Source organism: Cobetia sp. D5 (genome assembly GCF_035666195.1).
Taxonomy (GTDB): Bacteria; Pseudomonadota; Gammaproteobacteria; order Pseudomonadales; family Halomonadaceae; genus Cobetia; species Cobetia amphilecti.
Genome location: NZ_CP142020.1, coordinates 516720 through 747405, shown reverse-complemented (window position 1 = coordinate 747405; position 230686 = coordinate 516720). Strand labels below are relative to the sequence as shown.

Sequence of the window (230686 nt, the reverse complement as noted above, 5' to 3'; positions counted from 1 at the left end):
CAACCAGCCGCCCATCGGTCTGGAATGGATGCTCAAGGGCACCGGTGTCGGCGCCAGCAACCAGTTCGAGGCCGCCGGCTTCATTCGCAGCGATGACAACGAGGCCTGGCCGAACCTGCAGTATCACTTCCTGCCGATCGCGATCAGCTACAACGGCAAGAGCGCAGTGCAGGGCCACGGCTTCCAGGCGCACGTCGGGTCGATGCGCTCCCAGAGCAAGGGCCGCGTTCGCCTGACCTCACTCGACCCCAAGGCCGCGCCGTCGATCTTCTTCAACTACATGGCCGAGGAACGTGACTGGGAAGAGTTCCGCGCCGCCATCCGCCTGACCCGCGAGATCATCGCCCAGCCCGCGCTGGACCCCTACCGCGGCCGCGAGCTGGCACCGGGCGCCCAGGCACAGACCGACGCCGAGCTCGACGAGTACGTGCGCAACCACGCCGAGACCGCCTACCACCCGTGTGGCAGCTGCCGCATGGGTAGCGACGAGACTTCAGTGGTCGATGGTGCCGGTCGCGTGCATGGCCTCGACAACCTGCGCGTCGTCGATGCCTCGCTGTTCCCGGTCATCCCGACCGGCAACCTGAATGCGCCGACGATCATGCTGGCCGAGAAGATGGCCGACAAGATTCGTGGCCGCGCGCCGCTGCCACCGTCCGACGCCGATTACTTCGTGATCGAACCCGGCACGCCGGCCAAGAAGCCCGCCAAGCGCAAGATCGACTCCGCTCCGATCAATGGCTAAGCACTGATCAATGACTGAGCACTGGTCAATGGCTAAGCACTGATCAATGACTGAGCACTGATCAACGCCATAGCCCGTGCGAGTCAACGCCTGCGACAGGTAGTCTGACCTCACGCACGCAAGCGCTATCGATCGTCCAAGGCCCCGCATTGCGGGGCCTTTTTCATGCCTGCCAGACAGCTTTCACTCAGCCCGGTCTGGCGCTCGCCGACTGCCTCCCCCGGGCGACTGCCCTTTTCGAGAATGAATCCGCACACCTTAGACCTTGGACGTACTGCAGGGTCGGGCAACATGGGATACGCTGAAGAGAATTCAAACAACTGTTCTAAACGCATGGCTGCTACGCTGTAGAAACGCCATGCAAAGACACCATCCCTCGCCACCCGGAGATCCTGCCATGACGCAGCTCATCCTCATCCTTGTCGCTGTTGCCGGTCTGTTGGCCGTCATGGCACGCGAAGCCGGGGCCCTCGCGGCCATCGGCGTTCTCGCCATCATCGGTATCGTCGGCCTGGCGGTCGACGCACCGGTACTGGGTTGCCTGCTGCTGATCGGCGCGGCACTGGTCGCGGTGTGTGGCCTGCCGGCCCTGCGCAGCAAGTGGCTCAGCCCGCGCCTGTTCGCGATGTTCAAGAAGGTCTCCCCCAAGGTCTCGGACACCGAGAAGGTGGCGCTGGAAGCCGGCACCGTGTTCTGGGACGCCGAGCTCTTTTCCGGCAAGCCGCAGTGGGACACCCTGACCGCACAGCGCAACGACGGCATCTCCAGCGAAGAGCAGGCCTTCATCGACGATCAATGCTCTGTCGCCTGCGGCATGACCAACAGCTGGGAGATCGCGCGTGAGCGTGCCGATCTGCCCGAAGCGCTGTGGGAATACCTCAAGCGCGAGAAGTTCTTCGGCATGATCATTCCCAAGGAATATGGCGGCCTGGGCTTCTCGACCAAGGCGCAGTCGCTGGTGCTGCAGAAGCTGGCGGTCAACGAGACGCTGATGGTCACCGTCGGCGTGCCCAACTCCCTCGGCCCGGGCGAGCTGCTGCTCAAGTACGGCAGCGAAGAACAGAAGAACCATTACCTGCCTCGCCTGGCCGATGGCCGCGAGATTCCGTGTTTCGGTCTGACCGGCCCGCGTGCCGGCAGTGACGCGACCTCCATCCCGGACACCGGCATCGTGTGTCGCGGCATGCATGACGGCGAGGAAGTCGTCGGCATTCGCCTGAACTTCGAGAAGCGCTGGATCACCCTGGCGCCGGTCGCCACCGTGGTCGGCCTGGCCTTCCGCATGTTCGACCCCGAGCACCTGCTGGGTGACGTGGAAGACATCGGCATCACCTGCGCCCTGATTCCGCGCGACACCGACGGCATGGACATCGGCCGTCGTCACCACCCGATCGGCGCGCCGTTCATGAATGGCCCGATCTTCGGCAAGGACGTCTTCATTCCGCTCAGCTATCTGATCGGTGGTGAGCAGATGGCCGGCCAGGGCTGGAAGATGCTGGTCGAGTGTCTGTCGGTGGGTCGCTGTATCACCCTGCCGTCCGGCTCCGCGGGCATCTCGCGCTACGCACTGGGCTGGAGCGCCGGCTTTGCGCGCATCCGTCGTCAGTTCAATCTGCCGGTGGCCGAGATGGAAGGCGTGCAGGAGCCCCTGGCACGCATGGCCGCGATGAACTACATCAGCCAGGCGTCGGTGCTGCACACCGCCAACATGATCGACAATGGCCACAAGCCGGCGGTGCCCTCCGCCATCCTCAAGAGCCAGCTGACCGAGATGGCCCGCTCGCTGCTGGCCGACGGCATGGACATCCACGGCGGACGCGGCGTGACGCTTGGCCCGCGCAACTACATCGGCGTGGCCTACGCTGGCACCCCGGTCTCGATCACGGTGGAAGGTGCCAACATCATGACCCGCAACCTGATGATCTTCGGTCAGGGCGCGATCCGCTGCCATCCTTACGTGCTGGAGGAGCTGGCCGCCAAGGACGCCGATGACCTGAACGCCTTCGACAAGGCCTTCTTCCGCCATGCCGGCCTGATCTTCGGCAACGCGGCACGCGCCTTCACCCAGAGCTTCGGCATCGGCGGCAAGGCCACTGGCTTCGACGCCGTCGCCACGCCCTACGCCAGCCACATCAACCGCTTCAGCGCCGCCTTCTCGCTGTCTGCCGACGCGGCCATGGCAAGTCTCGGTTCCAGCCTCAAGGCGCGCGAGATGCTGTCGGCGCGCCTGGGCGACGTGCTCTCCAACCTCTATCTGGCGTCACTGACGCTCAAGCAGTGGCACGAAACCGAAGCCTGCGAACACGAAGAGGCGCTGTTCCACTTCAGCATGCAGTGGCTGCTGCACCGCGCGGAAAAGGCACTGGATGAGCTGTTCGCCAACCTGCCCAACCGTGCACTGGGCACTGCCCTGCGCGTGATCGCCCTGCCGCGTGGCCGTCAGTTCGCCATGCCCAAGGACAGCCTGACCCGCGAGATCGCCCGAGCCGTCTCCACCGACACTGCACTGCGTGCCAAGCTGATCGACAACACCTGGGACGCCCAGGACGAAGGCCAGCAGGACAATGCCCTCGCCCGCTACAACGCGCTGCTCAAGGACTACCCGCGCGCCGAGCCGATCTACAAGGCGCTGGCCAAGGCCTACCACAAGGGCGAGATTCCGGCCGACGCACTGTCTCCGGAAGCGCGTATCGAAGCGGCGGTCGAGGCAGGCATCCTGTCCGCCGAGGATGGCGACTTCATGCGCGTCTTCGAAGCCGAGGTACTCGACATGCTGACCGTCGACCACTTCGAATTCGACGCCTTCGTGCGCAAGCCGATGGCGAGTGACGGCACCGCCTCCAACCCGCAGCAGGACGCCGCCTGATGACTGGCCGACGCCCGCTTGATCGGCGCAGGAATTGATCACTGATCACTGATCGCTGAACCACAAAGGCCCCGCTCAATGAGCGGGGCCTTTGTCTTGGTGAGCATGTCATTCGCTTGCGTCATCTCATCCTCAGATATGACGCGCGAAGTGCTCCAGGTCACGCACGAAGGCGTTCTTGTAGGTCTCGAAGTCCTTCGGGCGCGCCTTGAAGGAGCGCTTGATGCGCTCGCGGTCCAGGCGCAGCGGCGCGTCGAGGGCCGCCAGGTTGCCGACACGCGCCGCCGGATTCATGCCGACCAGCTCGCGCGGTTGATCGCCTTCGGCCTCGGCCTCCAGCCAGTCGTTGATGCCGGCGCGACGCAGCACGCTGACCAGTGAGCTGTCGGTGATGCGCACCTGCAGGCGGCCGTGATCGGACAGCTGGGAGACCAGCGCGATGCCGTGGTCGTGACCGCGATGCACCGTCGGTGTCGCCCACAGCGCCAGATTCAGGCCACGTGCGTTCTCGTCGAGTACCAGCAGCGCGGCAGAGTGGATGCGCTCGGCATCGTCGACCAGCGCGAACAGGCGCGCCATCTCATTCTCGAACCACACCCCACGCACGCCGGCGTAACTCACCAGCGCATCCAGACCACCCTCGCGGCCATGGACTTCGGCGCACAGCATCGCCAGACAGGCATCACGTCGGGCACCGGCACTCACTTCAACCACTTTCATCGCGTTCTCCGCCACAGGCATTTTCAGCGCGCAAGACTAGCACACTCGCTCGCCGGCCGCTTATTCCGGCCTTGAGTTGCCCCCGGCGCCTCGCTTGCCAGCCTGAGCCGAGCTGGCGGCGCCACACACCGGCTGCTCAGCCATAAGTTCAGCCTCGCTCGAATGAACATCTTCCTGTCACAAAGTTGTAAGGCGGGCGCTATAGAGTCGTCTACGCTTTTCGGACGATCATCAAAAGAACAAGAAAATGTTCACTTGATCGTCGCCATCGATCGTCAGCGGCCAGCGTCCTTCTTCTTTGTTGCGGAAGCTGGCCAGGGGAACCTCTCAGGAGTTTGACCATGCGCCGCCCGACCTATCATGCAAGCACCCGTACGACTGCCACCGCGACTCGTCGCCTCGCCAGCCTCGCACTGGCCATCGGTTTCGCCTCCGCCTCCGCCAGTGCCCTCGCCGCCACCGAGGTGGAATGGTGGCACGCCATGGGGGGCGGGCTCGGCAAGAAGGTCGACGAGATCGCGGCCGACTTCAATGCAAGCCAGGACGACTACGTCGTCAAGCCGGTCTTCAAGGGCAACTACTCCGAGACCATGACCTCCGCCATCGCCGCCTTCCGCGCCGGCAAGGGCCCGGACATCGTGCAGATCTTCGAGGTCGGCACCGCCACCATGATGAGCGCCAAGGGTGCGATCGTCCCGGTGCATCAGCTGATGGCAGACTTCGCGCCTAAGGAAGGCACCGCCTTCGACCCGAACGCCTACCTGTCTGCCGTCACCGGCTATTACACCGACACCGACGGCAAGATGCTGTCGATGCCGTTCAACTCCTCCACGCCAGTGACCTACTACAACAAGGACGTGCTGGCCAAGGCAGGCGTCGACTCCCTCCCGCAGACCTGGCAGGAAATGGGCGCTGCGCTCAAGAAGGTCGTCGATTCCGGCGCCGCCAGCTGTGGCCTGACCACCACCTGGCCATCCTGGGTGATGCTGGAGAACTTCTCGGCGCGCAATGACGTGCCCTTCGCCAGCCAGGCCAATGGCTTCGCCGGCACCGATACCCGCCTCGAATTCAACACGACCGCCGTGGTCGACCACATTCAGCGTCTCGATGACTGGCAGGCCGACAAGCGCTTCGTGTTCGGCGGTCGCTTCGATGACGCGGCACCCAAGTTCTACTCCGGCGAGTGCGCGATGATGATGGGCTCTTCCGCCAGCTATGCCGGCGTCAAGGAAAGCGCCAAGGGCTTCGAGTTCGGCGTGGCACCGCTGCCCTATGACAGCGACGTGATCGAGACGCCGCAGAATTCCATCATCGGTGGCGCCTCGCTGTGGGTGCTGTCCGGTCACAGCGATGAGGAATACCAGGGCGTCGCCAAGTTCTTCCAGTACCTCTCAAAGCCTGAAGTGCAGGCCGACTGGCACCAGTTCACCGGCTATCTGCCGATCACGACTGCCGCGGCAGAGCTGACGCGCGAACAGGGCTTCTACGCCGAGAACCCGGGCACCGACGTCGCCATCACCCAGATGACCTCCGCGACGCCGACCGAGAACTCCAAAGGCCTGCGCCTGGGCAACATGGTGCAGATTCGTGACGTGATCAATGAAGAGCTGGAGAAGATCTTCTCCGGCAAGGAAAGCGTGCAGGACGGCCTCGACAACGCCGTCAAGCGCGGCGATTCGCTGCTCGAGAAGTTCGAACGCGCCAACGGCTGATCATCGCCACACCGGGGGCGGGCCCATGCCGGGCTCGCCCTCCCGCTATTTTCTCCAGCCAGAGAGCGGAAAGCGCATCCGACATCCGGTGTCCTTTCCCTTCTCTCACGGCTTGATGGCGCAGGAGCGGCCGAGGTTTGCCGACTCCATGCTACCGACGGAACCACCCAGTCCCTCCTTGCTTGCGAGACCCCTGCTGCATGGCCCATTTCAATCGACACCCCATCACGCCCTGGATACTGCTGGCGCCTCAGCTGCTGATCGTGGCCGTGTTCTTCTTCTGGCCGGCCTACCAGGCCATCGAACAGGCCTTCTATGTCGAGGACGCCTTCGGGCTCTCGCGGGAATTCACCGGGCTGAGCAACTTCGTCAGCGTGCTGAGCGAGCCGGAATATCTCACGACACTATGGACGACCACCTATTTCTCCTTTGCAGTGGCCTTCGGCGCCATGGCATTGGCGCTGGGGCTGGCCGTACTGGCCGACCGCGTGCTGCGCGGCGCACACGCCTACAAGACCCTGCTGATCTGGCCCTACGCCGTGGCACCCGCCGTGGCCGGGGTGCTGTGGCTGTTTCTGTTCGACCCGACGCTGGGCATTCTGCCGGAGCTGCTGTCCGCCATCGGCATCGACTGGAACCACAAGCTCAATGGCGATCAGGCCATGTTGCTGGTGGTGCTGGCCTCGATCTGGAAGCAGATGAGCTACAACTTCGTGTTCTTCCTCGCAGGTCTCCAGGCGATCCCCAAGAGCCTGCTGGAAGCGGCCGCGATGGACCGCGCCGGCCCCTGGCGGCGTTTCTGGACCATCACCTTCCCGCTGCTCTCGCCGACCAGCTTCTTCCTGCTGGTGATGAACGTGGTCTACGCCTTCTTCGAGACCTTCGGCACCATCGATGCCACCACCCAGGGCGGTCCGGCCGGCTCGACCCGCACCCTGGTCTACAAGGTCTATGAAGATGGTTTCGTCGGGCAGGACCTGGGCTCGAGTGCTGCCCAGTCCGTGCTGTTGATGGTCATCGTCGGCGTGCTGACGCTGATCCAGTTCAAGTATGTCGAGAAGAAGGTGCAGTACTGATGCGCTACAACCGCCCCGGGCTTGATATCGCAAGCCATGCCCTGCTGATCGTCGGCTGCGCACTGTTCTTCCTGCCGGTCTGGATCGCCTTCAGCGCCAGTACCCACGAGATGGGTGACCTCTACTCCAACGTCGCCCCCGTCTGGATCGGCGAGGCTGGCCTGGACAACTACCGCCAGCTTCTGGCAGACCCGGTCAGCAGTCTCGGCGCCGACGTGATGACCCTGTTGTTCAACTCGATGCTGATGGCACTGGGCATCGCCATCGGCAAGATCATCATCTCGGTGCTGGCCGCCTACGCGATCGTCTTCTTCGAGTTCCGCTTCCGCAAGCTGTGCTTCTGGCTGATCTTCATCACCCTGATGCTGCCGGTGGAGGTGCGCATCCTACCGACCTTCAAGGTGGTGGCCGACCTCAACATGCTGGACAGCTACGCCGGCCTGATCCTGCCGCTGATCGCCAGCGCCACCGCGACCTTCCTGCTGCGTCAGTTCTACCTGACCATCCCGGCGGAGCTGGTCGAGGCCGCGCGCATCGATGGCGCCGGGCCGTGGCGCTTTCTCAAGGACATCCTGCTGCCGCTGTCGAAGACCAACATCGCGGCACTGTTCGTGATCATGTTCATCTACGGCTGGAACCAGTATCTGTGGCCGCTGTTGATCACCACCGATGCCGACTACCTGACCATCGTCGTCAGCCTCAAGCGCATGCTGACCACCGGTGATGGCCTGGTGCCGTGGCAGGACGTCACCGCCACCACGCTGCTGGCCATGGGCCCGCCGGTACTGGTGATCCTGTTCATGCAGCGCTACTTCATCAAGGGCCTGGTGGACAGCGAGAAGTGATCTCGCGCTCCGACCCGCGACACCTCGCCCCCTGACTCCGTTACGCCGTGATGGACAGACTTGCCCGTCACGCCACCGCTCTGGATACACAACTCATGGCAACACTGGCGCTCAAGCAGCTCAAGAAGCAGTACCCCAATGGCTACAAGGCCCTGCATGGCATCGACCTGGCCTTCGGCGAAGGCGAGCTGATCGTCATCGTCGGCCCGTCCGGCTGTGGCAAGTCGACCCTCCTGCGCACCCTGGCAGGCCTGGAGGACATCTCCGAGGGCGATCTGGAGATCAACGGCAAGCGCGTCAATGAGCTGGAACCCGCCGAGCGCGACATCGCGATGGTGTTCCAGAACTACGCGCTCTACCCGCACATGAGCGTGTTCGACAACATGGCCTACGGCCTCAAGAACCGGCGCACGCCCAAGGACGAGATCCAGCAGCGCGTCAGCGAGGCCGCCGAGCTGCTGGGCCTGACCGAGCTGCTCGATCGCCGCCCCAAGCAGCTCTCCGGCGGCCAGCGTCAGCGTGTCGCCATGGGACGCGCCATCGTGCGCAAGCCGCAGGTCTTCCTGTTCGATGAGCCACTCTCGAATCTGGACGCCAAGCTGCGTGTGCAGATGCGTCTCGAGATCCGTCGCCTGCAGAAGCGTCTCAAGGTCACTTCCGTCTACGTGACCCATGATCAGACCGAGGCCATGACCCTGGCAGACCGCCTGGTGGTGATGAACGGCGGCCATGTCGAGCAGTTCGGCACGCCGATGGCGCTCTATGATCAACCCGCCAGTCAGTTCGTCGCCGGCTTCATCGGCTCGCCGGCGATGAACTTCCTGAGCGCCACCCAGGCACAGGCAGGTCTTGCGCTGCCGTGTGGCGCAACCATTGCCCTGAAGGGCGAAGGCTTGGCCACGGGCGATGAGCTGACCCTCGGCATTCGCCCCGAGCACCTGCAGGTGCTGGAAGCAACCGATGCCCTGCCCGCAGGGGCCGCGGAGCTTGAGGCGCGCATCGAGCTGGTCGAACCGCTGGGCGCGGACACCCTGGCGTACTGCCGGCTGCAAGGCCAGAACGAGCCGCTGGTGGTGAGACTGGATGGCGAGCACGCCGTCGCGGAAGAACAGACGCTGCGCCTGGCCATCCTTCCGGCGCGTGCCCATCTGTTCGGCACCGACGGCAAGCGGCTGGCAACCCGCGAGCAGGCGACAGCGGCCACCGAATGAGCGCTTGCATCCTGTCGCGGGCCGACGGAACCCCTTGCCCTGATAACGTCATCATTGGATGGTAATGCTTGAGACCTGCCCTGATCAGTCTCGCGTCTGAGCATCAGTGATCCGCCTCGACCGATCAGCGCCACAGCTGCGTAGCGGGCAGACATGCCATTCTTTCTGTGAGGATTCACCATGGTTTCATCGTCACATTCAGCCGACGCATCACATTCAACTGACAGCGTCCTGTCCCTGCCCCTGGCGATCGCACATCGCGGCCTGTCGGCCTATGCGCCGGAAAACACCCTGGCCGCCATTCAGGCGGCGCATGAGGCCGGCTTTCAATGGGTGGAGCTGGACGTGCAGTTGCTGGGCGATGGCACGCCGGTCATCTGGCACGATGCCGGCGTGAATCGCTGCTCGGATGGGCGTGGCAAGCTCAAGAATCTGGATTGGGACAGCGTGCAGACCTTCGATGTCGGCAGCTGGTTCAATGCGTGCTTTGCCGGTGAGCGGATGGCCTCGCTCAAGCAGGCGCTGGAGCTGATCGCGCGCCTGGACATGCGCCTGAATCTGGAGCTCAAGCTCAGCCCTGGCCACGATGCCCAGGCGCTGGTCGATGCCGCCATCCCGATGGCCACCGCCCATCTGCCCGCCTCACACCTGATCATCTCGTCGTTTGATCCCCAGGCGCTGCGGTTGACACGTCAACGCGACCCGCAGGTGCATATCGGCCTGCTCTACGATGACATTCCCGACGACTGGCAGAGCCTGGCCGATGAGCTGAACGCAAGTTCCGTGCATGCCGATTGGCGCGCCCTGACGCGCGCCGCGGCCAGTGCCATCACCAGCCGGGGCCACAAGCTGCTCTGCTACACGCCCAATGATGCGGCCGCCTTCGCGCCGCGCTGGGCCTGGGGTGTGGATGCCGTCATCAGCGATGACCCGGCCATCTTCAGCGAGGAGGATCGCGAGCCCACTCTGCCGAACGACACCACCACGCAAGGGCTACCCCAGACATGACCCCGGGCATCGAGCGCGACAGTCGCAGCGTCGAACACGCAAGCAATGATGCACTGACGCCGCGCCAGCAACAGATACTCGAGCGACTGGCCCGCGAGGGCCAGCTGGCCGTCGACCCGCTGGCCCACGCCTTCGACGTCACGCCCCAGACCATCCGGCGTGACCTGGGCGTGCTGTGTGAGCGCGGGCTGGCGCGTCGGCGCCACGGCGGCATCGAGCGCCCACCGGGCGGCTACAACCTGGGACATTCCCAACGCATCATGCTGGCGCGCACTGCCAAGCAGGCCATGGCCGCCAGCGTGGTCGCCGAGATTCCCGATGGCGCCACCCTGGCGCTGGGCATCGGCACCAGCGTGGTGGCGGTCGCCGAAGCCTTGCTTGCCCGGCGCGGCCTGCGCGTGATTACCAACAATCTGCAGGTGGCGCAGGCGCTTTCGACCCATCCGGATGTCGCCGTCCAGTTGGCGGAAGGACAACTGCGCCCGCAGGATCTCGACGTGGTCGGCAGTGCCACCGTAGCCTTCTTCGCGCGTCATCAGGTCGATATCGCGGTCCTCGGCTGTGGCGGCCTCGATGCCGGTGGGCTGCTCGACTTCGACCCGGAAGAAGCCGCGGTCAGCCGTGCGCTGGTCCATCATGCCCAGCGCCGGATTCTGGTCGCCGACGCCAGCAAGTGGGGGCGCGCCGCCATGTGCCGCATCGCCCCGCTCGAGGAGATCGACCTGCTGGTCACCGATGAGCTGCCCCATCAGCCCGATTATCGCAGCGCGCTGGAGGCTGCCAGCCAGCAGAGCCTGTCGGTGCGCTTCACTGCCTGAACCGAGGCGCGTCGCGCAAGCCGGCACGCATCGACGATACTGAAGGGACACGCGACTGATGACAGCCGTGCTCCCGCTTACCTTCTGAGGATTTCTGGAATCACCATGCAAGCTTTCGCCCACTGTCCTGCCAGCACCCTGTCGGGTATCCGGTATCTGTTGACCGATATCGATGACACCCTCACCCATGAAGGGCGTCTCGCGGCATCGACGCTGGCGGCGCTGGAGCGTCTGGATGCCGCCGGCATCATGGTCATTCCCGTCACGGGCGGCTGTGCGGGCTGGTGCGATCACATCGCACGCGCCTGGCCGGTTGCCAGCGTGATCGGTGAGAACGGCGCCTTTGCCTTCCGCCGCCAGGGGCAGCGCATCCTCACCACCTGGTGGGAAGACGAGCAGCGCCTGCGCGCTCGCCAGCGCCACGTCATGACCGTCGCCCGCCAGCTGCTGCTCAACCATCCACGCGCAGCACTGGCCCAGGACCAGCCCTTCCGCTTCGCCGATGTCGCGGTGGACCACTGTCAGGCGGTCGGCCCGCTGGCCCAGAGCGAGATACGCGCCATCATCGCCGGCTTCACGGCCGCCGGTATTCAGGCGCGCGCCAGCTCCATCCACATCAATGCGTGGCAGGGCGAGTTCGACAAGGCGCGCATGGCGGTGCGGGTCCTCACCGAGACCTTCGGCCTGGACCGCATGCAGCTGGAGCAGGAGGTGATGTACGTCGGCGATGCACCCAATGATGCGCCGATGTTCGCCACCTTCCGCCACACCGTGGGCGTGGCCAACATCATCCAGCACCGCGCGGCACTGGGCTGGGAGCCCAGCTGGGTGACACGCCACAGTCATGGCGCCGGGGTCGAGGAAATCGCCGAGGCTCTGCTCACGGCACGCAAGGGAGTCGAGAGCGTCAAGACAGACGCCTGACCCTGTGACTGATGGCAGCCATAGACCTCCAGCAGGATGACGGCCACAGGCCTTTGGACAGAAGTCAGCAGACAGGCATAAAAAAGCCCGCATGGCATTGCCATGCGGGCTTTTGTTATCCATAAGATAACGAATAACGCCAACTACCGGCTATCAATCCCCGAAGAACAATCCCCGCAGGCCTTCACCCGGATCATCAAAGCGCATGAAGGCCTCCCCTACCAGGAAGCCGTGGACGCCAGCGTCGCGCATCTTCGCCACATCGTCACGGGTATGGATGCCGGATTCGGTGACCACGCGCACGCCTTGCGGCATGTCGGTCAGCAGGTCCAGCGTCGTCTCCAGCGACGTCTCGAAGGTACGCAGGTCACGGTTGTTGATGCCGACCAGTTCGATGCCCAGCGCCAGTGCACGCTTGAGTTCTTCGCCGTCATGCACCTCGACCAGCACATCCATGTCCAGCTCACGCGCCTGACGATACAGAGCGCTCAGGCGCGCATCGTCCAGCGCCGCGACGATCAACAGGATGCAGTCGGCACCGATGGCACGTGCTTCCAGCACCTGATACGGGTGGATGATGAAGTCCTTGCGAATCACCGGAATCGAGACGGCGTCGCGCGCCTCGATCATGAAGTCCTCATGCCCCTGGAAGAAGTCGGCATCGGTGAGCACCGACAGACAGGCGGCGCCGGCCTGCTCGTAGGCCACGGCGATTTCGGCGGGCACGAAGTCTTCACGGATCACGCCCTTGGAGGGGGACGCCTTCTTCACTTCGGCGATGATGGCCGGCTCGCCACGGTCGATGCGCGACGTCAGCGCCTCGATGAAGCCGCGCGGCGCGCTCTGTTTCTCGATCAGGGTCTGCAGGTCCGCCTCGCTCACCGCGGCGCTGCGCTCGGCGATCTCTTCTTCCTTGCGCGCCAGAATCCTGGCCAGGATGGTCGGCAATGCCTTGTCAGTCGTCTGCTCGGTGCTCATCAGCGGGTCGCTCCTTCATCATTGACCTGGGCGTAGACACGGGTGAAATCCGCCAATTCCTTCATCTTCTCGAACGGCAGCTTGCTGGCCTGCACGTCCTCGGCAATGCTGACACCCTCCTTGAGACTGTCCGCGATGCCCGCCACGTAAAGGGCCGCACCGGCATTGAGTGCCACGATGTCGCTGGCCGGGCCGTCATCACCGCGCAGCGCCTGCTGCACCAGCTTGAGGCTGGCGTCCGAGGTTTCCACCGCCAGACTTTCCAGCGACTGGCGCGCGATGCCGAAGTCTTCCGGCGCGATACGGTATTCGCGGATCTCGCCATCCTTGAGCTCATTGACCAGCGTCGGTGCCGCCAGCGAGATCTCGTCCAGACCATCATCGCTGTGCACCACCAGCACATGCTCGGCCCCGAGGCGCTTGAGCACCTCGGCCATCAGCGGTACCAGCGCCGGGTCATAGACCCCCAGCACCTGACGGGTGGCGCCGGCCGGATTGGTCAGCGGACCGAGGATGTTGAACATGGTACGCACCCCCATCTCGCGGCGCGGGCCGATCACGTGCTTCATGGCGGCGTGATGATTGGGCGCGAACATGAAGCCGACCCCGATATCATCGATGCAGCGTGCGACCTGCTCGGCGTCCAGCGCCAGATTGATGCCAGCCGACTCAAGCAGGTCGGCACTGCCGGACGATGACGAGACACTGCGGTTGCCATGCTTGGCCACATGACCACCGGCGGCCGCCACCACGAAGCTTGCCGCCGTGGAGACATTGAACAGGTTGGCGCCATCACCGCCGGTGCCGACGATATCCACTGCATCGGTGGCGCGCACCGTGACCCGCGTCATCAGCTCACGCATCACCTGGGCGGCGGCGGCCAGCTCATCGACGGTCTCGCCCTTCATCGACAGCGCCATCAACAAGGCCCCGATCTGCGCCTGGGTCGCCTCGCCGGTCATGATGGCCGTCATGACCGCATGAGTGTCGTCGTAGCTCAGGTGCTGGCGGCGCATCACGGCGCCAATCGCCTCACGCATCTGCATGTTGTGTCTCCGCAGGCGCCAGCCTCGGCGGCTGACGCATGAAAAAATAGGGTGTGACTCTATGCGATCAACGCCCGCTCAGGCGGCTTTCGCAGCCTCGCCGCGACGCAGGAAGTTAGCCAGAAGCTCATGACCCTGCAATGTCAGGATCGACTCAGGGTGGAACTGGACACCTTCGACATCCAGCTCGCGATGGCGCAGGCCCATGATCAACTGCGGCGTGACATCGTCGTCATCCGTCCAGCTGGTGACGATCAGACACTCGGGCAGGCTTTCGCGATCGACCACCAGCGAGTGATAACGCGTGACTTCCAGCGGCTCGGCCAGCGCGGCGAAGACACCGCTGTTGTCGTGACGCACGGCGGAGGTCTTGCCGTGCATCACCTGGGGCGCACGTACCACCTTGCCGCCGTAGACCTGACCGATGGCCTGGTGACCGAGGCACACGCCCAGAATCGGCAGCTTGCCGGCAAAGTGGCGAATGGTTTCCAGCGTGATGCCGGCCTCGTTGGGCGTGCACGGCCCCGGACCCAGCACCAGATGTGAAGCGCCGAGCGCCTCGATCTGCTCGAGCGTGATGGCGTCATTGCGCACGGTCAGCACTTCAGCGCCCAGCTCACTCAGATACTGGACGATGTTGTAGGTGAAGCTGTCAAAGTTGTCGATCATCAGCACGCGTGGCGTGCTGGCGTCCTGCGAAGTGAATGTCTGCATGGTCAGTGTCCATTCTCGGGAGCGGATCATGCGCCGTGATTGACCGGCCTGCCCGCTCTCCTGTGGTGTCGTTCCCGCCGTCCAGCAACAAAAATGCCGCCCTGGTCGGCGGCATTCTTCTGGTCGTACGTCCTCGAACTTCAGACATGCGAAAGCCGCCCCCTTGTCAGGAGCGCCACCACTGCTGGCTGAGGTCGTGCGGGTTACGTAGCGTCATGGGTCAATAGTGCGTTGAGCTGCCAGGAGTGTCAATCACATGCGCCGTTGCAGGGAGTGACCCGCGAACACTGGCGAGTCACTCCCGAAATGCACGGCGCGCCGATCAGTCCAGGTTGTCCAGACCGCGCTCCGCCATCGCCACGGCACGGAACAGGGCACGCCCCTTGTTGAGGGTCTCGTCCCACTCGGACTGCGGCACGGAATCGGCCACGATACCGGCGCCGGCCTGGACGTGCAGCACCTTGTCCTTGAGCACCGCGGTGCGGATCGCGATGGCGGTATCCATGTTGCCGTGCCAGGAGAGATAGCCCACCGCGCCGGAATAGATGCCGCGCTTGACCGGCTCCACCTCGTCGATGATCTCCATGGCGCGAATCTTCGGCGCGCCGGACAGGGTGCCTGCCGGGAAGGTGGCCCGTAGCACGTCCATCGGCCCCAGGCCTTCCTTCAGCTTGCCGGTGACGTTGGAGACGATGTGCATGACGTGGGAATAGCGCTCCACCACCATCTGGTCCGTCACCTTGACGCTGCCGGTCTGACTGATGCGACCGGCGTCGTTGCGGCCCAGGTCGATCAGCATCAGGTGCTCGGCGACTTCCTTGGGATCTGACAGCAGGTCCTTCTCCAGCGCCAGGTCTTCCTCTTCGGTGGCGCCGCGCACGCGGGTACCGGCGATCGGGCGCACCGCGACCTCGCCATCCTCGAGACGCGAGAGAATCTCCGGTGACGAGCCGATGACGTGGTGGTCATCCAGGTTGAAGAAGAACATGTACGGCGAGGGATTCAGGCTGCGCAGTGCACGGTAGAGATCCAGCGGCGCGGCGCGGTAGGGAATCGACATGCGCTGCGACGGCACGCACTGCATGACATCACCGGCCAGCACGTATTCCTTGATCTTCTCCACTGCGCCCTTGAAGCCTTCCTCGGTGAAGCCGGAGGTGAAGTCGGTCTCCTTGACCGGCTCGCCGCCGGTGCCGGGACTGACGGTATTCAGGGTCGCGCTGCGCAGCTGGATCTCGAGGCGCTCGAGACGCTCGCAGGCGGCCTCGTAGGCGTTGGGCGTTGCCGGGTCGGCGTGGGTCAACAGCGTCAGACGCCCGGACAGGTTGTCGAAGATCACCAGCTCGTCGGCGACCATCAGCAGGATGTCCGGCACGCCCAGCGGGTCCGGCTTCTCGACGCCGCGCAGGCGCGGTTCGATATAGCGCACGGTGTCATAGCCGAAGTAGCCGACCAGACCGCCATTGAAGCGCGGCGCACCGTCGATGACCGGCACACGGAAACGGGTCTGGAACTGCTCGATCCAGTCGAGGGGGTCCTCGACCTCGGTCATGCCGGTCTGCTCGCCATTGATCAGATGCGAGACCACCTGGCCACGCACCTCGATGCGCTCACGACACGGCAGGCCGATGATGGAGTAACGCCCCCACTTCTCTCCGCCCTGCACGGACTCCAGCAGGAAGGTCCACGGCATGTCGGCCAGCTTGAGATAGGTAGACAGTGGCGTGTCGAGATCCGCCAGCACGTCACGGGTGACGGGAATGCGGTTGTAACCGGCTTCGGCCAGTTCAGCGAAGTGTTGTGGGGTCATCATGACCTGCAGTTCCTTCCACGGAGGGTGCGTTGCCGACACGGGGCCGGCTTGTCTGGGACTCAGTCTATCATCGCGGATCGCTGGCGGCAGCGCTGGTGGAGGCAAGTTCTGCCATCTCATGCCTCACTGCGCGCCCGAGCGGGACACCAGCCTCGCTCTGTCAATTCCCATCAATCAGCGTCACTCAGCCAGCCACGACCAGCTCGGCAAGCGAGTCGACGAGGTAGTCCGGGTGGCTGCGCGAGATCGGCTCGCCATGGTTGTAGCCGTAAGGTACCGCCAGGGTGCGGAAACCGGCGGCGCGGCCTGCCGCGATATCATGACGCGAGTCACCGACCATCAAGGCCTGACGCGGCAACACCCCCAGCCGCTCGGCGGCGAACAGCAGGGGCGCGGGGTCCGGCTTGCGCGTCGGCAGGCTATCGCCGCCCAGCGCCAGCGCGAAATGCTCGCTCAGCGCGAAGTGCGAAAGCAGCGGCTCGATGAAGGCTTCCGGCTTGTTGGTGATCAGCACCAGCGGAATCCCGGCCTGGCGCAGCCCCTCCAGGCATTCCCGCACCCCGGGATAGAGTCGCGTACGCGAGCTGGGGTCGGCGGCGTAATGTGCCAAAAAGCTCTGATGCGCCTGCTCGACCCGCGCCAGGTCATCGGTCGCCAGGCCATGTGCTGCCAGGGCGCGCTCCACCAGTACCCGCGATCCATTGCCGACAAAGTCGCGTACCCGCGCCTCGCCCAGCGCCGCCAGCCCCTCTTGCTCAAGCATGCAGTCGATCGCATGGGCGAGGTCCGGCACCGAGTCGATCAGGGTGCCATCGAGGTCGAAGGCGACCATCTCGATCGCCCTGAGCGACGGATGTACCGGACCTGTGAATGTGGGATGATCGTGCATCCTTGCTCCTTTTCAGCGACAGGATTCGTGTAGGTGCCAAAAGCGCAACGACGAGTTCTCGCGTGCTCATGGCGAATATACGTAAAATAACGACATCTCGCGCATGCAGCACTATTTAGCACGCTCATTATCTTGTTATCATAGCGGTATCGCGACGCCAGTTATCGACTCCGGGCCTTGCATGTTCTGACTCGATAGCCGGCCGACACTTTTCACACCTTCCCATCAATCTTGTCACTGAGGAACACTCAATGGCCATTCCCCGCATCGTAGTCGTTGGCGGAGGCGCCGGCGGTCTGGAACTCGTCACCAAACTGGGCCACAAGCTGGGCCGCAAGAAGAAAGCCGAGATCATTCTGATCGACCGCAACTCCACGCACATCTGGAAGCCGCTGCTGCACGAAGTGGCCACCGGCGTGCTGGATTCCGGTCTCGATGAAGTCTCCTACCAGGGCCATTCCAAGGCCCACGGCTACAAGTTCCAGCGCGGCACCCTGGAAAGCCTGGAGCGTGAAGAGAAGCAGCTGACCCTGGCCGCCATCCATGACGCCAAGGGCAACGTGCTGCTGCCCGCCCGCCAGCTCAGCTATGACTATCTGGTACTGTCACTGGGCAGCGTGTCCAATGATTTCGGCACCGAAGGCGTCGCCGAACATTGCCACTTCCTGGACAGCCCGCAGCAGGCCGAGAAATTCCGCCGCGACATGCTCGACACCTTCCTGCGCTTCAGCGCCAACGGCGAGGAATGTGAGCGCCAGCAGCTCAACGTCGCCATCATCGGCGCCGGTGCTACCGGGGTCGAGCTCTCCGCCGAGCTGTTCGATGCCTCCAAGATGCTGCACAGCTACGGCTTCTCCTCGCTGGAAGACCGCCAGGTCAAGGTCCACCTGATCGAGGCCGCACCGCGCATCCTGCCCGCCCTGCCGGAACGCATCGGCAAGCCGGTCGCCAAGGAGCTGACCAGGCTGGGCGTCGATATCCACGTCGATACCCGAGTGACATGCGCCGACTCACGCGGCATCACCACTGCCGATGGCACTCTGATCGAAGCCGACCTGAGCGTGTGGGCCGCCGGTATCCGTGCGCCCGCCTTCCTGTCCGAGCTGGGTCTGTCCACCGAGCGCAACCATCAGGTCAAGGTGCACCAGACCATGCAGAGCATCGATGATGAGTTCATCTTTGCCCTCGGTGACTGTGCCAGCTGCCCGCAGCCGGATGACAAGCGCGTCCCGCCGCGCGCCCAGGCCGCTCACCAGCAGGCCAGTCTGATGGTCAAGAACCTGCGCGCCGCGATGGCCAACAAGCCGCTCAAGGACTTCGTGTTCAAGGACCACGGCTCGCTGATCTCGCTGGCGCACTTCGATGCCGTCGGCTCGCTGATGCGCGGTGCCTCGGCGCGTTCGCTGTTCATCGAAGGCCGCCTGGCCAAGTTCTTCTACGCCTCACTGTATCGCATGCACCAGATGGCGATTCACGGCGTGGTCAAGACCGGCATGACGGTGGTGGTCGATGGCCTGAACCGTTACCTGCGTCCGAAGATGAAACTGCACTGAGACTGAGCCTGCTCGGCAGGGTCGTCAGTCAACAAAACGCCCCCGACGGATTCCGTCGGGGGCGTTTTCGTTTCACGCATTCAATCAAGCAGACCGTCAGTCGAGCAGGCTATCCAGCGCAAGCTCACCGGCGATCAAGCGACGCTTGGCCGCCACACTCAACTGCTTGACGCGATACTCAAGCTTGAGCGCCCGCGAGCGATCGCCGACCACCTGTTGATAACACAGCGTCAGCGGCCCCTTGCCACGCAGCGCTCGCGCACCGCGCTTGCCGCCCTCATGCTCGCTCAGGCGGCGCGCCACATCGGTACTGATACCGGTGTAGAGGCGCCCCTGGGCCGTCTCGAGCACATACAGCGACCACTCGCTGAGCGCCGCGGCGTGAACCGAGCCGTCGACTGCCTCGCCAGCTCGCGCGCTGTCATCCATCACGCGATCAGCTGCGCACGCTGGCAAGCTCGGCACGCAGCTTCGCCAATACGCTGTCGTAGCGGTTGGCATCGCTGTCGCTGCGCGCATTGAAGATGGCGGAACCGGCCACGAAGGTATCGGCACCGGCACGCGCGATCTCGGCGATGTTGTCGACCTTGACGCCACCATCGATCTCGAGACGGATGTTGTAGCCGGAGGCATCGATGCGACGACGCGCTTCACGCAGCTTGTCGAGGGTGCCGGGGATGAACGACTGGCCGCCGAAGCCCGGGTTGACGCTCATCAACAGGATCATGTCGACCTTGTCCATCACGTAGTCGAGATAGGACAGCGGCGTGGCCGGATTGAATACCAGACCGGACTTGCAGCCCGCATCACGAATCAGCTGCAGCGAGCGATCGACGTGGTCGGAGGCTTCCGGATGGAAGGTGATGTAGCTGGCACCGGCCTCGGCGAAGTCACCGATCATGCGGTCGACCGGCGTGACCATCAGGTGGGCATCGATCTCGGCGCTGATGCCGTAATCACGCAGCGCCTTGCACACCATCGGCCCGATGGTCAGGTTGGGCACGTAATGATTGTCCATCACGTCGAAGTGGACGATATCGGCCCCGGAGGCCAGCACATCCTCGACCTCCTGCCCCAGGCGGGCGAAGTCAGCAGAGAGGATCGACGGGGCAATCTTGAAGTCATTCGGCAGTAGTTCAGACATGTCATCAGGCGCCAGCGAGAAGTGGAAGGGGCATTTTACGCCACCCTCTCACAAAAGACAGGCGCTGTGTGAATGTGCACCGCCAGCCTGCCGGTCCGCTGCCGCCGCCCTCCACTGCGACCCACACCCTCAAGCCGCCCCCACACCAGGACCTCACCCCCTTCCAGATCAGACACCAACAAGAATATTGCCGTGCAAAGTTGAAATTGGTGCATTAGCAACTGATAGTTAAGCTGTTCTCTCGGCCCAGTGAGCAGCTCGCTGGCCTTCTGCGCATGTTCCTCGCACTGCACGCGTCATGTCGCATCTCTTATAACGATAACAGGAACCGACACCTCTCATGTTCGACACCTCTCTCGCAAACCGCAGACATCTCAAGGCGCTGGCCGCCGCCGCACTGTTGCCGCTGGCCGGCCTGCTGCCGACGGCGATTCCCGCCGCCTTCGCCGAGTCTTCCGCGATTCTGGAAGGCGAGCGCTTCCACCCCCAGGAAGGCCAGCACGGCATGGTCGCGACCAGCCACTATCTGGCCTCTCAGGTCGCACGCGATGTGCTGGCCGATGGCGGCAACGCCGTCGACGCCGCCGTGGTGGCAGGCTTCGCGCTGGCCGTGACCCAGCCGCGCTCCGGCAATATCGGTGGCGGCGGTTTCATGCTGGTCTCCGATGAGAAGACCGGCGAAGTGGTCGCCATCGATTACCGCGAGAAGGCCCCGGCGGCGGCCAGCGAGACGATGTTCCAGGACGAGAATGGCGAGGCGGTCTCCGAGTGGTCGCGCTTCACCCACCGCGCGGCAGGCGTGCCCGGCACCGTCGCTGGCCTGGCCAAGGCGCTGGAAGACTACGGCACCCTGAGTCTCGAGCAGGCCCTCGCCCCGGCCATCAAGCTGGCCGAAGACGGCTTCGTGATTCCGACGCGCTTCGCCAAGGGCTTGAGCGATGCCAAGGACCGCCTGGCCAAGTGGGACAGCACCGCCAAGGTGTTCTACAAGCCGGATGGCAGCAACTATCAAGCCGGTGAGCTGTTCAAGCAGCCGGAACTGGCCGCGACCCTCAAGCGCATCGCCGCCAATGGCCCGCGCGAGTTCTACGAGGGTGAGACCGCCCGGCTGATCGTCGCCGAGATGGAGCGCCACGACGGCATCATGACGCTGGATGATCTGAAGGCCTACGAGCCGGCCATCCGCGAGCCGGTCCACGGCACCTATCGTGGCTATGACATCTTCTCGATGAGCCCGCCCTCCTCCGGCGGCGCGCACATCGTCGAGATTCTCAACATGCTCGAAGGCGATGACATCCAGGCGATGGGCTTCAATTCCGCCGCCACCATCCACGTGATGGCAGAAGCGATGCGCCGCGCCTACGCCGACCGCTCCGAGTATCTGGGCGACACCGACTTCGTCGATGTGCCGCTGTCGGGCATCATCTCCAAGGACTACGCCAAGGAATTGCGCGCCCAGTTCGAGCTCGACAAGGCAACGCCCTCCAGTGAGGTCAAGCCCGGCAAGCCGCAGCCGTATGAGTCCAATCAGACCACCCACTTCTCGATTGCCGATGGCAATGGTCTGGCCGTCTCCAATACCTACACCATCAACTTCAGCTACGGCTCCGGCATCGTGGTCGATGGCGCAGGTTTCCTGCTCAACAACGAGATGGATGACTTCTCCGCCAAGCCGGGCGTGCCGAATGCCTATGGCCTGATCGGTGGCGTCGCCAACAAGATCGAGCCGAACAAGCGCATGCTGTCCTCCATGAGCCCGACCATCGTGATGAAGGATGGCAAGAACTTCCTCGTCACCGGTAGCCCCGGCGGCTCGCGCATCATCACCACCACGCTGCAGGTGATCATGAACGTGATCGACCGCGGCATGAACATCCAGTCGGCGGTCAGCGCACCGCGCATCCACCATCAGTGGCTGCCGGACGAGATTCGCATCGAGGCGGGCATCAGCAAGGACACCATCCGTCTGCTCGAGGCGATGGGCCACAAGGTGGTGACCAAGGACGCCATGGGCGCCATCCAGTCGATCATGATCGACGACGGCACCTTCTACGGCGGTGCTGACCCGCGTCGCTCCACCTCTTCGGCCATGGGGCTGTAGACCACGGCTGCGACGGGGTAGCCTCTGCATCGCATCGCCGATCTGCCCCATCAATGACGCCTTGACCCCATTGATGGGGCGGGCTATCTGTGACGGGCGACACTTCGGTGTCGCCCGTTCGCGTCTTGCCGTGCCATCACGCCATCTGCCCTACAAGGTGCCCTCGTGTCCTCAACCAAGTCACTCACGCCACCCATCTCTGGCTGGCGGCAATGGGCCAACCGCTATCCGGTCGCCTTGATCGCCCTCGCGCAGCTGTTCGGCACCAGCCTGTGGTTCACCCCCAATGCAGTACTCACGCCGATGCTGGCGAGCTGGGGCTTCGCCGGCGATAGCGCCTCGGCACTCGGCCAGCTGACCTCCTCGGTGCAGGGCGGCTTCATCGTCGGCACCCTGGTGCTGGGGCTTGCCGGCCTGGCGGACCGTTTCGCGGCGCGCCATCTGTTCATGGCTTCCTGCCTGCTGGGCGCGCTGACCAATCTGGCGCTGTTGATCGCGCCGGGCCTGCTGAGCGCCTCAGGCTTGCGCGTGCTGACGGGGCTGGCACTGGCCGGCATCTATCCCATCGGCTTGAAGCTGATGGTGCAGACCGCTCCGGACCGTGCCGGTGCCGCGCTCGCCTGGCTGGTCGGCATGCTGGTGCTCGGCACCGGGCTGCCGCATGCGCTGGCCGCACTGCAACAGGGCGAAGGCATGCAGCTGCCGTGGGGCGCGGCCATCAGCACCGCCTCGCTGCTGGCCATCGTCGGTGCCGGTCTGGTCGCCTTGCTGGCTCCACCGGTGGCCAAAGCCACCTCAGCGCCCCGCCAAGCACCAGCGGCGAAAGACGGCCGCAACACCTTTCTCGCACGTGCTACACGAGGCTTGGCAGCCTGGCAATATCCCGGCTTCGTACGCGGCGCACTGGGCTACTTCGGCCACATGTGGGAGCTGTACACCCTGTGGGCCCTGACGCCTCTGCTGCTGACCCAGATGGCCAGCGCGACAGGCGTGACGCTCTCTCCTGCCACCCTGGCCTGGCATAGCTTCCTGGTGATCGCCATCGGCGCGCCCGGCTGCGTCATCGGGGGCTGGCTCTCGCGCAGCCGAGGCAGCCTGTGGGTCGCGCGTCTCGGGCTCGCCGGTTCGGTGACGCTGACGTTGGTCTTCGTCGCCGCCACGCAGCTTGAGGCCGGTTACGGCGTGCTGCTGGCACTGCTGGCGCTGTGGAGCCTTCTGGCCGTGATCGACTCGCCGCAGTTCTCGGCGCTCGCCGCGGGCGGCACCCCGGTCGAGCTGCAGGCCAGCGCCCTGGCGATGATGAATGCCTTCGGCTTCAGCCTGTCGCTGGTCTCGATCGCCTTGCTCACGCCACTGATCGCCGGCCACGGCAGCCTGCTGCTGCTGGCCTTGCTGCCCGGCCCGCTGCTGGGCCTGCTGGCCTTGAGCAGACGTGTCGACGGCGCATGAGCCATGGGCTACGGGCCATGAACCTCAACCACTGTCGCTTGCAGAGGACAGGCGTGAGCCTGAATTTCCACTACGCTCAGGCGCCACTCTGGCCCTATACTCGCGCCATTGTGCTCCGGCCATCCCGCGCGGCAGGCTCTATATTGGCAACGGATGGCCGAGATGACTCCCATGACAACCGGCCTCAGGCCCAGGAACCCCGATGATGATGCACAAGTTGCGCACCACCTGCATGAGCGTGGCACTGATCGCCACGGCGGCACTTCTCAGCGCTTGCGGCACCAGCCCGCAGCGCCTGTACGTCAATCCGCAGGTCGGCGAGATGGGCGTGGTCGGCCACGGGCAACAGGTGGTGGTGGACGTGCTCGATGAGCGTCCGTCAGAGCGCATCGGCTCTCGCGATGGCGCCACCAATGCCTCGAGCTATCTGGTCGTGCCGACCGGCGACCTGACACCCAAGCTTGAGGCCCAGACCGTCAGCGCCCTGCGCCGCATGGGCTTCGTGCCGGTGTCCGCCGAGCAGGCCAACCAGGGCGCAGCAGAGCTGACCATCTCGCTGACCGAGCTGGCCTATGGCGTGAAGCGTGGCGGCCTGATCACCGATACCGCGACACTCAATGGCGTGATCAAGGCCGTCGCCGTGTCCGGCAAGCAGCGCTATACCGGCAGCTACACCGCGACGCGTGATCAGGGCTATGCCCTCAAGCCGAGCCAGGAGAAGAACACCGAGATGGTCTCTGAGGTGATCGGCGATGCGCTGACTCGCGCCTTCCAGGACACCACGCTGATCCGCCAGCTCGACCAGTAGGCTCGATCAGCAAGCTCGATCAGCACGTTCGCCACCAACGAAAACGCCACCGCCGCCCATTGGGCGGCGGTAGCGTTTTTCATGAGGACTGGGCTTTCAAGAAGACTGGATCTGACTGACAAGGCTACCCCTGAGTCGTCAGCGACGCGGTCCCTTGCGCACCAGCCCCCATACCGTCTCACGCAGGCCGCGCTCATCCGGGGCGCGACGCTCCAGCACCTCAAGCGTGAAGTTGGCGCTCAACAGCTGACGAATCTCGTCTTCGGCGACATGGAACGGCGGGCCCTGATGCTGCTCCGTCTGCCGCTCGAGACTGATCAACAGGCCACGCGCGCCCGGGGGCAGCAGCTGCGCCAGATGGAAGGCGTAACGCTGCCGGGTGGCCGGCGGCAAGGCGATCAGCGCGGCGCGATCATAGAAGGCGTCGAGATGATCGACATGGTCGATATGGAAGTGGAAGAAGTCTCCGCACCACAGCTCGACCATGCCCTGGCGGAAGCATTCGAAGTGCTCCAGCCGATAGCGCGAGACATCCCCGGCGCCTTCGGCGACGAACTGCTCACAGGCCTGGCGTGCAAGCTCGATGCCCAGCACCGGATAGCCCTGCGCCGCCAGCCAGCGCATGTCGAGACTCTTGCCACACAACGGCACCAGCACCTTGGCGCCCGCCGCGATCTCAAGCCGCGGCCACCAGCGCTCCAGCGCCGAATGCGTCGCGGGCAGATGAAAGCCGATCCGCCCTTCCTGCCATCGCGCCAGCCAGGGGTCACTGGCCGGCGTCGCGTCCATCGTCGTGTCTTGTGCCGACATGAGCTGGCGCACTCCCTCTGCTATCGGTTACCGGGATGCCTTACAGGAAGCCGTGACGCTTCTTCTTGCGACGCGGCAGGTGCGGCACGATCAGGCCGACCAGCAGGCCGACACCCGCCACGCCACCGCCGTACATGAAGTAGCGCATCAGCAGGTCCTGCTTCTTGGTATCGAGCTTGGTTTCCATGTCCTGCATCTTGCTGCGCGCCTGGGCAAGCTCGGCTGACTGGCTGTTGCTGGCCTGCTCAAGCTCCTCGATGCGCGCCTGACGCGTCTCGAGGCCGGTCTTCATGTCCTCGACACGGGTTTCCCACTCTTCATTGATGCCATCGAGCTTGGCAGTCAATTCCTTGACCCTGGCGCTCAGCTCGGGCACCCGGGCATTGACGCTCTGGGTGTCCTGCAGGTCAGCGGAGGGAAGCCACACCACGTCGCCGCTGGCGGTGCGGATCTTGCTGTAGTCATTCTGGACCTCGAGCAGCTCGACCGGCTGGCCGGCTTCCACCGTGCCCACGATGCGGTAGCCATCCGTCGGGCCACTGCGCACGAAGGTGGTGAGGTCATCGGCGACCCAGCGGTCGGTGGCCGCATTGGCCAGCGGTGCGCCCAGCAGCAGGCTGCCGGCGACGCCAGCCCCCAGCACCACACGGCGCAGTGAGCGCGCAAGCGTCGAACACGGCGATCGGGGTGACAGGAGACCGAAAGATGAAGGGGTGCTGGTAATGGAGAATCGCGTCATATCGTGTTCTTCATGGCTGTCTAAGGGCGTAAGCCGACCGTGTCAGGCGTGTGGGCACGAGGAGCAAGCGCGCTGAATCCTGCGTCCCCACATGCCGAACATGATCGACCGCTTTTGGGCGAAGGAAGGCTCGCCCTGTCTGCCCATGCGGTGTCTGCCAGGTTGCGCAATGCAAGGCGTCCTGCCTGGCATCGCTGTCGCGCTTGGACGTACGGTAACGAAATTGCCGCGAGAAAAATCCGAGACTGTCATTTCAGTGTCTTCAGACATCCACACTTTCTGTGGATAAGTCTTGGGACAACCTCAAAGGGGCAGGTCTGCGCACGGCGAAATGCCTGCCCCGCCAACAAATCGATCAAATTTTAACCAGCTCAGGCAGCCGGGCTATCGGCATGAAAACCTCAACAAATCAAGCCATTGACAGCCTGATGTGCGTTGCGCAACACCTGCCTGATAACTATGAAACATGCCAAGCCCCTGTTGTAGCGTCAGGGCATGCGCGGGCTTTCTCGTGAGGATACCACAGCCACCATCAGGCTGAACCGGTGGTTGGCAGGCATCCTCCTCATTGCTGACAGCGATGCGACAGGGCTGGCCGCATGACCGGCAGACTCCTATACTGTGCCGTCCCGATTTTGGCCTCGACCCGATCAGCGTGCCGCTTGGCACAGTATCGTCGCGCCCTCGATTCCCGGCCAGCCATCGGCGCCGGGGCTCATTCATTACAAGTCGCGCCCGCTTCTCCTGACCGCTGACGCTGCCCGCCGCCATCATGTGCCCGGGCGCGAGGCGCACGAAGCCCGGGCGCGCAGCTCAGAGCGTTCACACAAGGCAATGGCGAAGAAACTCTTCATCAAGACTCACGGCTGCCAGATGAACGAGTATGACTCCGCGCGCATGGCGGATCTGCTCGGCGAATCGCATCAGATGGAAGTCACCAGCGACGAATCCGAAGCAGACGTCATCCTGCTCAACACCTGCTCCATCCGCGAGAAGGCGCAGGAGAAGGTGTTCCACCAGCTGGGACGCTGGAAGAAGCTCAAGGAAAAGAACCCGGACCTGGTGATCGGCGTTGGCGGCTGCGTGGCCAGTCAGGAAGGCGACAACCTGCGCAAGCGTGCCCCGCATGTGGACATGGTGTTCGGCCCGCAGACCCTGCACCGCGTGCCGAAGATGCTCGACACCCGCCGCGACAGCCTCAAGCAGATTTCCGTGGTCGACGTGACCTTCCCCGAGATCGAGAAGTTCGACAACCTGCCCGCGCCCAAGAGCGACGGTGCCAGCGCCTTCGTCTCGGTGATGGAAGGCTGCTCCAAGTACTGCACCTTCTGTGTGGTGCCCTACACCCGCGGTGAGGAAGTCTCGCGCCCCTTCGAGAAGGTGATGGATGAAGTCATCCACCTGGCCGACCAGGGCGTGCGCGAGATCAACCTGCTGGGCCAGAACGTCAACGCCTACGCCGGCCTCAACCAGCTGGGCGAGGAGATCGACCTCGCCGAGCTGATCAGCTGCGTGGCGCAGGTCGAGGGCATCGACCGCATCCGCTTCACCACCTCGCATCCGCTGGAGTTCAAGGACTCGCTGATCGAGGCCTTCGGTGAGATCCCGGAGCTGGTCAGCCACCTGCACCTGCCGGTGCAGTCGGGCTCCAACCGCATCCTGGCGGCCATGAAGCGCGGCCACGAGCGTGACCTCTATATCGACAAGCTCGAGCGTATCCGCGCGCTGCGCCCGGACATCAGCTTCTCCTCCGACTTCATCGTCGGCTTCCCGGGCGAGACCGATCAGGACTTCATGGACACCATGGACCTGATCGGCCAGATCGGCTTCGATCACTCCTTCAGCTTCATCTACTCCGCACGTCCGGGCACCCCGGCGGCGAATCTGGAAGATGACACTCCGGAAGAAGTGAAGAAGGAGCGCCTGCTCATCCTGCAGGAGCGCATCAACCAGCAGGCGATGCAGATCGGTCGCAAGATGGTCGGCACCACCCAGCGCATCCTGGTCTCCGGCTTCTCGCCGCGTGACCCGGGACTGCTGTCAGGGCGCACCGAGAACAACCGGGTGGTCAACTTCCGCGCCGCCAACCCGACCGAGCTGATCGGCTACCTGGTGGATGTCGAGATCACCGAGGCCTACCCCAACTCGCTGCGCGGTGAGCTCAGCTCGCCCTACCGCTATTGATCGCTCGTCGCTCACGACATTGACGAGGCGCCATCAGCCCCCACTATCAAGCAGATAGCCACGCTGGCCGTACAGGACAATTGCCCTGTACGGCCAGCGCGCATTAAGCTCTCTTGAGACTTCGGCAACGCGTCACCATTGACACTGAAATGGCGCCGTCATGCGCCGTGGCGGGCAGAGCGCCCCGTGCATTACGCGCAGGTATCCGCCATCGCGGCTGCCCCTCATCGCCAAGCATCATCGTCACTCATCACTATCAGGATATTCGACGCCTTGAGCCACCAGTCACAGCAAGCCAATCGCATTCTCAACATGACGCTTGAGCCGGCAGACCCGCAGCGTCTGGCCAGCCTGACCGGCCAGCGCGACGAGCATCTCAAGCTGATCGAATCCCGGCTCGGTGTCACCCTGCGCAATCGCGGCAATGACTTCCAGATCGCAGGCCCTGCGGCCGCCGTGAAGGCGACCGCCAACGTGCTGGAGCATCTGTATCGCGAGACCGGTGCCGGCGAAGTCGATGCCGAGACTGTTCATCTGTTCCTGCAGGAATCCGGCGTCGAGGCGCTGGTCGAGGCCGCCGAAGACCAGGGCGCCACCTACGGTGATGTGGTGATCCGCACGCCCAAGGTGCTGGTGCGCCCGCGCGGCTTCAATCAGCAGGGCTATGTCACCGAGATGCGCAATCACGACATCAACTTCGGCATCGGTCCGGCCGGTACCGGCAAGACCTACCTTGCCGTCGCCGCTGCCGTGGAAGCGCTCAACAACAACGAAGTGCGACGCATCCTGCTGGTGCGTCCGGCGGTCGAGGCCGGCGAGAAGCTCGGCTTCCTGCCGGGAGACCTGGCCCAGAAGATCGACCCCTACCTGCGCCCGCTCTACGACGCCCTGTACGAGATGCTCGGCTTCGAGCACGTCAACAAGATGATCGAGCGCCAGATCATCGAGATCGCGCCGTTGGCCTACATGCGCGGCCGGACGCTCAACAACGCCTACATCATTCTCGATGAGTCCCAGAACACCACGCGCGAGCAGATGAAGATGTTCCTGACGCGCATCGGTTTCGGTTCCACCGCCGTCATCACCGGTGACGTCTCGCAGGTCGATCTGCCGCGTGGCACCCAGTCGGGTCTCGCGCACGTGATGGAGGTCCTCAAGGACACGCCGGGGATCAGCATCACGCGCTTCCTGGCCAAGGACGTCGTGCGTCACCCGCTGGTGCAGCGCATCGTCGAGGCCTACGACACCTTCGAAGCCGCGGAAGAGCAGCAGGAAGGCGAGCGTCGCGAGCAGCGTCAGGCCGAGCGCGAAGCCCGCATGGCGGCGCTGAATGCCCAGAGCAACGTGCCGCCTGCCAGCACCCCGACGGGAGGTAGCCAGTGAGCGAAGCCCCTGCGGTCGTCGTGGACCTGCAACTGGCCATCGGCGAGAGTGAATTCGATGGCCAGCTGCTGCCGGCCAGCCATCAGCTGGAAGCCTGGGTGGCGGCTGCGCTGCTGGCCGCCGCGGAAGACGGCGCGCTGGAGCGCGATGCCAGCGCCGCCGCGGCGCCGTACGAGCTGACCGTGCGTCTGGTGGAAGAAGCCGAGAGTCAGGGCCTCAATCGCGATTATCGCGGCAAGGACTCCCCGACCAACGTGCTGTCCTTCCCGCATGAGCCGCTGGATCTGGACGACTTCGCCCTGCCGCCGGAACTGGCTGCGCGCTTCGCCGAGGAAGGCGATGACGACAGCCTGCCGCTTGCGGGCATGCCGGAGGGCGATCTGGACGCCGGTGAAGAGGAAGGTCTCGACGGTCACAACAGCGACGATGTCATGCTGGCGTCAGACGCCATGAGCGAAGCTGATGAGGCAGACGTCTCTGATGCCGCGCCTTCTGGCTTCTCGACCTCTGCCCTCGGCTCTGCGGCTCCCGAGACCGCGGCTGAGCAGGCTCTTGATGAACAAGTTCTTGATGAGCAGCGCTTTCTGGGCGACCTGATCATCAGCGTGCATGTCGTCGCCCGCGAAGCGCGGGAACAGGGCAAGTCGCTGGAAAATCATTTCGCCCACATGCTGGTCCATGGCACCTTGCACTTGCTCGGCTATGACCATATCGAGGACGATGAAGCCGAACGCATGGAAGCGCTCGAGCGCCATGTGCTGGCAGGGCTCGGCATCGCCGACCCCTACCGGGAAGAGAATCACTGATGCCGGCGCCCCTGCGCATCGGCAGCACCCGCCGTCGGGCGACTCGGGGCTTGTCCCCGGGTCGCTCGGCTGCCCCGATACCACCACGACGATGGGGTATCGCCACCGAGGAAAAGAGAAACTAACGCATGAGCGAAGACCGATCGGGAAGCCAATCGAAAACCTGGCTCGATAAGCTGTTCGGCGCCTTCTCAAGCGACACCGACGAACCCAGCTCCCGTAGCGAGCTGCTCCAGTTTCTGGCTGAGGTAGGCCCACGCCTCAACCTCGATCAGGACGCCATCGCCATCATCGAAGGCGCGCTGGAAATCAGCGACCAGCAGGTGCGCGAGGTGATGATCCCCCGCTCCCAGGTGCAGGCCATTCAGGTCGATCAGCGCCCGGAGGAGTACCTGCCGCTGATTCTCGAATCGGCTCACTCCCGCTATCCCGTCATCGACGAGAACCTCGACGAGGTGCTCGGCATCCTGCTGGCCAAGGACCTGCTGCCGCTGATTCTGCAAAATGACAGCGAGCGCAAGCGCTTCGATCTGCGCGAAGCGATCCGTCCGGCGATGTTCATCCCCGAATCCAAGCGCCTCAACAGCCTGCTCAAGGAATTCCGCGAGACCCGCAATCACATGGCGGTGGTCATCGACGAGTACGGCGGCACGGCAGGCCTTGTCACCATCGAGGATATCCTCGAGCAGATCGTCGGGGATATCGAGGATGAGCACGACACCGATGAGGATGAGGACATCCGCGAGCTGGGCGATGGCCAATTCGCCGTCAGCGCGCTGACCACCATCGATGACTTCAATGAGCACTTCGATACCGACTTCTCCGATGAGGAATTCGACACCATCGGCGGTCTGATGATTCAGCGCTTCGGTCACATGCCGCGCCGTCAGGAATCCACCGATTTCGCCGGCTGGCGTTTCACGGTGCTCAATGCGGACAATCGTCGCATTCGTCAGGTACAGGTATGCCGTCTGGAAGATGCCACAGGTGACGCGCCGCCCTCGGCCGAGCATCGTGCGCACATCAGCGGCGAGTGATTCATGGCCTGATCACAGGCTGACCCGATAGAGGACAATGCCAGACACATCCGCCGATGTGTCTGGCATTTTACAAGGAGAGCGGCATGTCAGATTCCCCCCGCGCGAGGAGCTTCCCGGGCGCCTCGTTGCTGGCCAATGTACTGGCGATCATTGCCGGGGTACTGGTCACCCTGAGCTTTGCCCCCTTCGAGCAGTGGTGGCTGGGCCCGATCGGCGCAGGCCTGCTCTACGGGGCGCTGCGCATGGAAGGCGGTGGCTTCCTGCGCGCCTGGTGGTTCGGGGTCGGCCTGTTCGGCAGCGGAGCCAGCTGGGTCTACGTCTCGATCCATGATTATGGCTATACCGGCATGCCGCTGGCGGTGCTGCTGACGATGCTGTTCGTGGCCTGCATGGCGCTGTTCCCGATGCTGTGGATGGGCCTGTGGCAGCGCTTCTGCTCACGCAAGCTCGATGTACTGTCATTTGCTGCGGTATTCGTGCTCAGCGAGCTGTTCCGCACCTGGGCCTTCACCGGCTTCCCGTGGCTGCTGCTGGGCAACAGTGCCGTGGGCTCGCCGCTGGCCAGCTGGGTGCCGGTGCTTGGCGTCTACGGTATCTCGCTGATCATCGCGCTGTCCGGGGCGTTGCTGTGGAATCTGGCGCTGCGTCGCCGCTGGTGGGCGATCGCGCCGCTGCTCGTGCTGTGGAGCGCGGGTCTGCTGCTGCCGACCAGCTGGACGCAGTCCGGCGGCCAGCCGGCACGCGTCGCCCTGCTGCAAGGCAACCTGCCGCAGTTGATCAAGTGGAGCGCCGAAGGGCAGCGTCGTGCGGCCAATACCTACGCCGCGATGACGCGCGCCGTGCAGGACGATGCCGACCTGATCGTCTGGCCGGAAACGGCACTGCCGATGCTGCGCGATCAGGCCGAGCCCTTCCTCGAGCGCATCCAGGCAACTCTGCCGCCCAAGACCGGTCTGATTACCGGGATCGTCGAGCGTGACGCCGACAATCGCTTCTACAACAGCGTGATTCCCATCGATGACCCGTCGGCCCAGTATCGCAAGGAGCACCTGGTGCCCTTCGGCGAGTATGTGCCGCTGGAAAGCTGGTTGCGGGGCATCATCGGCTTCCTGGACCTGCCGATGTCGAGCATGCAGTCAGGCGACAGCCAGCAGCCGCCACTGATGGTCAGCGGTCTGCGTATCGGCGTGGCGATCTGCTATGAGATCGTCTATCCGGAGCTGGTCCGCCAGCGCGCCTTGAGCTCTACCGTGCTGCTGACCGTCTCCAACGACACCTGGTTCGGTCACTCCATCGGCCCGCTGCAGCACCTGCAGATGGCTCAGCTGCGAGCGCTGGAAAACGGCCGCTATCTGCTGCGGGCCACCAGCAATGGCGTCACGGCGATCATCTCGCCGCAGGGTGAGATCATCGCCCAGGCACCCCAGTTCGAGGAGGCCACCGTCACTGGCGATATCCGCCTGCAACTGGGCATGACGCCCTGGATGCACTACGGCCTGCTGCCGGTGTGGATCCTGATCGCGCTGCTGCTGGCGCCGGGCCTTGTGCTGGGCATCAACGAATGCCTCAAGTCGCGCCGCCAACGCCCGCAGGACGCCTGAGGGCCAGAACGTGTGAGCCCGCAGGGCCTCAGACGCTTGAACGCTCAACCTTACCCGTTGCCGGGCCGATGCCCGGCACTGCCTCTGCACAAGCGAGACCACAATGGGCATCACCGAGTTACTCGGCATCATCAAGGACCTGGTATTGCCGCCCGGCGGGCCTCTCCTGCTGCTGTTCCTGGCCATGCTCGTGCTCAAGCGCTGGCCGGGCCTGGCACGCGCCATGATGGTCGTGGCCATCCTGGGCATGTGGCTGCTGTCCTCGCCGGTCGTCTCCACGCGCCTGATGTCAGGGCTGGAGCGCATTCAGCCCAGTGAACCGGCAGAGTGGATCCAGGCGCAGGCCGTGGTCGTGCTTTCCGGCGGACGCTACTACGACGCCCCGGAACTGCAGGGCCGTGATCGCATCAATGGCGAGACGCTCAGCCGTCTGGACGAAGGCGTCCGCGTGGCCCGCAACGCGGAGCTGCCGATTCTGCTCACCGGTGGCAAGGTATCGTCTTCCGATGACGGCACCCTCGCCGAGCTGATGCAGCGCTCGCTGATCGATGAATTCGACTACCCGGCGCGCTGGCTGGAGAACCGCAGCGAGAACACCCAGCAGAATGCGCTCTTCACGCGCGAGATGCTCGAGCAGGACGACATCAACAAGATCGTGCTGGTGACCAGCGCCTGGCACATGCCGCGCGCGATGCGCAATTTCCAGAACCAGGGCTTCCGCACCATCATCCCGGCGCCGGTGGGCTACACCACGGTCTCCGGGCTGGGCATCGATGCCTGGATCCCCAACAGCTCCGCGCTGACCCAGTCACGCTGGGCACTGCATGAATGGATCGGCTGGCTGGTGGGTCGCTAGACCCGACAGCACTGCTGGCAAGACAAGCGAAGGACTGCTGGCAAGACACACGAAGGGCTGCCCATGGGCAGCCCTTCGTGTGTCTATATAACCCGCTCATCAGTCGCTTATCGCAGGATTGTGCTCATTCGCTGTCACGCATCCAGCTGGCCTCCTTGAGCCATGGCCCCAGCTGGCGGAGCTGGAAGGCGCGATCGCGCGTCCACTCGTCACTGCCGACATGCGCCGTGCCGCCAGGTGCTTCTCCCAGCACATCATCCGGGAACTTCAGGCTGTCGCGCCCCTTGATCTGCAGCGAGTAACACCGGTCGTGGCTGACCAGACTTTCGCGCAGGTAGCGCCACACGCATTCCTTCATGAACCACTGATCTATATTCGGCGTCTCGACATGCTGTGGCTGCCACTGGGCCAGCAATGTCTCGAGTGGCGGCAGGACTCCGGCCACCCCGCCCCACAGCCCCGCCAGCACCAGATCAGTATGACTCCACCAGTCACGCATGACATGGAAGAAGCGCCCGGACGTCAGCCACATCTGCACCGCGCGCACTTCGCGCAGGCTGATGACGCTATCGCAGTCGCGAACCACGAAGTAGCCCACCGTCGGGTCATCGGCGACCGCGAAGCGCCAACACAGCCGCAGTCTCAGGGTGTCACTGGAGGGACGCTCGATCAGCTCGGCGTCCAGTTCCCGCGCCAGGGCCAGGAAATCATCGGGCACGCTGTCATCGTGATAGAGCCGAACCCGCCACCCCGGATACAGCACCGGCGCCAACAGCAGGTTATGCAGCATGCCGTTCAGGTAGCGCGGCCCCTTGCCCCAGAGGCCGAAGGACAGCACACGCGTCTTGCCGGCGGCAACTGCCGAGGGGGATTCAGCGGGCAGTCGCCAGCCCTTCGCCAACGCCAGGCCCCCATGCTGCTCGTCCTTGAGCGCCAGGGCGCGACTACCATGCTCGCGTGCCTCGTCATGGCGCTTGAGTCTGGCCGCACTGCTGGCCAGCGAGTCGAACAGCACCGGATTGAGACAGCCTCGTGCGGCCAATGCCTCACCGGCCGCCAGCGAGCCGGCGGCATCATTGGCGCGCGACAGACACACCACCTGATTGAGCGCGATCTCTTCATCGGCAGGACACTCCACATGCCCCTGGGCCAGAATCTGGCTGGCCGAGCGATAATCCGCGAGCAGAAACAGGTAATAGGAGATCTGCTTGAAGAGGCCCGCCTCACGTGGACGCGGGCGCTGATTGAAGTACTCGATCAGCTGTTGCAACGCCTTGTGGCGCTGACCGGCGCTCCAGGTGGCATGCGCCGGGGCGAACCAGTCTGACGGTGTCGCCATCAGCCCTGATCACTCTCATCGGCCGCGGGAGGCTGACGAGTGACGGGCGGCGCGCCACGCGAGAAGAATCGATGTCCACAGGCGTGGCAGGGTTCCAGCACGCTGGGCCGCGTGAGCGTGGTGGTCGACTCGCAGTGCACGCAATGCAATAGCCCCGGCGCGATGACCTCGCCGCTGGTGTAGTCGGCGCGCGCGGCCTCGAGGTCTTCCTCGAAGTGGGCGCGGTCCACCACGGTGCGATCCGCGATCGACATCAGCGCGGAGCTGACACTGCGCGACAGCACCGAGAGATCGATCCCCAGCCAGCTGGCGATCCCTTCTCCACCTGTCGCCAGATGGCGGCGGAATTCGCGCATGTCACGCTCGACCCAGGCACGTAGCAGCGCCAGCTCGTCGAGCGTGAATTCCTCGACCTCGGCCTCGAACTTGACCGCTTCATCCAGCTCGGCCTTGAGGCCATCCCACGACAGCTCACCGCTGCTGTCTTCCAGCCGCGTCAGGATTCGCCCATAGGCATCGCCGAGACGTCCTTCACCTTCGCCCTGCGGCTGGCTGGAGGCTGAGCGCGAGGGCATCGGCGTATCTTCAAAGCCACTGTCGTGCGAGGACGTGGCAGCCGTATCACGATCCGTGGCGCTGATCGGCTCATGGGGATCGCGGGGTTCACGTGGTTGGCTCATGGACTCTCCTTGTGTCTTCACCTTCTCCCGTACTGCGGGAGGGCATGGCGCTCTACCTTCAGCATGGTGGCGTTGGCGTTGCGACACAAGCCACACGCTTCCACTCCCTGACACGCATCAAGGGCGTGACACTGGCAGCATGAAGCGCATTCGCCTGGCGCCACAGCACTCGCCTCCCCTACCTGAGTCCTGGCGTCTGGGGTAGACTTGACCCCATCGCAGACAGCGGCGGCCCATCCCGATGTGACCGCCCACCTCTTCACGCCCTGCCTGTCCCTGGTGACGGGTAGCGGCCAATGCCAAGGTAGTGACGGACCCGATGGATTCACAGGATACTTCTCAACAGTACGCTCCCGATCAGATCGAACAGGCTGCCCAGCAGTACTGGGAGAAAAATCAGTGTTTCAAGGCGGTGGAAGATGCCAACCGCGAGAAGTTCTACTGCCTGTCGATGTTCCCCTACCCCAGCGGCAAGCTGCACATGGGTCACGTGCGCAACTACACCATCGGTGACGTGATCTCGCGCTTCCAGCGCATGCAGGGCAAGAACGTCATGCAGCCGATGGGCTGGGACGCCTTCGGCCTGCCGGCGGAAAACGCCGCGATGAAGAACAACGTCGCGCCGGGCAAGTGGACCCACGAGAACATCGCCTACATGCGCGATCAGCTCAAGGCGCTGGGCTTCGCCTACGACTGGAGCCGTGAGTTCGCCACCTGCGACCTGGAATACTATCGCTGGGAGCAGTGGTTCTTCGCCAAGCTGGTCGAGAAAGGTGTCGTCTACAAGAAGAGTTCCATCGTCAACTGGGACCCGGCGGACCAGACCGTGCTCGCCAATGAGCAGGTCATCGACGGCCGTGGCTGGCGTTCCGGCGCGCTGATCGAGCGCAAGGAAATCCCGCAGTGGTTCCTGCGCATTACCGATTACGCCGAAGAGCTGCTGGCCGACCTCGACAAGGTCGAGTGGCCGGAGCAGGTCAAGACCATGCAGCGCAACTGGATCGGCAAGTCGCGCGGTGTCGAGCTGAGCTTCGGCCTCGATGCCAAGGCCAGCCAGGTGCAGGAATCCCTGACCGTCTTCACTACCCGTCCGGACACCCTGATGGGCGTGACCTACGTCGGCGTCGCCGCCGCTCACCCGTTGGCCAAGGCCGCGGCGGAGCACAATGCGGAGCTGGCCGAGTTCAACGCCGAGTGCGCGCGTGGCGGCACCAGCGAAGCCGACATGGCGACCATGGAAAAACGCGGCATGGATACCGGCTTCAAGGCCATCCACCCGCTGACGGGCCGTGAAGTGCCGGTCTTCGTCGCCAACTTCGTGCTGATGGAATACGGCACCGGTGCCGTGATGGCCGTGCCGGCCCACGACGAGCGTGACCACGAATTCGCCACCAAGTACGACCTGCCGATCGAAGCCGTGATCGCCGATGCCGACGGCAATGCGCCGGACGTCAGCGAAGCCGCCTTCACCGAGCACGGCGTGCTGATCAACTCCGGCGACTTCAATGGCCTCGACTTCGAGAGCGCCTTCGATGCCATCGCCGCGCGCCTGGTCGAGCAGGGCCGTGGTGAGGTCAAGACCAACTTCCGTCTGCGCGACTGGGGCGTCTCCCGTCAGCGCTACTGGGGCGCGCCGATTCCGGTCAAGAATGGCCCGAACGGTGAATCCATCCCGCTGACCGACGACGAACTGCCGGTCGCTCTGCCGCTGGAAGTCGAATTCGACGCCTCCGGTGGCTCGCCGATCAAGAAGATGCCGTCCTTCAGTGACCTGGGCGATGGCTGGCAGCGCGAGACCGATACCTTCGACACCTTCATGGAGTCCTCCTGGTACTACGCGCGCTTCTGCTGTGCGGACAACGCCGATGCCATGCTCGACGAGCGCGCCAACTACTGGCTGCCGGTCGATTACTACATCGGCGGCATCGAGCACGCCATCCTGCACCTGCTCTACTCGCGCTTCTTCCACAAGCTGATGCGTGACTTCGGCCTGGTCGACAGTGACGAGCCGTTCAAGCAGCTGCTGACCCAGGGCATGGTGATCGCGGACACCTACTACCGCATCAACGCCAAGGGCGGCCGCGACTGGTTCAACCCGCTGGACGTGGACGTCGAGACCGACGACAAGGGCCGCGCCATCAAGGCCGTACTGAAGTCCGATGGTCTGCCGGTGGAAATCGGTGGCACCGAGAAGATGTCCAAGTCCAAGAACAACGGCGTGGACCCGCAGTCGATGATCGACCGCTTCGGTGCCGACACCGTGCGCCTGTTCATGATGTTCGCCGCGCCGCCGGAGCAGTCGCTGGAATGGTCCGATTCCGGTGTCGAGGGCGCGCATCGCTTCGTCAAGCGCGTCTGGCGTCTGGTCCACGAACATGTCGCCGCCGGCACTCCGGGCGCGCTGGACGTGACTGCCCTGAACGATGATCAGAAGGCGCTGCGTCGCAAGACACACGAGACCATCGCCAAGTGCAGCGATGACATCGGCCGCCGCACCACCTTCAACACCGCCATCGCGGCCGTGATGGAGCTGGTCAACGCCATCAGCCGCTTCGAGGACACCTCCGAGCAGGGCTTGGCCGTCAGCCGTGAAGCCGTCGAGGCCTGCGTGCTGCTGCTGTCGCCGATCATCCCGCACGCCAGCCACTCGCTGTGGGCGACACTGGGCCACGACGAAGCCGTGATCGACGCCAGCTGGCCGGCCGCCGATGCCGAGGCGATGAAGAAGGACAGCATCGAACTGGTCGTGCAGGTCAACGGCAAGCTGCGTGCGCGTCTGTCCTTCGCCGCCGATGCCGATCGCGATGCCATCGAAGCCGCGGCGCTGGCAGATGCCAATGTCACCAAGCACACCGATGGCAAGACGGTGCGCAAGGTGATCGTGGTGCCGGGCAAGCTGGTCAATATCGTCGCCAACTGATAGCGACCCGACCAGATCGAGCAAGATACCGGCGGCCAGGGTCGCCGGTCCCGTCAGAGGCCGACAGGCAGCTGGAAGGATGTCGGTCTCTGACGGCCATATTCCGTGCGCTGCGTGATGCTGACAGGCACCACGCAGCGCTCTCGCAAGATATTCATGACACTCGTTCATGACAGGAGGTCACGGTGACGCAAGCGAAGTCTTCCAGTGTTTCAGCAGACACATCAGAGCATGCATCCCGCGGCCTTGGCCGCCGTCGTGTGCTGGCCGCCCTCGGCGTCGGCCTGGCGCTGACACTGAGCGGCTGCGGCTTCCAGCTGCGCGGCGTGAACGATGCGCCGATGGCCATCACCGAGCTGGACGTCCAGGCACCGATCACCAAGACCCACGACGCCCTGCGCGACGCCCTCGAGCGTGCCGACGTCCAGTTGAGCGACAGCGCACCGCTGACCCTCAACCTGGGCAAGGTCCGTGAGAACGTGCAGCAGATCACCTACGGCGATGCCGGCAGCATCAAGCGTGAGCTGACCTATCGCCTGACCTACTCGCTGCAGCGCAAGTCCGATGGGGCCTACTTGGCCAACCAGCAGGAGCTGCAGGCCAGCAGCCTCTACTACACCAACGATGACGACCTGCTCAACACCGATGACCTGCGCGAGCGCGCGGCCAGGGAAGTCAATCGTGATCTGAGCCGTCAGTTGCTGGAGCGCCTGCGCGCGATCAAGCCCTGAGCTCCACGCTCCTGCAGTGAGGTGCCCCGTTCGTGAGTCGTGAATCGTGATCCATGAGTGCTGAAAGGCCAGACGATTGACGACAAGCCGATTGACGACAGGGCGAAGCCGGGAGAAGCGGAAGGAAGCAGGCAGCAGTTGGTAGAGATTGGAAGTCGCAACGTTCGCCAGGCACGGCTCCACGATATCGGGCAACCGATCATCATGGGGCCGTGCCTGTTCAGGGCCACCATCACGCCGGGGCTAGCACCCTGCTCGTGACTGGCCGCCCGAGCCTTAGGCGCACTTGCCCACCAGACCCGCGCAGTATCGAAGGACATTCATGAAGGTCTATCCCGACAAGCTCGACGAGCAGCTCAACAAGCGCCTGTCTCCCGTCTATATCGTGGCCGGTGATGAGCCGCTGATTCACCAGGAAAGCTGCGACGCCATCCGGCGTGCGGCGCGCGCTGCCGGTGTCGAGGAGCGCGAGGTACTGCATGTGGAGAACGGCTTTCAGTGGGGCCGCCTGACCGAGTCTGCCGCCAGCATGTCACTGTTCGCCTCGCGCAAGCTGATCGAGCTGCGCATGGGCACCCAGAGTGCCGGCCAGGAAGGCAGCAAGGTCCTCAAGGCCTACGCCGAGCGCATCGAGAAGGATGGCGACATCCTGCTGATCACCGCAGCGCGTCTCGATCGCAAGGTGCAGCAGACGGCGTGGTTCAAGGCATTGGAGAAGGTCGGCGTCTTCATCGCGGTGTGGCCGGTGGACCATTCCCGCCTCGGCTTCTGGATTCGCGATCGCGCCCGTCGTCACGGCCTCGAGCTGAATCAGGACGCCGCTCGCCTGCTGGCCGAGCGCATCGAGGGCAATCTGCTGGCCGCGGATCAGGAGTTGCAGAAGCTCGCACTGCTGCACCCGCCGGGCGCACGCCTGGATGGCAATGCCATCGTCCAGGGCGTCGAGGACAATGCCCGCTATGATGTCTTCACGCTGGCCGATGCGTGTCTGAAGGGGGAAGTCGAGCGCAGTGGCCGCATCGTGCTCGGGCTGCGGGGAGAAGGCGTCGAGCCGCCGGTGATCCTGTGGGCGCTGACCCGCGAGCTGCGTACCCTGCTCTCGCTGCGCCAGCACCTCGATCAAGGCCAGAGCTTCGAGCATGCCTGCAAGGCGCAGAAGCCGATGATCTTCGACAAGCGTCGCCCCTTCTATCAACAGGCGCTCAACCGCCTGCCCCACAAGCGCCTGCACAAGCTGCTGCTGTTCTCGCAGCGACTCGACATGGCGATCAAGGGCGGGATGACGCTGCCCATCTGGGACGGGATGGTCGACCTCGCCCTGACGCTCGCCGGCGGACGCGGCCCACTGGCCGAACTGCCTCACGCCTACAAGGTGGTGTGATTCAGACACCCGGGAGAACGCATGCAGACCTCCTCCAGCACGCTTGGCGAAGCCGTCGACGTCGAGACCCTGCGGCGGTGGCTCGCCGAAGGCAATACCCTGACAGTGGAAGTGCAGACGCTGGATCAAGGGCTTCATGTGGTTCGCCTGCATCATGCCGCTGGCATCAGTCGCCTGGTCGATGACAACGGCCAGTCCCTGCGTTTCACCGGCACCCAGTGGGTCAGTCGCCTGCTGTTGCCGCTGGGGCTGACCCACGGCGTTCAGACCTGGGCGGAAGTACAGGATGAGATGATCGGCCTGCCCACGACGCCGATCGACAATGCCAGCCTGCTGGCCCATGGCACGCGCGTGGCCTTCCAGACCCGCTAGACGCTGCGGGCCTCCTCGCTTGTCTTTCCCCCTGCTCCCCTCTTGTCTTTCTTCGCCAATCATCAAGACGCCCCCACCAGCAGGCTGATGGGGGCGTCTTGTCATTCGGCTTCTGTGCCTTATGCGGCTTTTCGGCTTATACAAGTGATGCCGCGTCACTCAATTGCGCCCTGCGAGCGTGGCAACTCTTCGCTCAGTGCGCCGCATCCGCCTTGGACTTCACGAACGCCTTGTAGCCATAAAGCTTGCGCGGGTTGTCGCGGAAGATCTTCTCGCGCATCTCGCGCTCCGGTAACCAGCGCTGCATCAGCTCGGCCAGGGTGTCCTCTTCCGGCATCTCGACGCCGATATAGGGATGCGGCCAGTCACTGCCCCACACGACGCGCTCCGGATTGGCCGCCACCAGCGCCCGCACCAGCGCCGTGACATCGGAGTAAGGCAAGCGTCCGCGCGTGGTCAGTCGGTAAGGCGCCGACAGCTTGACCCAGGTGCGCCCCTGCTTGAGCAGTCGACACAGCGCGGCAAAGCCGGGGCATTCAGGGCCACGCGTGGCCGCCAGATGTCCCATGTGGTCGATCACCACCGGCACCGGCAAGCTGCCGAGGCGCGCTTCCATGTCACGGAAGGTCGAGACATCGATCAGGCATTCCAGATGCCACTTGAAGCGTGCCAGGCGATCCGCCAGCAGCACCACATCACGCCAGCGCAACCCGCCGGCGAAGATCAGGTTGAGGCGAACGCCACAGACACCCAGCTCGGAGAGCCGCTCAAGCTCGGCATCACTGATGTCGGGGGTGACAACCGCCACGCCACGGTAATCCAGCCCACGCTCACGACAGCTGTGCAGGCTGTCGCACAACAGGCGATTGTCATAGCCATAGACACTGGGCTGTATCAGCACGCCATGGCTGGCGCCCAGTGCATGATGCATCTCGAGTGCTTCATTGAGCCCCACGGGGGCCGGGTCATAGGTTCTGTCCGCCGCCAATGGGTAACGCACCGGGTCACCAAACAGGTGAAGGTGACAATCTATACTGCCCGCCGGCAACCGGAAGGTCAGGGGGTGTGGCAAGGGTCTGGGCGGCGTGGCGCGCGGCAGATCCTGCTCGACATGATTCCAGTCCATCGATGCGACTCCCTCGCGTAACCTCAATCATCAAGCCCGGGGCGACGTGACGCTCGATCGCCCATTGCCACGATACTGCGCCGCCCTTCTCGTTTCCAGACAAAAGCCTGCCAACGAAAAAGCGGCATGTCCGAAGACATGCCGCTTGAGGTATCAGGCGAGGCCTGATCGCTTATCGAAGACGCTGACCAAAGGCGCTGACGTTCAGTCGAGGCGCTCGAACACGGTCGCGACGCCCTGGCCCATGCCGATGCACATGGTCGCCAGACCCAGGCGCGTGTTCTGCTGCTTCATGACGTTGAGCAACGTGGTGCAGATACGCGAGCCGGAACAGCCCAGCGGGTGGCCCAGCGCGATGGCGCCGCCGTTGAGGTTGACCGCAGTATCGACACGCTCCAGCAGGCCAAGGTCCTTGAGTACCGGAATCGACTGCGCCGCGAAGGCCTCATTCAATTCGACGGTCTGAATGTCCTCGATGGTCAGGCCTGCCGCCTTGAGCGCCTGCTTGGAGGCCGGTACCGGCCCGTAGCCCATGATGGAGGCATCACAGCCTGCCACGCCAGTGGACAGCACACGAGCGATGGGCTTGAGGCCCAGCGCTTCGGCGCGCTCGGCACTCATCACCGCCATGCCCGAGGCACCCACCGACAGCGCGGAGGAGGTACCCGCCGTCACGCTGCCGCCCTTGGGATCGAACACCGGCTTGAGGTTGCCCATGGATTCCATGCTGGCATCGCCACGGATGACCTCATCGCGGGTCACCATCACGCGACGCCCCTCGGCATCATGGCCCTCGACGCCGATGATCTCGTCATCGAAGCGGCCTTCATCGGCGGCGGCCTGGGCACGCTGGTGAGAGCGCACGCCGAACTCATCCTGTTGCTCACGACTCACGCCATGCATCTTGCCGAGCAGTTCCGCGGTCAGGCCCATCATCATCGCCGCCTTGGCCGCATGCTTGCTGGCCGCCGGGTTGACGTCGACCCCGTGTGCCATCGGCACGTGCTCCATGTGCTCGACACCGCCGATGATATAGAAGTCACCCATGCCGGCCTTGATGTTGGCGGTGGCGATATGCAGGGCACTCATCGAGGAACCACACAGGCGGTTGACCGTCTGCGCCGGTACGGTGCGCGGAATGCCGGTCATGATGGCGGCATTGCGCGCGATGTTCATGGACTGCTCCAGGGTCTGGTTGACGCAGCCCCAGATGATGTCGTCGACCTCGGCCGGCACCAGGCCGGGATTGCGATCGAACAGCGCCTGCATCACCGCGGCGGACAGATTCTCGGCGCGCACGTGTCGGAAGGCGCCATTCTTGGCCTTGGCCATGGCGGTACGCACGCCATCGACGATTACTACATCTCTTGGATTCAGATTCATTGTCTGGCTCCCTCATGGCCCTCGCTGTCGCGAGGGCCGAAAATTCTGGTCGGATAGTGCTGGCGGCCACTCGGGCGCTCAGCTATCAAAGGCTCAGGAGTAGAAGGCTTCGCCACGCTTGGCGCGCTCGCGCAGCGCCTCGGTCGGGCGATACAGCGGCCCCAGCTCATCGGCCAGGCTGTCGGCCAGTGCGACGAACTCGGCCACGCCCATGGCGTCGACATAGCGCAGTGCGCCACCACGGAACGGCGGGAAGCCGATGCCGTAGATCAAGGCCATGTCGGCCTCGGCCGGGCTGCCGACGATGTCGTCTTCCAGGCAGCGGATGGTTTCCATGCACAGCGGCACCATCATGCGCGCGATGATGTCTTCATCGGAGAATTCGCGCGTCTCGCTGACGACCTGTGCCACCAGCGCCTGAGCCTCATCATCTGCCAGCTTCTTCGGCTTGCCCTTGCGGTCTTCCTCGTAGCGGTAGAAGCCCAGATCGTTCTTCTGGCCGAGGCGCTTGTTGTCGTACATCACCTGGATGGCGGTCTTGCCGTCACGCGCCATGCGGTCCGGGAAGCCTTCCGCCATCACGGCATTGGCGTGCACCGCGGTATCCATGCCGACCACATCCAGCAGGTAGGCCGGACCCATCGGCCAGCCGAACTTCTCCATCACCTTGTCGACGCGCTGATAGTCGGCGCCCTTCTCGACCAGCAGGCTGAAGCCACCGAAGTAGGGGAACAGCACGCGGTTGACCAGAAAGCCCGGGCAGTCGTTGACGACGATCGGCGTCTTGCCCATCTGGCGGGCATAGGCGACGGTCGCGGCGATGGCCGCATCGCTGGATTTCTCGCCACGGATGACCTCGACCAGCGGCATGCGGTGCACCGGGTTGAAGAAGTGCATGCCGCAGAAGTTCTCGGGACGCTTGAGCGACTCGGCCAGCCGCGTGATGGAGATGGTCGAGGTGTTGGAGGTCAGGATGGCGTCCTCGGCGACGTTGTCCTCGAGCTCGGCCAGCACCGAGGCCTTGACCTTGGGATTCTCGACCACCGCCTCGACGACCAGGTCCACATTGCCGAAGTCACCGTAGGACAGCGTCGGGCGGATGTTGGACAGGCCCTGCGCCATCTTCTCGGTGGTCAGCTTGCCGCGCTCGACCCCCTTGCCGAACAGCTTGCGAGCCTCCTTCAGGCCCAGTTCGATAGCCTCGCCGTTGATGTCCTTCATCAGGATCGGCGTGCCCTTGCTGGCGCTCTGATAGGCGATGCCGCCGCCCATGATGCCGGCCCCCAGCACGGCGGCCTGCTTGATCTCGCTGGCCTGCTTCTCGTAACCCTTGGCCTTCTTCTTGACCACCTGATCGTTCATGAACAGGCCGACCAGATTGAAGGCCACGTCGGTCAGCGCCATCCTGGCGAAGGTCTTGGCCTCGATGGCCTGGGCACGCTCACGCGATTCCCCCGCGCCCTTCTGGATGACCTTGATGGCCTCCACCGGCGCCGGATAGTGCGGACCGGCCTTGCCGGCCACGAAGCCCTTGGCGGTCTCGAAGGCCATCATCTGCTCGATGGCATTGAGCTTGAGCGGCGAGGTCTTCTCGAGACGACGCGCCTGATAGTCCAGCTCGCCGGTATTGGCACGCGCCAGAATGTCGAGTGCCGCCGCATCCAGCTCGGCCACCGGCAGGACGGCATCGACGGCGCCCACTGCCAGCGCCTTGTCGGCACGGTTCTCGGTGCCACCACAGATCCACTCGATGGCGTTGTCCGCCCCGATCAGACGCGGCAGTCGTACACAGCCCGCCCAGCCCGGGATGATGCCGAGCTTGGTTTCCGGCAGGCCGATCCTGGCGCTGTCGGCCATGACCCGGAAATCGGTGGTCAGGGTGATCTCGCAGCCGCCGCCCAGCGCCAGCCCATTGATGGCAGTGACGGTGGGGAACGGCAGATCCTCGATGGCATTGAAGATGCCATGGATGTTCATGTTCATGTCGATGAGGAAGGCTTCATCCTTCTCGAACATCTGATGGAACTCGGTGATGTCGGCACCGACCACGAACGCTTCCTTGGCGGAGCGGATGACCAGCCCCTTGAGATCGGCCGTCGCCTTGATGGCCTCGACCGCCTCTCCCAGCTCCTTGAGTACGTAGCTGGCCAGCTTGTTGACCGATTCGCCTTCAAGATCGAGGGTCAACAGGGCGATGGCGTCCTGATTGGCCTCGACGGTTAGCGTTTTGCCTGAATAGATCATCCACGGATCTCCACAAGAGAAAGAGGTGAAGGGGCTGCCGGGCGCTCGAGGGTCACTGCCATTTGGCGTTGGCCATGAGGGCGCTGGCAACCGGCCTCGCCGGACTCGCCGCTTCCAGAGGCACCGCGCGAGAGTCATCTCTCATCACAGCGCTTCATACAAGCGTTTGAATACAGCCAGCTTGGGCCAGTGACGGGCAAAGATCAAGCCTGCGGACATTAGCGAAAGGTCGGGGGTCACGGGGCGTCTGTATACTGGCCCGGGCAGACTGGCGCACGCCATCGACAGCCGATGTAGGCAAAGATCGACGCTACACCGCACAAGGCAGCCGCGTTACCCTGAACGCTTTCCCAACCCGCATGCTGGCCGCGACACCTCCTCGCGCGCCAGCAGGCTTTCAAAGGCCTCATCGATATCATGCTTTCATGAGCAGCACTCTCACCGCCCTGTATCTGCGCCTGACCGGCCTTGTCGAACGCACCAAGCGCTGGCACTGGCTATGGCCGCCCATCGGCTTCGCCGCCGGCATCTGCAGTTTCTTCCTTGTCAATCGTCAGCAATGGCTGGGCGGCATGCTGGCGCTGGGCATGATGCTGGCCTGGTTGATCCTGATCGCCGAAGGCCTGTGGAGCCGTCTGCGCCGCCACCGCGGCCAGAATGCCCTGCCCCGCAAGCTGGCGACCTTCGTGGCCCAGCTGATCCAGCAGGAGACACTGTGTTTCACCCTGCCGTTCTTCCTGGCGACCACCGACTGGGCCAGCGGCCAGGCGGGCTTCACGCTGCTGCTGTGCGGCGCGACCCTGCTGTCGATTCTCGATCCCTTCTACTACCGGCTGGCCGAGCGCCATCGCTGGCTGTACTTCGGCTTCCACGCCCTGTGCGTGTTCGTGGTGGTACTGGTCACCCTGCCCCTGCTGCTGGAACTGACCACGGGTGAGAGCCTGCTGGCCGCCTGTGCCGCCATGAGCCTGTTCGCGCTGCCCAGCGTCGCCAACCTGCGCATCGCGCGTGGGGTGGTCGGCGGTCTGGCGATGATCGGCATCAGCGTGATGCTCGGGGTAGGCGCATGGGGGGCACGCGCCTGGATCCCGCCCGCCACGCTGTGGATCAATGCCAGCAGCCTGTCGCCGGACTTCGATACCGCGGCGCGCGCACCCCGTGGCGAGATGCAGCTGACGCCTGCGCAACTCTCCGCCCGAGGCCTCTACGCCTTCACGGCCATCCGCGCCCCGCGCGGCCTGTCGGAGAAGGTCTATCACGTCTGGCGGCATGACGGCGAAGTCGTCGATCGCATCGCCCTGAACATCAACGGCGGGCGCAGCGAAGGCTACCGAGCCTGGACGCACAAGACGGCCTTCCCGCAGGGCAGCGAGGGCGAGTGGCGCATCGATGTCGAGACGATGAACGGACAGCGCATCGGCAGTCTGCGCTTCGTGGTCAGCGAGGATCCGCAGCTGGCGACCCTGGCCGACAGCACCATCAGCCAGCCGCCCGGCATCCCCGGCTGGCGTATCACCAACCTGATTCCGGGTTTGTGACAGTCGTCATCATGAGTCGCTCCACAAGCGGGAACGCTGAGTTACTCGACCTTGGACGTAAAATTCGTTCGCAGGCTTGTAATTATCCAGACTGCCTAGCATGCTGATGTGAAGGGCGGCGCGCACAAGGAATCAGTCTCATTCAGGTTTGAGTGATGCTGGACGCGCGCCAATGACAAAAGCCCCTTCACATTTGCACTCAGCGGACGACCTATCCATGCATGAAGATATCGGACTCAAGCTTTCCCGCCTGCCGCGCCTGTGGCGCGCCATTCTGGACCAGCGACTGTCCCCACTAGGGCTGACCCAGACTCGCTGGATGACGCTGGTACACCTGTGGCGCATGGGCGATGGTCAGCCCCAATGTGATCTGGCTCGCTCCATCGGTATCGAAGCCCCGTCGCTGGTTCGCACCCTGGACCAACTGACCGAGCAGGGCCTGGTCGAGCGCCGCGCCTGTGAGGAAGACCGCCGCACCAAGCGCATCTTCCTGACCCGCAAGGCGCTGCCACTGATCGAGAAGATCGATGCCATCGCCGAGCAGACTCGCATCGAGATGCTCGAGGGCCTGAGCGAGGCGCAGGTCGATCAATTCTGTGAATGCCTGCGCGTCATGGAGCGCAATGGCCTGGAAATCTCCGAGAAGGTGCCGGAGAGCGCCTGAGCCTATACGCCGACCGAAAGTGGCCGGCCGCGCCAGCAGGACATGAGCGCAAGCAGAACATGAAAAAGCCCCCACCGAGTGACTCGATGGGGGCTTTTTTCTGAAGGCGGGCAGGCTGCGCGTGTCAGGCGTCCGGCATCTTCGGCTCGGTGCCCACCAGCGGTCGACGCTTGTGCGAGATAGGCGCCTTGTCGATCAACAACGCATGCAAGGCCTCGAATTCGCGCCGCCAGTCGTGGCAGCTCTCCACATCCAGACTCTCGCCCCACCACAGCGTCAGGCCGGAGAGCGACGACTCCAGCATCAGGGCATCCTCCGGCAGCGTGCGCGTGAAGCGCAGCAGCGCCGCGGCGACATCAGGGTCATCCGCCAGGCGGCTCTCTTCGCGCCAGCGATAGCCCGGCACCGCCTCACGCAGGGCATCACTGGCCCATTCATCCTGCACCAGAATGAAGGGCGTGACATCGCGCTCGGTCGGCCAGGGGCGGCGGTAACCGACGATGCCCTTGGGCGCGTCAGAAAGCGCCGGCGCCTTGAGGTCCACCCGCATGCCATCGGCGATCACCGCCTTGCGGACCAGTGAAGTGCGCGTCTCGCGTTTGCTGGGGCGTAACCAGGTCAGCGGCGACAGCATCGCCAGCACGACAAAAATGATGATCAGCGCAGTCGTCATCGTCTATCCAACGGTTGTCTATTCAAGGGTTTCATCAAGCAGGACGTGGCGTGAAAGCGCAGGATAGGCTATGCAGCCCCGCAGAGTTGCGTATCACGCACTGCCATTACGTTGATGTAAGTCATTGTGTTCAAGGGGGCGGCAAGCCTAGCATGGAAGCAGGTGCACGACGCCACTCGAATGGCCAACCTCTGCGGGAGGACCTCAGGATGAGCAACGAATACAAGCATGTACTGGTCGCTGTCGACCTGACCAAGGATTCCCATCTGGTGCTGGAGCGGGCACTGCCGATCGCCAAGCGCAACGGCGCCAAGATTTCCATCATCCATACGCTGGAACCGCTGGGTTTTGCCTATGGCGGTGATATCCCGATGGACCTGACCAGCATCCAGGACCAGCTGGATTCCCACGCCCGTGAACGACTTGGCGAGATCGCCTCCCCTCATGATATCGCCGCCGAAGACCAGTACGTGGTGGTCGGCATGCCGGACAGCGAGATCCATCGCTTCGCGGCCGAACACGACGTGGACCTGATCGTGGTCGGCTCGCATGGTCGACATGGCTTTGCGCTGCTGCTGGGCTCTACCTCCACGGGTGTCCTGCACGGCGCCCAGTGCGACGTGCTGGCGGTGCGCGTCGGCGCGGATGACAGCGAGGAATGATGACGGCCGGCTAGACGACACCTCATGCCAGACGACACCTCACGTCGACGACATGTGAGGGACGACAAGAGGGCTGCACATGGGCAGCCCTCTTGTGTGTTCAGCTGACGGACTTTCTGCACCGTACGGTCATCAAGCATCGTCACTCATGACCGTACGTGCTCAAGACCGTCACTTGCGGCTTCAGCCTTCCTGCATGGCTTCAAGTTCCATCCAGCGTTCCATCGTCTCTTCCAGCACCTGCTGCTTGTGGCTGAGCTTCTCCAGCGTGTTCTTCACCGTCTTGGCATCCCCGGTGTAGAACTCCGGCGCCGCGATCTCGGCTTCCAGCGTCGCGATCTCCGCTTCCAGCTTCTCGATGGTCGCCGGAATCAGGTCCAGCTCGCGCTGGAACTTGTAGGGCAGCTTGACCTTCTTGTTGGCCTGCTGCGCCTGGGCGGCCTCGCGCTTGCGGCGCTCGTCTTCTGCCTGGGCATCACGACGGTGCTTTTCCTCACGCTCACGCTCGACTTCCCACGGCGCCGGCGGCAGATGCCCGCCCTGACGTATCCAGTCGCTGTAACCCCCGACATACGGCTTGACGACCCCGTCGCCCTCGAAGGCGAGGATGTTGGTGACCACGTTGTCCATGAAGGCACGGTCGTGGGAAACCAGCAGCACGGTGCCGTCGAAGTCGAGCAACAGCTCCTCGAGCAGCTCCAGCGTCTCGACATCCAGATCGTTGGTCGGCTCATCGAGCACCAGCACGTTGGCCGGCATGGTGAACAGACGCGCCAGCAGCAGACGGTTGGACTCGCCCCCTGACAGGGAGCGAACCGGCTGACGCGCGCGGTCCGGCGTGAACAGGAAGTTCTGCAGGTAGCTCATCACGTGCATGTCACGCCCGCCGACCGTGACACGGTCGCTGCCGCGCGCCACGTTGTCGTAGACGGTGGCTTCCATGTCGAGGCCCTTGCGCAGCTGATCGAAGTAGGCGATCTGCAGCTTGGTGCCTTCGATGCGCTTGCCTTCGCTGGCTTCCAGCTGACCGAGCAGAATGTGCAGCAGCGTGGTCTTGCCCGCGCCGTTGCGCCCGAGCAGGCCGACCTTGTCGCCGCGCTGGATCTCGACGCTCAGGTCACGGATGACCCACTGCTCCTGCGCCTCGTCGTAGCGATAGCTGACGTTCTCCAGCTCCACGACCCGCTTGCCGCTGCGCTCGGCGGAGTCGACGGCGATACGCGCACGGCCCTGCACTTCACGCCGCTGGCCACGCTCGGCACGCATCTTCTCCAGCGCACGCACACGGCCTTCATTGCGGGTACGACGCGCCTTGACCCCCTGGCGGATCCAGGTCTCTTCCTGGGCCAGTTTCTTGTCGAACTCGGAGTTCTCCTTGGCCTCGACATCCATCTCGTGCTGCTTCTGGGCCTGGTAGGCCGCGTAATCGCCCGGATAACGCCCGAGACGGCCACGGTCCAGCTCCAGAATCTGGGTCGCGAGGCGCTTCAGGAAGGCCCTGTCGTGGGTGATGAACAGCACGGCGCCGGAGAAGGCCGCGACCTGCTCTTCCAGCCAGGCGATGGTATCGAGATCCAGATGGTTGGTCGGCTCATCGAGCAGCAGCAGGTCCGGGTCGGAGACCAGCGCACGCGCCAGCGCGACACGACGACGCCAGCCGCCGGACAGGTCTTCCATCATGGTGTCTTCCGGCAGGCCCAGGCGGGTCAGCACGGTATCGATACGCTGCTGGAACTGCCAGCCATCGACGCTTTCCAGCGCGACCTGCACATGCTCGAGACGCTTGAGGTCCGGCTCGGGGTCGCTGATCAGGTGATGGTACTCCGCCAGCAGCGCGCCCGCCTTCGGCAGGCCTTCAGCGACGATATCGAAGATAGTGCGTCCTTCGGCGGCCGGCAGGTCCTGCGAGAGCACGCCGATCTTGAGGCCCGGCGCCTTCCACAGCTCACCGGCATCGGCCTGGAATTCGCCGGTGATCAGCTTGAGCAGGGTCGACTTGCCGGTGCCGTTGCGGCCGACGAGCGCCAGACGCTCGCCGCGCTCGACGACAAGGTCCGCCCCGTTGAGCAAGACGTGATGGCCATAGGCCAGCTGAAGATTTTCCAGTCGTAACAATGCCATGTGCAGCAGCAACTCGTGACGGGTCCACGGCCGGGAAGGCCACGGAGGAAGTGGGAGTCAGGCGGACAGGCCGCCGCCAGCGACGCGCGCCGGAGAATGCTGCCATTCTACCCGAGGCGCAGCGTGCAGGCGATGGAAGACGCCGCAAGGGCTGAAAGACGCCGGCGCCTTGGGTAGAATGGCCGACCGCTTGCAATCACGTCACGTGCCCTGCACTGCCAAGGCCCGCCTGTCATGCAGCGCTATCGAGTGCCAGGCCGACGGGCTATTGCCCGGCCTTGCGCTGTCACGTGTCTTCTCCCTCCCCGCGATCCCAAGGGTGTCCGATGTCCGCGCTTCCCCCGCATGCCGATCCTGCCTCCCTGCCCTACTATGATAGCGAGCGGCTGTCCGACGAGACGCTTGCCGCCTTGTGTGACGACCTTGAACTCGGCGAGGCCGATATCGCGGCCGCGCTGACGCTGCTGGCACCGGAGCTGCGTTTCGCCAGCCCCTCTGCGCTGGTCGACATCGGCGTCAACCTGACGCATGAGAGCTACGCGCGCGACGTCGAGGGCACCTTGCTGCGAGCACGCGCGGCGGGCGTCAGCCGGCAGATCCTGACCGGCACCAGCCTGGATGGCTCGCGTGAGGCCCAGGCGCTGGCGGCACGCTATCGTGGCCTTTCTGCCACCGCCGGCGTGCATCCGCATGAGGCCAGTCAGTGGAACGATGGCGTCGAACGCGGCATCCGAGAGCTACTGACGCAGCCAGAGGTCGTCGCGGTGGGGGAATGTGGCCTCGACTTCAATCGCAACTTCTCGACCCCCGCCGAACAGGCCCGGGCGTTCGAAGCGCAGCTGACGCTGGCCGCCGAGACAGGCCTGCCGCTGTTTCTGCATGAACGTGACGCCGGTCGCCAGATGCTCGAGATGCTCAAGCACTGGCGCGACGATATCAGTCACGCCGTCGTGCACTGTTTCACCGGTGAGCGCGAGACGCTCTACGGCTATCTCGATCTCGACCTGCACATCGGGCTGACCGGCTGGCTGTGTGATGAGCGCCGAGGCGAACACCTGCGCAGCCTGTGCCGCGAGATTCCACTCGAGCGTCTGATGCTGGAAACCGATTGCCCCTATCTGGTACCGCGCAATCTGCCCGCCAAGCTCAAGGGGCGCCGTCATGAACCCTCACTGCTGGTGTGGATCATGGCGGAGGTCGCGGCGCTGCGCGGTATCGACATGGAAGAACTCGCACAGGCTACCACCGCCACTGCCACACGCTTCTTCCGCCTGTAATCGGCATCAACGACTTTCCCTGCACGCTTCCCTGCTCTGGACATCACCATGCACGAATATGAACCCGAAACAGGGGACTTCCCCGCCTTCATCGCCGTCGAGACCGGCGAGGACTCCAGTCTGCCGCTGGCCATCGCCTGGGCGCTGCCCGATGGCCAGATGAAGCATGTACTGATCCAGCCGGACGACGAATGGCTGGATGGCGAGATGCTGGAGCTGGGCGACTACAGCCTGGACGACCTGCGCAGCTTCGGCGTCAGCCCCCTCGATGTGCTCAAGGAGCTGGAGCAGGACTACTACCAGACCACGCTCTATACCACCGGCGTCATGGATGACGAGCAGGCACTGGCCCGCCTGTTCGACGCCTACAACATGGACCCTTTCATCGAGTTCGCGCCGGCGGAAGGCCTCTACCCTGAGCTTGCCCCGGGTGACTGGGCGCGCGAGCGCAACAACATGCTGTTCGAACAGGGCCTGCAGCCTTTCCGTCCGGACAACGAGGTGCTGGTGATGCTGGCCATCCATACCCGCCTGCGCGGTGATGGCGTGCGTGGCGAGCAAGACATCCAGGGCACTGGCCCGGATTACGAGATCGACTGGGAAGAAGACGTCTGAACAGACGCTCCTGCTCCTGACACGCAAACGCCCCGACAACCGCAAGGTTGTCGGGGCGTTCTCGTTTCAGCCTTGGCCTCTACGGCGCGGCTCAGCCGTTGGAGCGGCCACCACCGTTGCCACCGCTGGAGCGGTTGCGACCACCACGTGAGCGGCGACGCGGACGCTCATCATTGCTCGGCGCATTCGGCGCACGGTTGCCGTTCACCTCCGGCTGCGGCGCGACGCGATTGCCATCGACTTCACGCTGCACCGGTGCACGGTTGCCGCGATTGTCATCATCGACACGTGCGATCTGCTGAGGCTGACCACCAGTGCGCTGGCCGCCAGAACGCGCGCCGCCAGAACGCTGACCTTCAGAGCGCTGACCGCCAGTACGCTGACCTTCAGAGCGCTGACCGCCAGAACGCTGGCCGCCATTGCCACGACCTTCACCAGCAGGCTTGCCGCCAGTGCGCTGGCCTTCAGAGCGCTGACCGCCAGAACGCTGGCCGCCATTGCCACGGCCTTCACCGGCAGGCTTGCTGCCAGTACGCTGGCCGCCAGAACGCTGACCTTCAGAGCGTGCGCCGCCAGAGCGCTGGCCACCCGAACGCTGGCCACCACGCGGCTGACGCGGTTCACGTTCCGGCTCGACATCGACTTCCGGCACGAAACCTTCCACTTCGACGCGCTTGAGCTTGCCCTTGAGCAGACGCTCGATGCCGCCGAGTTCCTTGCGCTCATCGCTGGAGACCAGCGAGATGGCACGCCCACTGGCGCCGGCACGGCCGGTACGCCCGATACGGTGCACGTAGTCTTCCGGCACGTTGGGCAGTTCGTAGTTCACGACCTGCGGCAACTGCTCGATATCCAGGCCACGCGCTGCGATATCCGTCGCGACCAGCACGCGCACTTCGCCGTTCTTGAAGCCGGCCAGTGCCTTGGTACGCGCATTCTGGCTCTTGTTGCCGTGAATCGCCGCGGCACTGATGCCGGACTTCTCGAGCTTGGTCGCCAGACGGTTGGCACCGTGCTTGGTACGGGTGAAGACCAGCACCTGGTGCCAGTTTTCCTTGATGATCAGGTGCTTGAGCAGTGAAGGCTTGTGGCTCTTCTCCACGGTGTGGATATGCTGCTCGACCTTCTCGGCCGTGGTGTTGCGCGGGCTGGCTTCCACCGCCACCGGGTCATTCAGCAGCTTGTTGGCCATGCCGCGAATCTCATCGGAGAAGGTCGCGGAGAACAGCAGCGTCTGACGCTTGGTCGGCAGCAGCTTGAGCAGACGGCGGATGTCGTGGATGAAGCCCATGTCCAGCATGCGATCCGCTTCATCCAGCACCAGCGTCTCGAGATCGGAGAAGTCGATGGCCTTCTGGGAGTGCAGGTCCAGCAGGCGGCCCGGCGTGGCGGTCAGGATCTCGACGCCAGAGGACAGTCGGCTGATCTGCGGGTTGATCTTCACGCCACCGAATACCACGGCATTGCGCAGCTTCAGGTGACGGGAATAGGCAGTGACGTTCTCGTCGATCTGCGCGGCCAGTTCACGCGTGGGCGTGACGATCAGGGCCTTGATCTTGCGGGCACCCGCGGGAGCGCTCTGCGAGAGGCGCTCGACCAGCGGCAGGGCGAAACCGGCGGTCTTGCCGGTCCCGGTGCGCGCGGCAGCCATCACATCACGGCCTTCCAGCACGGCAGGAATCGCACCTGCCTGGACGGGAGACGGCGTGGAATAGCCCATCTCGGCGATCGCTTTCAGGACAGGAGCGGACAGCCCCAGGGAGGCAAACGCCGGGACGAAATTGGCAGTAGTCTCAGTCATCAATATCTCTTCGGCTGACCGGCCACGTGCTGGTCGATCATTAAGGAATGGCGCCTGGCCGGGCACGTGCCGGGAGAGGGAGCGAGGCGTATCAGGCGCAGAAAAGAAAGAGTCGGTCAGAGGGACCTCATCCGGCTGCTGCCAGTCGCTCGCGTCAGGCGATGGCCCAGTCTACCATCTTCCGCCGTCGCCTGCAGAAGCGCGCATCCGATGGGTTCAATGCCAGTGCAGCGGATAGCGGCGATGACGCGCCAGATTGTTGATCAACACCGCCAGCACCAGCATCGCCAAGCAGCCAAGCCCCACCGGCAACAGGGCGTACCAGTAGCCCAGCTCGTGCAGCGGCTGACCGCCGATCACCGCGATCAAGGCCGTGGCGCCGCCCGGCGGGTGCAGGGTGTGCGTCAACTGCATGACCAGCAGTGCCACCGAGACCGCCATGGCCGCCGCCAGCCAGCCATCGCCCAGCCAGTGATAGCAGGCGACACCGACCAGTGCCGACAGCATGTTGCCGCCCAGCACATTGCGCGGCTGGGCCAGCGGACTGTGCGGCGCGCCGTAGAGCAGCACCGAGGTCGCGCCGAAGGACCCCACCAGCAACAGCGAGCTGACCGCCAGATAGTGCGAGGACAGCCAGCCGATCAGCGCCATGCCCAGAAAGGCCCCGAGCCATGACCACAAGGCATCGGCAACATGCGGCCTGCCCCGCTTCAGGGGGCCACCACGCATCTTGGCTACGTAAGGCTTGAGCATCGTGCGAATCATCTCCGGCGTTGTTCTGTCAGTGTCGAGCGCTGCACCCTAGGCGATCTCCACACGAGGAACAACTCTCATATGGCAATAAGCTGATGCCGACGCTGTCTTCATCATGACTCGCTGCGCGAGGCCACGATGGTGCGCGAGATCACGATCACCGGCAGGATGCCGACCACCACGATCACCAGCGCCGGCAACGCCGCCTGCTCAAGCATTTCATCCGAGGCGTACTGATAGACGTGGGTGGCGAGCGTGTCGAAGTTGAAGGGCCGCAGCAGCAAGGTGGCCGGCAGCTCCTTCATGGCATCCACGAAGACGACCAGCGCCGCGGTCAGCAAGCCGGGACGGATCAAGGGCAGGTGCACCCGGCGCAGTGTCGAGAAGGTGTTCTCGCCCAGCGAGCGCGCCGCCATGTCCATCGAAGGCGTGACCTTGTCGAGGCTCGATTCGATGGAACCCGCGGCGATAGCGAGGAAGCGCACCACATAGGCGATGATGATCGCGCCCATGGTGCCCGTCAGCAGCAGACCGCTGGAGAACCCGAAGTTGGCGCGCAGGAAGCTGTCCAGCGCGTTGTCGAAACCGGACAGCGGCACCAGCACGCCCAGCCCCAGCACGGCCCCCGGCATGGCATAGCCGAGACTCGAGAGCTTGAGCGCCTGCTGTACGCTGGCGGTGCGATCCAGCCGCTTGGCGTAGGCCAGCAGCACCCCGATGATCAGCGTCAGCACGGCAGCACTCACCGACAGCATCAGGCTATTGAGCGCGTAACCGGCGAAGTCCGGCGTCCACGACTCCTCGAAGTAGCGAATGGCATGCCGCGTCAGCAGCCCCACCGGCAACAGGAAGCCGAACAGCAGCGGCAGCAGGCAAGCCAGTGTCGCCAGCCCGGCGCGCCAGCCATGCAAGGTCGGACGACGATAGCGACGATAGCGATCGCCCTTGCCGAACTGACGCTGCCGGCGCCGGGCATGCCGTTCCAGCCAGATCAGCGTGACCACGAAGATCATCAGGCACAGCGCGATCTGGGCCGCACCGCGCAGGCTGCCCATGTTGAGCCACACATTGAAGATGCCGGCAGTCAGCGAACGCACCGCGAAGTAATCGACGGTGCCGAAATCATTGAGCGCCTCCATCATCGCCAGCGCCAGGCCGACGGCGATCGCCGGGCGTGCACTGGGCAGCGCCACGCGCCAGAAGCTCTGCCAGCCATTGCAACCCAGGGTGCGGCTGGCATCGCGCAGTGACGGCGATTGATCGAGAAATGCCGAGCGCGCCAGCATGAAGACATACGGAAACAGCACCAGCGACAGCATCAGGATGGCGCCGCCCAGACTGCGTATCTCGGGGAAGTAGTAATCCTGCGGCGAGTCCCAGCCGAACAGCGCACGCAGCGCGCCCTGGAAGGGCCCGGCATATTCGAAGACATCGGTGTAGATGTAGGCGATGACGTTGGCGGGAATCGCGAACGGCAGCAGCAACGACCACTCGAAGGTACGCCGCAGCGGGAACTGATACATGGTGGTCAGCCACGCCGACACCACGCCCATGCTGCCGCTGAGCACCGCCACGCCGGCCACCAGCGCCAGACTCGTCATGACGTAGTCAGGCAGCACGGTGGAGACGAGGTGCGGCCAGATGCCGTCACCGGCCTGATCACTGCCATCATCGCCGAACAACGCCAGCCAGATGACGGCCAGCACCGGCATCACCACCAGCGCGGCGACCCCCCAGGCCGTCGCGAACCACCCCATGTGCGTGCCCAGGCGCCGCTGACGGCGTCTTATCGCCGCGTCTTCGGCGCCTGACGTGCCGTGAGTCGCGCGCTCCAGGGCGAGCTCCGTCGCGCTGGTTGCCGTGCAGGCTTCCTCTTCAAGGCTCGCACCTCGCTTTACCAACAGCCGCTTGCCTTGCGTCATCTGTTCTTCCTCACTGACCTGCCAACTGCAATTGCGTCTATTTTACATTGTTCACTCAAACGAAGAGGGGCTGTCGCATCGCGACAGCCCCTCTTCGTTCATGACATCCCACCCGATGGCTTGCGCCAGCGGTGAGTGCCGTTACTGGTTGAAGCCGACTTCATTGACCATCTGAGCAGCACGCTTGCGGTATTTGGCGACCTCGGTCAGCGAGAGGTCATCCTGCTTGAACTCGCCCCAGGACGTCAGCAGCTCCGAGCTTTCGGCAGCCGGGTTGGCCGGGTACTCGAAATTGACCTCGGCATACATGTGCTGGGCGGTCTTCTCGGTCAAGAAGCGCATCAGCTTGAGCGCATTCTCTTCGTGCGGCGCGTACTTGGTCATCGCCATGCCGGAGATGTTCATGTGCGTGCCGACACCGTTCTGGTCCGGGAACTCGATGCGTGCCTTCTCGGCCCACGGACGCTGCTCGTCGTTGTCGAGCATCTTGCCGTAGTAGTAGCTGTTGCCGATGGCCACGTCACAGACGTTGTCACGAATCGCCTTGATCTGATCGCGGTCCCCGCCCTGCGGCTTGCGCGCCAGGTTGTCCTTGAAGCCTTCCAGCCATTCGCGGGTCGCTTCCTCGCCGTTGTGGGCGATACGCGAGGCGATCAATGCCACGTTGTAGGGGTGATCCCCGGCACGCGAACAGACACGGCCCTTGAGGCTCGGGTCCGCCAGGTCGTCATAGCTTGCGACCTGACCGGCCTCGAGACGCTCGACGCTGGTGTAGAGCACGCGTGCACGGGTGGTGATACCGAACCACTGGTTGTCAGGACCGTGATACTGCTCGGGCAGGTTGGCTTCGATGACGTCGTCATTGACGCTCTTGACCAGCTCTTCGTCGACCAGCTCCTGCAGGCGACCGATATCCACCGTCAGCAGGACGTCAGCCGGCGTGTTGCGACCCTCACGCTTGAGACGCTCGGCCAGACCTTGCTTGGCGAATACCACGTTGACCTTGACGCCGGTCTCCTCGGTGAACTCCTTGAGGAACGGCTCGATCAGATAGGCCTGACGATAGGAGTAGACGTTCACCTCTTCCTGGGCTTGCGCCGGCATGGCCGTGACAGCCGTCACGCCGACCAGCGCACTCAACAACAGCTTGCGAGCGGAGGATGCAGAAATCATGGATACAGCAGTCATCGAATACCCCTGTTCAAGGTGTCCTGTCCTGACGAGGACTGCCATGAGCAGACCTGCAGGACAGTAAAAGCGGAACCATTGTGTCAATGCGAATCATTCTAATCACAAAGCCCTGACACCTGCAACGTGAGTGCAACGCTGATTTGCAGATAATGCAATCCCGCTCAGGGAGGCGAGTACCGGGAGGCAAGCCCAGCGGGCGACGCCACTGCCGCCTGGCATGCTCAGACAAGGCATCACGCCAGTCGGCCGTCCTCCCCCACCGCAGGCAACAGGGGCCTGGCATGGGCGATGGCCTGCTCAAGCGGCATCCCCTGCTGCCAGACACCGGCGAGTGCGTGGCGGAAGGCAGCGGCCCGGGCGGGCAGGCCGCGCTGCTCGACATCGGCGGCGCGCTGCATCACACGTTGCGCGAAGGCGTCTCGATCCACCTCCAGCTCAAGATTGTCGACGCTGACATGAAACGGCTTGCCCACCGCCCGGTGAAACAGCAGCTCCAGCGCTTGCGGCGCGACCTCGACACTCTCGAAGGCACGCTGCTGCTCGGCGTCGCGGCCATCCGGTGCATACCAGTAGCCGTAATCTTCCTCGAGCCGCCGTCTGGCGCCTGCGATGCACCAATGGCTGATCTCATGCAGCGCGCTGGAAAAGAAGCCACGTGCCAGATAGATGCGGTGATAGCCAAGCTCTGATTCCGGCACATGCCTGCCTTCCCCCTGCATGCCGGCCGGAAGATAGAGCGGCTCCTCGGGATCACAGCGCAGCAAGGTGTTGAAGGTGTCGCCGAACAGACCGTCGAACAATGCCATCAAGGTGGCGAGGTCATGCGCACGACGGGGACTCCCGCTGGCGGAATCAGAGCAATGGACGGCAGGTAGGGACTCATGGGACGACACGGCAATTCTCGGCAAGCGCTGGCAGTGTGTGGGCATTCGATGGCGGCAGGAAAACCTGCTCTGTCGGATGGCTCATTGTACGTGGCTAGCGTATAGCGCGTCATTTCAGCTGACAGTGTCGCTCACAGCCGTGATAATTCATCAGCTTGCGTTCATGAAACCTGCTTATCTGCTAGGATGGCGCGCCAAGCAAGAATGATTCTCGATTACTAGCAGGAGCCTGCCGTGCCCCCCGCCGATTCATCCACCCCCTCCAAGCCTCAGACGGCCCCCGGTTCTCCGCCTCCGCCACTGATTCCCCGCGTCAGAGCGGAAACCTCACGCCTGCTGACTCTGGCGCTGCCGATCTGTGGCGCGCAGCTGGCTCAGGCAGGCATGAGTGCCGTGGACGTGTTGATGACGGGACGCTCCTCGGCCACGGACCTGGCAGCCGTGTCGGTGGGCTCAAGCCTGTGGGTGCCCCTGCTGCTGCTGATGGCGGGCACCCTGATGGGTCTGACGCCGGTGGTCGCGCAATTGATGGGGGGCAATCGCAGTGGTGAGGTGCGTGGCAACGTGCATCAATCGCTGTGGATCTCGCTGGTGCTCGGCAGCCTGTCCGGGCTTGCGCTGTGGTATCTGGCCGCGCCGATCTTCACCCTGATGGAGGTGCCTGAGGCTGTGGCCGAGCAGGCGACCCTCTATCTGATGGCCATCGCCTGGGGCATGCCGGGTGCCGCCTTCTATCAGGTCCTGCGCGCCTACTCGGACGGCATGAACCATACCCGCCCGGCACTGATCATCAGCCTGATCGGCCTGATATCGAACATCCCGCTCAATTACGTGCTGATCTACGGGTCTGCGGGCGTGGATGACCTGCTGGGGATCACCCTGCCGGGACTGTTGGGCGACATTCCGGCCATGGGCGCCGCCGGCTGCGGTATCGCCACCGGCCTTGCGATGTGGATCATGTGCCTGAGCATGTTCGCCTACACGCGTTACAGCAGCGCATATCGCGCCGTGGCGCTGTGGTGCCAACCCAGCGCTCCCCATTTCAAGCAGATGGGCGAACTGCTCAAGGTCGGCCTGCCGATCGGGATCGCGATCTTCTTCGAGGTCACGCTGTTCACGGTCATCGCCCTGTTCGTGGCCAGCTTCGGCGAGATCAAGGTCGCGGCCCACCAGGTCGCGCTCAACTTCACCTCGCTGCTGTTCATGCTGCCGCTGTCGATGGCGATGGCCCTGACCGTGCGCGTCGGTCACACCATCGGCCGTGGCGACATGCGCGAAGCACGCTTCGTGGCCTGGAATGGCGTGGCCTTCTCGTTGGTGGTGGCGCTGGTGAATGACATCGTGATCTGGGTACTGGCCGAGCCGGCCGTGGCGCTCTACACCAGCAACCTCAAGGTCCAGGCCCTGGCCATGTCGCTGATCACCCTGGCGATGCTCTATCAGGTCTCGGACTCCCTGCAGGTCGCGATGGCAGGCGCACTGCGCGGCTTCAAGGACACGCGCATCATCATGTTGATCACCATGTTCGCCTACTGGGTAGTCGGGCTGGGAGGCGGACACCTGCTGGGCGTCGGCAGTGAGGCCTTCCCGATCTCGCCCTGGCCCATCGAGCAGATGGGCGTCTATGGCTACTGGATCGGCATGGTGGCCGGCCTGACCGTGGCGGCGCTGCTGCTCGGCTGGCGCCTGTGGATCATCGCGCGCCGTGGCGTGCGCGACGAGGCATTGGCGAGCCAGTGATGCCTGCCGGATAGCGCCTGCATCTCAGCCTGCATTCCAACAGGAAGCTCGGCCCGGATGCTGGGCTGACAGCTGCCTGAATCGCCATGATGAGCAAGCCCCGCGACACCCGACAAGGTGACGCGGGGCTTTTGCGTTTAAACACGAAAAAGCTGATAGACGGTCATTTCGTCCAAGGAGGGGTTACCGTCAGGGCTCTGGCTGTGCTAATGGTTATTCAAGGCAGTGCTCTCTCGCTGACGACACACATGGCAGAAGCGAGAGAACGCACCAGCACACGCCGAGGACGATCGACAAGCTGCTGAGGAGGGTTCGTCATGGGCGTACCAGTATCTTCCCCCCGCTCCGCCAAGGTCATCGACCTGAGTGTCATGCGTGACAGGATGCGTGCACGACGTCGTATTCTCCGGCTGGCGCCGGAACACGACGGGTTGGAAATGCTCTATCAGCTCGACAGCGACCCGGACAGCTATTACAGCATTCCGGTACTGGCCTGGGGGCTGCGCGAGGATGGTGAAGTCGTCGGCATGGTGCCGTGGATGGAGGGGCTGATGCCCTGCCACGAGCTGGAAGACCCGCAGCAGGGGCATTTCGTCGGCTATCGCGACCCGGAAACCGACGAAGTCTTCATGCTGGCGCCTGACCACAAGGTGTTCGAGCTCGAACATGCCGCGGCCTATTACGACTATGAAGTCTCGGACAAGACGACGCTGCTGCAGCAACTGCCGGACACGCTGGGTACCCATGCGCTGTGCATGACCAACGGCGAGACTCAGTGGCAGCTCAAGCAGGTCTTCGGCTGGCGTCTCTACAGCGATGGCAACATCGAGGCCTTGCTGGTCGATGAGGCTCGCGTCACCCAGACACCCGTGCTGGCCGGCGACGACTGCCTGTACCCGGGGCGCAGCCGACATGATGTGGTCTATTTCTTCCAGCGCGCCATCGCCAATCAGATTCGCGAGCAGGACCCGGCGACGCTGGAGGCTCTCGCGCTGATGATGACCGGCGAGAGCGACCAGGTCTGCGTCGAGGTCCATGACCGCGAAGCCTGAGGACTAGTCATGGCCAGCGACTCAGCGGCTGCGGATGGCGCTCAACTGATGCGGATGTAATACAGGAACTGTTCCGGCGTCTCGTGGCTCAGCTCCAGGGTGTGGCCGAGAAAGGCGCAGAACTTGGGCACATCACGGGTGGTGGCAGGGTCGGTCGCCACCACCCGCAACAGATCACCCGAGGCAAGCTCACGCACCTTGTTGTGCAGCATCATGATGGGTTCCGGGCAATACAGGCCACTGGTTTCCAGTTCGGCATCGGCCTCGGGCAATGTGATATCGGTCATCGAAGACTCCTGACAATCCTGCCGCCCTGGCTGGCGGCACGTACAAAAAAGGGGAGACAGGCATGATCAAGGTTCTGATCGAACGGCATATCATGCCGGGACTGGAACAGGATTACGAACAGGCCTCGCGTGAAGTCGTACGCGAGGCTACGCATGTCCCGGGCTTCATCTCGGGCGAGAATCTGATGGAAACCGGCCGCGCGGGTCACCGCATCCTGATCACCTCATGGCGCGATGCGCGAGCATGGCAGGAATGGTCGGTCAGTCCGGCCAGAGATCGCATGATGGCGCGCCTGGCGCCCATGCTATCCCAACCGGAGCGGATAATCCTGCTGGAGCATACCTGAGCGCGCCTCTCCGGCGAGCGAAGGCATCAGGCGCCCCATACAAGAACCCCACGACCTGGGCAGGCCGTGGGGTTCTTGTATGGGGCATGTGCCACTCGTGCATGCTGATTGAGCAACAGCCAGTCAGTGCGTGATGCGCACGTGCACAGTGACCTCTTCACGGTCGTGATACAGATGACGACAGCGAATCTCGGCACCGACGTTGGAACGCTCGAGACTGGCGGCCAGATAGTCGAGGCAGCGAGAGACTTCCTTCCAGCGCTGCTTCATCGGCAGCTTGAGATTGAAGACGGCCTCGTTGCACCAGCGCTTCTTCAGCCAGCGCTCGACCATCTCGGTCACGCGAATCGGCTTGTCGACGATATCGCAGACCAGCCAATCCAGGCGCAGCGGCGGCTCCCAGGTGAAGCCATCTTCCTTGAGATGCTCGACCTGTCCTGTCGCCATCAGGTCCTTGTTCATCGGACCATTGTCGATCGCGAACACGAACATGCCCTTCTCGACCAGCTGGAAGGTCCAGCCACCCGGGGCGGCACCAAGATCCGCTGCCTGCATGCCAGTGGCGATGCGACGCTCCCACTGATCGCGCGGCACGAATTCGTGCCACGCCTCTTCCAGCTTGAGCGTGGAGCGGCTGGGCGCACGACTCGGCGAACGCAGATGACGAATGCCATTGGCATATTCGCTGCGGTTGCCCGGGAAGCTCATGCCCAGCTGGACTTCATCGCCATCCGTCCAGAAGACATGCAACGCCCGACCACCGGCCTTGCGGCGCAGGGCACCCCGCTTCTTCAGCGCGGACTCCAGCGGGCGACCGACGGCCTTGCCCAGCCCCGACAGTGCCTTGCCATCATTGGTATCCGGCATCTCGTGGCGGATCTCCTCGAAGCTCCAGCCGGCGTCGACCACCTGCTGCAGAATCGGCGAGACACGATTCTCCCGCGACATGCCGACCAGCGGCTCCAGCGCCACCAGGGTCTGACGAGCGAAGACCAACGCCTGTAGCGGCATGTCACGATGCAGGGCATTGGCGGGCTCATCACCCGTCACCACATAACGCACGAAGCCACTGTCGCGTGCCGCAATCGGATAACCCGGCGTGCCGATATACGCCGCTTTCTCGCTGACTTCTGCGGCCAGGTCAGCCTCGAAGCCAGGGCGGCAATACAGCAACAGTTCTTGAGGTTGCATCATCATCTCCAATACAGAAGGCTGGGGAGTCTAGCCTCTCGCCTCTGCCTTCTACAAGCGTGCATGTACGTGATGGGGCTGTGACAACGCTCAGGCCGTCGTCATGGGCGCAGCAGACGCCTCACGAAGCGCGTACGTCTCTTGCTTTGCGCAACTTTTCTCACCACAAAGAGAACCGCCCCTGCAGCAAGGCTACAGGGGCGGTTCAGTATAAGTGCCTGACGATGACCTACTCTCACATGGAGAAACTCCACACTACCATCGGCGCTAAGCGGTTTCACTTCCGAGTTCGGCATGGGATCGGGTGGTTCACGCTCGCTATGGTCGTCAGGCGAAACGGTGGCATCTTGCGATGCCTGAGTCCCGAGGCTTTTGGCCTCGCGACTCGCAATATGAATCATGCTGACCGATATGTCTCGATCCTGTCGCAATCCCGGCGTTTGCCTGCGCAAACCCCTTGGGTGTTATATGGTCAAGCCTCACGGGCAATTAGTACTGGTTAGCTCAACACATTGCTGTGCTTCCACACCCAGCCTATCAACCTTGTAGTCTTCAAGGGCCCTTCAGGAGGCGCAAGGCCTCAGGGAAGTCTCATCTTGAAGGGGGCTTCCCGCTTAGATGCTTTCAGCGGTTATCCCGTCCGAACGTAGCTACCGGGCAATGCCATTGGCATGACAACCCGAACACCAGAGGTTCGTCCACTCCGGTCCTCTCGTACTAGGAGCAGCTCTTCTCAAACTTCCGACGCCCACGGCAGATAGGGACCGAACTGTCTCACGACGTTCTAAACCCAGCTCGCGTACCACTTTAAATGGCGAACAGCCATACCCTTGGGACCGACTTCAGCCCCAGGATGTGATGAGCCGACATCGAGGTGCCAAACACCGCCGTCGATGTGAACTCTTGGGCGGTATCAGCCTGTTATCCCCGGAGTACCTTTTATCCGTTGAGCGATGGCCCTTCCATACAGAACCACCGGATCACTAGAACCTACTTTCGTACCTGCTCGACGTGTCTGTCTCGCAGTCAAGCACCCTTATGCTCTTGCACTCAATGCACGATTTCCAACCGTGCTGAGGGTACCTTCGTGCTCCTCCGTTACTCTTTAGGAGGAGACCGCCCCAGTCAAACTACCCACCATACACTGTCCTCGATCCGGATAACGGACCTGAGTTAGAACGCCAATGATGTCAGGCTGGTATTTCAAGGTTGGCTCCACCGCATCTGGCGACGTGGTTTCAAAGCCTCCCAGCTATCCTACACAGACAACATCAGCATCCAGTGTAAAGCTATAGTAAAGGTTCACGGGGTCTTTCCGTCTAGCCGCGGGTACACAGCATCTTCACTGCGATTTCAATTTCACTGAGTCTCGGGTGGAGACAGCGTGGCCATCATTACGCCATTCGTGCAGGTCGGAACTTACCCGACAAGGAATTTCGCTACCTTAGGACCGTTATAGTTACGGCCGCCGTTTACCGGGGCTTCGATCAAGAGCTTCGCGTGAGCTAACCCCATCAATTAACCTTCCGGCACCGGGCAGGCGTCACACCCTATACGTCCGCTTGCGCGTTTGCAGAGTGCTGTGTTTTTAATAAACAGTTGCAGCCACCTGGTATCTTCGACCGGTAAGAGCTTACGGAGCAAGTCCTTCACTCGAACCGGTGCACCTTCTCCCGAAGTTACGGTGCCATTTTGCCTAGTTCCTTCACCCGAGTTCTCTCAAGCGCCTTGGTATTCTCTACCTGACCACCTGTGTCGGTTTGGGGTACGGTCGCATGTGATCTGAAGCTTAGAGGCTTTTCCTGGAAGCGTGGCATCGATGACTTCCTGACCGTGGTCAGTTCGTCTCGCATCTCGACCTCAGAGGAACCGGATTTGCCTGATTCCTCGGCCTACATGCTTTCACCAGGACAACCAACGCCTGGCTCACCTAGCCTTCTTCGTCCCCCCATCGCAACCACATCCGGTACGGGAATATTAACCCGTTTCCCATCGACTACGCGTTTCCGCCTCGCCTTAGGGGCCGACTCACTCTGCTCCGATTAACGTAGAACAGAAAACCTTGGTCTTCCGGCGGGGGAGTTTTTCACTCCCCTTATCGTTACTCATGTCAGCATTCGCACTCGTGATACCTCCAGCAGACTTCTCAATCCACCTTCATTGGCTTACACGACGCTCCTCTACCGCTCATCCAGAGGATGAACCCGTAGCTTCGGTACCTGATTTAGCCCCGTTATATCTTCCGCGCAGGCCGACTCGACTAGTGAGCTATTACGCTTTCTTTAAAGGATGGCTGCTTCTAAGCCAACCTCCTAGCTGTCTGAGCCTTCCCACATCGTTTCCCACTTAATCAGGATTTTGGGACCTTAGCTGACGGTCTGGGTTGTTTCCCTTTTCACAACGGACGTTAGCACCCGCTGTGTGTCTCCCACGCTGCACTCACTGGTATTCGGAGTTTGCCTCGGGTTGGTAAGTCGGGATGACCCCCTAGCCGAAACAGTGCTCTACCCCCAGCGGTGATACGTGAGGCGCTACCTAAATAGCTTTCGAGGAGAACCAGCTATCTCCGGGCTTGATTAGCCTTTCACTCCGATCCACAGCTCATCCCAGCATTTTTCAACATACTTGGGTTCGGGCCTCCAATTGATGTTACTCAATCTTCACCCTGGCCATGGATAGATCGCCCGGTTTCGGGTCTATACCCTGCGACTGGTCGCCCAGTTAAGACTCGGTTTCCCTACGCCTCCCCTATACGGTTAAGCTCGCCACAGAATATAAGTCGCTGACCCATTATACAAAAGGTACGCGGTCACACCACGAAGGTGCTCCCACTGCTTGTACGCATACGGTTTCAGGATCTATTTCACTCCCCTCGCCGGGGTTCTTTTCGCCTTTCCCTCACGGTACTGGTTCACTATCGGTCAGCCAGGAGTATTTAGCCTTGGAGGATGGTCCCCCCATGTTCAGTCAAGGTTTCTCGTGCCCCGACCTACTCGATTTCACGTGACTCAGACTTCGACTACGGGACTATCACCCTGTATCGTCAAGCTTCCCAGCTTGTTCGTCTGTCAGTTGTCACGCTTAAGGGCTGGTCCCCGTTCGCTCGCCGCTACTTGGGGAATCTCGGTTGATTTCTTTTCCTCCGGGTACTTAGATGTTTCAGTTCCCCGGGTTTGCCTCTATAGGTTATGTATTGGCCTATAGATACTCACCTGATGGTGAGTGGGTTTCCCCATTCGGAAATCGTTGGGTCGCAGGGTATTTGCCACCTCGCCAACGCTTATCGCAGGCTATCACGTCCTTCATCGCCTCTGGCTGCCAAGGCATCCACCGTATGCGCTTAATCGCTTGACCATATAACCCCAAGGGGTCTGTCAAGGATTACGAATCTGTCGGACCTCTCCGACATATCGTTTGATAGACATGCACTTGGCGCACATATCTATCGTCAGCATGATTCACATTGTTAAAGAGCGGCTGTTCAGAGAACAGTGAGAAGTCACACAACCTTCACGAGGAAGGCGATATGCTTGTCACTGTGGACTGTGCAGCGTTATCAGGTAGTAGAAGCTGAACCGGACTTTCATGGTGGAGCCAAGCGGGATCGAACCGCTGACCTCCTGCGTGCAAGGCAGGCGCTCTCCCAGCTGAGCTATGGCCCCAAAGTCGGCAAAACCGTGTCGACAAAAGCACGAAGCTTTTGGTGGGTCTGGGCAGATTTGAACTGCCGACCTCACCCTTATCAGGGGTGCGCTCTAACCAACTGAGCTACAGACCCGACACTACTACTCGATAAACTAACTTGATCAGGTAATTCGTTGTGAGCACTTGCCGCGAGCAGTAGACAGTGTCGATAAGGAGGTGATCCAGCCCCAGGTTCCCCTAGGGCTACCTTGTTACGACTTCACCCCAGTCATGAACCACACCGTGGTGATCGCCCTCCCGAAGGTTAGGCTAACCACTTCTGGTGCAGTCCACTCCCATGGTGTGACGGGCGGTGTGTACAAGGCCCGGGAACGTATTCACCGTGGCATTCTGATCCACGATTACTAGCGATTCCGACTTCATGGAGTCGAGTTGCAGACTCCAATCCGGACTGAGGCAAGCTTTATGGGATTGGCTCCACTTCGCAGTATTGCAACCCTTTGTACTTGCCATTGTAGCACGTGTGTAGCCCTACCCGTAAGGGCCATGATGACTTGACGTCGTCCCCACCTTCCTCCGGTTTGTCACCGGCAGTCTCCTTAGAGTTCCCGACATTACTCGCTGGCAAATAAGGATAGGGGTTGCGCTCGTTACGGGACTTAACCCAACATTTCACAACACGAGCTGACGACAGCCATGCAGCACCTGTCTCAGAGTTCCCGAAGGCACCAATCCATCTCTGGAAAGTCCTCTGGATGTCAAGGGTAGGTAAGGTTCTTCGCGTTGCATCGAATTAAACCACATGCTCCACCGCTTGTGCGGGCCCCCGTCAATTCATTTGAGTTTTAACCTTGCGGCCGTACTCCCCAGGCGGTCAACTTATTGCGTTAGCTGCGCCACTAAGTCCTCAAGGGACCCAACGGCTAGTTGACATCGTTTACGGCGTGGACTACCAGGGTATCTAATCCTGTTTGCTACCCACGCTTTCGCACCTCAGTGTCAGTGTCAGTCCAGAAGGCCGCCTTCGCCACTGGTATTCCTCCCGATCTCTACGCATTTCACCGCTACACCGGGAATTCTACCTTCCTCTCCTGCACTCTAGCCAAGCAGTTCCAGATGCCGTTCCCAGGTTGAGCCCGGGGCTTTCACACCTGGCTGACTTAGCCACCTACGCGCGCTTTACGCCCAGTAATTCCGATTAACGCTTGCACCCTCCGTATTACCGCGGCTGCTGGCACGGAGTTAGCCGGTGCTTCTTCTGCGAGTGATGTCTTTCCTCGGGAGTATTAATCCCAAGGCGTTCTTCCTCGCTGAAAGTGCTTTACAACCCGAAGGCCTTCTTCACACACGCGGCATGGCTGGATCAGGCTTTCGCCCATTGTCCAATATTCCCCACTGCTGCCTCCCGTAGGAGTCTGGGCCGTGTCTCAGTCCCAGTGTGGCTGATCATCCTCTCAGACCAGCTACGGATCGTCGCCTTGGTGAGCCATTACCTCACCAACAAGCTAATCCGACATGGGCTCATCCGATAGCGCAAGGTCCGAAGATCCCCTGCTTTCTCCCGTAGGACGTATGCGGTATTAGCCTGAGTTTCCCCAGGTTGTCCCCCACTATCGGGCAGATTCCCATGCATTACTCACCCGTCCGCCGCTCGACGCCTCCTAGCAAGCTAGGATCGTTTCCGCTCGACTTGCATGTGTTAAGCCTGCCGCCAGCGTTCAATCTGAGCCATGATCAAACTCTTCAGTTGAAAGCTTGATAGTCTGTTAAGCAGACCAAACTTGGTTCAGAGTCAAACTTCTCGTGAGAGGCTTGCTCCGATATTTGGTGACCTTGTCACCACTCATCGGCAAGCGCTCACACGAATTACCTGATCAAATTTTTAAAGAGCGTCGCTGTTAAGCGAGGAGGCATATTCTACCCGGAACGCTTGAGAAGTCAAGCACTTGATGATGAGTCAGTCGACTGCCTCTAAGCATCATCAAGCGGTGAGGAGCGTTGCTCGATCACCTGTTCCGTAAGGAGTGCGGCGTATTCTAGCGAATCGCCCGGGATTGTCAACCGATGGTTTAGAAGCGGACTTCAAAAACACCAAGCAAAACAATCACCTGCAAACCTCTTTCACCGCTGGTAACGCCATGCGTCCCCGGCAGCGGATGCGTACTTTACGCAGGAATCGGCTTGATGGCAAGGGCTTTGACGCAGAAAACAGCCACTCGCCTGGTCGATACTCAGACCGCCTTGCCGTCCGCGGGTCGTGACACTGGGCGCGCCTGCCAGCCACCACGCGAATGCGACTGTGTCTCAAGCGCCGCTTCCAGACGCGCCTCCGGCAGCTGCATGACGCGCGCCAGCAGAGTCAGCAGGGCTACCTCTTCCTCTGCAAGCTTCTGATCGGCATGCACCACCTGGGCAAGCGCCGCGAACCAGCGCTGCTTGTCCATCGGGCGCAGGTGAGCCAGCTGCGTAAGATGACGGCAGCGCAGCGCAGGGTTATCCCCATCCGGTTGCGACTGCGGATACGCAAGCGCCAGACCAAGTTCTGCACTGGCATCCAGGAAGATGTCCTCGCGCAGCGCTTCATCGTCGATAAGTCCGACCATCAGCACGAGCCAATGCTGACAGGCCGGCTGGCATTGCTGCAGGGCCAGCGAGTCACTCTTGCGATCGATTCGCGGGTCCAGTGACTCCAGCAGCAACTGCCACAGACACCAGATGAACATGTCCTGCGGAGGTGTCTGCGCCTTGAGCATGCGATGCGCGCGCTCATCCGCTTCCCGCCAGCGCGGTATCAACCGATTGAGCAAGGGGATCCACTCGACCCGCGGCAAGGACTCGAGCTTGCGCCGCGCCTCGCGCACGCGCTTGCCATCCAGCCAGTCATGCTGACGCTCAAGCTCGGTGAGCCAGACCCCACGCCGGGTGAGCTCCGAAGGCGCGATCATCGCCACCACCAGCTGCGGGCAGAGAAAGCGCGACAGCGTCAGGTTCTCGAGTTCACCCCGGGAACGCGACAGCTCGCCCATGACGGCCGCGCCGGCGATACCCGCCATGACCCCGCCAAGCACTTCGGCCCCGATGGGCCCCTGCTGCTCGAAGGTATGCACCGGTTGCTGGCGCGCGCTCAGATATTGTCTGTCCCAACGGGGTTCCAGGCGCTTGATGCGTTCATCCAGCGGCGGATGCGAGTCGAACCAGCCCGTCAGCCATGGCGGACGCGCTTCGACGAAGAAGAGGTGGTTGTAGGTCATGGCGCGCGGATGCTGGATGCGCCCCTGCCAGCCCATGCCACCGATACGCTTGAGGGCCGAGGCGATGCCATCCGGGAAACGCGTCAGGCGCACTGCACTGGCATCGGCGAGATATTCGCGTGAGCGCGCGACCCCGCGTTGCAACAGCCTGCCGCCCAGCCCGCCGAGACTGCCGAGCAACCACAGCGCCACACCTACCAGCATCAGCTGTGGCATGCCGCCTTTCCTGTCGGAACCGGAGGAGCGCGCCCTGCCCAACACGAAGCCGATGCGCCCCGCCCCCATCAGGAAGCGCCCCGCCTCGGAGAGAAACACCAGGCCGTGGACCGCACTCGCCAGACGCAGGTTGAGGCGAATATCGCCATTGGCGATATGGGCGAACTCGTGAGCGACCACGCCCTGCAGCTCGTTGCGATCCAGCTGCTCCAACGCCCCGCGACTCAGCGCGATCACCGCATCATGGGGCCGATAGCCCGCCGCGAAGGCATTGATCATCGCCTCATGCGGCAGCAGGAACAGCTGCGGCGTGGGCAGATTGGCGGCGATCGCCATCTCTTCCACGACATTCAGTGCCCGCCGCTCGCTCGAGTCCTGGGTCTCGACATCCACCAGCTTGCCGCCCAGGCGTGCGGCCACGACCGCACCGCCCTGCTGCAGACGCCGCAGCTCACGCGCCGCGACCAGTGCATTGCACAGAAAGATGATGCTCGCCACTGGCCAGACATATTCAAACGTCGTGGAGGCCGGACGCCCCAGGAAACTGCTGATCGCGACATGCACCACGGCGCCGGCGGCAAGAGACACCACCAGCGACATGGCCGTGAAGGCCAGCAGCAATAGCCGCGTACGACGCCGCGCACTGTCCTGCTCATGATAGAAATTCATTCGCGCTCGCCATCTACCCAGTCAGGATCACAGCGCAAGGCCGCTGCGAGAGAAGCATCAACCGGTCGACTCAAGAGAAGCTGACATCCGGGGCCTGGCGAATCTTCACGCTGTCATCGAAGGCCAGCAGGCCTGCATCACTGCGATGACCGAAGGTCGGCGCGAACACCACCTGCGGGAAGCTCTGGCGATAGACGTTGTAGTCGGTGACGGCATCGTTGTAGGCCTGACGCGCGAAGGCGACGCGGTTCTCGGTGGCGGTCAGCTCTTCCATCAGGTCGCTCATGGTCTGGTCCGCTTTGAGCTCCGGATAGGCCTCGACCACCACATCCAGCTTGCCCAGACTCGCTGCCAGCCCCTGCTCGGCACCGGCCAGACTGGCCAGCTTGTCCATGCTGCCGGGATGCGCCGCTGCGGCATTCAAGGCGGCCATCGCCTTGTTGCGGGCATTGATCACTTCTTCCAAGGTGCCACGCTCATGACTCAGATAGCCCTTGGCCGTCTCGACCAGATTGGGAATCAGGTCGTAGCGCCGCTTGAGCTGCACCTCTATCTGCGCGAAGGCATTCTCGAAGCGCGCCTTGAGGCTGACCAGCTTGTTGTAGATCGAGATCACGTAGATGACGATCAGCGCGATGGCGCCCAGCAGCAGAAATGTTTTCATGATGAGTCCCTTGTGATGATGCCTTTGCAATGAAGGCCCGGCAGGCGTTGTCCCGCTCTCCGGCGAGTCTTTGCAAGCGCCCCTGTCGATCTTCCTGTGCAATCCGCTTCCAGTTTACCCATACCGGATGACGGCACCAGTCAATTGGATGACTGATTGCCAACGGGGCATCATGCGACTGGCAACCTCACGGCACCCAATGCGCCATGAACTCGTGCACCGGCAGTGCTTCGAGTCGCTCGCGATCGCCCAGCAACGCCATCAAGGTGTCGCACCGCGTGGGTGGGAAGCAGGTGGCCAGATTGGCCCGGCACTTGTCCTCGAGCGGAACGAGCGACTCTTCACGCCGCCGACGATGTCCCAGCGGGTATTCCACCGTCACCTGCTCGGTGGCACTGCCATCGTAAAAGACTACCCGCAGGGCATTGGCGATCGAGCGCTTGTCGGCTTCCAGATACTCGCGGGTGAAGCGCGCCTCTTCCTTGACGACCATTCTGTCACGCAGCCGGTCGATCTCCGGGTAAGCGGCATGGAAGCCATCTTCATAGTGGTCCGCGTTCAACTCGCCGAAGATCAGCGGCACCGCGACCATGTATTGCAGGCAGTGATCGCGGTCCGCCGCATTGGCGAGCGCGCCCTGCTTGGAGATGATGCGGATCGCCGATTCGTGGGTGGTGATCTCGATGCGCTCGATCTCCTCGAGCCGGTCGCGCACCTCGGGATGGAGCTGGACGGCCGCCTCGGCGGCGGTCTGGGCATGGAATTCAGCCGGGAAGGAGACCTTGAAGAGCACGTTCTCCATCACATAGCTGCCCAGAGGGCGCGCCAGCGTCAGGTGCCGTTCGTCTTCAGGCTTGAGCGCGAGATCGCTATTGCCGTGACTGAAGGAGACATCATTGAAGCCCCACTGCGGCGCACTGAGAGCGCCGGGGACGCCCATCTCGCCACGCAGGGCGATGTCCGCCAGCCGCACGCCCCGCGAGGTGGCGTCCCCCGCCGCCCAGCTCTTGCGCGAGCCCGCATTGGGCGCATGGCGATAGGTGCGCAGACTCTGGCCATCGACGAAGGCGTGCGACAGCGCCGACAGCAACTGCTCGCGATTCGCCCCCATCAAGCGCGCCGTCACGGCGGTGGTCGCCACCTTGACCAGCATGACATGGTCGAGCCCGACGCGATTGAAGCTGTTGTCCAGCGCCAGCACGCCCTGGATCTCGTGAGCCATCACCATGCTCTCCAGCACATCGCGCATCACCAGGGGCGGCTTGCCCAGCGCGACACGCTGGCGCGAGAGGTGGTCCGCCACCGCCAGAATGCCGCCGAGATTGTCCGAGGGATGCCCCCACTCCGCCGCCAGCCAGGTGTCGTTGTAATCCAGCCAGCGGATGGTGCAGCCGATATCCCACGCCGCCTTGACGGGATCGAGACTGAAGGCGGTGCCGGGCACCCGCGCACCATGCGGCACCACGGTCTCGGCCACCAGCGGCCCGAGATGCTTGGTGCATTCCGGGAAGCGCAGCGCCAGGATGCCGCAGCCGAGGGTATCCATCAGACACAGGCGAGCGGTGTCCATCGCCTCTGCCGAGGGACCTGAGCGCTCGCTCTTACCGGCCAGGCCATCCACATCCGTATCCGCATCCGTATCCGCATCCGCATCCGCGGTATGCAGACCATCGCAATACCCCAGCACATAGTCGGCGATCTGCTGCAGCTCCGGGTCATAGTCCGGGCGCTGGTTGGCGCTGGCCTGATTGGTACTGGCTTGATTGGTGCTGGCCTGGTTGGTACTGGCCTGACTTGTACTGGCTTGAGTGGCGCTGAGACGGCTGTCGCCCGTCTGATCAGAGGATGGCGTGCTCATGTGTGACCTCCTGTCGTGGATCGTCTTTGCTCGCATGCATCTCCCGCGATGCCGGCACATCCCCCGAAATACCTGTGTCCTCACCACGGAAACGCGAAAGCCGGCCCTCTGCACATGCATGCCAGGCCGGCTTTCATCGGGATGCCGCAGGAGGAATATCAAGAGAGATATATTGACAGTAGACCATCGCCTGCCAATACCGGCGCTAGCGCATCAAGGTCTCCGCCGGCACCCGCACCCAGCCTTCCATCAGGATACGCGCGCTGCGACTCATCACGGCCTCACTGACGGTCCATTCGCCCTCGCCTTGCTGGTCGTCACCGTCCTGACCCGAAGGTGACTGACGATGGGCACTCGCGCCGACCCTGAGCGTGCCGGAGGGATGTCCGAAGCACACCGAGTCACGCGCGGTGCCAGTCTGTCCGACCCCAGACTCAGCATCGGCCCCGCCACCGGCGGCAAGATTGACCAGCGTGCCGGGCACCGCGGCCGCAGCGGCGATGGCGACGGCCGCGGTGCCCATCATGGCGTGGTGCAGCTTGCCCATCGACACGGCGCGAATCAGCACGTCGATCTCGTCGGCCTTGATCTCGCGACCACTGGAGACGACGTGATCCACCGGCGGTGCCACGAAGGCGACCTTGGGGGTGTGCTGACGTCTGGCGGCCTCGCCCAGCTCCTGGATCAGCCCCATGCGCAGTGCGCCGTGGGCGCGCAATGTCTCGAGGCGCGCGAGGGCCTCGCCATCCGCGTTGATCGCCTCCTGCAGCTCGGTGCCCTGATAGCCGAGATCGCGGGCAGCGACGAAGATGGTCGGGATGCCGGCATTGATCAGGGTCGCCTGGATCCGCCCGCCCGCGACCACCGATTCCGGCACTTCCAGCGTATCGACCACATTGCCGGTGGGGAACATGCTGCCCTCGCCGGCGGCGGGGTCGCGGAAGGCGACCGCCACTTCGGCAGCCGGGAAAGTCACGCCATCCAGGGCGAAGTCGCCGCTTTCCTGGACGCGCCCCTCACACATCGGCACCCGAGCGATGATGGTCTTGGCGATGTTGGCCTGCCAGATACGCACCTCGGCGATGCCATCACGCGGCAGGCGCTCGACCGGCACCAGGCCCTTCTCGATGGCGAAGGGCCCGACCGCCGCCGAGAGATTGCCGCAGTTGCCGCTCCAGTCGACGAAGGGCGAGTCGATGGAGACCTGGCCGAACAGATAGTCGACGTCGTGGTCCGGCTGTTCGCTGCGACTGATGATCACCGTCTTGCTGGTGCTGGAGGTCGCGCCCCCCATGCCGTCGATCTGCTTGGCGTAGGGGTCGGGGCTGCCGATCACGCGCAACAGCAGGGCATCACGCGCCGGGCCCGGCACCTGCGCCGCTTCCGGCAGCTCATCGCGCAGGAAGAACACGCCCTTGCTGGTGCCGCCACGCAGATAGGTGGCGGGAATCCTGAGCTGTGCCTGCTGGCTCATGCCGATACCTCCGCCGCCGGCTCGCCCGGTGCCTGGGAGCTCAGAAAGTCTTCGGCGAAGCGCTGCAGCACGCCGCCCGCCGAGTAGATGGAGACTTCCTCACGGGTATCGAGACGGCAGGTGACCGGCACGCGCTCGAGCTGGCCTGCCTTGTCGCCGGCGGTGCGCTCGATCACCAGCGTGAGTTCTGCCCCCGGCGCCGGCTCGCCTTCGACGGCGTAGATCTCGCTGCCATCCAGCGCCAGCGTCTTGCGCGTGGTACCGGCGGCGAACTGCAGCGGCATCACGCCCATGCCGACCAGATTGGTGCGGTGGATACGCTCGAAACCTTCCGCGACGATGGCCTCGACGCCCGCCAGCCGCACGCCCTTGGCCGCCCAGTCACGCGACGAGCCCTGGCCGTAATCCGCGCCCGCGATGATGATCAACGGCTGCTTGCGCTGCATGTAGGCCTCGATGGCCTCCCACATGCGTACCACCTTGCCTTCCGGCTCCAGGCGCGTGAGCGAGCCCTGCTTTATCTCGCGCTTGCCGTCCGCCCCTTCCACCACGGCCATCTCGTTGATCAGCTTGGGATTGGCGAAGGTGGCCCGCTGCGCGGTGAGGTGATCACCGCGGTGAGTGGCGTAGGAATTGAAGTCCTCCTCCGGCAGGCCCATCGCGGCCAGATACTCACCCGCCGCACTGCTGGCCATGATGGCATTGGAGGGCGACAGGTGATCGGTGGTGATGTTGTCCCCCAGCACCGCCAGTGCCCGCATGCCCTTGAGCGTCGGTGCGCTGGCCAGGCCGCCTTCCCAGTACGGCGGACGACGGATGTAGGTGCTCATCTCGCGCCAGTCGTAGAGCGGACTGGTCGTGTCGTCGCGATCCTGACGGGCCTCGAACATCGGGATGTAGACCTGACGGAAGTGGTCCGGCTTGACGCTGGAGCCGACGATGGCGTCGATCTCCTCGTCGCTCGGCCACAGGTCCTTGAGCATGATCGGCGAGCCGTCCGGCGCATGCCCGAGAACATCCTTCTCGATATCGAAGCGGATGGTGCCGGCGATGGCGTAGGCGACCACCAGCGGCGGCGAGGCCAGGAAGGCCTGCTTGGCGTAGGGGTGGATACGACCATCGAAGTTGCGGTTGCCGGACAGCACCGCGGTGGAATAGAGATCACGCTCGACGATTTCCTGCTGGATCGCCGGGTCCAGCGCACCGCTCATGCCATTGCAGGTGGTACAGGCGAAGCCGACGATGCCGAAGCCGAGCTGTTCGAGTTCCGGCAGCAGTTCCGCCTCTTCCAGATACAGCTGCACGGCCTTGGAGCCCGGCGCCAGCGAGGTCTTGACCCACGGCTTGCGCGTCAGCCCCAGCGCATTGGCGCGTCTGGCCAGCAGGCCGGCGGCAATGACATTGCGCGGATTCGAGGTGTTGGTGCAGCTGGTGATGGCGGCGATGATCACCGCGCCATCCGGCATCAGGTCGCGCCCGTCCTCGTCCTGCTCATGCTCGATCACCCCGGAGATCCCGCGTGCGGCCAGTTCACTGGTCGGCACGCGACTGTGCGGGTTGGAGGGGCCCGCCAGGGTGCGCACCACCGAGGACAGGTCGAAGGTCAGCTCGCGCTCATATTCCACCGCGCCTTCGATATGACCGCTCTCGTCGGCCCACAGCCCGGTCTCACGCGCGTAGCGCTCGACCAGCGCGATGTTCTCCGGCTCGCGGCCGGTCAGCGTCAGATAGTCCAGCGTCTGCTGGTCGATGTAGAACATCGCCGCCGTGGCGCCGTACTCCGGCGTCATGTTGGAGATGGTGGCGCGATCGCCCAGGGTGAGGCTGGCCGCGCCTTCGCCGAAGAATTCCAGATAGGAGGAGACAACCTTCTCGGCGCGCAGGAATTCGGTCAGCGCCAGCACGATGTCGGTGGCGGTGATGCCCGGCTGCGGACGCCCGGTGAGGCGCACGCCGATGATGTCCGGCAGACGCATGTAGGAGGCACGCCCCAGCATCACGCTCTCGGCCTCGAGCCCGCCGACGCCGACGGCGATCACGCCCAGCGCATCGACATGCGGCGTGTGGCTGTCGGTGCCCACCAGGGTATCCGGGAAGGCGACTTGATGGCCCTTCTCATCGGCGCGCGACTCGATCACCGGCGACATCCGCTCCAGATTGATCTGGTGCATGATGCCGTTGCCCGGCGGAATCACGTCGATGTTCTCGAAGGCCTGACGCGTCCAGTCGATGAAGTGGAAGCGGTCCTCGTTGCGCCGCTCCTCGATGGCGCGGTTCTTGGCGAAGGCGCCCTTGTCGAAGCCGGCGTGCTCCACCGCCAGCGAGTGGTCGACGATCAACTGGGTCGGCACCACCGGATTGACCTTGGCCGGGTCTCCGCCGCGCTCGGCGATGGCATCGCGCAGGCCGGCCAGGTCGACCAGCGCGGTCTGACCGAGGATGTCATGGCACACGACGCGCGCGGGGTACCAGGGGAAATCGAGATCACGCCGACGTTCGATCAATTGCACGAGGCTGTCACGCAGTTGATCCGGCGGGCAGCGACGCACCAGGTTCTCGGCCAGTACGCGTGAGGTATAGGGCAGACCGGCGTAGGCGCCGGGGGCGATGTCTTCCACGGCGGCACGCGCATCGAAGTAGTCGACCGGGGTACCCGGTGACGCCGTGCCAGGCAGGGGTTTGCGATACTCGGTATTCATGGGCATCCGGACTCATCAGGCGGTCAAGCAAACGATCGGCCAGCACGCTGACTGGCCGAGGAAAGGGTCAGTCGCGCTGCTCGATGGGCAGCCAGTCGCAATGCTTCGGGCCGGTGTAATCGGCGCTCGGGCGGATGATGCGATTGTTGGCGCGTTGCTCGAAGACATGCGCCGCCCAGCCGGTCAGGCGTGAACAGACGAAGATCGGCGTGAACAACTTGGTGGGAATGCCCATGAAGTGATAGGCGCTGGCGTGGAAGAAGTCGGCATTGCAGAACAGCTTCTTCTCGCGCCACATCACGGCTTCGACGCGCTCGGAGACGGCGTAGAGCTGAGTGTCGCCCACATCCTCGGACAACTTGCGTGACCACTCCTTGATGATGGCGTTGCGCGGGTCACGTTCACGGTAGATGGCGTGGCCGAAGCCCATGATCTTCTCGCGGCGCTCCAGCATGCCGAGAATCTCGCACTCGGCTTCCTCCGGTGAGCGCCAGTGCTCGATCATCGCCATCGCCGCCTCGTTGGCACCGCCATGCAGCGGTCCGCGCAGCGAGCCGATGGCCCCGGTCACACAGGAGTGCAGGTCGGAGAGCGTCGAGGCGCAGACACGCGCGGTGAAGGTCGAGGCATTGAATTCGTGCTCGGCATAGAGGATCAGCGAGGTATTCATCACCGCGGCATGCAGCTCGCTGGGGGCCTCGCCGTGCAAAAGGTGCAGGAAGTGCGCGCCGATGGAGTCGTCATCGGTCTCGGTGTCGATGCGCACGCCATCATGGCTGAAGCGATACCAGTAATTGATGATCGACGGGAACACGGCCAGCATGCGGTCGGCCTGGTCGGACTGCTCATCGAAGCTCTCTTCGGTCTCCAGATTGCCGAGCATCGAGCAGCCGGTGCGCATCACGTCCATCGGATGGGCGCTGGCCGGAATCTGCTCCAGTACTGCCTTCAGGGCATCCGGCAGGCCACGCAGGCCCTTGAGGCGCGCGATGTAGGCGTCCAGTTCTTCGCGATTGGGCAGCTTGCCCTTGAGCAGCAGATAGGCGACTTCTTCAAAGCTTGCGTGGGCGGCGAGATCCTCCAGATCGTAGCCGCGATAGCGCAGGCCGGAGCCGGTCTGGCCGACGGTGCACAGGGCGGTCTCGCCGGCACTCTGGCCGCGCAGGCCGCTGGAGGCACTAGGGCTCGGGGTAGCGGTGGTATCTGACATGGCGCGATCTCCTTGGCAGTGACGTCATTGAGTTGTTCTTTTTCTTGTAGGGCATAAAGCGTCAAGCCCCTCGCCGGCCAGGCGTTTGCCAGCGAGGGAGAAACGGTCGGGCCGGAAGTGCCGGCCCGTGAAGCCAGTGGCCTCCTGATGCGAGACATGGCGTCCGTCTCGAGCGTCTGGCATCAATCCTTGCGGCTTTCGGCCTCGAACAGGGTGTCCAGCTTCTGCTCGAAGGTGTGGTAATCGAGGAAGTCGTAGAGCTCCATGCGGGTCTGCATGTCGTCGACCACGTCCTTCTGGTCACCCTTGTCGTGGATGTTCTGGTAGACCTTGAGGGCGGCGGCGTTCATGGCGCGGAAGGCCGACAGCGGATAGAGCACCATCCGGCAGCCGACGTCGCCCAGCTCGCGCTGATTGAACAGCGGCGTGGCGCCGAATTCGGTGATGTTGGCCAGAATCGGCGCGTCGACGCCCTCGCAGAAGGCGCGGTAGTCCTCGAGGGTATGCACCGCCTCGGCGAAGATGGCATCCGCCCCGGCCTCGACACAGGCATTGGCACGCGCCACGGCGGCCTCGAGCCCTTCCTTCTGGAAGGCATCGGTACGCGCGATCAGATAGAAGTCGTCATCACGGCGGGCATCGGCGGCCGCCTTGATGCGATCGACCATTTCCTGACTGGAGACGATGGCCTTGTTGGGGCGATGTCCGCAGCGCTTCTGGGCGACCTGGTCTTCCAGGTGCACGGCCGCCACGCCGGCGCGCTCCATCTCCTGAATGGTGCGTGCGATGTTGAAGGCGCCGCCCCAGCCGGTATCGATGTCCACCAGCAGCGGCAGCTCGCTGGCGGCGGTGATGCGGCGCGCGTCTTCCAGCACGTCATTCATGCTGGTCATGCCCAGGTCCGGCAGGCCGTAGGAGGCGTTGGCTACGCCACCACCGGACAGGTAGATCGCCTGATGCCCGACGCGCTCGGCCATGATGGCGGTATAGGCATTGATGGTGCCGACGATGGGCAGCGGACGGTTGGCTTCCAGCGCCGCGCGGAAGCGGGCGCCGGGGCTTGGCAAGGCGGTGGAACTCAGATGGCGTGACATGACATCTCCCGGGCTGGGCCCATGACGGGGTTGGAATTGTTGGGGGTGATCCGGTCGCAAGCGGTGTGGCAGTTCACTCCTCGCCCTGCTCTTCCTTGAGCGTGGCGGCATAGCGGCGGGCGACGTTCTCCCGCGAGGCGCTGACGTGGCGCCGCATCAGCAGCTCCGCCAGCTCCTCGTCGCCAGCCTCGATGGCATCGACGATACGGTGGTGCTCGACGAAGGCCTTCTGCGGACGCGAGCCACTGGCGCTGAACTGGGTGCGATACATGCGCACCAGGTAGTAGAGGTCGTCGCAGAGAATCGTCATCAGCATGTGGTTATGGCTGCCGAGGACGATCTGGTAGTGGAAGTCGAGATCGCCTTCCTTCTGGAAGTAGGCGGTGCCGGTCTTGAGGTCCGACTGCTGCTCGTGGGTCTTGAGCACGCTGCGCAGCCGCGTGACCTCCTCCTGCGTCATGTGCCGCGCCGCCAGACGCGCGGCCATGCTCTCCAGCGCCTCACGCACGTCGAACAGCTCCAGCAGCTCGGTCATCGAGAGCTTGACCACCCGCGCGCCGACGTGGGGCACGCGCTCGATCAGGCGATGGACCTCGAGGCGACGCATCGCCTCACGCAGCGGGCCGCGCGAGATGCCATAGGCCTGCGCCAGCCCCGGCTCTGTGATCTTGCTGCCCGGTGCCAGCTCACCGCGCACGATGGCGTCCTGCAGCTGGTGGAAGACGCGCTCGGCCAGGGTGCGCACCTCAGGCGTCGGAGCACTCGCGGAGGCGGTGTGGCCTGCCTGCTCGGCAGTGGCGCCGCGCGCGAGGCTTCGAGCGGTGGTGGCATTGTGAAAGGCATCGGTGGTCATGGCGGTCAGGCAATCCGGCTGGACAAGGGGCTGAGACAGGACAATGGCGATGAGGGACTTTCAGCACCATTGTCGACAATCATTCAATGACTGCCAGACTAGCCAGCGAGCCTGAGTGGGTCAAGATGCAATCCGCCAAATCCTCTACACCTTTGGCGTAAGAGAGCTGGCATGCGCTGGACAAAAGGCTGCCAGAACAAGGCCGAACCGCCTGAGGCGCCGCCATGCCAGTCTTCCCGCGTCACCATGCCAGAGGCACTCCAGACGGTAGCAGCCAAGACGAAAGACGCCCCGCCAGCACAGGCTGACGGGGCGTCTTGAGTCTCAATGCCAGACCGCTCATCGGCCGGCTTGTCGACAATCACATGTTTTATACGAAGCTGAGCTCCGCGCCGATGCGGCGGGGTTTCTGGAAAGGCAGCGAGTGATCGGTGCCGGGGATTTCCAGCGACTGCCAGCCCGCATGACGCTCGGCCAGCAGGCTGTGATAGTCGCGCAGGGTCTGCGGGCTCTTGCCGCCGACCAGGCTGCGCACCTCGCTGCCTGAGGCCAGCACGTCGGCCAGCAGTGCCTCACGGTCGATCTCGCGCACGGCATGCGTGACACAGTCCAGCGCATTGGCGAAGCCCAGATGACGATGCGCCAGTCGCGCCACCATCATGCGCTCGGCGCGCGGGTTGCGCGTACGGTGCGGCGAGATGAGGTCGAGGAAGGCGGTGATGCCCGCCTCGGGACTTGAGGCTTCGCGCATGGCGCGCGCCGCCTCGGCGTAGCCGTCACGCACCTTGACCATGGTGGCGTGGCATTCGCGCTCCAGCAGTGCCGGCTCCAGCAGGCTGATGTCGCCGACCTTCACCTCCGGGCGCTCGGCGCGCAGACGCTGGACGAGACGCATGGCGACCAGCCCGCCGAAGCTGTAGCCGATCAGGTCGAAATGCGTGATGCGCTGGGTCTCGATCAGCGCCATCACGTCCTCGACCACCTGCTCGAGAGTGAAAGGAGGCTCGCCGCCCTGCGGCGCCAGCGTCTGCCCCATGCCACGCAGGTCCGGGATGATCAGCTCATCATGGGCCGTAAGATGCCCGACCAGCGGTGCCCAGGTCAGCGTGCCGGCCACGCCCGCGCCGTGCAGCATCAGCAGTCGACGCCCGCCCTGTGCGTCATGCCGCTTGAGACGCTGCCAGAAGATGTTCTGATCGGGACGTGACAGCAGATGTTGGCCATGTTCGAACTCGGGATGCATGCAGGGGCTCCGGTGGGGTGCCAGGGGCTGGGCAAGAGACTGGGCAAGAGGGCTGGGCGAACGTCAGCACGTGCGTCAGGGCAGTCATCGATGACGGCGCAGGGCGTTCAGAGGCAGGCACCTTAATCAGCGCACGGGAGAACGGCAAGCCGACAAGGACAGCCCCTCACCGGAATCCGCACGCATGGGCGGACAAAACGCCTTCGGATGCCTAGAATGCCCTGTCCGCCAACGGAAGCTGTCATGACCATCTCGCTCGAAATCAACGCCCTGCCCTACGCCCTCGCCGCCGAGGATGAAGCCTCCACGCTGTCGCGCTTCGCACGCCTGCGCTCACGTCCCGACGCCGTGCTGCTCGACAGCGGCCAGCCGTCGCTGGCCGGTGGCCGCTTCGACATCATCAGCAGCGACCCGCTGGCCGTGCTGGAGCAAGGCCCACACGGCGGCAAGCTCACTGGCCCGCTGCCGGAGTCGATGCGTGACCTGAGCCAGTTCAGTGAAGCGCTGGAGCGCCTCGCCCGCCTGCCGGTGATCGAGGCCCAGCGCCAGCTGCTGACTTTGCTGCCACAGACACTGGCACGCGAAGAGCTCGCCCGGCATGACCTGACAGCCGAAGACCTGCCATTCATTGCCGGCCTGCTGGGCTACTGGAGCTACGACTTCGGGCGCGCGCTGGAAGACCTGCCCGCCACGACCGAGGACGATATCGCGCTACCCTGGGCGCGTCTCGGTCTCTATGACTGGGCATTGATCAGTGACCATCAGCGCCAGCAGAGCTGGCTGATCGCCTCGCCCCAACGGCGCAGGCAGGTGCTTGAGTGGCTGGAGCAACCGGCGCCGCGCAGCGCCGACTTCGCCCTCGACACCCCCTTCGCGCCGCTGCTGGACCGCGCGGGCTACGGCGAACGCTTCCGCCAGGTGATGGAGTATCTGCATGCCGGTGACTGCTATCAGATCAACCTGACCCAGCGCTTCTCCGCCGACTGCAGTGGCGACAGCTGGGATGCCTACCTGCGCCTGCGTCAGGCCACGCCGACACCTTACGCCGGCTATCTGAGCTGGCAGGACCCCCAGGGTGAGGAGATGGCGATCGTCTCCGTCTCGCCGGAGCGCTTCGTCGAGGTCAATCACCGCGCGGTCGAGACCAAGCCGATCAAGGGCACCCGCGCACGTGGCACGACGCCGGAAGAGGACGCCCAACTTGCCGCCGAGCTGCTTGAAAGCCCCAAGGACCGCGCCGAGAACGTGATGATCGTCGACCTGCTGCGCAATGACCTGGGCCGCGTCTCCGCGCCCGGCAGCGTCAAGGTGCCCTCACTGTGCGCGCTGGAGAGCTACGCCAACGTGCACCATTCCGTCAGCACCATCACCAGCACCCTGGATGAAGGACGCGATGCGCTGGACCTGCTCGGCGCCGCCTTCCCCGGCGGCTCCATCACCGGCGCGCCCAAGATCCGCGCCATGCAGATCATCGAGGAGCTGGAGCCGGTGCGCCGCAGCGCCTATTGCGGCAGCCTCGGCTATCTGGATATCCGCGGCCACATGGATACCTCCATCGCGATCCGCACGGCGGTGATCGCCGAGGGCCAGGTGCATCTGTGGGGCGGCGGCGGTCTGGTCGCCGACTCCGAGGAAGAGGCCGAATACCGCGAGAGCCTGGCCAAGATCCAGCGTCTGATGGAAGCGCTTGGCTGACAGGCGGCGTTATAAGGCGTCATGAGCGCCATAACTCGATGGCATATAACGTTCGAACGAATTCGTATTGGGGAAGCAGTGCCTGCCTTTGATAGGGTAGGCGCATTCCTGCACGTCTCCTTGAGCGCTACCCGCCTCTGCTGATGGTCTTTGCTGGCCATTGATCAGCCCTGCGCCCCGCTCCATCGGACGTGCCCTCGTTCTGGAGACTCCTCATGTCCGATACCTTCGATCTCGCCCGCATCAATGCCGAATTCGGCAACGACCCGGAAGCCCTGACCCGCTGGGCCCTGTCACTGGACAAGCACGCCATCTGCACCACCAACTTCCGTCCCTTCGAGGCGGTGATTCTGCACATGGTGACGCGCTTCCGTCCTGACATCCCGATCGTGTGGATGGACAACGGCTACAACACCGATGCCACCTATCGCTTCGCCGATGAAGTGACGCGCAAGCTGAACCTGAACCGCATCATCTATCTGCCGCAGCGCACGCGTGCCCACCGTGAAGCCGTCGATGGTCTCACGCCGCATATCGATGACCCGCGCCACGAAGCCTTCACCCGTGAAGTGAAGCTCGAACCCTTCGAGCGTGCACTGCGCGAACTGAACCCCGAGATGTGGTTCACCGCCGTGCGCGCCAGTGACACCGCCTTCCGTGCCGGCATGCAGCCGGTCTCGCTGAACGGCGATGGCCTGATCAAGGTCGCCCCGGTGCTCAACTGGTCATCCAAGCAGATGCACGAGTATCTGGTCGCCCACGACCTGCCCAACGAGTTCGACTACGTCGACCCGACCAAGGCGGAAGACAACCGCGAGTGTGGCCTGCACCTGGCACACTGAGCCTTGTGGTTGATGCTGTGTGCTCGCACCGCCCAGCCAGCAAAAAGCCCGCCTCTCAGGAGGCGGGCTTTTTCATCTGCGCTGTGGCAGATCTGACGAGCGGGACTTAGTTCACCGGGGCTGTCCACCGACACTCAGTCCACCGGCACTCAGCCCACCGGCACTCAGCGCACCGGCAGCTCGATGTCGTGGAAGATCTCGTGCTCGTGGCGCGGGCCGGCGGCCAGTGCCGCTTCGACACGCTCGCGCGTCAGGTGCGGCGCGAAGCGCTCGACGAATTCGAACATGTAGCTGCGCATGAAGGTGCCGCGACGGATGCCGATCTTGGTCGTGGAGCTCTCGAACAGATGCGTGGCATCCAGCGCGACCAGGTCCTCGTCAGCCACCTCGTCCACCGCCATGTGCGCGACGATGCCGATGCCCATGCCGAGACGCACATAGGTCTTGATGACATCGGCGTCCGAGGCGGTCAGCACCACGTTGGGCGCCAGGCCGTGGGACTTGAAGGCATCGTCCAGCTGGCTGCGGCCGGTGAAGCCGTAGGTATAGGTGACCAGCGCATAACTGGCCAGCGACTCGAGGGTCAGCTCCTCGCCATTGGCCAGCGGATGATCCTTGGGCACCAGCACGCAGCGGTTCCAGCGATAGCACGGCAGCAGGATGAGGTCGTTGAACAGCTCCAGCGACTCGGTGCAGATGGCGAAATCGGCCTGACCTTCACTGACCATGTTGGCGATCTGCTTCGGCGTGCCCTGCTGCATGTGCAGCGCGACATCCGGGTACTTGCGCGTGAAATCGGCGATCACCGGCGGCAAGGCATAACGCGCCTGGGTGTGCGTGGTGGCGATCGACAGGCTGCCGCGACGGTCGTCACTGTGCTCCTGGGCGACGTGCTTGATGTTCTCCACCGTGCGCAGCACCTGGCTTGCCAGCTCGACGATGGACTCGCCGGCCGGGGTCACCCGCGTCAGGTGCTTGCCACTGCGTGCGAAGATTTCGACGCCAAGCTCATCTTCCAGCAGACGAATCTGCTTGGAAATGCCCGGCTGGGAGGTATACAGACTTTGCGCGGTGGCGGACACGTTCAGGTTGTGGCGGGTGACTTCCCAGATATAACGCAACTGCTGGAGTTTCATGCGGCTTCACTCTCCTGAGAAGCACCATCGACGCGACGCGGCGTGACAGTGGCCCGGACATGGCCGGTCACCTTGCTAAGATGATCGGGCGATAAAATCATGAATAATGATTCCTTTCGGGAATATACGCTCAAGAGTAGATTGGCGACAGTAACCTGACAAGGGGGTAGGTAGGGATGGAAGTCACACAACTGCTGCTATACGTGCTGGCAGGCGCCGGAGTGGGTTTCGCGGTCGGTGTCACTGGCGTGGGCGGCGGCTCGCTGATGACGCCCCTGCTGTTGATGTTCGGCTTCCCGCCGCACATCGCCGTGGGCACTGACCTGCTCTATGCCTCCATTACCAAGGCGGGCGGCGCCTTCGCGCACCATCGCCAGGGCCATGTGGACTGGACCATCGCCCGGCGCCTGGCCATCGGCTCGCTGCCGGCGGCACTGTTGACGATTGCGGTCCTGCATACCTTCTTCACTGACCCCACCGCCTACGCGGGCCTGATCAAGGGCATGCTGGGTGTGATGTTGATCCTCACCGCCGGCGTGCTGCTGTTCAAGAAGCGCCTGCTGGGGCTGATCAGCCCGGAAAGCTTCATCGTACGCCACGCGGCACCGCTGACCGTGCTGTCAGGCATCGTGCTCGGCGTGTGCGTCACCCTGTCCTCCGTGGGTGCCGGCGCCTTCGGCGCTGCCGTGCTGATCATGCTGTTCCCGCTGTTGAGCACCGCGCGCATCGTCGGCACCGATATCGCTCACGCCGTACCGCTGACCCTGGTGGCGGGACTGGGCCACCTGTGGTTGGGCAACGTCGACTTCCTGTTGCTCGGCGCATTGCTGGTCGGCTCACTGCCCGCCATCAGCCTGGGCGCACGCCTGACGCGCCACATGCCCAGCGGCCTGCTGCAGGGCCTGCTGACGACACTGCTGCTGGGGCTGGGCATCCGTTACGCCTTCTTCTGAGCTCTCCTTGCTGCGGGATCTTTCGCATAGGCAATACCAAAGTCGGGGCGGGCAATCCACATTGCCTGCCCCGTTGCTATTCCCTCAAACCAATAAAACAGCTATAAAAACACTAGCGATCATAACCCCGTGCTATTGAGCCGATGGACAATGCCCATTTGTCAGTGATGCAAAGTGGCGCTACCATCGGACGCAGCCTGCATGTCCGGCAATGCCGCAGACAGCGAAACGAATCCCCTGGAGAAACAAGATGTCCAATCACGTCGATGTCACCGGCGCCAACTTCGAACAGGAAGTTCTCAACGCTGAAGCCCCGGTCCTGCTGAAGTTCTGGGCCCCGTGGTGCGGTCCGTGCAAGATGATGGCGCCGGTCGTCGAAGAAGTCGCCAACGAGAAAGGCGAAGGCCTGAAGATCGTCAACGTCAATGTCGATGACGCGCCGGAAATCGCCGCCGAGCAAGGCGTGCGTGGCGTGCCGACCGTGATCCTGTTCAAGTCCGGCGCCAAGGTCGCCTCTCTGGTCGGTGCCCAGTCCAAGGGTCAGCTGAGCCAGTTCATCGAGCAGAACCTCTGAGTCGACTTGCTGACAGGTGACTGCCCCGCCAGCCACCGCGCACTGATTCGATAACCAAAGGCCCCGTCACGCACAGCGTGACGGGGCCTTTGGCATTCTGGCAGCGGGTCATCCACGCAGAGCTGGCTCGCGGGTCATTCCTCCGCCATGCGTCGACGACGGCGGATCCGGCGCACGGAGGGGCCCAGCAGACGCGCCGCCCAGCGCGTGCCCGGGTGCGAGTCGAAGGCGATCTTGAGCGTCATGGTGATCGGCACTGACAACAGCATGCCCACCGGCCCGAACACCCAGCCCCACACCACCAGCGACAGGAAGGCGGCCAGCGTCGACAGCCCCAGGGTGCGCCCCATCACGCGCGGTTCGATCAAGTTGCCGAGAATGAAGTTGATCGCCAGATAACAGCCGCCCAGCATCAGCGCCTTGACCGCGCCACCCTCCGGCATCACCAGCGTCAGCAACACCGCAGGCACCGCGGCCAGCGCCGAGCCGATGTTGGGGATGTAGTTGAGGCAGAAGGCCAGCGTGGCCCACAGGAAGGCGAACTCCACATCGAGCACCAGACAGCTGATCGCGACCAGTCCCCCGGTCACGAGGCTGATCAAGGTCTTGACCGCCAGATAGCGGCGTAGCGTCAGCGAGAACAGCGTGAAGCGGCGCAGGCTGACATGCGGGCTGCGCAGCGTGCTGACCAGCTTGTCGCGCAGTGACAGCGCCTCATAGAGCAGGAAGGTGGCCGTCAGCACGATGATGACACTCGAGGACAGAAGCCCCCCAAGCCCGGTCAGCAGGTTCGGCACCCACTGGGTCAACGAGGCCGGATCGACCAGCTCGCTGAAGCGGGCCGGCGCGATGGATACGCCACTGTCCGCCAGCCATTCCAGCATGCTCTGATACTGTTCGCGCAGGCTCTCCTCAAGCTTGGGCATCTCATCGCTGAACAGGGTGAAGCGCGAGACCAGCAGCGCCGTCAGCGACGAGAACAGCACGCAGACCGTCAGGATGACGATCGGCACCCCGAAGCGTTGCCCGATGCCGTGACGGGCCAGCCAGCGCACCGGCGCATCGCAGACCGCAGCGACGAACACCGCCAGCAGTAGCGGGACCACCAGGTCCGCCGCCAGCTTGAGGCCGCCGATGATGATGACCACTGCGGCCATGCCGACCAGCAAGGGGTGAATCTCCAGCGCGCGGCGCACATTGGGCGCATGGCGAGAACGTCCGGAGCGTTCGAGCGCCTCCTGCTGACGCTCGTCGCGTGGCACCTGCATGCGTGTCACGGCCTCCTCGATGGAAGTGCCCTCACTGACGCTGCGTGGCTCGCCAACGCTATCGTCAGGCGCTTGCGCGTCAGCCATCTGCGCCTCGGGCGGCACTTCCTCGTGTCGCGATCTTTCGTCAGGCGTGTCGTTCGCGTGCATCCTGCGCCACCTATCCTGTCAGTGCTTGCCATCAGTACTTGCCATCAGTACTTGCCATAAGTACATGCGCGTCGCTGTCCCGAGGAAACCGCGGGGCAGCCTTCGATGCGCCTATCTTGGGCGCATGCCTGTCACAAGCCAAGACTGAAACGAGATTGATTGCTCGTGTCGGGAAAAACTCCTGCCTGACACCAAGCGCACAAAAAATGGGGAGACCGAAGTCTCCCCAAGGGTACCGAGTCAGAGCGCACTGACTGGAGGCATAAGACACGACTGTTGCCGATACATCGAACTGCTGAGTCTTGAAGCTGCTGTAAGGCTTGAAACTGCTGTCAGGCTTGAAACCGTCATCAGATCTCGAAGCCGCTGCCGAAGCCTTCCACCGTCGGCGCCATCAGCGTCTCGCCACCGGCACGAATCATCGCGGCATGGCCTTGCGTGCGCGGCAGGATGCGCTGGAAGTAGAAGCGCGCGGTATCCAGCTTGGCCTGATAGAAGGCAGCGTCCCCTTCGCCGGCCGCCAGCGCGGCCCTGGCCGTCTCACCGGCCCGCGCCCACAGGTAGCCCAGCGTGACGTAACCGGCATACATCAGGTAATCGACACTGGCCGCGCCGACCGCTTCGCGGTCCTGCATCGCACCCATGCCCACCGCCATGGTCAGCTCGCCCCATTCGCGGTTGAGCTCAGCGAGCGGATTGGCAAACTCGCTGCCTTCGCTGGCCTGGCAGAACTTGTGGATCTCCTTGGTGAAGACCTTGAGCGATTCGCCCTGGCTCATCAGGATCTTGCGGCCCAGCAGGTCCAGCGCCTGGATACCGGTGGTGCCTTCATAGAGCAGGGTGATGCGTGCATCGCGCACGAACTGCTCCATGCCCCATTCCTGAATGAAGCCGTGGCCGCCATAGACCTGCACGCCATGGTTTGTCGCCTCGAAGCCGGTCTCGGTCAGGAAGGCCTTGACGATGGGCGTCAACAGGCCGAGCAAGGTATCGGCACGTGCCTTGTCTTCGCTGTCCGGAGCATTCTCGACGATGTCATTGAACTGGGCGGCGTACATCACCAGCATGCGCCCGCCCTCGGCGATGGCCTTCTGGGTCAGCAGCATGCGGCGCACGTCCGGATGCACGATGATCGGGTCGGCCGCCTTCTCAGGCGCCTTGGCGCCAGACAGGGCACGCATCTGCAGACGGTCACGCGCATAGCTCAGCGCATTCTGGAAGCTGGCCTCGGCCAGCGCCACGCCCTGGATCCCCACGCCGAGACGCGCGGCATTCATCATGGTGAACATGCAGGCCAGCCCCTTGTGCGGCGGGCCGACCAGATAGCCTGTGGCGGAGTCGAAGTTCATCACGCAGGTCGCGTTGCCGTGAATGCCCATCTTGTGCTCGATGGAGCCACAGCTGACGCCGTTGCGCTCACCGGCCTCGCCATTGGCGTCGGGCAGGAACTTGGGCACCACGAACAGCGAGATGCCACGCGAGCCTTCCGGAGCATCCGGCAGCTTGGCCAGCACCAGGTGCACGATGTTCTCGGAAAGATCATGTTCACCGGCCGAGATGAAGATCTTGGTGCCGCTGATGCGGTAGCCCTTGCTGCCATCGCTGTCATCCAACGGCACGGCGCGGGTCTTGATCAGCCCCAGGTCCGTGCCGCAATGCGGTTCGGTCAGGCACATGGTGCCGGTCCAGCTGCCTTCGACCAGCTTGGTCAGATAGGTCTGCTTGAGCACCTCGCTGCCGTGATGTTCAAGCGCATTCATCGCGCCATGCGACAGGCCCGGATACATGCCCCACGACAGGTTGGCGGAGGCGACCATTTCCGAGAGCACCATCGCCAGTGACGGCGGCAGACCCTGACCGCCATGCTCCGGTGAGGCAGCCAGACTCGGCCAGCCGCCCTCGACATACTGCTGATAGGCAGCCTTGAAGCCGCTCGGCGCCTTGACCTCGCCGCCCTCGAAGGTACAGCCCTCGCGATCGCCCGACTGGTTCAGCGGCGTCAGCACCTCGTGCGCGAAGCGTGCGCCCTCCTCCAGGATGGCGGTCACGATATCGTCGCTGGCCTCATCGCCACCCGGCAGGCTGGCATAGTGCGCGGGATAGTCGAGCAGCTCATTCATCACGAAGTGGATGTCGCGCAACGGCGCCTGATAGTCCGGCATGCTTTACTCCTTGAGCCGTCGCGACGCGGCGGCGCTGACCTGAACAACGACAGGTGGCGGCAGGACGCTTGTCAGGCGGCGCAGCACTCACTCGAGCAATGAAGAAGCGAGTCGCTGGCGGCGAACAGGTCTGACGCAACACTATCAAACATGTGTTTGAAATTAACGCCTCCTTCGCCATACCGTCAAGCGGTCGTTTGATTTCTGGCCTGCGACATTGGTGGCAAGCCCTGTCTCATCAGTGGCGAACCCTGTCTCCAGGCCGCCCTCGCGCACGGCAGACACAAAAGAAGACACAAAAAACAGACACAAAAAAGCCCGACCGCAGCCGCGATCGAGCAATATCTCCCCCAGAGATAACCTGTCCTGCAAGATTCCTTGTGTACCGTGCTCTCTCCTCAGAGCCGATCCAGAGAGCCCGATCCAGACGATAAAGGTCTTACCCGCCAGCCTCAGGCCATGCGAATGCTGCCATCGAGGCGGATCACCTCCCCGTTGAGCATGCTGTTGGTGATGATGTGCTCGGCCAGACGCGCGAACTCATCGGGCTTGCCCAGACGCTTGGGAAACGGCACCGCCTCGCACAGCGCCTCGCGAGCCGGCTCCGGGATGCCGGCCATCATCGGTGTCTCGAACACGCCGGGCGCGATCGCCATCACGCGAATGCCATGGCGTGCCAGCTCGCGCGCCATCGGCAGCGTCATGCCGGCGACCCCGGCCTTGGAGGCGCTATAGGCACACTGCCCCACCTGGCCATCGAAGGCCGCGACCGAGGCGGTATTGAGAATGATGCCCCGCTCGCCGTCCTCGCCCTCGGCGGCATTGCGCGCCATGCGTGCCGCCGTCAGGCGCGCCACGTTGAAGGTGCCGCTCAGGTTGATCGCCAGTGTCTTCTCGAAGCCCTCAAGCGGAGCAGGCTCGCCGTCACGATCCACCAGCTTGGCGACGCTCACCACGCCGGCACAGTGGATCACGCCGTGGATGGCACCGAAGGTCTGCTCCGCGACATCCAGCGCGGCCTCGACACTGGCGCTGTCGGTGATATCGCAATGACAGAAGCGTGCCGCCTCCCCAAGCGCATCGGCCTGTTCACGTGCGGCCTCGGCAAGGTCCGCCAGCACCACCTGGCCGCCGGCCGCGACAATACGTGAGGCCGTGGCGGCCCCGAGGCCGGATGCTGCGCCGGTGATCAGAAAGCAGTGGTCGGCGATCTTCATGAAACGAGTCTCCCGAAAGGTGATGGCAGGAAAGGTGATGAGAGGCAGTGGTGACAGGCGCGTGGTAACAGGCGCGTGGTAACAGACAAGCCCCGTCGGATAGCCGGCCGTGCCTGAAAGCCACGTACATGGCTCGGTGTTCAGCTCGCGCGCGCCTGTGCCCGCAGCAGGAAACGCTGGATCTTGCCCGACGGCGTCTTGGGCAGGCTGTCGACGAAGTCGATCTCGCGCGGATAGCTGTGCGCCGAGAGTCGCTGACGCACGCTGGCGCGAATTTCCTCCGCCAGCTCGTCACTGCCGACATGGCCATCGCGCAGCACCACATAGGCCTTGATGATCTCGCCACGCAGCGCATCCGGCTTGCCGACCGCCGCCGATTCCGCCACCGCCGGATGCACCAGCACAGCGTTCTCGACATCCGCCGGGCCGACGCGATAGCCCGCGGTGGTGATGATGTCGTCATCACGCCCGGCGAAGGTGAAGCGGCCATCGGGCTCTGCCACCACCACGTCTCCAGTCAGGTAATAGCCCTCGACGCAGGGCTGCTTCTCCTGCCAGGTGTAGCCGGCGAAGAAGTGCGCGGGAGAGCGGGCGATATCCACCGCCAGCACACCCGGCTCGCCCGGCGGCAGCTCACGATACTCGGCGTCGAGCACGGCCAGTCGATAGCCGGGCAGCGGGAAGCCGACACTGCCGACCACGACCTCATGGGCCAGCGCGTGATGATTGCAGCAGGTCATGCCGGTCTCGGTCTGACCGTAATGGTCCATCACCGCACAGCCCAGCTCCCGCGCGACCCAGCCCACCACCTCAGTGTTGAGGGGCTCGCCGGCGGAGCTTGCGACCCGCAGGTTCAGGCGCTCGAAGGCGCCTTCACCGAGCCCGGAGGCCTTGAGCATGCGATAGGCCGTGGGCGCGGCCGCGAAATTGTCGATGCGGTGACGCTCCATGAACGCCAGCCCGCCTTCTGCACTGAACGGCGCCTGCATGAAGTAGGTGGTGGCACCCAGCAACAGTGGGCCGGTGATGGCGTAGTAGAGGCCGTAGGCCCAGCCGGGGTCGGCCATGTTCCAGAAGCGCTCGCCGGGGCGCAGGTCCACCGCCAGGCGTTGATAGAGCCAGAAGGCAGGCAGCGCATTCAGCGCCACCGCCACGCCCTTGGGCTTGCCGACCGTGCCGGAGGTGAACATCTGCAGGAAGGGCGCCTCCGCCGGAAGCCACACCGGCGGCTCGGTCAGTGGCTCGCTCTGCATCAATGTCTGCCAGTCGAGATCGTCCGCCTCCAGCGCATCTCCCTCACCGCGCACGCAGATGATCACGGGATGGCGGGCAAGCTCAGTGAACTTGCTGCGCTGGCTCGTCTCGGTGATCACGATCTGCGTCTCGGCGCGCGACAGGCGATAGTCGAGCGCATCGGTGCCGAAGGCGGTGAACAGCGGCTGATAGACGGCGCCCAGCCGCCAGGTCGCGGCCAGCGCGATCATCAGCTCCGGCGTGCGCGACAGCATGCAGGCGACCCGCTGCCCCGCCATCACGCCCTGTGCCTTCAAGGCAGCCGCCATCCGCGCGCTCTGCTCATCGAGCTGTGCGTAACTCAGCTCACGCACCCGGCCCTGTTCGTCTTCGTGGACCAGCGCGATACGTTCGCCCTGCCCGGCGCGCAGATGACGCCCGACACACGCCTCATAGGCATTGCCGAGCTCGCCCTCGTCATTGGTGTCGAGCGGCGTGGTGAACAGTTCATCGCGCAATGCCTGGATATCGAAGGCGGCCAGATAATCGCTCAGCGTCTGGCTGGCGGCGGGTTGCATGGCGTGTGAATTCGCAGATGCAGCAGAGGCGGCGCGTGACGTGCGGTTTGTTGTTGTATCGCTTGGCGTCATGGCGTGACTGGCTCCTGAGTGGTGCTCCGGGGCGATGTGAGATGACTGGGCGCCAGCCATCTACAGTTAACGTAAACGTCAAGTTAGCGACAAGCCTGTCGGGCGGCAAGCATTGTGACGCTCGACTGGCCAAAAGTTGCAGAGGCGGTGTAACGGACGCCGTGCAGCAGACACTCGCTCAGGGCAGACGACACAGGCTGTCGACCAGCGCCTCGGCCAGCTCATCGGGGGAGCGCTCTCCATCGGGGCGATACCAGCGTACCGTCCAGTTGAGCGCGCCGAGCATGAACTGGCGCAGCAGCGCGGCGTCGCCCTTGAGCAGCCCTGCGGCCACGGCGGAGGCGATGGCGTCACGCCACAGATCCTCGTAGTCATCGCGCAGCTGGACGAGATGCTCGCGCGCCGGGCCCTCCAGCCGCCGCCACTCATAGAGCGCGACCACATGGGCATTGCGATCCGTGAGCAGCGTGTCCAGATGTGCACGCGCCAGGGCCAGCAGTCGCTCACGCGCCTGCTGCTGCGACGCCGCCGAGGCGGTCACTTCGCTTGCCTGGTACGGCTCGCAGCGCGCCAGATGCTCACGGGCGATGGCCAGTGCACTGAACATGCCCTCTTCGATCACGGCGCACAGAATTTCCTGCTTGTCGGCGAAGTGATGGAAGAGACTGCCGGACTTGATGCCCATTTCCTGGGCCAGCATGCGGACGGTGGTGCGATCGAAACCCTCCTCGACGAACAGGCGGGCAGCGATACGGACCAGCTCCTTGCGACGGGGTGAGGCGGTGGCTACATTCATCGTATAACTAGCGCTTGCTTGGTTTATGGGATTGAATGGATCAAAGCATAGCCACGCAGTGATCACAACGCCGACTGCACGACTCGATCTTCCAATAACAAGACACAGGAGACCGTCATGACCACCGCTTCCCGCACTACGCCAAGCCCCGCCGCCAGCGCCGATGACATCGTCATTCTCGCCGGTGCCCGCACGCCGATGGGTGGCCTCAAGGGCTCACTCTCGACGCTGAGCGCGCCACAGCTCGCCGCCGTGGCCATCAAGGCGGCCATCGAACGCGCAGGCCTCACGCCGGCCGATGTCGACGAAGGCATCTTCGGCTGCGTACTGCCCGCCGGCGTCAAGCAGGGCCCGGCGCGGCAGGCCATGCGTCAGGCCGGCGTGCCGGACAGCATCGGCGCCACCACCATCAACAAGCTGTGCGGTTCCGGCATGAAGGCCACCATGCTGGCGCATGACCTGATTCGCGCAGGCACCAACCGCATCATGCTGGCCGGCGGGATGGAATCGATGTCCAACGCCCCGCACCTGCTCACCCAGGCGCGTGGCGGCTATCGCCTCGGCCATGGCGAGCTGAAGGACCACATGTTCTTCGATGGGCTGGAAGACGCCGAGACCGGCAAGCTGATGGGCGTGTTCGCCCAGGAAGTGGCCGATGCCCGCGGCTATGACCGCCAGCGCATGGACGACTTCGCCATCGAATCGCTCAGGCGCGCCATGACGGCCACCGAATCGGGTGACATCGCACCGGAAATCGCCGCCGTCACGGTCAAGAGCCGCAAGGGCGAGAGCGTGGTCGAGCAGGACGAGCAGCCCTTCCAGGCCAATCTCGACAAGATTCCCACCCTGCGCCCGGCCTTCGCCAAGGACGGCACCATCACCGCCGCCAATGCCAGCTCCATCTCCGATGGCGCCTCGGCACTGGTGCTGACGCGCCGTGATGAAGCCGAACGGCGCGGGCTGGCCGTCAAGGCGCGTATCCTCGGTCACAGCACCCACTCCCAGCACCCCAGCGAATTCACGCTGGCGCCCATCGGCGCCATCGACTCGCTGATGAAGCGCCTGGAGTGGACGACAGAAGACGTCGACCTGTTCGAGATCAACGAGGCCTTCGCGGTGGTCACCCTGCTGGCGATGGACGCCCACGACATCCCGCATGACAAGGTCAATGTCTTCGGCGGCGCCTGCGCCCAGGGGCATCCGGTGGGCTCCACCGGCTCGCGCATCATCGTCACCCTGATCAACGCGCTGGAGCGTCGCGGCAAGAAGCGCGGCATCGCGGCGCTGTGCATCGGTGGCGGCGAAGCCACCGCGATCGCCGTCGAACTGGAAGACTGATACGAGACAGGCGGCAGACAAAGCATTGCCCTGAAATGACACGAGGCCCGGATCAATGATCCGGGCCTCGTGTCGTCGTGCGGCCTGCGATGCTCTCAGGCAGCGATCAGGGGCTCAGCCATCCGAGCCCCTGACGCAGGCGCCGCTTAGCCATAGCGACCGGTGATGTAGTCCTCGGCCTTCTTGGTATTCGGGTTGGAGAACATGGTCTTGGTGTCGTTGTACTCCACCAGCTCACCCATGTGGAAGAAGGCGGTGTAATCGGCGACACGTGCCGCCTGCTGCATGTTGTGCGTCACGGTGACGATGGAGAACTGGGTCTTCAGCTTGTCCATCAGGTCTTCGATGGTCGCGGTGGAGATCGGGTCGAGTGCCGAGGTCGGCTCATCCATCAGGATGACGTCCGGCTTGACCGCGATGGCACGCGCGATGCACAGACGCTGCTGCTGACCACCGGACAGCGAAGTGCCCGGCTGGTCGAGAATGTCCTTCACTTCTTCCCACAGACCCGCATCACGCAGCGCGCTCTCGACCAGATCATCCTTGTCGGCGCGACGGCTGACCAGGTCGTGCATGGTCGGTGCGTAGGCGATGTTGTCGTAGATGGACTTGGGGAACGGGTTCGGCTTCTGGAACACCATGCCGACGCGACGACGCAATGCCACTTCATCCATGTTGCGCGCGTTGACGTCACGGCCATCCATCTCGACCAGACCTTCGATGCGCACACTGCGGATCAGGTCATTCATGCGGTTCAGGCAGCGCAGGAAGGTCGACTTGCCACAACCGGACGGGCCGATCAGGGCGGTGACGTTCTTCTGGAAGACATCGATGTTGATGTTCTTCAACGCCTGCTTCTCGCCGTACCACAGGTTGAGGTCTTCCACGCGAATGGCCAGCTCGTGGTTGGCATCTTCATTGATGACGACCGGGCTACCGGGGCGAGTGGCGGCGGCAGGCTTGGCGGGAGTGGCGACGGTGCTGTTCATGTCTCGTATTCCTTGATGAGTCGTGGGCCAGGGCTAAGGGTGGAAGGCGACCGGCCAATCGGCGGGCCGCCTCGCAGCTGCCTACCAGCGACGCTCGAATTTCTTGCGCAGCATCACGGCTGCGGCATTGAGTAGGATCAGCACTGACAGCAGCACCAGGATGCCCGCCGCAGTACGTTCAACATAGGCCTGCTCCGGCTCGCCCGCCCAGGTGAATATCTGGGCCGGCAGCACGGTGGCAGCCTGGGTGATGGCGGTCGGCGCATCCGGAATGAAGGCCACCATGCCGACGATGATCAACGGCGCGGTCTCGCCCATCGCCTGTGCCAGGCCGATGATGGAACCGGTCAGAATCCCCGGCAGTGACAGCGGCAGCACGTGGTCACGCACCACCTGCCAGCGGGAGCAGCCGACGCCGAAAGCGGCCTGACGAATGGTGTCCGGTACGCTGCGCAGCGCCGAGCGCGTGGTGATGATGATCACCGGCAAGGTCATCAGACCCAGCGTCAGACCACCGACCAGCGGGGAGGAACGCGGCATGCCGAAGAAGTTGATGAAGATCGCCAGACCCAGCAGACCGAACAGGATCGACGGCACCGCCGCCAGGTTGTTGATGTTGATCTCGATGGCCTGGGTGAAGCGGTTGTCCGGAGCGAACTCCTCCAGATAGACCGCCGTCAGCACGCCGACCGGGAAGGCGAAGGCCAGCGTGACCAGCAGCGTCAGGATCGTGCCCATCGCGGCCGACCAGATACCGGCGTATTCCGGCAACTTCGAATCACCGGTGGTGAAGAAGTTGATGTTGAACTTGAGCTCAGCCGTGCCGTTCTCGATCATGCGGTCCAGCACGGCGGTCTGCTTGGGCTTCAGGTGTGACTTGTGGCCCTTGAGGTACTGATCGACCTGGTCATCGGCGATCACCCAGCGGTCGATCGTCTGCCCCATCAGGCTGGCGTCAGCGGCCATGTCGCGCGGCAGCTGGCGCAGCCAGCCGCGGCTGACCAGGTCACGCACGTCTTCTTCCACCGCTGCCAGCGGGATTTCCTGCGACTGCTCGCTGTAGGTGACCGGCACGTGCAGTTCTGCCTGCTGGAAGGCCGGGTAGCCGCGCATGACCATGTCGCCGATGAAGACCACCAGGAAGGTGGCGGCCAGGGCGAGTGCGCCCATGGACATGAATTTCAGGCGCTTGGTGCGGCGATGACGGCCCTTCAGCTGGGCCGAGATATCGTCGAATGAATGGCTCATGTCTAGTCTCGGCCTCAGAGGTTGTTGGCGCTGTACTTCTCACGGAAGCGGCGGATCAGGACCACCGAGACCATGTTCAGCAGCAGAGTGACAACGAACAGCACCAGACCCAGCGCGAAGGCCGACAGTGTCTCGGCACTCGCGAATTCCTGGTCGCCGGTCAACGCGGCAACGATGCGCACCGTGACGGTGGTCATGTCTTCCAGCGGGTTGGCGGTCAGGTTCGGACGCATGCCCGCCGCCATCACCACGATCATCGTCTCGCCGAGGGCGCGTGACATGGCCAGCAGAGACGCGGAGATGATGCCCGGCAGCGCGGCCGGCAGGATGACGTTGCGGATGGTCTCGCCGTGGGTCATGCCCAGCGCCAGAGAGCCCTGACGCATGGTGTCCGGCACGGAGGTGATGACGTCATCGGACAGTGAGGAAATGAACGGAATGATCATGATGCCCATGACCAGCCCCGGCGCCAGCGCGTTGTTGTAGGACGCCTCGATGCCCAGCGGCGAGAAGATGTCGACGATCAGCGGCGCGACGGTGATGGCGGCGAAGAAGCCGTAGACCACGGTCGGGATACCGGCGAGCACTTCCAGCACCGGCTTGGCGACGGTACGCACGCTCTCGGGGGCGAACTCTGCCATGTAGACCGCGGCGAGCAGACCGATGGGAATGGCCACCAGCATCGCGATCAGGGTGATCATGAAGGTACCGGCGAACAGCGGTACGGCGCCGAAGTTGGCGGTGCTCTCGACACCTTCACCACGGCCGGCGGCCATCTGGAAGCTGTTGCCCGGATCCCAGGTGGTGCCGGTGATGAAGGTCCAGAAGCTTTCCATCTGGAAGAAGCGGATGGCCTCGAAGATGATCGAGACCAGAATGCCGAACGTCGTGACGATGGAGATCATCGCCGCGCCGATCAACACATAACGAATGAGGGTCTCGATGGCATTGCGCGCATGGAAATCAGGCTTCACCAAGGCGAGGCCGATGACCAGGCCGACGGCTGCGACGACCAGACTGGCGATCAGCAGCTGCATGCCTTCGATATCGATATCTGCGGTGGCAATCGCAACGACGGCTGCCAGACCGACCAGCAGAGCAGGCCCTGCGCTGGAGATTGCCGTGAACCAGCCGTACTGATCCGGCTGGGCGTACATTTCAGCACCGCTGGCACGCACACGCTGTGCCTTGCTGCGGCCGCTGAAGAAGGCCACCAGGCCAGCCAGCGCCACGATGCCTATGAAGAAGAGAAAGATCTGCTGAGTCTGCATCTTTCGGGTCCCGGAGTCGCGTTGTTCACAGGGGGAAGGCTTCATGCCTTGCGAAACCCTGCGACCAGTCAAGCAAACGGGCCGGCTGCCAAGGGCAACCGGCCGCGTCAGAGGGTCAGCTGCGTTGCTTACTTCTGGAGATCGGCCAGAGTCAGCTTGGTGCGCTCAGCGACCTGCTCGCGAAGCGTGGCGCGCTCTTCCTTCGGCAGCGGGATCAGACCGATGCCCTTCAGGTAGCCCAGCTCACCGATCATCTTCTCGCTCATGAACAGGTCGTTGTAGGCCTGCTGAGCCGGCACGTCATCCTTGTGCTGGTTCTTCACGTAGTAGAACAGGGAGCGGGAGACCGGGTACTCGCCAGAGGAGATGGCATCGGCTTCCGGCTGCACGCCATCGATGGAAGCACCGACGACCTTGTCAGCATTCTCTTCGAGGAAGGAGTAGCCGAAGATACCGAAGGCTTCGGTGTTCTCGACCAGCTTCTGGATGATCAGGTTGTCATTCTCGCCGGCAGCGATGTAGTGACCGTCCTGACGGATGTTGGTGTAACCCTCACCGCCGTAGCCTTCCATCTCTTCGGTGGAGACTTCCATCACCAGCTCTTCGAAGGCGTCACGGGTACCGGAAGTGGAAGGCGGCCCGTAGACGGTGATCTTGCGGTCCGGCAGGGAGGAGTCGATCTCGGACCACTTGGTGTAGGGGTTGTCGACCAGCTTGCCGTCGACCGGCACCTGAGCGGCGACCGCCAGGGTGATCTGCTCACGGGTCAGGTCCATGCTGCCATCGCGGACAGACTGGGCGAAGGCGATACCGTCGAAGCCGATCATGGCTTCGGTGATATCGGTCACGCCGTTCTCTTCACAGCGCTCGAATTCAGACGTCTTCATGCGGCGAGAGGCGTTGGTGATGTCCGGAGTGCTGTCACCGACACCTTCACAGAACAGCTTCATGCCGCCGCCGGAACCGGTGGATTCGATGACCGGAGTCGGGAAATCGCTGGTGGCACCCAGTTCTTCAGCGACGTAGCTGGAGAACGGATAGACCGTGGAAGAACCCACGATGCGCAGCTGTTCACGGGCTTCTGCAGCACCAACTGATGCAGCGATGACAGCCACTGCGAGACCGGACTTGAGGAACGCCTTCATGCCTGAAACTCCTTGCGATAGGAATGAGCCAGTGAGGTGGCTTCTTGTCTACAGGGAGTACCTTGCCAAGCATTCATGACAACTGTGTGACAGTCGCCGGCTCAAGCCTTTCTCAGTCGGACGGCGTCTCATGGCGCGCCAGGGCGCGACGCCCTGCCAGCACCCGCAGCAGAATATTGCTGACCAGCGCCGTGCCCAGCATGCCGAGAATCATCGGCCACAGGCTGTCCATCGCCAGACCTGCGATCAACATGCCGATCACGGCGCCACTGGCAAACTGCATGCTGCCGATCAGCGCATTGGCCGTGGCGCTGATGCGCGGGAAATACTCCAGCGCCGAGGAGATCGCGTTGGGCGCCACCATGCCGTTGGCCCCGACGAACACCATCAGCAGCGGCGCGATGACGTAGAGCAGGTCCAGCCCCAGCGCCAACGCCGATACCAGCAGGATGGCGGCAGACAGCTGGATACCGATGCCGATGCGCAGCAGGCGCGGCGGCGACAGGCGTGACAGCAGGCGCACGTTGAGACGGTTGGCGGTGAACATGAACAGGATGTTGGCGCCGAACAGCACCGGGTACCAGGCCGCCGTCACTCCGAAATGCTGCATATAGACGTAGGGCGACGCGGTGATGAAGGCAAACATGCCACCGAAGCCCATCGCCTGCGTCAGCGCATAGCCCATCGCCGGCCCGTGGCGCAGCACGCTGGCATAGTCACGCGCGACCTGCAGGAGACTGGCCGGCGGCTCGTCCGCCTCGCGCTTGCGTCGGGTCTCGGGCAAGCGCAGCGGCAGCACCACCAGCAGGAAGGCGGCATAGGCGGCCAGGAAGGCGAAGATCAGCCACCAGCCCGCCATGCCCAGCAGCAGACTGCCGATGGCAGGCGCGATCAAGGGCGCCAGCATCATGATCACCGCGACGGTGGACAGCACCTTGGCCGCCTCGCGGCCACTGAAGCAATCGCGCACGATCGCCGAGGAATTGACCACCGAGGCGCCGCCGCCCAGCGCCTGCAGGAAGCGCAGCGCATAGAGCCCTTCGAGGCTCTCGACCTGAGTGATGGCCAGACTCGCCAGCAGGAAAACGAAGATGCCTGACAGCAGGACCGGCTTGCGCCCGATACGGTCTGACAGCGGGCCGAAGATCAGCTGCCCCAGCGAGAAGCCGAGCAGGAAGACCGACAGCGACAGCTCCGTATGGTGCACCGTGGTCGCCAGGTCTTCTGCCATGGCCGGCAATGCCGGCAGATAGGCATCGATGGCCAATGGAGCCAGGGCCGTATTGGCCGCGACCAGCAAGGCCAGCTGACGGGTTTGACGCTTGTCCACATCCCCTCCTGCAATCGTTTGTCGATGGTATGTCCACGTGCCGAAAACGCCACGCCCTTGCCGTCAGATGACGACAGTGGGCGCGCCGCCGCACAATTGATACAGTTGACCTACACAGGTGACGAATGTCACATCACGCTGATGAAATCCCCGCGGATCATCCACTTGGGGCGATCGGCCCGCGATGCCTTCACAGCCGGCAGGCGTGGGTGCACACTCGGTGGCAGCGCTCGCTCCGGCGGCCCCTGCCCTTCACCTCTTGCCTTATTCATGAGGGCCACTCACCCCTTCGGGTGGCTCACGCTCAGTACAGGAAACTCTTGCATGGCACAGGACAAGCTCTCCCAACTCAAGGAAATGACCACCGTCGTCGCCGACACCGGTGACCTCGAGGCCATTCGTCGCTTCGCGCCCACTGATGCTACCACCAACCCGTCACTGATCCTGCAGGCCGCTCAGGACCCGTCACGTCGCGAGCGCCTGACCGAAGTCGCGCGCAAGGCCACCGACATCGATGATGCCGTCGATGCCGTGGCCGTGGATATCGGTACCGAGATCGCCGGCCTGGTGCCGGGCTATGTCTCCACCGAGGTCAGCGCCCGCCTGTCCTTCGATGCCGACGAGACCATCCGTCGCGCGCATCGCATCATCGAGCGCTACGCCGCCAATGGCGTCGGTCAGGAACGCATCCTGATCAAGACCGCCTCCACCTGGGAAGGCATTCGCGCCGCCGAGAAGCTCGAGCGCGAAGGCATCCGCACCAACCTGACGCTGCTGTTCAGCTTCGCCCAGGCCCAGGCCTGTGCCGATGCCGGCGTGACGCTGATCTCGCCCTTCGTCGGTCGTATCCTCGACTGGCACAAGGCCAATCAGCCGGATGCCGACTTCAGCGGCGACAACGACCCGGGCGTGAAGTCGGTCAAGGCCATCTACGAGCACTACAAGGGTCACGGCTACAAGACCATCGTGATGGGCGCCAGCTTCCGCAACACCGGCGAGATCGAAGCGCTGGCCGGCTGTGACCGCCTGACCATCTCGCCGGCACTGCTGGGTGAGCTGGCCGAGAGCACCGGCCCGCTGGAACGTCGCCTGCTGGCCGCCGATGCCGAGCAGAACGTGCCGGAAGTGCTGACCGAGTCCAACTTCCGCTGGGACATGAACGAAGACGCCATGGCCACCGAGAAGATGGGCGAAGGTATCCGCAAGTTCATGGCCGATCAGCGCAAGCTCGAGACTCTGCTGGCCGAACTGCGCAGCCACTGAGCCAACGGAGCATAACGCCGATGATGAGCTCTTGTTAAGCAAGAGCTCATTGAATGGCCAAGGCAACAAAAAGCGCCTGCCGTATTTCACGGCAGGCGCTTTTTTGTGCTTTCAGAAACGTGCTGTCTGGATCGCGCTGTCAGATTCGTGCTTTCAGCAGCGTGCTGTGAGGCTCAACGTCCCAGCGCGCCTTCAGTGCGGCTGGCGATGCTCCTCGCTTTCCAGCAGCTCGATCAGCGGCTGGAACTCCAGGCGGTTGTGGCCGTTCAGGCACATCAACAGCCGGTGAGCCTCGAGAATGCGTCCGCGCAGCTCCTGTTCCTGCTGGGGCGAGGCATCGGCGTCATCCTGAGACTCGTTCAGCGCTGGCGCGTTGCAGCAGGAAGCCCCGTCCAGATCGGCCTGGTCCGCCTCCGGCAGGCTGCCGGCGTCCACGACACTGGCCACCTCGTCGAACCCCATCACCTTGAGCATGGTCAGCACGTCGGGATGGGCAGCCACCACCTGCGCCGGCATCACCAGCCGGTCGCGGACCGCCAGCGCCAGCTTGGCCAGAAAGCCCAGTGCGGTGGAATCGACATTGGTCGCTTCGCGCAGATCGATGATCACGCTTTCCAGTCCCTCAACCGCAGCCACGCGCTGTACCTGCTGATCCAGCGTGGCACACAGCGTCAGGCGTACATCACCGGATAGCTTGAGCACGAACAGGCCGTCTTCGAACACGGCCTGGATACGTCCTTCATCCATCATGGAATCCTGTCAGCGTCATCAAGGTAAGGTCATCCGGCAGCTCGCCATCCAGCGCCAGTCCACGACGCAATCCTTGCACATCCTCACTGCTCAGAATCCGTTGATGCAGTGCTCGAGTCCTGTCCTCCAGCGCCTCGCCCGGCAGGCATTCCAGTACACCATCACTGGCCAGCCACAGACGGAAGCGCTCAGGAAGCGCCACACGATACGCTGGATAGCGGGTGTCTGGGAAGAGCCCCACCGGCCGACCGCTGCCTTCCAGCTCACGCAGCTCGCCATCGGGCGTGACCAGTACCGGCATCGGCAGCTGGGCGCCCAGGGTGTAATGCAGCGTGCGCGTGTCACGGTCCATCACACCACACATCACCGTGGCATGCTTGCCGATACCACTGTCGATCAGTTCACGGTTGAGCAGCGCCAGCCACTCGGGGCCGAAGGTTTCCGGCGTATGTTCCTCCCAGTGGCGGATCGCGCGTGCGAACAGCAGCTTGAGCAGCACGGTCACGAAGGCCGACGAGGCGCCATGACCGGAGACATCCGCAAAGTAGAACAGGCTGAAGCGTTCGTCGATCGCCTGATACTCGAGGAAGTCACCCGACAGATACAGCGACGGCGACAGGCAGTACTCGTAACTGACGCCGTTGATGTGCTGCCCGCTCTGGGGCAGCAGACGCTGCTGGATCTGGCCACCGGCCTGCTGGTCCTGACGCAGCAGCGCCAGATGCGTCTCCAGGTGCTCGTTGAGCTCCTCGAGGCGCGCGCGTGCCTTGGCGTGCTCATGGGCCAGCTGGTGATGCTCCGCCGCCCGCTTGAGCAGACTGCGCAATACCGAGCCATGCTCGCGCGGCGAGATGAGGTAATCGACCAGCCCGGCCTCCACCGCCGGCAGCAGGCATTCATCGCCACGGCTCTCGGCCACCACCACCGTCGGCAGGCGCTCGGCCAGCCGCGCCCACTCATGACTGGAAACGGCCTCGACATGCGCGACCACCACCGCCACCCCGCTGGGCAGTGTCGCGATGCCATCACAGGCCGCCACCGCACAGCGTTCATCCGTCAACAGGTTCGCCAGCGCATCACGCCGCGAGCCGGGAAGATCAATCAGACCGATCAACAGACGCTTGCCTTGCTCATCCGCCATGCCAACCCCTCATTCCCGTCCTTACTGCCATCCACTCGCAGTCTTGATGCTGCTTGCCCTCGCGACCGGCACCACTGACCCTTCACGGTACCGGTCGCCTGCTGCGGGTGACGCGTTACTGGCTGTCGTCTTCCGGTGCGAAGGCACCGTCGAGATCGGCATCATCGAAGCTGCCGCTGGCGAAGGGATCATCGCCCAGCTTGCCATCGTTGATCTCGAAGTTGCGGCGCTGCAGGTAGGCATCACGAATGAAGCTGTAACGATCGCCCTGGATCAGCTTCTCCTGCTCGAGCAGACCGGCACGGGTATCGACCAGATCCAGCGCCTTCAGGCCGTAACGCACCTTGTCGTCTTCGACGTAGTTGACGGGATCAGCGAAGTAATCCACCGGCATGCCCGCGGTATCACGCACGGTACTCGGACCGAACAGCGGCAGCACCAGATACGGCCCCTGCCCTGCGCCCCAGACGGCGAGGGTCTGACCGAAGTCTTCCTCATCCACTGTCCAGCCAAGCTCGCTGGCCGGGTCGAACAGGCCGCCGATGCCGACGGTGGAGTTGAGCAGCAGACGGCCGGTGGAGACACCGGCATTGGCCCACTTCCACTGCAGCACCGAGTTGAACATGGTGCTGACCTCTCCCAGATTGGAGAAGAAGTTGCCCACGCCATCCTGTACCAGCTCCGGCGTCACATAGTCATAGCCCTGCGCGACCGGCTTGAGGGCATAGCGATCCAGGGTGTCATTGAAGGTATAGACGTTACGGTTGAAGCCCTCCCAGGGGTCCTGAGGGTTCGGCTCGCTGTCTCCGGTACTGGCGCAACCCGCCAGCAGGGACATGGCCAGCAGTGCCGGCAGGGAAGTCTTGATCGTGTGCATCTCGTCACCTGTAAGTCTATTGGATTCCTGCAGCGGTCCTTGCCACATCCCTGGCTGTCAGGTCCGGTCTTCTTTATACGTTCCGCGCCCGCCAAGAGCCAGCACAGGCCACGTGGATTCGCGCAATGTCCTGCTTCAACCGCAGCGTTTCAGCAGCACGCTGCCGGCACTGTAGCCTGCCCCGAAAGAACACAATACCCCGAGGCTCCCCGGCGCCAGATCAGCGTGATGGAGATGGAAGGCGATCACCGAGCCCGCGGAGCTGGTATTGGCGTAGCGATCGAGAATGATCGGCGCTTCCTCGCTCGACGGGTCACGCCCCAGCACACGCCGCGCGATCATGTCGTTCATGTGGCGGTTGGCCTGATGCAACCACATGCGATCAACATCACCGCCGTCTGCCTCGATCTCGCCCAGATGGGTGGTGATCAGCTCGGCCACCATCGGGCAGACCTCGCGGAAGACGCGCCGCCCTTCCTGGATGAACAGCTTGTCATCGGCCTTTACACGATGGCTTGCGCTGTCGAGTGTCATCGCGGATGCCACGTCGTCCTCAAGCACCGCCGTGCGATTGAGGAAGCCGAAATTGTTGCGTATCGCATTGGAGAAGCGCGTCACCAGTCGCGTGCCGAGCACCTCGAAGCCATCGGTGCGCGTGGCGACATCCGCCGCCTCCAGCACCACGGCCGTGCAAGCATCCCCGAAGATGAAGTGGCTGTCACGGTCGCGGAAGTTGAGATGCGCACTGCAGATCTCCGGATTGACCATCAGCACACGCCTGGCACTGCCGCTGCGAATCGCGTTGGCAGCGGTCTCGATGCCGAAGGTGGCGGAGCTGCACGCCACGTTCATGTCGAAGGCATAGCCACCGGCCTCAAGCGCGGCCTGCAGTTCCACCGCCACCGCCGGATAGGGGCGCTCGAGGTTGGAACAGGCCACGATGACCAGATCCAGGTCCGCGGCGTTGACGCCCGCCGCCGCCAGCGCTTCACGCGCGGCCGCCACGCCCATCTCGCACTGCACCGAGGGCTGGTCATTGGCGCGCGCCGGCAGGCGTGGGCGCATGCGCTCCGGGTCGAGAATGCCCTCGGCATCCAGCACGTAGCGGCTGTGGATACCCGAGGCCTTGACGATGAATTCGGCGCTGGACTCGGTGCGCGCCTCACGCTCACCACGTGCGATGGCGTCGGCATTGGCGGCATTGTCCGCCGCCACCCAGGCATTGAAGGACGCCACCAATGCCTCGTTGCTGATGGCATTGGGCGGCGTGTAGAGCCCGCTGCCGGTGATCAGTACGCGATGATTGCCGCTGGCGCTCATGGACTGACCGGCGTTGGCGTGTTGCGTATCGGCAGCGTGATCATTGTCATTGTTTGGCATGCATCCACTCCTGACAGTGCTATCCCGCGGGATATCACCAGAATTGAGCGGGGCACGACCCGGCGCCGCGTCGTCATGCCCCATGTTCAGTGTACGCTGTCTCGGCGATTCCAGACGCCCGAGTCAGCATTTGTCGGGCGATCACAGTGAATGCTTAAACAGCAATTCCTGTCTGCAGCTTGGGCCATCCCGCCGCGGCACGCCTCCACGTACCGGTCACGCAAGCCCCTGATGCCACGCACAGCGCCCTGGAATGGCCCAGACAAGGCAGAGCTTCAGCCATGACAGAGCTTCAGCCAGGGCAGAGCCCAGCCTCAGGACATCAGCGGCGCGCCATCAGCTCCTGCCAGCGTTTCTCGAGGCGCTTGGCGGAGACGGTCTCCAGGGTGCCGAGCTGCTGGGCAAACAGCGAGACGCGCAGTTCCTGCAGCCACCAGCCGAACTCTTCCAGCTCCGCATCCGGCAGCCCCTGCTCGCGCGCCTTGCTCAGACGGGCATCAAGGCGGGATTCAAAGCCCTTGACCTCCTCCATGTCACGCTGGTCGCGCATGCGCTCACGCGGCGCCTTGTCGAGACGGATCAGCATCGCCTCCACATAGCGCGGCAGCTGATGCAGCCATTCACCGGAGGCCTGGATGAAGCCCGGCGTGATCAGGCGCGCCTGCTGGGCCTTGAGATCAGCCACCACCAGCGCCATCGAGAAGTCGATCTTGCCCTTGAGGCGCTTGGAAAGCTCCAGATGCTGCTTGAGTGCGGCTTCCAGCGGCTTGAGCAGCGCCTCGGCGTGCGGCACCAGCTCGGCCCGCCTGTCATCGAGACGCGCCTGCAGTTCGCTGCGCGAACGCGGCAGCGGCTCGACGGCCATCACCTGCTCGAAGACGCTGTAGATGAAGTCATCCGCCAGCTGGCGACGCGTGCCGACCTTGGCGAACAGCAGCGCACAGCGCTCCAGCGCCTTGAGGTCACGGTCCAGATAGCGCACCTGGTCCGGCAGGCGTGCCATCGCCAGACGCGTGATGCCATCACGGTGCGCGGCGGCGGCCTTGGCCGGATGATCGAACAGCTCCACGCTCAGATTCTGCTCGACCTGAGCCGTCGCGCTGGCAGGCGCATGGCTGGACGGCGCGCTGTTCTTGCCGGTCTTGCGCGCCAGCTTGCGCTGCTTGGCGCTCATGCCGCCGTCGGCAGGCGCTGCCGCCTTCACCACCAGCGCCGGATAGGCCTCGACGCGAATGCCCGCCTGGGTGGTGCTGTGCGAGGTGGCGATCGGCGCCTCCGGCAGATCTTCCAGCACTTCGCTGTCGGCTTCACGGCTGCGGCTGGCCATCGCCCGCGCGGCGGCCGCGGCCGAGTCCTTGAAGCGAGCCTCCAGCGCCTCGAGATCACGCCCTTCGCCCAGCACCTTGCCGTCCTGATCGACGATACGCAGGTTCATCTTCAGGTGCGGTTCCAGCGTTTCGGGCGCCCAGGCATCCTGCGGCAGGCGCAAGCCAGTCTTGACGCGCATGAACTCGGCCAGCGCATCGGTCAGCGGCACGTCGTCCGGGGTCAGCGCCTCAAGTGCGGCGTCGACCCAATTGGGAATCGGCACCACCTGCTTGCGGTACTGCTTGGGCAGCGACTTCATCAGCGCGATGGCCTTGTCGCGCAACAGCCCCGGCACCAGCCATTCGATGCGATAGCGTGGCAGCTGCGAGAGCATCGCCGCCGGCACGATCATCGTCACGCCGTCATCCACCGCGCCGGGCGCGAAGTGATAGCTCAGCGGGTAGGCGACGCTATTGTGGTGCAGCTGTTCGGGGTAGCGCGCGACGGTGACTTCCTCGGCGTCGCGCGCCATCAGGTCGTCGAGATTCAGATGCAGGACATCGGGGTTGTCGCGCTCGGCCTCCTTGCGCCACTTGTCGAAGCTGCGCCCGTTGTAGATGCCTTCCGGAATCCGCTCGGCATAGAAGGCGAACAGCGTCTCTTCGTCGACGAGGATGTCACGCTTGCGCGCGCGGTCCTCAAGCTCACCGACCTCATCCATCAGGCCGCGATTGTGGGCGAAGAACGGCGCACGGGTCTGGAATTCGCCCTCGACCAGCGCACGGCGAATGAACAGCTCGCGAGACTCTTCCGGCGCCAGCGGGCCGTAATGCACCTTGCGCGCGGTGACGATGGGCAGCCCGAACAGGGTCACCTGCTCACTGGCGACCACCTGGGCACGCTTCATCTCCCAGTGCGGCTCGCTGTAGCTGCGCTTGACCAGATGCTCGGCCAGCGGCTCGACCCACTCGGGCTTGATCGCCGCGACCTGACGCGCGTAGAGCTTGGTGGTCTCGACCATCTCGGCCGCCATCACCCACTTGGGCGACTTCTTGGCCACGCCGGAGCCCGGGTGGACGAAGAAGCGTCGGTTGCGCGCGCCGAGATACTCGCGATTTTCCTGCTTGAGGCCAAGATTGGAGAGCAGCCCGGTCAACAGCGCGCGATGCAGTGATTCGTGATCGATGGCCACCGACGGGCGGCGACCCTGCCCCGGTGAGGCCAGTACCCGCGCGGTGACCTCGGCCTGGGCCTCGGTGTCGCGCTCATGCTGGGCGCTGGTCATCTCCAGCCCCAGGTCGCGCGTCAGCTGCTTGAGCTGACGGAAGGTGTCATGCCACTCGCGCAGGCGCAGATAGTTGAGGAAGCGCGCCTTGCACCAGCGGCGCAGCGGGTTGGCACCCAGCGCATCCCGCGCCAGTTCGAAGCCTTCCCACAGATTCAGCCAGCTGACGAAGTCGGAATTGTCGTCATCCCACTCATGGTGGATCTGATCGGCCTGCTGGCGCTTGTCGGCAGGGCGCTCGCGCGGGTCCTGGATCGACAGCGCGCTGACGATGATCAGCACTTCACGCAGGCAGCCGCGCGAGGCGCCCTCAAGCACCATGCGCGCCAGACGCGGGTCGATGGGCAGACGCGCCAGGGTGCGGCCATCACGGCTCAGACGGTTGTGTTCATCCACCGCGCCCAGTTCGCGCAGCAGGCGGAAGCCATCGGTGACGAAGCGCGAGTCCGGCGCATCGACGAAGGGAAACTTCTCGATATCGCCCAGCTTGAGCGACAGCATCGACAGGATCACCGAGGCCAGGTTGGTGCGCTGGATTTCCGGTTCGGTGTATTCCGGACGCGCGAGGAAGTCCTCCTCGCTGTAGAGGCGGATGCACAGGCCTTCGGCGATACGCCCGCAGCGGCCCTTGCGCTGGTTGGCGCTGGCCTGGCTGATCGGTTCCACCGGCAGACGCTGGATCTTGGAGCGATAGCTGTAGCGGCTGATGCGCACCAGGCCCGGGTCGATCACGTAGCGGATGCCCGGCACGGTCAGCGAGGTCTCGGCGACATTGGTGGCCAGCACGATGCGGCGGCCACGATGCGGCTGGAAGACGCGGTTCTGCTCTTCGTTGGAGAGGCGCGCGTACAGCGGCAGCACCTCGGTATCACGCAGCTGGGCGCGACGCAGGGTGTCCGCGGTGGCGCGGATCTCGCGCTCGCCGGGCAGGAAGATCAGCACGTCACGCGGGCCCTGCATCCAGCCCTTCTCGCGCTCGATCACCGACAACTCTTCCACCGCGCGCAGGATACCCTCCTGCAGGCTGAGGTCTTCCTCATCCTCGGCGTCGCGCACCAGTGGCAGGTACTGGGTCTCGACCGGGAAGTTGCGCCCGCTGACCGAGACGATGGGCGCCGGCGTGCCATCCTGGGCCGCGAAGTGCTGACTGAAGCGCTCCACGTCGATGGTCGCCGAGGTGATGATGATCTTGAGGTCCGGACGGCGCGCGGTGAGACGCTTGAGATAACCCAGCAGGAAGTCGATGTTCAGACTGCGCTCGTGGGCCTCATCGATGATGATCGCCTCGTAGCGGCTCAGGTCCGGATCATGCTGGGTTTCCGCCAGGAGGATACCGTCGGTCATCAGCTTGATCAGCGTCGACGGGCCGGTGGTGTCGTTGAAGCGCACCTGATACCCGACCGTCTCGCCGAGTGTCGTCTCGAGCTCCTCGGCCAGACGCGCCGCCACCGAGCGCGCCGCCAGACGACGTGGCTGGGTGTGGCCGATCAGGCCGTTGCGCCCCAGCCCCATCTCCAGACACAGCTTGGGCAGCTGAGTGGTCTTGCCCGAGCCGGTCTCACCGGCGACCACCACGATCTGATGCTCGGCAAGCGCGGCGAGGATGTCTTCGCGACGCTCCACCACCGGCAGTTCCGGCGGATAGTTGAGCGCGGCGGGGGTCTGCCAGCGTGCCAGTGCCGTCTCGCGGGCGGCGCGCTGGGCGATGCTCGCCTCCAGGCGGCTCTCGATATCGTTGATGGCACGATCGACCGGCTTGCCTTCCTTGAGACGCCGCCGCAGGCCAGCCAGGCGCTTGCCCAGCTCGCGCTGATCACGGCTCAGGGCGCGTTCAAGGCGAGCCGCGAGGGCTTCAAGACGCGCATGTTCGGACGGTGCGGTAGCGGTGTCGCTCAAGGACTGCCTCTTCTCAACCAGCGACCACACGCCACGCGCGCAGCCGGAAACTCTCGGGAATTCAGCCTCACGCTCGCCTGCACGAGGCAGCAAGCCATGACACCTGAATGACAAAACGGCCCGTCAACAAGTGACGGGCCGTCCATTGTAGCCCTGCGCGTAGCCGCGCCCAACCTTGGCGGCGCTTGTTCCCTGCCACGCCGCCGGCTCAGCGCTTTTCTCAGTGCTCGCGTAGCGGCGTATTGCCACCGCTCTCTTCGCTGTCGCGCAGCTCACGGCGCAGCACCTTGCCGACGTTGGTCTTGGGCAGTTCATCGCGGAATTCGACGAAGCGCGGCACCTTGTAGCCGGTCAGCTGCTCCTTGCACCAGCTTCGCAGGGTGTCGCGATCCAGATCCGGGTTGCTTGAGACCACGAACAGCTTGATCGCCTCGCCGCTCTGCTCGTCCGGCACGCCCACTGCCGCCGCCTCGACGATATCCGGATGGCCGCTGACCACGTCCTCGATCTCGTTGGGGAACACATTGAAGCCGGAGACGATGATCATGTCCTTCTTGCGATCGACGATGCGCACGAAGTCATCCTGCTGGATGACCGCGATATCGCCGGTGCGGATGAAGCCCTCGTCATCCATCGCCTCACGCGTGGCGTCGTCACGCTGCCAGTAACCCTTCATCACCTGGGGGCCGCGCACGCACAGCTCGCCCGGCGCATCGCGCCCCAGCGTCACACCATCGGCGTCCACCACCTTGAGCTCGGTGCCCGGCACCGGCTTGCCGATGGTGCCCAGCTGCAGCTCGCGCGGCGGATTGAAGCTGACGATGGGCGAGGTCTCGGTCATGCCGTAGCCCTCGGCGATCGGGCAGCCGGTGACGGCTTCCCAGCGCTCGGCCGCACTGCGCGTCAGCGCCATGCCGCCGGAGATGGTCAGCTTGAGACTCGAGAAGTCCAGCGCCTTGAAGTCATCACGCTGACATAGCGCCGAGAACAGCGTATTGAGGCCGACGAAGGCGGTGAACGGTGTCCTGGCCAGTGTCTTGATGAAGCCATCGATATCGCGCGGATTGGTGATCAGCACGCTGTGGTTGCCGCTCTCCATGCTGTAGAGGCAATTCACCGTGAAGGTATAGATGTGATAGACCGGCAGCGGCGCGATCAGCACCTCCTGACCTTCATTGAGCACATCACTGATCACGCCGCGCGCCTGCAGCATGTTGGCGACCAGATTGCGGTGGGTCAGCATGGTGCCCTTGGCAACCCCGGTGGTACCGCCGGTGTACTGCAGCGCGGCGATGTCCTCGGGCTGGCGCGTGACACGCGTGTGCGAGAGCCCCGCCCCGCGCTTGAGCACGTCACGCAGGCCGTGTGCGTCGGGCAGGTGGTACTTCGGCACCATCTTCTTGACGTAGCGCACCGCCAGGTTGATCAGCGGACGCTTGGGGAAGTCATGCAGGTCACCGATCTCGGTGATGATGACCTCCTCGATGTCGGTGCGCTTGAGCACCTTCTCGAGCTTGTCCGCCATGTTGGCCAGAATCACGATGGCGCGAGCGCCGGAGTCATGGAACTGGTGCTGCATCTCGCGTTCGGTGTAGAGCGGGTTGGTGTTGACCACCACCAGACCGGCGCGCAATGCACCGAACACCGCCACCGGGAACTGCAGCAGGTTCGGCAGCTGGATGGCGATGCGATCACCGGGCTCAAGGCCGGTCTCGTGTTCCAGCCAGGCGGCGAAATTGCGCGACAGGCGGTCCACATCGGCGTAGCTGAGCGTCTTGTCCATGCAGCTGAAGGCCGGACGCTCGGCATAGTTGGCGCAGCTGGCCTCGAAGACCTCGAGAATCGAGGGGTAATCCTCGAGACCGGACAACGGCTCACCACTGACGATCAGGTTGGCGTCCCCGGTCACGGGGCCAGCGTGATCAGACGCCTTGTCGGCTTCCGGGTCTGCCGAGGCGTTGGCAGGATTGGCATCATGCATGGCTTGGGCTCCATGACTGCATTCGTCTGCTGGATCGTGGCCGGGCGCGGAGTCTTTCACTGGCAGCCACAGGCGAGAATTCAGCACTTGTTGTTATCAGGGCGTCACGCCCACATGTGAACAATGACATGAATGACGGCGTGATGGGGAAAAGGACGGCGCGACAGCGCGCGCGCAGGTGCCGGCAATACACCGACGACACCCCGGCAAGAACCTCCAGGGCCGCCGCGCTTCACCTTAACCAGTCACGCCAACGATGTAAAACGACCGATTGAAACCATCGTTCACATCCCAAAAAGTCTCGTTAAATCAGATCACTACTCTTGTACGACCTTGGTCAGAGGCTAGCCGCGACTGCCAACCTTGCCATGTCGTTATGCGCTTCAGGCCTTTGAGTCGCGCTCGGCTAGCCCTTAACCTTATGCTCATACAGTCGCGACAGGCGCTGCTGAGCGTCATCACTTCACTCAAGCAGCGGGCATGCTCGCTGTCTAGCCGCCAGATACCCAGAGGACCTCGCATGGCCAAGATCTATCAGGACAACTCGCAAGCCATCGGCAATACGCCGCTGGTCAAGATCAACCGCCTCAGCAGCCATCCACGCCTGTACGCCAAGGTGGAAGCCCGCAACCCGGCGTTCTCGGTCAAGTGCCGTATCGGTGCCAGCATGGTGTGGGACGCCGAAGAGCGCGGCGTGCTCAAGCCGGGCATGGAGATCATCGAGCCGACCTCCGGCAATACCGGCATCGCGCTGGCCTTCGTCGGCGCGGCGCGTGGCTACCCCGTCACGCTGACCATGCCATCCTCCATGAGCATGGAACGTCGCAAGGTGCTGAAATCCCTCGGCGCCAACCTGGTGCTGACCGATCCGGCCAAGGGCATGCAGGGCGCCATCGACAAGGCCTGCGAGCTGCAGAAGGCCGAACCGGAACGCTATTTCCTGCCGCAGCAGTTCTCCAACCCGGCCAACCCGCGCATCCACGAAGAGACCACCGGCCCGGAGCTGTGGGACGCGCTGGATGGCGAGATGGACGTGCTGGTGGCGGGCGTCGGTACCGGCGGCACCATCAGCGGCATCGCCCGCTACTTCAAGACGGTGCGCGGCCAGTCACTCGAAGCCGTGGCGGTGGAGCCGGCGGAATCCGCCATCATCACCCAGCGCATGCAGGGCGAGTCGATCACGCCGGCCCCGCACAAGATCCAGGGCATCGGCGCCAACTTCATTCCCGACAACCTGGACCTGGCGCTGATCGATCGTGTCGAGCCGGTCGCCAGTGAAGACGCCATGGCCATGGCGCGTCGCATCATGCAGGAAGAAGGCATCATGTGCGGCATCTCCTGCGGGGCGGCGATGACCGCGGCGCTGCGTCTGGCGGAAGACCCGGCCTACGCCGACAAGTCCATCGTCGTCATCCTGCCGGACAGCGGCGAGCGCTACCTGTCCTCGCCGATGTTCGCCGGCATGTTCGACGACGTCGAAGGCTGAGCCTCACGCGTTGACCAGGCAAAAGCCGCAAACACGAAGGGCCGCGATTGCGGCCCTTCGTGTGTCTGGCATTCAAGCTCTTTCTACGTCACTCAGCGTCAGCGACTCAGCCAAACGTCAGCGACTCAGCCAAACGTCAGCAGCTCAAGTCTGAAGCCAGCCAGTCGGGTTTGCGGCGCGCGGTCGCGGTGCGATCGACCGCCCCGCTCTCGGCCTGCTCCTGCCCTGGCTCTTCCTGGCTCAGCGGCAACTCGCCACCGAGACTGGCGACCAGCTCGCCTTCGCGGAACACCACCAGCTGCCCCGGCAGCAGGCGCTGCCATTGCTCGTTGTCAGTGAGCGGATCGGTGGCGATCACCGAGACCACATCGGCATCGGTGGTGTGCTGCTGGAAGTCGACGCTCATCTCGAAGTCGGTGAGGCTCGCCTGCCCGAAGGGCGCACGGCGCGTGATGTGCGCCAGCTTGGTGGAGCAGTAGGCGTAGAGATGCACGCCATCGGAGAGCAGCAGATTGAAGACGCCAAGCCCGCGCAGACGCTCGCACTGGGCGTGCAGATGCCGCCACAGGTCTTCGCACCGCGCCGGCGGATTCGGGAAGGCGCGCCGGATCTCGCCGAGCAGGAAGCAGGCGGCGTGCTCGCTGTCCGTGCTGCCCACCGGGCGATAGTACGGCAGGGGCAGTGCCTGCCAGTCCGCCAGCTGACCGTTGTGGGCATAGCACCACTGACGGCCCCACAGCTCGCGCGTGAACGGGTGGGTATTGGCCAGTGTCACCTGGCCGACATTGGCCTGGCGAATATGGCTGATGACCATCTGCGACTTGATCGGATAATCGAGAATCATGCGCGCGATGGGCGAATCCACCGACGGATGCGGGTCACGGAATTCGCGATAACCGCCCTCTTCATAGAAGGCGATTCCCCAACCATCGCGGTGCGGACCAGTACCACCGCCTCGCTGCAGAAAACCGGCGAAGCTGAAGCAGATATCGGTCGGCACATTGGCACTCATGCCGAGCAGTTCACACATGGGGTTCCTCCCGCTGAGTCGGCTTGCGCGTCATGCGACGCACCAGCATGATCACTACCAGCAGGCCGATCACACCGGCCACGGCGTAAGCGATCATGCGGCTTTGCGGTGATTCTGCCTCACGCTGGGCAAAGTCCGAAGCTCCTTCGAACCACTGACTGATCAACGCAGGCACCTTGTCGATGGGCAGACGGCCCTTCATCAGCAGATCATTGAGGTCTTCCTTCTCTTCTACCGCCTGATCCAGGCCCTGAATCTCACCAAAGGACTCACCCTCGATGGGCGAGCGATCCAGATTGGCGGCACGCCGCGCCGCATTCTCATTGAGGGTATAGGGCGCGAGATCGATCACCCGCGAACTCCCGCCCAGCGCGATGCGCGCGCTGATCTGCACATCGGCACTGACGTCACGCTCCAGCGGCGGCAGTTCGATACGCCAGCGACTCTCGCCCGCTTCCGCCACACTCAACGGCTCGCCCTGCAGCGTCGCGTCCAGCTGGGTGTTGGCGGTGTTGAGCAACGGATGACGCGCGCTGACCTCCAGCGCGCTCGGCGGCGTCGCATTCTGCGCATTGCCACCGATCGGCTCGACCAGCAGTGGGTCGACCACGCTGGTGCGCTGGCTCAACTGACGTGCAAAGGGCGCGCCATCGCGCTGGCCCTCGATGGTCAGCGTCAGGCGAGCGCCACCCGGTTGCTGCGGCGGCGGCATGTTGACGCTGAACTGCGCGCCGTCACGCTCAAGACCGCGCTGCTGGGCGCTGGTCACGGCTGCCGTTTCTGCTGACATGCCACCCTCGTCTTCCGGCACCAGACGCGCATTGCCGTCCAGCGTCGCCAGAAAGTCCTGCTCAGCGACATCACGTGCACCGTCGACCAGCGAGGCTGAAAGGGAATAGCCAAAGCCGCGATACAGCGTGGCCGGCAGCGGGCGCGACACCAGCGCCAGGTCTGACACCACGGTGATGCGGCTATCGACGCCCACCTGCCCTTCGATACGCCACTGCCCGGCCTCGGGGTCGGTCACGGTGATCAGGTCATAGCGCGGCTGATGTTCCCAGCGCACGCCTTCGGGCAACGACGCCTTGTCGGCCAGCGAATAGCGCTGACCATCCGGTGCGATCAATACCGGCGCGCTGTCATCGGGGCCATGGAAGACCAGCGCCGTGAATTCCTCGACGCTGCCATCGATGGTGAAGCGCTTGTCCTCGAGCGGCACCAGCTCGCCGGGCACGATACGGTCGAGCGCCCCGAGGAAGGCACGCAGCAGGTCTTCCGGGGTCTCGGCGACCGTCGCCAGCCCGCCGGTGCCATCGGCAACCTGCTGCAGCAGATCGATATCGGCATTGCGCGACAGCGCGACGGTATGCACCGTGACGTTGTGCGCCGCCAGCTGTGGCGTCAGCTCATCGGTGATGCGCTGGCGCGAGGCGCTGTCCGAGGCGGCCTTCTCGCTGCTCGGCTCACGCAGGTCGACCATGCCATCGGAGAGCAGGATGACCTGACGCGGCCCCTGGCCATCGATGCTCGCATCGGCGCCTTCGGCGGCGGCACGCAGGCCCGCCTCGAGATCGGTGTACTGCTCGTAATCGTCCAGCCGCCCTTCCAGCCCGCGGGCCGCCTGTTTCCAGCCCGCATCGACCGCGCCCAGCGCCAGCAGGGGCTGCACCTGCTCACCGAAGCCCCACAGCCCCGCACGCGAGCGCTCCGGCAGCAAGGTGACCAGCAGGTCGAGCGCACTGGCGCGCAGATTGGTCGGGTCGTTGTGCTTCATGCTGCCGGAGACATCGATCGCCATGCGCAGGTCAGGCACAATGTCGCGCGCCGAGCCACTGGCAGCATTCGCGTCACTCGCGACATCCCGGGCCACGAACGGAATCTGCTCAGCCTGTTCGCTTGCCGACTCATTTGCCGGCTCACTCACCGACTCGCTCACCGGCTCGCTGACCGAGGGGTTCTCCGCTGATGATGCCTGCTCGGCGAAGGCCGAGGGCGACGCGAGGCTGATGCCCGCCAGCATCAGGGCCGCCAGCCAGCGCGCCCCCGCGCCCTTCGCTAGAGGGCCGGATGAAGAGCCGGACGCAAGCCCAGGTGAACGGACTGGCTCAAGAGACGAAGTGACAGCTACATCACGGGGCATGACAGATCCTTAGTCCACGCTCGGACAATGCACGGCTGGCGCTGATCGAACGACGCTCGATCAGAGCGACGGTTCCTGACGGTCACGGCCTGCGCGGGTACGCGCCGACGTGCCACGTTTCTCGCTACGCAAGCTGGCGCCAGCGGCGTGGCCCTCGCGCACTTCCTCATCCTCCTGCTCGTGGCCATGAGGCTCGCGGCGCTGCTGGGCGGCGCGGCGACGCTGTTCACGTCCGCGACCCAGCCACCAGATCACCAGGCCCAGCACCACGCCGGCCCCGATGCCCAGTACCAGCATGCCGAAGGCCGAGGCCATGCCACCACCATCCTTCTGCACCACGCTGACGGCAAAGGCCACGATGGCCGGTGCAAGGCCGGTGTAGGCATCTTCCGCGACGCTGGCCGTGACGTGAAAACTGGTCGGCACGGCGATCATGCCGGCGATACCGCCGACCAGGATCCAGCGCAGGAAACGCGGCAGTATTCGCACCGCCATATAGCCGGTAAACAGCACTACCGCCGCCAGGCCAAAATAGATCAGCCACATCTGCGGCAGCGAATCGGAAATCATCATGCCCTTCACTCCTGTCATAACATCCTGTCGAGACTGACATTCTGAGGGGTGCCTGTCCTGTGCAGAAGCAGCCGGCACCTCAGTTCAGCCATCGAGTCATCCCATCATCGGGGCCACACGTTGCGTGGCACCAGAGGCTGCGCATTCATCTCTCACGGCGGCGATGCCTCCCATGAGGCAAGGGCTTGCGCACGCTGTGGGACAGGCTCAATGTTACACTCCATGCCCGCCCGACACACTCGAGCACCCCACTTTCAAGAGGTAGCCATGCCCGATAGCCCCGTCCAGCGCCATTATCGTGCCGATGACCCCGAATGGCACTGGCTTGAAGAACGCGACACGCCAGAGGTCACCACCTTTCTCACGGCGGCCAACGCCGAGAGTGATCGCTGGTTCGCCCCGCTCGCGCCGCTGAGCGACGCCCTCTATCACGGCCATCTTGCGCGCCGCGAACTGGCCGTCTCAAGCCTGGCCGAGGCACTGGATCACTACGTCTATTGGAGCGAGACCGCCGCTGACGCCGACTATCCGGTCTGGTGGCGCCATGCGATCGGCGCCGACCCCGCCGATACCCGCCAGCACGAATGCCTGCTGGACCTGCAGAGCCTGTCGCGCCATCACGATTTCGTCGAGCTGGGCGATATGGCCATCTCCCCGGATGAGCAGCAACTGGCATGGACTCTGGACACCAGCGGCGACGAGGTGTTCAGCCTGCGTCTTGCAACACTGAACGCGGCGAATGGCGACTCACGCAACGCCGGCCACGATGACGAGTGTCTGCTGGAGGATATCGGGCCGGACCTGGTGTGGGCCGAGGACGGCCAGCACCTGCTGTTCACGCGCTATGACAGCACTCAGCGCCCCTTCGAGATCTGGTGTCTGAATGTCACGAGCCGCGCCGAGACGCTGCTCTATCGCGAGGAAGACAGCGAATTCTGGGTCGGCATGGGCAAGACCCGCTCACGCGCCTGGCTGATTCTGGAGACCGCCTCCAAGGACACCAGCGAGACCTGGTTGCTCAAGGCCGATGCCCCGCTGGGTGAGATGCGCCTGGTGCGCGCCCGCGAGACCGGTGTCGAGTACGGCGTCGATCACCGCCCCGGCCACTTCTATGTGCTGCACAACAGGCAAGCGCCGCACTTCCAGCTCGATATCGCCTCCGAGCATGCGCCCGGCGACTGGCAGCCGCTGATCGCCACCCGCGATGAGGTGACGCTGGAAGGTGTCGAAGCCTTCAGCTGGGGGCTGATGGTCGATGAACGCGACCACCGTCAGGCCCAGGCCTGGCTGCGCGTGATCGAATTCGAGGGCACGGCGCCGACACAGACGATCTGCCGCGACGAGCGCCTGGCGATGCCGGAGCAACCGCTGAGCCAGGGGCTGGGTGACTGCCCGCATTTCGATGCTCGCCGCCTGCGCATCCGCGAGGAAAGCTTCACCACGCCGCCGAGCTGGATCGAGCTCGACCTCGACACGGGGGAGCGCCGCCTGCTCAAGCGTCAGACCGTGCATGGCGATCTCGCGCCCGAGCATCTGATCAGCCGCCGTCTGTGGGCGACCTCCGACGATGGTGAGCAGGTGCCGGTCTCGGTGGTCATGCGGCGCGACCTGTGTGATGACGCAAGCCACCCCCACGCCCCGCTGCCGGTATTGCTCTATGGCTATGGCGCCTACGGCGAGACGCTGGACCCCTGGTTCTCGATCGCCCGCCTGGAACTGCTGACGCGCGGCGTCGCCTTCGCGGTCGCCCACGTGCGTGGCGGCGGGGACCGTGGCGAGCCCTGGTATCTGGCCGGCAAGCTGGAGCACAAGGAAAACAGCTTCAACGACTTCCTCGCCGCGCGTGATGCGCTGGTCGAGCAAGGCGTCGGGGCCGCGGATCGCATCGCCGCCTACGGTGCCAGCGCCGGTGGTCTGCTGGTCGGCGCCAGCCTCAACAAGCGTCCCGAGGCCTTCTGCGCCGCGGTGCTCGATGTGCCCTTCGTCGATGTGCTGCGCACCATGGAAAATCCGGAGCTGCCGCTGACCACCGCGGAATACACCGAGTGGGGCAACCCGCACGAGAACGAGGCGCGGCGTCGCATCCGCGCCTATTCGCCGCTGGACAACCTGAGTGCCGCGCCCTATCCGCCGCTGTTCCTGCAGGGCAGCTGGCATGACACCCGCGTGCCCTACTGGGAGCCGGCCAAGCTGTATGCGCGTCTGCGCCAGATGGACTGCACGCCGCACCCGGTCCTGCTGCGCACCGACATGAGCTCCGGCCACGGCGGTGCCTCGGGTCGCTTCAAGGCGTGGCGTGACAATGCGCGCCAGGACGCCTTCCTGCTGTGGGCGCTGGGCGTGTGCGAGAAAGCCGACGGCAATGAGGCCACGCGCGACGACTGAGGTGCCTGTGCTTGCGTGTCTTTCGCACAGCGCTGTGACTGTCGGATAGCACCCTGACAGCCGCATACGACAAGGCCCCCGCCGGTTACCCGGCGGGGGCCTTGATGTTTTCGTCAGCTCAAAGGGTCACTACTGACCTGACGAAGGGTGCAACATGACTGACTCAGCGCGGATCGAGCTTGGCCAGCTTGGTGGCGATACGATCACCATAATCGGCATCCGCCTGACGGAAGTGCGCGATCATCTTGTCCTGGACCACGTGGCTGACGCCTACCATGGTGCCGGCGATGACGTCGGTGATGCGCGTCTTCTGGCCTTCATCGAACAGACGATAGAGGTTGCCGGCCTGGCTGTAGTTATCCTCATCGCTGTTGTCGTGATAGCCCATCCAGGCGTTCTGCTCCAGCGGCATCGCCGGCTCGGCGACGGTAGCGTCCGGCACCGGGGCGCCCTGATCGGCACGCTCGTTGGGGTAGAAGTTAGTGCGTGAGTACTGGCCACCTTCCTTCGTTTCTCCCGGTACACCCTGACCGACCTGGCCGCCCAGCGGGCCGCCACCGTGACCGGTGACCGGGCACATGCCCGCCATCACGCCATCACGCTGGTAGTGGTTGACCGGGCAGACCGGACGGTTGACCGGCAGCTGCTCGGCGTTGGCACCGACACGGTAGCGGTGTGCATCGGCGTAGGCCCACAGACGAGCCTGCAGCACGCGGTCCGGGGAGGCGCCGATACCCGGCACGAAGTTGGACGGCGAGAAGACGGACTGTTCGACTTCCGCGAAGTAGTTCTCCGGGTTGCGGTTGAGCTCCATCTTGCCGACTTCCATCAGCGGGAAGTCACCGTGCGGCCACACCTTGGTCAGATCGAACGGGTTGATGTGGTAGTCACGTGCCTGCGCTTCGGTCATCACCTGCAGGTTGACGGTCCAGCTCGGACGCTCGCCACGCTCGAGGCGGGTGAACATGTCGTGCTGGTGGAAGTCCGGTGCGACCTGCGCCGCTTGATCGTCGGTCAGCGTCTCGTGGCCCTGGTCGGTCTTGAAGTGCCACTTGACCCAGACACGCTCGCCCTTGTCGTTCCACAGGCTCAGCGTGTGCGAACTGTAGCCGTTCATGGTGGTCAGCGACTTCGGAATACCGCGGTCGGACATCAGGATGGTGACCTGATGCAGCGCCTGCGGATGGTTGGCCCAGAATTCCCAACGGTTCTGCCAGTCGACCATGTTGGTGCGCGGGTCTTTCTTCTGGGTGTGGATGAAGTCAGGGAACTTGGACGGCTCGCGGATGAAGAACACCGGCGTGTTGTTGCCGACCATGTCCCAGTTGCCATCCTCGGTGTAGAACTTCAAGGAGAAGCCGCGCACGTCGCGAGTGTTGTCGCCGCTGTCCTGGCCACCGGCCACGGTGGAGAAACGCGCCAGCAACGGGGTCTGCTTGCCGACACCCTGCAGGAAGCGGGCGATGGTCAGGTCAGACAGGTCACGGGCCAGGGTGAAGGTGCCGTAGGCGGCGACGCCACGGGCGTGGACGACACGCTCCGGAATGCGCTCACGGTTGAAGTGCGCCAGCTTCTCGAACAGACGCCAGTTGTCGAAGGTCAGTGAACCATTCGGGCCCGCTGTCTGGCTGATGTCATCGTGAGGCACCGGGGCGCCGTTACCTGTGGTATAGCGTGGAGTCTGGGACATGTAGACGTTCTCCTGTCAGGTAGAAAAAAGCGCTATCAAACTCGACTGGCAAGGCCAGATGCTGCTGATGTCACATTTTCATGCGCTGCTTGATGTGAAGGCCTGCAGCCCATTGTCGAATCGGGTCGGGGCCAATGCCTGCCCGGCATGTGCTGGCTTGTGGCCCCTTGATGCCTGCTTACCTTACGCACCTGGTGCTTCTAGCGATAATCAATTACCAGCATGCCTTCGATAATCAGCCTCTATCACTGAGCCTATCAGCCACCCTCAGCGGCGAGAACCGCAGGACGGCTCTCAACCCGGAGGTGTCACCAACCCTGTTTTCACCTTTCTCCGCCATCACATCTTCACGTCCGGAAATGACCGCATCATGACCATGAAAAAGCCCCCTGACCTTCGCAGGTCAGGGGGCTATATGGGTCACATCATACCTTGTGGGGCGTCAGCGCCTCATGCCGGCATCTGGTTGGCACGCGCATCACGCGACCATACACGGTGAGCCATCAGGGCATCACGCAGCGGCAGGCTGGCGGCGAGCACATCATCCACCAGGATGACGCCCTCCTCGACCGGCACGCGGGCGGCGGCCAGCAGCTCCTTGCCTTCGCAGATCGCCACGATGGGCTTCAGGTGCTTGTAGGCTTCCTGGACATAATAGAGTCCCAGGCCCGAGCCGCTCAGCGCCTCGACGCTACCCGCGCCGCCAGCGACGACGACGGCATCCACCGTCACGGACGGCAGGCCATTGAGCATCGCATCCGGCGACAGCATGGTGCCGTCTCCGGCCTTGATCGGCGCCATGCTCGGGGCGATCAACAGCCCTTCGGCACCCTCGGCGGCCAGCTGCTCCTTGATCGAGCGAACATCTTCCATGGCGACGCCATCGGCAGCCAGGATCGCGACCTTGCGGGTGGCGATGGAGTCCGGCAGGCGCGCCATCAGGCTCAGCGCCGGGTCGCTGTCGACCTGGCTGGTGCCCAGTTCACCGTCCGGCGCGGGCTTGCTGGTCGGTGTCTCGATGCCGTGATTCTCACCGACGCGACGTGCCAGCTCCAGATCGATGTTGGGCAGGATCTCGGTGATCACCCGCTCACGGATCCACGGACGCTCGACCTTGGAAAGCTCGAAGGTGTAGGCCGCGATGATGTGCTCCTTCTCCACGTCAGTCTGGCTGTTCCAGAACAGGGTGGCCTGGGAATAGTGATCCCCGAAGGAGGCGCTGCGCGCACGTACCTTGTGCGCCTCGATGCGCTCATGATACGGCTCGAAACCGCCATGGGCGTCCTGGGACGGCGGTGTCTCGGCCGGCCAGCCACCATCGATGGAGTTCGGCTCGTAGGACGCCTGCCCCGTGTTGATGGTCTGACGATGCTGGGCATCGCGCTGGTTGTTGTGGAACGGGCACACCGGCTGGTTGATGGGAATCTCGTGGAAGTTCGGCCCACCAAGACGCAGCATCTGGGTATCCAGATAGGAGAACAGACGCCCCTGCAGCAGCGGATCATTGGAGAAGTCGATCCCCGGCACGATGTTGGCCGGATTGAAGGCGACCTGCTCGGTCTCGGCGAAGTAGTTGTCCGGATTGCGGTCCAGCACCATCTTGCCGATCGGCACCACCGGTACCAGCGATTCGGGGATCAGCTTGGTCGGATCGAGGATATCGAAGTCGAAGCTGTGCTCGTCCTTCTCCTCGACCACCTGGATGCCCAGTTCCCACTCCAGCGGCGCGCCGCTCTTGATGTCATCCCACATCATGCGACGGTTGAAGTCCGGGTCACGTCCCCACAGCTTCTGGGCTTCATCCCAGATCAGCGAGCAGGTACCGGCCACCGGCTTCCAGTGGAACTTGACGAAGCGCGACACGCCTTCACGGTCGATCAGACGGAAGGTATGCACACCGAAGCCTTCCATGTTGCGGTAATGGCGCGGGAAGGCGCGGTCCGACATGGTCCACAGCACGGTGTGAGTGGTTTCCGGCATCAGTGACACGAAGTCCCAGAAGGTATCGTGGGCTGACTGGCCCTGGGGAATCTCGTTGTGCGGCTCCGGCTTCACGGCGTGCACGAAGTCAGGAAACTTCATCGCGTCCTGGATGAAGAACACCGGGATGTCATTGCCGACCAGGTCCCAGTTGCCGTCATCGGTGTAGAACTTGGTCGCGAAGCCACGCACGTCACGTACCGTGTCGTTGGAGCCACGCGAGCCCTGCACGGTCGAGAAACGCACGAACACCGGCGTCTTCTTGGACGGGTCGCTGAACACGCCGGCCTTGGAATACCTGGCGGCATTGTCGTAGGCCTGAAAATACCCGTGCGCGGCCGCGCCACGCGCGTGAACGATACGCTCAGGAATACGTTCATTGTCGAAGTGGTTCATCTTCTCGCGGAAGATAAAATCTTCCATCAGGGTCGGACCGCGTTCCCCCGCCTTCAGCGAGTTGTGGTTGTCCGCGATGCGCAGCCCCTGGTTGGTGCGCAGGTCATGCCCTTCGGCGTCGGCGCGATAGGTCTCCAGCGCCTCGTCCTTGGCATGGCCATCACCGGCATTGGGCTTGGTGTCGTGCGGCCCATTGCGGTTGGGATGGGTATAGGGGTTCTCTCCCTCCGCCGAGCGATTCTGGCCCTCGTGATAGGGGCACTTCGCGCTGTCGGCATTCGACTGGGAAGAGGGTGCTGAATCGTGCTCATTGCTCGCCATGCTCAAACGCTCCTGTTTTCGCTAGATCCGCAACGCGCCACTAGTGTGGCGCTGAAGGATGATTCGGCCTTGCCGCCTCTTGCCGGCGTACTTCTTGTCCAGGTACTTCTTCTCAAAGCACTTGTCGTGAAAGTGCTTGTTGTCAAAGCACTTCTCGAACAAGGCACCTCTCGGCGCCGTGACAGATCACCGGGCAGTCAGGTGCCCCGGGTGACAAGAGGCGTTGCTGCTGCGGGTATCTACATCGAATCCATCCAGACACCCGCAAGGGACTTCACTTGCTGTTGACGACTGCACTTGCTGCTAGCGCTTGCTACTTGCGCTTGCTGCTTGCGCTTGCTAATTCGCGCCTGACGGGGCTCGACACCGCGCCGTCAGGCCTTGGACTTGACCTTCGAGACGATCCACAGCAACACCACCGCCCCCACGACCGAGACGACCAGCGAGCCGATGATGCCGGTGGAGGCCAGCCCCAGCAGCTTGAAGATGACGCTGCCCAGCAGGCCGCCGACGACACCGACGACGATGTTGCCAAGAATGCCGAAGCTGCCGCCGCGCATGATGTTGCCTGCGATCCAGCCGGCCAGACCACCGATGATCAACCCGAGAATGATACCCATCTGCTGTCTCCTTCCTTGCTGATGTACAGGCGCTTGGCGCCGCTGTACAAGTCTTGGAGACGACGTCACACAATTAAAAGGGGGCGATCTTTCATTTGTCAGAATGAGGAGCCGGGCTGGCCCAGGAAGGCGATCTCTTCCGGCGTGGACTCGCGACCGAGAATCGCATTGCGATGCGGATAGCGGCCGAATCTACGCACGATGTCCGCATGCAGATGCTCGTAGCGCAAGGTGTGCTCGAGACCGGGGCGTGCGAACAATTGTTCGGCATGTTCATGGATGCGCAACGATTCGCTGTGCATCCACGGCATGATCGCGAAGGGCTGCCAGGCCAGCGGAAGGCGGTCCAGGTCGCCCAGCGCGACGGCCTGCTGGGAGAGCGCGAGTGCCAGGTTGTCGCCACGGAAGGCGCGCGGAGTATCGCGATGGATATTGCGCGCGAACTGGTCCAGCAGCAGGATTTCCGCCAGCCGTCCACCGACGCTCGCCCGCCACTCCCACAGCTCACAGGCAAGTGCCTGCTCGAGCCGCGCGGCGAATCGCTCACGCAGCTGGCCATCGAGGGCATCGCTCTTGCGAAACCAGTCCTTGGGCGTCAGCTGAGTGAACCAGTAATCGAGTACCTGCCGTGCCTGGGGATGGCTGTCCGCGATCAGCCTGGCGGCGTCAGGTTGCGGGGATTCCGAGGGGCTTGAGGGGGGCATGGAGGGGGGCATCGAAGGTGTCCTTGGGTGGAGTCGGGAAGGAAGCCGCGCGACAGGCCTGGCTGAGCGCACCACCTTGCACTGCGAGTGTCGGGCCTGAGCGGCGCGGGGCGATCATGGTTCTGACACCGGATCTTCATCTTGAGCGTGGAAAGTAGCCTCTCCCATCAGCGCTGTCAGCCTTTGCGGCATGTCCCGCGCTGGCTGGTGCCCTGATGTCACTTGTGTTGCCACTCTCTATCCCAACCTGACGCCAGACCGTTACAAGGAAGCCCGTCATGTCCCGCCGTCTGTCTGATCTGCTGCCTTTGCGTTCCTCTCGCAAGTCCCACGCCGCTCAAACCACCCCTACATCCCCCGCTTCGCCAAGCGCTGCGCCAGCCGGCAATGACGCTTCGACAGTCACCCCCGCCGGCGCCCCGTCACGGATGGACCGCCGCCAGCTGCTGGGGCGCGGCCTGCAAGGTGCCGGGGTCGGGCTGCTGGCGACCACGGGCCTGCTCGGCGCTCCCGCCATCGTGATGGCCGAAGGACGGCGCCCGCGCATGCCCTCCGGCGTGATGAGCGGCGACGTGACCGCCAGCCGCGCCATGCTGTGGAGCCAGAGCGACAAGCCGGCACGCATGCTGATCGAACTGGCCGACAATCCCGAGATGCGCGGCGCCTTCCAGATGCGTGGCCCGGTGGCCCTGCCGGCGGACGGCCTGACCAGCAAGCTCGACCTGACCCGCATCGGCACTCGCGCCAACGCCAGCGGCGAGGTCTTCTATCGGGTGCGCTACGCGGCGCTGGATGATCACCGCGCCATCAGCGAGGCCACCGCCGGTCGCCTGGTGTTGCCGCCGAGCGCCCAGACACCGCGTGCGCTGCGTTTCGTGTGGTCCGGTGACACCGTCGGTCAGGGCTGGGGCATCAACCCGGACTTCGGTGGCCTACGCCTCTACGAGACCATGCGCCAGGTCAAGCCGGACTTCTTCCTGCACTCCGGCGATACCATCTACGCCGATGGCCCGCTCGAGGAGAGCGTCACCCAGCACGACGGCAGCCTGTGGCGCAATATCGTCACGCCCGCCAAGTCCAAGGTGGCAGAAACGCTGGACGAGTATCGTGGCCAGTACGCCTACAACCTGATGGACGAGAACCTGCGCCGCTTCAATGCCGAAGTGCCGATGTTCGCCCAGTGGGACGACCACGAGACCACCAACAACTGGTACCCGGGCGAGATTCTCGAGGATGATCGCTACACCGAGAAGAATCTCGACGTGCTGTCCGCCAATGCGCGTCGCGCCTTCCTCGAGAACATGCCGCTGCGCACCGGCCCAGCCGCGCCGGAGCGCATCCACCGCAACTTCAGCTTCGGGCCGGGACTCGAGATGTTCATGCTCGACATGCGCAGCTTCCGCGGTGCCAATTCCGCCAACCGCCAGACGGGGCGCGGGCCACAGACCGACTTCCTGGGTCGCGATCAGCTGGCATGGCTCAAGCAGTCGCTCAAGGCCAGCACCGCTACCTGGAAGGTCATCGCCTCCGACATGCCGATCGGGCTGCTGGTGCGTGACGGCGGCAACTTCGAGAACGGCGCCAATGGCGATGGCGAGGCACTGGGGCGCGAGCAGGAGATTGCCGAACTGCTCAAGTTCGTGCGCGATCACGACATCCAGAATCTGGTCTGGCTGACCGCCGATGTGCACTACACCGCCGCGCACCACTACTCGCCCGAGCGCGCCGTCTTCAAGGACTTCACGCCGTTCTGGGAATTCGTCAGCGGCCCGATCCACGCCGGCACCTTCGGTCCCGGTGAGCTGGACAACACCTTCGGGCCGAAACTCGAATTCGTGAAGGCGCCGCCTGAGGGGCGGGCCAACATGTCGCCCAGCGAGGGTTTCCAGTTCTTCGGCCAGGTGGATCTCGACCCCGAGAGCGAAGCGCTGACCGTGACGCTGAAGGACATCCACGGTGCCTCGCTCTACCAGCAGGTGCTGACCCCCGCCGCCGCCAGCGCCTGACAGCGGTGTCGGTTTCTGGCACTCGCTTCTGATGTCGGCATGTGGCACTCGCTGCTGACTATCGGCTTCTGACACCGACTTCCGATACCAGCTTCTGACAACGACAACGCCCCGCCTCCTGCTGTCGACCGACACGCAAGAGGCGGGGCGTTCTGGTCATGGCGACAGGTCGACAGCCGCTGGCAGGCTATGTCTGCACGAATCAGACAATTGCAGAAAAATGTCAGACAAATTGTCAATGGTGAGGGTCAGGCATTTCTTTGACACTGATCGGCACGCTAGATGTCGGTCGCTGACAGCGTGTCTCGTGGTACCGCGCGCCAACGGTGAGGCATGTTCTGCAGACGATGGGCAGCTGAGCAAGCAGGCCTCCGAGCCCTGTTGTTCAACAAGGATAATGCCATGAACGCCCTCACCCTGAGCTCCTTCGTGTTCTTCACGGGGCTGGTCGCCGTGATCACCTGGTGGCTGACCCGTCGTGACGACCATCAACATTCCACCGGCTATTTTCTCGCCGGACGCAGTCTGACCTTCCCGATCATCGCAGGCTCCCTGCTGATGACCAATCTCTCCACCGAGCAGATGGTGGGCCTCAACGGCGCCGCCTTCACCGACGGCCTTTCCGTGATGGCCTGGGAAGTGGTGGCCGTGGTCTCGCTGGTCGCGATGGCCATGTTCTTCCTGCCACGCTTCCTCAAGAGCGGTATCACCACCCTGCCGGAACTGCTGGCACTGCGCTTCGATCGCACCACCCAGCTACTGGCCAACCTGATCTTCATGCTGGCCTACGCCATCATTCTACTGCCCAGCATTCTCTACTCCGGCGCCCTCGGCCTGATGGGCGTGCTCGACCTGCGCGCCCTGACCGGCATCGACTCGCAGATGGTACTGCTGACCGGCACCGTGATCGCCGTCGGCATCGCCGGCGCCATCTATGCCCTCTTCGGTGGCCTGCGCTCCATCGCCATTTCCGACACCTTGAACGGCATCGGCCTGCTGATCGGCGGCATGATCATCGTCTACTACGGGCTGGACCGTGTCGGCGACGGCAATGGCATTCTCGCCGGCTGGGAGACGCTCAAGGAGACCCACCCGGAGAAGCTCAATTCGCTGGGCGGGGATGACCAGTCAGTGCCGGTCTCGACCCTGTTCACCGGGGTGCTGCTGCTCAACATGTTCTACTGGTGCACCAACCAGCAGATCATCCAGCGCACCTTCGCCGCCAAGACCCTCGCCGAAGGCCAGAAGGGCGTGCTGCTGACCGGTGCCCTCAAGCTGCTGGGCCCGCTGTATCTGGTGCTGCCGGGCATCATCGCCTTCCAGCTCTACGCCGGTGACGGCATCAAGGCCGACGCCGCCTATGGCCGGCTGGTCTTCGATGTGCTGCCCGCGCCGCTGACCGGCTTCTTCGCCGCGGCGATGGTCGGCGCGATCCTGTCGTCCTTCAACTCGGCGCTCAACTCCACCGCCACCCTGTTCAGCCTCGATGTCTACAAGGCACGCCTCAAGCCGCAGGCCAGCGATGAAGAGGTGGTCAAGGCCTCCAAGTGGGCCGGCTGGATCATGGCCGCCGCCGCGATGGCCATCGCGCCGCTGCTTGCGACCCAGGAAAGCCTGTTCGTCTACGTGCAGAAGGTGAACTCCATCTACTACATCCCGTTGCTGGCGGTGATCGTGGTGGGGCTGATGTCCAAGCGCGTGCCGGCCATCGCCGCCAACCTGGCGCTGGTGCTCGGCTGCGCAGTCATCGGCCTGTTCTACTTCGTGCCGACGCTTTCCGAGCTGGTCGATCGGGTGCACAACTTCCACTTCATCGCCATCGTGCTGGTGCTGTTGATCGCCATGATGCTGGTGATCGGCAAGCTGTCACCGCGCGCCGAACCCTGGATCCAGCAGGACGTCGGTGCCATCGACATGACGCCCTGGGCTGGCACGCGTATCGCCAGCATCATTCTGCTGGTACTGGTGATGGCCATCTATCTGGCCTTCGCCGGCTGATCGCCCCACTCGCATAGCGCGATCGCACGCCACATGTCATCGTCATCGCCATGACCTCACGATATGAGTGCACGACATGAGCGTATGAAATGAGTACGCCAGCGCCCCGTCATCCTTACCGATGGCGGGGCGCTGGCGTCTCTGATTGAGCATGAAGGATGACCCGCAATACGCGGTGAAAGCCGCGACATGTGTCTTTTTACGACACTGCGATCAATGCCTGATACCAGAGACTGAGAAGCAATGACCGCCTGTTCATTCTCAACGCTCAATCGACGCCAACCACACCCCGAAACCTACGTATGTTCTACAAATGGCGGATAGCGAGAAATCGGGAGATACCTACACTAGCGCCAGTCTTGCCGTGAATGTTACCGGTGAGTCTCTTCACGGACGATGACACAGCTTGCTGTGTGCATTGCATCGCCACGGCTGGATCGGCGTCGAATCGCTACCCGGGTCACCTGCCCACCGCCTCATGATTCGCCGCCGCACGCCTAAAGGAATTCTCCCCCATGCATGCCTTGACACTTGTTTCTTTCGTGTTCTTTACCGGCCTGGTCGCCGCCTTGACCTGGTGGTGGACACACCGCGATGACACCTCGCATTCCACCGGTTATTTCCTCGCCGGACGCAGCCTGACCTTCCCGCTGATCGCGGGTTCCCTGTTGATGACCAACCTGTCCACCGAACAGATGGTCGGCCTGAATGGCGCCGCCTTCACCGATGGCCTGTCGGTGATGGCCTGGGAAGTCATGGCGGTACTGGCCATGGTGGTGATGGCGATGTTCTTCCTGCCACGCTTCCTCAAGAGTGGCATCACCACCCTGCCCGAGCTGCTGGCCCTGCGCTATGGCCGCAGCACCGAGCTGATCACCAACCTGATCTTCCTGTTCGCCTACGCGGTGATCCTGCTGCCGATCATCCTCTACTCCGGTGCCATCGGCCTGCAGGGCATGCTGGATCTGCCCTCGCTGACCGGCATCAGCTCGCCCAATGCACTGCTGTGGATGACCATCTGGGTGGTCGGCATCATCGGCGCCATCTATGCCCTGTTCGGCGGCATGCGCTCCATCGCGATCTCCGACACCTTGAACGGCGTGGGCCTGTTGATCGGCGGCATGCTGATCGTCTATTTCGGCCTCGATGCGGTGAGTGATGGCCAGGGCGTGATGGCCGGCTGGGACACGCTGACCGCCGCCAATCCGGAGAAATTCAACTCCATGGGCGGTGAAGGCCAGTCGGTGCCCTTCTCGACCCTGTTCACCGGCGTGATGATCATCAACTTCTTCTACTGGTGTACCAACCAGCAGATCATCCAGCGCACCTTCGCCGCCAAGACCCTCGCCGAGGGCCAGAAAGGCGTGCTGCTGACCGGTGCCCTCAAGCTGCTGGGCCCGCTGTATCTGGTGATTCCCGGCATCATCGCCTATCACCTCTATGCCTCTTCCGGCGTCAAGGCCGACAGCGCCTACGGCCAGCTGGTCTTCGATGTGCTGCCCGCGCCGCTGACCGGCTTCTTCGCCGCGGCGATGGTCGGCGCGATCCTGTCGTCCTTCAACTCGGCGCTGAACGCCACCACCACGCTGTTCTCCACCGGTATCTACAAGGCGCATCTGCGTCGTGAGGCCAGCGACGAGGAAGTGGTCAAGGTCTCCAAGGGCTTCGGCTGGGTGCTGGCGATCGCCTCCATGACCCTCGCGCCGCTGCTGGCCGGCCAGGAAAGTCTGTTCGGCTACCTGCAGAAGATGAATGCCATCTACTTCATCCCGATCTTCGCCGTGGTGCTGATGGGGCTGCTGACGCGTCGCGTGCCGACCATCGCCGCCAACCTGGCACTGCTGATCGGTTGCAGCGTGATTGGGGTGGTCTACTTCGTGCCGGCCTTCTCCGGCGTGCTCGACGTGATCCACGAGTTCCACTTCGTCGGCCTGGTGTTCGTGCTGCTGATCGCGATGATGCTGATCATCGGCAAGCTGGCGCCGCGTGACGAGCCGTGGATCCAGCAGGATGTCGGCGCCATCGACATGACGCCCTGGAAAGGCGCCAAGGTCTGCGCGCTGCTGCTGGTCGTGCTGGTGATCGCCATCTATCTGGCCTTCATCTGACGCCTGATAGTCGCCGCTTCAAAACGACAAATCGTCATCAATTGAGTATCACGCCCCGCGTTGCCCTCTCGGACACGCGGGGCGTGTGCATTTCAGGCATGCTGAACTGCATGTTCCCTGAAGAGGTCGCCCATGCCCTGCTTACCCCATCGCCAGCTCAAAGGGCTGTTTTTTTCCACGCTGAGGGCTTCTTTCTCCTCTTCGCTGAGGGCTCCTTTCTTTTCCTCGCTCAGGGCGCTCAAGGCGCTGGGCATCGCCCTGCTGCTGCCCAGTCTGGCCGTCGTCAGCCCGAGCCAGGCCGCCGAGCGCTGGCAGCGGGCCGATGTGCTGACGGACAGCTTCATGGAAGTGGCACTCAAGCGTGAATACCAACCCGGCAGCAGCGCCTCGCTGGTGCGCTGGCAGGCGCCCATCAAGGTGCGGGTCGATTCGCAGCTGGGCAATTCGCGCATGCAGCGACAGATGAGCGAGGTCCAGTTTCGTCATCTGGCCGCCATCACCGGCCAGCCGCTGAGTTTCGTGTCCTCCACCGGAAAGGCCAACCTGCGCATCGCCTTCATCGCCCGGGACCACATGACGCGCGAGGCCGCCGCCTACGTCGGCAAGCAGCAGGCCGCCACCCCGGGCATGCGCAAGGCATTGCGTGAAGGCGTGTGCCTGACGCTGTTCAAGACCGGGCCGGATCACGCCATCACCAGCGGCCTGATCCTGATTCCCGCGGACTATGCCCGCCAGAAGGCGCGTCTGGTGGACTGCGTCGTCGAGGAGAGCGCCCAGCTGATGGGGCTGCCCAATGATTCAGACAGGGTCTTCCCCTCCGTCTTCAGTGACGTCACGGTGGATACCTGGCTGAGCCCGCTGGATTACGTACTGCTCAAGATGCTGTATGCCCCGGAACTTTCCCCCGGCATGTCAGCCGCGCAAGTCCGCGCTGCGCTGCCTGCGGTCATCCATCGTCTTGCCGAGCAGGGCGAGCTGTCACATGCCATCCGCCGCGTGCGCCAGGGCAGCCTGCGGGAATGGGCGGGAGACTAGGCTCAACGTGAGCGCAATCCTGAACACGGAGTTGGAACGCCTGAGCGGAGCACAGGCATAATCAGATCAGGCGCGCCGGGCGCCGACATCCGACGGAGCTGCGCCTTCATGCCACTATCTTCTCCCGCTGCCGACCGGGCACGCCTGCCCTTGGCCGTCACGCTGCTGTCGCTGTGTCAGGCCTTGCTGGTCAGCGGCAACATCCTGCTGATCGCGGTCTCACCGCTGATCGGTGCTCAGCTGGCCTCGAGCAGCTGGTCGACCGCGCCGGTCGCCACCCAGTGGCTGGGCCTGATGTGCGCCACCATTCCCGCCTCGTTGATCACCGCCCGTCTCGGGCGGCGGCGCGGCTTCGTGCTCGGCAATCTGTGCGGGTTGGCTGGCGCGGGGCTGGCCGTGCTGGCGCTGCATCTGCAGCATTTCGGACTGTTCCTGCTTGCCACCTGGCTGGTGGGCATCGGTATCGGCTTCGGCCAGCTGTATCGCTTCGCCGCGATGGAGGCCGCCCCGGAGGAGCAACGTGAGCGCGCCATCGGGCTGGTGATGGGCGGTGGCGTGCTGGCGGCCTTCTTCGGGCCCTGGCTGGCGCGTACCAGTCATGCACTGGCCGACACCCCCTTCCTGGGCAGCTTCATCGGGCTGGGGGCGCTCTATCTGCTGGCGCTGTTGCTGCTGGCCTTCATCCGCCTGCCCCGTGACGGCAACGCCCAGTCAGCCGACGATGATGCAGTGGCGCCTGCACGCCCATTGGGCGTGATCCTGCGTCAACCGACCTTCCTGCTGGCCGTGCTCAGCGCGATGGTCGGCTATGGGGTGATGAATCTGGCGATGACGGCCACACCGCTGGCCATGGCCTATGCCGGACACGGCTTCGATCACGTCGCCACCACCATTCAATGGCACGTGGTCGCCATGTTTCTGCCGTCCTTCTTCACCGGGCGGCTGGTCGACCGCTTCGGGGCGGGCACCATGATCGTGACCGGCTGCGGCTTTCTGCTGGCAAGCCTTGCCACCGCACAGCTGCTGGCCGCCGACTACCTGACGGGAACCCAGGGGTTCTTCCTCGGTCTCATCCTGCTCGGCATCGGTTGGAACTTCACCTTCCTGCCCGCCACCACGCTGCTGACCCGCTGCCATCGCCCCAACGAGAAGGCCCGCACCCAGGCCGCCAACGAGTTCCTCGTCTTCACCACCGGGGCGGTGACGGCGCTGCTGGCCGGCCCCCTGGTCAGTACGCTGGGCTGGGCGCTGCTCAACCTGCTGCTGATCCCCGCCTGCCTGCTGCCCATCGCCCTGCTGGCGTGGCGTCAGCTTGCCTTGCGCGCCGATCGCCCGCAGATAGAGGGATGATGGCGAGCCGTGCGGCGCACGCTGACAAGTCCCGGCCATCACCCAGCTCATCATCAGCTGCCAGGACGCCATCACATCGCGCCGCCGCCTCGCCCCCACTGACAGGGAATGCCTGATGTTCAACACCATGACCCGCAACGCCCGCCAGCTTGCCCGCGATGTGGGCCGCGAAGCACATGACCTGCTGGAGCGCGGTCTCGACCGCCAGCTGCGGCTCGCCGTCACGGGCCTGTCCGGTGCCGGCAAGACCGCCTTTCTCGTCTCGCTGATCGAGCAGCTGCGTCATGCCGGACTCGGCGCGCGTCTGGAACTGCTGCCCGCCGCACGCGATGGCCGCCTGCTCGGCGCGGAACGCGTCAGCCAGCCGGACCTCTCCATCCCGCGCTTCCCGCTGGAAGCCGGCTTGCGCTCGCTGTCCGGCCAGCATTCGCCGCACGGCCCCGAATGGCCGACGCCGACCCGCAGCATCAGCGAGCTGCGTCTCAAGATCGGCTTTCGCCCCACCTCGCGCGCCGCGCGCATGCTCGACAGCCAGCGCGCCACCCTGACGCTGGACCTGATCGACTATCCCGGCGAATGGCTGCTGGACCTGCCGATGCTGGAGCAGGACTTCAGCGGCTGGAGCAGCGAGTGCGAGACCCAGCTGGCCGACGGGCGTGGCGACTGGGCGCATGACTGGATGGCAGCCATCGAGGGCCTGACACCGGACAGTGAGGTGGATGAAGACCGCCTCGCCGAGATCGCGAGCCTCTATACCGACTATCTGCACGCCGCGCGCCGCAAGGGTGGCTTCGTCGACCTGACACCGGGCCGTTTCCTGCTGCCCGGCGAGCTGGACGAAGCGCCGGTGCTGCAGTTCTTCCCGCTGCCGGGACTCGGTGACTGGACACCCGACGCGCTGGCCGCCCTGCCGGAAGCCAGCCTGTATCGCACCCTCGCACGCCGCTTCGATCACTATCGCCGCCGCGTGGTGCGCCCCTTCTATCATGACCACTTCCGGCGCTTTGACCGCCAGATCGTGCTGATCGACGTGCTGGGCGCGCTGAATGCCGGCCCGGCGCCATTCCGCGACCTGAGCCGTGCGCTGGACAAGCTGTTCGACAGCTTCGCCTATGGCCGCCGCCACCTGCTGGCGCGCCTGATGGACCGCCGCATCGACCGCCTGGCCATCGCCGCCACCAAGGCCGACCACGTCACGCCAGAGCAGCATGGCGCGATGCGCGACCTGCTCGAACAGCTGCTGGCGGACCCGCTCAAGCGCCTGCGCTATCGCGATGTGCCGCTCAAGGCCTTCACCATCGCCGCCATCCGCGCCAGCGAGGCGCGTGAGGTGGTCGAGAATGGCCAACGTCATCCGGCGCTGGCGGGACAACTGCTCGGCGAGCACGAGGGGGCGAGCAACTCGGATACGCAAGGCGCCGGCCGCGAGTCCGTGCTGCTGTTCCCGGGCGAGGTGCCGTCACGGCTGCCCGACCCGAATTTCTGGGCCGAAAGTCGCTTCGACTTCCCCCACTTCGCGCCGCCGAAGATCGACGGCAATGCGCCACCTCACATTCGCATGGACGCCGTGCTCGACTGGCTGCTGGGAGACCACCTGAAATGACCACCGAATCCCGCCATCCGCGCCCGGGCAAACGCTTCACGAGCCCCGAATCTGCCGACTCGGCCCAGGCTGATGCCGCCTCGACCGCCTATGCCGAGCGCCCCACCGAGAGCGCGGCAGAGGCCCTGCGCGGCGCGCGTCACTTCTCGCCGGAGATGGAAAGCCAGCCCCTGGCGGCGGCCGAGCCGGAACCCGCCACGCCGGGACTGGATGCGACGCTGAGCGCCCGGCCACGTCATCGCGGCCTCAAATGGCTGCTGCTCGGCACCCTGACACTCGGGGGTGTCGAAGCCGGTCATGCGCTCTATCAGGCGGCCATGGGCGGTGACCTGATCGCCGGCGCCTGGGGCCTGCTGGGCCTTGGCGCCATCGGGCTCGGCGCCCGCGCGCTGGGCAAGGAGCTCTTCAGGCTGCGTCACCTGCGCAAGCACGTCGCGCTGCGCGCCGAGCTGGAAGAACATCAGCAGGATGACTTTGGTCAGAAAAGCTTTGGCCAGCGCGGTGATGCGCCGTCCACGCCTGACGAGGACTCGGGCAAGGCAGGCGGCAAAGCCGACAGCCCGCAGGAAGACCTGCTCGAACAGCTGCGTCGCCAGATGAAGCTCGGCGATGATGATGCCGGCGTGCGCGCCTGGCGCGCCGCCTGTGAAGCGCATCACTCGCCGTCGGAGCGCCGCGAGCTGTTCGCCTTCCACGTACTGGGACCGCGGGACCGCGAGGCGCGGCGTCTCATCTCGCGCATGAGTGGCGAGACGGCGGTGATGGTGGCGGTCTCGCCGCTGACCTGGGTCGACATGAGTCTGGTGGCCTGGCGCGGGCTGCGCATGATGGAGCGCCTGTCGCGCCTCTACGGGCTGGAGCTGGGCTATGCCAGCCGCCTGCGGCTGTTCAAGGAGGTGCTGGCCTCGATGGTCTTCGCCGGTGCCAGCGAACTGGCCGCCGAGGCCAGCATGGACCTGCTGTCGATGAATCTGGCCGGCCGCCTCTCCACCAAGGCCGGTCAGGGGCTGGGCAGTGGCCTGATGAACGCACGTCTCGGCCTGCGCGCCATGCGCCTGCTGCGCCCCATCCCCTTCCATGCCGAGGAGGTGCCGCGCATCGGTGAGCTGCGCGCGGAGCTGTTCTCGCGCATGCGCAAGGCCGACAAGGGCGAGGACGACGCGAGCTGAGCAGGCCGCGCCTCCGCTGCCACTGCCTTGAAAAACAAGACGCGCGCCTCTGATTGCTGGCCATTCGGCCTTCAGGGCGCGCGTCTTTCGTGAGTCATCTCACCTTCGATGGCCTCAGCCTTCGCTGGCGATGCCGGCCTCCAGCCATTTCATCACGCACAGTGCCTCATGGGGCGAGGTCGGATTGTCGCCCTGACCGCGAATGCAGTCGCGCAGCCCCGCATACCAGGCCGGATAGTCGCCATCGCGGCCCTGATGTGTGCCGCCCACCAGCACCTGCTCGCCCTCGGCACCGTCCGGGTCGGCCTCCAGCACGGTCAACATTCCGGGACGCGCATCCCGCCCCCACTGGCGCGCCTGGCGCTCCTGCGGGTCACGCGAGGGCCAGTCACCGGCCTTGAGGCAATCCTCCTGAGGGTCGAGCCCGAACACCACATAGCTGCCACGGGTGCCGTGCGCGGCGAAGCGTGCCGTCGGCGCCGCCGTCAGTGCACTGGCGTGCAGCTCCACCACCAGACCGGGGTGCCTTGGATGGTGGGCGTAATCGAGCACGGCATGGAAGAAATCATCGGTCACCGCGCCCTCGCGCTGGGCGCGACGCGTGAGCTGGATGGCGCCCGGTTCGCCGAACAGGCACAGCGCCTGATCCAGCAGGTGCGGGCCGAGGTCATACCACAGGCCGCTGCCGGGCAGTGCCTGCTCACGCCAGCGGTTCGGCACCGTCGGGCGGAAGCGGTCGAAGTGGGATTCCAGATGCGCGATGCGCCCCAGCGTGCCGTCGTTGATCAATTCCGCCAGCGTCAGGAAGTCGGCATCGAAGCGCCGATTGTGAAATACCGCCAGCACCCGTCCGGCCTGCTCGGCCTGGCGGGTCAGGGCCTCGCCTTCTTCAAGCGTCACCGTGAAGGGCTTGTCGACGACCACATGCTTGCCTGCCGCCAGCGCCGCAGAGGCCAGCGGGGCGTGAGTCTCGTTGGGCGTCGCGATGATGATCAGATCGATATCGTCACGCGCAAGCAAGGCCTCCGGGGTGACCTCCACCTCCAGCTGTGGGCGCTCGGCCCTGACGACCTCGGGCCGCGAGGTGGACAGCGCCACCAGCGCCAGCCCGTCCGTGGCCTCGATCAAGGGCGCGTGGAAGGTGCGCACCGCCATGCCATAACCGATCAGCCCGACCCGGATCGCGCTCTCGGAGGGGAAGGCGGCGCCGTGCCATGCGGCGGTGTCGCTATGATCATCAGTGGCGGGGTGGGCTATGCGGCTCATCGGGCATCCTTGTCGTTGGCGCAATCTTGAGGGAGTCGTGCCTGGCAGCGCCATCCTAGCAAGGCTCCCGTGCCACAGACAGAGATGACAACCGCCTTTAATGCTTGACCATCGCAGACTTCATCCCGCGAGCGAGTCGCCGCGTAATGCCCGCCACCGAACAGCAGTCCCCTTGAAGTCTCAAAGCTCAGCCCGCAGACCTTGCTGTACCAGGAGAGGCGTGGCAGTGAGTGGCAATATCACTCGCCAGCCGCCTCGCCATTTGATTCGCGAAGGAGCAGACAGCATGCGCAAGACGCTCATCATCGGTGCCAACGGCAAGATCGGTCGTCAACTCTGCGAGAAGGCTCAAACCGCCGGCGAACCCGTCGTCGCGATGATCCGCTCGACCGAGCAGCAGAGCTGGTTCCATGAACGCAGCATCCCGACGGTACTGGGCGACCTGGAAGGCGAGATGCGCCAGGCCTTCTATGGCTGCGATCAGGCGGTGTTCGTCGCGGGCTCCGGCCCGAATACCGGCCCGGACAAGACACTGACCATCGACCTGCACGGTGCGATGCGCACCGCGGAGCTGGCTGCCGAATTCGGGCTGTCGCGCGTGATCCAGGTCAGCTCGATCCGCTCCGAGACACCGCTGGCCGGCCCGGTGGCGATGCGCCCCTACTTCGCGGCCAAGAAGGCGGCCGATCTGTGCCTCGCCGAGAGTGGCCTGCGTCACGTCATCGTCAAGCCCGGCCGTCTCACCAACGAGAGCGGCAGCGGCAAGCTGACCCAGAACGCCGATGACTCCGACGAGATGCAGGTCTCGCGCGCCAATGTCGCCGATTTCCTGCTCGGCTTGATCAAGGCCCGCGAGATCGGTGGCCGTCATCGCAAGGCGCCCATCTTCACCCTGTTCGACGGTGATACGCCGGTTTCGGGTCTGCTGAACGCCACGACGACCGCCGACTGAGTGCGCGCCTGAGCCTGTGGCAAAGCGCACTGGCAGGCCGCTTTCGCCAGGCTTGCCCACGCTTGACCTGCCGCTCATCCACGCCTGCGCGCAGCCCGCGCGGGCGTTGGGCCATCTGGTAGCTTTCCCCCCATGCTCCATGTCCGTATAGTGAGCCACTGACCCCGCCAACAGAACTTCCGAAATGCTGCAGAACAATTCGCTGCTGGCGCAGCTGAAAGATCAAATCCGCCAGGAAATTCCCCGTGTCACGGGGGTGATCAAAGGCACCGACAAGGGCTTCGGCTTCCTCGAATGCGAGGACGGCGAGTCTTACTTCGTGCCGCCACCCGCCATGAAGCAGGTACTGCACGGCGATACCGTCGAAGCGACCGTCAAGGTGGAAGGTGAGAAGAAGTCCGTACAGCCGGAAGTGCTGATTGAGACGGGTGTCGATCGCTTCGTCGCTCGTGTCGGCAAGCGTGATGGCCGCCTGAACGTGATGCCGGATCATCCCTCCATCAACACGCGCATGAAAGCGCGTGTGAAGCGTGGCATCAATGAGGAAGCCCTCAATGATGGCGACTGGGTCGTGGCACGTCTGCTGCGTCACCCGATGCGCAAGGACGACCGCAGCTTCTTCGCCCAGATCGAGGAAGTCATCGCCACCGTGGACAACCCGCGTGTGCCGTGGCGCGTCACCCTGGCGCGTCACGCGCTGGAACAGGCCTCTCCGGAGGGCGGCACTGACTGGCCGCTGCTCGAGGAAGGCCTGACTCGCGAAGACATGACCCACGTGCCCTTCTTCACCATCGATGGTGAGAAGACGCGTGACATGGATGACGCCCTGCACATCGTCGAGCGCCCGGAAGGCGGCTGGACCCTGAGCATCGCCATCGCGGACCCGACCGCCTACGTGCCGGAAGGCAGCCGTGTCGACGAAGAGGCGCGCACGCGCTCCTTCACCGTCTACCTGCCGAGCCAGAACGTCACCATGCTGCCGGAAATCCTGGCCGACGACCTGTGCTCGCTGAAGGAAGGTGAAGACCGTCCGACGCTGATGTGCATCGTCGACATCGATACCGATGGCGTGATCGGCGAGCCGAAGTTCTTCGCGGCCACCATGCGCTCCCACCACCGCCTGACCTACGACAACGTCTCCGACTGGATCGAAGGCCAGGAAGGCAGCTGGAAGCCGGAAACCGAAGAGCTGGCCGAAGGTCTGCGTCAGCTGGAAGCCTTCACCCAGGCGCGTATCGCCTGGCGTGCACGCAACTCCCAGGTCTTCCGCGAGCGTCCGGACTTCGAGTTCGAGCTGGATGAGGAAGGCAACGTGCTCAACGTACGTGCCGACCACCGCCGCATCAGCAATCGCATGATCGAAGAATCCATGATCACCGCGAACCTGAGCTGCGCACGTCTGCTCTCCAAGCACATCGGTCACGGTATCTTCAACGTGCACCAGGGCTTCGCGCCGGAGAAATACGACGACACCATCGAGTTCCTGGCTGGCCAGAACATCACCGCCACGCCGGAACAGCTGGGCAGCCTGGAAGGCTACCGCCTGATCCGTCAGGAGCTGGACAGCCGCGAAGACACCTGGCTGGACGTGCGCATGCGTCGCTTCCAGGGTTACACCGTGATGTCCGCTCAGCCGGGGCCGCACTTCGGTCTGGGTCTGGAAGCCTACGCGACCTGGACCTCGCCGATCCGCAAGTACGGCGACATGGTCAACCACCGCTTGATCAAGCGCGTGATTCTCGGCCAGGACGTGCCGGCGGAAGCCACCGAGCAGCTGACCGAGCACCTCAGCGAACGTCGTCGTCTCAACCGCATGGCCGAGCGCGATGTGAAGGACTGGCTCTACGTGCGCTACCTGACCAAGGCCGCCGAAGAACAGCAGGTCTTCACTGGCGAGATCATCGACATCCGTCGTGGCGGCATGCGTGTGCGTCTGGAAGAGAATGGCGCCAGCGTCTTCATTCCGGCACCGCTGATCCACAGCGATCGCAAGAAGGTCGCGATCGATGACAAGGAAGGCCGCGTGCGCATCGAAGACGAGCTGCGTTACTCACTGGGCGACATCATCAAGGTCTCCTTGACCGAAGCCCGTGAAGAGCGTCGTTCACTGGTAGGTCGTCCGGCCGAATAAGCCGCGACCCACCACTGCCGTATGTAACTGCCTTGTCATCACGGGCAATTGCCACGGCCATCTACGCCCCGGAGTGCTCTGCGCCCGGGGCGTTTTTCGTTCTTGTGCATTGCGTATACGGTGCGTGTACCAAGCGTGAGAAATTGTAATTTTGTGAAACAGAAGCTCACGCTATACTCCTCACATCGACACACGACATCTGCTTTCACTGCTGCAGCGTTACTGGATTGACCAAGCGCGAATGACTGAAGCCTGTCCCTGATGAAGTTCGTCCATGCGAGGACCCGGAAATGAAAACTCATCGCTCCACTGCAGCTACCTCACTGCGTCACCTGGCCGAGCATGCCGCCATCGTTCGTCACCCGGCCATGAGCTACGCCCGCGTCGACGCCGCAGCAGACAGCAGCTCAGGCAGAAGCTCGGATGGCAGCTCCACCTCTCCGGAGCGCCAGCGTGAGATTCAACGTGAAGCGATGGAACATGTCGCGATGCTGCTGGAACGTGATCGCCGCCGCACCCGCAACCGCCTGCTGCTGGCCGCCGGCCTGCTGCTGAGCCTTGTGCTGCTCGCCAGCCAGCGCCCAGCCGAGCCGGAAGCCGCCTTCTCGCAGGAGCTTGGCCAGGCAATGCCCAGCGCCCTGCACCTGTCCCAGCATGGACTGGCGTGATGACGCCCGATCTCCCTCCATCAGGACAGATAACGATGCCAGGACCCCATGCAACACCAGGCACGGATGCCAGACATGACTGAGTCGATCCACTGCTAGACCCTGCAATGCCCGCTCCGGCGACCCTCCCCCCTGTCGCCCCCTGTATTCCTGTAGTGCACGCACTTGCCCTGTCCGGTGGCTCCGGACAGGGTCTTTTTTTGCATGTCGTATGGCTTCTCTTGCGCAGCACTGACCAGAGGCCAGCTGCCGCACTCCCTGCTGGACCATCGCCAGCATGGCGTGACTTCTCTCCTCCCCTGGCAGTGAACCTGATGCCAGGAGCCTGATGCCAGGAGCCTGATGACAGGAGCTTGATGACAAATGACCGAGACCGGGCGCGCATCGCACCAACATTGTTCCCTGTTGTCACACAGACCAGTCATCTCCTGATGTAACGTCATTGCCAGCCGCAGTGTGGAACATCGCGTGGCGAGGCGTCTCGTCACGCGCGACACCGCATGTCATGCCTCTGCCCTTGGTTTCACGTCGGGTTCCCCCCATGACTTGACCAGAGGCTCGTTCGTCAATGCCACTGGCTTGCTGGAATCTGCGTGCTCGATTGCGTCTTTCTCAAGCACCCGGGAGCACCCTGAAGCACGACAAGGCAGCCATGGCGGGCAGTGACGTCGGGATTCATCTTCATCGCGCACGACCGGTAAAGCGGTCTTGAGGAGTCCGTGTGCATATCGCTGACATGACCATGTTCCATGCCCCCTCCAGTGGCGGGGTCAGAACCTACCTGGAAGCCAAGCGACGACGTCTGCGGACGCGGCCCGATGTTCGTCACAGCCTGCTGGTCCCCGGCGAGACCACCAGTGTCAGTGATGACCTCTATAGCGTGCCGGCACCGCCCATTCCCTTCGGCAACGGCTATCGCTTCCCCCTGCGCCGGGGCGGCTGGGTCAGCACGCTGCTGGCACTGCAGCCGGATGTCATCGAGGCCGGCGACCCTTACGTCACGGCGTGGGCGGCACTCGATGCCGGTCGCAAGCTCGATGTCCCGGTGCTGGGCTTCTATCACTCGGACCTGCCGCGCCTGATCACCAATCGCCTGGGCGAGTGGTCAGGGGCCAACGTCGATCGCTACGTCAAACGCCTCTATCGCCACTTCGATCGCGTGCTGGCCCCCAGCCAGGTGATGGCCGACCGGCTCGACCGGCTCGGCGTCGACAATGTCCATATCCAGCCACTCGGTGTCGATCTCTCCACCTTCCACCCTGACTGCCGCGATGAGAGCCTGCGCCGCGAGCTTGGCCTGGAAGACCACGTGCGCCTACTGGCCTTCGCCGGACGCGGCTCACGCGAGAAGAATCTGGATGAGTTGCTGGAGGCCGCCCGCCTGCTCGGCCCCGACTACCATCTGCTGTTGATCGGCTCGGGCATGCCGCGACATCTGCCCGACAATGTCAGCGTGACCGGGCATTTCTGCAGCAGCACCGAAGTGGCGCGTCTGGTGGCCTCGGTGGATGTGCTGCTGCATGCCGGCACCCAGGAAACCTTCGGTCTGGTGGTACTGGAAGCCATGGCCTGCGGCACACCGGTGGTGGCGGCACGTGCCGGCGCGCTGGCCGAGAATGTGCCACTGGGCTGCGGTCAGCTGTGCAACCCGCACTCGCCGCATGCCATGGCGCGTGCCGTGCAGGAAGTCTTCGCCAATGACCCCGCCGCACTGGGTCGTCAGGCGCGGCGGCATGTCGAGAAGCACCATGCCTGGGACCGTGTCGTGGATGGCTTGCTCGGCCATTATCACGCGGTCACCGGGACTCGCATGCAACCGGTACTCGAGGAGGTGACCCATGGCTGAATCGCCGGCTGCCAAGCAGCACTTTCTGTTGGTCCTGCATGATGTCGCGCCCGAGACCTGGACCGACTACCGGGACTTCGTCGCCGAGGTGGATGCCCTCTGCCAGGCGCGCCTGAACCACCCCTGCCCGATCACCTGGCTGGTGGTGCCTGACTTCCATCATCGCAGCGCCCTGGAAGACGCTCCGGAATTCATCGCCCTGCTGGACTCTCGCCGCCAACAGGGGGACGAGCTTGCCCTGCATGGCTTCCATCACTGCGATGACGCGCCAGCCCCCCGCACCCCGCGCGATTACCTGATGCGCCGCGTACTGACCTGGGAGGGCGAGTTCTACCCCCTCGATGAGGCCGAAGCCAGACGACGCCTGCTTCAAGGCGCTGCACTCTTCAAGCGTCTCGGCTGGCCATTGGACGGCTTCGTGGCCCCTGCCTGGCTGATGAGTGACGGCACTCGCAAGGCGCTGAAGTCCCTCGACTTCCGCTACACCAGCGATCCTCAGCATCTCTATCGATTGCCTGACTTCACGGCCATCGATGCGCCCGGACTCGTGTGGAGCGCACGCTCCGCGCCACGCCGCCTGATGTCGCAGTGGGTGACGCAGCGCAAGCTGAGCCGCGAGCAACAGGCGCCGGTGTTGCGTCTGGGTCTGCATCCGGTCGATATGCGCCATGCGCGCTCGCGCCAGTATTGGCTGACGCTGGTCGAGCGCCTGCTCGATGAAGGGCGCCAGCCGATGACCAAGATCGGCTGGCTGACGCAGCAGGGGCTGCTCACCCCCGCCACATCTGACACGACGCAATTGAACTCGCACCAGGCGGCTCACAGTGCTGCCTGATACCCACCTACCGGATGAGTCCCGTCGTATGGGCCTTGTGACAACCCGCTGCGGGAATCTGCCATGAATCGTACCCTCTGGTTACTGGGTGCTGGCCTTGTGATGGTCATCGCGATACCGCTGGTGCTGGGTGGCAGCGGGCTGGGTGGCCAGTTGCGCCAGTTTCCCCTCGACACCTTCCTGTTGATGCTGGGCATGATCGTGATGTGCTGGAACCTGAACGCCGGCCGGTTGCGTCTGCTGCTGGCCGGGCGGGGCGGTCACCTGGGGCAACGCCGCGCCGTCGGCATGGTGATGGCGACCGAATTCGCCATCAGCGCCACCCCCGGCGGCAGCGGTGGCCCGCTCACCCTGATGGGGCTGCTGTCACGTCAGGGGGTGCGCCCGGCGCAGGCCACGGCGGTATTCGCGGTCGATCAGATCACCGACATGCTGTTCTTCCTCTCGGCGCTGGCCAGCATCGGGCTCTACGCCCTCTCGCATACCATCGACCTGCGCCTGGGGTGGATGCTGGCCGTGCCGGCGCTGTTGCTGATCATCGGCTTTGGCCTGCTGGCCGCGCTGGGCAAGCATCATCGGCGCCTGCTCAAGACCAGCGGACGCCTGCTGCGCTGGCTCAAGGTACGCCATCGCTCACGCATCAAGCTGGCGCGGGGCCTGATCCACTTCCGCCATGCGCTGGTCGAGACGCTCGCCCTGCCGCGCCTGACGCTGAGCCTGATCTTCCTGCTCTGCTGTGCCCATTGGCTGCTGCGCTACTCGATCCTCTATCTGGCCGTGTCCGGTCTGGGGCAGGACATCGACTGGAGCTGGACCTTCATCGTGCAGATGCTCTCGCTGGCGGCGGGCCAGCTGACGCTGCTGCCCGGCGGTGCCGGAGGCGCGGAGCTGTCCTCCACTGCCCTGCTCAGCCCGATGATCGGCGCCGCCAGTGCCGCGGCGGCCGTGGTGATCTGGCGTGCGGTGACCTTCTATTTCTACCTGATCGCCGGCGCCCCGGTGTTCTTCGTGATGGCGGGACGCAGCATGCTGGGAAGCTTGCTCAAGCGTCGCTCGGCAGCCACATGACGGGGCGACCGAGCAGCGCCGCAGGCATCATCATGAAAAAAAATTGATCATCGCCATATGAATAAGACTTTGTTATGTTGGCAGGCGGCTTTATTGAACGTCCATACAATAACCACAGCTCAAGGTGATCTCACATGCCGCATCCTTCCCAGCGTCACCCGACTTCCGCCCGCATTCGCCGCCCGCTGGCCATGATGGGCGTGGTCGGCTCGCTGCTGGCCACCTCGACCTCAGCGGCACTCGCTGATGACAGCCCGCTGCGCAGCATCGACCCCGGCCATGGCACCGACAAGATAGTGGTAGCCCACCGGGGTGCCTCGGGCTACCTGCCGGAGCACACCCTCGCGGCCAAGGCGATGGCCTACGCCCAGGGCGCCGACTTCCTCGAGCAGGATGTGGTGATGAGCAAGGATGACCGGCTGGTGGTACTGCACGACCGCTTCCTGGACCGCGTGACCAATGTCGCCGAGGTCTTCCCCGAGCGTGCGCGTGATGATGGCCGCTACTACGCCATCGACTTCACGCTGGACGAGCTGCGCAAGCTGGCGTTCAGCGAGGGCTTCACCGTCAAGGGTGGCGAGCAGGTCGCCGACTACCCTGAGCGCTTCCCGCTGGGCAAGTCTCACTTCGGACTGCACACCCTGAGTGAAGAGATCGAGATGGTTCAGGGCCTGAATCACTCCACCGGACGCGATGTCGGCCTGTATGTGGAGATCAAGGCGCCCTGGTTCCACCAGTCGGAAGGTAAGCAGGTCTCGCGAGCCGTGCTCGAGACCCTCAAGCACTACGGCTACGTCGCGCACGATGACAATGCCGTCGTGCAGGTCTTCGATCCCAATGGCCTCAAGCGCATCCACGACACGCTGCAGCCCGAACTGGAGATGAACCTGCGTCTGGTACAGCTGATGGGCGAGACCAGCTGGGACATGACCTTCCAGCCGGATGCGGAGGGCAAGCTTGAGCCCTACGACTATGACTGGATGTATCAGGAGGGCGGCATGCAACGCATCGCCACCTACGCCGATGGCATCGGGCCGTGGAAGCCGATGGTGATCGAGGACAGCTCGACCCGGGACGACATCAAGGTCACACCAATGGTCGAGGAAGCCCATGCGCAGGGCCTGATCGTGCTGCCCTACACCTTCCGCCTCGATGAAGGGCGCATCCCCGACTGGGCCAGCGATTACGACGACATGCTGCGCGCCTTCTTCGTCGACGCCAAGGTTGATGGTGTCTTCACTGACTACCCTGACCGCGCCGTACAGTGGCTGAAGCAGCACGGTGATGCTCTGTAAGCAGCCCTTCAAGCCAGGCAGTCCTTGCCAGGGGAACATCAAAAAGCCGGACTCCGTGAGGAGTCCGGCTTTTTCGTCCTGCCTGATCGTCAGCGCTCGCAGTCAGTTCACGATATCAGCATCGACACGTGATGAGCGCTGCCTTCATTGACCCGCCGCTTCGGCGGCCAGCCCCTTGAGCAGCCCGGCGATCTTGTCCAGTGGCAGCTTGCAGTCGCCCAGATCATGACGATTGGCCATGTACTGCGGGTCATTCCACTCGATCACGCTGCCACCCTCCACGGCGCGAATCAGCATCTTCTGCGGAAGGTCCAGGGCGGCCGCCCCGTTGCACTGCATCAACAGGGTGCCCACCTTGGGATTGCCGAAGATGACGGTATGCGTCGCGGGCAGCTCCATGCCGACCTTCTCGGCACCCGCCTCATGATCAATGACGCTGAACAGCTTCAGTCCCTTGGCCTTGAGCGCCGTCTCGAGACGCGCCTGGACGGAGGCGACATCATCACGACTGGTCACCGACTCGATGCCCTTGGCAGGCACCTGCATGCTCGCTGAAGCTTCAGGGGCGGAGGCTGCCGCCGCGCCGGAATCTGCACTGGCAGACAGCGGCATGCCAGCAGCCAACGGCAGGGACAGCAACGCCAGCAGGCGCGCGGAGCGCGTAAGGGCGGGGAATGACTTGAGCATGGAACATCCTTATCAGTGAGTCGTGTTGCGCCGTGGGGCATCTGCACGTGTCGCTTGGTCAGGTGCCAATGAACAGTCATCAGATTAGCAACTGCTTGATATGAACGCACCTGCCCCGCCTGCATCAGCCGAAACACCTCTCCCCTCGCCTGCGCCACCGGCCGCAGGTAGCCCCGCCGACATGCACTAGAGAGAGACTGCTGAGGGCCAGAAACGAAAAAAGGGCAGGCCCTGTGGGCCTGCCCTTTCGGTGACATGCGATCCGCTTGACGCCGATCGCTGTCAGGAGATCAATGGCTTACCAGCCAGTGACTTCCTTGATGGCATCGCCGATCTGCGCGAGTGAACGCACAGTCTTGACGCCAGCCGCTTCCAGAGCCGCGAACTTCTCGTCGGCAGTACCCTTGCCGCCGGAGATGATGGCGCCTGCATGGCCCATGCGCTTGCCCGGAGGCGCAGTCACACCAGCGATGTAGGAGACGACCGGCTTGGTGACGTTCGCCTTGATGTAGGCAGCGGCTTCTTCTTCAGCAGAACCGCCGATCTCGCCGATCATGACGATGGCTTCGGTCTTCGGGTCCTTCTCGAACATCTCGAGGATGTCGATGAAGTTGGAACCCGGGATCGGGTCGCCGCCGATGCCGACACAGCTGGACTGACCGAAACCGTGGTCAGTGGTCTGCTTGACGGCTTCGTAGGTCAGGGTGCCGGAACGAGACACGATACCGACCTTGCCCGGCTGGTGGATGTGACCCGGCATGATACCGATCTTGCACTCACCCGGAGTGATGACACCCGGGCAGTTCGGACCGATGACGCGCGCGCCCAGCTCGTCGCACTTGACCTTGACTTCCAGCATGTCGAGAGTCGGCACGCCTTCGGTGATGCAGACGATCAGCTTGATGCCTGCATTGGCCGCTTCAAGGATGGAATCCTTGCAGAACGGTGCCGGCACGTAGATGACGGACGCTTCAGCGCCAGTCTCGGCAACGGCTTCGGCGACGGTGTTGAACACCGGCAGGCCCAGGTGAGTCTGACCACCCTTGCCCGGCGTCACGCCACCGACCATCTTGGTGCCGTAGGCGATGGCTTGTTCAGAGTGGAAGGTACCCTGGCCGCCAGTGAAGCCCTGGCAGATCACCTTGGTGTTCTTGTCGATCAAAATGCTCATTACTTGCCCTCCGCAGCTTTGACAACCTGCTGCGCCGCGTCAGTCAGGCTGGTAGCAGCGATGATGTTCAGACCGCTTTCGGCCAGCTTCTTGGCGCCGAGTTCAGCGTTGTTACCTTCCAGACGCACCACGACCGGCACGTTGACACCGACCTGCTCGACGGCACCGATGATGCCTTCGGCGATCATGTCACAACGCACGATGCCGCCGAAGATGTTCACCAGAACAGCTTTGACGTTGTCGTCGGACAGGATGATCTTGAATGCTTCTGCAACGCGTTCCTTGGTAGCACCGCCACCCACGTCGAGGAAGTTGGCCGGCTTGCCGCCAGACAGGTTGACGATGTCCATGGTGCCCATCGCCAGGCCTGCGCCGTTGACCATGCAACCGATGTTGCCGTCGAGGGCAACGTAGTTCAGTTCGAACTTGGCAGCATGCGCTTCACGCTCGTCTTCCTGAGACGGATCGTGCATCGCCTGCAGGTCCGGGTGACGGTAGACGGCGTTGGCGTCGATGTTGATCTTGCCGTCGAGGCAGTGGAGGTTGCCTTCGTCGGTGATGACCAGCGGGTTGATTTCCAGCAGCGCGAAATCCTTGTCGGCGAACATCTTCGCCAGACCCAGGAAGATCTTGGTGAACTGCTTGATCTGGGTCGGGTTCAGACCCAGCTTGAAGGCCAGTTCACGTGCCTGGTACGGCTGTGCGCCGACCAGCGGATCGATCTCGGCTTTCAGGATCTTTTCCGGCGTCTCTTCAGCAACCTTCTCGATTTCCACGCCGCCTTCGGTGGAAGCCATGAAGACGATGCGACGAGTGGTGCGGTCAACGACGGCGCCCAGGTACAGCTCTTCGGCGATGTCGGTGCAGTTCTCGACGAGAATCTTGGTGACCGGCTGACCGTTTTCGTCAGTCTGGTAGGTCACCAGGTTCTTGCCCAGCCACTGGGTCGCGAAGTCGGAAGCGGCTTGTGCGCTGTCGACCAGCTTGACGCCGCCAGCCTTGCCGCGGCCACCTGCGTGGACCTGTGCCTTGACGACCCACTTGTCGCCGCCAATCTTCTTGCACGCTTCAGCAGCGTCTTCCGGGGTGTCAACGGCAAAGCCCTTGGACACCGGCAGGCCATAGTCGGCAAAAAGTTGTTTTGCCTGATATTCGTGAAGGTTCATCGTGTCATGCCATTGGTTGCATTAGACTCGAACGGCAGTCGCAAGATGCCACTGCCACCGTTCGCCCCGGCCTGGCCGGGGCGACGCGCCTCTTGTTCGGAAGGACGCTTACTTGCGCTTCTTGCGGTTTGCGATGTGAATCGCATGCCCGTCAACGGCCAGCGCGGCTTCGTGCACGGCTTCCGACAGTGTCGGGTGAGCCGTGCAGATCAGTGCGAGGTCTTCGGCGCTTGCGCCGAACTCGAGGGCAGTCACACCCTGTGCGATCAGCTCACCGGCATGCTGGCCGATGATGTGAACGCCCAGGACGCGATCAGTCTCAGCGTCGGCAATGATCTTGGCCAGACCTTCAGTGGCATTGTTGGCCATGGCACGACCGCTTGCCGCGAACGGGAAGCTGCCGGTCTTGACTTCGATGCCTTCGGACTTGGCTTGCTGTTCGGTCTTGCCGACCCACGCCACTTCCGGGAAGGTGTAGATGATGCTCGGGATGGCGTCGTAGTTCATCTCGGCCTTGTGGCCGGCGATGATGTCGGCAACCATTACGCCCTCTTCAGAGGCCTTGTGCGCCAGCATCGGGCCACGCACCACGTCGCCGATGGCGTAGACGCCCGGCACGCTGGTCGCGCACTGGTCGTCGACGTGGATGAAGCCACGCTCGTCCAGATTGATGCCCACATCGCTGTCGAGCAGGCTCTGGGTGTACGGACGACGGCCGACCGCGACGATGATCTTGTCGAAGGTCTGTTCCTGTTCGCCGTTGGCGTCGGTGTACTTGACGACGACTTCGCTGTCCTTGATGTCGGAACCGGTCACACGGGCGCCGAGCTTGATGTCCAGACCCTGCTTCTTGAGCAGCTTCTGGGCTTCCTTGGCGACGGCCGCATCGACCATCGGCAGGAAGCTGTCGACCGCTTCCAGCACGGTGACTTCAGAACCGCAACGGCTCCACACGCTACCGAGCTCGAGACCGATGACACCGGCACCGATGACACCCAGACGCTTCGGCGCTTCGTCGAACTCGAGCGCGCCGGTGGAATCGACGATCAGACCTTCGGTCAGCGGCGTCGGCGGAATCTCGACCGGCACGGAACCGGACGCGATGACGATGTTCTCGGCTTCGTAGGTCGCCTTGCCACCGTCGTGATCGGTCACTTCGACCTGCTTGTTCGGCAGCACCTTGCCGGTACCTTCCAGCGCGGTGACACCGTTGGCCTTGAACAGACCGGAGATACCGCCGGTCAGGTTCTTCACGATCTGCGCCTTGCGCTCGATCATCTTGGCCACGTCGATCTCGACGCCGTCGGCCTTGATACCCAGTTCGGCGAATTCATCACGCGCTTCGACGTACTTGTGCGAGGTTTCCAGCAATGCCTTGGACGGAATGCAGCCGACGTTCAGGCAGGTACCGCCGTGAACGACCTTGCCTTCCTTGTTGACCCACTTCTCGACGCAGGCGGTCTTCAGACCCAGCTGAGCAGCGCGGATAGCGGCAACATAGCCACCAGGGCCAGCGCCAATGACGATCACATCAAATTTATCGGCCATGTCTCTTCCTGTTGGTGCAGTTCGATTCGGGTTGGCAACCCGGCGAGTGTCAGTGCCACCCGCCGGGGCCGCTCACGCCCTCGAGGTCCTCAAGGGCGTGAGACATTGCGGTCTCAGACGTCGAGCAGGAAACGAGCCGGATCTTCCAGCAGGTCCTTGATGGCGACGAGGAACTGGACTGCATCCTTGCCATCGATCATGCGATGATCGTAGGACAGTGCCAGATACATCATCGGACGGATGACGACCTGACCGTTCACGGCCATCGGACGCTCCTGGATCTTGTGCATGCCCAGGATGGCGGTCTGCGGCGGATTCAGGATCGGGGTGGACATCAGGGAACCGAAGATGCCGCCGTTGGTGATCGTGAAGGTACCGCCCTGCATCTCATCGATGCCCAGCTTGCCGGCGCGGGCACGCTGACCGAAGTCGACGATGGTCTTTTCGACATCGGCGAGCTTCATGCTGTCGGTATCACGCAGCACCGGCACGACCAGACCGCGGTCGGAAGACACGGCCACACCGATGTCCTGGTAACCGTGGTAGACGATGTCGGTGCCGTCGATGGAGGCATTGACGTCCGGGAAGCGCTTGAGCGCTTCGGTGGCCGCCTTGACGAAGAAGCCCATGAAGCCGAGCTTGGTGTCGTGCACCTTCTGGAAGGTGTCCTTGTACTGCTTGCGCAGTTCCATCACCGCGCTCATGTCCACTTCGTTGTAAGTGGTGAGCATGGCGGCAGTCTGCTGGGCATTGACCAGACGCTTGGCGATGGTCTGACGCATGCGGCTCATCGGCACGCGCTTCTCGGGACGCTCGCCCTCGAAAGTCGGTGCAGATTTCGGCGCGGCCTTGGCATCGGACTTGGAAGCGCCGGACTTGGCAGCCGGCTTGGCAGCGGACTTGGCTGCAGTGCCTTCCTTGACGGCCTTGGCCACGTCTTCCTTCAGCACGCGACCGCCCTTGCCGGTACCGACCAGCTTGCTGACGTCCAGATCGTGCTCGGCCACCATCTTGCGTGCTGCCGGGGCGAGGATCTTGTCGCCGACCTTCTCGTCCTGACCTTCGTCAGAGCCGGACTTGTCGTCGCTTGCCTCAGCGGCCGGCGCGGCGCCACCGGAAGCACCAGCGCTGAACAGTGCCAGCACGGCTTCGGTCTCGCAGGTATCGCCTTCCTCGACCTTGATCTCGCTCAGGGCGCCGTCGGCCGGAGCCACGACTTCCAGCACGACCTTGTCGGTCTCGATCTCGACGATCAGCTCGTCGCGCTCGCAGGCTTCACCGACCTTCTTGTGCCAGGTAGCGACGGTGCCTTCGGCAACGGATTCCGGGAAGCTCGGCGCCTTGACTTCCAGCGTCTTGCCTTCGCCACCGGCGGCCGGCTTGCTCTCGGCCTTGGCGTCGTCCTTGCTCTCTTCAGCGGCGGAGTCGTCCTTGGCGTCAGAAGACGCAGCGGCGTCTGCATCACCAATGGAGCCCAGCACTTGCTCGGACTCGCAGGTGTCGCCTTCCTGAACCTTGATCTCGCCCAGGGTGCCGTCCTGCGGTGCGACGACTTCCAGCACGACCTTGTCGGTCTCGATCTCGACGATCAGCTCGTCACGCTCGACGCTGTCGCCGGGCTGCTTGTGCCAGGTCGCCACAGTGCCTTCGGCGACGGATTCCGGAAAAGACGGCGCTTTGATATCGATAGCCATTGGAGTTCCTTAACTCAATTCTCTCTCGGTGCCCTTGCGGGTCGCGAGCCTTTACTTGTTGAAGGCGTCGTCGACCAGCTGGCGCTGCTGCTCGTTATGAACGGACATGTAGCCCGCGGCAGGTGCCGCAGAGGCCGGGCGTCCGGCGAAGTCCAGGCTCATGCCAAGCCCCTGACGGTGCTGCTCAGCGACCTGACGCATATGGTGCTGACTCTGATACCAGGCACCCTGGTTGAGCGGCTCTTCCTGGCACCACATCACCTGCTCGAGATTCTCGTAGTCGGCGATGGCGGTCTGGAGCTCTTCCTTCGGGAAGGGATAGAGCTGCTCGACACGGATGATGGCAACATCTTCACGGCCCTGCTCGGCGCGATAGGCGGCCAGGTCATAGTAGACCTTGCCCGCACACAGCACGACGCGCTTGACCTTGGAAGCTTCCAGGTTGCCCTTGTCGGACAGCACCATCTCGAAGCGGCCATCGGCCAGCTCGTCGAGGGTGGAAGTCGCTTCCTTGTGACGCAGCAGAGACTTGGGCGACAGCACGACCAGCGGCTTGCGCAGCGAGCGGATGACCTGACGACGCAGCAGATGATAGATCTGCGCCGGTGTGGTCGGCATGCATACCTGCATGTTGTGCTCGGCACACAGCTGGAGGTAACGCTCGAGGCGTGCGGAGCTGTGCTCCGGGCCCTGACCCTCGTAGCCGTGCGGCAGCAGCATGGTCAGACCACACAGGCGGCCCCACTTGCTCTCGCCGGAGGAGATGAACTGGTCCATCACCACCTGGGCGCCGTTGGCGAAGTCACCGAACTGGGCTTCCCACACGACCAATGCCTTGGGCATGGTGGTGGCATAGCCATATTCAAAGGCCAGCACCGCTTCCTCGGAGAGGTAGGAGTCATGGATGGTGAAGGTCGCCTGACCATCCTTGATGTGCTGCAGCGGCACGTAGGTGTCGCCATCCTTCTGGTTGTGCACCACCGCGTGACGGTGGGAGAAGGTACCGCGACCCACGTCCTGACCGGTGATACGCACCGGATGGTCGGCATCGACCAGGGTGGCGTAGGCCAGTGTCTCGGCGAAGCCCCAGTTCAGCGGCATGCCACCGGCGGCCATCTTGCGACGGTCTTCGTAGATCTTGTTGACCTGACGCTGGACCGAGACGCCGTCCGGCACTTCGCACATCTTGTTGGCGAGGGCCTGCAGCTGCTTCATGTCCATCGAGGTATCGGCAACGCCGGTCCACTCGTGGCCCAGGTACGGCGTCCAATCGACGAACAGACCGGTATTGGGCTGCTTCACCAGCGCATTGGCAACGTGGTTGCCGGCATCCAGATCGGCACGGTACTGGTCGACCAGGTGCTTGGTCTCTTCCGCGCTGAGCACGCCTTCCTCGACCAGACGGTCCGCATACTTCTCGCGGGCAGTCTTCTGGGACTTGATCTTGGCGTACATCAGCGGCTGGGTACCGGACGGCTCGTCGGCTTCGTTGTGACCGCGCTTGCGGTAACACACGAGGTCGAGCACGACGTCACGCTTGAACTGCTGACGGTAGTCGATGGCGACCTGAGCGGCGTGCAGCACGGCGTCCGGATCATCTCCATTGACGTGGATGATCGGCGCCTGAACCATCTTGGCGATGTCGGTGCAGTATTCGGTCGAGCGAGCGTCATCGGCACGCGAGGTGGTGAAGCCCACCTGGTTGTTGATGACGACATGCACGGTACCGCCCGTCTTGTAGGCACGGGTCTGCGACATCTGGAAGGTTTCCATGACCACGCCCTGACCGGCGAATGCCGCGTCACCGTGGATGGAGATCGGCAGTACGCTGTCGCCTTCGCTGTCTTCGCGACGGTCCTGACGGGCACGCACGGAGCCTTCCACCACCGGAGAGACGATTTCCAGGTGCGACGGGTTGAATGCCAGCGCCAGGTGGACTTCGCCGCCCGGGGTCATGACATTCGAGCTGAAGCCCTGGTGGTACTTCACGTCGCCGGAACCCTTGGCAATCTGCTTCTTGCCATCGAATTCCTCGATCAGCTCTGACGGGCTCTTGCCCAGCAGGTTGACCAGCAGGTTGAGACGGCCACGGTGGGCCATGCCGATCACGACTTCCTTGGTACCGTACTTGCCGCTGCGCTGGATCAGCTCATCCATCATCGGAATGAAGGATTCGCCGCCTTCCAGACCAAAGCGCTTGGTGCCCGGGTACTTGCTGGCGAGATAGCTCTCGAGGCCTTCGGCGGCGGTCAGACGTTCCAGCACGTGATGACGGACATCGCGTGAGAAGTTCGGCTTGGAACGTACGGACTCGAAACGCTGCTGCAGCCAGCGCTTCTCTTCCGTGTTGACGATGTGCATGAACTCGGCGCCGATGCTGCGGCAGTAGGTCTGCTCCAGCGCGGCGTGGATTTCCTTGAGCGGTGCAACATCCTTGCCGAGGAACAGCGAGCCGGTCTGGAACTCGACGTCCATGTCAGCGGCGGACAGCTGATGGAAGGACAGTTCGAGGTCCGGTACCGGGGCCGGCTTGCGCAGACCGAGGGGATCGATATCCGCCTTCTGGTGGCCACGGAAGCGGTAGGCGTTGATCAGCTGGAGAACACGAACCTGCTTCTTGTTCTCGCTGCTTTCGCCCGCAGAGACAGCCACCGGGCGGCGACTGTTGCGACCCATCTCGTAGAACTGATCACGGATCGGCGCTAGCGGAATATCCTGGGAGGGGCTGCCGTCATGACGCGGCAGAGTATCAAAGTAGTTGCGCCACTCGTCGGGAACCTCATTCGGGTCGACAAGATAACGCTCGTAGAGATCTTCTACGTAGTGGACATTCCCCCCGCTCATATGGGAAGTGCGCCACATCAACTCCATTGTGCCTTCTTGCATCTCTCGGTCACCCTGACTGATGGGGTGGGGTAGGCGCCTGACAAGCGCTGTCGGCGTCACTCGATTATGCCCTGTATGGCGAAACCATGGAGGCCTTCACCATCTGAGTCTTCTTTTATCGTCAAAAGCCGGTGCACAAGGCACCGGCTTCAGCAAGCTGTGCGCTGCGACAAGGTGTGACACCCTGCCGCAGCTGACGTGCATCATAGCAAGCTAAGGCGCGGCTTTTAAGTGGCGTTTGCCAGCAAAAGCTCACGAATCTTGCCGATGGCACGTGTCGGGTTCAGACCCTTGGGGCAAACCGCGACACAATTCATGATTCCGCGACAACGGAATACGGCAAACGGGTCGTCCAGCTCGCTCAAACGCTCCTTGGTGGCGGTGTCACGCGAGTCCGCCAGGAAGCGATAGGCCTGCAGCAGACCGCTCGGACCGACGAACTTGTCCGGGTTCCACCAGAAGGACGGGCAGGCAGTCGAGCAGCAGGCACACAGGATGCACTCGTAGAGGCCGTCGAGCTTGTCACGGTCTTCCGGCGACTGCAGACGCTCGATGGCCGGCGCCGGCGTGTCGTTGAGCAGGTACGGCTGGATGCGCTCGTACTGCTTGTAGAAGATGCTCATGTCGACGACCAGGTCACGCACGACCGGCAGGCCCGGCAGCGGACGCAGCACCAGCTTGTTGTCCTTGACGACTTCGGACAGCGCGGTGACACAGGTCAGGCCGTTCTTGCCGTTCATGTTCATGCCGTCCGAACCACAGACGCCTTCACGGCAGCTGCGACGATAGGCCAGCGAGCTGTCCTGTTCCTTGAGCATTTCCATCACGTTCAACACCATCAGGTCACGACCCTGGGTGTCGACCTGAAACTCCTGCATGTACGGCGCAGTATCGGTTTCAGGGTTGTAGCGGTATATGGATACCTGAAGCATGGTTTCCCCTCCGGGCAAACGGGTCAGGTGCGTGCGGTGACCTGCACGCACCTCGATCACGGCGAACTCAAGCGAGAGTGAACTCGAGCGAGTGCGAACTTGGTCTGAAGCAAGGCGCGGCGTCCCGACCGGGTCGCGACGCGCGCCTTCGGTTCAGACTCAGTAGGTACGAATCTTCGGCTCGAAACGCTCGACGGTCTTCGGCGCGAAGTTCACATCACGCTTGCCGACACGCTTCTCGTTCGGGAAGAACAGAGAATGCTTGAGCCAGTTCTCGTCATCACGGTCCGGGAAGTCGTAACGGGAGTGAGCACCACGGCTTTCCTTGCGGGTCAGGGCCGCAATGGCAGTGGCTTCCGCCACTTCCATCAGGTTGTCCAGCTCGAGAGCTTCGATACGCGCGGTATTGAAGACCTGAGACTTGTCGGACAGACCCGCCTTGGCGATACGCTCACGCAGATCGGACAGCTGCTTGACGCCCTCTTCCATCTTGTCTTCCTGACGGAAGACACCGAAGGAGTTCTGCATGATCTGCTGCAGTTCGCGCTTGAGTTCCGGCACGGACTCGCCGCTTTCGGACTCGTTCCAGCGGTTCAGGCGCACCAGGGCTGCATCGATGTCGCTCTGCGTCGGCTCGAGGTACTCGACACCTTCGTTGAGCGCGCTTTCGATGTACTTGCCCGCGGCGCGGCCGAAGACGACCAGATCCAGCAGCGAGTTGCCGCCCAGACGGTTGGCACCGTGAACCGACACACAGGCCACTTCACCCACGGCATAGAGGCCGTTGACGATGCGGTCGCTGCCGTCTTCGTTCTGTGCGATGGCCTGACCGTGCACGTTGGTGGCGATGCCGCCCATCATGTAGTGGCAGGTCGGCACGACCGGGATCGGCGCGTTGGTCGGGTCGACGTGCGCGAAGGTCTTGGACAGCTCGGAGATACCCGGCAGGCGCTTGTTCAGCACTTCCTCGCCCAGGTGATCCAGCTTCAGGAAGACGTGGTCGCCATTCTCGCCACAGCCACGGCCTTCGAGGATTTCCAGCACCATGGAGCGCGCGACGACGTCACGGCCCGCGAGGTCCTTGGCGTTCGGCGCATAACGCTCCATGAAGCGCTCGCCGTCCTTGTTGACCAGGTAGCCACCTTCACCGCGGCAACCTTCGGTGACCAGCACGCCCGCACCGTGAATCCCGGTCGGGTGGAACTGCCACATTTCCATGTCCTGGACCGGCAGGCCGGCACGCAGTGCCATGCCGATACCGTCGCCGGTGTTGATCAGGGCATTGGTGGTGGAGGCGTAGATACGGCCCGCACCGCCAGTGGCCAGAACGGTGGCCTTGGACTTCACGACCACGGTCTCGCCGGTCTCGATGCACAGGGCAATCACGCCGACGATATCGCCGTTGGCATTCTTGACCAGATCGATGGCGTACCACTCGTCGAGGAAGACGGTGCCGTTCTTCAGGTTGGCCTGATACAGCGTGTGCAGCAGGGCGTGACCGGTACGGTCAGCCGCGGCGCAGGTACGAGCCGCCTGGCCGCCCTTGCCGAAGTCCTTGGACTGGCCACCGAACGGACGCTGGTAGATGCGGCCGTTGTCGAAACGGGAGAACGGCAGCCCCATGTGCTCAAGTTCGAAGACCGCTTTCGGGCCTTCGGTACACATATATTCCGCAGCGTCCTGATCAGCGATGTAATCGCCACCCTTGACGGTGTCATACATGTGCCAGCGCCAATCATCATTCGGATCAGCAGAAGCGATGGCACAGGTGATACCGCCCTGGGCAGAGACAGTATGCGAGCGGGTCGGGAAGACCTTGGACAGCACGGCGGTCTTCTTGCCGGACTGGGACAGTTCGAGACCGGCACGCAGGCCAGCGCCGCCGCCGCCGATGATGATCGCGTCGAATGTCAGGCTACGCATGGTGGACATGTATCAGGCTCCCCACAGGACTTGAACGCCCCAGACCAAGAAGATGAACAACGCAAGGATGACGAAGACCTGGAAACCGAAACGCAGTGCGGTCGGCTTCATGTAATCGGTCGCCACGGTCCACAGACCGATCCAGGCGTGTGCGGCAATCGAGATGAATGCCATCAGAGAGAAGATGCGCATCGCCGTGTTCTCGAACAGACCACTCCAGGTGGTGTAGTCGAGGTTCGGATGGAGCAGCAGGTAGCCGACCATGAACACGGAATAGACTGCCAGAATCACGGCAGAAACACGCTGCAGCACCCAGTCGGACAGACCGCTGCGGCTGAAATTGGTGATGTTGTTTACCATACCCAGACTCCCGCCAGGACCACGAGAACAGCACTGATCACGACAGTGACCTGCGCCTTGCGATTAGCACTTTCCAGTTCGACACCAATATCCATGTCCATCAGCAGGTGCTTGATGCCAGCCACGAAGTGGAAACCGAGGGCAGACAGCAGGCCCCAGGCCACGATCTTGGCCAGGAAGTTGGTCGCCAGGGTGTCGCGCACTGCCTCGAACCCTTCCGGGGAGGACAGCGAGGCATCGAGTGCCCACAGCGCAAATACCAGGCCCACGAACAGAATCACGCCGGTAATACGGTGGGTGATTGAAGTCAGCGCAGGGAGAGGGAACTTTATCGTCGTCAGATCGAGATTTACGGGTCGTTTGCTATTCACGGCTCTTACACACTCTCTTGGCCCAACACGGACGCAAGCCCGCAGGGGCGGTGGTTTGAGGAAGGGTCTCGGGCGCAGGCCATCCACGGTACCGAGCCGAATTTCCCGCCAGTCGCGCGACGGTGGATTATAGGGGTTGGCCATTGGCATGACAAATGGCATGACGTCGCAGGGCCGCAACCACGGATTGCACAAAATGCAGTGAACAGGACGCGACCTGACGGCACGGGATACGTAAACGTCGGGGAACTGACGCACAGCAGCATGGCGCGCGTCTCTACGCCGTGTGGCGAATTGACAATCTTTCGCGGGCTTCTATAGTGGGCGGGATTGATGCAAGCCCGGCATGGCAAGCAAGTCAAAGAGTTACGCGAATAATGAGGAGGTCGGCATGACTGACAAGAAAGCGACATTGACAGTAGACGGTATCGACAAGAGCATCGAGTTCCCGGTCTATTCCGGCACGCTCGGCCAGGACGTCATCGACGTTCGCGGCCTGACCGCCGAAGGCATGTTCACCTACGACCCGGGCTTCGTCTCCACTGCCGCCTGCGAATCATCCATCACCTTCATCGATGGCCAGAAAGGCGTGCTGCTGCATCGCGGCTACCCCATCGACCAGCTGGCCAAGAGCTCCAACTACATCGAGCTGTGCTACCTGCTGCTGTTCGGAGAGCTGCCGAGCGACGAGGAATACGACAAGTTCGCCCAGCTGATCAGCAACCACACCATGGTGCATGAGCAGATCGTCAACTTCTTCAAGGGCTTCCGTCGCGACGCCCACCCGATGGCGATCCTGTGCGGCGTGGTCGGTGGCCTGGCCGCCTTCTATCACGACAACCTGAACATCACCAACGAGAAGGAACGCTACGTCAGCGCCGTGCGCCTGATCGCCAAGATGCCGACCCTGGCGGCCATGTGCCACAAGTACAACATCGGTCAGCCGTTCATGTACCCGCGCAATGACCTCTCCTACGGCGAGAACTTCCTGTACATGATGTTCGGCAACCCGTGCGAGGAGTACAAGATCAACCCGGTGTTCGCCAAGGCGATGGACACCATCTTCATGCTGCACGCCGACCACGAGCAGAACGCCTCGACCTCTACCGTGCGTCTGGCCGGCTCCACCGGTGCCAACCCGTTCGCCTGCATCAGCGCCGGTATCGCGGCACTGTGGGGCCCGGCACACGGCGGCGCCAACGAAGCCGTGCTGGCCATGCTCGACGAGATCGGTGAAGAGTCCGAGGAGAACATCCAGCGCTTCATCGACAAGGCCAAGGACAAGGAAGACCCGTTCAAGCTGATGGGCTTCGGTCACCGCGTCTATCGCAACTTCGATCCGCGCGCCAAGGTCATGAAAGAGACCTGCGACGAAGTGCTGGAGCAGCTGGGCATGGCGGACGACCCGCAGCTCAAGATCGCCAAGCGTCTGGAACAGATCGCGCTGGAAGACGAGTACTTCATCGAGCGCAAGCTGTACCCGAATGTCGACTTCTACTCCGGCATCATCCTCAAGGCGATCGGCATCCCGACCAACATGTTCACGGTCATCTTCGCCATGTCGCGCACCATCGGCTGGATCTCCCACTGGAACGAGATGATCGCCGGCGGCCACCGCATCGGCCGTCCGCGTCAGCTCTACACCGGCCACCCGCAGCGCGACTATCCGGCCAAGTAACCCAGCACCAAGTAACTCAGCACCAGGCAACCCGGCAACATCGGGTCATTCGCCTACAGGACAGACCGCCTCTTCGGAGGCGGTTTTTTTGGCCTGTCGCCTCTCATGCGCGCAACCCCTGTCGAGACGCAAGCCACAAAGCCACCCCATCCCCGCCCCGGACGTGCTAGCGTGCTGATGTACCGGCTTCGTCAGCCCTGTACGCGCCGGCACGCCATGCGCCCCATCGCGAGCGGCGCAACCTCATTCCTGATTGATGGCAAGGAGCCCCCAGCATGTCAGACACACACACAACGCCACGTACCGCCGCCTTCATCGGACTCGGCGTCATGGGTCACCCCATGGCCGGCCATCTGAAACGCGCAGGCCTTGAGGTGCGGGTCTACAACCGCACACGTGCACGCGCCGAGCAGTGGAGCGAGGAGTATGGCGGCAGCCATCACGCCACCCCGCGAGAAGCCGCCGAGGGCGCCGATATCGTGCTGATGTGCGTGGGCAATGATGATGACGTGCGCAGCGTCACCTACGGCGACGACGGCGTGCTGGCCGGCATGGCGAGCGGCAGCCTGCTGGTGGACCACACCACCGCCAGTGCCGACCTGGCACGCGAGCTGGCCGCCGCCGCGGGCGAGGCCGACATCGGCTTCGTCGACGCACCGGTCTCCGGCGGCCAGCAAGGCGCCGTGAATGGCGTGCTGACCATCATGTGTGGCGGCAGCGAGGCGGATTACGCGCGCGCCGAGCCGGTGCTGACACACTACGGTCGCATGGTGAAGCGCATCGGCGAGACCGGTGCCGGCCAGACCACCAAGATGGTCAACCAGATCTGCATTGCCGGGCTGGTGCAGGCGCTTTCCGAGGGCCTGCACTTCGCCGAGCAGGCGGGGCTGGATCGCGAGGCGGTGATCGAGGTGATCTCCAAGGGCGCCGCCGGCTCCTGGCAGATGGAAAATCGTCACGCCACCATGCTCAAGGACGAGTACGATCACGGCTTTGCCGTCGACTGGATGCGCAAGGACCTCGACATCTGTCTGGCGGAAGCACGCCGCATCGATGCCAGCCTGCCGGTGACCGCGCTGGTCGATCAGTTCTATGCCGACGTGCAGGCCATGGGCGGCAATCGCTGGGACACCTCCTCGCTGCTCAAGCGCCTCTCCAGATGAAGCGGGTCTGAATACACGCGAGCGAGCTGAATCGCATCACACGGCCTCGCACTGAAAACGCCTCATTCCAACGCCATATGGACGCGGGAATGAGGCGTTTTTTTGATGCCGCAGCGCAACATCCCAGACAGCAGCGGCGCTCATGATGTTTTTCCACACTATCTGTGGATAACCTCGTTGATAACCCCTAGACAAGCGCGGCGAACCAGCATGACAGCGGGCTTACCAACAGATTGCACAAAATTTAACCAGCGCATAAACCATTGATATAAAAGAAATTTTTCGTAACACGACGTAAGCGCCAGCCGCAGGGGCCGCACTTTGGAAAGAGATGCAGGGGGAGATGTGACAGCGCGCGAACAGTGGACAAGACACGGGGCCTGTCAAGGGCGACTTGGGGATAACATGCTTTTCTGCCGACACACAGGCTGTGCATAAGCCAGAATCAGGGACAAAAAAAACACACCCCGCAAGGTGTGCTTTTTTGTTGACTTCGCGAGACCTGAAAGGTGACTCGAGATGTCTGAAGAGTGGCGTCCCATAGGGGGTTCGAACCCCTGTTACCGCCGTGAAAGGGCGGTGTCCTGGACCACTAGACGAATGGGACGCAGTCGCTTGAGAAACTTGGTGGAGCCTAGCGGGATCGAACCGCTGACCTCAACACTGCCAGTGTTGCGCTCTCCCAGCTGAGCTAAGGCCCCGTCTCTCAAGAACGAGGCGTATCTTACTGATAACCCTCGGGGTCGTCAACTTCTTTTTCACACAATTCTCATCGTGCTGCTGATCACCACTGAAAGCGCTGTTCAGCGCCCTGCTGCAAGACATGGCCCCCATGACGGCATACGTCACGGGGGCCATCACCTACACATCGCAGACACCCTTGCAGGTCGCGATATTCTTGCAGGTCGCGATATTCTTGCAGGTCGCGATATTCTTACAGGTCGCGATATTCCTTCTCGAAGCGCTTGGCGGCCTTCTTGGAGACGCCGCCCAGTACGGCCACGGCGTGACGCAGACGCGCGCGCGTCATGTCGGAGCCCAGAATGACCATCGCGTCCATCACCGAGGTGGAAGTCGCCGAGCCGGTCACCGCCACGAACACCGGTGCCAGGAAGTCCTTCATCTTGAGCCCGAAGTGCTCGGAGAGCAGCTTCACTTCCGCCAGCAGGTGCTCCTTGTCCCAGGCACTCACGGCTTCAAGCTTCCAGGTCAGGAACTGCATCTGACGCACCAGGTCTTCGCCTTCCAGCTTCGCCTTGGCGAAGTCGTCCGGCGTGATGGCCGGCAGACCGGAGAAGAAGTGGCCGGCCAGCGGAATCGCCTCGGACAGCGTCTCGATGCGCGGCTTCACTTCCGGCAGGATCTGCTTGACGTAGGACTCGTTGAAAGCCCACTGACGCAGCTCGCTCAGCAGCTCGTCCTCGGACAGATCACGGATGTAGAGACCGTTCAGCCAGCTGAGCTTCTCGACATCGAATACCGGACCACCCAGCGAGACACGCTGGATATCGAAGTGCTCCTGCATCTCGCTCAGGGAGAACTTCTCGCGCTCGTCCGGCATGGACCAGCCGAGACGGCCGAGATAGTTGATCACCGCCGCCGGCAGGTAGCCCATGCGACGGTAGTAGAGGATCGACGTCGGGTTCTTGCGCTTGGACAGCTTGGTCTTGTCCGGGTTGCGCAGCAGCGGCATGTGGCACAGTTCCGGCATCTGCCAGCCGAAGTATTCATACAGCAGCTGATGCTTGGGCGCCGAGTTGATCCACTCCTCGCCACGCAGCACGTGGGTGATCTCCATCAGGTGATCATCCACCACATTGGCCAGGTGGTAGGTCGGCATGCCATCGGACTTGAGCAGGATCTGCGCATCGACCTGGGCCCACTCGACCTCGATCTCGCCGCGCAGCATGTCCTTGACCACACAGGTACCGCTTTCCGGCACGTTCATGCGGATGACGAAGGGCGCGCCCGCCGCTTCACGACGTGCCACTTCTTCTGCCGGCAGCGCGAGATCGGACGGCTTGAGCGCCATGTGCAGACCTTCGGCCTTGCGCGACTCGCGCAGCTCGTCCAGCTCTTCGCTGGTGCGATAGCACTTGAAGGCATGGCCAGCATCGATCAGCTGCTGGCAGTGTCTGGCGTAGATGTCGCCACGCTCACTCTGACGGTACGGGCCGTGCGGACCGCCGACATCCGGGCCTTCGGCCCATTCGATGCCCAGCCAGCGCAGCGAGTCGAGGATCATCTGCTCGGATTCGCCGGTGGAACGCGTCTGATCGGTATCCTCGATACGCAGAATGAACTCGCCACCATGCTGACGAGCGAAGCACTGGTTGAACAGGGCGATGTAGGCGGTGCCGACGTGGGGATCACCAGTCGGCGACGGTGCGATGCGCGTACGAACGGTCATGTGGAGTCCAGTAGTTCGAGAAGAGAGGGCAACAAGCGTCTCGGCAATGACTGACTGCCGGGGCGTGAAATCACGCTGCTGTCTCAGCAGCGAGTGCTGGGGCATATTATACGCAAGGTGAAGATGTGCGACAGTGCGTCGCCGTGTACCAACGCTCTCTCGGCGGTAAGCTTGCGCCAGATGCGTCATTCTCTGCCTTGAGACGTGACGCCAGCGCCTCCCTGCAACTATCTCTGCCACCACCGGCAGGAGCATGAATGCCCCGAACTGCCGCTGCACCCGATGTTTCACCCTCCCCCACCGATGCCACTGCATCGGCAGAATTCGTGCCACGCCGCTGGCTGGAGACACTGGCACGTGCCGGTGGCCGCTGGCCCCAGCTCGCCATCCTGTGCGCCCTGCTCTCGACGCTGGTGCTGCTCGCCCAGGCCTGGGCCATCGCACGCCTGGCCCAGGGCGTGGCGATCGACCGCGAAGGCCTGGCGACACTGTGGCCGGCCATCGCGGTGCTCGCCGCCAGTCTCTCGCTGCGCGGCGCGCTCACTGGCCTGCGTGGCTATGCCGGCACCCGCGCCAGTCAACAGATCCGCCGTCGCCTGCGCGAGCGACTGTTGCAGCGCTTCGCCGAACTCGGCCCGCTGTGGGTGCGTCGCCAGCATCGCGCCAGTCTCGCCAACCGCGTCTGGGACCAGGTCGAGTCACTGCACGGCTACTACGCCGACTTCCGCCCACAGACACGCCTCGCGGGGCTGATTCCGCTGATGCTGCTGTGCGTGGTGTTTCCGCTCAACTGGGCGGCCGGCCTGATTCTGGCCGCCACCGCACCACTGGTACCGATCTTCATGATTCTGGTCGGCATAGCGGCGCGCAAGCGCTCGCAGGAGCAGTTCCGGGAGATGGACCGCATGGGCCGCCACTTCATGGACCTGCTCACCGGCCTCAAGACCCTGAAGCTGTTCGGCGGCGCCAGACGCGGCCCCCAGGTCGAGGCGGTCAGCCATGCCTTTCGCAAGCGCACCATGCGCGTGCTGCGCCTGGCCTTCCTGTCCTCCACGGTGCTGGAATTCTTCACCGCGGTGTCCATCGCGCTGCTGGCGGTCTACCTCGGCTTCCACTTCCTCGGCCACCTGCAATTCGGCACCTGGGGCGACTCACCGCTGACCCTGCAGACCGCGCTCTTCATTCTGGTGCTGGCGCCCGAGTTCTATCAGCCGCTGCGCGAGCTGGGCGTGCACTATCACGCCAAGGCCGAGGCCGAGGCTGCCGCCAGTGATCTCGCCCCCATCGTCGGCAGTGCCCCCTTCACGCAAGAGGCCGAGGCTGGCGCACAGGCGCACAATGCCATCAGCGACCTGCCCGCGGCGCGCCCTCAGACCCGCAAGCTGCACTCGCTGATGCTGGAAGAGGTCTGTGTGCGCTATCCCAATCAGTGGAACCGCCAGACCAGCACGCTGACTCTGCCGGCGCTCGGCCCGCTGACCCTGCGGATCACCCAGGGCGAACGCGTCGCGCTGACCGGCGCCTCCGGTTCCGGCAAGTCGACGCTGCTCAATCTGCTGCTCGGCTTCGTCGAGGCCAGCGACGGCCTGCTGTATCTCAATGGCCATCCGCTGAGCCACGGCCTGCCGCCGGGCATGGCGACCTGGGTCGGTCAGGAGACGATGGTCCTGTCCGGCACGCTGGCCGACAACCTGCGCCTGGCCAGGCCTCAGGCCAGCGACGCACAGCTCGAAGCGGCGCTGGACAATGCCGACCTGCTTGACTGGTACCAGCACCTGCCGCGCGGGCTCGAGACGCGTCTTGGCGAGGGCGGCCAGGCGCTGTCCGGCGGTCAGGCACGCCGCCTGTCTCTGGCCCGCGCCTTCTTGCATGACGCGCCGCTGGTGCTGCTAGATGAACCCACCGCCAGCCTGGACGCCGACAGCGAAGCGCGCGTGATCGCCGCGCTCAAGCGTCTCGGCGAGGGTCGCACCCTGCTGCTGCTGACCCACCGACCAGAGCTGCTGACGCTGTGCCAGCGCCTGATTCATCTGGACGATGGCCAGCTGGTGCAGGACCGCCCGCTCCCCCTCCCGACACCGCGAGGTGACGCATGAACCGCGCCATCCGCAAGCCCGCGCCTGACACGCCCGCGGCTGTCACAGCAAGTGAGCCAGCACTGGGTGAAGCGTATAGCGAGCAGCGCCCACGTCTGCGCGAACTGACGCCCTATCTGGCCTTGATGCGCGAGCATCGCGGCTGGCTAGGCATCGGCGCGCTGCTGGCGCTGATCACCCTGCTGGCCGCCACCGGTCTGCTGGCGCTGTCGGGTTGGTTTCTCTCCGCCACCGCCGTGGCCGGCTTGAGCGTCGCCGCCACCCAGGCCTTCAACTTCTTCACACCGGCGGCAGGCGTGCGCGGTCTGGCGCTGGCGCGCACCGCCGGACGCTATGGCGAGCGCGTCACCACCCACGAAGGCACGCTGCGTCTGCTGGCGAGCCTGCGCCGCCGCCTGTTCGAGGCCATCGAGCCGCTCTCCCCCGCCGCGCTGCAACATGCCGGCCAGGGAGAGCTGATGACCCGCCTGGGCGCGGATGTCGACGCCCTCGACAGCCTCTACGTGCGCGTATTGATTCCCTCGCTGGTGGCGGTCTGCGCCATCCTCGCCGCCGGCACACTGATCGGCATCTTCGCGCCGACACTGGCGCTGGTGGCAGTAATCGGACTGGTACTGACCGGCGGACTGGTGCCGTGGCTGGCCTGGTGGCGTGGCAGCCGTGACGCCATGCGGCATCAGTCCTCGGCCAGCCGCCTGCGCGCGCGCCTGCTGGAACGCCTGCAGGGACTGGGCGAGCTGGTGATCTATGGTCGCTGGAATGAGGAGCTTGAGCGCCTCGCCGAGCAACAGGCCGAGCGGGATAGCATCGAGCGCGCCCAGGCACGCCGTCAGGCACTGGCCAGCTGGCTGAGCCACAGTCTGCTGGGGCTGACGCTGGCCGGGGTGGCGCTACTCGGCGTCATGCAAATGGCGCCATATGCGAACAACGACATGACGACGCATTCTGACGAGCTGCTCGATGGTCGCCTGCTGGCGCTGTTCCTGCTGGCCGTGCTCGGCGCCTTCGAGGCGCTGGCGCCACTGCCGCTGGCCTGGCAGGGGCTCGGTCGCTGCCTGTCGGCGGCCGCGCGCCTCAACAGCGTGCAGGCCAATACGCCGGCGGCTCAGTTCCCCAGTGACTCCGAGGCTGCCACGCCGGTGGGTCATGCATTGGAGATCGAGCAGCTGAGCGTCACCCACGGCGACACGCCGGTGCTCACAGAGCTTTCCCTAACACTGGCCGCAGGCGAGCATCTGGCACTGCTCGGCCCGTCCGGCAGCGGCAAGAGCACCCTGCTGGACGTGCTCAGTCGCTTCCATCTCCCCAGCGCCGGACGCATCACGCTGGGCGGCGTGGCGCTGGATTCACTCGACGAGGCCACGCTGCGCGCAAGCTTCGCGGTCTGCCCGCAGGACACGCATCTGTTCTGTGCCAGCTACGCCGACAACCTGTGCCTGGCCGCTCCCGAGGCCAGCGATGAGGCACTGACGCGCATGTTGGAAAGCCTTGGCCTTGGCGACTGGCTGGCCCGCCAGCCACAGGGACTGGCCGGCTTCCCGGATGAAGGGGGGCGTTCATTGTCCGGTGGCCAGCTGCGCCGCTTCGGTGTGGCGCGTGCACTGCTGTCACCGGCGCCGATCGTGCTGCTCGATGAGCCCTGCGAAGGACTGGACCGCACCAGCGCCGAGCAGGTGATGAGCGCGATTCTCGCCGCCTGCGAGGGCCGCAGCCTGATCATGATCACCCACCAGCCGCTGGGGCTGGAGCGCTTTGCGCGCCTGGCTCTGCTGGAGGCGGGCCGCCTGCAGGAAGACGCCACTCCGACCACGCTGAGCCGCGATTCCCGTCTCGCCAGGCTGATGGAGCGCACTGCGTGACGACAGTCACATTCGGCCACTACAGAGGGAGACATGCATGGCAGACAGCAGACTGGAAGATCAGCCATTGGCGGCGGACACCTTCGCGCGCCTGCCACAGGGCTTCTGCGCACTGGTCACCGGTGCCAGCGGCGGGATCGGGCGGGCGCTGATCGCTGAGCTGCTTGTCCATCCGCACTGTGGAAAAGTGCTGGCGGTGAGTCGCGATGTCTCATGCCTGGCGGCGCATCCCGAGCTCGAGACGCTGGAGGCCGACCTGACCACCGAGCAAGGCACCGCGCGCCTCGAGGAGTGGCTGGCACAGCAACTGGATGGGGAGAGCGAGGCGGGACAGCCACCGGCGCTGATATTCAACGCGCTGGGCCTGCTGCATGACGAGCGTGAGCAGCTATGGCCGGAGAAGCGCCTGGAGGATTTGAGCCTGGCGGCCCTGACGCGCCTGCACCAGGTCAACGCCTTCGCCCCGGCCCTGCTGCTGGGAATGCTGGCGCCACGCCTGCGCCGACGCACGCCGGTGATCTTCGCCTCGCTGTCGGCGCGGGTCGGCTCGATCTCCGACAACCGCAGCGGCGGCTGGTATGCCTATCGCGCCAGCAAGGCCAGCCACAACATGCTGCTCAAGACCGCCGCCATCGAGATCGCGCGCCGCAATCCCGAGGCACTGCTGGTCGCGCTGCATCCCGGCACCACCGACACCGGCCTGTCGACGCCCTTCCAGGCCCGCGTGCCCGAAGGCAAACTGTTCACCACGGGCTTCGTGGCGCGCCGTCTGCTGCGCGTCGCCTGCGAACTACCGCCCACCGCCAGCGGCGGCTTCTACGACTGGGCCGGCCAGGCCATCGAGTGGTAACCCTCTCGGTAGAGGCGACGTCAGAGCTGCAGATGCTCCTGGAACCACTCGGTGATGAAGTCGAGGTAGGCGCGGGTCTTGTCGGGCAGGTACTTGCGTGAGCGGAACAGCACCACCATCGAGCCATGCTCGTTCCAGTAGGGCTGCAGCAGCGGCACCAGCTCACCACTCTCCACTGCCGCGCGGGCCGAGAAGGTCGGCAGATAGGCGAGACCGAAGCCGGCCTTGGCCGCCTCCACCACGCCGAGCAGATTGTTGATCACCAGCCGCGACTCCGGCTCCACATCGAAGGGCTGACCATTGAGCGTGAAGCGCCAATGCGCCCCCAGATCGTAATTGCCGTAGAAGATGGTATCGAAGGCGCGGATGTCCTGGGGCTGCACCGGCGGCGCATTGACGCGCGCCAGATAGTCCGGCGCCGCATACAGGCCATAGACCACCTTGCACAGCGGGCGCGAGACCATCGAGGAATCCGGCAGCGGCCCCATGCGAATCGCCAGATCCACCGACTCATCGATGGGCTCGAAGCGCTGATCCTCGAGCAGAATCTCGACGCTGACATCCGGGTAGCGGCGCATGAAGGCGGTGGTCGGCGCGGCCAGATACATGAAGCCGAACGACACCTGCGCCGACACCTTGAGCTGGCCCATCGGCTGCGAGGTGACGGATTGCACGCGGGCCTCGGCGGATTCCAGCTCCTCGCGGATGCGCAGGCCGTGCTCGTAGTAGATGCGCCCCGCCTCGGTGAGATGCAGCTTGCGGGTCGAGCGATTGATCAGGCTGACGCCCAGCTGCTCTTCCAGTGCCGCCACCCGCTTGGATGCCAGCGACTTGGAAATTCCCAGTCGCCGTGCCGCCGCCGTGAAACTGGCCGCGCGCACGACCTCGACGAATACGCGCAATGCATCAAGTGTCGCCATGTGTCTTCCTTACCCTCGCTGTGCAACCGCCATGGCCCCCTGAACACGGCCAGACATCCCATCAATCTTCCGAGTTTCCATATTGGAAACCCTAGTTTTCGATTGTACGCGCTTATTCTCCAAAGCGCGGCACCCTATACTGTGCGCCACGAACATGCGGGAGCAGGCGCGTCGCGGCATCGGCCGCCTGCTCCCGGACTAGACCGACGACGGCCGGGCCTGCGTGGCGCAGCCCGACCGTCCAGGTTCGCGCTCAGGTAGTTGCACTGCTCATCCCACCGATTCCCGGTGACTGGTCTGCATGGCGACGCCCCCACGCGCGGTTTCGCTGTCGGCCCATCCCGGGCCTCGGTGGCGATCTTCAGTGTTGTAATGCAAGTTTCTTGTGCGCCTGGCCGTCTAACGACGCCAGGCGCTTTTTTTATGCCTGTCTTCAGTGACTTACAGCCACTTCTTCCACTTGAAGAACAGATAGGTCGAGAGCGCCGACACCCCCATCAGACACAGCGCGAAGGGATAGCCCCAGTCCTCGTCCAGCTCCGGCATCCAGTGGAAGTTCATGCCGTAGATGCTGGCGATCAAGGTCGGCGGCATGAAGACCACTGCCGCCACCGAGAAGATCTTGATGATGCGGCTCTGATCGAGGTTGGTGAAACCGATCGAGGCATCGAGCAGGAAGTTGACCTTGTCGAAAATGAAGGTGGTGTGCGGATTGAGCGAGTCGATGTCGCGCAGCATGTCGCGAATCTCCTGCCGTCGCGACTTCTGGCGTGGCGCCGAGGGCAGGTGGCGCGTCAGCTGGCGCAGCAGGCGCTGGCTGTCCAGCAGCGACTGGCGGACCTTGTCGTTGTAGCGCTCCTGCAGCAGGATGCCGTGCAGGGTGTCTTCCAGCGCCTCGGGGTGCACCGCCTGCTTGCCCAGTGCTTCCAGCGCGCGGTAGATATCCTCGATCTCATCGGCCAGGTAATCGACCTTCATCGCCAGCAGCGCCAGCAGCACCTCCCAGCCATCCTCCGGACTCAGCCGCTGGCGACGCAGGTGATTGCGGAACAGCCGCAGCAGGCCGATATCCTCGTGGCGCATGCTGATCAGCTGGCGCCCATGCAGATGGAAGGCGACGTTGGCCGTCTGTGGCTCGCGCCCCTTGCGATGCGGAAACAGCGAGACGACGTGGATGCCATCGCCTTCCAGATAGAAGCGCGACGACGATTCGATCTCCTCCAGTTCCTCGACATCAGGCAGCTCCACCGTGAACTGTTCGCTCACCCAGCGTTTTTCCTGCTCATCCGGCTCACAGAGATCGATCCACAGCACATCGCTTCGCACCAGAATCGGCGGTGCCAGCTCGTCATCGGCCAGCAACCCGGCATGCAGGGCAGCCGCCTCTTCAGCGCTATCCGCCAGGCGCGGCGGCGCATCGGGCTGGCCGGGCTGCGGGTCGGGCAACACGATATGTTCGCCGCGCAGGCGGCCATCATCGTGCAGTCGATAGAGTGTGATCATGATGACTTCCTCGAAAAGCCCCGCGGGTCGCGCCTGTGCACTGACTGATGACAATGACTGGCCACTATGGCCAACCGTCTGAAAAGGCAGCGAAACCCGGGCGCCTTGGCGGCGTGCGAATAGGATGTCGTCATTCTAAACGAGATGGCGCGCCAGCGGAGGCCGAGCGACGGGGCGTATCAGGCATGAGCGCGAGGCCGCGTGCGAGAGATCGCCCGAGGGAATAAGCGTGCGAGAGATCGAGCGAGTGAGGGAGATAGCGCGCCAGAGCAGCGTCTGACGGCCAGACACGAAAAAAGGCGACCCGTGAGAGCCGCCCTAAGACCGTGACTAGCTTGATGAGGAGAAACCCGAACAGGGGCCTGACTCCGCTGTTCTGGCTACCGCATTCCATGGCGGGAAGCGATGAATCCAGATTATGCTCTCCGGCAGACGCCGTCAATACTAATGAGAAATATTTTCATTAACATTGAGTCAGCGTTTATCTCACGCGCCGCTGGCCTCCCCTCACCGGCTGACGTATCATGGCGCCAGAATATCAAGGTCGTGACTGGCCTGATGAGACGCTTGCCAGGGACCTGACATCCAAATCTGGTGAGCACGAAGCACCGCTCGGCTCGCAAGCCTTCCTCCCTGTCATTGGCAGACGGAAAGCAAGTGAATCGAGAAGCGCTTCCGGACGCCTCCCTCGCGCAAGCGAAGGAGGCGTCTTTTTTTGCGCATAAAAAAGCGGCCCACCCCGTAGGATGAGCCGCTGGCAAGGACCGTAAAACTGTCTGATGAGAAGCCTCCCGGACAGGGGCCTGACTCCGCTGGCCGGGACACCGCTACCCATGGCGGGGAAGCGATGACCCCAGAATATGACCCGCAGGCTCAGACGTCAACACTAATGAGAAATATTTTCATTAGCATTGGGGAGTCAGGCACTTGCCGTGCCCTCTCGCCTCAGTTTCAGCCCTGCTTGTGCCACTCGAACTTCTTGAACGGCTCGTCGATCGGCGTCTCGGCCAGGTGATTGGTGTAGTTGCTCATCACCTTCTGGGACAGGCCCAGAATCACTTCCAGCACATTGCGCTTGGTATAACCGGCATCGAGGAAGGTCTGCACGGTGGCGTCATCGACGAAGCCACGCTCACGCACCACGGCCAGCGTGAAGGTACGCAGGGCTTCCAGACGCTCGGTCGGCAGCGGCGTCTCGTTGCGCAGCGCCTCGATGATGGCGTCATCCACCTTCATCGACTTGGCGATACCGGTATGCGCCGGCACACAGTAGTGGCAGTTGTGCTCGACGTTGATGGTCTGCCACACCACGGTGGTCTCTTCATCATCGAAGCTGCTGTCGAGGAACAGCTGGTGCAGCACCTGGTAGCCTTCCAGCAGGCCCGGCGCTTCGGCCATCACGGCGTGCAGGCCCGGCACCATGCCGAAGGCTTCGACGGACTTGCCGAGCAGCGGCTTGCTGTCCTGCGGGGCATTGTCGGCGGTGTAGAGTGTGAAATCTGTCATGAGGACTCCTTCGGAATGATGAACGAGATGCGCGGAGTCTCAGGGGCGGGCTGCCAGCCAGTGGCATGAAGCCTTGAGCAGCGCCCCTGAGGATGCAGGGCAAGATATGAGCAAACGCTCAAAATAACGCCTGACCATCCGCTGCACTGCGTTGTCGGGGAACACACTAGCTGGATTTGAGCGATCATTCAAGTTAAACTTGAGTACTCACTCAACACCTTGCTCCTTGCAGACCGCCCGCTTCGCCATGCCGCGCGAAGACAGGCGTCACTCGCGAGCCCCATCGTCAGGACAGCCATGCCACGCGCGACCTTGCACAACCGCCAGGATTCCCTCGAACGGGCGCTCAATCTCTTCTGGCAGAAGGGCTTTCATGCCACTTCGCTGAAGGATATCGAGCACGCGCTCGACATGCGTCCCGGCAGCATCTACGCCACCTTCGGCAGCAAGGATGGCCTCTTCCAGGAAGCGCTGGACTGCTACTCCGCGCGCAGCCTGCGCGAGATGGAAAGCCTGATGGCCAGCCACGACTCGCCATTGACCGCTCTCGCCACCTATATCCGCAAGCTCGGCGGACTGCGCGACTGCGAGGTGCCGTCCCGCGCCTGCATGCTGGCCAAGAGCCTGCTGGAACTCGGCGAGCGTGAACAGGCCGCCCGCGACAAGGTCGAGATGCTGCTCGCCAACATGGAAGCCCGCTTCCGCCAGGCCTTCGCAGACGCCCGCGACGCCGGTGAACTCATCGACCCCGAGCGCCCCGCGCACCAGCCGGAACGCCTCGGCCGCCGCCTGCAGGCCGAAGTCATGGGCCTGCGCGCCTACGCCCAGCGTGAAGGCGAAAGCGAAGCCGTCCACCAGCTCGCCGAAGACATCGCCCAGGACATCGAGGCGCTGAAGGTCAACAACACGCATTGAGCCATGAGCGGCGCATTGGCTCGCGGCTCCCTCTGACTCGGCGCTTCGCCTCACAAGCTGCTAGAATCACCGCCCGCTTGTCTCGACAGCGCCTGCACCTGATGCTCCGATCCCTGCTCCCACACCAGCCGATATGACTGCCATGCCGATGACACCGATTGACCGCACCTTTTCCGTTGCGCCGATGATGGAATGGACGACCCGAGACTACCGCGCCTTCGCGCGCGTGTTGAGCCGTCGTACGCTGCTGTACACGGAGATGGTGACCACCGGGGCATTGCTGTTCAATCCGGACCGCGAGCGCTTCCTCGGTCACGACGAGACGGAGCATCCGCTGGCGTTGCAGCTGGGTGGCAGCGACCCGCAGGCGCTGGCCGAGTGTGCGGCGATCGCCGAGAGCTGGGGCTATGACGAGGTGAACCTGAATGTCGGCTGCCCGAGCGATCGCGTGCAGAACAACATGATCGGTGCCTGTCTGATGGGCCATCCGGAGCTGGTGGCCAAGTGCGTGGCGGCGATGCAGGCGCAGGTGAAGATTCCGGTGACGGTGAAGTGCCGCATCGGGATCGATGATCAGGATGAGGACGCCGATCTCGAGCGCTTCATCACCACCGTGGCCGATGCCGGCTGCGACACCTTCAGCGTGCATGCGCGCAAGGCATGGCTGCAAGGCCTGTCGCCGAAGGAGAACCGCGATGTGCCGCCGCTGAACTACGGCCGCGTGCACCGCCTCAAGCAGGCGCATCCGTCATTGCATATCGGTATCAACGGCGGCCTGAAGCTGATGGATGAGCTGCACGAGCAGCTGGAGCACGTCGATAGCGTGATGGTCGGCCGTGAGGCGTACCACAACCCCTGGTTGCTGGCGACGGTGGACAGCGAGCTGTACGGCGAGGCCGAGAATCCGCACACCAGCCGCCACGATGCGCTGCGTGCCTTCCGCCCCTACATCGAGAAGCGTCTCGCCGAGGGCGTGCGCCTCAACCACATCAGCCGCCATCTGCTGGGGCTGTTCCAGGGTCAGCCGGGCGGCCGCCAGTTCCGCCGTCATGTCTCCGAGAACGCCCACAAGCCGGGCGCGGGCATCGAGGTCATCGATGACGCCATGGCGCGCGTGCCGGAGCACCGGCCCGAGGCACAGGTCGAGCAGGCCTGATCGAGCTGGCCTGTTCGCGCCGCTTCTGCCCTGTCTCTTCTACCCTCTCTATTCTGCCCTGTCCTCTTGAGAGCGGCGCTTTCAAAAGACCGTCCCCCGACACCCGGCCCTCGCGCCGGGTGTCGTCGTCTTGGCAGTCAGCAAAGTGACGGCACTGCACTGTCAGGCGTGACACCAGACGCAACCCTGCGTCGCCACCTAAGCTAATAACCCCTTAAATACCAACAACATGCATGACTTTCGTTTGATTGTCTGACAAAGCCATCTCACGCAGAATGGCTGACCATACGGACAACAACCGGTCTCGACATCGTCACGCCATGCTTGCGTGATGTCAGCCACACAACTGCTCCGTCATCGGCGATTCCTCCACAGTCCTCCTCTGCAGACCTGTGGGCCGGTCCATGCAGTCCCGTCATCCGGGCTGCGCTGCTTCTGCTGACACTTCCTTCGAGGTTCCATGTCCACACACTCCCCTACCGGAGCCAACAGCCGTGAGCTGTTCGGGCATCCGGCCGGACTCTATCTGCTGTTCTCCACGGAACTGTGGGAACGCTTCTCCTACTACGCCATGCGTGCCCTGCTGGTGCTCTATCTCACCGATGCCGTCACCAGTGGCGGTCTGGGCTGGAATCAGGGCGACGCCCTGCAGCTGTATGGCATCTTCACGGGCCTGGTGTACATCACGCCGATGTTCGGCGGAGCACTGGCCGACAACTGGCTGGGCGCCCGACGTGCGATCCTGATCGGGGGTCTGATCATGGCGGCCGGGCAATTCGTGCTCGCCGTGCCGCCAGCCATGAGCGGCCTCAACCCCGAGCTGCTGTATGTCGGCCTCGGCCTGCTGATCGTCGGCAACGGCCTGTTCAAGCCCAACATCTCCACGATGGTCGGTGACCTCTATCAACAGGGCGATCACCGCCGTGATGGCGCCTTCACCATCTTCTACATGGGCATCAACATCGGTGCGCTGCTGTCGGGCATCGTCGCGGGCTCCATGGCCGAAGGCTATGGCTGGAACGCCGGCTTCCTGGTGGCCGGTGTCGGCATGCTGCTGGCGGTCGCCATCCAGCTCATCTTCGCGCCGCGCCATCTGGGTGACCTGGGGGTCGAACCCAGCGCCCGCCGTGAGGCACGCCTGAGCAAGAGCAACAACCGCAAGACACCGCTGAGCCGTGAAGAGCGTGACCGCATCAAGGTCATCATGGTGCTGGGCCTGTTCACCATCCTGTTCTGGGCGGGTTTCGAGCAGGGCGGCGGCCTGATGGCGCTGTATGCGCAGGACTATACCGATCGCATGTTGATGGGCTTTGAAGTGCCGGCGGCCTGGTTCCAGTCGCTCAATCCGCTGTTCATCATCCTGCTCTCGCCGCTGCTGGCGGGTCTGTGGACACGCATGGACAACCGCGAGCCCAGCTCGCCGGTCAAGTTCGCCTTCGGCCTGATCGCCCTCGGCATCGGCTTCGTGTGCATGATCGGCGCGGTGCTGGAGCAGAAAGCCGCAGGCAGCGCCTCGATGATGTGGCTGGTCGGCGCCTTCTTCTTCCACACTCTCGGCGAGCTGTGCCTGTCGCCGGTGGGGCTGTCGATGGTCACCAAGCTGTCACCGGTGCGCATGGGCGCGCTGATGATGGGCGCCTGGTTCGCCTTCGTGGCGCTGGCCAACTATCTGGCCGGCATGATCGGCTCGCTGGTCGGCGAAGCCGGTGCCATGAGCGTGTTCGGCGGCATCGCCATCACCGGCGTGCTCGGCGGCCTGCTGTTGCTGGTGTTCGCCGGCAAGCTGGTGGACTGGATGCACGGCGCGGAAGCGCGTCATGACGGCCCGCTCGAGACCCAGACCAGCCACGGCTGAGTGCTCTGTGGCTGTCGCTTTCGACCAGACGACAGACTGCTGCAACGCAAACGCCCCGCTCATTGAGCGGGGCGTTTGCGTTATCACTGTCAGCAACAGGGCCGTAAAGGAGCGTGATGCGCCTAGATGGAGTCCGGCTCGAACAGCTGCTGGAAGTTGTCGACGGCGCTCTCGGCATCGTCGATCGCATGGAAGCGCGCCACGTGATAGAGCGCCTCGCCCTCATTGGCCAGCGGCAGATTGGCCATGCCGATGATGATGCCATCCGCGGGTGACAGCACCTCGCTTTCGCTGTTGCCGAAGGGGTCGGCGACGATGCCCAGCACCTGATGCTTCTCGACGCGGTCCCCCAGGCCCACGCGGCTCTGGACGATGCCATCGATGGAGGCCCGCGCCCAGCTGGAGCCGTTGGACATCTCCACCGCACGCGAGCTGGGCTTGCGGTCGCGGTCCTTGGCCAGCATGCCGATGGAGCGCATCACGCGCTTCACGCCGCTGACACCCGGGCGAATCGCCCACTCATCGAAGCGCAGTGCCTCACCGGCCTCATAGGTGATGACCGGCACGCCGCGCTCGCTGGCATAGGCGCGCAGACTGCCCTCGCGCAGCTCGGCATTCAGCAGCACCGGCGCACCGAAGGCGTCCGCCATCTGACGTGTGGCATCACTGCCGGTCATGGTGGCGCGGATCTGCGGCAGGTTGGTGCGATGAATCGCGCCGGTGTGCAGGTCGATGATGTGGGTGGCCTGATCGGCGATCTGCTCACGGAACAGCGCCGCCACCCGCGAGCCCAGCGAGCCGCTCTCGCTGCCCGGGAAGCAGCGGTTGAGGTCACGGCGGTCCGGCAGGTAGCGCGTGTGCTGCACGAAACCGAACACGTTGACGATGGGCACCGCGATCAGGGTGCCGCGCAGCCGCGCAAGGCTGGAACTCTTGAGCAGCCGCCGCACGATCTCGACGCCGTTGATCTCGTCACCGTGGATGGCACCGCACACCAGCAGCACCGGGCCGGGCTGGCGACCATGCACCACCTCGACGGGGATGTGCAGCGGCGCATGGGTGTAGAGCTTGGCGACAGGCACATCGACCTGGGCCCGCGTTCCCGGCGCGATGCGGGTACCGCTGATTTCAAATGGAGCGCGTGACATCGCCACCTCAGAGATTGTTCGACCAACGAGCGGCAGGCACTGCGACATGCCCGCCAGATCAGGCTACTCGCCCAGTGTCTCGAAAGAAAACACTGTGCGACATGCGCCTTTTAGCGCATTGGTGCGCCAAGGGAAAGACTTCATTGCAGCGTGTCGGGATGAAGCGCGGGCAGAATTGTTCAACAATGGGCCTTCACGACTCACCTTGCCCGCCCTCTCGACATGAGATGCCCGTGACCGATTCTCTCGACGCCCTGCTGACACTGCCCGATTACTCTGCGCTGGCCTGGAGCGCGATCATCTTCTCGACCTACCTGACCGGCATCTCCAAGGGCGGCTTCGCCGGTGGCTTCGGCTCGCTCTCGGTGCCGCTGATGGCGCTGGCCATCGGGCCGCTGGAAGCCGCAGGTATCCTGCTGCCGCTGTTGCTGGTGATGGACTTCCTGAGCTCTCGCGCCTGGTGGGGCAAACAGCTGTGGTCGGAGGTGCGCATCATCCTGCCCAGCGCCGCCATCGGCATCGCGGTGGGCGTGGTGCTGTTCGATGAGCTGGACGAGAACATGATTCGCGGCCTGCTGGGTGTCATCTCGCTGCTGTTCGCCGCCTATATGCTGTTCAAACCGACAGCCAGGAAACCGCTGCCCCGCTGGCTGGCCATTCCTGCCGGGGCCACCGCCGGCTTCACCAGCTTCTTCGCCCACGCCGGCGCCCCGCCCTACAACCTGTACATGATTCCGCGCCAGCACCCCAAGGAGACCTTCATCGCCACCACGGTGATCATCTTCGCTGGCATGAACCTGATGAAGCTGGGCCCCTACGTGGCGCTGGGCGAGATCAACCTCACCAGCCTCTCCACCTCGCTGCTGCTGGTGCCGGTGGCCTGGGCGGGCGTCAGAAGCGGCCTGTGGCTGCAATCCCGCGTCAACGAGAAGCTGTTCTTCCGCCTGATCATCATCGCGATGGCGCTGGTGGGTGTGCAGCTGATCTACAAGGCCTGGGGCTGATGGCCGCGCGGCCCATCACGCCCTGGCAACCACTGCCGCCAGCCATTGAAAACTCCCGCCACGGCCCTTGAGACCGAGCGCTGGAAGCCCCCTTGAGAACGATCGAGACAACGCTATGACACACCACATCAGCTACTACCACGCCCATCTCTACTACACCGATGAGCAGAGCCTGGCCGCCGCTCGCGAACTGGCGGCTCAGGCCGAGCAGCGCTTCACGCTGCGCGTCGGGCGCTTCCACCAACAGCCGGTCGGCCCGCACCCGCTGTGGAGCTGTCAGCTGTCCTTCCTGCCTGAGGAATTCGGGCGCATCATCCCGTGGCTGGCACTCAACCGCGGCTCGCTGGATATCTTCGTACACGCCGGCACCGGCGATGACCTCTTCGATCACACCCAGGGCGTGATGTGGCTGGGCAACTCGCATACGCTGAATCTCGCTGCCTTCGCCAGCGAGTGAGGCCGCAGCAAGCATTTAGCCCGCGGCAAGCATTGAGGCCAGGGCGATGGTTGACGCCCACCGCGGGTCTGACACGCTATCATCGCCTGACACCACTGACTCAAGGATGCCCCCATGACGCGACTGCGCCGCCTCCCCTCTCGTGCTGCCCTGCTGGGTGTGATGGCCTCAGGCCTGCTGTTGGCCGGCTGTGATGACAACGAGGTCGGGGATGTCTCGCTGGGCCTGTTCACCACCAAGGACATCAAGATCGAGAGCCTGATCGACCCCAAGGTGCCGGGCGTGACCTGCCATCTGAGCAACATCGAGGCGGACCTCGACTTCTCCGATCCCTCCGACATGAGCATCGCCTGCCGCCAGACCGGCCCGATCACGGCGGAGATGATCGCCGACATCGATACCTCCAAGAGTGGCGAGGAGGTCTATCGCAAGTCCAAGAGCGTGCTGCTCAAGAGCCTCAAGATTCGCCGCATTCTGGATCGCGACTCCCAGAGCCTGCTCTACATCGCCTACAGCACCAAGGAAACCAGTGGCAGCTTCAAGCATGCGCTGAGCAGCGTACCGCTGTGGGGCAGCGACGCCTGGCAGGCACCGGCAGCGCAGTGAGTCGCCTCGGCGCCTGAATCAAGCCTCGATTGATCAAGCGCCGACTCATAAAGCCCTGCTTCATCAAGCTCTGATTCATCAAACCATGACTCAACAAGTGAAAGCTCCAACATTATCCCTTGAAGTTGGGGGGTGTCGCTCCAAGGTCTTGTGCAACGGCTAGCCAGCCGGATTTTCATTCGCATGACGCAAAGGAGTGACACACGATGTCGAGCCCGGAGCACAAGCAGAAGATCTGGAAGCTGATCAAGGATGTGAAGGTCGGCATGTTGGTGACGCAAGGCGATGGCATGCCCCATGCCCGCCCGATGCATCTGGTGCAGGATGACTACGACGGCACCCTGTGGTTCTTCACCCGCGCCAGCGCCGAGAAGGTGTTTGAGGCCAAGAAGGACAGCGAGGTCTGCCTGAGCTTTTCCGATCAGGATGATGGCGTCTACGTGTCGCTGAGCGGTCATGCCAATCTGCACCGCGATCAGGGCCTGATCGACAAGTTCTGGAACCCGTTCGTGGCCGCCTGGTTCCCGGAAGGCAAGGATGACCCCGATGTCACCCTGCTGGAGATCTCGGTGCAATCCGGCGAGCACTGGAAGGCCAAGGAGAGCAAGGCCTATCAGCTCTACGAGGTGGCGCGCGCCAACCTCGACAAGGACCACACCCCGGACATGGGCGAGAACGAGAAATTCGGCACGGTGTAAGCAGAAGCCCGAGCTCGTCAGAGAGAGCTCTTTGCAGTGCCGCGTGAGAGTCAACGCGCACGGCCATGCCAGACACGACAACGCCAGCCCTCGGGCTGGCGTTGTCGTGTCTGGCAGCCTGCCGTTTCCAGCAGGCCTGGCGTCGGTGGTGAGGATTCAGGCCAGCGAACGCCTCAGGCCTTCATGTCGAGCACGATGCGCCCCTCGATCTTGCCGTCGATCATGCGTCCGAAGATGTCGTTGATGTCCTCGAGCTTGCCGGTCTGCACGGTGGCGGCGACCTTGCCTTCCGCGGCGAAGTCCAGCGCCTCCTGCAGGTCCTGACGCGTACCGACGATGGAGCCACGCACCGTGATGCCATTGAGCACGGTGGAGAAGATCGGCAGCGGAAAATCGCCCGGCGGCAGGCCGTTGAGCACCAGGGTGCCGCCACGGCGCAGCATGTTCTGGGCCTGATCGAAGGCCTTGGGCGACACCGCCGTCACCAGCGCCCCATGAGCGCCGCCGATCTCGCGCTTGATGACGCTCGCCGGGTCTTCCTTCATGGCATTGACGGTCACGGTCGCACCCAGACGGCGGGCCAGTTCCAGCTTGGCATCATCCACATCCACCGCCGCCACGTTCAGGCCCATGGCGCGTGCATACTGCACCGCCATGTGTCCCAGCCCACCGATGCCCGAGATCACCACCCACTGGCCGGGGCGGGTGTCGGTCATCTTGAGTCCCTTGTAGACCGTGACCCCGGCGCACAGCACCGGCGCGATCTCCACGAAGCCCACGCTGTCCGGCAGACGGCCGACGTAGCCGGCGTCCGCCAGCGTGAACTGGGCAAAGCCACCATTCACCGAATAGCCGGTATTCTGCTGGCTCTCGCACAGCGTCTCCCAGCCGCCCAGGCAATGCTCGCAGTGGCCGCAGGCCGAGTAGAGCCAGGGCACCCCGACACGGTCGCCTTCCTTGACGTGGGTGACGCCCTCGCCCACCGCCGCGATGGTGCCGACGCCTTCATGGCCGGGAATGAACGGCGGATTGGGTTTCACCGGCCAGTCGCCATGCGCGGCGTGCAGGTCGGTATGACAGACCCCGGAGGCGGCGACCTCAACCAGAATCTCGCCACGTCCCGGTCGCGGTACCGCGACCTCCTCGATCACCAGCGGTGCACCGAATTCACGTACCACGGCGGCTTTCATGCTGTTATCCATGACGTACTCCTCATCCATTGAAGACTGACGAACATTCAAGAAAGACGGACATTCAAGACAGACGAACCAGCAGAGTTGCGGTGGAGAGTTGCGCCGGAGAGTGTGGGCTTGCGCCTGCATGCGCCAGCGCCCATGCCAGCGTTTTTTCCATCACCCAGGCCAGCGCCTATGCCTGCGTTTTTCCAGCGCCCGAGCCTGCGCCCGAGCCCGAGCCAGTGCAAAGCTTGCCTCTCCATTGAAACCAGACGCAGCGCTCCCTGCCCTGCGCCAGATCAAGCAATCGGATCTGGCGCGGGCATCGTTGTCATTTTCTCAAGCGAGAATCGCGGGAGGCATGCAGCACCATCGGTCGCGGTGGCGCTGCCAGCCAGGCCTAGAAGAAGCCGAGCGGATTGATGTCGTAGCTGACCAGCAGGTTCTTGGTCTGCTGGTAGTGCTCCAGTGCCATCTTGTGGGTCTCGCGACCGACACCGGATTTCTTGTAGCCACCGAAGGCGGCATGGGCGGGATACTGGTGGTAGCAGTTGGTCCACACGCGACCGGCCTGGATGCCGCGCCCCATGCGGAAGGCGACGTTCATGTCGCGGCTCCAGACACCGGCGCCGAGACCGAATTCGGTGTCATTGGCAATGGCCAGTGCCTCGGCCTCGTCACGGAAGGTGGTGACGGCCACCACCGGCCCGAAGATCTCCTCCTGGAAGACACGCATCGAGTTGTTGCCCTTGAGCAGGGTCGGCTGGATGTAATAGCCGTTGGCCAGCTCGTTCTCCAGCTGCTCGCTGCTGCCGCCGGTGAGCACCTCGGCGCCTTCCTCACGGGCGACATCCATGTAGGACATGATCTTGTCGAACTGCTCGCGGGAGGCCTGGGCGCCGACCTGCACGTCGGTGTCCAGCGGGTTGCCGCGCTTGATGGTCTTCACGCGCTCCATCACCCGGGCCATGAAGTCGTCGTAGATGCTTTCCTGGATCAGGGCGCGTGACGGGCAGGTGCACACCTCGCCCTGATTGAAGAACGCCAGCACCAGGCCTTCGGCGGCCTTGTCGATGAACTCGGGTTCGGCATTCATGATGTCGGCAAAGTAGATGTTGGGCGACTTGCCGCCCAGCTCCACCGTGGAGGGGATGATGCTGTCGGCGGCGCACTTGAGAATGTGCGAGCCCACGGGAGTGGAGCCGGTGAAGGCGATCTTGGCGATGCGCTTGCTGGTGGCCAGCGCCTGACCGGCCTCGGCCCCGTACCCATTGACGATATTGAGCACGCCCGCCGGCAGCAGGTCATTGATCAGCTCCGCGAGCACCAGAATCGAGGCCGGGGTCTGCTCCGCCGGTTTGAGCACCACGCAGTTGCCGGCCGCCAGCGCCGGGCCGAGCTTCCAGGCCGCCATCAGGATCGGGAAGTTCCACGGGATGATCTGCCCGACCACACCCAGCGGCTCATGGAAGTGATAGGAGACGGTATTGGCATCGATATCCGCCGCGGTGCCTTCCTGGGAGCGCAGACAACCGGCGAAGTAACGGAAGTGGTCCGCCGCCAGCGGAATATCGGCGTTCAGCGTCTCGCGCACCGCCTTGCCGTTGTCCCAGGTCTCGGCGACGGCCAGCATCTCGAGGTTCTGCTCGATGCGATCCGCGATCTTGAGCAGGATGTTGGAGCGCTCCTGCACCGAGGTCTTGCCCCAGGCAGCGGCTGCCTTGTGGGCGGCGTCCAGCGCGAGGTCGATATCCTCCGCACTCGAACGCGGGATACGGCAGAAGGCCTCGCCCGTCACCGGGCTGACATTGTCGAAGTACTCACCCTTCACCGGCTCGACGAAGCGACCGCCGATGTAGTTGCCGTAGATATCCTTGAACTTGACCAGCGCATCGGCGCTGCCCGGGGAGGCGTAGATCATGGCGAACTCCTGTTGGCCGGATTCACGAGTGGCGCTCGTGATCGACGGCCTGTTGTTGTCGTTGCTGCGCAGTCGTTACTGAAAAGTCGTTGTCGTGTCAGCGAAACGCCTGTGTTGGCCCTTCTGCAGTGGCGCCGTTGGCGCTGACCCGCTGCCCGCTCTATCAAGCGGTACTTGATCAGGCGACTCTCACAGTCTTGACCACCGACGCCAATCGCGACATGCCCCCATGGGCGGAGACCGTCTCATCCCTTGGGAGGAGAAAAGGAAGGAGAAACGAACGCCGCCATACCGCGAAGGCCGCAAGGCACGACACCACGCCATGACGTTATGCTCAGGATATCGCCCGCCACCGGCCAGGAGCCTCCATGTACCGTCTGTTGATCGCGGATGACCATCCGCTGTTCCGTGATGCCATCAGTCGTACCCTGAGTCTGAGCGTCGCCGATGCCCCCACGCCGCCCTACGAGCTGCTGCAGGCCGCCAGTCTCGCCGAGACGCTCAGCCTTATCGACGCGCATGCCGATAGCCTCGACCTGCTGCTACTGGATCTCGACCTGCCCGACAGCCACGGCCTGGAAGGCCTGACGCGCTTGCGCCAGGAGGCAGACTGGCTGCCGGTGGCGATTCTCTCCGCCCACGAGGCGCGCGAGACGGTGCTGGAAGCCTTGGCACTCGGCGCGGTGGGCTATCTCTCCAAGTCGAGCTCGGCGGAGGTATTGCGCGAGGCGCTCGCGCGCATGCTGGCCGGTGAGGTCTATGTACCCGCCCGGCTGATGCGCGCCGCCCCGCGTCCGGCGCTGGCGAGCCAGGCGGCTTCCTCATCAGCCTCAGCATCGGCCTCAGCACCAGTGCCACCGCCAGCCCCTCAACTTGCGCCGAGCCTCAGCGAGGCGGAATTCGCGCAGCGCTGGCAGACCCTCACCACCAAGCAGCGCGGCGTGCTGGAGCGCATGGTGCTGGGCGAATCCAACAAGATGATCGCCTGGCAGCTGGGCGTGGCGGAAACCACCGTCAAATCGCATGTCTCCGCCATCCTGCACAAGCTGGGGGTCGCCAGCCGGGTACAGGCGATTCTGCTGGCCAGCCACTCCCTGCCTGCCGTGTCTGGCGCGAGCGCGCCCCCTGCCGCCCCACAACGCGCAACGCCCCGCCGGGGCGCTCACGAATGAGGCACACAGCGGGGCGTTGCGAGGGCCTGCCACCAGCAGGCCTTTTGGAACTCACCAAGGCCATAGGGCCTACATCAGCTCGCCGACCAGCACATAGCCATTGAGCAGGATGATGATCGCCGCGACCAGCACCCCGATGGCCGTCACCCAGTGACGATTGACCAGGTCTCCCATCAGGCGGCGGTTGGCGGTGAACATCAACAGCGGCACCAGCGCGAAGGGAATCCCGAAGCTGAGTACCACCTGGCTTGCGACCAGCACCTGCTGCTCCGGCAGCTCCATCAGGATGATGGCGATGGCCGGTGCCATGGTGATCACACGGCGCAGCCACATGGGAATGCGGAAGTTGACGAAGCCCTGCATCACCACCTGACCGGACAGGGTGCCGACGATGGATGAGGACAGCCCCGCCAGCAGCAGCGTGAAGCCGAAGATGAGACTCGCCGCATCCTGACCCATCAGCGGTGACAGCAGCTTGTAGCTCTCGGTGATGGAGGCCACGCCGGTCTCGCCGTTGCCGTGGAAGACCTTGGCGGCCAGCACCAGCATCGCCATGTTGATCAGCCCTGCCAGCGCCATGCCGATGATGACATCCAGCCGGTAGTAGCCCATCACGCGACGACGCTGACCGCTGTCACGCACCCGGATGCGATTCTGGGACAGTGCGGAATGCAGGTAGATGACGTGGGGCATCACGGTGGCACCGAGGATACCCGCCGCCAGGAAGATGGCGTGGCTATCCGGGAAGTTCGGCGACAGCAGACCGTAGATGATCGGCTCCACCGGCGGGCGACTGAGAATGATCTCGAGCAGGAAGCCCGCCGAGACCGCCAGAATCATCGCGCCGATGATCATTTCCATCATGCGGAAGCCGAAACGCTGCATCACCAGCACCGCATAGGTGATGGCACCGGTCAGCAGCGCCCCTTCCAGCATGCTGAGCCCGAACAGCAGATTGAAGGCCAGCGCCGCCCCCAGGAATTCGGCCAGATCGGTCGCGATGGCGACGATCTCCGCCTGCACCCAAAAGGCCCATACCACCGGACGCGGGAAGCGTTCACGGATGACCTCGGCCAGATTCTTGCCGGTCGCCAGCCCCAGCCGCGCGGACAGGGTCTGGATCAACATCGCCATCAGGTTGGCCCACAGCACCACCCACAGCAGGGTGTAGCCATAGCGGGAGCCGGCCTCGATGTTGGTCGCGAAGTTGCCCGGGTCGATATAGGCGACGGCGGCGATCATCGCCGGGCCGAGGAATGGCAAGGCGCGGCGCAGGCGGCCAGCGAGACGGACAGGGGAAACTGTGTGCGCACCACCGGCAGCAGAGGCGTCGCCTTCGCTACCCAGTGACATGCTTGCGGCATGACGTACGGATTTATCGGACATGACATTCAGCATGGGGGGAAAACCTGCCAGATCAATGACCCGCGAACAGATAAAGAAATATGCGGGAGGCTATATGACCAGCATACACTCCAAATGCCATTGATTCTCATTAAAAATAAGCGTGGTGCTCGATAGGCTCCTTCAATCACCCCCGTGGCGGACGCCTATTTGCCACTGTCTTTGCCTTCTCCCCTTTCCAGCTCCTTTTCCCTCCCCCTTTGCAGCATCACTTCCAGCACCTCTGCGCGCGGCTAGCGACAATTGACCAGCAACTGGCGCAGGCGCAGTGGCTTGACCGGCTTGAGCAGAAACCCGAACCCGAGCGCACGCGCCCTGGCCTTTAGCGGCGCCGAGTGGTCTGCGCTGACCACCACCACCGGCAAGCCCGGCCAGCGTTGCCGCAGGCGTTGCGCCTGCTTGAGGCCATCAGGCTGCCCTTCGCCAAGCTGATGATCGACGATCAAGACCTGCGGCGCGGCCACGGCCTGCTGCAACAGCACCTCGGCATCATCGGCGCAGTAAACACTCGCGCCCCAGCCCCCGAGCAATGACTGCATGCCGGCACACACCTCCCGATCATCCTCGACCACCCAGATAACGGTATCGAGCAGCGGCTGCGCGAGCGGTGACGCGCAAGGCTGGCCAGGAGAAGAGGCGTCAGCCGCCGGGCCCACCATACTGACAGGCTGTCGAATCGGCACGCGGACCGCGAAGGCGGCGCCGCGCCCCGGCGTGCTGGTCAGCGACAGGGGGTGCTCCAGCAGGCCGGTGATACGCTTGACGATCGCCAGCCCCAGCCCGAGGCCGCGCTGCTCGTTGTCCTGGCGCGGCGCCAGGCGTCGGAACTCCTGGAAGACCACCTCGCGCTGATGCTCGGCGATGCCGGGGCCGTTGTCGGCCACGGTGATCTCCAGCCAGTCACCGCGGCGCCGACACCCCAACAGCACCCGCCCGCGCGTCGAGCCATCCGGCACATGGCGCAGCGCATTGCTCAGGAAGTTGCGTACCACCCGCGCCAGCAATTGCAGGTCCGACTCGATACTCAGATGACTGGCCACGTAATGCAGCTCGAGCCCACGGGCGGCGCCCAGCTGGCGATATTCCTCGGCGAGCACATCCAGCAGTTCACGCACCGGGAAGATGGCGACATCCGCCGTCAGCACGCCGGCATCCAGCCGCGAGATATCGACCAGCGTGCCCAGCAGACTCTCGACATCTGCCAGCGAGCGCCCCAGCCGCGCCACCAGCTCGCCCGGCGTAGCATCGCCCGGCGTGACGTCAGAAATGGCATCGCCCGGCACGGAATCATTCAGCGCCAGCCGCGCCAGTTGCTCTTCCAGGGCGCTGGCGAACAGCCGGGCGGCATTCAGGGGTTGCAGCAGGTCATGGCTGATGGCGGCGAGAAAGCGGGTCTTGGAGTGGTTGGCCGCCTCGGCGGCGGCCTTGGCGGCGGTGAGACGTCGATTGAGCGCCCCCAGCTCATCGAGGGTGCGATGCAGGGCATCGGTGCGCTCGCGCACCTGATCCGCCAGCAGTACCGCATGCTCGAAGGCGGCGTAGGGCGCGCTCGGTGAAGGGCTGCTGGATTCGACCCGCTCGATCAGCGCGGCGTTGATCTTCTCCAGCTGGCGATTGCGCGCCTTGAGGGCGGCGAGTTCGGCGCTCAAGGTGTCCGTCTGAGTCAGGGCGTCCGTCTGAGTCAGAGCGTCCGGCTCGCTCAGAAAGCCCTGTTCGGTCAGCGGCGTATCAGGCGACATCCTGTCCTCCCGTGCCGTCGGCAACCGAGCGGCGCTGGCCGATCACCACGCCGGTGAAGGTCTGGTTGATGTGCATGCCGTGGTGCTGCTCACCGTAGGTATTGAAGCCGATCACCCGGTGCCGCCTGAGCATGCGCGAGGCCTCATCCTCCAGTGCCAGCGCCTCGATCTCCATGCGCCGCAGGAAGCAGTCGCAGCCGATGGTCAGCGCGGGCGGCCCCAGGCGCGCCTCCACCTCGGCCAGTCGCTGCTCGAGCTGCTCGAGAATCGGCGTGGCCTGCATGGCGGTGAGCACGATGCCGGTCTCCACCGCGCAGTAGAAACTCAGACTGGCATCGTCATTCACGCGCTGGATGGAGCGCACGTAATGCGCCTCGCCGATGCGTACCGCCAGCGGACAACGCGCGAAGACCGCCTCCTCCAGCGCCTCGGGCGCGACGCCGGCCAGCCGGGCGTACTCCTCGGCGGCGGGTTCGGCATTCAGCTCCAGCACGCGGCGCGAATCGCGATCCACCGCCGTCACCACCAGCTTGTCGGCCAGCGGCGTGAGGTGATGGGTGCTGATGACCTCGAATGGCAGCCGCGTATTGACCACCACCACGACCGCCGCCTGATCATGGAAGACGCCGTCGGCGTAGACATAGGTGTGCGACAGGCGATTGTCATCCCCGGCGGAGCCACCGAAGGCGGGAATGCTGCCCAGCGCCGCATCCAGCGTCGCCAGCACCTGCTCCTCGCTGCTCGAGAGCCCGTCGAGCAACGTCAGCGCGAAGCTGTTGCCCATCACCGGCGCCACGGCCTGCTCGCGACAGCGTGCCAGCAACTCATCACTCAGCGCCTGGGCACGCGGAAGATCGAAACCGCTCAGATCATCGATCAGCACCTGCGCCAGCGCGAAGTCACTGCGCGCAATGCCGATGGCGGTGATGGAGCCGCGCGCATAGCCCGCGGGCGTGATCTCGCCGGCGGTGGTGCAGCCGCTCACCGGCACCTCGCCGAAGGTGGCGGCCAGCGCCTGGCCCAATGCCGCCAGCGGATAATCCGCCGAGCAGAAGAACAGCACCCCGCCGAGCCGCTCGCGACTTCCCAGCGCCAGATCAAGCGTTCGGGCAATCTCGGCCACTGCCGCCTGCGGGTCCTTGAGCTGACTGGCCGCCGTGGCCAGCGCCACGGCATGCATCTCGCTCTGTGGCTGCGCCCTTTCCTTCACGCGACTGCTGACGTCCGTCATGTCCCCTCCTCCCGTCGAGCGCGGCGCGGCCGGAGATGACGATCATCCGTCGGTGTCCGGCCTAGAGCACCAGCCCGCTGGCTCTCACCACGCGTCGTTCAATGGCGCCTTCCAGCGTCTCGCGGCGGGTTCCCGCCAGCGTGACCCGTGACTTGGCCCGCGTGATGCCGGTGTAGACCAGCTCGCGGGTCAGAATCGGATTGGCGCCCTCAGGCAACACGAATAACACATGACGGAACTCGGAACCCTGCGACTTGTGGACCGTCATCGCGAAGACGGTCTCCACCGCCTCGAGGCGTGACGGCAATACCGCGCGCACGCCACGGTGGAAGCGCTGGATGTCGGTGTCCTGGCCATCACGCTCGGTGTCTGGCGTCGCCTCCTCCTCGACCGGGAAGAACACGCGCAGGCGCCCGCCGGCGGCGGGGTCCGGCAGGGTGATGCCGACATCGCCGTTGTAGAGCCCCAGCGCGCGGTCGTTGCGCGTCACCATCACCGGGCGACCGGCGTACCAGCCTCGCTCGTCCGCGATCAGGCCGCGCCGCATCAGCACCCGCGCCACGCGCTGGTTGAGGCCATCGACGCCGTAGGGGCCACGGCGCAGCGCGCACAGCAGCTGGAACTCGAGCAGCAGGTCGATCACCTCGCGCGCCGGACGCCGCTCACGCACGGCCTCCAGCGCCGGGCGGTAGCCGTTGACTACCAGCTTCTCGAGATCGCGGTCCTCCGGGCCACTGAGCTTGAGCCAGGCGATGTCGCGATAACCGGCCTTCCAGACCTCGCGCAGCGCCTGACGATCCCCGGCGTTGCTGGCGCGTGCCAGGGCACCGATGCCACTGTCGGCGGAGAAGCGATAGCTCTTCTGCAGCACCACCACGTGATCGGCGAGTCGGCCGCGTGTCGCTGATGTTTCCTCCAAGTCCTGGCCATCAGGCACGGCGATGGCCTGCTCCAGCGTTTCGCCGGTCAGGCGGCTCAAGTCGGCACACAATGCCGGTGAGTAGCGCGGCGGCAGCGCATGCTCGCAGAGATCGCCCAGCACGGCGCCGGCTTCCACCGAGGCCAGCTGGTCCTTGTCGCCGAGCAGAATCAGGCGGGCGTGGGCGGGCAGCGCGCCGAGCAGCGCGGCCATCAGGTCGAGATCGACCATCGAGGCCTCGTCCACCACCAGCAGGTCCAGCGCCAGCGGGTTGCCGGCGTGATGTCGGAAGTGGCGGGAATCCGGGCGAGCCCCCAGCAGGCGGTGCACGGTGCTTGCCTCGCGCGGGATGGCGGCGCGTACCGCGTCTGGCACCTCGAGCTTCGCCACCGCCCCTCGGATCGACTCCGACAGTCGCGCCGCCGCCTTGCCGGTCGGGGCGACCAGGCGGATATCCAGCGCCCGCCGCTCGTGCGGATGGCCTGTCTCATCGCTCTCCAGCTCGCCCTCTGCACCGTCAGTCCCACCCGCCAGCGCCTGAGCCTGCAACAGCGCCAACAGGCGCGTGACGGTGGTGGTCTTGCCGGTGCCGGGGCCGCCGGAGATCACCGTCAGGCGCTGACGCAACGCCAGGGCACAGGCCAGCTTCTGCCAGTCCGGCTCGCCGTGCGGGTCCGGCCGATTGCTGGCGAACAGCTCGCGCAGACGCTCGCCCAGCGCATCGCTGACCCGCGCCTCGCCCTCCTCGCTTGGCCCCATCCGCGCACGCAGCCCCGCCGCGACTTCACGCTCGGCCTGCCAGTAACGGCGCAGATAGAGACGCTCGCCCACCAGCACCAGCGGGCGCAGCGGCAGATGGCCTGCCGGGGAATCGGCCTGCGCCAGCACGCTGACCAGCCGCGATGCCGCCAGCTGCTCGGCCCAGCGCCCGGCATCGAGATCCGCCAGGAAGGCTTCCGGCAGGGCCACGCTGACCTCGGCCAGATGCGCCTCGGACTGCTCCAGCGGCGGCAGTGACAGGGTCGCGCGTGGCTCGGCCAGCGCCCGCGACAGCGACAGGCACACATGCCCGCGCCCCAGCTGGTGGCTGGCCAACGCGGCCGCCAGCAATACGCTGGCCGGGGTCTCCGGCACATGGCGCGCCATGAAGCGCACCAGATGGGCATCGACGCGCCTAAGCCAGCCCAGCTCCACCCACAGTCCGAGCGTGGCGAGCAGGGTGTCGGCAGTCGGGGCGTCAGGGGCAGCGCTGAGCTGCTGCGTTGGCACAGACATGGTGTCAGACATCGAAGGCCCCCTGCTGGCCGCTTTGGGTGAGTGGCGAGGTGTCGGTGGTGTTGAGGAGCAGGCTGTCCAGTGCGGAGCTGTCGCCGCCCAGCCAGAGATCCAGCGCCTCGATCAGCGCCTGTGATGGCTGGCGCTGGAAGACACCGGGCGTCGCCATATTGCCCAGATCATGTGCCTCATCCACCGCAAGCGCGGGTGAGTCACCGCCGGCATCCAGGCCACGCAGGAAGACATACAGCACCCCGCCCATGCAGCGCTCGTAATCGTAGTCCTCACCGAGGCGCGCCTTGAGCAGACGATGCAGCGCGAGGGTGTAGAGCACGTATTGCAGGTCGTAGCGGTGCTCGACCATCGCGCGGGCCAGTGACTCGCCAAGATAATCCTCGGGGCGTTCGCCCAGGTAGTTGGATTTCCAGTCCAGCACGTACCAGCGGCCGCCAGACTGGAAGGTCAGATCGATGAAGCCCTTGAGCATGCCGTGCATGCGGCGTGGCGCGAGCCTGGGCCGCGAGCGCGGCAACGGTTCCAGCGCAGTGACCACGGCATCCAGCGGCAGACTGCGTGCGTGCACGGCCGGCAGCCAGAATTCCAGCTCCGGCAGCCAGGCCTCCAGCCGGTTGAGCAGGATAGGCTCGCCCTCGAAGCCCTGCAGCGGGCGGGTCAGCGCCTGCTCCAGCCAGTCGGTGAGGCGCGGCTGCCAGCTGGCATCGAAGCCACCGAAATGCAGCCGCGAGCCCACCAGCCGTTCAAGCTCGCCGCGATAGTCATCCGCGCCGAGGCGATCGAGGTCCACCGCCTCCAGCAGGCCATGCAGGAAGGTCCCCGGGCGCGGTCCGCGCGGGAAATCATGCAGATGGATCTCGCCCACCGTCATCGGCAGGCCGCCGGCCAGCAGCGGGCCGGACTGCCCCGCCACCTCGCGGTCCGGGCGGGTCAGGCCCTGCTCGCCCTCTTCCAGCGCGATCTCGGTGGCGCCCTCGGGCACGCGGTCATCCGCGGCATCGGCGGTGTCTCCCAGCGCCGCCGTCACCTGACGGGCATCGGTGAGCAAGGCGGTGTAGGAGGCGATCCACCAGTCATCCTCGATACCGCCCGCGAAGTGGCGCGCGCCGTGGAAGTGCTGATCGCGCTCCGCCGGGGGCTGATATTCATGGCCTGCTGGTGCGGGCAGGCCGGAAACGCGCGCCAGTCCGGCAGACTGCTGATCACACCAGCCGTGCAGCGCGGCCTCGATGGCGCTGGCCTCGATATCCGGGGTATCACTCAGGCCAAGCAGGTAGCCAACGGCGGTGGACGGCAGGCTCAGCTGCTTGCTGAAACCGCCCTTGCCGATGGGTGCCAGCCCCAGCCAGCAGGCGAACTTGGGACGCGTCAGCGCCACGTAGAGCAGACGCACATCTTCCATCAGACGTGCATGGTCGGCCGCCGCGATGGCCTCCCTGGAGGGCTTCTTGACCAGGATGCTGTCATCGAGAGCGTCATCCTCCTGATCGACTCCCTGAGCAGACACTTCCTCGTTATCGTCTTCCTCGTCAGCGCCTTCCACGTCATCACCTTCCACGTCAGCCGTGGCCAGCCAGCGCTGCTTGAGGGTCAGCAGGCCGAAATTCCTGTCCGGCTCGGCCGCGCGGAAGCTGGCCATGAACGGCAGCAGCACGATGGGATACTCGAGCCCCTTGGACTTGTGGATGGTGACGACACGCACTAGCCCCTCATCACTTTCCAGACGCTGACTGAGGCTGTCGCTATCCAGCGCTTCATGGCCGGATTCCAGCGCCTGATGCCACCAGCGCAGCAACGCCTGCTCGCCATCAAGGCGCTGGGCGGCATTCTGGGCCAGCTCACCCAGATGCAGCACATCTGTCAGGGCGCGCTCGCCCCCGGCGCGCGCCGCCAACCGCTCACCGACCCTGAAGTCGCGCATCACGCCGCGCAGCATCGGCAGCACGCCGCGCCGCTGCCAGTCGCGGTGATAGCCATCGAAGCGCTCGACCTCACGCTCCCAGGCCAGCTCATCCACCGCGAGGCGTTCGACCAGCGAGAGATCCTCGGCCAGCAGCCGCGTCGCCAGCGCCGCGCGCAGACGGCGGTCATCACGCGGATGGGCCACGGCCTCGAACAGCTGCAGCAGCTCGAAGGCCTCCGGCGTGTCGAATACCGAGCTCTTCTCGCTCAGATAGACGCTGCGGATACCGCCTTCGGCCAGCGCGCCACGCACCGCCGCAGCCTCGCGGCCGTTGCGCACCAGCACGGCGATATCGCTGGCGGCCACGCCACGTGGCGTCGCATCCCCTTCGTCCATGAACACCAGCCCCGGCTCGCCCGCCGCCAGACGCTGCTGTCCTTCCAGCAAGGCCTGGATCTGGGCGCGACAGGCACCACTCATGGCGCGGCGGTGGTCATCGGCGCTCAGACGCTCACCGCTGGCCCACCACAGATTCAGCGCGCAGGCGGCCTCTTCGCGGCCATCCGGATGACGCAGCACCAGCCGGGTGCGCGTGCCCTGGGCCTCGACCGGCTGGAAGGGAATGTCCTCACTGCCGAAGGGCGCCTGATGCTGGGCGAACAGGGCATTCACCGCGGATACCATCGCGGCGCTGGAGCGGAAGTTGCGCGGCAGGGTGAAGCGCGAGCTGGTGACCTTGCGCGCCGCCAGATAGGTGTCGATATCGGCGCCGCGGAAGGCATAGATGGCCTGCTTGGGATCACCGATCATCAACAGCGTGCTGGGCGCCTCGCCAGCATCGATGCCGACATCGTTGCTGAAGGCATCGCCATCGGTCGGGCCATCGCCCGCCGTCTGCGGATAGATGCGCCGGAAGATGCGGTACTGGACCGGATCGGTGTCCTGGAATTCGTCGATCATCGCCACCGGCAGTTCCTGACGGATCTGGCGCGCCAGTCGCTGGCTGGCCTCGCCATTGAGCGTCGGGTCCAGCGCGTGATCGAGATCATTGAGCAGGTCCGAGAACTCCCACAGCCCGAGGCGGCGCTTCTCGCAGATCAGGGCGCGGGCGACGCTGTCACGCGCGTGCACGGCGACCTGATCCAGCAGCACGGCGTCCGGGGCGGGCACCTCGGCCAGCATGTCCAGCGCCGCGAAGAAGGGATGGCGCGGCGTCTGGCAGTTCTTCTTGGTGCCCTTCTCGAGCTTGGCCTGACTCAGCCAGCACAGCTTCTTGCTGTCGAGCATGTCGGCGGCGAAGTCGTGCTCGCCGCTGGCCAGCCAGGCGGCCGTCGCCGCCAGGCGAGGCTCGAGCTCGGCTTCCTTGTAGCTGTTGCCGTTGAGCGCCTTGCTGGCGAAGGCCTCGCCCATCACCGCGCGGATGGCCGCCTCATCGAAGCTTTCCTCGACGGCGCGACGCGCGGCCTCCTGCTGCTGACGCCACTGTTCGGCATTGCCGAGCAGCTCGCTCAGGTCGTCCGGGGCCTCAAGACATTCGCCGTCGCGGTACAGCGGGCGTGGCGTGCCATCCCGCAGCAGGCCGCGCAGCTCCTCGCCCAAAGCATCAGGCCCGGCCCAGCGCCCACGGATCAACGCCTGCCACTCGCGGGCCAGCGGATAGAACTCGCAGCGCCAGTAATCCTCGACGCAGCGCGCCAGCAGTGACTGGCCGTCCTGCAACAGCTCGGCGCCGAAGCGTCCGCCGGCATCGAAGGCATGTCGACTGAGCATGCGCTGGCAGAAGCCGTGGATGGTGAAGATGGCGGCGTCATCCATCAGACGCGCGGCCTGATCGAGGCGCCGTGCCGCGGCAGCCTTGAGGCGCGCTGCGTCCTCGGCAGGTGATGGTGTCAGCAGCGGTGCGAGCAACTCGGCCAGCACCGGATCAGGACTGGCACGCTCCAGCAGCGCCTCACGCGCCTGCTTGAGGCGTGCCCGAATGCGGTCACGCAGCTCGGCGGTGGCGGCTTCGGTGAAGGTCACCACCAGTATCTCCGGCGGCGTCAGCGGGCGCGGATAGCAGACGCCCGCGTCCTGGCCGGGCAAGGGCCCGAGCACCAGCCGCACGTAGAGCGCGGCGAGGGTGAAGGTCTTGCCGGTGCCGGCACTCGCCTCGATCAGGTGCTGACCGAGCAGCGGCAGTGTCGGAATATCGAGGGCCTGGCCCTGCTGGCTCTGATCCATCTCGTCACACATTGCCGCTTCCTTGTCCTGAGCGATGCCACTCCTCACGCCACTCTCCACACCGCGCATGTCTTCCACTCCGGTATCGCTCATGACGTCGCCTTCCCGGTGGCAAGCTCCACCGCGCGTTCGCCGAGAATGCCCTGACGCACGCCGATCATGCTCTCGATCAGTGGCTGGTAGAGCTGCACGCTGTTGAGCACGCCGCCGGCCTGTGCAAATGCCTCGAACTCCGGCCACAGCTCGCCCAGTGCGCCTTCCTGCCGCCTGAGCGCCTGGGGGCCCTTGAAGATGTCTTCGCTGAAGCGGGTTTCCATGGCGCGAGTCAGACTCTCACCAAGCCAGGGCTTGTGAATGGCCCCGAGCGCCGTCTCAAGGTTTGCGCTGCCGTCAGCGGCCTGCGCCTTGAGCGCGCCGAACAGGGCATTGCGATCCTCCTCGCCCACCACCTCCCAGAGGGTGGTCGCCAGTTCCAGCGCGGCCGCCAGTGGCGCCTGCCAGCCCTGAGCATACGCCTTGACGAGATGGCGCAGCGCGGCCTCGGCCTGCTCGATACGCAGCGCGGGGAACAGCAGCCAGCGGTCCTCGAACACCGCAAGCCACTGATAGCCTTCACGGCTTGCGCCCTGATCGCCTGCCACTTCCCCGAGGCCGGGGCGCGCGTTGGCCATCAGCCAGTCGAGATAGCCGGCCAGCAGACGATGCGGCTTGCCGAGCTTCTTGTAGCGCCCTTCCTTGCCGGGCTTGAGGGTGCCGAAGTGGGTCGCCTCCAGCGTGGCCAGCAGGCGGCTTTCGCCCTCGGCGTCATCGTGCAGCTGCTGACGGCTGATCAAGCGCGTGGTGAGAGTCACGCGCAGCATCTCGCCGCCCTCATCCTGCATGATCAGCGGTACCTCGAGAGTGCGCGGCGGCAGCGAGATGGCATCGCTGAGCTGGTCACGCCAGCTGGCCAACTGCTGATCCAGGCGCTTGAGGCGCGGTTCGATCAAGGCATCGGCAAAGCCCAGTGCCGGCAGCCGCCCGGCCCGGCGCAGACGTTCGGCGGCCAGCGGCAGTGACTGCCCGGCAAGCGCGGCGTCCAGCAGCTCGCGGGTCAGGGTGAAGTTCTCCAGCCCGTCGGGGGCGAAGGGTTCGTTGTCTTCATCCGGCACCTCGGCATCGCGGAAGCGCACGCCAACGCGGTCCAGCCCCAGCTGCCAGGGGCGGCGCAGGAAGCGCGCCAGCGAATCGGCACCGAGGCGCAGATGGGATTCCGGCGCCTGCTCCACCAGCTGCCTCAAGGCAGTCGCTGCCGTCGAATTCGCCTCGGTCTCACTGGGGTTTTCCTGAGTTTTTTCAGGTACTTGAGCCTGTCCCGCCGCGCGATACAGGCTCGACCAGCTGGCGTCATAGCTGAACAGATCGACGACCGCCGCCTGGGAGGCATGGAAATAGCGCCGCGAGAACGGCTGCAGCGGGTGCTCGGTGATCAGGCGCTCACGCAGCGCCGCCTCACGCGAACACTTGGCGGAGTGCGGCTGCTCGGGCTCCCAGCCCAACTCGATGTAATCGAGCAGCTCACCGACCAGCACCGAGGGCGGCCGCTCGCCGTTGTCGCGCTGGTCACGCCCGACCCACGAGATCGACAGGCGGTCCCGCGCCGCCAGCAGCGCCTCCAGGAACAGGTAGCGATCATCGTCGCGGCGCGAGCGGTCGCCCGCCTGCGGGCGGCTGGCCATCAGATCGAAATCCTGCGGCATGCGCACCCGCGGGTAGTCGCCATCGTTCATGCCCAGCAGGTGCACTTCGCGGAAGGGAATCGCACGCATCGGCATCAGGGTGGCGAAGTTGACGCGCCCGGCGAGGAAGCGCTGGGCGAGACCGCCGCTGTCCAGCTCGCCGCGCAGTGCCTCGCGCACCACCTTGAGCGACAGACAGCCCTCGAAACCGGCCTGCTGCCAGCCCTTGTCGAGGCGTGAGAGCGCCGCCTGCAGACGCGCCAGAATGTCGAATTCCTCGGCGCTGTCCGGGCTGAGGCTCTCTTCCCACAGCCGCTGCAGCGTGGTGGCCCAGTCCGCTGGCGTGCGCGAGGTATCCAGCCAGCGCCGCCAGCGATCCAGACTCTCGATCAGCTCGCCGACCTTGCCTGCCAGCTCGGCCTCGAGACCGGCCACTTCATCGAAGGGCACCACGCCGTCGAAGCTCAGGCCGTTCATGTCGACAAGGCCGTCCATCAGATCGTCCATCTGGCCGTCCATCAGGTCGGCGCTCTGCTCATCGCCAACTCCCCCCTGCGCGGGGCGGCCGGCCGCCGGAGAGCCGGCCTCCGGGGCCCCGGTGGCGTAGCCCAGCAGCATGCGCTCGAGGCCGAAGCGCCAGCTGTTCTCGTCGAGGGGCATGAAGCCGAGCTGCTCGCGGTGCTCGCCGGAGAGTCCCCAGCGCACGCCGCTGTCGGCCAGCCAGCGCCGCAGACGCTCGAGCTCGCCCTCCTCGATGGCGAAACGACGCCGGAAGGCGGCGACATCCAGCGCATCCAGCACCTCGCTGACGCCGAGGCGGCGCTCCGGCAGTTCCAGCAGCATCAGCACCAGCCCGAGCAGCGGGTTGGCCTGACTGGCCACGCGGTCGGCGATGGTGAAGGGAATATGGCGTGGATTGCCCGGCGGCAGCTGACCGAACACCGCCTCGATATAGGGGGCATATCGGTCGATGTCCGGCACCATCACCAGGATGTCGCGCGGCCGCAGCGGCTCGCCCTCGCCACGTTTCTCGGCGTCATGGGCCCGCTCGAAGGCCGCCAGCAGGCGGTCGTGGAGGATCTCGACCTCGCGCAGCGCCGAGTGGGCGCTGACCAGACTGATGGAGTCGTCATCGGCCGCGAGCACCCGCGGACTGCCCTCGGCCAGCGCACGCTCGCCGGGATGGACCAGCTCGAGTATCTCGTCCTGGATCTGCTGCAGCAGCGGTGCCTGCTCGGGAGGCGTGTCCTCGCTGATGCGCGGCACGAAGACGTCCAGCTCGAGATCGAAGCCGCTGTCGCGCCCCGACAGCGCACTCTCGAATTCATACAGGCTGACGATGAAGTCACGCCCCTGTGCGCCAAGCCCTGCCAGCAGCGGATTGGCCTTGAGGTGCAACTCCTCCTCCGCCAGCCCGATCAGCGCCGGCGCCTCGGGGTGACGGGCACGCTGTTGCGCGAGGCGCTCGCTGTCCATGCGCTGGCTGTCTGCTCGCGAACTGCGCCGCACGGCTTCGCGGTCGGAGACGATATCGCCCCAGTAATGGCGGCAGGGATTGGTGATCATCAGGTAGATGTCCATCACACCGGACAGCGCATGCAGCGCATCCAGCGTCTGGCCCGGCAACGCCGAGATACCGAACACGAACAGGCGTGGCGGCAGCGGATGACGGCGGGTCGAGGGCAGTGTCTCCAGCGCGCGCGCCGCCGCGACGAAGCGACCATGCAGGGCGGCGCGGTGATGCTGGCGGCTGCTGGATGGCGCATCGGCCAGTACCGCGCGCCACAGTGCCGGCTGCCACTGCTGGCTGTCCGGCAGGTTGTCGGGCAGCAGATTGGCCGGCAGCTCGCTTGCGGCCTGCTGGCGCGCGAAGGCATCCCGGAAGTTGTCGTCTTCAAGCCCGCTCTCCCAACTGCGCACCCACTCGGGGCGATAGTTGAGGTACTGATCGAACAGGTCCGCCAGCTGGCAGGCCAGCTGCCACTGCTGACGTTCGGCCTCCGGGCCTTCGGGCAGCGCTGGCAATGCGTCCTCACCGACCGCCTCGATCAGCTGGCCACGCTCGTCGCGGCACAGGTAATCCCTGAGCGGCGCATAGCATTCGGCCTGGGATTCATCGGCCAGCAGCCCCGGCAGCAGGCGCAGCAGACGCCAGGCAAGCGGGCCCTTGTCGAAGGGCGACAGCTCCGGAATCTCGTCGCCCAGCACGCCGCCCAATACCCCGCGATAGGCGCGCCACACGAAGCTTGAGGGCAGTGGAAAATCCACCGAGGCGGCGATGCCATCGGCCTCGGCCAATGACAATCTCAGCCACTGGGCCATGCCGTTGGACTGGACGAGGAAGGTTTCCGGCACCAGCGGAGGCTGAGGCGCGGCCTTGATCACCTTGAGGGCCAGATCGCGCAGGTCCTCGAGGTGATTGGCGTGAAGAACGGTAAACATGCGGGCATCCTGCTGGGAGTGACAACCCGGCCATCGTGGCCGTGGCAAGCCGCTGCGCGGAAGAGACAATGAATGGCTCTATCCTAGCGTCGCCGTGGCGCCGGCCCAAACGTAAAACGCGCACCGCCCAGAGGGTGATGCGCGTTTTCAGGCAGAGGCAGGCCACAAGGGCCTGCCTCTCATCCTGCGATGCCGGATACGCTGATCAGACGATGCGCATCAGTTCGCGGCCACGCGGGCTGATCGCCAGCCACAGGCCGAGCACCACGCCCATCAGCGACAGCGCCGCCACGTACCAGGTGGGCGACAGCGGCGAGACGGTCATCATCAGCGAGACCAGAATCGGCGTGAAGCCACCGAAGATGGCGTAGGCGACATTGTAGGAGAACGAAAGGCCAGTGAAGCGCACCGCCGGCGGGAAGCCGCGGATCGCGATGCTCGGCACCGCGCCGACGATGCCGACGCTGAAGCCGGTCAGGCAGTAGAGCGGCACCAGCAGGCTGGGGTCTGAGTGCATGGTGGCGAGGAAGACCCAGTAGGTGATGCCCAGCAAGGCGCTCCACAGCACCAGGGTGACGCCGGCGCCGATGCGATCGACCATGTAACCGGAGACGATGCAGCCGACGCACACCGCCACGATCGCCAGACTGTTGGCGGAGAAGGCCGCGGCGCGGCTCAGCCCCTCGAGACCCGCGATCAGGCTCGGCGTCATCAGGATCACGACCACGATGGCAGCGGTCAGAATCCAGGTGACCGACATCGCCACGGCAATCGCCGGACGCTGTTCCCGCAGGATCATCTTCAAGGGCAGCTCGGCGGCCAGCGCCTTCTTCTGCTGCATCTCGGCGAATACCGGCGTCTCGTGCAACCAGCGACGCAGATAGACCGAGAACAGCCCGAACACGCCGCCGATGATGAACGGAATCCGCCAGGCGAAATCACTGACCTCTTGCGGGGTGTAGACACTGTTGATGGCGCTGGCCATCAGCGAGCCGAGCAGGATGCCCCCCACCAGACCCATCGAGAGCGTGCCGCAGGCCAGACCATTGTGACGCGGTGCGACGTGCTCGCTGACGAACACCCAGGCACCCGGCACCTCACCGCCGACCGCCGCGCCCTGGAACAGACGCAGGATGATCAGCAGCAGCGGCGCCCACATGCCGATGACGGCATAGGTCGGCAGCATGCCCATCAGCAGGGTCGGCAGCGACATCATGAAGATGGACAGCGTGAACATCTTCTTGCGGCCCAGCGTATCGCCGAAGTGGGCCATGATGATGCCACCCAGCGGGCGCGCCAGATAACCGGCGGCGAAGATGCCGAAGGTCTGCACCTGACGCAGCCACTCGGGAATGTCGGGCGGGAAGAACAGCTGGCCGACGACGGTGGCGAAGAACACGAAGATGACGAAGTCATAGAACTCGAGGGCGCCGCCGAGAGCGGACAGACCGAGTACCTTGATGTCACCACGCTTGAGCGAATTTTCGTTGGGCAAATCGTGAGCAGCGGAGGCGGAGCCCGCTGCGGGGACGGAATCGTTCATGGATCTCTGTTTAGCGGGGGCTGGTGTCCAGCGATGGTCAAGGGTGATTCACGCGTCGCACATCTTGTCTTGGAGGCTTTCAGTCGGGGAGACATCATCCTGTCGAAAGACATCATCCAACCGAGAGACATCATCGATCACGGAGCGGAAGTCGTGCTGATGATGACTGAAAGCGCCGGGGTTGCCCCGGAGGCGTGGCGATCATGCGGAATCCTGCCAGCGTACGACGCATCACTGTATTGCAAAAAACACAATACAGATCGATGCAATCATGCGTCTCATGTATCGCGTCCAGAGTAGCAAAGGCGACCTTGGCTGGGTAGCGTTCGCTCACTGTTTGGCAGGGGTCTTGCGGGAAATCACGCCGACCTTGCCAAGAGTTGGCATGAAAAACCCCGGCGCCTCGACAAGGCGGACCGGGGTGGTGGACGTCATCCTGTGCAGTTCAAGCAATGAGGGATGTGGTGGGTGTCATGCGGTGAGTCATCTTCCCGCGCCTGCCGAGCGACTCCCGAGACCTGGGTTCAAGCTCAGGTTCAGGTTCATCGACAAGCGTCAGCTGCAGTAGCCCCAGCCTTCCAGGCGCTGACGAATGTCCTCGACCCGCTGGCGGTTCTTGCCGAGATCGGAATGCCCTCTGCGCGAGACGCTGCGCACATGGCAGACCCCCTCCTCTTCATTGCAGACGATTTCCACATCATCGACGAAGCCCAGCACGGGGGTGTGGAACTCGGCGTGCAGATAGCCGCCATCTTCGCTGACGATTTCAGCATGACCCATCGATTCTATGATGCCGTGCAACTTCTCCATCGCACTGACGCAGCAATCCTGCGGCATCGGGAGTGGCGCGACATAATGCTTGCTGTCAGTGGCCTGGGAACTGACCCCGTTGGGGGTGCTGGGGGCCGGAGCCAGCATGCCATCATGCAGGCCGAGATTGTCGGGACGAGGTGAAGCAAAAAGACCTTGGCGCATTTCGAATCCTTCCTGTCATCTCTGGGCGTCGGTAACAGCATCCTCTATCACCAGCCTGATTGTTATCCAAGTCAGCTTGAAGACGTTGCGAAGACTGTGCGCAAGAAAGCCCCATGCGGGCTTCTCCGCTGATGTGGTTCGCTTGAGACAACTCCCACACGCTGCCATCGCGTGGGCTTGTCGGTGAATGACAAGGGCCTCGACTTTCAGCGTAGCGACTTTTGTCGATTTTGCCCGTGGAAGGCCTTGATCCAGATCATCTGCCTGATAATGCGCCGCACCTTGAGCGGCTTGAGGCCGCGCCCTCTTCCGCCCCAGCGAAGCCAGACCGTACACTGGGCAGCATTTCACCCGGCCCGGCTTGCCCCAGCCGCAGCCCCAGCCGCCGGCCAGACGACTTCGCAAGGACCCCATCGTGAGCTTCCGCTTTCTGCACACTTCCGACTGGCATCTCGGCCAGAGCTTTCACGGCCAGAGCCGTCACGTCGAGCATGCTGCCTTTCTCGACTGGCTGCTCGGGCAGCTCAAGACTCTGGCGCCGGATGCGCTGCTGATCGCCGGAGACCTGTTCGATGTGGTCAACCCGAGCCTGGCCGCCCAAGAGCTGCTCTACGACTTCATCGTGCGCGCCCACGAGCAGGACGCGGCGCTGGAGATCGTGATGATCGCCGGCAATCACGATTCCGGCTCGCGCATCGAGCTGCCGGCCGCGCTGCTGGCACGTCTCAAGACCCATGCGCTGGGACGCGTGCGCTGGGTGGATGACTCCGCCGACGGCGGCGATGCCCACAGTCTCGACTGCCAGCATCTGCTGGTGCCCCTGCATGATCGTGATGGCAAGCGCCGCGCCCTGTGTCTGGCGGTGCCCTTCCTGCGCCCGGCCGAGGTCACCGGCCTGAGCAGCGGCGAGCAAGCCGAGCAGGAAGGAGAAGCAGCAGGCAAGGCCGAACGCACCCGCAGCGAGGCCTACCGCGACGGCGTGGCCCGCGTGCACCAGCAGCTGGTCAGTGCTGCGCGCGCCGCCCGCCAGCCCGGCGAGGCGCTGATCGCCATGGGCCATGCCCACATGCGTGACGGCGAGGTGTCCGAGAACAGCGAGCGCCCGATCCTGATGGGTGGCGAAGAGGCGCTCTCGACCAGCCTGTTCCCCGACGACATCGCCTATGTGGCGCTGGGCCACCTGCATCGCCCGCAACGCGTGGGCGGCGAGGAGCGCATCCGCTATTGCGGCACGCCGCTGGCGATGGACTTCTCCGAGGTCGACTACGGTCACCGCATCCTCGATGTCACGCTCAGCAATGAAAGCCTGGAGAAGGTCGAGGAGCATCGCGTGCCCTGCCATGTCGCGCTCACGCGCGTCGGGCCTGCGCCACTGGCCGAGATCACCACTCAACTCACGGCGCTGGTCGCCGAGGCGCAGGCGAATCTCGAGCCGACACGCTGGCCGTGGCTGGAAGTGACCGTGCAGCTGGAAGCCCCGCTGATCGACCTGCGCGCCCGTATCGAGGCACTGCTGGAAGGCGCGCCGCTACGTCTGATCAAGCTGGTCACCCGCTACCCGGCGCCCAGCGCCGAGCTTCGCGCGCCGAAGGGCGTGAAGCTCGATGAGCTGGGGCCGATGGGGCTGTTCGAGCGTCACTATCGCGCCACCTATGACAATGAGCCGGACCCGACGCTGATCGAGGATTTCGCCCAGCTGCTCGAGGAAGTCGAGGCCGCGTGCGAGACGCGCCTCGAAGGCGAGCCGGCCACCCGGCCCGCTCGCAAGGCCGACAAGGCGGCTTCGATAGACAAGACTGGCACGGCAGACAAGGCCAAGGGAGGTCAGGCATGAAGATTCTCGCCCTGCGCCTCGACAACCTGGCGTCGCTGGCCGGCGCACATGAAGTCGACTTCGAGAAGGCGCCGCTGTCCGATGCCGGCCTGTTCGCCATCACCGGTCCCACCGGGGCCGGCAAGAGCACGCTGCTCGATGCCCTGTGTCTGGCGCTCTATGGCACCACGCCGCGCCTGCGCCAGACGCCGAGTGGCGGTCAGCTGGAGGATGTCGGCGAGCATCAGCTGACGCTCAAGGACCCGCGCAGCCTGCTCCGGCGTGGCTGCGGCGAAGGCAAGGCCGAGGTGGATTTCATCGGCCGCGATGGCCTGCGCTATCGCGCCAGCTGGACGGTCAGCCGCGCACGCGGCAAGCCCGGCGGGCGCCTGCAGAATGCCAAGCAACATCTCCAGCTGCTGCCCACCGGCGATGACACCCAGCCGGCTCAGACCCTCAACACCACCAGCAATGACGCCAAGGCGTTGATCATCGACAGGCTGGGGCTCAATTTCGAGCAGTTCACCCGCGCCGTACTGCTGGCGCAGAGCGAGTTCAGCGCCTTCCTGCGTGCCAATGACAATGAACGCTCGGAGTTGCTGGAGAAGCTGACCGATACCGGCCATTACTCCGAGATCTCGATGGCCGCCCATGAGCGCGAGCGCGCCGCCCGCGAGACCGTCAATGAACTGGAGCGCAAGCTGGAGGGCCAGCTGCCGGCCAGCCCACAGGAACGCCAGGCGCTCGAGGAGGAGGTGCGTCTGCGCCAGACGGCCATGACCCGGCTCAGTGAACAGCATGATGCACTGACGGCCTATCACCAGTGGACCACCACGGCGGGCGAGCTCGAACAGGCCCTGCGTCAGGCGCAGCAGGAGCAGACCGAGGCCCACGTCGCCAGCGATGGGCTTTCCCGTCAGCGCGAGCAACTCAGCGCCCTGGAAGCCCTCGCGCCGATTCGCCCTGCCCTGCTGCGCCTCAAGGCGATCGCGCCGCAGCATGCACAGCTGGTCACGCAACTGGCCCAGCTGGAGCAGCAACTCGGCGCCCTGTCGCCCAGGGTTGAGCAGGCCCGGGCCGCCAGGCACACCGCCGATGAACGCATGCAGCGCTGCGATACCTGGCGTGGCGAGCAACTGCCGAAACTTGAAGAGGCACGTCAGGTGGCCTCGCGTCTGGCGCAACAACGCGAAGCACACGCCAGCCAGCAGAGTGAACAGCAACGCCTGCGCGACACGCTCGGCCAACATCAGCAGGAGCTGGAGACTCAGGATCGCCAGCGCCAGCAGCTGGAGCAGCAACTCCAGCAGCTGCAGGCAAGGCTGGTCGACGAGTCCGGCCAGCCGCTGCGCGATGCCGAAGACTATCGTGACCAGCTGCAACGTCAGCGCGATGCACTACTGGAGCTCAAGCCCGTACTCAGCGAGCAGATCAGTGGCCTGGCCCGCCGTGATGAGGTGCAGCAGCGTCTTGTCGAACTGGAGCAGCAACTGCCCCGACAGCAACAGGCGTTGCGGGATGTGACTGCCCGGCAGGTGCAGGCATTGCAGGCCCGTGATCAGGCGCGTCACGAGGAAGACGCCGAGCGCCGCCAGCAGGAGCAGGAGCGTCTGGCGCGCAGCGACAACGTGATGGCGCTGCGCCGCGGGCTGGTCCAGGGCGAGGAGTGTCCGGTGTGCGGCAGCCACGAGCACCCCGCCGCCGACCAGGCCGCACCGGCCGAGGCGCTGATCGCTCAGCTGGAGCAGCAGGCCCGCGAGCGCCTTGACCAGCGCCGCCAGGCCACGGCCACCGCGCAGCAAGCCATGGAGACGGCCAGTCACGAGCACGCCCGCCTCGAGGAGCAGCTCGGCTATCTGCAACAGGAACAGACCCAGCTGCACACGGAGCTGCAACGCCTGCAGCAGCAGGCGCAGAGCTGCCAGACGAACCTGAGCGAGCTTCTGGCCCGGCACTCGCTGTCGGAGCAGCCCCAGCTTGCCCCCTTGCCGCAGCTGCCGGCTGCCCACGCACTGCAACTGATCGAGCAGCGCCTTGGGGAGCTGGACGCCCGCCAGAACACGCTGGTGACGACACTGCGTCAGCTGACGCCGCTGCGTGAGCAACGCCAGGCACTGGCAACACGCCACGCCACGCTGACGACGCAATGCCAGCATGGCGAGGCGCAGCTTCAACAGTGCGAGACGCAGATCACTGCGCTGGCGCGCGAGATCGAGCAACTCAGCGCCACGCTTGCCCAGCAGCTGAGCGCAGACCCCGAGCGACAGCATGCCAGCGTGAGCGACTGGTCCGACTGGATCGAGTCGCTGACCACCCGGATGCGCAACGAACAAGAGGATGCGCGGCAGGCGCTGCAGGAGTTGAGCGACCAGCAACAGCAGCTGACGCAGCAGCAGGCCAACCTGCAGCAACGCCAGACGGAGCTGCGCGAGGAGCAAGACTCGCTCGACCGCGAACGCGCGCATTGGCAGACAGCGAATCCCGGCCTGGATGACGCGCGCATCGCGGAATTGCTGGCCGTCGAGGATCACGAGCTGCAGGCACTGCGCCAGCAACTGCGCAGTGCCCACGAGCGCGTGGCACGCGCGGATGCCCTATGTGAGGAGCGCAATGCGCGCCAGCTCAAACACTGGCAGGCCGCTCGGACCTCCAGCTGGCAGACGGTACTCGAGCAGCTGGCAGCACTCGAACAGCTGGCAGCGCCCGCCGTGGAGACGTCAGGAGCAGGTACCGCTGGAGAAGGTCCGGCGAGAGAAAGCACGGCGAGAGAAGGCAGCGCAGGAGAAGGCACGGCGGGAACGCAAGAGACGGGCGTCATCCGCGCCCAGGCCCAGCAGGCCCTGGCGCTGCATGCTCGCTTGCAGGCTCATGCGCAACCCCCGCAAGAAGATGCCGCTGGTGCGCCGGAGGATGCGCAGCCACAGCCCGAGGAAGACACCCACGCGCTTGGCGAGGCGTTGGCCACTTTGATCGCGGCGCTCAAGACACCGCTCACTGCCGTGCGCGAGGCCCATCAATCGGCGCAGGCGGCGATACTCAATGATGATCAGCGCCGCAGCGGCAGCGCCGAACTTGGCGAGCAGCTGGCCCGCACCCGCGCAGTCCATGAACGCTGGGGCACGCTATCGGAACTGATCGGCAGTGCCAGTGGTGCCAAGTTCCGCACCATCGCCCAGGCCTTCAACCTCGAGCGTCTGATCGAGCATGCCAATCTGCATCTGGCCAATCTGGTTCGTCGCTATCGTCTGGCGCGCGGCGCCAGCCCGCTGGGACTGGTGGTGGTGGATACCGAGATGGGTGACGAGCTGCGCAGCGTGCATTCGCTGTCCGGCGGCGAGACCTTCCTGGTCTCACTGGCGCTGGCGCTGGGCCTGGCGGGCATGGCCTCCGGTGAGCTGCGCATCGAATCGCTGTTCATCGATGAAGGCTTCGGTAGCCTCGACCCGGATTCGCTGGCCCTGGCGATGGAGGCATTGGATGGCCTGCAGGCCAGTGGCCGTCGCGTCGGGGTCATCTCGCATGTGGCCGAGATGCATGAACGCATTCCGGTGCGGATCGCGGTGCGCCCCTCGGGCAACGGCCAGAGCCGACTGGAGATCGAGGGCTAGCGGCGGTCAGGCATCACGAAGCCGCTTGAGGCGGCGGCTGGCGAGCTGGTCCGCCAGTCGGGTCGGCTCGGGCAGCTTGGTCTTGCCCAGACAATGCAGGGTCATCGCCAGCGCCGTGTCCAGATTCATGCGCTGGCCCGGCGAGACGAACACCGGCTTGACCTTCGCGCGTGAGCGCAGCACGGCGCCCAACTGGCTGCGCTGTTCGCGTTTGGGCAGCTCGCTATTCTCGATGATGCCGAGCTCGCCATCCGCCTCACGCACGCGATCGGTCAGCGCGACCCAGTCGCCGCGCTCATCGCCCGGTTCACCATGCTTGCCGCACAGACGCTTCTTGGCCACGCCGAAGGATGGCAGGTCACACCACAGGCCGAGATGCGCCGCCACGCCCAGGCGGCGTGGGTGTGCGATGCCATGGCCGTCCACCATCAGACATTCGGGCGCACGCTCCAGCGACTCGAGGGCGGCGATGGCGGCGGGCAGCTCCCGAAACGACAGCAAGCCCGGTATATACGGCATGCGTGTCGGCTGACGGATCAGCTGCTGCTCGAGGGGCTCCAGCGTCGCCAGATCCAGCGTCACCACCGCCGCGCGTGTCACCTCGCCCCCATCCTCGAAGCCGATATCGACCCCTGTGATGGTCGCTGGCCACTCGCCGGGGCTTGCTCCCCAGGGCGGTGTCAGTGTCAGTCGAGTGGCCATTTCGCGTTGCTTGGCAACGGCGGCGGCAGGGTCGAGATTCCAATCGTGCAGTGCTGTCATCCACTCACTCATGCATTCCCTCTCGGCGGTTGCGGGTCTCTCTCCACCAGATGCTATCGATCGCCCCCACCTTCAAGCTGCTTGCCCAGTGAACGCAGCACCTCCGCCGCCTGATTGCGGAAGGTGTCCAGCCCATTGCCGACCTCCCCCATGCTGCGTTCCAGCTGGCGTGACAGGCGATTGGAAAGCGGCTGGTCCGCGCGGGCCGTCAGCTGCTCCGGCGTCATGTCGAGCACCAGACGGTAACGGATATCGCCGGGGGCCTCAGCCGCCAGCGGGTCACTGACCGCCTCACGGGTAAAGCGCGCGAAGTCGATGCTGGCCGCCTTGTCACCGCCGTCAGGGCGAATCAGCAGGCGATGGATCTGACCACGCGTATCACTGAGCACATCCTCGACCTTGCCCAGCGCCTCGCCCTGCGGTGAGACCACCGGCGCCAGACGCAGGGCCTCCAGCGAGACCAGCGGGACGCGAATCTCCGGCGTGGCGCTACTGGCGGGCATGCCGGACTCGGCGTGGGCCGCACTGAGCGACAGCCAGGGTGTCGCCAGCAGAGCGCACAGCATCAGCTGGCGGGCAGGCGTGGCCTGCAGGCCACGGCGCAAGGCGTCGAGTGAAGAGATCATGTGGGCATCCTCGGGAAATGATGAGCGGTGGAGCTACGCCAGCACAGGATACCAGCCCCGGTGGCGCCTTTCGTCCAGGCACAAAAAAACCGGCACCTCGTGAGAGGTACCGGTCTTTTCAGAAGCCGTGGCCAGCACTGCGATCAGTGCCGGCCCGACTCAGGCCTGATCAGGCGCGACGACGGTCGTCGTTGCCACCTTCACGGCGCTGCGGACGAGCGCCCGCACCGTCTTCTGCCAGTTCCAGCGGACGGCCAGCGACGCGAGCACGCGCCATCTTGGACACGATGCTGGTCGGCAGACCGCTCGGCAGTTCCACGACACTGTGGGTGTTGCGGATGTCGATGCGACCGATGCGTGAACCTTCGATGCCGCCTTCGTTGGCGAGAGCGCCAACCAGCTGGCCCGGCTTGACGCCGTCACGGTGGCCGACGGCCACACGGTAGAGCTTCATGCCTTCACGCGCGACCGGCGCGGAGTTGCGACGCTCACCGCGTTCCGGACGCTCGGTGCGCTCACCGCGCTCGGAACGCTCGTTGCGACGCGCACCCGGCTTCGGCAGAGACTGGATCGGCGTCTCTTCGGCGCGAGCCATCTTGACGAAGACAGCGGCCAGCTCGACCGGATCGTGACCTTCTTCGACCAGGCTCTGGACCAGAGCGCGGTGACCGTTGGAGCTGCTGCCCAGGGCTTCGACGACGCGAGCACGGAAGGCGGCGTCACGGTGACCACGGATCTCTTCTTCGCTCGGCAGCTGGCGTTCAGTGATGCGCTGGCCCAGGGCCTGCTCCATCCAGCGAACCTTGCGCATTTCGCGACCGCTGACGAAGGTGATGGCGCGACCTTCACGACCAGCACGGCCAGTACGGCCAGTACGGTGGACGAAGGATTCGCTGTCACCCGGCAGGTCGTAGTTGAAGACGTGGGTGATACGCGCCACGTCCAGACCACGAGCGGCGACGTCGGTCGCGACCAGCACGTCGACCTTGCCACGCTTCAGGCGAGTCACGGTGCGCTCGCGCAGGGACTGGTCCAGATCACCGGACAGCGCTGCCGCGGAGATACCGCGAGCGATCAGCTGTTCGACGACAGTGGTACAGGCGGCACGAGTACGCACGAAGACGATGGCCGCATCGACGGTCTCGACTTCCAGCAGACGGGACAGCGCTTCGAGCTTGGCGCCGCCTTCGACACGCACCATCATCTGTTCGATGGTGGAAGCGGTACGCGATTCGGACTTGATGGCAACCTTGACCGGATCAACCAGGTAGCGGTTGACGATACGCTCGATCTCGGTCGGCAGCGTCGCGGAGAAGAAGACGCGCTGCGCTTCCTTCGGGGTATCGGCGACGACGCGCTTGACGTCATCGATGAAGCCCATGCGCAGCATCTCATCGGCTTCATCCAGCACGAGGGCTTTCAGGCCGTTCAGGTTCAGGCTCTTGCGGTCCAGGTGGTCGATGACACGACCCGGGGTGCCGACGACAATCTGCGCGCCGCTCTTGAGGCTACGCATCTGCTCGCGGTAGTCCTGACCACCGCAGAGAGTGGCCACTTCCAGGCCACGCATGAACTGACCGTAACGTGTGAAGTTGACGGCGACCTGTTGGGCCAGCTCACGGGTCGGGGCCAGCACGAGAACCTGCGGTTCACGGCGGTCGAGGTCCAGACGGGTCAACAGCGGGAGTGCAAAGGCAGCGGTCTTGCCGGTACCCGTCTGTGCCTGGCCGATCATGTCACGGCCTTCGAGCAGACTCGGGATGGTCTGAGCCTGGATCGGGGACGGAGTTTCGTAGCCCAGCTTCTCGAGAGAGGTCAGGACGGCAGGCAGCAGGGCAAGATCGCTGAAGCGATCGACGACGGAAGTCGTGGTCATGTATATCTCACACCTAAATGGCTACAAGTAAGGCTTGCAGCTGAAGAATGGGTCGGGTTGAACCGACACGAAGCGTAAGGGCTCCGTCTGGCGATGCAGTCAGGCACGAGGCGCTGGCATCATCAGAAAAAACGTACGAGTGCTGGACGTCTTGGCATGGACGGGCCCGGGTTGCTCTGAAGGTGGACGCAATTCCACTTTCAGGCACAACGCTGCGGCGACCGTACAGCAACCAGAGGCTCTTCTACTCAGAGTCTCGGGGCGCTCCATCATGCACACTGTGGACAGGGACGGGTCTTGCATCGCGGCGGCCGGACATCGATCGAATCGAGGGGTCACGGATGGCTGGGGCAAGCTACGCCACGCGGTCCGGGAGGCGCGAAATACCGGCTGATGGCCACAAGAAACGGCGATCACGTCGGGCTCGGCTACTCAGGATGGTGGGTCACTACATGCGAGGAGCTGGCATTCTAGCAGCCTCTCACGCATTCTGCATCCTTTCTTTTGACCTTGGTCGCAGGCCGGCCGCCCTCGGGCAGGCATGCGCCCTGCCATCACGACTCGCTGAACAGCCACCTGACAGGAGCCTGCATGACTGACGCGCAAGACCATGACGCCCCCTCCCCACAACATCCCGCCGAGCATGTCACCACGCTGTGGGTCGACGCCGATGCCTGTCCGCGCGCCGCGCGCGACATCCTGGTGCGCGCGGCGGAACGCACTGCGACCCCCACCTGGTTCGTCGCCAATCATCAGGTGCCGCTGCCGCGCTCGATGCACGTCAAGGCGCTGTCGGTCCCACAAGGGGCCGATGCTGCCGATCAGTTGATCGTCGAGCGCGCCCACCCCGGCGACATGGTGATCACCTCCGACCTGCCGCTGGCGCTGGAGGCGATCGAGAAAGGCGCGCTGGTGATGACGACCCGCGGCGAAGCGCTGGATAGCAACAACATTCGCGCCAAGGTGCAGATGCGCGACTTCATGGAGAGCATGCGCTCCAGCGGCGAGCACACCGGCGGCCCCTCCGCCTATGGCCAGCGCGAGCAACGCGACTTCGGCAATGCACTGGACCGCTGGCTGGCCAAGATCAGACGCCCAACACCGCGCGCCTGACCCAACCACCGCTGCTCGTCATCAACTCGGGCGCCATCAACTCAGGCGCCATCAACTCGGGCGCGATCAGCTCACACTTCAATACCTCAGGCGTGACGACGAATGCCCTGGCCCGGCAGACGCTCGCGGTCATGGGAAGCATCGAGCGCCAGGCTCGGGCCGAGCGGCACGATAGCGGTGGGATTGATGGTCTGCTGACTGGCGTAATAGTGGGTCTTGATATGCGCAAGATCGCAGGTCTCGGCGATGCCAGGCCACTGATACAGCTCGCGCAGATAGTGCGAGAGATTGGGATAGTCGGCGATACGGCGCTGATTGCACTTGAAGTGCCCGAAGTAGACGACATCGAAGCGGATCAGGGTGGTGAACAGGCGGATGTCGGCTTCGGTCAGCCATTCACCGGTGAGATAGCGCGAGTCGGCCAGCCGGCGCTCCAGTGAATCCAGGCACTCGAACAGTGCCGTGAAGTGACGCTCGTAGACCTCCTGCCGCGTGGCGAAGCCGGTCTTGTAGACGCCATTGTTGACCTTGTCATAGACCTCGGCATTGATGGCATCGATCTCGCCGCGCAGGTCTTCGGGATAGAAGTCCAGATCATTGCCGGTCAGCGAATCGAAGGCGTCATTGAAGATGCGCACCAGCTCCGCCGACTCGTTGTTGACGATGCGACCGGTCTGCTTGTCCCACAACGCCGGCACGGTGACACGGCCGGTGTAGTGCGGGTCGGTCAGGGTGTAGAGCTGATGGTGATACCGCACGCCATTGATCGGATCACCGCTGGAGCCTTCTTCCTCGAGATAGCTCCAGCCATGTTCGAGCATCAAGGGGCTGGTGTAGGACATGCCGACCAGCGGCTTGAGCCCCTTGAGAGAGCGCATGATCAGCGCACGATGCGCCCACGGGCAGGCCAGCGAGACGTAGAGATGGAAGCGGTCCGCACTGGCGGGCACGGCCGCTTGTCCCTGCGGCCCTTCGAGCGGGGCATCGGGCGCCACGACCCAATCCCTGAGCCGCGCACTCTCGCGCTTGAATTCACCGCCGGTGCTATCGGTGTCATACCAGCGATCCTGCCACTTGCCGTCGACCAGTAAGCCCATCTTGCACGCTCCTTATATGGCTGAGGGATGCCCCCAGCCTAAGAGTCGAGCGCGACAGCGCAAGCGAATTCACTGCGTGGCAACGATCGAGTTTCTCGAACGATCACGTCACGCGCTCTTCTCAAGCCCTCACGCTTTTCAGACCCTATACGCTTTCAGGAGCGTCGCTCGCTTGCCTCCTGCTCGACGGCAGCGTGCAGCTGCGCCTTCATCGCCCGGACGGCGGGGCCCGCGCGATCATCGTCCGGCAGATAGAGCATCAGCGACACTTCGCGCTCGCCGCCATTGGCCAGCGGCAGTGGCAGCAGCCGCCCCCGGGCCAGAGCCTCGCACATGCGGGAACGGGGCAGCCAGGCGAAGCCCAGTCCGCGTTCGGCAAGATCGACTGACGTGGCCAGGTGGCTCACCGTCCAGCGCGCCTCGGCCTTGAGCCAGCCGGCATCCATGCCGCTGGAACGACTGCTGTCGCGTACCACCAGCTGGCGATGCTGCACGAGATCACGCAGATCCAGCGGCCGCCCGAGGGCGTGCAGCGGGTGCCCCGGCGCCGCCACGGCGATGAAGGTTTCACGCAGCAACGGGGTGCCGAGATGGCCATCCAGCATCAGACCGCTGATCAACAGGTCCGCTTCCTTCTCCTCGAACAGCTCGCGCCCGCCGGTCAGCGTCGTCTCGTGCAGCTGGACACGCACCTGAGGGTAGGCCGTCGAGAAGGCTTCCAGCGCCCGTGCCAGCACATCCGGCGGAAACAGCTGATCCACCGCGATGGCGATCTCGCTCTCCATGCCCGCCGACAACGCATCGGCCACATCCTCGAGTGCCCGCGCATTCTCGATCAGCTGACGCGCCCGGCGCAGCAGCAATTCACCCGCCTCGGTCAGCCGGACATTGCGCCCTACCGGCTCCAGCACCTGCACGCCCAGCAAGGCCTCGAGGCGATGCACGGCATGATTCAGGGTCGAGGGGCTCTTGTGGATCGCGGCCGCCGCGCGCGCGAAGCTGCCGTGGTCCACCACGGCGGCCAGCATCTGCCACTGAGCCAGTGTCACGCGTGACGACATCGGGATTCCTCTTGCAGAACGTACGGAAATGCACGGGGCAATCCTGACATGCCAGACGCAAAAAACCAGACACCTGATACTGCAACCCGACGGGAGCAAAAGAGCATTCTGTGCTGTCAGACTCCCGACATCTGGTCGCAATCCTCGGACATCAGGACGGCATCCTCTGAAATGCAGGAGGCCAAATACGCTATTTTGCGTAACTTTACAAAATTTAACACCAAGCAGGATTTACTGCCTGAACAGCGTTTCCTAAGCAAAAATGGCGCTATTTTCGCCAGACCTCATGTTGCCGGTACCGCCAATTGCGCCGTCAATGATCTAAACAGGGTTGAATTACTCATACTGGACATGCGTCCAGCCTATCGAACGATGGGAACCTTGGTTAAGGTTCGAATGCCTCATTGTTGCCATCTTTTCATTTCACATAACTTTATCGGTCACATATGCTGCGAATCCTTCATTCGCTCCCTCGCGCGCACAAGTATCTTCTTTTACCTGTTGCCACCATGGTTACCGTGCTGGGTGCTCACAAGCTTCTCGAAACATTCGATGCTCCTGATGTCTCTACGGCCTCACAGTCCATCGCCATCAACCTGGCCAGTGCAAATTCCAGCACCCCGGCCAAGCTGCCGCTGGCGATTGCTGCCGCCGATGACACTCAGTCTCCCCTGAGCCCGGCGCAGCTCGCCAATCAGACGGCGACCAGCTCGACCTCCGGTGACATTCCGCTGGCAGCGCTGACGCCCAGCGAGATCGTCGCCATCGATTTCGACATGCCGACGCTGCTGACGGATGCCAACTATCATCCCGACAGCCAGACGGCAGGCCCGATCGTGGCACTGGCGCCGGCGGCAGTGAAGACCGCGGAAGCCGTCATCGGCACCGCGACCGACGAACAGGCCGGCGGCACCTCCTATGACGACCTCTCCGTCGACCCGGTCGAGCTCGGCGAAAGCCCGACGCTGCAGACCGAGCTGGCGGCCGAGGAAGTCTATGTGCCCGAGTGGCAGACCTATACCGTGCAGGCCGGCGATACCTTCGCCGTGATGGCGGAGCGCTCGCTGGGCCTTGGCTACAGCGAAACCACGCGCATCCTCAAGGCGCTGCCTGACAAGCGCGTGCTGACCCATTGGCGCATCGGCGACAGCTTCGATTACAAGCTGGATGAAGACGGCAACCTGCTGGCGTTGCGCATCATGAAGGACGCGCGTCGCGGCTTCATGGTCAAGCGTGAGGCCGGCGGTGAAAGCTTCAATGTCGCCAAGATCGAGAAGGCAACCCAGGCCACTCAGCGCATGTTCGCCGGTACGGTCAGTGGCAGCTTCTCCCTGTCGGCGGAAGCCACTGGCCTGGGCGTGGCGGAAGTCAGCCAGCTGACCCAGGTGCTGGGCAAGAAGATCGATTTCCGTCGCGATACGCGCAAGGGTGACAAGTTCCAGGTACTGGTCGAGTCCGACATGATCGACGGCACCAGCATGGATTCCCGCATCCTCGCCGCACGCTACGAAGGTTCTCGCAAGTCACTGACCGTGGTGCGCAACAGCAGCGATGGCCGCTACTACACCCCCGACGGCAAGGGCCTCGACCCGGCCTTCAATCGCTATCCGCTGGCGCACAAGGCGCGCATCAGCTCGCCGTTCAACCTCAGCCGTCGCCATCCGGTGACCGGACGCATCAGCCCGCACAAGGGCACTGACTTCGCGGTGCGTATCGGCACGCCGGTGCTTTCCACCGCGGATGGCGTCGTCGAGCTGGTCGGCAACCACCCGCTGGCCGGTCGCTATCTGGTGCTGCGCATGGACAACGGCTACAAGACCCGTTATCTGCACCTGTCACGCCCGCTGGTCAAGAAAGGCGAGCGCGTGACCATGGGTGAGAAGATCGCCCTGTCAGGCAACACCGGCCGCTCCACCGGCCCGCACCTGCACTATGAGGTGATGGTCAACAACCGTCAGGTCGATGCCATGCGCGTTCAGCTGCCGAACAACAAGTCCCTGTCCGGCAAGGCGCTCGCCAACTTCAAGCGTCAGTCAGAGAACATGCTGGCCAAGCTGGAAGCCGCCGACAACACTGGCGCCATCGCCAAGGCCTCCACCCCAAGCCAGGGTGACGAGAGCTAACGCGAACCCAGGCGCGGGCCCGCAAGCACAGGGCCTGCGCCTGACATGAAATGTGCCCGATAAAAGAAAAGGCCCCTCACCTCACGGTGGGGGGCCTTTTCTTTTGTCGGTGTCTCGGCCAGAGATCAGGTCACTTCTTCATGCCCTTGTTGGACGCCTGCTCCAGCAGCTCTTCCGCTTCGCTGCTCGCGCCTTCCTCTCGCATCTTGGCCACATCGGCATACAGACAGACGTAGGTACCGCAGGATGCACAGAACACCTTGTCGTCGGGATTGTGGACCTGCGAGACGCGGACTCGCTGGCTGCCACAGTCCGGGCACGGCTTGGGAATACGCAGTTCCTCGGAAAGATCTGACATGAAGCATTCTCCTGTTCGGTGTCTGGGCCGCTCGCCTTGAAGCTGGTCGATTGGCGTCTCTTCAAGACATGGGGCCACTCACACGGCATGCAACCCCGCTGGCGGGGAGTCGCTTGTCATTCGGCTCGAGCTACCTCACCGAGCTACCTCGCCCAGGCACTGCCCGGCACTACGCTCAGACGCAAAGCCCCGGCACGGTGGCCGGGGCTTGAGGGGCAGGCGCGAACAGACAGATGTCAGGCGGCGCTGATGCTGCCGGCAAGCGACTCATGGCTGGTGCCGTGGCTTGCGGTGTTGGACATGCGTGCGACGGGGCGCTCCGGCACACGGTGCTGGCCGTGTGACCTGGCGCCATCACGCGTCAGGCGGAACTCTTCCTGCAGCGCCATCTCACGTGCCGCCAGGCGAAAATCGCCCATCGAACACAACGCATGGCCATTGGGGCACTTGAGGATGTGATCATCCGGCAGATCACGGGCAGGCCAATCCAGCGCTTCGTTGCATTCGGGACACTGAGGGCCATTACGGGTCGGGACTGATGGGGTAAACATGCGCGAACTCCTTTTCGACGCAAAAGATGACGATGTCATGACCAGATTCTCAGTACAGAAAACATCAAGACGTGGCTCGGTTTGCGTGCGCATGATGGAGACAGATAGCGACAGACTCCATTGCACTTTCGGTTAGATGCCACAATTTTATCGCTGGTCAGTCTCTGCGCTCACGGCTGCGGAAGGTATCGCGCAGAGCGCGGAACACACTTCATGGCAGCGCGACCGGCAAGAGTCTGACAGCACTATCTTACAGTCTGATAACACCTCGCGAATGACGCAGATCAAACGCATACCAGATCAGGGGGGTATCCGCCGCACCGTTCTTCAGACGGGCGTCAGACGGGTATTCATGGGCTTGAAGCCAAAAAAATCCCGACCAAAGGCCGGGAAAACACTCTCAGGCAGAACAGGACCTATCGCGGAAGCAACGCGGCTCGCCGCAGGTCGACCAGGACGCTGAACAGTCGTCAGCGGTATCACGGAAATCTCGACTCCACCTGCAGTGCCAGATATTCAGTTTCGTTGCCTTGGGCAACAAGCCCGCGACCAGGGCGAAACAGCGAATCCGACTGGCACTGAGGTAAAAATTCTTGTGCGCCCTCACACGCACTGGCGAACACTGGGCCTTACAGGCGCTTGCTTCAGGCCGAGGCGTCCAGCTGCTGGACCACCTTCTGCGCCATCAGGGCCGGGTCAATCGCAGCTCGCTTGCGGGCACTGACTTCAAGGCGATCACGCAACATGAACCAGACACCCAGAAACTCATCACATTCTGCACAACTGACGATGTCATCATCTGCCGGGGAATCTTCGAGGTGAACCCGGTTGCTGCCACAGCGTGAACACTCCATGGGAACCTTGCGTACTGTGTTCATCTCGATGCCCTCCATTGGATCCATGATGAAAACCTTGTGCTCGAAACCGGTGGAGCGGGCGACATGACGATGTGAAAACTTGCGGCAACCTGACAAGGGATTGAAAAAGCGACTCTGCGGCTCCATCAATGTTGTATCAGGTGATCTCCTGCCTGCCCCGCCGTGCTTCGACAGTTGCAAAGTTAGACACTTCCAAAACTTTGTACAAGTTTTAACGCGTATCAGAACGTATCTGTATAGCTAATGTAGACGCATTGGCAGGCGCTTTCGTGTGCGCTGATCAAGCGTTTACCTCTCCCCATGCGCCCGCTGTGGCACGAGAACGCCCCGCCAGAGCCGTGTAACACTTCGCTACAAAAAAGCCTCTTTTGACGTGCAAAAACATCTTGCTCCACTCTTCAGGCAGCCAATCAGCGAGCAGAAAAAGCCTTGAACGCGCACTGATTGCGGCATATCCACGTGCCTTGTCTCGACTTCTTGCCTTGAAGGGCGCGGGCCTTGGCATCCAAGCGATCCTTCAAAACCTCACCTCCCTGCTCGCCCCCTCTACTCGCCCCTTCGTCAGGACCCTGCTGACAGAGCGCGTGCGGGCGGCCTGTTCGCGACAGGTACGGAGCACCAGAAACCCCACTCTCTTGGCACGACGACATTGCCCCTTTACACCTTGCATGTGACAGACAGAGGAATTCTCGTACAAGTTTTTCTTTCACCCCCCCTTGAAACTTGTCGGTCTCGTCAGGATCTCAGTGGGTAGGGTCATGGTTCTGGCGAATCATTTGCGCCACGAGCGAGAAGGAAGCGCTTGAGGGACCGGACCAGAAGTACCGATTCAACACGCAAGGAGTACGGCATGAGCAATATGAACCGCAAACAGATTCTGGGGGCGATCACCGCGACCACACTGCTGTCCACTACCAGCATGGCCATGGCCAGTCCGCAGGGGCTCTACTCCGCAGATGAGCTGATGGATGCCGACGTCTACCTGCAGAACGATGACAACAACGTGATCGGTGAAGTCGAGGACATCCTGCTCGACGACAACATGCAGGTCGCCGCTCTGGTCGTCGAAAGCGATGACTCCATGGGGCTGGACGAGAACCAGTACGTCGTGGAAACGGGCAAGTTCACCCTCGAGACCGAACAGGGCGATGATCTGGATGCCCTGGAATACCGCATCCACCTCGACATGGATGTGAGCGAGTTCGAGCAGCAGCCGAACTACACCACCGACTGGTGGCAGGACACGCGCAAGAGCGCCGCAGCGGCCTGGGATGAAACCAAGAACACCGCTGCCAGCGCCTGGCAGGACACTCGTCAGGCGACCGCCAATGCGCTGACCACCGCCGGCAACGCCATCAGCGGTGCCGCCAATGACACTGAGCAGGAAATGGAAGAAGAGACTCAGTGATAGCGACCCTGCAAGAGATCACCCGAACCGGATGATCCGCGCCAATGCAGAGGAAAACGCCTCATGCCCCACGGCATGGGGCGTTCGTGGTTCAGGAACACGAGAAATCACGCCATTGATGCACTGGTGGGGGAAAGAAGGGAAAGAACAGCAAGAAAGGCCGGAATGGCAGGCACAAAAAAAGCCGCCATTGGCGACTTGTGGGGGCACTGAAGCTTTTGAGCATCAGCTGAATGAACCCCACTGGCATGCATGCATGGTGGGCCCAGCAGGACTTGAACCTGCGACCAATCGATTATGAGTCGAGTGCTCTAACCAACTGAGCTATGGGCCCATGCAGCGCGCATATGATAGCGAAAGCATGAGCCTCGGGAAAGCCCGAAAACTCAACAACATAGCGATTCTCCCCTCCCGGCTGCGACGAGTGTCGCGAACCCTTGGAGCCGCCGCCTGTCCAATGTCCCATCTGCAGCATCGAATCTTTTCCAGGCGCTCATGGCGGGCCTCGCCCGATCAAGCCCCTGGCCATCAGGAGTCATGACATGTCATTGCCTTTCTCTCGCTGGACCCGCGCCCTGAGTCGCACGCTTGCGCGTCGCTCGACCGGCAAACCCGCCAGCCGCCTCACCGCCACAGCCGCCAAAAGCCGCTTCGGTGCCCCGATCAAGGCCGCGGCACTGGCCTTCGCCATGAGCGGTATCGGTGTCAGCCTGCCGACACAGGCCGCCTGGCAGCTGGTGCCCGACAGCAGCGGCGCCACCGCGACGCTGACCGCGCAGGGCAGCCAGGGCAATGTGGAGCACGTGCATCACCTCAATGGCCTGAGCGGCACCGTGGGAGATGACGGCAAGATGAGCATTCCCTTGAGCGTCGGCCAGACCGATCTGCTCGACAAGGTCGGCGAGCTGCCGCCGTGGCTGTCCGGCGTCAGCCAGATGCGCCTGGCCACGCTGACCCTGAATCTTGACCCGCTGGCCATCGCGGCGCTGGAACCCGGCCAGACGACGCGCATGCAGGTGCCCTTCTCGGCCACCGATGGCAACCGCACCCACCGCGAGACCCTGCCGCTGGAGGTCACCCGTCAGGATGCCACCCACCTGACCTTCATCAACGCCGACCCCATCTCACTGGACAGTGCAGAAGTCGCCAGGAATCAGGTCGGCAGCACCCTGCTCAACCTGCTGGGCTACGGCAAGCTGGTAGGCGACATTCCCGTCACGCTGCAGGGCGAGATGGTCGACCAGTAACCTTCAGCACAGCGCGAGCCTGCGCATCGCGTCATTAGAACCGCCCCACGGGGCGGTTTTTTTGTGTCGCTAGCAGCCGAGGATAACGGCCTGCGCCAGCCAGCGAGAGCGCGCATGACGGCGATGGTCAGCCCTCATGACACCACGACATAAGAGAATGATAAAAATAATTCTCATTCATGGTTCAGAAAGCTGTCATCTGAACGTCTACCCACAGGAGAGAACGACGAACAAGAATCATTCCTATATAAATCATTCCGGATGGAACACCGCGCTCATGAAAGACTCCGCCGCACATAAAGCCACTCGCTCCCTGCTGATGACCCTGCCCAGGCACCCTCTGGCACTGGCGATTGGCCTTGGCCTGCCCTTCGCCGGTCAGGCCATGGCGGCCGACCACCGTGAGTCTCAGGACGAGACCCTCGACACCATGACGGTGACCACCACAGCGGCTACCAAGACCGACACCGGCTATCTGGAAACCCCCCAGGCCGTCTCCACCATCACGCGCGACGATATCGACAAGCGCGCAGCCGAGACGGTACAGCGTGCCGCGGATTACACGCCGGGCGTCTTCACCAACCAGATCGGTGCCTCCAACCGCTATGACTATCTGGTGCTGCGTGGCTTCTCCGACGGCAGTGTCAGTAACACCTTCCTGGATGGCCTGAAGCTGATGGGTGACTCGGGCTCCTATAGCTCGATGACCATCGACCCCTACTTCCTCGACAGCATCGAGGTGGTGAAAGGGCCATCTTCCGTCCTCTACGGTCGCTCCTCGCCGGGTGGTCTGGTCGCGATGCAGTCCAAGCGCCCCGAGTTCCAGGACTCCGGCCAGGTCCGCTTCACCGTCGGCGACGACAACGAACGCAGCGCGGCCTTCGACCTCACCGGCCCGCTGGATGACGAGCAGCGCATCGCCTATCGCCTGACCGGCCTCGCCAGTGCCGAGGACACCCAGGTCGACTCCGTCGAGGAAGAGCGTTACGCCTTCTCGCCGCAGATCACCATGGATGTCACCGACGACACCACCGTCACCCTGATGGGCTACTTCCAGAAGGACCCGGAAGGCGGTTACCACTCCGGCCTGCCCTATGAAGGCACGGTGGTCAGCTACAACGGCACCAAGCTCGGCAACGACTTCTACGAAGGTGACGAGGACTACGAAGAGTTCGATCGCACCGAACGCATGCTCGGTTACGATTTCGAGCACCGCTTCAATGACGCTGTCACCGCACGCCAGAAATTCCGCTATCTGCGCTCCGATGTGGACCTCGAGCAGGTCTACGCCTATGGCTGGGCCTCGGACACCGAGCTGACCCGCTACTACTCCGGCGGCGAAGAAAGCCTGCGCGCCTGGACCGTCGACAACCAGCTGGAGAGCCGCTTCTCCACCGGCGCCTTCGATCACACCCTGCTGTTCGGTGCCGACTATCAGACGCGCACCAATGACGTGGACTGGGAATACGGCACCGCCAGCACGCTTGATGTCTCCAGCAGCAGCGATGCCGATGTCTCCATCTATGCCTCCGAGAACCAGAAGCGTGAACTGGACCAGACCGGTGTCTACCTGCAGGACCAGATCAGCTGGGGTCGCTGGAACCTGGCCGCCGGCCTGCGTCAGGACTGGGTCAACATCAAGAACACCGATCGTGACTACAACACCACCAGTGAGCTGAACGACAACGAGATGAGCGGCCGCATCGGCCTGATCTACGGCTTCGACAACGGCATCTCGCCCTATGTCAGCTACTCCACGTCCTTCTCGCCGAACTCCTACACCGATGAAGACGGCGACCTGCTCGACCCGACCACCGGCAAGCAGGTCGAGGTCGGTATGAAGTACCAGCCCAACGGCACGCGTGATCAGTACAGCGTCTCGCTGTTCCGCATCAATCAGGAAAACGTCGCCTCCAAGGACCCGGAAGACAGCTACTACACCGCCTACGGTGAAATCGAGTCCCAGGGCCTGGAGCTGGAAGCCCGCACTCAGGTGACCCGCGACTTCGCGCTGCAGGCCGGTTACAGCTACACCGACGTGACCTATGCCAAGGCGGAAGATGGCACCGAAGGCAACGATGCCAACCAGGTGCCCAAGCACCAGGTCAGCGTCTGGGGTGACTACGCCTTCAATGAAGGCCCGCTCACGGGGCTGAATGCCGGCCTCGGCGTGCGCTACTACGCCGACATGTGGGCGGATTCCGAGAACACCGAGAAGGTGCCGAACTACGCGCTGGTCGATGCCCTGGTCGGCTACGATCTGAGCCAGATCGGCTGGAGCGGCACCAGCGTGCAGCTCAACGTCAGCAACCTGTTCGACAAGGAATACATCGCGTCCTGCTACAACACCAGCTTCTGCTACTACGGTGCCGAGCGCAGCATGACCGCGACACTGACCTATGATTTCTGATCTCGAAAACTCCGCAGTCCGTCGATTCTGAATCGACCCGCACGACCCGCCGGCGGCAAGGATGTCGCCGGCACCATCGCCCTGAACCCCTCATCGTCTGATAGCTCTGGCGTGTCCAGCACATGACACCGGGATTGCCGGCCACCGGGATTGCCGGCCACCGAGATTGCCCGACACAGGGGTGCTCGGTGACGACTCACTCTGCCGATGCCCACGGCAGACGTGACTGACCACGCCGACGGCTTTGCCAACAGCTTCACCAACAACAACGACCGCAAACGCGGCACTTGATGAATGTCCTGACTGGTCCTCGCACCTGAGCCATCTGTCCCAGCTGGCTGCGAGTCTCTTCCAAGTCTTTATCTGCGAACATTCGCATAAGGTTATGTAATGCACAGCCTTCAAGATTCCGCCGCCACCTACGGCGCTGCCGCAGGGTCCTCCGTGTCTGACGCCCAGACCGACGCCTGTGCGCGCTCACTGTCCAGCACGACGCGCGCCGCCTTGTTCTCGCCTGCCAACATGGATGCCTGGCAGGCAGGCATGGACCGCATCAGCCAGCTGGTGGCTGAACAGCTCGACAGTGTCCAGCAGCCGTTCAGTGGCATCACCCCGGAGGCCCTGCGTCCGGCCTTTGCCGACCTCGATCTCGAGACGCCCCTCGAGAACCTCGAAGCCGGTCTGGAGGAGCTCAAGTCGCTCTACCTGAAGGATGCCGTCTACTTCCATCACCCCCGCTACATCGCGCACCTCAACTGCCCGGTCGTGCTGCCCGGCGTGTGGGCCGAGAGCCTGCTGGGCGCGATCAATTCCTCACTCGACACCTGGGACCAGAGCGCCGGCGGCACCCTGATCGAGCAGCGCCTGATCGACTGGACCACCGAGCGCCTGGGTCTGGGCCCGACCGCCGATGGCATCTTCACCAGCGGCGGCACCCAATCCAACCTGATGGCACTGCTGCTGGCGCGTGATGCGGTCTGCGAGAAGCTGCCCAACCACCCCGGCAACCAGACCCACGGCCTGCCGCCGGAAGCCGGACGCCTGCGCGTCTTCGCCTCCGGCATCAGTCATTTCAGTCTGCAGAAAGCCTGTGCCCTGCTCGGTCTCGGCCACAATGCCGTCATCCCCGTCGCCGTGGATGAGCGCCGCCGCATGGACCCCGTGGCCCTGCGTGACGCCCTCGACAACGCCCGCGCCGAAGGCCTGATCCCGATGGCCGTGGTCGCCACTGCCGGTACCACCGACTTCGGCAGCATCGACCCGCTGCAGGCCATCGGTCGTGAATGCCACGCCCGCGGCATCTGGTTCCATGTCGATGGCGCCTATGGCGGCGGTCTGATCACTTCTCGCCGCCACGGTCACTGGCTCAAGGGCACCGAGATGGCGGACTCCGTCACCATCGATTACCACAAGACCTTCTTCCAGCCGGTCAGCTGCAGTGCCTGCGTGGTACGTGATCGCACCCAGCTGCGCCACGTCACCTATCACGCCGACTACCTCAACCCGGAGCTTCAGGCCCGCGAAGGCACGCCGGATCAGGTCAACAAGAGTCTGCAGACCACGCGCCGTTTCGACGCCCTGAAACTGTGGATGACACTGCGCCTGATGGGCGCCGACGCCCTCGGCGACATGCTCGATTGCGTGATCGATCTCACCCGCGAGGGCTACCAGCTGCTCGAGGCGGCGCCGGACATCGATGTCGTCCAGGCGCCGGAGCTCAGCACCCTGGTGTTCCGCTTCCATGACGCCAGTGAAGAGACCCTCAGCGCCGAGCAGTGGGACGCCTTGAACCGCGAGATCCGCAAGCGCCTGTCACGCAGCGGTGAGGCCATCGTCGCCGCCACCAAGGTCTCGGGCCGTCAGTACCTGAAGTTCACTCTTCTGAATCCGGAAACGCGCCAGGAAGACCTGGCCGCCGTGGTCGAGTTGATCCGCCAGCACGGCCAGGCGCTGGTCAAGGCGCATCATCTTGCCGTCAGCACCACCGCCCAACCGAACCATGGCGCACCACTGGCCGACATTCCGGCCGCCAGCCGTCGCAGTCACACCACAGAAGCCAAGGAAAGCCGTCATGCATGACACCTCGAACCCTCACGTCACAGACACTCTGGAAGCGCGCGATGATGTGCTGGATTTCGTTGCCATCGGCATCGGCCCCTTCAACCTCAGCCTTGCCTGCCTGAGCGAGCCGCTGGAAGACGTCCAGGGCGTCTTCCTCGAGCGCAAGGCCGAGTTCGACTGGCACCCGGGCATGCTGCTGGAAGATGCCAGCATGCAGACGCCCTTCATGGCGGACATGGTCTCGCTGGCCGACCCGACCAGCCACTTCAGCTTCCTCAACTATCTGAAGCTGCATGACAAGCTCTATAACTTCTACATCCGCGAAGACTTCTTCCTGCTGCGTCGCGAGTACAACCAGTACTGCCAGTGGGCGGCGCGCGAGCTGAGCTGCCTGCGCTTCGATCACGACGTCCAGGACATCCAGCATGTCGGCGACATCTATGTCGTGCGCGGCACTCGCCCCAGCACCGGCGAAGCCTTCGCCTATCGCGCACGCAAGCTGGTGCTGGGCACCGGCACCCAGCCCTACCTGCCGAAAGCCGCCGATACCGTGCGTGACGTGGTGCCGGTCGCGGGCAGCCGCGTGTGCCACAACGCCCACTATCTGGCGCGCAAGGAGGAACTGACCTCTCAGCCGACCATCACCATCATCGGCTCCGGCCAGAGCGCCGCCGAGATCTATCTCGACCTGCTGCGCGAGATCGACCAGCACAGCTACCAGCTCAACTGGATCACGCGCTCGCCGCGCTTCTTCCCGCTGGAATACGGCAAGCTGACGCTGGAGATGACCTCGCCGGATTACATCGATTACTTCCACGCCCTGCCGCGTGAGCAGCGCAACACCCTGCTGGCGACCCAGAAGGGCCTCTACAAGGGCATCAATCTCGAGCTGATCGACGAGATCTACGACACCCTCTACGCCAAGCAGCTGCAAGGCGTGGTGCCTACCACCCTGATGACCAATACCGAACTGACCTCGCTGAACAAGCAAGAGACCGACGGCGACTTCACGCTGGGGCTCTATCAGCGCGAACAGCAGCAGGCCTGGCGTCATGACACCAGCGCCGTGGTGCTGGCCACGGGCTATCACTACGTGGCACCGCCCTTCCTGCGCAGCATCGAGTCACGCATTCGTCGTGACGAGGAAGGCCGCTACGCCGTCGGTCGCTTCTACGCCGTCGACACGCAAAGCACCGCGGATGCCGACGGCAACGAGGGCGATCAATCACCGTTCGCCGGCGAGATCTTCGTCCAGAATGCCGAGCTGCATACCCACTCGCTGGCCGCGCCGGACCTGGGCATGGCCTGCTATCGCAACAGCTGCATCCTGCGCGC

166 protein-coding genes, 5 tRNA genes and 3 rRNA genes (2 of these 174 only partly in view) are annotated in these 230686 nt (G+C 64.0%); 75 read left to right on the top strand and 99 right to left on the bottom strand.

All coding sequences use genetic code 11. The features are described from left to right. A protein-coding gene (gene betA, locus U0O11_RS03130; RefSeq protein WP_043335917.1) for a choline dehydrogenase crosses the window boundary here: on the top strand, positions 1 to 745 show its 3' portion. Its footprint begins 971 nt before the window's first position; 745 of the gene's 1716 nt are visible here — the last part of the coding sequence; the start codon falls outside the window, past its left edge; its stop codon occupies positions 743 to 745. Between the two features lie 397 nt (positions 746 to 1142). Further along, on the top strand, positions 1143 to 3611 hold the full coding sequence (locus U0O11_RS03125) for an acyl-CoA dehydrogenase (protein WP_225347580.1): 2469 nt from the start codon (positions 1143 to 1145) through the stop codon (positions 3609 to 3611). Between the two features lie 132 nt (positions 3612 to 3743). On the opposite strand, the gene U0O11_RS03120 is transcribed toward U0O11_RS03125, so the two are convergent. Next, complete coding sequence (locus U0O11_RS03120; RefSeq protein ID WP_054555137.1) at positions 3744 to 4331, bottom strand: hypothetical protein; 588 nt, start codon at positions 4329 to 4331, stop codon at positions 3744 to 3746. Positions 4332 to 4672: 341 nt separating this feature from the next. Between U0O11_RS03120 and ugpB the strand changes: the two genes are divergently transcribed. From ugpB to U0O11_RS03085, 7 genes are all read left to right on the top strand, one after another. After that, a complete protein-coding gene (gene ugpB, locus U0O11_RS03115; RefSeq protein WP_225347579.1) occupies positions 4673 to 6043 on the top strand; it encodes a sn-glycerol-3-phosphate ABC transporter substrate-binding protein UgpB in 1371 nt (456 codons plus the stop codon). A gap of 200 nt (positions 6044 to 6243) precedes the next feature. Next, positions 6244 to 7119 carry a sn-glycerol-3-phosphate ABC transporter permease UgpA gene (ugpA, locus tag U0O11_RS03110; RefSeq protein ID WP_043335922.1) on the top strand — a complete coding sequence of 292 codons (876 nt, stop codon included), beginning with the start codon at positions 6244 to 6246 and terminating at the stop codon, positions 7117 to 7119. Further along, complete coding sequence (gene ugpE, locus U0O11_RS03105) at positions 7119 to 7964, top strand: sn-glycerol-3-phosphate ABC transporter permease UgpE (RefSeq protein ID WP_043335925.1); 846 nt, start codon at positions 7119 to 7121, stop codon at positions 7962 to 7964. The genes ugpA and ugpE overlap by 1 nt, the downstream gene beginning before the upstream one ends. A gap of 95 nt (positions 7965 to 8059) precedes the next feature. Beyond that, positions 8060 to 9175 carry a sn-glycerol-3-phosphate import ATP-binding protein UgpC gene (locus U0O11_RS03100; protein ID WP_324691632.1) on the top strand — a complete coding sequence of 372 codons (1116 nt, stop codon included), beginning with the start codon at positions 8060 to 8062 and terminating at the stop codon, positions 9173 to 9175. Positions 9176 to 9355: 180 nt separating this feature from the next. Then, entirely contained in the window at positions 9356 to 10183 is an 828-nt protein-coding gene (locus U0O11_RS03095) for a glycerophosphoryl diester phosphodiesterase (protein ID WP_324691631.1), read from the top strand. After that, positions 10180 to 11001, top strand: coding sequence for a DeoR/GlpR family DNA-binding transcription regulator (locus tag U0O11_RS03090; RefSeq protein WP_064503346.1), 822 nt, complete (start codon positions 10180 to 10182; stop codon positions 10999 to 11001). Before U0O11_RS03095 ends, U0O11_RS03090 begins: the two co-directional genes overlap by 4 nt. Before the next feature lie 105 nt (positions 11002 to 11106). Continuing rightward, complete coding sequence (locus U0O11_RS03085; protein WP_324691629.1) at positions 11107 to 11925, top strand: HAD-IIB family hydrolase; 819 nt, start codon at positions 11107 to 11109, stop codon at positions 11923 to 11925. Between the two features lie 153 nt (positions 11926 to 12078). Here U0O11_RS03085 and trpC read toward each other — a convergent pair whose 3' ends face one another. From trpC to U0O11_RS03060, 5 genes are all read right to left on the bottom strand, one after another. After that, a complete protein-coding gene (trpC, locus tag U0O11_RS03080) occupies positions 12079 to 12903 on the bottom strand; it encodes an indole-3-glycerol phosphate synthase TrpC (RefSeq protein ID WP_324691627.1) in 825 nt (274 codons plus the stop codon). Next, positions 12903 to 13949: an anthranilate phosphoribosyltransferase gene (gene trpD, locus U0O11_RS03075; RefSeq protein ID WP_324691625.1), complete on the bottom strand. Its 1047-nt coding sequence runs from the start codon at positions 13947 to 13949 to the stop codon at positions 12903 to 12905. Before trpD ends, trpC begins: the two co-directional genes overlap by 1 nt. Positions 13950 to 14027: 78 nt before the next feature. Beyond that, the gene (locus U0O11_RS03070; protein ID WP_107336649.1) at positions 14028 to 14663 is read right to left on the bottom strand and encodes an anthranilate synthase component II; all 636 of its coding nucleotides are present in this window, start codon (positions 14661 to 14663) and stop codon (positions 14028 to 14030) included. A 322-nt stretch (positions 14664 to 14985) separates the two neighbouring features. After that, the gene (gene trpE / locus U0O11_RS03065; RefSeq protein WP_043335326.1) at positions 14986 to 16473 is read right to left on the bottom strand and encodes an anthranilate synthase component I; all 1488 of its coding nucleotides are present in this window, start codon (positions 16471 to 16473) and stop codon (positions 14986 to 14988) included. A 187-nt stretch (positions 16474 to 16660) separates the two neighbouring features. Continuing rightward, on the bottom strand, positions 16661 to 17365 hold the full coding sequence (locus U0O11_RS03060; RefSeq protein ID WP_043335263.1) for a phosphoglycolate phosphatase: 705 nt from the start codon (positions 17363 to 17365) through the stop codon (positions 16661 to 16663). 251 nt (positions 17366 to 17616) lie between these two features. Between U0O11_RS03060 and U0O11_RS03055 the strand changes: the two genes are divergently transcribed. After that, on the top strand, positions 17617 to 18918 hold the full coding sequence (locus tag U0O11_RS03055; protein WP_153635139.1) for an NAD(P)/FAD-dependent oxidoreductase: 1302 nt from the start codon (positions 17617 to 17619) through the stop codon (positions 18916 to 18918). A gap of 96 nt (positions 18919 to 19014) precedes the next feature. On the opposite strand, the gene U0O11_RS03050 is transcribed toward U0O11_RS03055, so the two are convergent. Together U0O11_RS03050 and rpe are read right to left on the bottom strand one after the other, a co-directional pair. Next, on the bottom strand, positions 19015 to 19347 hold the full coding sequence (locus tag U0O11_RS03050; protein ID WP_324692490.1) for a GIY-YIG nuclease family protein: 333 nt from the start codon (positions 19345 to 19347) through the stop codon (positions 19015 to 19017). Positions 19348 to 19354: 7 nt separating this feature from the next. Beyond that, entirely contained in the window at positions 19355 to 20062 is a 708-nt protein-coding gene (rpe, locus tag U0O11_RS03045) for a ribulose-phosphate 3-epimerase (RefSeq protein WP_043335268.1), read from the bottom strand. A 340-nt stretch (positions 20063 to 20402) separates the two neighbouring features. Between rpe and ggt the strand changes: the two genes are divergently transcribed. The 3 genes from ggt to U0O11_RS03030 all read left to right on the top strand — a co-directional run bounded on the left by ggt (position 20403) and on the right by U0O11_RS03030 (position 24420). Further along, entirely contained in the window at positions 20403 to 22163 is a 1761-nt protein-coding gene (gene ggt, locus U0O11_RS03040) for a gamma-glutamyltransferase (protein ID WP_324691622.1), read from the top strand. Positions 22164 to 22328: 165 nt separating this feature from the next. Next, positions 22329 to 23612 carry an MFS transporter gene (locus U0O11_RS03035; RefSeq protein WP_324691620.1) on the top strand — a complete coding sequence of 428 codons (1284 nt, stop codon included), beginning with the start codon at positions 22329 to 22331 and terminating at the stop codon, positions 23610 to 23612. Positions 23613 to 23814: 202 nt separating this feature from the next. After that, positions 23815 to 24420, top strand: coding sequence for a YajG family lipoprotein (locus U0O11_RS03030; RefSeq protein ID WP_052384762.1), 606 nt, complete (start codon positions 23815 to 23817; stop codon positions 24418 to 24420). Positions 24421 to 24558: 138 nt separating this feature from the next. Here U0O11_RS03030 and tmpT read toward each other — a convergent pair whose 3' ends face one another. Continuing rightward, positions 24559 to 25230 carry a thiopurine S-methyltransferase gene (gene tmpT / locus U0O11_RS03025; RefSeq protein WP_242007732.1) on the bottom strand — a complete coding sequence of 224 codons (672 nt, stop codon included), beginning with the start codon at positions 25228 to 25230 and terminating at the stop codon, positions 24559 to 24561. Between the two features lie 40 nt (positions 25231 to 25270). Beyond that, on the bottom strand, positions 25271 to 25969 hold the full coding sequence (locus tag U0O11_RS03020) for a TIGR04211 family SH3 domain-containing protein (protein ID WP_324691617.1): 699 nt from the start codon (positions 25967 to 25969) through the stop codon (positions 25271 to 25273). Between the two features lie 834 nt (positions 25970 to 26803). Here U0O11_RS03020 and miaB point away from each other — a divergent pair. The 6 genes from miaB to U0O11_RS02990 all read left to right on the top strand — a co-directional run bounded on the left by miaB (position 26804) and on the right by U0O11_RS02990 (position 33839). Continuing rightward, positions 26804 to 28153, top strand: a complete 1350-nt coding sequence (gene miaB, locus U0O11_RS03015; RefSeq protein WP_192838307.1) for a tRNA (N6-isopentenyl adenosine(37)-C2)-methylthiotransferase MiaB — start codon at positions 26804 to 26806, stop codon at positions 28151 to 28153. Positions 28154 to 28426: 273 nt separating this feature from the next. Continuing rightward, entirely contained in the window at positions 28427 to 29536 is a 1110-nt protein-coding gene (locus U0O11_RS03010) for a PhoH family protein (protein ID WP_052384763.1), read from the top strand. A 113-nt stretch (positions 29537 to 29649) separates the two neighbouring features. Then, positions 29650 to 30342, top strand: a complete 693-nt coding sequence (gene ybeY / locus U0O11_RS03005) for an rRNA maturation RNase YbeY (RefSeq protein ID WP_324692489.1) — start codon at positions 29650 to 29652, stop codon at positions 30340 to 30342. Between the two features lie 128 nt (positions 30343 to 30470). Next, positions 30471 to 31379 carry an HlyC/CorC family transporter gene (locus tag U0O11_RS03000; RefSeq protein ID WP_052384764.1) on the top strand — a complete coding sequence of 303 codons (909 nt, stop codon included), beginning with the start codon at positions 30471 to 30473 and terminating at the stop codon, positions 31377 to 31379. 86 nt (positions 31380 to 31465) lie between these two features. Beyond that, complete coding sequence (lnt, locus tag U0O11_RS02995; protein ID WP_317292682.1) at positions 31466 to 32983, top strand: apolipoprotein N-acyltransferase; 1518 nt, start codon at positions 31466 to 31468, stop codon at positions 32981 to 32983. Between the two features lie 103 nt (positions 32984 to 33086). Then, the gene (locus U0O11_RS02990; RefSeq protein ID WP_043335281.1) at positions 33087 to 33839 is read left to right on the top strand and encodes a YdcF family protein; all 753 of its coding nucleotides are present in this window, start codon (positions 33087 to 33089) and stop codon (positions 33837 to 33839) included. A gap of 124 nt (positions 33840 to 33963) precedes the next feature. Here the strand turns inward: U0O11_RS02990 and U0O11_RS02985 are convergent, their stop codons facing one another. Further along, positions 33964 to 35178, bottom strand: a complete 1215-nt coding sequence (locus U0O11_RS02985; protein WP_324691610.1) for a tetratricopeptide repeat protein — start codon at positions 35176 to 35178, stop codon at positions 33964 to 33966. After that, entirely contained in the window at positions 35178 to 35858 is a 681-nt protein-coding gene (locus tag U0O11_RS02980; RefSeq protein ID WP_324691608.1) for a zinc ribbon-containing protein, read from the bottom strand. The genes U0O11_RS02985 and U0O11_RS02980 overlap by 1 nt, the downstream gene beginning before the upstream one ends. A 319-nt stretch (positions 35859 to 36177) precedes the next feature. Here U0O11_RS02980 and leuS point away from each other — a divergent pair, with 319 nt between their 5' ends. From leuS to U0O11_RS02960, 4 genes are all read left to right on the top strand, one after another. Further along, a complete protein-coding gene (gene leuS / locus U0O11_RS02975; protein WP_153635133.1) occupies positions 36178 to 38778 on the top strand; it encodes a leucine--tRNA ligase in 2601 nt (866 codons plus the stop codon). 185 nt (positions 38779 to 38963) lie between these two features. Continuing rightward, on the top strand, positions 38964 to 39509 hold the full coding sequence (locus tag U0O11_RS02970; protein ID WP_153635132.1) for an LPS-assembly lipoprotein LptE: 546 nt from the start codon (positions 38964 to 38966) through the stop codon (positions 39507 to 39509). A 322-nt stretch (positions 39510 to 39831) separates the two neighbouring features. Further along, positions 39832 to 40890: a DNA polymerase III subunit delta gene (gene holA, locus U0O11_RS02965; RefSeq protein WP_043335288.1), complete on the top strand. Its 1059-nt coding sequence runs from the start codon at positions 39832 to 39834 to the stop codon at positions 40888 to 40890. Between the two features lie 21 nt (positions 40891 to 40911). Then, positions 40912 to 41262: a DUF6482 family protein gene (locus U0O11_RS02960; protein WP_324691603.1), complete on the top strand. Its 351-nt coding sequence runs from the start codon at positions 40912 to 40914 to the stop codon at positions 41260 to 41262. Positions 41263 to 41455: 193 nt separating this feature from the next. On the opposite strand, the gene U0O11_RS02955 is transcribed toward U0O11_RS02960, so the two are convergent. From U0O11_RS02955 to fadB, 3 genes are all read right to left on the bottom strand, one after another. Further along, entirely contained in the window at positions 41456 to 42388 is a 933-nt protein-coding gene (locus U0O11_RS02955) for an amidohydrolase family protein (protein WP_303595021.1), read from the bottom strand. 204 nt (positions 42389 to 42592) lie between these two features. Next, positions 42593 to 43771: an acetyl-CoA C-acyltransferase FadA gene (gene fadA / locus U0O11_RS02950; protein WP_043335293.1), complete on the bottom strand. Its 1179-nt coding sequence runs from the start codon at positions 43769 to 43771 to the stop codon at positions 42593 to 42595. A gap of 93 nt (positions 43772 to 43864) precedes the next feature. After that, on the bottom strand, positions 43865 to 46015 hold the full coding sequence (gene fadB, locus U0O11_RS02945; RefSeq protein ID WP_225347564.1) for a fatty acid oxidation complex subunit alpha FadB: 2151 nt from the start codon (positions 46013 to 46015) through the stop codon (positions 43865 to 43867). A 425-nt stretch (positions 46016 to 46440) separates the two neighbouring features. Between fadB and U0O11_RS02940 the strand changes: the two genes are divergently transcribed. Further along, positions 46441 to 47553: a DUF5924 family protein gene (locus U0O11_RS02940; protein ID WP_225347563.1), complete on the top strand. Its 1113-nt coding sequence runs from the start codon at positions 46441 to 46443 to the stop codon at positions 47551 to 47553. Positions 47554 to 47770: 217 nt separating this feature from the next. Beyond that, positions 47771 to 48217: a transcriptional regulator SlyA gene (gene slyA / locus U0O11_RS02935; RefSeq protein WP_043335305.1), complete on the top strand. Its 447-nt coding sequence runs from the start codon at positions 47771 to 47773 to the stop codon at positions 48215 to 48217. A gap of 124 nt (positions 48218 to 48341) precedes the next feature. Here slyA and U0O11_RS02930 read toward each other — a convergent pair whose 3' ends face one another. Beyond that, positions 48342 to 48890: a hypothetical protein gene (locus U0O11_RS02930; protein WP_054555152.1), complete on the bottom strand. Its 549-nt coding sequence runs from the start codon at positions 48888 to 48890 to the stop codon at positions 48342 to 48344. A gap of 209 nt (positions 48891 to 49099) precedes the next feature. Between U0O11_RS02930 and U0O11_RS02925 the strand changes: the two genes are divergently transcribed. After that, positions 49100 to 49552: a universal stress protein gene (locus U0O11_RS02925; RefSeq protein WP_043335309.1), complete on the top strand. Its 453-nt coding sequence runs from the start codon at positions 49100 to 49102 to the stop codon at positions 49550 to 49552. Positions 49553 to 49735: 183 nt separating this feature from the next. Here the strand turns inward: U0O11_RS02925 and U0O11_RS02920 are convergent, their stop codons facing one another. Next, entirely contained in the window at positions 49736 to 51673 is a 1938-nt protein-coding gene (locus U0O11_RS02920; protein ID WP_215823872.1) for an ATP-binding cassette domain-containing protein, read from the bottom strand. Between the two features lie 326 nt (positions 51674 to 51999). Between U0O11_RS02920 and U0O11_RS02915 the strand changes: the two genes are divergently transcribed. Both U0O11_RS02915 and U0O11_RS02910 read left to right on the top strand, forming a co-directional pair. After that, entirely contained in the window at positions 52000 to 52950 is a 951-nt protein-coding gene (locus U0O11_RS02915) for a TatD family hydrolase (RefSeq protein ID WP_225347561.1), read from the top strand. 48 nt (positions 52951 to 52998) lie between these two features. Further along, on the top strand, positions 52999 to 53565 hold the full coding sequence (locus U0O11_RS02910; protein ID WP_225347560.1) for a hypothetical protein: 567 nt from the start codon (positions 52999 to 53001) through the stop codon (positions 53563 to 53565). A gap of 91 nt (positions 53566 to 53656) precedes the next feature. Here U0O11_RS02910 and U0O11_RS02905 read toward each other — a convergent pair whose 3' ends face one another. The 5 genes from U0O11_RS02905 to U0O11_RS02885 all read right to left on the bottom strand — a co-directional run bounded on the left by U0O11_RS02905 (position 53657) and on the right by U0O11_RS02885 (position 60038). Continuing rightward, a complete protein-coding gene (locus U0O11_RS02905) occupies positions 53657 to 55366 on the bottom strand; it encodes a DEAD/DEAH box helicase (protein ID WP_404813660.1) in 1710 nt (569 codons plus the stop codon). 216 nt (positions 55367 to 55582) lie between these two features. After that, the gene (locus U0O11_RS02900) at positions 55583 to 56119 is read right to left on the bottom strand and encodes an HPP family protein (protein WP_043335366.1); all 537 of its coding nucleotides are present in this window, start codon (positions 56117 to 56119) and stop codon (positions 55583 to 55585) included. 113 nt (positions 56120 to 56232) lie between these two features. Continuing rightward, positions 56233 to 58041 (bottom strand): ABC transporter permease, encoded by a 1809-nt coding sequence (locus U0O11_RS02895; RefSeq protein WP_225347559.1) that lies wholly within the window; start codon positions 58039 to 58041, stop codon positions 56233 to 56235. 141 nt (positions 58042 to 58182) lie between these two features. Beyond that, the gene (locus tag U0O11_RS02890) at positions 58183 to 59229 is read right to left on the bottom strand and encodes a Fe(3+) ABC transporter substrate-binding protein (protein ID WP_225347558.1); all 1047 of its coding nucleotides are present in this window, start codon (positions 59227 to 59229) and stop codon (positions 58183 to 58185) included. 236 nt (positions 59230 to 59465) lie between these two features. Beyond that, positions 59466 to 60038 carry an elongation factor P hydroxylase gene (locus U0O11_RS02885; protein WP_107335481.1) on the bottom strand — a complete coding sequence of 191 codons (573 nt, stop codon included), beginning with the start codon at positions 60036 to 60038 and terminating at the stop codon, positions 59466 to 59468. Positions 60039 to 60416: 378 nt separating this feature from the next. On the opposite strand from U0O11_RS02885, the gene U0O11_RS02880 reads away from it, so the two are divergent. Beyond that, entirely contained in the window at positions 60417 to 61856 is a 1440-nt protein-coding gene (locus U0O11_RS02880) for an MATE family efflux transporter (RefSeq protein ID WP_225348098.1), read from the top strand. Positions 61857 to 62173: 317 nt separating this feature from the next. After that, the gene (locus tag U0O11_RS02875) at positions 62174 to 62908 is read left to right on the top strand and encodes a hypothetical protein (RefSeq protein ID WP_052384769.1); all 735 of its coding nucleotides are present in this window, start codon (positions 62174 to 62176) and stop codon (positions 62906 to 62908) included. 41 nt (positions 62909 to 62949) lie between these two features. Here the strand turns inward: U0O11_RS02875 and tusA are convergent, their stop codons facing one another. Further along, complete coding sequence (gene tusA, locus U0O11_RS02870; protein ID WP_054555155.1) at positions 62950 to 63195, bottom strand: sulfurtransferase TusA; 246 nt, start codon at positions 63193 to 63195, stop codon at positions 62950 to 62952. A 62-nt stretch (positions 63196 to 63257) separates the two neighbouring features. On the opposite strand from tusA, the gene U0O11_RS02865 reads away from it, so the two are divergent. Beyond that, on the top strand, positions 63258 to 63542 hold the full coding sequence (locus U0O11_RS02865) for an antibiotic biosynthesis monooxygenase family protein (protein ID WP_043335322.1): 285 nt from the start codon (positions 63258 to 63260) through the stop codon (positions 63540 to 63542). Positions 63543 to 63665: 123 nt separating this feature from the next. Here U0O11_RS02865 and rlmM read toward each other — a convergent pair whose 3' ends face one another. From rlmM to U0O11_RS02790, 15 genes are all read right to left on the bottom strand, one after another. Beyond that, positions 63666 to 64739, bottom strand: coding sequence for a 23S rRNA (cytidine(2498)-2'-O)-methyltransferase RlmM (gene rlmM / locus U0O11_RS02860; RefSeq protein WP_131431318.1), 1074 nt, complete (start codon positions 64737 to 64739; stop codon positions 63666 to 63668). 210 nt (positions 64740 to 64949) lie between these two features. Then, positions 64950 to 65065 (bottom strand): 5S ribosomal RNA (gene rrf, locus U0O11_RS02855). A gap of 136 nt (positions 65066 to 65201) precedes the next feature. Further along, positions 65202 to 68087: ribosomal RNA gene (locus tag U0O11_RS02850) — 23S ribosomal RNA — on the bottom strand. Positions 68088 to 68319: 232 nt separating this feature from the next. After that, positions 68320 to 68395: transfer RNA gene (locus U0O11_RS02845), tRNA-Ala, on the bottom strand. A gap of 39 nt (positions 68396 to 68434) precedes the next feature. Beyond that, positions 68435 to 68511: transfer RNA gene (locus tag U0O11_RS02840), tRNA-Ile, on the bottom strand. Positions 68512 to 68587: 76 nt separating this feature from the next. Continuing rightward, positions 68588 to 70128 (bottom strand): 16S ribosomal RNA (locus U0O11_RS02835). The 16S, 23S and 5S rRNA genes sit together here with 2 tRNA genes alongside, the layout of an rRNA operon. 481 nt (positions 70129 to 70609) lie before the next feature. Beyond that, complete coding sequence (locus tag U0O11_RS02830; protein ID WP_225347557.1) at positions 70610 to 72514, bottom strand: M48 family metallopeptidase; 1905 nt, start codon at positions 72512 to 72514, stop codon at positions 70610 to 70612. Between the two features lie 70 nt (positions 72515 to 72584). After that, positions 72585 to 73178, bottom strand: a complete 594-nt coding sequence (locus U0O11_RS02825; RefSeq protein WP_054555402.1) for a LemA family protein — start codon at positions 73176 to 73178, stop codon at positions 72585 to 72587. 187 nt (positions 73179 to 73365) lie between these two features. After that, positions 73366 to 75036, bottom strand: coding sequence for a bifunctional 2-methylcitrate dehydratase/aconitate hydratase (locus tag U0O11_RS02820; RefSeq protein ID WP_225347556.1), 1671 nt, complete (start codon positions 75034 to 75036; stop codon positions 73366 to 73368). A gap of 205 nt (positions 75037 to 75241) precedes the next feature. After that, a complete protein-coding gene (gene prpF / locus U0O11_RS02815; protein WP_225347555.1) occupies positions 75242 to 76510 on the bottom strand; it encodes a 2-methylaconitate cis-trans isomerase PrpF in 1269 nt (422 codons plus the stop codon). Then, the gene (gene acnD, locus U0O11_RS02810) at positions 76507 to 79209 is read right to left on the bottom strand and encodes a Fe/S-dependent 2-methylisocitrate dehydratase AcnD (RefSeq protein ID WP_225348097.1); all 2703 of its coding nucleotides are present in this window, start codon (positions 79207 to 79209) and stop codon (positions 76507 to 76509) included. Before acnD ends, prpF begins: the two co-directional genes overlap by 4 nt. A 67-nt stretch (positions 79210 to 79276) precedes the next feature. Continuing rightward, positions 79277 to 80419: a bifunctional 2-methylcitrate synthase/citrate synthase gene (gene prpC, locus U0O11_RS02805; protein ID WP_324691586.1), complete on the bottom strand. Its 1143-nt coding sequence runs from the start codon at positions 80417 to 80419 to the stop codon at positions 79277 to 79279. A 182-nt stretch (positions 80420 to 80601) separates the two neighbouring features. Next, positions 80602 to 81513, bottom strand: a complete 912-nt coding sequence (prpB, locus tag U0O11_RS02800) for a methylisocitrate lyase (protein WP_043333964.1) — start codon at positions 81511 to 81513, stop codon at positions 80602 to 80604. Between the two features lie 73 nt (positions 81514 to 81586). Beyond that, positions 81587 to 82366, bottom strand: a complete 780-nt coding sequence (locus U0O11_RS02795) for a GntR family transcriptional regulator (protein ID WP_043333965.1) — start codon at positions 82364 to 82366, stop codon at positions 81587 to 81589. Positions 82367 to 82736: 370 nt separating this feature from the next. After that, entirely contained in the window at positions 82737 to 83609 is an 873-nt protein-coding gene (locus tag U0O11_RS02790) for an alpha/beta fold hydrolase (RefSeq protein ID WP_225347553.1), read from the bottom strand. 243 nt (positions 83610 to 83852) lie between these two features. Here U0O11_RS02790 and pabB point away from each other — a divergent pair, with 243 nt between their 5' ends. Further along, on the top strand, positions 83853 to 85304 hold the full coding sequence (gene pabB / locus U0O11_RS02785; RefSeq protein ID WP_225347552.1) for an aminodeoxychorismate synthase component I: 1452 nt from the start codon (positions 83853 to 83855) through the stop codon (positions 85302 to 85304). A 215-nt stretch (positions 85305 to 85519) separates the two neighbouring features. Beyond that, the gene (locus tag U0O11_RS02780; protein WP_054555396.1) at positions 85520 to 86146 is read left to right on the top strand and encodes a phosphoadenosine phosphosulfate reductase domain-containing protein; all 627 of its coding nucleotides are present in this window, start codon (positions 85520 to 85522) and stop codon (positions 86144 to 86146) included. A gap of 164 nt (positions 86147 to 86310) precedes the next feature. Here U0O11_RS02780 and cysB read toward each other — a convergent pair whose 3' ends face one another. Continuing rightward, positions 86311 to 87282: an HTH-type transcriptional regulator CysB gene (gene cysB / locus U0O11_RS02775; RefSeq protein WP_043333969.1), complete on the bottom strand. Its 972-nt coding sequence runs from the start codon at positions 87280 to 87282 to the stop codon at positions 86311 to 86313. Between the two features lie 176 nt (positions 87283 to 87458). Between cysB and U0O11_RS02770 the strand changes: the two genes are divergently transcribed. Together U0O11_RS02770 and trxA are read left to right on the top strand one after the other, a co-directional pair. Then, entirely contained in the window at positions 87459 to 88235 is a 777-nt protein-coding gene (locus U0O11_RS02770; RefSeq protein WP_043333970.1) for a sulfite exporter TauE/SafE family protein, read from the top strand. 250 nt (positions 88236 to 88485) lie between these two features. Continuing rightward, positions 88486 to 88809 carry a thioredoxin gene (gene trxA / locus U0O11_RS02765; protein ID WP_043333971.1) on the top strand — a complete coding sequence of 108 codons (324 nt, stop codon included), beginning with the start codon at positions 88486 to 88488 and terminating at the stop codon, positions 88807 to 88809. A 134-nt stretch (positions 88810 to 88943) separates the two neighbouring features. Here the strand turns inward: trxA and U0O11_RS02760 are convergent, their stop codons facing one another. The 5 genes from U0O11_RS02760 to U0O11_RS02740 form a co-directional block, all read right to left on the bottom strand. Further along, positions 88944 to 90164 carry an AI-2E family transporter gene (locus U0O11_RS02760; RefSeq protein ID WP_225347551.1) on the bottom strand — a complete coding sequence of 407 codons (1221 nt, stop codon included), beginning with the start codon at positions 90162 to 90164 and terminating at the stop codon, positions 88944 to 88946. A gap of 413 nt (positions 90165 to 90577) precedes the next feature. After that, entirely contained in the window at positions 90578 to 92389 is a 1812-nt protein-coding gene (locus U0O11_RS02755; RefSeq protein ID WP_324691581.1) for an acyl-CoA dehydrogenase C-terminal domain-containing protein, read from the bottom strand. A gap of 452 nt (positions 92390 to 92841) precedes the next feature. Continuing rightward, positions 92842 to 93606, bottom strand: a complete 765-nt coding sequence (locus tag U0O11_RS02750) for an SDR family NAD(P)-dependent oxidoreductase (RefSeq protein WP_215823860.1) — start codon at positions 93604 to 93606, stop codon at positions 92842 to 92844. Positions 93607 to 93746: 140 nt separating this feature from the next. Continuing rightward, positions 93747 to 95417, bottom strand: a complete 1671-nt coding sequence (locus U0O11_RS02745; protein WP_225347549.1) for an AMP-binding protein — start codon at positions 95415 to 95417, stop codon at positions 93747 to 93749. 250 nt (positions 95418 to 95667) lie between these two features. Next, positions 95668 to 96285, bottom strand: coding sequence for a TetR/AcrR family transcriptional regulator (locus tag U0O11_RS02740; protein WP_213113527.1), 618 nt, complete (start codon positions 96283 to 96285; stop codon positions 95668 to 95670). A gap of 117 nt (positions 96286 to 96402) precedes the next feature. Between U0O11_RS02740 and U0O11_RS02735 the strand changes: the two genes are divergently transcribed. Beyond that, positions 96403 to 97623, top strand: coding sequence for an acetyl-CoA C-acyltransferase (locus U0O11_RS02735; protein ID WP_225347548.1), 1221 nt, complete (start codon positions 96403 to 96405; stop codon positions 97621 to 97623). A gap of 146 nt (positions 97624 to 97769) precedes the next feature. Here the strand turns inward: U0O11_RS02735 and pstB are convergent, their stop codons facing one another. The 5 genes from pstB to U0O11_RS02710 all read right to left on the bottom strand — a co-directional run bounded on the left by pstB (position 97770) and on the right by U0O11_RS02710 (position 103606). Then, entirely contained in the window at positions 97770 to 98612 is an 843-nt protein-coding gene (pstB, locus tag U0O11_RS02730; protein WP_153635115.1) for a phosphate ABC transporter ATP-binding protein PstB, read from the bottom strand. 81 nt (positions 98613 to 98693) lie between these two features. After that, positions 98694 to 99860: a phosphate ABC transporter permease PstA gene (pstA, locus tag U0O11_RS02725; protein WP_043333976.1), complete on the bottom strand. Its 1167-nt coding sequence runs from the start codon at positions 99858 to 99860 to the stop codon at positions 98694 to 98696. A gap of 14 nt (positions 99861 to 99874) precedes the next feature. After that, positions 99875 to 101131: a phosphate ABC transporter permease subunit PstC gene (gene pstC, locus U0O11_RS02720; RefSeq protein ID WP_043333977.1), complete on the bottom strand. Its 1257-nt coding sequence runs from the start codon at positions 101129 to 101131 to the stop codon at positions 99875 to 99877. Positions 101132 to 101259: 128 nt separating this feature from the next. Further along, positions 101260 to 102276, bottom strand: coding sequence for a substrate-binding domain-containing protein (locus tag U0O11_RS02715; protein WP_107335494.1), 1017 nt, complete (start codon positions 102274 to 102276; stop codon positions 101260 to 101262). Positions 102277 to 102388: 112 nt separating this feature from the next. Further along, positions 102389 to 103606 (bottom strand): Bcr/CflA family multidrug efflux MFS transporter, encoded by a 1218-nt coding sequence (locus U0O11_RS02710; RefSeq protein ID WP_054555389.1) that lies wholly within the window; start codon positions 103604 to 103606, stop codon positions 102389 to 102391. 324 nt (positions 103607 to 103930) lie between these two features. On the opposite strand from U0O11_RS02710, the gene tal reads away from it, so the two are divergent. After that, on the top strand, positions 103931 to 104869 hold the full coding sequence (gene tal / locus U0O11_RS02705; RefSeq protein WP_043333980.1) for a transaldolase: 939 nt from the start codon (positions 103931 to 103933) through the stop codon (positions 104867 to 104869). 192 nt (positions 104870 to 105061) lie between these two features. On the opposite strand, the gene U0O11_RS02700 is transcribed toward tal, so the two are convergent. The 6 genes from U0O11_RS02700 to U0O11_RS02675 form a co-directional block, all read right to left on the bottom strand. Further along, the gene (locus U0O11_RS02700; protein ID WP_043333981.1) at positions 105062 to 105616 is read right to left on the bottom strand and encodes an STAS domain-containing protein; all 555 of its coding nucleotides are present in this window, start codon (positions 105614 to 105616) and stop codon (positions 105062 to 105064) included. Then, the gene (locus tag U0O11_RS02695) at positions 105609 to 106760 is read right to left on the bottom strand and encodes a PP2C family protein-serine/threonine phosphatase (RefSeq protein ID WP_043333982.1); all 1152 of its coding nucleotides are present in this window, start codon (positions 106758 to 106760) and stop codon (positions 105609 to 105611) included. Before U0O11_RS02695 ends, U0O11_RS02700 begins: the two co-directional genes overlap by 8 nt. Before the next feature lie 115 nt (positions 106761 to 106875). Continuing rightward, positions 106876 to 107637: an MlaA family lipoprotein gene (locus U0O11_RS02690; protein ID WP_225347547.1), complete on the bottom strand. Its 762-nt coding sequence runs from the start codon at positions 107635 to 107637 to the stop codon at positions 106876 to 106878. Between the two features lie 135 nt (positions 107638 to 107772). After that, on the bottom strand, positions 107773 to 108957 hold the full coding sequence (locus U0O11_RS02685) for a beta-ketoacyl-ACP synthase III (protein WP_225348096.1): 1185 nt from the start codon (positions 108955 to 108957) through the stop codon (positions 107773 to 107775). 382 nt (positions 108958 to 109339) lie between these two features. Then, positions 109340 to 113506: an ATP-dependent RNA helicase HrpA gene (gene hrpA / locus U0O11_RS02680; RefSeq protein ID WP_225347546.1), complete on the bottom strand. Its 4167-nt coding sequence runs from the start codon at positions 113504 to 113506 to the stop codon at positions 109340 to 109342. A 220-nt stretch (positions 113507 to 113726) separates the two neighbouring features. Then, a complete protein-coding gene (locus U0O11_RS02675; RefSeq protein ID WP_225347545.1) occupies positions 113727 to 115487 on the bottom strand; it encodes an AMP-binding protein in 1761 nt (586 codons plus the stop codon). A gap of 520 nt (positions 115488 to 116007) precedes the next feature. On the opposite strand from U0O11_RS02675, the gene cysK reads away from it, so the two are divergent. After that, positions 116008 to 116973, top strand: coding sequence for a cysteine synthase A (gene cysK / locus U0O11_RS02670; protein ID WP_043333985.1), 966 nt, complete (start codon positions 116008 to 116010; stop codon positions 116971 to 116973). A 136-nt stretch (positions 116974 to 117109) separates the two neighbouring features. On the opposite strand, the gene U0O11_RS02665 is transcribed toward cysK, so the two are convergent. From U0O11_RS02665 to U0O11_RS02655, 3 genes are read right to left on the bottom strand one after another with little or no spacing between them, the layout of a single operon-like run. Next, complete coding sequence (locus tag U0O11_RS02665) at positions 117110 to 118003, bottom strand: class II glutamine amidotransferase (protein WP_225347544.1); 894 nt, start codon at positions 118001 to 118003, stop codon at positions 117110 to 117112. After that, positions 117996 to 120143, bottom strand: coding sequence for a vWA domain-containing protein (locus tag U0O11_RS02660; RefSeq protein ID WP_324691562.1), 2148 nt, complete (start codon positions 120141 to 120143; stop codon positions 117996 to 117998). Before U0O11_RS02660 ends, U0O11_RS02665 begins: the two co-directional genes overlap by 8 nt. Positions 120144 to 120203: 60 nt before the next feature. Next, on the bottom strand, positions 120204 to 120716 hold the full coding sequence (locus U0O11_RS02655; RefSeq protein ID WP_225347542.1) for a hypothetical protein: 513 nt from the start codon (positions 120714 to 120716) through the stop codon (positions 120204 to 120206). 267 nt (positions 120717 to 120983) lie between these two features. Here U0O11_RS02655 and U0O11_RS02650 point away from each other — a divergent pair, with 267 nt between their 5' ends. Continuing rightward, entirely contained in the window at positions 120984 to 123101 is a 2118-nt protein-coding gene (locus tag U0O11_RS02650) for a S9 family peptidase (protein ID WP_225347541.1), read from the top strand. A 163-nt stretch (positions 123102 to 123264) separates the two neighbouring features. Here U0O11_RS02650 and U0O11_RS02645 read toward each other — a convergent pair whose 3' ends face one another. The 4 genes from U0O11_RS02645 to U0O11_RS02630 all read right to left on the bottom strand — a co-directional run bounded on the left by U0O11_RS02645 (position 123265) and on the right by U0O11_RS02630 (position 128824). Continuing rightward, positions 123265 to 124791, bottom strand: a complete 1527-nt coding sequence (locus tag U0O11_RS02645) for a catalase (RefSeq protein WP_225347540.1) — start codon at positions 124789 to 124791, stop codon at positions 123265 to 123267. A gap of 450 nt (positions 124792 to 125241) precedes the next feature. Further along, positions 125242 to 127488: a catalase HPII gene (gene katE / locus U0O11_RS02640; protein ID WP_225347539.1), complete on the bottom strand. Its 2247-nt coding sequence runs from the start codon at positions 127486 to 127488 to the stop codon at positions 125242 to 125244. Positions 127489 to 127862: 374 nt separating this feature from the next. Next, positions 127863 to 128108: a GlsB/YeaQ/YmgE family stress response membrane protein gene (locus U0O11_RS02635; protein WP_043333988.1), complete on the bottom strand. Its 246-nt coding sequence runs from the start codon at positions 128106 to 128108 to the stop codon at positions 127863 to 127865. Positions 128109 to 128206: 98 nt separating this feature from the next. Further along, positions 128207 to 128824, bottom strand: coding sequence for a DUF924 family protein (locus U0O11_RS02630; protein WP_225347538.1), 618 nt, complete (start codon positions 128822 to 128824; stop codon positions 128207 to 128209). Between the two features lie 266 nt (positions 128825 to 129090). Here U0O11_RS02630 and U0O11_RS02625 point away from each other — a divergent pair, with 266 nt between their 5' ends. The 7 genes from U0O11_RS02625 (at position 129091) to U0O11_RS02595 (ending at position 140081) form a co-directional block, all read left to right on the top strand. Next, positions 129091 to 130818: an alkaline phosphatase D family protein gene (locus U0O11_RS02625; RefSeq protein WP_225347537.1), complete on the top strand. Its 1728-nt coding sequence runs from the start codon at positions 129091 to 129093 to the stop codon at positions 130816 to 130818. 402 nt (positions 130819 to 131220) lie between these two features. After that, positions 131221 to 132816 carry a solute:sodium symporter family transporter gene (locus tag U0O11_RS02620; protein ID WP_054555382.1) on the top strand — a complete coding sequence of 532 codons (1596 nt, stop codon included), beginning with the start codon at positions 131221 to 131223 and terminating at the stop codon, positions 132814 to 132816. Between the two features lie 515 nt (positions 132817 to 133331). Continuing rightward, positions 133332 to 134924 carry a solute:sodium symporter family transporter gene (locus tag U0O11_RS02615; RefSeq protein ID WP_225347536.1) on the top strand — a complete coding sequence of 531 codons (1593 nt, stop codon included), beginning with the start codon at positions 133332 to 133334 and terminating at the stop codon, positions 134922 to 134924. Positions 134925 to 135056: 132 nt separating this feature from the next. Further along, complete coding sequence (locus U0O11_RS02610; protein ID WP_324691554.1) at positions 135057 to 135959, top strand: DUF2927 domain-containing protein; 903 nt, start codon at positions 135057 to 135059, stop codon at positions 135957 to 135959. 144 nt (positions 135960 to 136103) lie between these two features. Beyond that, complete coding sequence (locus U0O11_RS02605; RefSeq protein WP_324692488.1) at positions 136104 to 137309, top strand: MFS transporter; 1206 nt, start codon at positions 136104 to 136106, stop codon at positions 137307 to 137309. A gap of 115 nt (positions 137310 to 137424) precedes the next feature. Further along, positions 137425 to 138912, top strand: coding sequence for a YcjX family protein (locus U0O11_RS02600; RefSeq protein ID WP_225347534.1), 1488 nt, complete (start codon positions 137425 to 137427; stop codon positions 138910 to 138912). Further along, entirely contained in the window at positions 138909 to 140081 is a 1173-nt protein-coding gene (locus U0O11_RS02595; protein ID WP_324691551.1) for a TIGR01620 family protein, read from the top strand. Before U0O11_RS02600 ends, U0O11_RS02595 begins: the two co-directional genes overlap by 4 nt. Positions 140082 to 140195: 114 nt before the next feature. Here U0O11_RS02595 and U0O11_RS02590 read toward each other — a convergent pair whose 3' ends face one another. Next, positions 140196 to 141347 carry an oxidoreductase gene (locus U0O11_RS02590; RefSeq protein WP_324691550.1) on the bottom strand — a complete coding sequence of 384 codons (1152 nt, stop codon included), beginning with the start codon at positions 141345 to 141347 and terminating at the stop codon, positions 140196 to 140198. 286 nt (positions 141348 to 141633) lie between these two features. Here U0O11_RS02590 and U0O11_RS02585 point away from each other — a divergent pair, with 286 nt between their 5' ends. The 7 genes from U0O11_RS02585 to glpQ all read left to right on the top strand — a co-directional run bounded on the left by U0O11_RS02585 (position 141634) and on the right by glpQ (position 150142). Beyond that, positions 141634 to 142299 (top strand): NAD(P)-binding oxidoreductase, encoded by a 666-nt coding sequence (locus U0O11_RS02585; RefSeq protein ID WP_324691548.1) that lies wholly within the window; start codon positions 141634 to 141636, stop codon positions 142297 to 142299. A 184-nt stretch (positions 142300 to 142483) separates the two neighbouring features. Further along, positions 142484 to 144430 carry an exoribonuclease II gene (locus U0O11_RS02580; RefSeq protein ID WP_043333994.1) on the top strand — a complete coding sequence of 649 codons (1947 nt, stop codon included), beginning with the start codon at positions 142484 to 142486 and terminating at the stop codon, positions 144428 to 144430. A gap of 290 nt (positions 144431 to 144720) precedes the next feature. Further along, positions 144721 to 145098, top strand: a complete 378-nt coding sequence (locus tag U0O11_RS02575) for a hypothetical protein (protein ID WP_324691546.1) — start codon at positions 144721 to 144723, stop codon at positions 145096 to 145098. A gap of 721 nt (positions 145099 to 145819) precedes the next feature. Next, entirely contained in the window at positions 145820 to 146944 is a 1125-nt protein-coding gene (locus U0O11_RS02570) for a glycosyltransferase family 4 protein (RefSeq protein ID WP_043333996.1), read from the top strand. Beyond that, positions 146937 to 147779 carry a polysaccharide deacetylase family protein gene (locus U0O11_RS02565; protein WP_324691544.1) on the top strand — a complete coding sequence of 281 codons (843 nt, stop codon included), beginning with the start codon at positions 146937 to 146939 and terminating at the stop codon, positions 147777 to 147779. Before U0O11_RS02570 ends, U0O11_RS02565 begins: the two co-directional genes overlap by 8 nt. Positions 147780 to 147842: 63 nt before the next feature. Further along, positions 147843 to 148847 (top strand): lysylphosphatidylglycerol synthase transmembrane domain-containing protein, encoded by a 1005-nt coding sequence (locus U0O11_RS02560; protein WP_324691542.1) that lies wholly within the window; start codon positions 147843 to 147845, stop codon positions 148845 to 148847. Between the two features lie 134 nt (positions 148848 to 148981). Then, on the top strand, positions 148982 to 150142 hold the full coding sequence (glpQ, locus tag U0O11_RS02555; RefSeq protein WP_324691541.1) for a glycerophosphodiester phosphodiesterase: 1161 nt from the start codon (positions 148982 to 148984) through the stop codon (positions 150140 to 150142). 144 nt (positions 150143 to 150286) lie between these two features. On the opposite strand, the gene U0O11_RS02550 is transcribed toward glpQ, so the two are convergent. The 10 genes from U0O11_RS02550 to sdhC all read right to left on the bottom strand — a co-directional run bounded on the left by U0O11_RS02550 (position 150287) and on the right by sdhC (position 162880). Beyond that, positions 150287 to 150829, bottom strand: coding sequence for a DUF302 domain-containing protein (locus tag U0O11_RS02550; RefSeq protein WP_286988978.1), 543 nt, complete (start codon positions 150827 to 150829; stop codon positions 150287 to 150289). 298 nt (positions 150830 to 151127) lie between these two features. Further along, a complete protein-coding gene (gene sucD, locus U0O11_RS02545; RefSeq protein ID WP_043333998.1) occupies positions 151128 to 152000 on the bottom strand; it encodes a succinate--CoA ligase subunit alpha in 873 nt (290 codons plus the stop codon). Then, positions 152000 to 153166, bottom strand: a complete 1167-nt coding sequence (gene sucC / locus U0O11_RS02540) for an ADP-forming succinate--CoA ligase subunit beta (protein WP_043333999.1) — start codon at positions 153164 to 153166, stop codon at positions 152000 to 152002. The genes sucD and sucC overlap by 1 nt, the downstream gene beginning before the upstream one ends. Positions 153167 to 153274: 108 nt before the next feature. Further along, positions 153275 to 154714: a dihydrolipoyl dehydrogenase gene (gene lpdA, locus U0O11_RS02535; protein ID WP_043334000.1), complete on the bottom strand. Its 1440-nt coding sequence runs from the start codon at positions 154712 to 154714 to the stop codon at positions 153275 to 153277. Between the two features lie 113 nt (positions 154715 to 154827). Next, a complete protein-coding gene (odhB, locus tag U0O11_RS02530) occupies positions 154828 to 156408 on the bottom strand; it encodes a 2-oxoglutarate dehydrogenase complex dihydrolipoyllysine-residue succinyltransferase (RefSeq protein WP_192838556.1) in 1581 nt (526 codons plus the stop codon). Positions 156409 to 156459: 51 nt separating this feature from the next. Continuing rightward, a complete protein-coding gene (locus tag U0O11_RS02525; protein WP_324691535.1) occupies positions 156460 to 159294 on the bottom strand; it encodes a 2-oxoglutarate dehydrogenase E1 component in 2835 nt (944 codons plus the stop codon). 227 nt (positions 159295 to 159521) lie between these two features. Next, positions 159522 to 160226: a succinate dehydrogenase iron-sulfur subunit gene (locus U0O11_RS02520; protein ID WP_043333105.1), complete on the bottom strand. Its 705-nt coding sequence runs from the start codon at positions 160224 to 160226 to the stop codon at positions 159522 to 159524. 159 nt (positions 160227 to 160385) lie between these two features. Next, positions 160386 to 162158 carry a succinate dehydrogenase flavoprotein subunit gene (gene sdhA, locus U0O11_RS02515; protein ID WP_043333106.1) on the bottom strand — a complete coding sequence of 591 codons (1773 nt, stop codon included), beginning with the start codon at positions 162156 to 162158 and terminating at the stop codon, positions 160386 to 160388. A 3-nt stretch (positions 162159 to 162161) separates the two neighbouring features. Next, the gene (gene sdhD / locus U0O11_RS02510) at positions 162162 to 162509 is read right to left on the bottom strand and encodes a succinate dehydrogenase, hydrophobic membrane anchor protein (RefSeq protein WP_043333107.1); all 348 of its coding nucleotides are present in this window, start codon (positions 162507 to 162509) and stop codon (positions 162162 to 162164) included. Continuing rightward, positions 162503 to 162880 (bottom strand): succinate dehydrogenase, cytochrome b556 subunit, encoded by a 378-nt coding sequence (sdhC, locus tag U0O11_RS02505; protein WP_043333108.1) that lies wholly within the window; start codon positions 162878 to 162880, stop codon positions 162503 to 162505. Before sdhC ends, sdhD begins: the two co-directional genes overlap by 7 nt. Before the next feature lie 391 nt (positions 162881 to 163271). Here sdhC and gltA point away from each other — a divergent pair, with 391 nt between their 5' ends. Together gltA and U0O11_RS02495 are read left to right on the top strand one after the other, a co-directional pair. After that, positions 163272 to 164558, top strand: a complete 1287-nt coding sequence (gene gltA, locus U0O11_RS02500; RefSeq protein ID WP_043333109.1) for a citrate synthase — start codon at positions 163272 to 163274, stop codon at positions 164556 to 164558. Between the two features lie 275 nt (positions 164559 to 164833). Then, positions 164834 to 165721: an NAD(P)-dependent oxidoreductase gene (locus U0O11_RS02495; RefSeq protein ID WP_324691533.1), complete on the top strand. Its 888-nt coding sequence runs from the start codon at positions 164834 to 164836 to the stop codon at positions 165719 to 165721. Between the two features lie 531 nt (positions 165722 to 166252). On the opposite strand, the gene U0O11_RS02490 is transcribed toward U0O11_RS02495, so the two are convergent. From U0O11_RS02490 to gltX, 3 genes are all read right to left on the bottom strand, one after another. Beyond that, positions 166253 to 166328 (bottom strand) — tRNA-Glu (locus tag U0O11_RS02490). Between the two features lie 18 nt (positions 166329 to 166346). Continuing rightward, positions 166347 to 166422, bottom strand: a tRNA-Ala gene (locus U0O11_RS02485). 233 nt (positions 166423 to 166655) lie between these two features. Further along, positions 166656 to 168131 carry a glutamate--tRNA ligase gene (gltX, locus tag U0O11_RS02480; protein WP_324691530.1) on the bottom strand — a complete coding sequence of 492 codons (1476 nt, stop codon included), beginning with the start codon at positions 168129 to 168131 and terminating at the stop codon, positions 166656 to 166658. Positions 168132 to 168388: 257 nt separating this feature from the next. Between gltX and cydD the strand changes: the two genes are divergently transcribed. Genes cydD through U0O11_RS02465 form a run of 3 tightly spaced genes read left to right on the top strand, consistent with a single transcriptional unit; the run spans position 168389 to position 172936 of the window. Then, the gene (cydD, locus tag U0O11_RS02475) at positions 168389 to 170227 is read left to right on the top strand and encodes a thiol reductant ABC exporter subunit CydD (RefSeq protein ID WP_324691528.1); all 1839 of its coding nucleotides are present in this window, start codon (positions 168389 to 168391) and stop codon (positions 170225 to 170227) included. Beyond that, positions 170224 to 172086 carry a thiol reductant ABC exporter subunit CydC gene (gene cydC / locus U0O11_RS02470; protein ID WP_324691526.1) on the top strand — a complete coding sequence of 621 codons (1863 nt, stop codon included), beginning with the start codon at positions 170224 to 170226 and terminating at the stop codon, positions 172084 to 172086. Before cydD ends, cydC begins: the two co-directional genes overlap by 4 nt. 37 nt (positions 172087 to 172123) lie before the next feature. Further along, entirely contained in the window at positions 172124 to 172936 is an 813-nt protein-coding gene (locus U0O11_RS02465) for an SDR family NAD(P)-dependent oxidoreductase (RefSeq protein WP_324691524.1), read from the top strand. A gap of 20 nt (positions 172937 to 172956) precedes the next feature. Here U0O11_RS02465 and U0O11_RS02460 read toward each other — a convergent pair whose 3' ends face one another. From U0O11_RS02460 to U0O11_RS02450, 3 genes are all read right to left on the bottom strand, one after another. Next, on the bottom strand, positions 172957 to 173856 hold the full coding sequence (locus U0O11_RS02460) for a LysR family transcriptional regulator (RefSeq protein ID WP_043333112.1): 900 nt from the start codon (positions 173854 to 173856) through the stop codon (positions 172957 to 172959). A 441-nt stretch (positions 173857 to 174297) separates the two neighbouring features. Continuing rightward, positions 174298 to 175359, bottom strand: a complete 1062-nt coding sequence (corA, locus tag U0O11_RS02455; RefSeq protein WP_084589333.1) for a magnesium/cobalt transporter CorA — start codon at positions 175357 to 175359, stop codon at positions 174298 to 174300. Between the two features lie 951 nt (positions 175360 to 176310). Further along, positions 176311 to 176865, bottom strand: coding sequence for a carboxymuconolactone decarboxylase family protein (locus U0O11_RS02450; RefSeq protein WP_043333113.1), 555 nt, complete (start codon positions 176863 to 176865; stop codon positions 176311 to 176313). Positions 176866 to 177162: 297 nt separating this feature from the next. Here U0O11_RS02450 and U0O11_RS02445 point away from each other — a divergent pair, with 297 nt between their 5' ends. From U0O11_RS02445 to U0O11_RS02435, 3 genes are all read left to right on the top strand, one after another. Beyond that, complete coding sequence (locus tag U0O11_RS02445) at positions 177163 to 177780, top strand: TetR/AcrR family transcriptional regulator (RefSeq protein ID WP_324691519.1); 618 nt, start codon at positions 177163 to 177165, stop codon at positions 177778 to 177780. A 148-nt stretch (positions 177781 to 177928) separates the two neighbouring features. After that, the gene (gene dusA / locus U0O11_RS02440) at positions 177929 to 178936 is read left to right on the top strand and encodes a tRNA dihydrouridine(20/20a) synthase DusA (RefSeq protein ID WP_052384479.1); all 1008 of its coding nucleotides are present in this window, start codon (positions 177929 to 177931) and stop codon (positions 178934 to 178936) included. Between the two features lie 460 nt (positions 178937 to 179396). Further along, entirely contained in the window at positions 179397 to 180791 is a 1395-nt protein-coding gene (locus U0O11_RS02435) for a peptide MFS transporter (RefSeq protein ID WP_324691517.1), read from the top strand. Between the two features lie 122 nt (positions 180792 to 180913). Here the strand turns inward: U0O11_RS02435 and U0O11_RS02430 are convergent, their stop codons facing one another. After that, positions 180914 to 181939: a succinylglutamate desuccinylase/aspartoacylase family protein gene (locus U0O11_RS02430; RefSeq protein WP_216060074.1), complete on the bottom strand. Its 1026-nt coding sequence runs from the start codon at positions 181937 to 181939 to the stop codon at positions 180914 to 180916. A gap of 233 nt (positions 181940 to 182172) precedes the next feature. On the opposite strand from U0O11_RS02430, the gene U0O11_RS02425 reads away from it, so the two are divergent. The 4 genes from U0O11_RS02425 to U0O11_RS02410 all read left to right on the top strand — a co-directional run bounded on the left by U0O11_RS02425 (position 182173) and on the right by U0O11_RS02410 (position 184704). Then, positions 182173 to 182943 carry a sulfite exporter TauE/SafE family protein gene (locus U0O11_RS02425; protein ID WP_234368262.1) on the top strand — a complete coding sequence of 257 codons (771 nt, stop codon included), beginning with the start codon at positions 182173 to 182175 and terminating at the stop codon, positions 182941 to 182943. Between the two features lie 115 nt (positions 182944 to 183058). Beyond that, positions 183059 to 183400: a DOPA 4,5-dioxygenase family protein gene (locus U0O11_RS02420; RefSeq protein ID WP_043333117.1), complete on the top strand. Its 342-nt coding sequence runs from the start codon at positions 183059 to 183061 to the stop codon at positions 183398 to 183400. A 114-nt stretch (positions 183401 to 183514) separates the two neighbouring features. After that, complete coding sequence (locus U0O11_RS02415; protein ID WP_324691512.1) at positions 183515 to 184006, top strand: CreA family protein; 492 nt, start codon at positions 183515 to 183517, stop codon at positions 184004 to 184006. 206 nt (positions 184007 to 184212) lie between these two features. Then, positions 184213 to 184704 (top strand): pyridoxamine 5'-phosphate oxidase family protein, encoded by a 492-nt coding sequence (locus U0O11_RS02410; RefSeq protein ID WP_054555360.1) that lies wholly within the window; start codon positions 184213 to 184215, stop codon positions 184702 to 184704. Positions 184705 to 184877: 173 nt separating this feature from the next. Here U0O11_RS02410 and adhP read toward each other — a convergent pair whose 3' ends face one another. Together adhP and exaC are read right to left on the bottom strand one after the other, a co-directional pair. Continuing rightward, positions 184878 to 185906 carry an alcohol dehydrogenase AdhP gene (gene adhP / locus U0O11_RS02405; protein WP_172978611.1) on the bottom strand — a complete coding sequence of 343 codons (1029 nt, stop codon included), beginning with the start codon at positions 185904 to 185906 and terminating at the stop codon, positions 184878 to 184880. A 373-nt stretch (positions 185907 to 186279) separates the two neighbouring features. Beyond that, the gene (gene exaC / locus U0O11_RS02400) at positions 186280 to 187800 is read right to left on the bottom strand and encodes an acetaldehyde dehydrogenase ExaC (protein WP_324691508.1); all 1521 of its coding nucleotides are present in this window, start codon (positions 187798 to 187800) and stop codon (positions 186280 to 186282) included. Positions 187801 to 188168: 368 nt separating this feature from the next. Here exaC and U0O11_RS02395 point away from each other — a divergent pair, with 368 nt between their 5' ends. Beyond that, the gene (locus U0O11_RS02395) at positions 188169 to 188972 is read left to right on the top strand and encodes a response regulator transcription factor (protein WP_324691506.1); all 804 of its coding nucleotides are present in this window, start codon (positions 188169 to 188171) and stop codon (positions 188970 to 188972) included. A gap of 69 nt (positions 188973 to 189041) precedes the next feature. On the opposite strand, the gene U0O11_RS02390 is transcribed toward U0O11_RS02395, so the two are convergent. The 8 genes from U0O11_RS02390 to U0O11_RS02355 all read right to left on the bottom strand — a co-directional run bounded on the left by U0O11_RS02390 (position 189042) and on the right by U0O11_RS02355 (position 206359). Beyond that, positions 189042 to 190358, bottom strand: a complete 1317-nt coding sequence (locus tag U0O11_RS02390; RefSeq protein WP_324691504.1) for an Nramp family divalent metal transporter — start codon at positions 190356 to 190358, stop codon at positions 189042 to 189044. Between the two features lie 251 nt (positions 190359 to 190609). Continuing rightward, complete coding sequence (locus U0O11_RS02385; RefSeq protein ID WP_324691502.1) at positions 190610 to 192115, bottom strand: ATP-binding response regulator; 1506 nt, start codon at positions 192113 to 192115, stop codon at positions 190610 to 190612. Next, complete coding sequence (nosP, locus tag U0O11_RS02380; protein ID WP_324692487.1) at positions 192105 to 193295, bottom strand: nitric oxide-sensing protein NosP; 1191 nt, start codon at positions 193293 to 193295, stop codon at positions 192105 to 192107. The genes U0O11_RS02385 and nosP overlap by 11 nt, the downstream gene beginning before the upstream one ends. Positions 193296 to 193407: 112 nt before the next feature. Next, positions 193408 to 195540: an exodeoxyribonuclease V subunit alpha gene (gene recD, locus U0O11_RS02375; protein WP_324691500.1), complete on the bottom strand. Its 2133-nt coding sequence runs from the start codon at positions 195538 to 195540 to the stop codon at positions 193408 to 193410. A 4-nt stretch (positions 195541 to 195544) separates the two neighbouring features. Next, the gene (gene recB, locus U0O11_RS02370; RefSeq protein ID WP_324691498.1) at positions 195545 to 199774 is read right to left on the bottom strand and encodes an exodeoxyribonuclease V subunit beta; all 4230 of its coding nucleotides are present in this window, start codon (positions 199772 to 199774) and stop codon (positions 195545 to 195547) included. Next, a complete protein-coding gene (recC, locus tag U0O11_RS02365) occupies positions 199771 to 203841 on the bottom strand; it encodes an exodeoxyribonuclease V subunit gamma (RefSeq protein WP_324691496.1) in 4071 nt (1356 codons plus the stop codon). Before recC ends, recB begins: the two co-directional genes overlap by 4 nt. 205 nt (positions 203842 to 204046) lie before the next feature. Beyond that, positions 204047 to 205384 carry an MFS transporter gene (locus U0O11_RS02360; protein ID WP_324691494.1) on the bottom strand — a complete coding sequence of 446 codons (1338 nt, stop codon included), beginning with the start codon at positions 205382 to 205384 and terminating at the stop codon, positions 204047 to 204049. Positions 205385 to 205939: 555 nt separating this feature from the next. Next, positions 205940 to 206359: a DUF1499 domain-containing protein gene (locus U0O11_RS02355; protein WP_043333122.1), complete on the bottom strand. Its 420-nt coding sequence runs from the start codon at positions 206357 to 206359 to the stop codon at positions 205940 to 205942. A gap of 415 nt (positions 206360 to 206774) precedes the next feature. Between U0O11_RS02355 and U0O11_RS02350 the strand changes: the two genes are divergently transcribed. Next, entirely contained in the window at positions 206775 to 208193 is a 1419-nt protein-coding gene (locus U0O11_RS02350; protein ID WP_225347510.1) for an exonuclease SbcCD subunit D C-terminal domain-containing protein, read from the top strand. Further along, positions 208190 to 211780, top strand: a complete 3591-nt coding sequence (locus U0O11_RS02345; RefSeq protein ID WP_324691490.1) for an AAA family ATPase — start codon at positions 208190 to 208192, stop codon at positions 211778 to 211780. The genes U0O11_RS02350 and U0O11_RS02345 overlap by 4 nt, the downstream gene beginning before the upstream one ends. Positions 211781 to 211786: 6 nt before the next feature. Here the strand turns inward: U0O11_RS02345 and U0O11_RS02340 are convergent, their stop codons facing one another. From U0O11_RS02340 to U0O11_RS02330, 3 genes are all read right to left on the bottom strand, one after another. After that, positions 211787 to 212542 (bottom strand): endonuclease V, encoded by a 756-nt coding sequence (locus U0O11_RS02340; RefSeq protein ID WP_225347508.1) that lies wholly within the window; start codon positions 212540 to 212542, stop codon positions 211787 to 211789. A 53-nt stretch (positions 212543 to 212595) separates the two neighbouring features. Further along, positions 212596 to 213168: a hypothetical protein gene (locus U0O11_RS02335; protein ID WP_324691485.1), complete on the bottom strand. Its 573-nt coding sequence runs from the start codon at positions 213166 to 213168 to the stop codon at positions 212596 to 212598. 169 nt (positions 213169 to 213337) lie between these two features. Continuing rightward, positions 213338 to 215044 carry a DEAD/DEAH box helicase gene (locus U0O11_RS02330; protein WP_043333127.1) on the bottom strand — a complete coding sequence of 569 codons (1707 nt, stop codon included), beginning with the start codon at positions 215042 to 215044 and terminating at the stop codon, positions 213338 to 213340. Positions 215045 to 215635: 591 nt separating this feature from the next. Here U0O11_RS02330 and U0O11_RS02325 point away from each other — a divergent pair. After that, entirely contained in the window at positions 215636 to 216157 is a 522-nt protein-coding gene (locus tag U0O11_RS02325) for a YaiI/YqxD family protein (RefSeq protein WP_084589335.1), read from the top strand. An 86-nt stretch (positions 216158 to 216243) separates the two neighbouring features. Here the strand turns inward: U0O11_RS02325 and U0O11_RS02320 are convergent, their stop codons facing one another. Together U0O11_RS02320 and U0O11_RS02315 are read right to left on the bottom strand one after the other, a co-directional pair. Further along, entirely contained in the window at positions 216244 to 217254 is a 1011-nt protein-coding gene (locus tag U0O11_RS02320; protein ID WP_225347506.1) for a glutathione S-transferase family protein, read from the bottom strand. A gap of 155 nt (positions 217255 to 217409) precedes the next feature. After that, positions 217410 to 218315, bottom strand: coding sequence for a LysR family transcriptional regulator (locus tag U0O11_RS02315; protein WP_225347505.1), 906 nt, complete (start codon positions 218313 to 218315; stop codon positions 217410 to 217412). A gap of 509 nt (positions 218316 to 218824) precedes the next feature. Here U0O11_RS02315 and U0O11_RS02310 point away from each other — a divergent pair. Beyond that, positions 218825 to 220438 carry a peptidoglycan DD-metalloendopeptidase family protein gene (locus tag U0O11_RS02310; protein WP_324691479.1) on the top strand — a complete coding sequence of 538 codons (1614 nt, stop codon included), beginning with the start codon at positions 218825 to 218827 and terminating at the stop codon, positions 220436 to 220438. 130 nt (positions 220439 to 220568) lie between these two features. Here the strand turns inward: U0O11_RS02310 and U0O11_RS02305 are convergent, their stop codons facing one another. From U0O11_RS02305 to U0O11_RS02295, 3 genes are all read right to left on the bottom strand, one after another. Then, a complete protein-coding gene (locus U0O11_RS02305) occupies positions 220569 to 220796 on the bottom strand; it encodes a hypothetical protein (RefSeq protein ID WP_054555349.1) in 228 nt (75 codons plus the stop codon). A gap of 236 nt (positions 220797 to 221032) precedes the next feature. Beyond that, a complete protein-coding gene (locus tag U0O11_RS02300; RefSeq protein WP_043333132.1) occupies positions 221033 to 221347 on the bottom strand; it encodes a hypothetical protein in 315 nt (104 codons plus the stop codon). A 644-nt stretch (positions 221348 to 221991) separates the two neighbouring features. Beyond that, entirely contained in the window at positions 221992 to 222405 is a 414-nt protein-coding gene (locus tag U0O11_RS02295; protein ID WP_216060091.1) for a hypothetical protein, read from the bottom strand. Between the two features lie 670 nt (positions 222406 to 223075). On the opposite strand from U0O11_RS02295, the gene U0O11_RS02290 reads away from it, so the two are divergent. Next, positions 223076 to 223633: a PRC-barrel domain-containing protein gene (locus tag U0O11_RS02290; protein WP_052384472.1), complete on the top strand. Its 558-nt coding sequence runs from the start codon at positions 223076 to 223078 to the stop codon at positions 223631 to 223633. A 257-nt stretch (positions 223634 to 223890) separates the two neighbouring features. Here the strand turns inward: U0O11_RS02290 and U0O11_RS02285 are convergent. Further along, a tRNA-Ile gene (locus U0O11_RS02285) sits at positions 223891 to 223967 on the bottom strand. Between the two features lie 208 nt (positions 223968 to 224175). On the opposite strand from U0O11_RS02285, the gene U0O11_RS02280 reads away from it, so the two are divergent. The 4 genes from U0O11_RS02280 to U0O11_RS02265 all read left to right on the top strand — a co-directional run. Next, positions 224176 to 224880 carry a hypothetical protein gene (locus U0O11_RS02280; RefSeq protein WP_043333134.1) on the top strand — a complete coding sequence of 235 codons (705 nt, stop codon included), beginning with the start codon at positions 224176 to 224178 and terminating at the stop codon, positions 224878 to 224880. A gap of 277 nt (positions 224881 to 225157) precedes the next feature. Continuing rightward, entirely contained in the window at positions 225158 to 227290 is a 2133-nt protein-coding gene (locus U0O11_RS02275; RefSeq protein ID WP_324691475.1) for a TonB-dependent siderophore receptor, read from the top strand. Positions 227291 to 227680: 390 nt separating this feature from the next. Beyond that, a complete protein-coding gene (locus tag U0O11_RS02270) occupies positions 227681 to 229369 on the top strand; it encodes a pyridoxal phosphate-dependent decarboxylase family protein (protein ID WP_324691473.1) in 1689 nt (562 codons plus the stop codon). Beyond that, positions 229362 to 230686: the 5' portion of a lysine N(6)-hydroxylase/L-ornithine N(5)-oxygenase family protein gene (locus U0O11_RS02265; protein ID WP_324691470.1), read on the top strand. Its footprint extends 277 nt past the window's final position; the window shows 1325 of its 1602 coding nt (coding positions 1-1325); it begins with the start codon at positions 229362 to 229364; the stop codon falls past the right edge of the window. Before U0O11_RS02270 ends, U0O11_RS02265 begins: the two co-directional genes overlap by 8 nt.

What these genes read in the sequence shown, in the direction of transcription:
- U0O11_RS03125 (WP_225347580.1), top strand. Translation starts at nt 1,143, where the DNA reads ATGACGCAGCTCATCCTCATCCTTGTCGCTGTTGCCGGTCTGTTGGCC.
- U0O11_RS03120 (WP_054555137.1), bottom strand. Translation starts at nt 4,331, where the DNA reads ATGAAAGTGGTTGAAGTGAGTGCCGGTGCCCGACGTGATGCCTGTCTG.
- ugpB (WP_225347579.1), top strand. Translation starts at nt 4,673, where the DNA reads ATGCGCCGCCCGACCTATCATGCAAGCACCCGTACGACTGCCACCGCG.
- ugpA (WP_043335922.1), top strand. Translation starts at nt 6,244, where the DNA reads ATGGCCCATTTCAATCGACACCCCATCACGCCCTGGATACTGCTGGCG.
- ugpE (WP_043335925.1), top strand. Translation starts at nt 7,119, where the DNA reads ATGCGCTACAACCGCCCCGGGCTTGATATCGCAAGCCATGCCCTGCTG.
- U0O11_RS03100 (WP_324691632.1), top strand. Translation starts at nt 8,060, where the DNA reads ATGGCAACACTGGCGCTCAAGCAGCTCAAGAAGCAGTACCCCAATGGC.
- U0O11_RS03095 (WP_324691631.1), top strand. Translation starts at nt 9,356, where the DNA reads ATGGTTTCATCGTCACATTCAGCCGACGCATCACATTCAACTGACAGC.
- U0O11_RS03090 (WP_064503346.1), top strand. Translation starts at nt 10,180, where the DNA reads ATGACCCCGGGCATCGAGCGCGACAGTCGCAGCGTCGAACACGCAAGC.
- U0O11_RS03085 (WP_324691629.1), top strand. Translation starts at nt 11,107, where the DNA reads ATGCAAGCTTTCGCCCACTGTCCTGCCAGCACCCTGTCGGGTATCCGG.
- trpC (WP_324691627.1), bottom strand. Translation starts at nt 12,903, where the DNA reads ATGAGCACCGAGCAGACGACTGACAAGGCATTGCCGACCATCCTGGCC.
- trpD (WP_324691625.1), bottom strand. Translation starts at nt 13,949, where the DNA reads ATGCAGATGCGTGAGGCGATTGGCGCCGTGATGCGCCGCCAGCACCTG.
- U0O11_RS03070 (WP_107336649.1), bottom strand. Translation starts at nt 14,663, where the DNA reads ATGCAGACATTCACTTCGCAGGACGCCAGCACGCCACGCGTGCTGATG.
- trpE (WP_043335326.1), bottom strand. Translation starts at nt 16,473, where the DNA reads ATGACCCCACAACACTTCGCTGAACTGGCCGAAGCCGGTTACAACCGC.
- U0O11_RS03060 (WP_043335263.1), bottom strand. Translation starts at nt 17,365, where the DNA reads ATGCACGATCATCCCACATTCACAGGTCCGGTACATCCGTCGCTCAGG.
- U0O11_RS03055 (WP_153635139.1), top strand. Translation starts at nt 17,617, where the DNA reads ATGGCCATTCCCCGCATCGTAGTCGTTGGCGGAGGCGCCGGCGGTCTG.
- U0O11_RS03050 (WP_324692490.1), bottom strand. Translation starts at nt 19,347, where the DNA reads ATGGATGACAGCGCGCGAGCTGGCGAGGCAGTCGACGGCTCGGTTCAC.
- rpe (WP_043335268.1), bottom strand. Translation starts at nt 20,062, where the DNA reads ATGTCTGAACTACTGCCGAATGACTTCAAGATTGCCCCGTCGATCCTC.
- ggt (WP_324691622.1), top strand. Translation starts at nt 20,403, where the DNA reads ATGTTCGACACCTCTCTCGCAAACCGCAGACATCTCAAGGCGCTGGCC.
- U0O11_RS03030 (WP_052384762.1), top strand. Translation starts at nt 23,815, where the DNA reads ATGATGATGCACAAGTTGCGCACCACCTGCATGAGCGTGGCACTGATC.
- tmpT (WP_242007732.1), bottom strand. Translation starts at nt 25,230, where the DNA reads ATGTCGGCACAAGACACGACGATGGACGCGACGCCGGCCAGTGACCCC.
- U0O11_RS03020 (WP_324691617.1), bottom strand. Translation starts at nt 25,969, where the DNA reads ATGACGCGATTCTCCATTACCAGCACCCCTTCATCTTTCGGTCTCCTG.
- miaB (WP_192838307.1), top strand. Translation starts at nt 26,804, where the DNA reads ATGGCGAAGAAACTCTTCATCAAGACTCACGGCTGCCAGATGAACGAG.
- U0O11_RS03000 (WP_052384764.1), top strand. Translation starts at nt 30,471, where the DNA reads ATGAGCGAAGACCGATCGGGAAGCCAATCGAAAACCTGGCTCGATAAG.
- lnt (WP_317292682.1), top strand. Translation starts at nt 31,466, where the DNA reads ATGTCAGATTCCCCCCGCGCGAGGAGCTTCCCGGGCGCCTCGTTGCTG.
- U0O11_RS02990 (WP_043335281.1), top strand. Translation starts at nt 33,087, where the DNA reads ATGGGCATCACCGAGTTACTCGGCATCATCAAGGACCTGGTATTGCCG.
- U0O11_RS02985 (WP_324691610.1), bottom strand. Translation starts at nt 35,178, where the DNA reads ATGGCGACACCGTCAGACTGGTTCGCCCCGGCGCATGCCACCTGGAGC.
- U0O11_RS02980 (WP_324691608.1), bottom strand. Translation starts at nt 35,858, where the DNA reads ATGAGCCAACCACGTGAACCCCGCGATCCCCATGAGCCGATCAGCGCC.
- leuS (WP_153635133.1), top strand. Translation starts at nt 36,178, where the DNA reads ATGGATTCACAGGATACTTCTCAACAGTACGCTCCCGATCAGATCGAA.
- holA (WP_043335288.1), top strand. Translation starts at nt 39,832, where the DNA reads ATGAAGGTCTATCCCGACAAGCTCGACGAGCAGCTCAACAAGCGCCTG.
- U0O11_RS02960 (WP_324691603.1), top strand. Translation starts at nt 40,912, where the DNA reads ATGCAGACCTCCTCCAGCACGCTTGGCGAAGCCGTCGACGTCGAGACC.
- U0O11_RS02955 (WP_303595021.1), bottom strand. Translation starts at nt 42,388, where the DNA reads ATGGACTGGAATCATGTCGAGCAGGATCTGCCGCGCGCCACGCCGCCC.
- fadA (WP_043335293.1), bottom strand. Translation starts at nt 43,771, where the DNA reads ATGAATCTGAATCCAAGAGATGTAGTAATCGTCGATGGCGTGCGTACC.
- fadB (WP_225347564.1), bottom strand. Translation starts at nt 46,015, where the DNA reads ATGATCTATTCAGGCAAAACGCTAACCGTCGAGGCCAATCAGGACGCC.
- U0O11_RS02940 (WP_225347563.1), top strand. Translation starts at nt 46,441, where the DNA reads ATGAGCAGCACTCTCACCGCCCTGTATCTGCGCCTGACCGGCCTTGTC.
- slyA (WP_043335305.1), top strand. Translation starts at nt 47,771, where the DNA reads ATGCATGAAGATATCGGACTCAAGCTTTCCCGCCTGCCGCGCCTGTGG.
- U0O11_RS02930 (WP_054555152.1), bottom strand. Translation starts at nt 48,890, where the DNA reads ATGACGACTGCGCTGATCATCATTTTTGTCGTGCTGGCGATGCTGTCG.
- U0O11_RS02925 (WP_043335309.1), top strand. Translation starts at nt 49,100, where the DNA reads ATGAGCAACGAATACAAGCATGTACTGGTCGCTGTCGACCTGACCAAG.
- U0O11_RS02920 (WP_215823872.1), bottom strand. Translation starts at nt 51,673, where the DNA reads ATGGCATTGTTACGACTGGAAAATCTTCAGCTGGCCTATGGCCATCAC.
- U0O11_RS02915 (WP_225347561.1), top strand. Translation starts at nt 52,000, where the DNA reads ATGTCCGCGCTTCCCCCGCATGCCGATCCTGCCTCCCTGCCCTACTAT.
- U0O11_RS02910 (WP_225347560.1), top strand. Translation starts at nt 52,999, where the DNA reads ATGCACGAATATGAACCCGAAACAGGGGACTTCCCCGCCTTCATCGCC.
- U0O11_RS02905 (WP_404813660.1), bottom strand. Translation starts at nt 55,366, where the DNA reads ATGACTGAGACTACTGCCAATTTCGTCCCGGCGTTTGCCTCCCTGGGG.
- U0O11_RS02900 (WP_043335366.1), bottom strand. Translation starts at nt 56,119, where the DNA reads ATGCTCAAGCCTTACGTAGCCAAGATGCGTGGTGGCCCCCTGAAGCGG.
- U0O11_RS02895 (WP_225347559.1), bottom strand. Translation starts at nt 58,041, where the DNA reads ATGACGCAAGGCAAGCGGCTGTTGGTAAAGCGAGGTGCGAGCCTTGAA.
- U0O11_RS02890 (WP_225347558.1), bottom strand. Translation starts at nt 59,229, where the DNA reads ATGACTGCTGTATCCATGATTTCTGCATCCTCCGCTCGCAAGCTGTTG.
- U0O11_RS02885 (WP_107335481.1), bottom strand. Translation starts at nt 60,038, where the DNA reads ATGGCATTGTTCGACGGTCTGTTCGGCGACACCTTCAACACCTTGCTG.
- U0O11_RS02875 (WP_052384769.1), top strand. Translation starts at nt 62,174, where the DNA reads ATGGGCGTACCAGTATCTTCCCCCCGCTCCGCCAAGGTCATCGACCTG.
- tusA (WP_054555155.1), bottom strand. Translation starts at nt 63,195, where the DNA reads ATGACCGATATCACATTGCCCGAGGCCGATGCCGAACTGGAAACCAGT.
- U0O11_RS02865 (WP_043335322.1), top strand. Translation starts at nt 63,258, where the DNA reads ATGATCAAGGTTCTGATCGAACGGCATATCATGCCGGGACTGGAACAG.
- rlmM (WP_131431318.1), bottom strand. Translation starts at nt 64,739, where the DNA reads ATGATGATGCAACCTCAAGAACTGTTGCTGTATTGCCGCCCTGGCTTC.
- U0O11_RS02830 (WP_225347557.1), bottom strand. Translation starts at nt 72,514, where the DNA reads ATGAATTTCTATCATGAGCAGGACAGTGCGCGGCGTCGTACGCGGCTA.
- U0O11_RS02825 (WP_054555402.1), bottom strand. Translation starts at nt 73,178, where the DNA reads ATGAAAACATTTCTGCTGCTGGGCGCCATCGCGCTGATCGTCATCTAC.
- U0O11_RS02820 (WP_225347556.1), bottom strand. Translation starts at nt 75,036, where the DNA reads ATGAGCACGCCATCCTCTGATCAGACGGGCGACAGCCGTCTCAGCGCC.
- prpF (WP_225347555.1), bottom strand. Translation starts at nt 76,510, where the DNA reads ATGAGCCAGCAGGCACAGCTCAGGATTCCCGCCACCTATCTGCGTGGC.
- acnD (WP_225348097.1), bottom strand. Translation starts at nt 79,209, where the DNA reads ATGAATACCGAGTATCGCAAACCCCTGCCTGGCACGGCGTCACCGGGT.
- prpC (WP_324691586.1), bottom strand. Translation starts at nt 80,419, where the DNA reads ATGTCAGATACCACCGCTACCCCGAGCCCTAGTGCCTCCAGCGGCCTG.
- prpB (WP_043333964.1), bottom strand. Translation starts at nt 81,513, where the DNA reads ATGTCACGCCATCTGAGTTCCACCGCCTTGCCAAGCCCCGGCGCCCGC.
- U0O11_RS02795 (WP_043333965.1), bottom strand. Translation starts at nt 82,366, where the DNA reads ATGACCACCGATGCCTTTCACAATGCCACCACCGCTCGAAGCCTCGCG.
- U0O11_RS02790 (WP_225347553.1), bottom strand. Translation starts at nt 83,609, where the DNA reads ATGCATCCCGAGTTCGAACATGGCCAACATCTGCTGTCACGTCCCGAT.
- pabB (WP_225347552.1), top strand. Translation starts at nt 83,853, where the DNA reads ATGACCATCTCGCTCGAAATCAACGCCCTGCCCTACGCCCTCGCCGCC.
- U0O11_RS02780 (WP_054555396.1), top strand. Translation starts at nt 85,520, where the DNA reads ATGTCCGATACCTTCGATCTCGCCCGCATCAATGCCGAATTCGGCAAC.
- cysB (WP_043333969.1), bottom strand. Translation starts at nt 87,282, where the DNA reads ATGAAACTCCAGCAGTTGCGTTATATCTGGGAAGTCACCCGCCACAAC.
- U0O11_RS02770 (WP_043333970.1), top strand. Translation starts at nt 87,459, where the DNA reads ATGGAAGTCACACAACTGCTGCTATACGTGCTGGCAGGCGCCGGAGTG.
- trxA (WP_043333971.1), top strand. Translation starts at nt 88,486, where the DNA reads ATGTCCAATCACGTCGATGTCACCGGCGCCAACTTCGAACAGGAAGTT.
- U0O11_RS02760 (WP_225347551.1), bottom strand. Translation starts at nt 90,164, where the DNA reads ATGGCTGACGCGCAAGCGCCTGACGATAGCGTTGGCGAGCCACGCAGC.
- U0O11_RS02755 (WP_324691581.1), bottom strand. Translation starts at nt 92,389, where the DNA reads ATGCCGGACTATCAGGCGCCGTTGCGCGACATCCACTTCGTGATGAAT.
- U0O11_RS02750 (WP_215823860.1), bottom strand. Translation starts at nt 93,606, where the DNA reads ATGAAGATCGCCGACCACTGCTTTCTGATCACCGGCGCAGCATCCGGC.
- U0O11_RS02745 (WP_225347549.1), bottom strand. Translation starts at nt 95,417, where the DNA reads ATGCAACCCGCCGCCAGCCAGACGCTGAGCGATTATCTGGCCGCCTTC.
- U0O11_RS02740 (WP_213113527.1), bottom strand. Translation starts at nt 96,285, where the DNA reads ATGAATGTAGCCACCGCCTCACCCCGTCGCAAGGAGCTGGTCCGTATC.
- U0O11_RS02735 (WP_225347548.1), top strand. Translation starts at nt 96,403, where the DNA reads ATGACCACCGCTTCCCGCACTACGCCAAGCCCCGCCGCCAGCGCCGAT.
- pstB (WP_153635115.1), bottom strand. Translation starts at nt 98,612, where the DNA reads ATGAACAGCACCGTCGCCACTCCCGCCAAGCCTGCCGCCGCCACTCGC.
- pstA (WP_043333976.1), bottom strand. Translation starts at nt 99,860, where the DNA reads ATGAGCCATTCATTCGACGATATCTCGGCCCAGCTGAAGGGCCGTCAT.
- pstC (WP_043333977.1), bottom strand. Translation starts at nt 101,131, where the DNA reads ATGCAGACTCAGCAGATCTTTCTCTTCTTCATAGGCATCGTGGCGCTG.
- U0O11_RS02715 (WP_107335494.1), bottom strand. Translation starts at nt 102,276, where the DNA reads ATGAAGGCGTTCCTCAAGTCCGGTCTCGCAGTGGCTGTCATCGCTGCA.
- tal (WP_043333980.1), top strand. Translation starts at nt 103,931, where the DNA reads ATGGCACAGGACAAGCTCTCCCAACTCAAGGAAATGACCACCGTCGTC.
- U0O11_RS02700 (WP_043333981.1), bottom strand. Translation starts at nt 105,616, where the DNA reads ATGGATGAAGGACGTATCCAGGCCGTGTTCGAAGACGGCCTGTTCGTG.
- U0O11_RS02695 (WP_043333982.1), bottom strand. Translation starts at nt 106,760, where the DNA reads ATGGCGGATGAGCAAGGCAAGCGTCTGTTGATCGGTCTGATTGATCTT.
- U0O11_RS02690 (WP_225347547.1), bottom strand. Translation starts at nt 107,637, where the DNA reads ATGCACACGATCAAGACTTCCCTGCCGGCACTGCTGGCCATGTCCCTG.
- U0O11_RS02685 (WP_225348096.1), bottom strand. Translation starts at nt 108,957, where the DNA reads ATGAGCGCCAGCGGCAATCATCGCGTACTGATCACCGGCAGCGGGCTC.
- U0O11_RS02675 (WP_225347545.1), bottom strand. Translation starts at nt 115,487, where the DNA reads ATGCATGATGCCAATCCTGCCAACGCCTCGGCAGACCCGGAAGCCGAC.
- cysK (WP_043333985.1), top strand. Translation starts at nt 116,008, where the DNA reads ATGGCCAAGATCTATCAGGACAACTCGCAAGCCATCGGCAATACGCCG.
- U0O11_RS02665 (WP_225347544.1), bottom strand. Translation starts at nt 118,003, where the DNA reads ATGTGTGAACTGCTCGGCATGAGTGCCAATGTGCCGACCGATATCTGC.
- U0O11_RS02660 (WP_324691562.1), bottom strand. Translation starts at nt 120,143, where the DNA reads ATGCCCCGTGATGTAGCTGTCACTTCGTCTCTTGAGCCAGTCCGTTCA.
- U0O11_RS02655 (WP_225347542.1), bottom strand. Translation starts at nt 120,716, where the DNA reads ATGATGATTTCCGATTCGCTGCCGCAGATGTGGCTGATCTATTTTGGC.
- U0O11_RS02650 (WP_225347541.1), top strand. Translation starts at nt 120,984, where the DNA reads ATGCCCGATAGCCCCGTCCAGCGCCATTATCGTGCCGATGACCCCGAA.
- U0O11_RS02645 (WP_225347540.1), bottom strand. Translation starts at nt 124,791, where the DNA reads ATGTCCCAGACTCCACGCTATACCACAGGTAACGGCGCCCCGGTGCCT.
- katE (WP_225347539.1), bottom strand. Translation starts at nt 127,488, where the DNA reads ATGGCGAGCAATGAGCACGATTCAGCACCCTCTTCCCAGTCGAATGCC.
- U0O11_RS02635 (WP_043333988.1), bottom strand. Translation starts at nt 128,108, where the DNA reads ATGGGTATCATTCTCGGGTTGATCATCGGTGGTCTGGCCGGCTGGATC.
- U0O11_RS02630 (WP_225347538.1), bottom strand. Translation starts at nt 128,824, where the DNA reads ATGCCCCCCTCCATGCCCCCCTCAAGCCCCTCGGAATCCCCGCAACCT.
- U0O11_RS02625 (WP_225347537.1), top strand. Translation starts at nt 129,091, where the DNA reads ATGTCCCGCCGTCTGTCTGATCTGCTGCCTTTGCGTTCCTCTCGCAAG.
- U0O11_RS02620 (WP_054555382.1), top strand. Translation starts at nt 131,221, where the DNA reads ATGAACGCCCTCACCCTGAGCTCCTTCGTGTTCTTCACGGGGCTGGTC.
- U0O11_RS02615 (WP_225347536.1), top strand. Translation starts at nt 133,332, where the DNA reads ATGCATGCCTTGACACTTGTTTCTTTCGTGTTCTTTACCGGCCTGGTC.
- U0O11_RS02610 (WP_324691554.1), top strand. Translation starts at nt 135,057, where the DNA reads ATGCCCTGCTTACCCCATCGCCAGCTCAAAGGGCTGTTTTTTTCCACG.
- U0O11_RS02600 (WP_225347534.1), top strand. Translation starts at nt 137,425, where the DNA reads ATGTTCAACACCATGACCCGCAACGCCCGCCAGCTTGCCCGCGATGTG.
- U0O11_RS02595 (WP_324691551.1), top strand. Translation starts at nt 138,909, where the DNA reads ATGACCACCGAATCCCGCCATCCGCGCCCGGGCAAACGCTTCACGAGC.
- U0O11_RS02590 (WP_324691550.1), bottom strand. Translation starts at nt 141,347, where the DNA reads ATGAGCCGCATAGCCCACCCCGCCACTGATGATCATAGCGACACCGCC.
- U0O11_RS02585 (WP_324691548.1), top strand. Translation starts at nt 141,634, where the DNA reads ATGCGCAAGACGCTCATCATCGGTGCCAACGGCAAGATCGGTCGTCAA.
- U0O11_RS02580 (WP_043333994.1), top strand. Translation starts at nt 142,484, where the DNA reads ATGCTGCAGAACAATTCGCTGCTGGCGCAGCTGAAAGATCAAATCCGC.
- U0O11_RS02575 (WP_324691546.1), top strand. Translation starts at nt 144,721, where the DNA reads ATGAAAACTCATCGCTCCACTGCAGCTACCTCACTGCGTCACCTGGCC.
- U0O11_RS02565 (WP_324691544.1), top strand. Translation starts at nt 146,937, where the DNA reads ATGGCTGAATCGCCGGCTGCCAAGCAGCACTTTCTGTTGGTCCTGCAT.
- U0O11_RS02560 (WP_324691542.1), top strand. Translation starts at nt 147,843, where the DNA reads ATGAATCGTACCCTCTGGTTACTGGGTGCTGGCCTTGTGATGGTCATC.
- glpQ (WP_324691541.1), top strand. Translation starts at nt 148,982, where the DNA reads ATGCCGCATCCTTCCCAGCGTCACCCGACTTCCGCCCGCATTCGCCGC.
- U0O11_RS02550 (WP_286988978.1), bottom strand. Translation starts at nt 150,829, where the DNA reads ATGCTCAAGTCATTCCCCGCCCTTACGCGCTCCGCGCGCCTGCTGGCG.
- sucD (WP_043333998.1), bottom strand. Translation starts at nt 152,000, where the DNA reads ATGAGCATTTTGATCGACAAGAACACCAAGGTGATCTGCCAGGGCTTC.
- sucC (WP_043333999.1), bottom strand. Translation starts at nt 153,166, where the DNA reads ATGAACCTTCACGAATATCAGGCAAAACAACTTTTTGCCGACTATGGC.
- lpdA (WP_043334000.1), bottom strand. Translation starts at nt 154,714, where the DNA reads ATGGCCGATAAATTTGATGTGATCGTCATTGGCGCTGGCCCTGGTGGC.
- odhB (WP_192838556.1), bottom strand. Translation starts at nt 156,408, where the DNA reads ATGGCTATCGATATCAAAGCGCCGTCTTTTCCGGAATCCGTCGCCGAA.
- U0O11_RS02525 (WP_324691535.1), bottom strand. Translation starts at nt 159,294, where the DNA reads ATGCAAGAAGGCACAATGGAGTTGATGTGGCGCACTTCCCATATGAGC.
- U0O11_RS02520 (WP_043333105.1), bottom strand. Translation starts at nt 160,226, where the DNA reads ATGCTTCAGGTATCCATATACCGCTACAACCCTGAAACCGATACTGCG.
- sdhA (WP_043333106.1), bottom strand. Translation starts at nt 162,158, where the DNA reads ATGTCCACCATGCGTAGCCTGACATTCGACGCGATCATCATCGGCGGC.
- sdhD (WP_043333107.1), bottom strand. Translation starts at nt 162,509, where the DNA reads ATGGTAAACAACATCACCAATTTCAGCCGCAGCGGTCTGTCCGACTGG.
- gltA (WP_043333109.1), top strand. Translation starts at nt 163,272, where the DNA reads ATGACTGACAAGAAAGCGACATTGACAGTAGACGGTATCGACAAGAGC.
- U0O11_RS02495 (WP_324691533.1), top strand. Translation starts at nt 164,834, where the DNA reads ATGTCAGACACACACACAACGCCACGTACCGCCGCCTTCATCGGACTC.
- gltX (WP_324691530.1), bottom strand. Translation starts at nt 168,131, where the DNA reads ATGACCGTTCGTACGCGCATCGCACCGTCGCCGACTGGTGATCCCCAC.
- cydD (WP_324691528.1), top strand. Translation starts at nt 168,389, where the DNA reads ATGCCCCGAACTGCCGCTGCACCCGATGTTTCACCCTCCCCCACCGAT.
- cydC (WP_324691526.1), top strand. Translation starts at nt 170,224, where the DNA reads ATGAACCGCGCCATCCGCAAGCCCGCGCCTGACACGCCCGCGGCTGTC.
- U0O11_RS02465 (WP_324691524.1), top strand. Translation starts at nt 172,124, where the DNA reads ATGGCAGACAGCAGACTGGAAGATCAGCCATTGGCGGCGGACACCTTC.
- U0O11_RS02460 (WP_043333112.1), bottom strand. Translation starts at nt 173,856, where the DNA reads ATGGCGACACTTGATGCATTGCGCGTATTCGTCGAGGTCGTGCGCGCG.
- corA (WP_084589333.1), bottom strand. Translation starts at nt 175,359, where the DNA reads ATGATCACACTCTATCGACTGCACGATGATGGCCGCCTGCGCGGCGAA.
- U0O11_RS02450 (WP_043333113.1), bottom strand. Translation starts at nt 176,865, where the DNA reads ATGACAGATTTCACACTCTACACCGCCGACAATGCCCCGCAGGACAGC.
- U0O11_RS02445 (WP_324691519.1), top strand. Translation starts at nt 177,163, where the DNA reads ATGCCACGCGCGACCTTGCACAACCGCCAGGATTCCCTCGAACGGGCG.
- dusA (WP_052384479.1), top strand. Translation starts at nt 177,929, where the DNA reads ATGACACCGATTGACCGCACCTTTTCCGTTGCGCCGATGATGGAATGG.
- U0O11_RS02435 (WP_324691517.1), top strand. Translation starts at nt 179,397, where the DNA reads ATGTCCACACACTCCCCTACCGGAGCCAACAGCCGTGAGCTGTTCGGG.
- U0O11_RS02430 (WP_216060074.1), bottom strand. Translation starts at nt 181,939, where the DNA reads ATGTCACGCGCTCCATTTGAAATCAGCGGTACCCGCATCGCGCCGGGA.
- U0O11_RS02420 (WP_043333117.1), top strand. Translation starts at nt 183,059, where the DNA reads ATGACACACCACATCAGCTACTACCACGCCCATCTCTACTACACCGAT.
- U0O11_RS02415 (WP_324691512.1), top strand. Translation starts at nt 183,515, where the DNA reads ATGACGCGACTGCGCCGCCTCCCCTCTCGTGCTGCCCTGCTGGGTGTG.
- U0O11_RS02410 (WP_054555360.1), top strand. Translation starts at nt 184,213, where the DNA reads ATGTCGAGCCCGGAGCACAAGCAGAAGATCTGGAAGCTGATCAAGGAT.
- adhP (WP_172978611.1), bottom strand. Translation starts at nt 185,906, where the DNA reads ATGGATAACAGCATGAAAGCCGCCGTGGTACGTGAATTCGGTGCACCG.
- exaC (WP_324691508.1), bottom strand. Translation starts at nt 187,800, where the DNA reads ATGATCTACGCCTCCCCGGGCAGCGCCGATGCGCTGGTCAAGTTCAAG.
- U0O11_RS02395 (WP_324691506.1), top strand. Translation starts at nt 188,169, where the DNA reads ATGTACCGTCTGTTGATCGCGGATGACCATCCGCTGTTCCGTGATGCC.
- U0O11_RS02390 (WP_324691504.1), bottom strand. Translation starts at nt 190,358, where the DNA reads ATGTCCGATAAATCCGTACGTCATGCCGCAAGCATGTCACTGGGTAGC.
- U0O11_RS02385 (WP_324691502.1), bottom strand. Translation starts at nt 192,115, where the DNA reads ATGTCGCCTGATACGCCGCTGACCGAACAGGGCTTTCTGAGCGAGCCG.
- nosP (WP_324692487.1), bottom strand. Translation starts at nt 193,295, where the DNA reads ATGCATGCCGTGGCGCTGGCCACGGCGGCCAGTCAGCTCAAGGACCCG.
- recD (WP_324691500.1), bottom strand. Translation starts at nt 195,540, where the DNA reads ATGTCTGTGCCAACGCAGCAGCTCAGCGCTGCCCCTGACGCCCCGACT.
- recB (WP_324691498.1), bottom strand. Translation starts at nt 199,774, where the DNA reads ATGAGCGATACCGGAGTGGAAGACATGCGCGGTGTGGAGAGTGGCGTG.
- recC (WP_324691496.1), bottom strand. Translation starts at nt 203,841, where the DNA reads ATGTTTACCGTTCTTCACGCCAATCACCTCGAGGACCTGCGCGATCTG.
- U0O11_RS02360 (WP_324691494.1), bottom strand. Translation starts at nt 205,384, where the DNA reads ATGAACGATTCCGTCCCCGCAGCGGGCTCCGCCTCCGCTGCTCACGAT.
- U0O11_RS02355 (WP_043333122.1), bottom strand. Translation starts at nt 206,359, where the DNA reads ATGCGCCAAGGTCTTTTTGCTTCACCTCGTCCCGACAATCTCGGCCTG.
- U0O11_RS02345 (WP_324691490.1), top strand. Translation starts at nt 208,190, where the DNA reads ATGAAGATTCTCGCCCTGCGCCTCGACAACCTGGCGTCGCTGGCCGGC.
- U0O11_RS02340 (WP_225347508.1), bottom strand. Translation starts at nt 212,542, where the DNA reads ATGACAGCACTGCACGATTGGAATCTCGACCCTGCCGCCGCCGTTGCC.
- U0O11_RS02335 (WP_324691485.1), bottom strand. Translation starts at nt 213,168, where the DNA reads ATGATCTCTTCACTCGACGCCTTGCGCCGTGGCCTGCAGGCCACGCCT.
- U0O11_RS02330 (WP_043333127.1), bottom strand. Translation starts at nt 215,044, where the DNA reads ATGACCACGACTTCCGTCGTCGATCGCTTCAGCGATCTTGCCCTGCTG.
- U0O11_RS02325 (WP_084589335.1), top strand. Translation starts at nt 215,636, where the DNA reads ATGACTGACGCGCAAGACCATGACGCCCCCTCCCCACAACATCCCGCC.
- U0O11_RS02320 (WP_225347506.1), bottom strand. Translation starts at nt 217,254, where the DNA reads ATGGGCTTACTGGTCGACGGCAAGTGGCAGGATCGCTGGTATGACACC.
- U0O11_RS02315 (WP_225347505.1), bottom strand. Translation starts at nt 218,315, where the DNA reads ATGTCGTCACGCGTGACACTGGCTCAGTGGCAGATGCTGGCCGCCGTG.
- U0O11_RS02310 (WP_324691479.1), top strand. Translation starts at nt 218,825, where the DNA reads ATGGTTACCGTGCTGGGTGCTCACAAGCTTCTCGAAACATTCGATGCT.
- U0O11_RS02305 (WP_054555349.1), bottom strand. Translation starts at nt 220,796, where the DNA reads ATGTCAGATCTTTCCGAGGAACTGCGTATTCCCAAGCCGTGCCCGGAC.
- U0O11_RS02300 (WP_043333132.1), bottom strand. Translation starts at nt 221,347, where the DNA reads ATGTTTACCCCATCAGTCCCGACCCGTAATGGCCCTCAGTGTCCCGAA.
- U0O11_RS02290 (WP_052384472.1), top strand. Translation starts at nt 223,076, where the DNA reads ATGAGCAATATGAACCGCAAACAGATTCTGGGGGCGATCACCGCGACC.
- U0O11_RS02280 (WP_043333134.1), top strand. Translation starts at nt 224,176, where the DNA reads ATGTCATTGCCTTTCTCTCGCTGGACCCGCGCCCTGAGTCGCACGCTT.
- U0O11_RS02275 (WP_324691475.1), top strand. Translation starts at nt 225,158, where the DNA reads ATGAAAGACTCCGCCGCACATAAAGCCACTCGCTCCCTGCTGATGACC.
- U0O11_RS02270 (WP_324691473.1), top strand. Translation starts at nt 227,681, where the DNA reads ATGCACAGCCTTCAAGATTCCGCCGCCACCTACGGCGCTGCCGCAGGG.